This is a genomic window from Pseudomonas sp. TSO6, from assembly GCF_056098905.1.
The window spans coordinates 1-225,663 of the sequence record NZ_JBLZWV010000037.1; the positions used below are offsets into that span (position 1 = coordinate 1).

209 protein-coding genes and 17 pseudogenes are annotated in these 225,663 nt (G+C 59.5%); 136 read left to right on the plus strand and 90 right to left on the minus strand.

Going from position 1 to position 225,663, the window contains the following annotated elements; all coding sequences use genetic code 11:
- Positions 1 to 104: 104 nt before the first annotated feature.
- The 17 genes from ureG to ACN6NG_RS16135 form a co-directional block, all read right to left on the minus strand.
- Complete coding sequence (gene ureG, locus ACN6NG_RS16055; protein ID WP_010953755.1) at positions 105 to 728, minus strand: urease accessory protein UreG; 624 nt, start codon at positions 726 to 728, stop codon at positions 105 to 107.
- Between the two features lie 11 nt (positions 729 to 739).
- Positions 740 to 1,414 (minus strand): urease accessory protein UreF, encoded by a 675-nt coding sequence (locus ACN6NG_RS16060; protein ID WP_063423952.1) that lies wholly within the window; start codon positions 1,412 to 1,414, stop codon positions 740 to 742.
- A complete protein-coding gene (locus ACN6NG_RS16065) occupies positions 1,414 to 1,959 on the minus strand; it encodes a HupE/UreJ family protein (RefSeq protein ID WP_063423951.1) in 546 nt (181 codons plus the stop codon). The genes ACN6NG_RS16060 and ACN6NG_RS16065 overlap by 1 nt, the downstream gene beginning before the upstream one ends.
- A gap of 18 nt (positions 1,960 to 1,977) precedes the next feature.
- Complete coding sequence (ureE, locus tag ACN6NG_RS16070; protein ID WP_063423950.1) at positions 1,978 to 2,475, minus strand: urease accessory protein UreE; 498 nt, start codon at positions 2,473 to 2,475, stop codon at positions 1,978 to 1,980.
- Positions 2,476 to 2,485: 10 nt separating this feature from the next.
- A complete protein-coding gene (gene ureC / locus ACN6NG_RS16075) occupies positions 2,486 to 4,189 on the minus strand; it encodes an urease subunit alpha (RefSeq protein WP_197897617.1) in 1,704 nt (567 codons plus the stop codon).
- The gene (locus ACN6NG_RS16080; RefSeq protein ID WP_063423948.1) at positions 4,186 to 4,503 is read right to left on the minus strand and encodes an urease subunit beta; all 318 of its coding nucleotides are present in this window, start codon (positions 4,501 to 4,503) and stop codon (positions 4,186 to 4,188) included. Before ACN6NG_RS16080 ends, ureC begins: the two co-directional genes overlap by 4 nt.
- A gap of 19 nt (positions 4,504 to 4,522) precedes the next feature.
- Complete coding sequence (locus ACN6NG_RS16085; RefSeq protein WP_016486440.1) at positions 4,523 to 4,825, minus strand: urease subunit gamma; 303 nt, start codon at positions 4,823 to 4,825, stop codon at positions 4,523 to 4,525.
- 9 nt (positions 4,826 to 4,834) lie between these two features.
- On the minus strand, positions 4,835 to 5,668 hold the full coding sequence (locus tag ACN6NG_RS16090) for an urease accessory protein UreD (RefSeq protein WP_049277668.1): 834 nt from the start codon (positions 5,666 to 5,668) through the stop codon (positions 4,835 to 4,837).
- Between the two features lie 278 nt (positions 5,669 to 5,946).
- Positions 5,947 to 6,861 (minus strand): site-specific integrase, encoded by a 915-nt coding sequence (locus ACN6NG_RS16095; RefSeq protein WP_063423947.1) that lies wholly within the window; start codon positions 6,859 to 6,861, stop codon positions 5,947 to 5,949.
- A gap of 428 nt (positions 6,862 to 7,289) precedes the next feature.
- On the minus strand, positions 7,290 to 9,551 hold the full coding sequence (locus ACN6NG_RS16100; RefSeq protein ID WP_474314998.1) for an ATP-dependent DNA helicase: 2,262 nt from the start codon (positions 9,549 to 9,551) through the stop codon (positions 7,290 to 7,292).
- The gene (locus tag ACN6NG_RS16105; RefSeq protein WP_279923596.1) at positions 9,548 to 11,197 is read right to left on the minus strand and encodes a VRR-NUC domain-containing protein; all 1,650 of its coding nucleotides are present in this window, start codon (positions 11,195 to 11,197) and stop codon (positions 9,548 to 9,550) included. The genes ACN6NG_RS16100 and ACN6NG_RS16105 overlap by 4 nt, the downstream gene beginning before the upstream one ends.
- Positions 11,198 to 11,317: 120 nt before the next feature.
- Positions 11,318 to 12,625, minus strand: a complete 1,308-nt coding sequence (locus tag ACN6NG_RS16110) for an MFS transporter (protein WP_232106966.1) — start codon at positions 12,623 to 12,625, stop codon at positions 11,318 to 11,320.
- Positions 12,626 to 12,724: 99 nt separating this feature from the next.
- Positions 12,725 to 13,942, minus strand: coding sequence for a fumarylacetoacetate hydrolase family protein (locus tag ACN6NG_RS16115; RefSeq protein ID WP_474315000.1), 1,218 nt, complete (start codon positions 13,940 to 13,942; stop codon positions 12,725 to 12,727).
- Positions 13,943 to 13,962: 20 nt separating this feature from the next.
- Entirely contained in the window at positions 13,963 to 15,021 is a 1,059-nt protein-coding gene (locus ACN6NG_RS16120) for an Ldh family oxidoreductase (protein WP_063423942.1), read from the minus strand.
- 35 nt (positions 15,022 to 15,056) lie between these two features.
- Positions 15,057 to 16,598, minus strand: coding sequence for a UxaA family hydrolase (locus ACN6NG_RS16125; RefSeq protein WP_353455668.1), 1,542 nt, complete (start codon positions 16,596 to 16,598; stop codon positions 15,057 to 15,059).
- 283 nt (positions 16,599 to 16,881) lie between these two features.
- Positions 16,882 to 17,835, minus strand: a complete 954-nt coding sequence (locus ACN6NG_RS16130; RefSeq protein ID WP_063423940.1) for a LysR family transcriptional regulator — start codon at positions 17,833 to 17,835, stop codon at positions 16,882 to 16,884.
- A 34-nt stretch (positions 17,836 to 17,869) separates the two neighbouring features.
- Positions 17,870 to 18,817, minus strand: a complete 948-nt coding sequence (locus ACN6NG_RS16135) for a LysR family transcriptional regulator (protein WP_474315003.1) — start codon at positions 18,815 to 18,817, stop codon at positions 17,870 to 17,872.
- Positions 18,818 to 18,918: 101 nt separating this feature from the next.
- On the opposite strand from ACN6NG_RS16135, the gene ACN6NG_RS16140 reads away from it, so the two are divergent.
- Positions 18,919 to 20,232, plus strand: coding sequence for an L-fuconate dehydratase (locus tag ACN6NG_RS16140; protein ID WP_016500049.1), 1,314 nt, complete (start codon positions 18,919 to 18,921; stop codon positions 20,230 to 20,232).
- A gap of 64 nt (positions 20,233 to 20,296) precedes the next feature.
- Complete coding sequence (locus tag ACN6NG_RS16145) at positions 20,297 to 21,598, plus strand: MFS transporter (protein ID WP_063423938.1); 1,302 nt, start codon at positions 20,297 to 20,299, stop codon at positions 21,596 to 21,598.
- On the opposite strand, the gene ACN6NG_RS16150 is transcribed toward ACN6NG_RS16145, so the two are convergent.
- From ACN6NG_RS16150 to ACN6NG_RS16160, 3 genes are all read right to left on the minus strand, one after another.
- Positions 21,599 to 22,954: an aminotransferase class I/II-fold pyridoxal phosphate-dependent enzyme gene (locus tag ACN6NG_RS16150; protein ID WP_063423937.1), complete on the minus strand. Its 1,356-nt coding sequence runs from the start codon at positions 22,952 to 22,954 to the stop codon at positions 21,599 to 21,601.
- Positions 22,954 to 24,339 (minus strand): hypothetical protein, encoded by a 1,386-nt coding sequence (locus tag ACN6NG_RS16155; RefSeq protein WP_063423936.1) that lies wholly within the window; start codon positions 24,337 to 24,339, stop codon positions 22,954 to 22,956. Before ACN6NG_RS16155 ends, ACN6NG_RS16150 begins: the two co-directional genes overlap by 1 nt.
- A gap of 515 nt (positions 24,340 to 24,854) precedes the next feature.
- Complete coding sequence (locus tag ACN6NG_RS16160; protein WP_016500053.1) at positions 24,855 to 25,877, minus strand: zinc-dependent alcohol dehydrogenase family protein; 1,023 nt, start codon at positions 25,875 to 25,877, stop codon at positions 24,855 to 24,857.
- 206 nt (positions 25,878 to 26,083) lie between these two features.
- On the opposite strand from ACN6NG_RS16160, the gene ACN6NG_RS16165 reads away from it, so the two are divergent.
- From ACN6NG_RS16165 to ACN6NG_RS16175, 3 genes are all read left to right on the plus strand, one after another.
- Positions 26,084 to 26,998, plus strand: coding sequence for a LysR family transcriptional regulator (locus ACN6NG_RS16165; protein ID WP_016500054.1), 915 nt, complete (start codon positions 26,084 to 26,086; stop codon positions 26,996 to 26,998).
- 153 nt (positions 26,999 to 27,151) lie between these two features.
- Positions 27,152 to 28,420, plus strand: coding sequence for a tyrosine-type recombinase/integrase (locus ACN6NG_RS16170; RefSeq protein WP_210015474.1), 1,269 nt, complete (start codon positions 27,152 to 27,154; stop codon positions 28,418 to 28,420).
- A 368-nt stretch (positions 28,421 to 28,788) separates the two neighbouring features.
- A complete protein-coding gene (locus ACN6NG_RS16175; RefSeq protein ID WP_213086048.1) occupies positions 28,789 to 30,036 on the plus strand; it encodes a tyrosine-type recombinase/integrase in 1,248 nt (415 codons plus the stop codon).
- A gap of 314 nt (positions 30,037 to 30,350) precedes the next feature.
- Here ACN6NG_RS16175 and ACN6NG_RS16180 read toward each other — a convergent pair whose 3' ends face one another.
- Positions 30,351 to 30,743, minus strand: coding sequence for an NADPH-dependent FMN reductase (locus tag ACN6NG_RS16180; RefSeq protein WP_474315009.1), 393 nt, complete (start codon positions 30,741 to 30,743; stop codon positions 30,351 to 30,353).
- Between the two features lie 180 nt (positions 30,744 to 30,923).
- On the opposite strand from ACN6NG_RS16180, the gene ACN6NG_RS16185 reads away from it, so the two are divergent.
- Positions 30,924 to 33,005 carry a S9 family peptidase gene (locus ACN6NG_RS16185; protein ID WP_210015485.1) on the plus strand — a complete coding sequence of 694 codons (2,082 nt, stop codon included), beginning with the start codon at positions 30,924 to 30,926 and terminating at the stop codon, positions 33,003 to 33,005.
- Between the two features lie 489 nt (positions 33,006 to 33,494).
- Here the strand turns inward: ACN6NG_RS16185 and ACN6NG_RS16190 are convergent, their stop codons facing one another.
- Together ACN6NG_RS16190 and ACN6NG_RS16195 are read right to left on the minus strand one after the other, a co-directional pair.
- A complete protein-coding gene (locus ACN6NG_RS16190; RefSeq protein WP_474315011.1) occupies positions 33,495 to 34,478 on the minus strand; it encodes an alcohol dehydrogenase catalytic domain-containing protein in 984 nt (327 codons plus the stop codon).
- Positions 34,475 to 34,975 (minus strand): lactoylglutathione lyase family protein, encoded by a 501-nt coding sequence (locus tag ACN6NG_RS16195; RefSeq protein WP_210014399.1) that lies wholly within the window; start codon positions 34,973 to 34,975, stop codon positions 34,475 to 34,477. The genes ACN6NG_RS16190 and ACN6NG_RS16195 overlap by 4 nt, the downstream gene beginning before the upstream one ends.
- Before the next feature lie 91 nt (positions 34,976 to 35,066).
- On the opposite strand from ACN6NG_RS16195, the gene ACN6NG_RS16200 reads away from it, so the two are divergent.
- The 4 genes from ACN6NG_RS16200 to ACN6NG_RS16215 all read left to right on the plus strand — a co-directional run bounded on the left by ACN6NG_RS16200 (position 35,067) and on the right by ACN6NG_RS16215 (position 40,528).
- Positions 35,067 to 35,957, plus strand: coding sequence for a LysR family transcriptional regulator (locus ACN6NG_RS16200; protein ID WP_474315013.1), 891 nt, complete (start codon positions 35,067 to 35,069; stop codon positions 35,955 to 35,957).
- A 469-nt stretch (positions 35,958 to 36,426) separates the two neighbouring features.
- Positions 36,427 to 37,776, plus strand: a complete 1,350-nt coding sequence (locus ACN6NG_RS16205) for an MFS transporter (protein ID WP_210014397.1) — start codon at positions 36,427 to 36,429, stop codon at positions 37,774 to 37,776.
- A 21-nt stretch (positions 37,777 to 37,797) separates the two neighbouring features.
- On the plus strand, positions 37,798 to 39,060 hold the full coding sequence (locus ACN6NG_RS16210) for a gallate dioxygenase (protein ID WP_210014396.1): 1,263 nt from the start codon (positions 37,798 to 37,800) through the stop codon (positions 39,058 to 39,060).
- A gap of 220 nt (positions 39,061 to 39,280) precedes the next feature.
- The gene (locus ACN6NG_RS16215; protein ID WP_210014395.1) at positions 39,281 to 40,528 is read left to right on the plus strand and encodes an OprD family porin; all 1,248 of its coding nucleotides are present in this window, start codon (positions 39,281 to 39,283) and stop codon (positions 40,526 to 40,528) included.
- Between the two features lie 14 nt (positions 40,529 to 40,542).
- On the opposite strand, the gene ACN6NG_RS16220 is transcribed toward ACN6NG_RS16215, so the two are convergent.
- Positions 40,543 to 41,736 (minus strand): LysR family transcriptional regulator, encoded by a 1,194-nt coding sequence (locus ACN6NG_RS16220; protein WP_210014394.1) that lies wholly within the window; start codon positions 41,734 to 41,736, stop codon positions 40,543 to 40,545.
- 119 nt (positions 41,737 to 41,855) lie between these two features.
- Between ACN6NG_RS16220 and galB the strand changes: the two genes are divergently transcribed.
- From galB to ACN6NG_RS16240, 4 genes are all read left to right on the plus strand, one after another.
- Positions 41,856 to 42,632 (plus strand): PIG-L deacetylase family protein, encoded by a 777-nt coding sequence (gene galB / locus ACN6NG_RS16225; RefSeq protein WP_210014393.1) that lies wholly within the window; start codon positions 41,856 to 41,858, stop codon positions 42,630 to 42,632.
- Positions 42,629 to 43,345, plus strand: coding sequence for a 4-carboxy-4-hydroxy-2-oxoadipate aldolase/oxaloacetate decarboxylase (locus ACN6NG_RS16230; protein WP_210014392.1), 717 nt, complete (start codon positions 42,629 to 42,631; stop codon positions 43,343 to 43,345). Before galB ends, ACN6NG_RS16230 begins: the two co-directional genes overlap by 4 nt.
- Before the next feature lie 2 nt (positions 43,346 to 43,347).
- Entirely contained in the window at positions 43,348 to 44,466 is a 1,119-nt protein-coding gene (locus ACN6NG_RS16235; RefSeq protein ID WP_210014391.1) for a 4-oxalomesaconate tautomerase, read from the plus strand.
- Positions 44,467 to 44,906: 440 nt separating this feature from the next.
- Entirely contained in the window at positions 44,907 to 45,818 is a 912-nt protein-coding gene (locus tag ACN6NG_RS16240) for a LysR family transcriptional regulator (protein ID WP_210014390.1), read from the plus strand.
- A gap of 74 nt (positions 45,819 to 45,892) precedes the next feature.
- On the opposite strand, the gene ACN6NG_RS16245 is transcribed toward ACN6NG_RS16240, so the two are convergent.
- The 7 genes and pseudogenes from ACN6NG_RS16245 to ACN6NG_RS16275 all read right to left on the minus strand — a co-directional run bounded on the left by ACN6NG_RS16245 (position 45,893) and on the right by ACN6NG_RS16275 (position 54,045).
- Positions 45,893 to 46,756 (minus strand): NAD(P)-dependent oxidoreductase, encoded by an 864-nt coding sequence (locus ACN6NG_RS16245; RefSeq protein WP_210014389.1) that lies wholly within the window; start codon positions 46,754 to 46,756, stop codon positions 45,893 to 45,895.
- Between the two features lie 142 nt (positions 46,757 to 46,898).
- A complete protein-coding gene (locus ACN6NG_RS16250; RefSeq protein ID WP_236066254.1) occupies positions 46,899 to 47,543 on the minus strand; it encodes an SRPBCC family protein in 645 nt (214 codons plus the stop codon).
- Positions 47,537 to 48,550: a zinc-dependent alcohol dehydrogenase family protein gene (locus ACN6NG_RS16255; RefSeq protein WP_210014388.1), complete on the minus strand. Its 1,014-nt coding sequence runs from the start codon at positions 48,548 to 48,550 to the stop codon at positions 47,537 to 47,539. Before ACN6NG_RS16255 ends, ACN6NG_RS16250 begins: the two co-directional genes overlap by 7 nt.
- Positions 48,550 to 49,077, minus strand: coding sequence for an SRPBCC family protein (locus ACN6NG_RS16260; RefSeq protein WP_236066253.1), 528 nt, complete (start codon positions 49,075 to 49,077; stop codon positions 48,550 to 48,552). The genes ACN6NG_RS16255 and ACN6NG_RS16260 overlap by 1 nt, the downstream gene beginning before the upstream one ends.
- Positions 49,078 to 49,270: 193 nt before the next feature.
- Positions 49,271 to 50,139, minus strand: a pseudogene (yghX, locus tag ACN6NG_RS16265) (YghX family hydrolase).
- Between the two features lie 34 nt (positions 50,140 to 50,173).
- Positions 50,174 to 51,991 (minus strand): annotated as a pseudogene (locus ACN6NG_RS16270) (tannase/feruloyl esterase family alpha/beta hydrolase).
- Between the two features lie 1,184 nt (positions 51,992 to 53,175).
- A complete protein-coding gene (locus tag ACN6NG_RS16275) occupies positions 53,176 to 54,045 on the minus strand; it encodes a DMT family transporter (RefSeq protein WP_210014387.1) in 870 nt (289 codons plus the stop codon).
- 93 nt (positions 54,046 to 54,138) lie between these two features.
- Between ACN6NG_RS16275 and ACN6NG_RS16280 the strand changes: the two genes are divergently transcribed.
- Positions 54,139 to 54,912 (plus strand): AraC family transcriptional regulator, encoded by a 774-nt coding sequence (locus ACN6NG_RS16280; RefSeq protein ID WP_210014386.1) that lies wholly within the window; start codon positions 54,139 to 54,141, stop codon positions 54,910 to 54,912.
- A 182-nt stretch (positions 54,913 to 55,094) separates the two neighbouring features.
- Here the strand turns inward: ACN6NG_RS16280 and ACN6NG_RS16285 are convergent, their stop codons facing one another.
- Positions 55,095 to 56,045, minus strand: a complete 951-nt coding sequence (locus ACN6NG_RS16285; protein WP_210014385.1) for a nitrilase-related carbon-nitrogen hydrolase — start codon at positions 56,043 to 56,045, stop codon at positions 55,095 to 55,097.
- Positions 56,046 to 57,199: 1,154 nt separating this feature from the next.
- Between ACN6NG_RS16285 and ACN6NG_RS16290 the strand changes: the two genes are divergently transcribed.
- Positions 57,200 to 57,457 (plus strand): hypothetical protein, encoded by a 258-nt coding sequence (locus tag ACN6NG_RS16290; protein ID WP_474315019.1) that lies wholly within the window; start codon positions 57,200 to 57,202, stop codon positions 57,455 to 57,457.
- A gap of 1,103 nt (positions 57,458 to 58,560) precedes the next feature.
- Here ACN6NG_RS16290 and ACN6NG_RS16295 read toward each other — a convergent pair.
- Genes ACN6NG_RS16295 through ACN6NG_RS16305 form a run of 3 tightly spaced genes read right to left on the minus strand, consistent with a single transcriptional unit; the run spans position 58,561 to position 64,267 of the window.
- Positions 58,561 to 59,988: an efflux transporter outer membrane subunit gene (locus ACN6NG_RS16295; RefSeq protein ID WP_210014383.1), complete on the minus strand. Its 1,428-nt coding sequence runs from the start codon at positions 59,986 to 59,988 to the stop codon at positions 58,561 to 58,563.
- Positions 59,985 to 63,113, minus strand: a complete 3,129-nt coding sequence (locus ACN6NG_RS16300; protein ID WP_210014382.1) for an efflux RND transporter permease subunit — start codon at positions 63,111 to 63,113, stop codon at positions 59,985 to 59,987. Before ACN6NG_RS16300 ends, ACN6NG_RS16295 begins: the two co-directional genes overlap by 4 nt.
- Before the next feature lie 11 nt (positions 63,114 to 63,124).
- A complete protein-coding gene (locus tag ACN6NG_RS16305; RefSeq protein WP_210014381.1) occupies positions 63,125 to 64,267 on the minus strand; it encodes an efflux RND transporter periplasmic adaptor subunit in 1,143 nt (380 codons plus the stop codon).
- Between the two features lie 189 nt (positions 64,268 to 64,456).
- Between ACN6NG_RS16305 and ACN6NG_RS16310 the strand changes: the two genes are divergently transcribed.
- Entirely contained in the window at positions 64,457 to 65,041 is a 585-nt protein-coding gene (locus ACN6NG_RS16310) for a TetR/AcrR family transcriptional regulator (protein ID WP_210014380.1), read from the plus strand.
- Positions 65,042 to 65,362: 321 nt separating this feature from the next.
- Here the strand turns inward: ACN6NG_RS16310 and ACN6NG_RS16315 are convergent, their stop codons facing one another.
- The gene (locus ACN6NG_RS16315) at positions 65,363 to 66,265 is read right to left on the minus strand and encodes a LysR family transcriptional regulator (protein ID WP_474315021.1); all 903 of its coding nucleotides are present in this window, start codon (positions 66,263 to 66,265) and stop codon (positions 65,363 to 65,365) included.
- 566 nt (positions 66,266 to 66,831) lie between these two features.
- Between ACN6NG_RS16315 and ACN6NG_RS16320 the strand changes: the two genes are divergently transcribed.
- The 9 genes from ACN6NG_RS16320 (at position 66,832) to ACN6NG_RS16360 (ending at position 73,916) form a co-directional block, all read left to right on the plus strand.
- On the plus strand, positions 66,832 to 67,569 hold the full coding sequence (locus ACN6NG_RS16320) for a hypothetical protein (protein ID WP_210014378.1): 738 nt from the start codon (positions 66,832 to 66,834) through the stop codon (positions 67,567 to 67,569).
- A gap of 113 nt (positions 67,570 to 67,682) precedes the next feature.
- Positions 67,683 to 67,898 (plus strand): AlpA family transcriptional regulator, encoded by a 216-nt coding sequence (locus ACN6NG_RS16325; RefSeq protein ID WP_210014377.1) that lies wholly within the window; start codon positions 67,683 to 67,685, stop codon positions 67,896 to 67,898.
- 2 nt (positions 67,899 to 67,900) lie between these two features.
- Positions 67,901 to 68,779, plus strand: coding sequence for a ParA family protein (locus ACN6NG_RS16330; RefSeq protein ID WP_210014376.1), 879 nt, complete (start codon positions 67,901 to 67,903; stop codon positions 68,777 to 68,779).
- Positions 68,780 to 68,793: 14 nt separating this feature from the next.
- Positions 68,794 to 70,305 (plus strand): ParB family protein, encoded by a 1,512-nt coding sequence (locus ACN6NG_RS16335; protein ID WP_210014375.1) that lies wholly within the window; start codon positions 68,794 to 68,796, stop codon positions 70,303 to 70,305.
- Positions 70,306 to 70,321: 16 nt separating this feature from the next.
- Positions 70,322 to 70,873 (plus strand): DUF2857 domain-containing protein, encoded by a 552-nt coding sequence (locus tag ACN6NG_RS16340; protein WP_210014374.1) that lies wholly within the window; start codon positions 70,322 to 70,324, stop codon positions 70,871 to 70,873.
- Complete coding sequence (locus tag ACN6NG_RS16345) at positions 70,867 to 72,084, plus strand: STY4528 family pathogenicity island replication protein (protein ID WP_210014373.1); 1,218 nt, start codon at positions 70,867 to 70,869, stop codon at positions 72,082 to 72,084. The genes ACN6NG_RS16340 and ACN6NG_RS16345 overlap by 7 nt, the downstream gene beginning before the upstream one ends.
- 151 nt (positions 72,085 to 72,235) lie before the next feature.
- Positions 72,236 to 72,991 carry a PFL_4669 family integrating conjugative element protein gene (locus tag ACN6NG_RS16350; protein WP_210014372.1) on the plus strand — a complete coding sequence of 252 codons (756 nt, stop codon included), beginning with the start codon at positions 72,236 to 72,238 and terminating at the stop codon, positions 72,989 to 72,991.
- Positions 72,988 to 73,482 carry a DUF3158 family protein gene (locus ACN6NG_RS16355; protein WP_210014371.1) on the plus strand — a complete coding sequence of 165 codons (495 nt, stop codon included), beginning with the start codon at positions 72,988 to 72,990 and terminating at the stop codon, positions 73,480 to 73,482. The genes ACN6NG_RS16350 and ACN6NG_RS16355 overlap by 4 nt, the downstream gene beginning before the upstream one ends.
- Positions 73,483 to 73,487: 5 nt before the next feature.
- Positions 73,488 to 73,916 carry a single-stranded DNA-binding protein gene (locus ACN6NG_RS16360; protein ID WP_210014370.1) on the plus strand — a complete coding sequence of 143 codons (429 nt, stop codon included), beginning with the start codon at positions 73,488 to 73,490 and terminating at the stop codon, positions 73,914 to 73,916.
- Between the two features lie 93 nt (positions 73,917 to 74,009).
- Here ACN6NG_RS16360 and ACN6NG_RS16365 read toward each other — a convergent pair whose 3' ends face one another.
- Positions 74,010 to 74,237 carry a hypothetical protein gene (locus ACN6NG_RS16365; protein ID WP_210014369.1) on the minus strand — a complete coding sequence of 76 codons (228 nt, stop codon included), beginning with the start codon at positions 74,235 to 74,237 and terminating at the stop codon, positions 74,010 to 74,012.
- Positions 74,238 to 74,378: 141 nt separating this feature from the next.
- Between ACN6NG_RS16365 and ACN6NG_RS16370 the strand changes: the two genes are divergently transcribed.
- The 14 genes from ACN6NG_RS16370 (at position 74,379) to ACN6NG_RS16435 (ending at position 86,315) form a co-directional block, all read left to right on the plus strand.
- Positions 74,379 to 74,723: a helix-turn-helix domain-containing protein gene (locus ACN6NG_RS16370; protein WP_210014368.1), complete on the plus strand. Its 345-nt coding sequence runs from the start codon at positions 74,379 to 74,381 to the stop codon at positions 74,721 to 74,723.
- A gap of 96 nt (positions 74,724 to 74,819) precedes the next feature.
- Positions 74,820 to 76,787, plus strand: a complete 1,968-nt coding sequence (locus tag ACN6NG_RS16375) for a DNA topoisomerase III (RefSeq protein ID WP_474315027.1) — start codon at positions 74,820 to 74,822, stop codon at positions 76,785 to 76,787.
- A gap of 741 nt (positions 76,788 to 77,528) precedes the next feature.
- Positions 77,529 to 78,062 carry an STY4534 family ICE replication protein gene (locus ACN6NG_RS16380; protein ID WP_210014366.1) on the plus strand — a complete coding sequence of 178 codons (534 nt, stop codon included), beginning with the start codon at positions 77,529 to 77,531 and terminating at the stop codon, positions 78,060 to 78,062.
- Positions 78,063 to 78,129: 67 nt separating this feature from the next.
- Positions 78,130 to 78,387 carry a hypothetical protein gene (locus ACN6NG_RS16385; protein ID WP_210014365.1) on the plus strand — a complete coding sequence of 86 codons (258 nt, stop codon included), beginning with the start codon at positions 78,130 to 78,132 and terminating at the stop codon, positions 78,385 to 78,387.
- Between the two features lie 66 nt (positions 78,388 to 78,453).
- A complete protein-coding gene (locus ACN6NG_RS16390) occupies positions 78,454 to 78,948 on the plus strand; it encodes a JAB domain-containing protein (protein WP_014753671.1) in 495 nt (164 codons plus the stop codon).
- Positions 78,949 to 79,013: 65 nt separating this feature from the next.
- Entirely contained in the window at positions 79,014 to 79,730 is a 717-nt protein-coding gene (locus ACN6NG_RS16395) for a DUF5983 family protein (RefSeq protein ID WP_210014364.1), read from the plus strand.
- A gap of 131 nt (positions 79,731 to 79,861) precedes the next feature.
- Entirely contained in the window at positions 79,862 to 80,377 is a 516-nt protein-coding gene (gene pilL2, locus ACN6NG_RS16400; RefSeq protein ID WP_210014363.1) for a PFGI-1 class ICE element type IV pilus protein PilL2, read from the plus strand.
- A complete protein-coding gene (locus ACN6NG_RS16405) occupies positions 80,374 to 81,045 on the plus strand; it encodes a hypothetical protein (protein ID WP_210014362.1) in 672 nt (223 codons plus the stop codon). Before pilL2 ends, ACN6NG_RS16405 begins: the two co-directional genes overlap by 4 nt.
- 10 nt (positions 81,046 to 81,055) lie before the next feature.
- On the plus strand, positions 81,056 to 81,775 hold the full coding sequence (locus ACN6NG_RS16410) for a TIGR03759 family integrating conjugative element protein (RefSeq protein ID WP_210014361.1): 720 nt from the start codon (positions 81,056 to 81,058) through the stop codon (positions 81,773 to 81,775).
- Complete coding sequence (locus tag ACN6NG_RS16415; RefSeq protein ID WP_210014360.1) at positions 81,757 to 82,311, plus strand: lysozyme family protein; 555 nt, start codon at positions 81,757 to 81,759, stop codon at positions 82,309 to 82,311. The genes ACN6NG_RS16410 and ACN6NG_RS16415 overlap by 19 nt, the downstream gene beginning before the upstream one ends.
- Positions 82,308 to 82,727 carry an integrating conjugative element protein gene (locus ACN6NG_RS16420; RefSeq protein ID WP_210014359.1) on the plus strand — a complete coding sequence of 140 codons (420 nt, stop codon included), beginning with the start codon at positions 82,308 to 82,310 and terminating at the stop codon, positions 82,725 to 82,727. Before ACN6NG_RS16415 ends, ACN6NG_RS16420 begins: the two co-directional genes overlap by 4 nt.
- Positions 82,728 to 82,736: 9 nt before the next feature.
- Positions 82,737 to 84,863 carry a type IV conjugative transfer system coupling protein TraD gene (traD, locus tag ACN6NG_RS16425; protein WP_210014358.1) on the plus strand — a complete coding sequence of 709 codons (2,127 nt, stop codon included), beginning with the start codon at positions 82,737 to 82,739 and terminating at the stop codon, positions 84,861 to 84,863.
- Positions 84,864 to 84,897: 34 nt separating this feature from the next.
- The gene (locus ACN6NG_RS16430) at positions 84,898 to 85,626 is read left to right on the plus strand and encodes a TIGR03747 family integrating conjugative element membrane protein (protein WP_182375168.1); all 729 of its coding nucleotides are present in this window, start codon (positions 84,898 to 84,900) and stop codon (positions 85,624 to 85,626) included.
- A gap of 209 nt (positions 85,627 to 85,835) precedes the next feature.
- Positions 85,836 to 86,315 (plus strand): carboxymuconolactone decarboxylase family protein, encoded by a 480-nt coding sequence (locus tag ACN6NG_RS16435; RefSeq protein ID WP_012314955.1) that lies wholly within the window; start codon positions 85,836 to 85,838, stop codon positions 86,313 to 86,315.
- Here the strand turns inward: ACN6NG_RS16435 and pdxR are convergent.
- Positions 86,308 to 87,744 (minus strand): MocR-like pyridoxine biosynthesis transcription factor PdxR, encoded by a 1,437-nt coding sequence (pdxR, locus tag ACN6NG_RS16440; protein WP_210014357.1) that lies wholly within the window; start codon positions 87,742 to 87,744, stop codon positions 86,308 to 86,310. The two genes, ACN6NG_RS16435 and pdxR, sit on opposite strands and share 8 nt — an antisense overlap.
- A 90-nt stretch (positions 87,745 to 87,834) precedes the next feature.
- On the opposite strand from pdxR, the gene ACN6NG_RS16445 reads away from it, so the two are divergent.
- The 18 genes and pseudogenes from ACN6NG_RS16445 (at position 87,835) to ACN6NG_RS16530 (ending at position 105,213) form a co-directional block, all read left to right on the plus strand.
- Positions 87,835 to 88,317, plus strand: coding sequence for a GNAT family N-acetyltransferase (locus ACN6NG_RS16445; RefSeq protein ID WP_210014356.1), 483 nt, complete (start codon positions 87,835 to 87,837; stop codon positions 88,315 to 88,317).
- 30 nt (positions 88,318 to 88,347) lie between these two features.
- Positions 88,348 to 89,013, plus strand: coding sequence for an FMN-dependent NADH-azoreductase (locus tag ACN6NG_RS16450; protein WP_210014355.1), 666 nt, complete (start codon positions 88,348 to 88,350; stop codon positions 89,011 to 89,013).
- A gap of 111 nt (positions 89,014 to 89,124) precedes the next feature.
- The gene (locus tag ACN6NG_RS16455; protein ID WP_210014354.1) at positions 89,125 to 89,574 is read left to right on the plus strand and encodes a carboxymuconolactone decarboxylase family protein; all 450 of its coding nucleotides are present in this window, start codon (positions 89,125 to 89,127) and stop codon (positions 89,572 to 89,574) included.
- Positions 89,575 to 90,495: 921 nt separating this feature from the next.
- Positions 90,496 to 90,675: pseudogene (locus ACN6NG_RS16460) on the plus strand (flavin reductase family protein); the annotation flags it as partial.
- 285 nt (positions 90,676 to 90,960) lie between these two features.
- On the plus strand, positions 90,961 to 91,422 hold the full coding sequence (locus tag ACN6NG_RS16465) for a GIY-YIG nuclease family protein (protein WP_408004341.1): 462 nt from the start codon (positions 90,961 to 90,963) through the stop codon (positions 91,420 to 91,422).
- A 318-nt stretch (positions 91,423 to 91,740) separates the two neighbouring features.
- Positions 91,741 to 92,721, plus strand: a pseudogene (locus ACN6NG_RS16470) (IS110 family RNA-guided transposase); the annotation flags it as partial.
- Positions 92,722 to 93,192: 471 nt separating this feature from the next.
- Complete coding sequence (locus ACN6NG_RS16475; RefSeq protein WP_210014350.1) at positions 93,193 to 95,112, plus strand: ATP-dependent nuclease; 1,920 nt, start codon at positions 93,193 to 93,195, stop codon at positions 95,110 to 95,112.
- Positions 95,109 to 95,369, plus strand: a complete 261-nt coding sequence (locus ACN6NG_RS16480; protein WP_474315033.1) for a hypothetical protein — start codon at positions 95,109 to 95,111, stop codon at positions 95,367 to 95,369. Before ACN6NG_RS16475 ends, ACN6NG_RS16480 begins: the two co-directional genes overlap by 4 nt.
- Positions 95,354 to 97,018, plus strand: coding sequence for a UvrD-helicase domain-containing protein (locus ACN6NG_RS16485; protein ID WP_474315250.1), 1,665 nt, complete (start codon positions 95,354 to 95,356; stop codon positions 97,016 to 97,018). The genes ACN6NG_RS16480 and ACN6NG_RS16485 overlap by 16 nt, the downstream gene beginning before the upstream one ends.
- A 769-nt stretch (positions 97,019 to 97,787) precedes the next feature.
- Complete coding sequence (locus ACN6NG_RS16490) at positions 97,788 to 98,123, plus strand: integrative conjugative element protein, RAQPRD family (protein ID WP_210014348.1); 336 nt, start codon at positions 97,788 to 97,790, stop codon at positions 98,121 to 98,123.
- Positions 98,110 to 98,349, plus strand: coding sequence for a TIGR03758 family integrating conjugative element protein (locus tag ACN6NG_RS16495; protein WP_041167230.1), 240 nt, complete (start codon positions 98,110 to 98,112; stop codon positions 98,347 to 98,349). Before ACN6NG_RS16490 ends, ACN6NG_RS16495 begins: the two co-directional genes overlap by 14 nt.
- 15 nt (positions 98,350 to 98,364) lie before the next feature.
- The gene (locus ACN6NG_RS16500; RefSeq protein ID WP_210014347.1) at positions 98,365 to 98,742 is read left to right on the plus strand and encodes a TIGR03745 family integrating conjugative element membrane protein; all 378 of its coding nucleotides are present in this window, start codon (positions 98,365 to 98,367) and stop codon (positions 98,740 to 98,742) included.
- Positions 98,743 to 98,749: 7 nt separating this feature from the next.
- The gene (locus ACN6NG_RS16505) at positions 98,750 to 99,151 is read left to right on the plus strand and encodes a TIGR03750 family conjugal transfer protein (protein WP_196154927.1); all 402 of its coding nucleotides are present in this window, start codon (positions 98,750 to 98,752) and stop codon (positions 99,149 to 99,151) included.
- Positions 99,148 to 99,789 carry a PFL_4703 family integrating conjugative element protein gene (locus tag ACN6NG_RS16510; protein WP_064492718.1) on the plus strand — a complete coding sequence of 214 codons (642 nt, stop codon included), beginning with the start codon at positions 99,148 to 99,150 and terminating at the stop codon, positions 99,787 to 99,789. The genes ACN6NG_RS16505 and ACN6NG_RS16510 overlap by 4 nt, the downstream gene beginning before the upstream one ends.
- Complete coding sequence (locus ACN6NG_RS16515) at positions 99,786 to 100,592, plus strand: TIGR03749 family integrating conjugative element protein (protein ID WP_210014346.1); 807 nt, start codon at positions 99,786 to 99,788, stop codon at positions 100,590 to 100,592. Before ACN6NG_RS16510 ends, ACN6NG_RS16515 begins: the two co-directional genes overlap by 4 nt.
- Complete coding sequence (locus ACN6NG_RS16520) at positions 100,582 to 102,090, plus strand: TIGR03752 family integrating conjugative element protein (protein WP_210014345.1); 1,509 nt, start codon at positions 100,582 to 100,584, stop codon at positions 102,088 to 102,090. Before ACN6NG_RS16515 ends, ACN6NG_RS16520 begins: the two co-directional genes overlap by 11 nt.
- Positions 102,053 to 102,472: a TIGR03751 family conjugal transfer lipoprotein gene (locus ACN6NG_RS16525; RefSeq protein ID WP_210014344.1), complete on the plus strand. Its 420-nt coding sequence runs from the start codon at positions 102,053 to 102,055 to the stop codon at positions 102,470 to 102,472. The genes ACN6NG_RS16520 and ACN6NG_RS16525 overlap by 38 nt, the downstream gene beginning before the upstream one ends.
- A complete protein-coding gene (locus ACN6NG_RS16530) occupies positions 102,472 to 105,213 on the plus strand; it encodes a conjugative transfer ATPase (protein ID WP_210014343.1) in 2,742 nt (913 codons plus the stop codon). Before ACN6NG_RS16525 ends, ACN6NG_RS16530 begins: the two co-directional genes overlap by 1 nt.
- Before the next feature lie 304 nt (positions 105,214 to 105,517).
- Here the strand turns inward: ACN6NG_RS16530 and ACN6NG_RS16535 are convergent.
- From ACN6NG_RS16535 to ACN6NG_RS16545, 3 genes and pseudogenes are all read right to left on the minus strand, one after another.
- A pseudogene (locus ACN6NG_RS16535) lies at positions 105,518 to 105,708 on the minus strand (hypothetical protein); the annotation flags it as partial.
- Positions 105,702 to 106,976: a Y-family DNA polymerase gene (locus ACN6NG_RS16540; RefSeq protein ID WP_210014406.1), complete on the minus strand. Its 1,275-nt coding sequence runs from the start codon at positions 106,974 to 106,976 to the stop codon at positions 105,702 to 105,704. The gene ACN6NG_RS16540 and the pseudogene ACN6NG_RS16535, both read right to left, overlap by 7 nt.
- Positions 106,966 to 107,394, minus strand: a complete 429-nt coding sequence (locus ACN6NG_RS16545) for a LexA family protein (protein ID WP_210014342.1) — start codon at positions 107,392 to 107,394, stop codon at positions 106,966 to 106,968. Before ACN6NG_RS16545 ends, ACN6NG_RS16540 begins: the two co-directional genes overlap by 11 nt.
- Before the next feature lie 102 nt (positions 107,395 to 107,496).
- Here ACN6NG_RS16545 and ACN6NG_RS16550 point away from each other — a divergent pair, with 102 nt between their 5' ends.
- Both ACN6NG_RS16550 and ACN6NG_RS16555 read left to right on the plus strand, forming a co-directional pair.
- Positions 107,497 to 108,225 (plus strand): SOS response-associated peptidase family protein, encoded by a 729-nt coding sequence (locus tag ACN6NG_RS16550; RefSeq protein ID WP_210014405.1) that lies wholly within the window; start codon positions 107,497 to 107,499, stop codon positions 108,223 to 108,225.
- A gap of 100 nt (positions 108,226 to 108,325) precedes the next feature.
- The gene (locus tag ACN6NG_RS16555; RefSeq protein ID WP_210014341.1) at positions 108,326 to 109,324 is read left to right on the plus strand and encodes a hypothetical protein; all 999 of its coding nucleotides are present in this window, start codon (positions 108,326 to 108,328) and stop codon (positions 109,322 to 109,324) included.
- 100 nt (positions 109,325 to 109,424) lie between these two features.
- Here the strand turns inward: ACN6NG_RS16555 and ACN6NG_RS16560 are convergent, their stop codons facing one another.
- Both ACN6NG_RS16560 and ACN6NG_RS16565 read right to left on the minus strand, forming a co-directional pair.
- Positions 109,425 to 110,426 carry a hypothetical protein gene (locus ACN6NG_RS16560; RefSeq protein WP_210014340.1) on the minus strand — a complete coding sequence of 334 codons (1,002 nt, stop codon included), beginning with the start codon at positions 110,424 to 110,426 and terminating at the stop codon, positions 109,425 to 109,427.
- A 172-nt stretch (positions 110,427 to 110,598) separates the two neighbouring features.
- A complete protein-coding gene (locus ACN6NG_RS16565; RefSeq protein ID WP_210014339.1) occupies positions 110,599 to 110,946 on the minus strand; it encodes a phage holin family protein in 348 nt (115 codons plus the stop codon).
- A 339-nt stretch (positions 110,947 to 111,285) separates the two neighbouring features.
- Here ACN6NG_RS16565 and ACN6NG_RS16570 point away from each other — a divergent pair, with 339 nt between their 5' ends.
- Genes ACN6NG_RS16570 through ACN6NG_RS16585 form a run of 4 tightly spaced genes read left to right on the plus strand, consistent with a single transcriptional unit; the run spans position 111,286 to position 115,468 of the window.
- Complete coding sequence (locus ACN6NG_RS16570) at positions 111,286 to 112,263, plus strand: TIGR03756 family integrating conjugative element protein (protein WP_210014338.1); 978 nt, start codon at positions 111,286 to 111,288, stop codon at positions 112,261 to 112,263.
- Positions 112,263 to 113,618 carry an integrating conjugative element protein gene (locus ACN6NG_RS16575; protein ID WP_210014337.1) on the plus strand — a complete coding sequence of 452 codons (1,356 nt, stop codon included), beginning with the start codon at positions 112,263 to 112,265 and terminating at the stop codon, positions 113,616 to 113,618. The genes ACN6NG_RS16570 and ACN6NG_RS16575 overlap by 1 nt, the downstream gene beginning before the upstream one ends.
- Positions 113,615 to 113,920, plus strand: a complete 306-nt coding sequence (locus ACN6NG_RS16580) for a hypothetical protein (protein ID WP_210014336.1) — start codon at positions 113,615 to 113,617, stop codon at positions 113,918 to 113,920. The genes ACN6NG_RS16575 and ACN6NG_RS16580 overlap by 4 nt, the downstream gene beginning before the upstream one ends.
- Positions 113,921 to 113,929: 9 nt before the next feature.
- Positions 113,930 to 115,468: a conjugal transfer protein TraG N-terminal domain-containing protein gene (locus tag ACN6NG_RS16585; protein ID WP_210014335.1), complete on the plus strand. Its 1,539-nt coding sequence runs from the start codon at positions 113,930 to 113,932 to the stop codon at positions 115,466 to 115,468.
- A gap of 4 nt (positions 115,469 to 115,472) precedes the next feature.
- On the opposite strand, the gene ACN6NG_RS16590 is transcribed toward ACN6NG_RS16585, so the two are convergent.
- Entirely contained in the window at positions 115,473 to 115,868 is a 396-nt protein-coding gene (locus tag ACN6NG_RS16590; protein ID WP_349975050.1) for a hypothetical protein, read from the minus strand.
- A 426-nt stretch (positions 115,869 to 116,294) separates the two neighbouring features.
- On the opposite strand from ACN6NG_RS16590, the gene ACN6NG_RS16595 reads away from it, so the two are divergent.
- The 3 genes from ACN6NG_RS16595 (at position 116,295) to ACN6NG_RS16605 (ending at position 118,309) form a co-directional block, all read left to right on the plus strand.
- The gene (locus tag ACN6NG_RS16595) at positions 116,295 to 116,660 is read left to right on the plus strand and encodes a DUF3085 domain-containing protein (RefSeq protein ID WP_210014334.1); all 366 of its coding nucleotides are present in this window, start codon (positions 116,295 to 116,297) and stop codon (positions 116,658 to 116,660) included.
- A gap of 299 nt (positions 116,661 to 116,959) precedes the next feature.
- Entirely contained in the window at positions 116,960 to 117,283 is a 324-nt protein-coding gene (locus tag ACN6NG_RS16600) for a hypothetical protein (RefSeq protein WP_210014333.1), read from the plus strand.
- A gap of 87 nt (positions 117,284 to 117,370) precedes the next feature.
- Positions 117,371 to 118,309 (plus strand): ArdC family protein, encoded by a 939-nt coding sequence (locus ACN6NG_RS16605; RefSeq protein WP_210014332.1) that lies wholly within the window; start codon positions 117,371 to 117,373, stop codon positions 118,307 to 118,309.
- A gap of 86 nt (positions 118,310 to 118,395) precedes the next feature.
- Here the strand turns inward: ACN6NG_RS16605 and ACN6NG_RS16610 are convergent, their stop codons facing one another.
- Positions 118,396 to 118,761: a histone-like nucleoid-structuring protein, MvaT/MvaU family gene (locus ACN6NG_RS16610; protein ID WP_210014331.1), complete on the minus strand. Its 366-nt coding sequence runs from the start codon at positions 118,759 to 118,761 to the stop codon at positions 118,396 to 118,398.
- Between the two features lie 125 nt (positions 118,762 to 118,886).
- Positions 118,887 to 119,081 carry a DUF7740 domain-containing protein gene (locus ACN6NG_RS16615; protein ID WP_210014330.1) on the minus strand — a complete coding sequence of 65 codons (195 nt, stop codon included), beginning with the start codon at positions 119,079 to 119,081 and terminating at the stop codon, positions 118,887 to 118,889.
- A gap of 220 nt (positions 119,082 to 119,301) precedes the next feature.
- Between ACN6NG_RS16615 and mobH the strand changes: the two genes are divergently transcribed.
- A complete protein-coding gene (mobH, locus tag ACN6NG_RS16620) occupies positions 119,302 to 121,008 on the plus strand; it encodes a MobH family relaxase (protein WP_409282850.1) in 1,707 nt (568 codons plus the stop codon).
- A gap of 450 nt (positions 121,009 to 121,458) precedes the next feature.
- On the opposite strand, the gene ACN6NG_RS16625 is transcribed toward mobH, so the two are convergent.
- From ACN6NG_RS16625 to ACN6NG_RS16640, 4 genes are all read right to left on the minus strand, one after another.
- Positions 121,459 to 124,005, minus strand: a complete 2,547-nt coding sequence (locus ACN6NG_RS16625) for a S8 family peptidase (protein WP_210014329.1) — start codon at positions 124,003 to 124,005, stop codon at positions 121,459 to 121,461.
- Positions 123,914 to 124,786, minus strand: a complete 873-nt coding sequence (locus ACN6NG_RS16630; protein WP_210014328.1) for an AAA family ATPase — start codon at positions 124,784 to 124,786, stop codon at positions 123,914 to 123,916. Before ACN6NG_RS16630 ends, ACN6NG_RS16625 begins: the two co-directional genes overlap by 92 nt.
- A gap of 232 nt (positions 124,787 to 125,018) precedes the next feature.
- Positions 125,019 to 125,279, minus strand: coding sequence for a peptidase associated/transthyretin-like domain-containing protein (locus ACN6NG_RS16635; protein ID WP_210014327.1), 261 nt, complete (start codon positions 125,277 to 125,279; stop codon positions 125,019 to 125,021).
- A gap of 10 nt (positions 125,280 to 125,289) precedes the next feature.
- Positions 125,290 to 126,165, minus strand: a complete 876-nt coding sequence (locus tag ACN6NG_RS16640) for a trypsin-like serine peptidase (RefSeq protein WP_210014326.1) — start codon at positions 126,163 to 126,165, stop codon at positions 125,290 to 125,292.
- A 523-nt stretch (positions 126,166 to 126,688) separates the two neighbouring features.
- Here ACN6NG_RS16640 and ACN6NG_RS16645 point away from each other — a divergent pair.
- Positions 126,689 to 126,970, plus strand: a complete 282-nt coding sequence (locus tag ACN6NG_RS16645) for a hypothetical protein (RefSeq protein WP_210014325.1) — start codon at positions 126,689 to 126,691, stop codon at positions 126,968 to 126,970.
- Between the two features lie 1,415 nt (positions 126,971 to 128,385).
- The gene (locus ACN6NG_RS16650; RefSeq protein WP_236066248.1) at positions 128,386 to 129,012 is read left to right on the plus strand and encodes a DUF6338 family protein; all 627 of its coding nucleotides are present in this window, start codon (positions 128,386 to 128,388) and stop codon (positions 129,010 to 129,012) included.
- 543 nt (positions 129,013 to 129,555) lie between these two features.
- Here ACN6NG_RS16650 and ACN6NG_RS16655 read toward each other — a convergent pair.
- The 4 genes from ACN6NG_RS16655 to ACN6NG_RS16670 all read right to left on the minus strand — a co-directional run bounded on the left by ACN6NG_RS16655 (position 129,556) and on the right by ACN6NG_RS16670 (position 133,583).
- Positions 129,556 to 131,229: an SIR2 family NAD-dependent protein deacylase gene (locus ACN6NG_RS16655; RefSeq protein WP_210014323.1), complete on the minus strand. Its 1,674-nt coding sequence runs from the start codon at positions 131,227 to 131,229 to the stop codon at positions 129,556 to 129,558.
- Between the two features lie 536 nt (positions 131,230 to 131,765).
- A complete protein-coding gene (locus tag ACN6NG_RS16660) occupies positions 131,766 to 131,972 on the minus strand; it encodes a hypothetical protein (protein WP_236066247.1) in 207 nt (68 codons plus the stop codon).
- A gap of 13 nt (positions 131,973 to 131,985) precedes the next feature.
- Positions 131,986 to 132,195: a hypothetical protein gene (locus tag ACN6NG_RS16665; protein ID WP_210014322.1), complete on the minus strand. Its 210-nt coding sequence runs from the start codon at positions 132,193 to 132,195 to the stop codon at positions 131,986 to 131,988.
- A gap of 1,091 nt (positions 132,196 to 133,286) precedes the next feature.
- A complete protein-coding gene (locus ACN6NG_RS16670) occupies positions 133,287 to 133,583 on the minus strand; it encodes a hypothetical protein (RefSeq protein WP_054888278.1) in 297 nt (98 codons plus the stop codon).
- 259 nt (positions 133,584 to 133,842) lie between these two features.
- On the opposite strand from ACN6NG_RS16670, the gene cyoA reads away from it, so the two are divergent.
- From cyoA to cyoD, 4 genes are read left to right on the plus strand one after another with little or no spacing between them, the layout of a single operon-like run.
- Positions 133,843 to 134,724, plus strand: a complete 882-nt coding sequence (gene cyoA / locus ACN6NG_RS16675; RefSeq protein WP_408004342.1) for a ubiquinol oxidase subunit II — start codon at positions 133,843 to 133,845, stop codon at positions 134,722 to 134,724.
- A gap of 5 nt (positions 134,725 to 134,729) precedes the next feature.
- Positions 134,730 to 136,703, plus strand: coding sequence for a cytochrome o ubiquinol oxidase subunit I (gene cyoB / locus ACN6NG_RS16680; RefSeq protein ID WP_210014402.1), 1,974 nt, complete (start codon positions 134,730 to 134,732; stop codon positions 136,701 to 136,703).
- 3 nt (positions 136,704 to 136,706) lie between these two features.
- Entirely contained in the window at positions 136,707 to 137,318 is a 612-nt protein-coding gene (cyoC, locus tag ACN6NG_RS16685) for a cytochrome o ubiquinol oxidase subunit III (RefSeq protein ID WP_134698424.1), read from the plus strand.
- Positions 137,318 to 137,656: a cytochrome o ubiquinol oxidase subunit IV gene (gene cyoD / locus ACN6NG_RS16690; RefSeq protein ID WP_210014320.1), complete on the plus strand. Its 339-nt coding sequence runs from the start codon at positions 137,318 to 137,320 to the stop codon at positions 137,654 to 137,656. The genes cyoC and cyoD overlap by 1 nt, the downstream gene beginning before the upstream one ends.
- 87 nt (positions 137,657 to 137,743) lie before the next feature.
- On the opposite strand, the gene ACN6NG_RS16695 is transcribed toward cyoD, so the two are convergent.
- A complete protein-coding gene (locus tag ACN6NG_RS16695; protein ID WP_102689575.1) occupies positions 137,744 to 137,962 on the minus strand; it encodes a hypothetical protein in 219 nt (72 codons plus the stop codon).
- Between the two features lie 317 nt (positions 137,963 to 138,279).
- Here ACN6NG_RS16695 and ACN6NG_RS16700 point away from each other — a divergent pair.
- The 3 pseudogenes from ACN6NG_RS16700 to ACN6NG_RS16710 all read left to right on the plus strand — a co-directional run.
- Positions 138,280 to 138,372, plus strand: a pseudogene (locus ACN6NG_RS16700) (glucose starvation-inducible protein B); the annotation flags it as partial.
- Positions 138,373 to 138,407: 35 nt separating this feature from the next.
- Positions 138,408 to 138,539, plus strand: a pseudogene (locus ACN6NG_RS16705) (con-10 family general stress protein); the annotation flags it as partial.
- Between the two features lie 24 nt (positions 138,540 to 138,563).
- Positions 138,564 to 138,632: pseudogene (locus ACN6NG_RS16710) on the plus strand (glucose starvation-inducible protein B); the annotation flags it as partial.
- A 176-nt stretch (positions 138,633 to 138,808) separates the two neighbouring features.
- Here the strand turns inward: ACN6NG_RS16710 and ACN6NG_RS16715 are convergent.
- Positions 138,809 to 140,407 (minus strand): histidine kinase famiy protein, encoded by a 1,599-nt coding sequence (locus ACN6NG_RS16715; RefSeq protein ID WP_210014401.1) that lies wholly within the window; start codon positions 140,405 to 140,407, stop codon positions 138,809 to 138,811.
- A 298-nt stretch (positions 140,408 to 140,705) separates the two neighbouring features.
- Between ACN6NG_RS16715 and ACN6NG_RS16720 the strand changes: the two genes are divergently transcribed.
- A complete protein-coding gene (locus ACN6NG_RS16720) occupies positions 140,706 to 141,500 on the plus strand; it encodes an OBAP family protein (RefSeq protein WP_102689577.1) in 795 nt (264 codons plus the stop codon).
- A 155-nt stretch (positions 141,501 to 141,655) separates the two neighbouring features.
- Here the strand turns inward: ACN6NG_RS16720 and ACN6NG_RS16725 are convergent, their stop codons facing one another.
- From ACN6NG_RS16725 to ACN6NG_RS16735, 3 genes are read right to left on the minus strand one after another with little or no spacing between them, the layout of a single operon-like run.
- Positions 141,656 to 142,156, minus strand: coding sequence for a YciE/YciF ferroxidase family protein (locus ACN6NG_RS16725; RefSeq protein WP_054888270.1), 501 nt, complete (start codon positions 142,154 to 142,156; stop codon positions 141,656 to 141,658).
- 24 nt (positions 142,157 to 142,180) lie between these two features.
- Positions 142,181 to 142,411, minus strand: a complete 231-nt coding sequence (locus ACN6NG_RS16730) for a hypothetical protein (RefSeq protein ID WP_054888269.1) — start codon at positions 142,409 to 142,411, stop codon at positions 142,181 to 142,183.
- Between the two features lie 16 nt (positions 142,412 to 142,427).
- Positions 142,428 to 143,306 (minus strand): manganese catalase family protein, encoded by an 879-nt coding sequence (locus tag ACN6NG_RS16735; protein ID WP_210014319.1) that lies wholly within the window; start codon positions 143,304 to 143,306, stop codon positions 142,428 to 142,430.
- Between the two features lie 258 nt (positions 143,307 to 143,564).
- Between ACN6NG_RS16735 and ACN6NG_RS16740 the strand changes: the two genes are divergently transcribed.
- The 5 genes and pseudogenes from ACN6NG_RS16740 to ACN6NG_RS16760 form a co-directional block, all read left to right on the plus strand.
- Entirely contained in the window at positions 143,565 to 144,074 is a 510-nt protein-coding gene (locus tag ACN6NG_RS16740; protein ID WP_054888267.1) for a ferritin-like domain-containing protein, read from the plus strand.
- Between the two features lie 59 nt (positions 144,075 to 144,133).
- Positions 144,134 to 144,358, plus strand: coding sequence for a DUF2061 domain-containing protein (locus ACN6NG_RS16745; protein ID WP_080641021.1), 225 nt, complete (start codon positions 144,134 to 144,136; stop codon positions 144,356 to 144,358).
- Positions 144,359 to 144,740: 382 nt separating this feature from the next.
- Positions 144,741 to 145,955, plus strand: a complete 1,215-nt coding sequence (locus ACN6NG_RS16750; RefSeq protein ID WP_210015132.1) for a zinc-dependent alcohol dehydrogenase — start codon at positions 144,741 to 144,743, stop codon at positions 145,953 to 145,955.
- Positions 145,956 to 145,974: 19 nt separating this feature from the next.
- Positions 145,975 to 147,300 carry an SDR family oxidoreductase gene (locus ACN6NG_RS16755; RefSeq protein ID WP_016486367.1) on the plus strand — a complete coding sequence of 442 codons (1,326 nt, stop codon included), beginning with the start codon at positions 145,975 to 145,977 and terminating at the stop codon, positions 147,298 to 147,300.
- A 401-nt stretch (positions 147,301 to 147,701) separates the two neighbouring features.
- Positions 147,702 to 147,896, plus strand: a pseudogene (locus tag ACN6NG_RS16760) (con-10 family general stress protein); the annotation flags it as partial.
- A 59-nt stretch (positions 147,897 to 147,955) separates the two neighbouring features.
- Here ACN6NG_RS16760 and ACN6NG_RS16765 read toward each other — a convergent pair.
- Positions 147,956 to 149,274: pseudogene (locus ACN6NG_RS16765) on the minus strand (cation:proton antiporter).
- A gap of 188 nt (positions 149,275 to 149,462) precedes the next feature.
- Here ACN6NG_RS16765 and ACN6NG_RS16770 point away from each other — a divergent pair.
- Positions 149,463 to 149,879 (plus strand): low affinity iron permease family protein, encoded by a 417-nt coding sequence (locus tag ACN6NG_RS16770; protein ID WP_210015131.1) that lies wholly within the window; start codon positions 149,463 to 149,465, stop codon positions 149,877 to 149,879.
- A 65-nt stretch (positions 149,880 to 149,944) separates the two neighbouring features.
- On the opposite strand, the gene ACN6NG_RS16775 is transcribed toward ACN6NG_RS16770, so the two are convergent.
- The 3 genes from ACN6NG_RS16775 to ACN6NG_RS16785 all read right to left on the minus strand — a co-directional run bounded on the left by ACN6NG_RS16775 (position 149,945) and on the right by ACN6NG_RS16785 (position 151,133).
- Positions 149,945 to 150,169, minus strand: coding sequence for a DUF2188 domain-containing protein (locus ACN6NG_RS16775; RefSeq protein WP_210015130.1), 225 nt, complete (start codon positions 150,167 to 150,169; stop codon positions 149,945 to 149,947).
- 16 nt (positions 150,170 to 150,185) lie between these two features.
- Positions 150,186 to 150,344, minus strand: coding sequence for a hypothetical protein (locus ACN6NG_RS16780; protein ID WP_016486362.1), 159 nt, complete (start codon positions 150,342 to 150,344; stop codon positions 150,186 to 150,188).
- 264 nt (positions 150,345 to 150,608) lie between these two features.
- Positions 150,609 to 151,133: a hypothetical protein gene (locus ACN6NG_RS16785; RefSeq protein WP_210015129.1), complete on the minus strand. Its 525-nt coding sequence runs from the start codon at positions 151,131 to 151,133 to the stop codon at positions 150,609 to 150,611.
- A 196-nt stretch (positions 151,134 to 151,329) separates the two neighbouring features.
- Between ACN6NG_RS16785 and ACN6NG_RS16790 the strand changes: the two genes are divergently transcribed.
- The 5 genes from ACN6NG_RS16790 (at position 151,330) to ACN6NG_RS16810 (ending at position 155,964) form a co-directional block, all read left to right on the plus strand.
- Positions 151,330 to 152,187: an SDR family oxidoreductase gene (locus tag ACN6NG_RS16790; protein WP_210015128.1), complete on the plus strand. Its 858-nt coding sequence runs from the start codon at positions 151,330 to 151,332 to the stop codon at positions 152,185 to 152,187.
- A gap of 367 nt (positions 152,188 to 152,554) precedes the next feature.
- The gene (locus tag ACN6NG_RS16795) at positions 152,555 to 153,058 is read left to right on the plus strand and encodes a CinA family protein (protein ID WP_054888265.1); all 504 of its coding nucleotides are present in this window, start codon (positions 152,555 to 152,557) and stop codon (positions 153,056 to 153,058) included.
- Positions 153,059 to 153,123: 65 nt separating this feature from the next.
- Positions 153,124 to 153,576: a hypothetical protein gene (locus ACN6NG_RS16800; protein ID WP_016486357.1), complete on the plus strand. Its 453-nt coding sequence runs from the start codon at positions 153,124 to 153,126 to the stop codon at positions 153,574 to 153,576.
- Positions 153,577 to 153,585: 9 nt separating this feature from the next.
- The gene (locus tag ACN6NG_RS16805; protein ID WP_054888264.1) at positions 153,586 to 154,029 is read left to right on the plus strand and encodes a DUF421 domain-containing protein; all 444 of its coding nucleotides are present in this window, start codon (positions 153,586 to 153,588) and stop codon (positions 154,027 to 154,029) included.
- A 180-nt stretch (positions 154,030 to 154,209) separates the two neighbouring features.
- Positions 154,210 to 155,964, plus strand: coding sequence for a glycoside hydrolase family 15 protein (locus ACN6NG_RS16810; protein ID WP_024717778.1), 1,755 nt, complete (start codon positions 154,210 to 154,212; stop codon positions 155,962 to 155,964).
- Between the two features lie 181 nt (positions 155,965 to 156,145).
- On the opposite strand, the gene ACN6NG_RS16815 is transcribed toward ACN6NG_RS16810, so the two are convergent.
- Complete coding sequence (locus tag ACN6NG_RS16815) at positions 156,146 to 157,285, minus strand: glutathione-independent formaldehyde dehydrogenase (RefSeq protein WP_016486354.1); 1,140 nt, start codon at positions 157,283 to 157,285, stop codon at positions 156,146 to 156,148.
- Positions 157,286 to 157,668: 383 nt separating this feature from the next.
- Between ACN6NG_RS16815 and ACN6NG_RS16820 the strand changes: the two genes are divergently transcribed.
- The 3 genes from ACN6NG_RS16820 (at position 157,669) to ACN6NG_RS16830 (ending at position 162,663) form a co-directional block, all read left to right on the plus strand.
- Positions 157,669 to 158,610 (plus strand): chromate resistance protein ChrB domain-containing protein, encoded by a 942-nt coding sequence (locus ACN6NG_RS16820; protein ID WP_210015127.1) that lies wholly within the window; start codon positions 157,669 to 157,671, stop codon positions 158,608 to 158,610.
- Positions 158,603 to 159,973, plus strand: a complete 1,371-nt coding sequence (chrA, locus tag ACN6NG_RS16825) for a chromate efflux transporter (RefSeq protein WP_016486352.1) — start codon at positions 158,603 to 158,605, stop codon at positions 159,971 to 159,973. Before ACN6NG_RS16820 ends, chrA begins: the two co-directional genes overlap by 8 nt.
- 140 nt (positions 159,974 to 160,113) lie before the next feature.
- A complete protein-coding gene (locus ACN6NG_RS16830) occupies positions 160,114 to 162,663 on the plus strand; it encodes a bifunctional diguanylate cyclase/phosphodiesterase (RefSeq protein ID WP_054888262.1) in 2,550 nt (849 codons plus the stop codon).
- On the opposite strand, the gene ACN6NG_RS16835 is transcribed toward ACN6NG_RS16830, so the two are convergent.
- Positions 162,652 to 162,981, minus strand: coding sequence for a hypothetical protein (locus ACN6NG_RS16835; RefSeq protein ID WP_080641019.1), 330 nt, complete (start codon positions 162,979 to 162,981; stop codon positions 162,652 to 162,654). The two genes, ACN6NG_RS16830 and ACN6NG_RS16835, sit on opposite strands and share 12 nt — an antisense overlap.
- 629 nt (positions 162,982 to 163,610) lie before the next feature.
- Here ACN6NG_RS16835 and ACN6NG_RS16840 point away from each other — a divergent pair.
- The 6 genes from ACN6NG_RS16840 (at position 163,611) to ACN6NG_RS16865 (ending at position 170,313) form a co-directional block, all read left to right on the plus strand.
- Complete coding sequence (locus ACN6NG_RS16840; protein WP_016486350.1) at positions 163,611 to 163,991, plus strand: hypothetical protein; 381 nt, start codon at positions 163,611 to 163,613, stop codon at positions 163,989 to 163,991.
- Positions 163,992 to 164,165: 174 nt separating this feature from the next.
- The gene (locus ACN6NG_RS16845; protein ID WP_016486349.1) at positions 164,166 to 165,953 is read left to right on the plus strand and encodes a thiamine pyrophosphate-requiring protein; all 1,788 of its coding nucleotides are present in this window, start codon (positions 164,166 to 164,168) and stop codon (positions 165,951 to 165,953) included.
- Between the two features lie 98 nt (positions 165,954 to 166,051).
- Positions 166,052 to 166,579 carry a (2Fe-2S)-binding protein gene (locus ACN6NG_RS16850; protein ID WP_016486348.1) on the plus strand — a complete coding sequence of 176 codons (528 nt, stop codon included), beginning with the start codon at positions 166,052 to 166,054 and terminating at the stop codon, positions 166,577 to 166,579.
- On the plus strand, positions 166,576 to 167,577 hold the full coding sequence (locus tag ACN6NG_RS16855) for an FAD binding domain-containing protein (protein WP_210015126.1): 1,002 nt from the start codon (positions 166,576 to 166,578) through the stop codon (positions 167,575 to 167,577). Before ACN6NG_RS16850 ends, ACN6NG_RS16855 begins: the two co-directional genes overlap by 4 nt.
- Positions 167,574 to 169,772 carry a xanthine dehydrogenase family protein molybdopterin-binding subunit gene (locus tag ACN6NG_RS16860; protein ID WP_210015125.1) on the plus strand — a complete coding sequence of 733 codons (2,199 nt, stop codon included), beginning with the start codon at positions 167,574 to 167,576 and terminating at the stop codon, positions 169,770 to 169,772. Before ACN6NG_RS16855 ends, ACN6NG_RS16860 begins: the two co-directional genes overlap by 4 nt.
- Positions 169,773 to 169,986: 214 nt before the next feature.
- Complete coding sequence (locus ACN6NG_RS16865) at positions 169,987 to 170,313, plus strand: KGG domain-containing protein (RefSeq protein WP_024717780.1); 327 nt, start codon at positions 169,987 to 169,989, stop codon at positions 170,311 to 170,313.
- A gap of 123 nt (positions 170,314 to 170,436) precedes the next feature.
- On the opposite strand, the gene ACN6NG_RS16870 is transcribed toward ACN6NG_RS16865, so the two are convergent.
- Positions 170,437 to 170,727: a hypothetical protein gene (locus ACN6NG_RS16870; RefSeq protein WP_016486344.1), complete on the minus strand. Its 291-nt coding sequence runs from the start codon at positions 170,725 to 170,727 to the stop codon at positions 170,437 to 170,439.
- A gap of 153 nt (positions 170,728 to 170,880) precedes the next feature.
- Entirely contained in the window at positions 170,881 to 171,300 is a 420-nt protein-coding gene (locus ACN6NG_RS16875; RefSeq protein WP_223817393.1) for an NUDIX domain-containing protein, read from the minus strand.
- A gap of 357 nt (positions 171,301 to 171,657) precedes the next feature.
- Here ACN6NG_RS16875 and ACN6NG_RS16880 point away from each other — a divergent pair.
- The 6 genes and pseudogenes from ACN6NG_RS16880 to ACN6NG_RS16905 form a co-directional block, all read left to right on the plus strand.
- Positions 171,658 to 171,834 (plus strand): annotated as a pseudogene (locus tag ACN6NG_RS16880) (glutathione-dependent formaldehyde dehydrogenase); the annotation flags it as partial.
- A gap of 9 nt (positions 171,835 to 171,843) precedes the next feature.
- Positions 171,844 to 172,122: pseudogene (locus tag ACN6NG_RS16885) on the plus strand (glutathione-dependent formaldehyde dehydrogenase); the annotation flags it as partial.
- Positions 172,123 to 172,135: 13 nt separating this feature from the next.
- Positions 172,136 to 172,369: a PLDc N-terminal domain-containing protein gene (locus ACN6NG_RS16890; RefSeq protein ID WP_016486342.1), complete on the plus strand. Its 234-nt coding sequence runs from the start codon at positions 172,136 to 172,138 to the stop codon at positions 172,367 to 172,369.
- Positions 172,370 to 172,402: 33 nt separating this feature from the next.
- A pseudogene (locus ACN6NG_RS16895) lies at positions 172,403 to 172,750 on the plus strand (SDR family oxidoreductase); the annotation flags it as partial.
- Positions 172,751 to 173,066: 316 nt separating this feature from the next.
- Positions 173,067 to 173,531 (plus strand): hemerythrin domain-containing protein, encoded by a 465-nt coding sequence (locus tag ACN6NG_RS16900; RefSeq protein WP_016486340.1) that lies wholly within the window; start codon positions 173,067 to 173,069, stop codon positions 173,529 to 173,531.
- Positions 173,532 to 173,608: 77 nt separating this feature from the next.
- Positions 173,609 to 173,857 (plus strand): hypothetical protein, encoded by a 249-nt coding sequence (locus tag ACN6NG_RS16905; RefSeq protein WP_080641017.1) that lies wholly within the window; start codon positions 173,609 to 173,611, stop codon positions 173,855 to 173,857.
- Here ACN6NG_RS16905 and ACN6NG_RS16910 read toward each other — a convergent pair.
- The 3 genes from ACN6NG_RS16910 to ACN6NG_RS16920 all read right to left on the minus strand — a co-directional run bounded on the left by ACN6NG_RS16910 (position 173,781) and on the right by ACN6NG_RS16920 (position 176,186).
- Positions 173,781 to 174,986, minus strand: coding sequence for a sensor histidine kinase (locus ACN6NG_RS16910; RefSeq protein ID WP_474315064.1), 1,206 nt, complete (start codon positions 174,984 to 174,986; stop codon positions 173,781 to 173,783). The genes ACN6NG_RS16905 and ACN6NG_RS16910 overlap by 77 nt on opposite strands.
- A gap of 163 nt (positions 174,987 to 175,149) precedes the next feature.
- Entirely contained in the window at positions 175,150 to 175,947 is a 798-nt protein-coding gene (xth, locus tag ACN6NG_RS16915; RefSeq protein WP_054888256.1) for an exodeoxyribonuclease III, read from the minus strand.
- Positions 175,944 to 176,186: a hypothetical protein gene (locus ACN6NG_RS16920; RefSeq protein WP_016486338.1), complete on the minus strand. Its 243-nt coding sequence runs from the start codon at positions 176,184 to 176,186 to the stop codon at positions 175,944 to 175,946. Before ACN6NG_RS16920 ends, xth (ACN6NG_RS16915) begins: the two co-directional genes overlap by 4 nt.
- Before the next feature lie 167 nt (positions 176,187 to 176,353).
- On the opposite strand from ACN6NG_RS16920, the gene ACN6NG_RS16925 reads away from it, so the two are divergent.
- The 4 genes from ACN6NG_RS16925 (at position 176,354) to ACN6NG_RS16940 (ending at position 181,098) form a co-directional block, all read left to right on the plus strand.
- Positions 176,354 to 176,893, plus strand: a complete 540-nt coding sequence (locus ACN6NG_RS16925; protein WP_210015123.1) for a type 1 glutamine amidotransferase domain-containing protein — start codon at positions 176,354 to 176,356, stop codon at positions 176,891 to 176,893.
- Positions 176,894 to 177,055: 162 nt separating this feature from the next.
- Positions 177,056 to 177,562 (plus strand): sigma-70 family RNA polymerase sigma factor, encoded by a 507-nt coding sequence (locus ACN6NG_RS16930; protein WP_016486336.1) that lies wholly within the window; start codon positions 177,056 to 177,058, stop codon positions 177,560 to 177,562.
- On the plus strand, positions 177,559 to 178,515 hold the full coding sequence (locus tag ACN6NG_RS16935) for a FecR domain-containing protein (RefSeq protein WP_054888254.1): 957 nt from the start codon (positions 177,559 to 177,561) through the stop codon (positions 178,513 to 178,515). The genes ACN6NG_RS16930 and ACN6NG_RS16935 overlap by 4 nt, the downstream gene beginning before the upstream one ends.
- Before the next feature lie 138 nt (positions 178,516 to 178,653).
- The gene (locus tag ACN6NG_RS16940; RefSeq protein WP_210015134.1) at positions 178,654 to 181,098 is read left to right on the plus strand and encodes a TonB-dependent siderophore receptor; all 2,445 of its coding nucleotides are present in this window, start codon (positions 178,654 to 178,656) and stop codon (positions 181,096 to 181,098) included.
- 84 nt (positions 181,099 to 181,182) lie between these two features.
- On the opposite strand, the gene ACN6NG_RS16945 is transcribed toward ACN6NG_RS16940, so the two are convergent.
- Both ACN6NG_RS16945 and ACN6NG_RS16950 read right to left on the minus strand, forming a co-directional pair.
- Positions 181,183 to 181,347 carry a DUF6021 family protein gene (locus ACN6NG_RS16945; protein ID WP_176393845.1) on the minus strand — a complete coding sequence of 55 codons (165 nt, stop codon included), beginning with the start codon at positions 181,345 to 181,347 and terminating at the stop codon, positions 181,183 to 181,185.
- A 90-nt stretch (positions 181,348 to 181,437) separates the two neighbouring features.
- Entirely contained in the window at positions 181,438 to 181,818 is a 381-nt protein-coding gene (locus ACN6NG_RS16950) for a low affinity iron permease family protein (RefSeq protein ID WP_016486333.1), read from the minus strand.
- Positions 181,819 to 181,982: 164 nt separating this feature from the next.
- On the opposite strand from ACN6NG_RS16950, the gene ACN6NG_RS16955 reads away from it, so the two are divergent.
- From ACN6NG_RS16955 to ACN6NG_RS16975, 5 genes are read left to right on the plus strand one after another with little or no spacing between them, the layout of a single operon-like run.
- Entirely contained in the window at positions 181,983 to 182,903 is a 921-nt protein-coding gene (locus tag ACN6NG_RS16955; RefSeq protein ID WP_016486332.1) for a DUF72 domain-containing protein, read from the plus strand.
- Positions 182,900 to 183,673: an endonuclease/exonuclease/phosphatase family protein gene (locus tag ACN6NG_RS16960; protein WP_210015122.1), complete on the plus strand. Its 774-nt coding sequence runs from the start codon at positions 182,900 to 182,902 to the stop codon at positions 183,671 to 183,673. The genes ACN6NG_RS16955 and ACN6NG_RS16960 overlap by 4 nt, the downstream gene beginning before the upstream one ends.
- Positions 183,670 to 184,872, plus strand: coding sequence for a cardiolipin synthase ClsB (gene clsB, locus ACN6NG_RS16965; protein WP_210015121.1), 1,203 nt, complete (start codon positions 183,670 to 183,672; stop codon positions 184,870 to 184,872). The genes ACN6NG_RS16960 and clsB overlap by 4 nt, the downstream gene beginning before the upstream one ends.
- Positions 184,872 to 185,831 (plus strand): lysylphosphatidylglycerol synthase domain-containing protein, encoded by a 960-nt coding sequence (locus ACN6NG_RS16970; protein ID WP_210015133.1) that lies wholly within the window; start codon positions 184,872 to 184,874, stop codon positions 185,829 to 185,831. The genes clsB and ACN6NG_RS16970 overlap by 1 nt, the downstream gene beginning before the upstream one ends.
- Before the next feature lie 27 nt (positions 185,832 to 185,858).
- Positions 185,859 to 186,287: a hypothetical protein gene (locus ACN6NG_RS16975; RefSeq protein WP_016486328.1), complete on the plus strand. Its 429-nt coding sequence runs from the start codon at positions 185,859 to 185,861 to the stop codon at positions 186,285 to 186,287.
- 97 nt (positions 186,288 to 186,384) lie between these two features.
- Here the strand turns inward: ACN6NG_RS16975 and ACN6NG_RS16980 are convergent, their stop codons facing one another.
- The gene (locus ACN6NG_RS16980) at positions 186,385 to 186,615 is read right to left on the minus strand and encodes a metallothionein (RefSeq protein ID WP_016486327.1); all 231 of its coding nucleotides are present in this window, start codon (positions 186,613 to 186,615) and stop codon (positions 186,385 to 186,387) included.
- Positions 186,612 to 187,073 carry a hypothetical protein gene (locus tag ACN6NG_RS16985; RefSeq protein WP_054888251.1) on the minus strand — a complete coding sequence of 154 codons (462 nt, stop codon included), beginning with the start codon at positions 187,071 to 187,073 and terminating at the stop codon, positions 186,612 to 186,614. The genes ACN6NG_RS16980 and ACN6NG_RS16985 overlap by 4 nt, the downstream gene beginning before the upstream one ends.
- Before the next feature lie 155 nt (positions 187,074 to 187,228).
- Between ACN6NG_RS16985 and ligD the strand changes: the two genes are divergently transcribed.
- Genes ligD through ACN6NG_RS17010 form a run of 5 tightly spaced genes read left to right on the plus strand, consistent with a single transcriptional unit; the run spans position 187,229 to position 192,738 of the window.
- Complete coding sequence (ligD, locus tag ACN6NG_RS16990; protein WP_054888250.1) at positions 187,229 to 189,694, plus strand: DNA ligase D; 2,466 nt, start codon at positions 187,229 to 187,231, stop codon at positions 189,692 to 189,694.
- Positions 189,691 to 190,716 (plus strand): acyl-CoA dehydrogenase family protein, encoded by a 1,026-nt coding sequence (locus ACN6NG_RS16995; RefSeq protein ID WP_210014144.1) that lies wholly within the window; start codon positions 189,691 to 189,693, stop codon positions 190,714 to 190,716. Before ligD ends, ACN6NG_RS16995 begins: the two co-directional genes overlap by 4 nt.
- Entirely contained in the window at positions 190,713 to 191,483 is a 771-nt protein-coding gene (locus ACN6NG_RS17000; protein ID WP_210014143.1) for a PIG-L deacetylase family protein, read from the plus strand. The genes ACN6NG_RS16995 and ACN6NG_RS17000 overlap by 4 nt, the downstream gene beginning before the upstream one ends.
- Positions 191,480 to 192,079, plus strand: coding sequence for a class I SAM-dependent methyltransferase (locus ACN6NG_RS17005; protein WP_054888249.1), 600 nt, complete (start codon positions 191,480 to 191,482; stop codon positions 192,077 to 192,079). The genes ACN6NG_RS17000 and ACN6NG_RS17005 overlap by 4 nt, the downstream gene beginning before the upstream one ends.
- Complete coding sequence (locus tag ACN6NG_RS17010; protein WP_016486321.1) at positions 192,076 to 192,738, plus strand: glycosyltransferase family 2 protein; 663 nt, start codon at positions 192,076 to 192,078, stop codon at positions 192,736 to 192,738. The genes ACN6NG_RS17005 and ACN6NG_RS17010 overlap by 4 nt, the downstream gene beginning before the upstream one ends.
- A 1-nt stretch (position 192,739) precedes the next feature.
- On the opposite strand, the gene ku is transcribed toward ACN6NG_RS17010, so the two are convergent.
- The 6 genes from ku to ACN6NG_RS17040 form a co-directional block, all read right to left on the minus strand.
- Positions 192,740 to 193,576 (minus strand): non-homologous end joining protein Ku, encoded by an 837-nt coding sequence (gene ku, locus ACN6NG_RS17015; RefSeq protein ID WP_210014142.1) that lies wholly within the window; start codon positions 193,574 to 193,576, stop codon positions 192,740 to 192,742.
- Positions 193,577 to 193,585: 9 nt separating this feature from the next.
- A complete protein-coding gene (locus ACN6NG_RS17020) occupies positions 193,586 to 193,723 on the minus strand; it encodes a PSPA7_2676 family Cys-rich small protein (protein ID WP_016486319.1) in 138 nt (45 codons plus the stop codon).
- A 99-nt stretch (positions 193,724 to 193,822) separates the two neighbouring features.
- Positions 193,823 to 194,929: a carboxylate-amine ligase gene (locus ACN6NG_RS17025; protein WP_016486318.1), complete on the minus strand. Its 1,107-nt coding sequence runs from the start codon at positions 194,927 to 194,929 to the stop codon at positions 193,823 to 193,825.
- Positions 194,930 to 194,936: 7 nt separating this feature from the next.
- The gene (locus ACN6NG_RS17030) at positions 194,937 to 195,890 is read right to left on the minus strand and encodes a methyltransferase (protein WP_210014141.1); all 954 of its coding nucleotides are present in this window, start codon (positions 195,888 to 195,890) and stop codon (positions 194,937 to 194,939) included.
- On the minus strand, positions 195,890 to 197,215 hold the full coding sequence (locus ACN6NG_RS17035; RefSeq protein WP_016486316.1) for an iron-containing redox enzyme family protein: 1,326 nt from the start codon (positions 197,213 to 197,215) through the stop codon (positions 195,890 to 195,892). The genes ACN6NG_RS17030 and ACN6NG_RS17035 overlap by 1 nt, the downstream gene beginning before the upstream one ends.
- A 14-nt stretch (positions 197,216 to 197,229) precedes the next feature.
- Positions 197,230 to 197,415: a hypothetical protein gene (locus ACN6NG_RS17040; RefSeq protein WP_016486315.1), complete on the minus strand. Its 186-nt coding sequence runs from the start codon at positions 197,413 to 197,415 to the stop codon at positions 197,230 to 197,232.
- A gap of 214 nt (positions 197,416 to 197,629) precedes the next feature.
- Between ACN6NG_RS17040 and ACN6NG_RS17045 the strand changes: the two genes are divergently transcribed.
- The 3 genes from ACN6NG_RS17045 (at position 197,630) to ACN6NG_RS17055 (ending at position 203,530) form a co-directional block, all read left to right on the plus strand.
- The gene (locus ACN6NG_RS17045) at positions 197,630 to 198,130 is read left to right on the plus strand and encodes a DUF4142 domain-containing protein (RefSeq protein ID WP_210014140.1); all 501 of its coding nucleotides are present in this window, start codon (positions 197,630 to 197,632) and stop codon (positions 198,128 to 198,130) included.
- Between the two features lie 72 nt (positions 198,131 to 198,202).
- On the plus strand, positions 198,203 to 199,300 hold the full coding sequence (locus ACN6NG_RS17050) for a mechanosensitive ion channel family protein (protein WP_016486313.1): 1,098 nt from the start codon (positions 198,203 to 198,205) through the stop codon (positions 199,298 to 199,300).
- Positions 199,301 to 199,420: 120 nt separating this feature from the next.
- Positions 199,421 to 203,530, plus strand: coding sequence for a CheR family methyltransferase (locus tag ACN6NG_RS17055; RefSeq protein ID WP_210014139.1), 4,110 nt, complete (start codon positions 199,421 to 199,423; stop codon positions 203,528 to 203,530).
- 39 nt (positions 203,531 to 203,569) lie between these two features.
- Here the strand turns inward: ACN6NG_RS17055 and ACN6NG_RS17060 are convergent, their stop codons facing one another.
- Together ACN6NG_RS17060 and ACN6NG_RS17065 are read right to left on the minus strand one after the other, a co-directional pair.
- Entirely contained in the window at positions 203,570 to 204,085 is a 516-nt protein-coding gene (locus tag ACN6NG_RS17060; RefSeq protein ID WP_016486311.1) for an MgtC/SapB family protein, read from the minus strand.
- Positions 204,086 to 204,775: 690 nt separating this feature from the next.
- On the minus strand, positions 204,776 to 205,528 hold the full coding sequence (locus tag ACN6NG_RS17065) for an SDR family NAD(P)-dependent oxidoreductase (RefSeq protein ID WP_353456385.1): 753 nt from the start codon (positions 205,526 to 205,528) through the stop codon (positions 204,776 to 204,778).
- A gap of 108 nt (positions 205,529 to 205,636) precedes the next feature.
- Here ACN6NG_RS17065 and ACN6NG_RS17070 point away from each other — a divergent pair, with 108 nt between their 5' ends.
- The 4 genes and pseudogenes from ACN6NG_RS17070 to ACN6NG_RS17085 all read left to right on the plus strand — a co-directional run bounded on the left by ACN6NG_RS17070 (position 205,637) and on the right by ACN6NG_RS17085 (position 207,981).
- Positions 205,637 to 206,551 carry a LysR family transcriptional regulator gene (locus ACN6NG_RS17070; protein ID WP_353456384.1) on the plus strand — a complete coding sequence of 305 codons (915 nt, stop codon included), beginning with the start codon at positions 205,637 to 205,639 and terminating at the stop codon, positions 206,549 to 206,551.
- 9 nt (positions 206,552 to 206,560) lie between these two features.
- A pseudogene (locus tag ACN6NG_RS17075) lies at positions 206,561 to 206,683 on the plus strand (peptidoglycan-binding domain-containing protein); the annotation flags it as partial.
- Positions 206,684 to 206,852: 169 nt separating this feature from the next.
- Complete coding sequence (locus tag ACN6NG_RS17080; RefSeq protein ID WP_474315077.1) at positions 206,853 to 207,431, plus strand: NAD(P)H-dependent oxidoreductase; 579 nt, start codon at positions 206,853 to 206,855, stop codon at positions 207,429 to 207,431.
- Between the two features lie 166 nt (positions 207,432 to 207,597).
- Positions 207,598 to 207,981 carry a MerR family transcriptional regulator gene (locus ACN6NG_RS17085; RefSeq protein ID WP_353456382.1) on the plus strand — a complete coding sequence of 128 codons (384 nt, stop codon included), beginning with the start codon at positions 207,598 to 207,600 and terminating at the stop codon, positions 207,979 to 207,981.
- A gap of 69 nt (positions 207,982 to 208,050) precedes the next feature.
- Here the strand turns inward: ACN6NG_RS17085 and ACN6NG_RS17090 are convergent.
- The 3 genes and pseudogenes from ACN6NG_RS17090 to ACN6NG_RS17100 form a co-directional block, all read right to left on the minus strand.
- A pseudogene (locus ACN6NG_RS17090) lies at positions 208,051 to 208,482 on the minus strand (MMPL family transporter); the annotation flags it as partial.
- Positions 208,483 to 208,614: 132 nt separating this feature from the next.
- On the minus strand, positions 208,615 to 209,412 hold the full coding sequence (gene xth / locus ACN6NG_RS17095; protein WP_353456381.1) for an exodeoxyribonuclease III: 798 nt from the start codon (positions 209,410 to 209,412) through the stop codon (positions 208,615 to 208,617).
- On the minus strand, positions 209,409 to 209,651 hold the full coding sequence (locus ACN6NG_RS17100) for a hypothetical protein (protein ID WP_474315080.1): 243 nt from the start codon (positions 209,649 to 209,651) through the stop codon (positions 209,409 to 209,411). The genes xth (ACN6NG_RS17095) and ACN6NG_RS17100 overlap by 4 nt, the downstream gene beginning before the upstream one ends.
- 375 nt (positions 209,652 to 210,026) lie before the next feature.
- Here ACN6NG_RS17100 and ACN6NG_RS17105 point away from each other — a divergent pair, with 375 nt between their 5' ends.
- Both ACN6NG_RS17105 and ACN6NG_RS17110 read left to right on the plus strand, forming a co-directional pair.
- On the plus strand, positions 210,027 to 210,947 hold the full coding sequence (locus ACN6NG_RS17105; protein WP_353456380.1) for a DUF72 domain-containing protein: 921 nt from the start codon (positions 210,027 to 210,029) through the stop codon (positions 210,945 to 210,947).
- 30 nt (positions 210,948 to 210,977) lie between these two features.
- Positions 210,978 to 211,079, plus strand: a pseudogene (locus ACN6NG_RS17110) (IS5/IS1182 family transposase); the annotation flags it as partial.
- 539 nt (positions 211,080 to 211,618) lie between these two features.
- Here the strand turns inward: ACN6NG_RS17110 and ACN6NG_RS17115 are convergent.
- Positions 211,619 to 211,893: pseudogene (locus tag ACN6NG_RS17115) on the minus strand (hypothetical protein).
- Positions 211,894 to 212,039: 146 nt separating this feature from the next.
- Between ACN6NG_RS17115 and ACN6NG_RS17120 the strand changes: the two are divergent.
- The 3 genes from ACN6NG_RS17120 to ACN6NG_RS17130 all read left to right on the plus strand — a co-directional run bounded on the left by ACN6NG_RS17120 (position 212,040) and on the right by ACN6NG_RS17130 (position 215,959).
- Complete coding sequence (locus ACN6NG_RS17120; RefSeq protein WP_474315083.1) at positions 212,040 to 213,827, plus strand: thiamine pyrophosphate-requiring protein; 1,788 nt, start codon at positions 212,040 to 212,042, stop codon at positions 213,825 to 213,827.
- A 145-nt stretch (positions 213,828 to 213,972) separates the two neighbouring features.
- The gene (locus ACN6NG_RS17125; protein ID WP_474315086.1) at positions 213,973 to 214,788 is read left to right on the plus strand and encodes an alpha/beta fold hydrolase; all 816 of its coding nucleotides are present in this window, start codon (positions 213,973 to 213,975) and stop codon (positions 214,786 to 214,788) included.
- Complete coding sequence (locus tag ACN6NG_RS17130) at positions 214,778 to 215,959, plus strand: PAS domain-containing sensor histidine kinase (RefSeq protein WP_353456377.1); 1,182 nt, start codon at positions 214,778 to 214,780, stop codon at positions 215,957 to 215,959. Before ACN6NG_RS17125 ends, ACN6NG_RS17130 begins: the two co-directional genes overlap by 11 nt.
- A gap of 127 nt (positions 215,960 to 216,086) precedes the next feature.
- Here the strand turns inward: ACN6NG_RS17130 and ACN6NG_RS17135 are convergent, their stop codons facing one another.
- The 3 genes from ACN6NG_RS17135 to ACN6NG_RS17145 are packed head-to-tail and all read right to left on the minus strand — an operon-like array spanning position 216,087 to position 217,914.
- Positions 216,087 to 216,893: a DUF3618 domain-containing protein gene (locus ACN6NG_RS17135; protein ID WP_353456376.1), complete on the minus strand. Its 807-nt coding sequence runs from the start codon at positions 216,891 to 216,893 to the stop codon at positions 216,087 to 216,089.
- The gene (locus tag ACN6NG_RS17140; RefSeq protein ID WP_197897593.1) at positions 216,890 to 217,318 is read right to left on the minus strand and encodes a phage holin family protein; all 429 of its coding nucleotides are present in this window, start codon (positions 217,316 to 217,318) and stop codon (positions 216,890 to 216,892) included. The genes ACN6NG_RS17135 and ACN6NG_RS17140 overlap by 4 nt, the downstream gene beginning before the upstream one ends.
- Positions 217,318 to 217,914: a hypothetical protein gene (locus tag ACN6NG_RS17145; protein ID WP_353456375.1), complete on the minus strand. Its 597-nt coding sequence runs from the start codon at positions 217,912 to 217,914 to the stop codon at positions 217,318 to 217,320. The genes ACN6NG_RS17140 and ACN6NG_RS17145 overlap by 1 nt, the downstream gene beginning before the upstream one ends.
- Before the next feature lie 306 nt (positions 217,915 to 218,220).
- Here ACN6NG_RS17145 and ACN6NG_RS17150 point away from each other — a divergent pair, with 306 nt between their 5' ends.
- The 5 genes from ACN6NG_RS17150 to ACN6NG_RS17170 all read left to right on the plus strand — a co-directional run bounded on the left by ACN6NG_RS17150 (position 218,221) and on the right by ACN6NG_RS17170 (position 223,983).
- The gene (locus ACN6NG_RS17150; RefSeq protein WP_063425971.1) at positions 218,221 to 218,751 is read left to right on the plus strand and encodes a (2Fe-2S)-binding protein; all 531 of its coding nucleotides are present in this window, start codon (positions 218,221 to 218,223) and stop codon (positions 218,749 to 218,751) included.
- Positions 218,748 to 219,749 carry an FAD binding domain-containing protein gene (locus ACN6NG_RS17155; RefSeq protein ID WP_474315091.1) on the plus strand — a complete coding sequence of 334 codons (1,002 nt, stop codon included), beginning with the start codon at positions 218,748 to 218,750 and terminating at the stop codon, positions 219,747 to 219,749. Before ACN6NG_RS17150 ends, ACN6NG_RS17155 begins: the two co-directional genes overlap by 4 nt.
- Complete coding sequence (locus ACN6NG_RS17160) at positions 219,746 to 221,944, plus strand: xanthine dehydrogenase family protein molybdopterin-binding subunit (protein ID WP_474315094.1); 2,199 nt, start codon at positions 219,746 to 219,748, stop codon at positions 221,942 to 221,944. Before ACN6NG_RS17155 ends, ACN6NG_RS17160 begins: the two co-directional genes overlap by 4 nt.
- A 157-nt stretch (positions 221,945 to 222,101) precedes the next feature.
- Positions 222,102 to 223,304: a zinc-dependent alcohol dehydrogenase gene (locus ACN6NG_RS17165; protein WP_474315097.1), complete on the plus strand. Its 1,203-nt coding sequence runs from the start codon at positions 222,102 to 222,104 to the stop codon at positions 223,302 to 223,304.
- Between the two features lie 139 nt (positions 223,305 to 223,443).
- The gene (locus tag ACN6NG_RS17170; RefSeq protein WP_063425965.1) at positions 223,444 to 223,983 is read left to right on the plus strand and encodes a type 1 glutamine amidotransferase domain-containing protein; all 540 of its coding nucleotides are present in this window, start codon (positions 223,444 to 223,446) and stop codon (positions 223,981 to 223,983) included.
- A gap of 56 nt (positions 223,984 to 224,039) precedes the next feature.
- Here the strand turns inward: ACN6NG_RS17170 and ACN6NG_RS17175 are convergent, their stop codons facing one another.
- Positions 224,040 to 224,564 carry a hypothetical protein gene (locus ACN6NG_RS17175; protein ID WP_474315100.1) on the minus strand — a complete coding sequence of 175 codons (525 nt, stop codon included), beginning with the start codon at positions 224,562 to 224,564 and terminating at the stop codon, positions 224,040 to 224,042.
- Positions 224,565 to 224,760: 196 nt separating this feature from the next.
- Here ACN6NG_RS17175 and ACN6NG_RS17180 point away from each other — a divergent pair, with 196 nt between their 5' ends.
- A complete protein-coding gene (locus ACN6NG_RS17180; protein WP_063425961.1) occupies positions 224,761 to 225,618 on the plus strand; it encodes a glucose 1-dehydrogenase in 858 nt (285 codons plus the stop codon).
- Positions 225,619 to 225,663 lie beyond the last annotated feature (45 nt).

Genomic DNA, 225,663 nt, shown 5'->3' on the forward strand with positions numbered 1-225,663 from the left:
GCCCCAGGGTATCAGCATCACGGCTGTAATCGTGGGGCCGCTCTGCGGCCCTATCGCGACACAAGGCCGCTCCCACAAACAGCTCGCTCGGACATTGCTACCTTTTAGCCACGCACACCCAGCATCCCGCGCTCGACGATGAAATCAATCACCGCCTGCAACCCCTCACCCTTCTTCAGGTTGCTGAAGGTCCACGGCCGCTGCGGGCGCATGCGCTGGGTGTCGCGCTCCATCACTTCCAACGAAGCCCCTACATAAGGGGCCAGGTCGGTCTTGTTGATGACCAGGAAGTCCGACTTGGTAATGCCTGGGCCGCCCTTGCGCGGGATCTTCTCGCCTTCGGCCACGTCGATCACGTAGATGGTCAGGTCGGCAAGCTCCGGGCTGAACGTGGCGCTGAGGTTGTCACCGCCGCTTTCGACGAAGATCACCTCCAGGTTGCCAAACTTGCGCGCCAGCGCCTCGACGGCCGCCAGGTTCATCGAGGCGTCTTCGCGGATCGCCGTATGCGGGCAGCCGCCGGTTTCCACGCCCACAATGCGCTCGGGCTCCAGGGCGCCGGCCTCGGTGAGGATGCGCTGGTCTTCCTTGGTGTAGATGTCGTTGGTAACCACGGCGATCTGATAGTGGTCGCGCATGGCCTTGCACAGCGCTTCCAGCAGTGCAGTCTTGCCAGAGCCGACCGGGCCGCCGACACCGACGCGCAGGGGTTGTTGATAGCTTTGCATGAAGGCAGTCCTCAGGAACGGAACAAACGGGTGTATTGGGTTTCGTGACGTGATGACGCAATGGCCAGCAATGGCAGGCCGCCACCGATCTGGTCGTCGCCCAGGGCCAATGCCTGGTCGAGGGCCGCGGGCAAGCCGGTGCTCAGGTCGCGCAGCAAGGTCTGGGCAGCCTGCTGGCCGAAAGGCACCAGCTTGACCCCGGCCATGACCGCGCCCTCCAACCAGGCAAAGGCATAGCCAAGGGCCAGCTGGCGCAGCGGAATTGCCCAGTGCACTGCCAACCAGGCCATACCGCCCAGCTGAGTCAGTTCAAGGCTGGCGCGCCAGGCCGGGGCCTGGCCCAGTTGCCAGCCATCAAGCAGCCGCGCAAACGCCGCGCCACGTTGTTGCTCTTCAAGGCGCAGCTCGGTGGTCTCGCGGTTGGCCAGCAGGAAGCGGCTCCAGTGGGCGAACGTCTCGGCATTTTCGGTCTGGCAAGCGTGGTACAGGCGCGCTAGCAGCGGCCAGTCGAGGCAGGCCAGGGTGTCGTCGACCTGCTCGCGCTGCCAGGCAGCGAAACCGTCCACGCCTTTTACCCAGCCCGCCTCCACCGCCCACTCCAGGCCCTGCGAGTAGGTGAACCCCCCCACCGGCAGGCCGGGGCTGGCCAGCTGCAGCAGGCGCAGCAACGCCATGTCGCTGTTCATCAACCGGCCAGCACCAGCGCGGCGCTGGCCAGCAAGCCGCCGCCAAAGGCCTTCTGCAGGCCACTGTGACGGCGCAACAGGCAACCGACCGCAAAGCCCGCCGCCAGCAGCAGGCCGCTGACCGCGACAAAGCCGGCGCTGAATTGCCAGAACGCACTTGGCGTGGCTTCTACGCCATGGGCCCAGCCATGGAACAGGGCGAACACCGGCATGGCCATGGCCAACAGCAACTGCCGGCTCGGCAACAATACCGCCCCGCCAGCCACCAGCAGCGACAGGGCGATCAAGGTTTCCATGCCCAGCACGTCGCCAAACAGGTGGCCACACACTGCCCCGCCAAACATCGCCGCCAGGGTTGCCAGGGGCAGTGTCAGGCTGCGCCCGGTCAATGCAGCGAGTACGCCTGTGCCCAGCAGCATCAGCAGGTGGTCCAGGCCGGTCAGCGGGTGCAGCAGGCCGTCCTGCAGCGGGTTGCTGTCATGGCCAGGGTGGGCGAAGGCTGGCAGGGCCAGCATCAGCAGAAACAGGGCGAACGTCTTTTTCATAGATTGCTCCGAGGCAGTTCAGGAATGGGCAGGCAGGCGCACGAACGGGTGATCGTGGCCGTGGGCATGGCTGTGGCCGTGCGGTGCGCTCTGGTACGCCCCCGCTTCAGGCTCGAATGGTGCCTGTTCCGCTTCTACCGTCAGGCCCAGGCCACGCAGCATGTCGTCCAGCACATGGTCATGCTGGAAGCGCAACAGGCCAGGCTCGATCTGCAGCGGCACGTGGCGGTTACCCAGGTGATAGGCCGCGCGGGCCAGCAGGTGCGGATCGGCGCAGCGCACCGTCGACACGGCCTCGGGCGCCGCCAGTACGCGAATCAGCTGGCTGCCTTCGGCATCGGCAAGCAGTTCACCGCCACGCAACAGGTGGCCGCGCTCGAGCATAAGCCCGGCTTCGCGCCCATCGTCCAGGGTTACCCGCAGGCGGCTCTTGATGCGGCTGTCCACGTCCAGGGTGACGGTGCCGCTTACAGCAAGCGTGCCGGTGTCGGTGATACGGCGGTTCAAGACAATCATGGGTGCTCCTTTAAAACAGGAAGTAACGCTGGGCCAGCGGCAGTTCGCTGGCAGGCTCGCATACCAGCAATTCGCCATCGGCGCGCACCTGGTAGGTCTGCGCATCAACCTCGATCAGCGGTTGCAGGGTGTTGTGGACCATGTCCGGCTTGCGCACCCGGCGGCAGCCGTTGACTACGCCAATCAAGCTGCGCAGGTTCAGCTCTTCGGCCAGGCCACGGTCCATTGCCGCCTGAGGCAGGAAGGTCATGCGCGTGGCATGTCGCGCGGCACCGAGGGCGCCGAACATCGGCCGGTAGTGCACCGGCTGCGGCGTGGGGATGGAGCCGTTGATGTCGCCCATGGGCGCGGTGACGATCATGCCGCCTTTGATCACCAGGGCCGGCTTGACCGCGAAGAACGCCGGCGACCACAGCACCAGGTCGGCCAGCTTGCCCGGCTCTACCGAGCCCACCTCGTGGCCGATGCCGTGGGTCAGCGCCGGGTTGATGGTGTACTTGGCGATGTAGCGCTTGACCCGGAAGTTATCGCTGTAGGCCGTGTCTGGCGCCAAAGGCCCACGGCGCAGCTTCATCTGGTGGGCAACCTGCCAGGTGCGCAGCACCACTTCGCCAACCCGGCCCATGGCCTGGGAATCAGACGAGGTCATGGCAAAGGCGCCCATGTCGTGAAGTATGTCCTCGGCAGCAATGGTTTCGCGGCGGATGCGCGATTCGGCAAAGGCCACGTCCTCGGCGATGCTCGGGTCCAGGTGGTGGCAGACCATGAGCATGTCCAGGTGCTCGTCCACGGTGTTTACCGTGTACGGCAGGGTCGGGTTGGTCGAAGATGGCAGCACGTTGGCCTGCCCCGCAGCGCGGATGATGTCCGGCGCGTGACCACCACCGGCACCTTCGGTGTGGAAGGTATGGATGGTGCGGTCGCCGATGGCCGCCAGGGTGTCTTCGATACAACCGGACTCGTTGAGGGTGTCGGTATGGATCGCTACCTGGATGTCCATTTCCTCGGCCACGCCCAGGCAGCAGTCGATAGCCGCCGGGGTCGAGCCCCAGTCCTCATGCAGCTTCAGGCCCACCGCACCGGCCGCTATCTGCTCACGCAGCGCGTCTGGCCGCGAGGCATTGCCCTTGCCCAGCAGACCGATGTTGATCGGCAGGCTGTCGGCGGCCTGCAGCATGCGCGCCAGGTACCAAGGGCCGGGCGTGCAGGTGGTGGCATTGGTGCCGGTGGCCGGCCCGGTGCCGCCGCCGATAAAGGTCGTGACGCCGCTATTCAGGGCCTCATCCACCTGCTGCGGGCAGATGAAGTGGATATGCGAGTCGACACCGCCGGCGGTGACGATCTTGCCCTCGGCCGCAATCACTTCGGTGCCGGGGCCCACCGGTACGTTGACGCCCGGCTGCACATCCGGGTTGCCGGCCTTGCCGATCACCGCGATTCGCCCGTGCTTGATGCCGATGTCGGCCTTGACGATACCCCAGTGGTCGATGATCAGGGCGTTGGTCAGCACCAGGTCCATGGCCTCGGCGGCCAGCATCTGGCCCTGCCCCATGCCGTCGCGGATGACCTTGCCACCGCCAAACTTCACCTCTTCGCCGTAAACGGTGTAGTCCTTCTCCACCTCTACCCACAACGCTGTGTCGGCCAGCCGCACACGGTCGCCCACGGTGGGCCCGAACATATCGGCATAGGCCTGACGGGAAATACGGCTCATACCCTGCCCTCCAGCGGGCCCATCACCTTGCCCTGGAAGCCATAGACTTCACGCTTGCCGGCGTAGGCCACCAGCTGCACAGTGCGCGCCTGGCCCGGCTCGAAACGCACGGCGGTGCCGGCCGGGATATCCAGGCGAAAGCCCAGGGTTGGCGCACGGTCGAACACCAGCGCGTCGTTGACTTCGTAGAAGTGGTAGTGCGAGCCGACCTGCACCGGCCGGTCGCCGTGGTTGGCCACACTGACACTGACCGTTTCGCGGCCACTGTTCAGCTCGATATCGCCAGCGGCGACCTGGATTTCACCTGGGATCATGCGGGGCTCCTGGGCTGTTTCAGACGATGGGGTCATGCACGGTCACAAGCTTGGTGCCATCCGGGAAGGTCGCTTCGACCTGCACGTCGTGGAGCATCTCGGCGATGCCGGGCATCACCTGCTCGCGGGTCAGCACTTCGCGCCCCTGGCTCATCAGTTCGGCAACGGTGCGGCCATCGCGGGCGCCTTCCAGTACGGCAGCACTGATCAGCGCCACGGCCTCCGGGTAATTGAGCTTAAGGCCACGGGCCAGGCGCCGTTCCGCCAGCAATGCGGCAGTGAACAGCAGCAGTTTGTCTTTCTCTCTTGGGGTCAGCTCCATGGCGCTCTCTCAGGTAGCCCAGATACGCGGTGGGCAGGCTGGCAGGCCGAGGACGGCCGGGCGCAGCACATGCCACAGGCGTTGCAGGGTGCGTTGCAGGTGTTGGTTGTCATGGTCAAGCACACGGATAACCAGCAACGACCCCAGCAGGGTCGCGCCGGCCGGGTTGGCCAGTTCGTCGAGCAGTGGACGTACCTGCTCCAGCACCGCCTGGTCGGCCGGTGCCGCACAAAACGTCGCAAGCAGCGGGTGGCCGCCAAGCTTGTCCAGGCGCCCGCCTTCGATACGCAGGCGTTCATGCAGGCCGACTTCGTCGGGTAATTGGATGTGCAAACGACTGTCCAGAGCGCCCTGCTCGAAACGCTCGTTCATCACAGGGCGCCCCAGGCACAGGGTTTCCCAGGCCAGCAAGCGCGCCCCGGGTTCGAGGGTGAAACGGCTGTGCAGGCTGGCGCGGGCGCCGGAAAAGAAGATGCTGTCTTGCGGCAGCCATTCCAGGGTGCTGCCGGCGGCCAGCTGAAAACGTTGGGTCAGCCGCGCGGTGGGGCCGATGCTGCGGTAGAACTTGCTGGCACCGGGCATGGTCAGCAGCGCATGGCTGCCGGGTTCCAGATGGATATCCAGGTCAAGGCGGTCGCCGGCGACGATGCCACCCGGCGGGTGCAGTACATAGACATGGCACGGTGCACCTTCCGGGTAGAAAGGCCGCTGCACCAAAAGAGGTCCGAAATGCCTACGCGCACCAAGGCGGGTCACATCCTCGCGCCTGACAAAGCGCAACTGCAGGTGGGCGCTCCAGCCTGCATCGTCTTGTTGTTGTTCGATCTGCTCCGCGAGCGACATCCTGCGGCCCCTGAAATCCGTGGCCTGCTGGCCGTTTAGAGGGTCCGGCGCGGGCAGCAGCTAGCACGCGCGGCCTGACCACTCGATCAAATTCGCAGGCTGGATATAGCAGGTTGCGGGCCAACTCCGCAGGTGAAGGCAAATGAAACTTTCGCCAGGGCCGCTCTGGCATCGGGCATACGAGGGGATGGCGCACAAAGCGGGGGCGGAGGTTGGCCCTGTTTCGGTGCCGGCAGAAGTGCAAAAGGGGCCGCAACGCGGCCCCAAAACATCAAACCTCAGTAATCGAAACGGTCGACCGCACGCCTACGTTCGTTGTCGTCACGCCGGTCATAGATGGCTGTGGTCTGGATGTTGACATGGTGCGCCAGCTTCTGGGCAATCGACAGGTCATGCTCTTCGATCACCCGGGTGATGAACGCCCGGCGGAAGTCGTGCGGCATGATTTTCACCCCCACTTGCGCACCGCGCTGGCGGGCAATGTAGTAAATCGCATGCTTGGTGATACGCGCCCGGGTAATGTGGCTACCGCGGCGGATGCGGTTGAACAGGAACAAGTCGTCTTCTGCCCCGGGTGGCAGGTCCTGACGGCGCAAGTCCAGCCACGCCTGCAGCTTTTCAAACGCCCATGGCGGGGCGTACTTGATCAGTTGGTGGTTGCCCTTGCCCACCACCTGCAGGCTACGGGCCTCGAAATCGACCTGGGCCAGGTCGATGTCCACCGACTCCGACTTGCGCATGCCGGTGCCGTACAGCAAGGCGATGATCGCCGCGTCGCGTACCCCCTGCGGCCGCGGGTCGGATGCGCACACATCCATCAGTTCGCGAATCAGGCTGCGGCGCAGGTTGCGCCCTGGCGGCAGGCGGCTGCCAGTGGCCGGTTTAACCTCGCGAATGCGCAACAGCTGCTCATGGTCGATCAGGCCCTGGCGCCAAGCCTCGTTCATCACCCCGCGAATGGCGTTGACGTACAGCGACGAGCTGTTGGGCGCGTAACCGTCGGCACGCAGGGCCGACACCAAGGCGATCACGTGGCCGGGCTCTAGCCGATGCCAGGGCACGTCGACGACATTGCAGTCGACAAAGCCCAGCCGGTCGGCGGCGTCCTGAAGGATGTAGCGCATGGTTTGCTGGCTGGATGGGGCCAGACGGGCCATGTACTGCAGCAGCGGATTTTTTGAGAGATCGGACAAAAGGTGAATCCTGTAGCGAAGCGGTCGCCGGCAGCGAACCGGCAAACGCTCAAGCGAGTCAAAACGACCTGCGAACAAGTCCCAATGACCGGCAAGCGCGCATGCCATCAGGACCCTGAACGGTGCCATCACCTTGATATTCAAGAGCTTTGCAACTGGCACGGTTCGTAATCTTACCCCAATTGAAGCCTACCGAACGAACCGAGGATCGCCCATGGCAAGTGCAACCCATCGTTCCTGTTGTAGCTGTAGCCCAGACAGGCGGCATGCCCGGCTGACGCGGTCATTTGTGGGAGCGGCCTTGTGTCGCGATAGGGCCGCAAAGCGGCCCCGCAATCTGTGCATCCTCGCTGAAATCGTGGGGCTGCCTTGCAGCCCTATCGCGACACAAGGCCGCTCCCACAAAGGGCAGCGCGAGACAGGGATTGCTAGAGGATGGCTGCCGGCCACCATGTCGGAAACATCTGCTGCACGCGGGGTTCGGCAAAGCGTTCGTCTATCAATACCAGCACGCCCCGATCCTGGTCACCACGGATAACCCGGCCCGCCGCCTGGATCACCTTGCGCACGCCAGGGTACAGGTAGGCGTAATCGAAGCCCGCCCCAAACTGCTGCCCCAGCCGCTGTTTGAACTGTTCGTTGACCGGGTTGACCTGCGGCAAACCCAAGGTGGCGACAAACGCGCCGATCAACCGGGTACCTGGTAAATCCACGCCTTCGCCGAACGCACCGCCCAATACGGCGAAGCCCACGCCTTTGCCATCGGCGACAAAGCGGTCAAGAAACCCTTGGCGGGCCGCCTCGTCCATTCCCGGTTCCTGGGCCCACAGCGGAATCTGCCCATGCCGCTCGGCCAGCAGACCAGCCACTTGCTGCAGGTATTCGAAGCTGCTGAAGAACGCCAGGTAGTTGCCCGGCATGCGCTCGTACTGTTGGGCAATCAGCTCGACGATCGGCGCCAGGGAGGCGTGGCGCTGCTGGTAACGGGTGGACACCTGGCTGGCAATCCGTACCTCCAGCTGCTCTGCGCGAAACGGCGCAGCCACTTCCAGCCACGCGGTATCGGCCGGCATGCCCAGCAAGTCGCTGTAGAAATGCCGCGGGCTCAACGTGGCGGAAAACAGTGTCACGCTGCGGGCCGCCTGCATGCGCGGGGCCAACAGGCGTGCCGGGGTGACATTGCGCAGGCACAGAGTAGCCAGCCGACGCTTGCGCGGGCCCTGACGCTGGCTGATGTCGAACAGAAAGTGCTCATCGAACAGCTCGGCAACCCGGCTGAACTGCAAGGCCTGGAAGAAGAACTGCAACACCTGCGGGTCCATTTGCGCAGGCGTCTGGTTGATCTGCTCCTGAATCAGCCCGATGCATTGCTGAAGGGCGCGCAGCAGGCCGTCTGGCAGCGACTCGCTGGCTTGATAAGGCGCGCGCTGTTCTTTATAGAGGGCGTTCCACTGCCGGTTAAGGCGGTCCAGCGCACTGACCAGCCCAGGCGGTTTGCTCTGACGCAGGGCCAGCAGCTGCCCTTGGTCAAGGGTGGCGCTGTACATGCTGCGCCCACGCTCGACAAGATTATGCGCTTCGTCCACCAGTACTGCCACGCGCCACTGGTTGAGCTGAGTGAGGCCGAACAGCAAGGCATGCGCATCGAAGTAGTAGTTGTAGTCAGCGACCAGCACGTCGACCCAGCGCGCCATCTCCTGCCCCAGGTAATACGGGCAAACCTGATGCGCCAAGGCCACTTCGCGCAGGTTGGCACGGTCAAGCAAAGGCAGTGCTGCCGCAGCCTCACGCGCTGCCGGCAAACGGTCGTAGAAGCCTGCGGCCAGTGGGCAGGATTCACCATGACAGGCCTTGTCGGGGTACTCACAGGCCTTGTCGCGGGCGATCAACTCCAGGGTGCGCAAGGCAGGTTGTGGCGTGGCATCGGTGATCTGGCTCATGGCATCGAGGGCCAGCGCCCGGCCCGGGGTCTTGGCAGTGAGAAAGAACAGCTTGTCCAGGTGCTGCGGCACCATGGCTTTGAGCAGCGGGAACAAGGTACCGAGGGTCTTGCCAATGCCGGTGCTGGCCTGGGCCATCAGGCAACGCCCGGTACTTACCGCCTTGTACAAGGTTTCGGCCAGCTGCCGTTGGCCCTGGCGGAACTGTGGATAGGGGAAGCTCAGCGCCTGAAGCCCTTGGTCACGCTCGGCCAGACGCCGTTGCTGGAATTGGGCCCAGCCCAGAAAGCGCTGGCACTGGGTTTCGAAGAAGGCCCGCAATTCAGCAGCGGTGTAGTGCTCACTGAACAGCGTCTGGTCATCGCTGTCCACGTCCAGGTACACCAGCGCCACCTCGATGGCTGGCAATTGCCGTGCCTGGCACATCAACCAGCCATAGACCTTGGCCTGGGCCCAGTGCAACTGGCGGTGATTGGCCGGCTGACGCGCCAGATCGCCACGGTGCGTCTTGATCTCTTCCAGGCGATTGCTGCCAGGGTCATAACCATCGGCGCGGCCTCGCACCCTGAGGGTTTCGAACTGGCCTTCAAGGGTGATTTCCGACTCGTAGCCCGCAGCACGCCGTGCCACTACCCGCTGATGCCCTTCGATGCCCTCCTGGGCGGTGGGCGACGGCGTAAAGCGCAGGTCCAGGTCGCCGACCTTGGCGCTGAACTCGCACAAGGCACGCACCGCCACGCTGTAGCTCAAGGCGTTTCGCTCCAGCGCACATGGCACACCGCAACGGGCAGGCCGTGTTGCCTGCAGAACTCAAGCCAGCGCAGCTGGTTGTCCTGCAAGCGGTCACCGGGCCCCTTGACCTCGACCATGCGGTAACGGCCCTGCTCGGGCCAGAACTGGATCAGGTCGGGCATGCCGGCGCGGTTGCTGCGAATGTCCTGCAACAAGCGCAGGAAGCACTGTTTCAGCTGGGCAGCCGGCAAGCACGCCAAGGCCTGTTCCAGCAGTTCCTCGCTGAGCATGGACCAGAACACGAACGGCGACTGCAGGCCCTGTTTGCCCTTGTAGCACTCGAGAATCGCCTGACGATGGCTGCCATCGTCGAGCCGCCCCAGGCAGAGATCGAAGAGCGCACTGCGCCGCTGCTGGAAGTCACTGTCGTGCAGGTCCTGTGGCGCGGCCTGGAACGGGTTGAAGAATGCGCCAGGCACAGGGGCGAAGATGGCCTCCCAGCACAACAGGCCAAACAGGCTGTTGAACAGCGTGTTCTCCACGTAATGCGCCTGGCCGCCCTCTTGCGCCAGGTGTTGACGCACAGCTTCCTCCACACCCAACGCAGCGTACTCGCGGGGCAGCTCGAGCTCAATCAGCTCCAGCGGTGTGGCACGCTGGCGCCGCTGTGGCGGGCCGCCGAGCTTGCGCGCCAGGCGTGGCAGCATCCGTTCCAGTGCCTGCACTTCCAGCGCGTTGGCCGGTGCCGCCGCGAGCTGTAGTGCCAGCGCATGGGCCTGGGGCCACTGCTCAGTGCGCTCAAGCACCCGCACCTGGCGAATGCGTGCCTGGGCATGGCTGCACTGGCCGTACACTGCCATGGCCTGGTCCCACTCCCCCAGGCGCTCGCATTGCTGGCCCAGGGCGAACTGCAGGCGCGCATGGCGGCGGGCCAGCCACGGGTTGTCACTGTGCAGGCCCTGCAGGGTACCCAGGATCGACACGGGTTCGTCGCCCTGCTCCAGCCGCTCGGCGCACTGGTGCAAGGCCATGGCCAGGTCGACTTCGGCACGTTGCTGCAGGGCTCGCGAGCCCGTGCTGAATGGCACCTGCTCGTAACGCAACACACCGAGGTCGGCGAGGACGAACTCTGACCAGTCCTGGTACAGGTTGCCGAAGAACAACAGGCGCATGCGGTCGCACAAAGGTTGCAGGCACCACTGGAGGATGCGCACCTCGCTGTCGGGAAACCATTCGGCCAGTGACCGGGCCACCAGCCCCAGCGGATGCAGCTGTGCCAACAGCTCATGCTTGGCGGCACGCGGGCGGCTCAGTTGCCGGGCGAAGCAGCGGGCCAGTTCATCTTTGCGTAGCAAGGCGAACAGCTGTTCCAGGCCCAGTTGCTCGGGTTCCCGCACCCAGCCGAGTTTCTGCAAAGGCTGCAGCGCCAGCGCCGTATCGCCGATTTCGGCGTAGTCGAGCCGGTCGCTGCGAAACAACTCCCCTTTGCGCATGACCATGCGCACCATCAAGGCCTGGGTTGGCGCTTGCAGTTGGTTGAAGGCACGGATGAAGGCCAGTTCCTGGTCATCGAGCAGGTCCTGGTAGCGCTGTTCGACCCACAGCACTACCTGGCGGAAGTTATGCAGGTAGTAGAACGGGTCGTCGACGGAATGGGCGATCACTGGCGGAGTTCAGGTTGCGGTAACAGGCACTGTTTATACATACAGATAACCATGCCTGACAAGAGCCGTGGGTCGCGTCACGATCAACGATCCGCTTGGGGCGCAAAGCGCCCCCAGGATTTATGCCTGTTCAGTCGCTCCAGTCATCTCCCCTGCTTCGTCCTTGGCACTGCCAATCGGCGCCTGCAGCAACAGGAAGTACGCCACCGCCGAGCACAACGCCACCACCGCACTGATCATGAACGCCGTGGTGAACGAGCCCGAGTACTGGATGCTGAAGCCAGTAGCGATCGGCGCCACGGAGCCGGCAATGTAGCCGCCGAAGTTCTGAATCGAGCCAAACGAGGCCACGCGCGGGCTGTCGACGATGGTATTGACGATCATCCAGGCAGTGGCACTGGCCATGTTGATGCTGAACAGTGCCAGGCACAGCAGTATGACGCAGCCTGTCAGGCCGGTGACGAACGACAGTGGCAAGGTGAACAGCGCCGCCAGCACCAGGCCGGTAATGACGCTGAACTTGCGGCTGCCCAGCACAGTCATGCCACGCTTCACCAGCCGGTCGCAGAAGCGCCCGGCAACGATTGTACCCGCCGCACCAAAGCCGTAGGCCAGCGACACGACCCAGGCGGTCTTGTACAGGTCCAGGCCGTGTTCACGCTCGAAGTAGCCCGGCAACCAGGTCAGGTGCAGCCACAGCATGTAGATCACACCCATGAAACCCAACACCGCACCCCAGGTGCTGCGGTGCTTGAACAGGTCCAGCCAGCCGGCGAAGTACGAAGCCTTCGGCGTTTGTACCGGGGCCACAGGCGCCTTGTGTTCCGCTGGCAGCGGCTTGCCTTCGGCCTCCAGTTCCGCCAGGTAACGCGCCTTGCTCTTGTAGAACGTCAGCCAGCACACCGCCAGCACCACACCGATCACGCCGGTAATGATGAACATGCCACGCCAGCCGAAGTTGACCATGAACAACGTCAGCAATGGCGGCGCAAGGCACGGGCCGAGGCAGGTCGACGACCACACCACGCCGGTCGGCGTGCCGCGCTCATTGGCATCGAACCACTCCGACAGGGCCTTGGCCGCCGACGGGAACATGGGCGCCTCGCCAATGCCCAGCAACACCCGCAGGCCCATGAAACCGGCAAAGCTGTTGACCATGCCAAACGCCGCCTGGGCCACCGACCAGCCCAGCAGCGAGGCGCCGAGAGCGACCTTGCTGCCCAGGCGGTCGATGATCATGCCCATTGGCAACTGGGCAAAGGCGTAGGCAATGGAAAACGCCGACAACAGGATGCCCATCTGCGACGGGCTGATCATCATGTCTTTCTGGATGGAGGTGTTGGCGATCGACAGCGCACTACGGTCCAGGTAGTTGACGATGCCGATCAGCAGCAGGAACACAACGGTGATGCGCTGGTACTTCTTCATAGGGTTCATGTGTCGACCTTTATTATTATTGTTCCCGCGCTGTCAGCGCTTTGGCGATCCATCGATGTTCCTGCGCCTCTCCATTGCGCAGCGTGTCGCTCAAGGCTGGCGGGCGGTAGCTGCAACCTCCAGCAGGCCACGCCGGCCGAGGTTGTCGATCAACGCGCGCAGGCCAAACGCCCACTGCGGTGCCTGGTCGCTGGTGGTCACGCGGTTGCACAGGGTACCCAGTTGCGGGTTGCTGATGGTCACCACATCACCCGGCTTGTGGGTAAAGCCATTGCCCGGCTGGTCACGGTCCTGCTTGGGGGCGAACAGGGTGCCGAGGAAGAGCACCATGCCGTCGGGGTACTGATGGTTTTCGTTGAGGGTTTGCTGCACCAGGTCTTGCGGGTCGCGGCTGATCTGGCGCATGGAACTGCGGCCAGCCAGGATGAAACCGTCCTCGCCCTCAACCCGCAGGTCCACTTCGGCGTAGCGCACATCGTCAAGGCCGAAGCTTTCGTCAAACAGCCGCAGCAGCGGGCCCAGTGCGGTGGAGGCATTGTTGTCCTTGGCCTTGGACAGCAGCAAGGCGCTACGCCCTTCGAAGTCGCGCAGGTTGACGTCGTTGCCGAGCATGGCGCCCTTGATGCTGCCATCGCTGGACACTGCCAGCACCACTTCCGGCTCAGGGTTGTTCCAGCTGGACTTGGGGTGGATGCCGATATCGGCACCGTGGCCAACCGCCGACAGCGGCTGGGCCTTGGTGAACACCTCGGCATCCGGGCCAATGCCCACTTCCAGGTATTGCGACCACAGGCCCTGCTCCACCAGCACCTTGCGCAGCGCTTCGGCCTGCGCCGAGCCGGGCACGATCTGCGACAGGTCTGCGCCGATGCGGCTGGCCAGGGTGTCACGGATGGCATCGGCCTTGGCCGGGTCGCCCTTGGCCTGCTCTTCCACCACACGTTCCAGCAGGCTGGTGGCGAAGGTTACGCCAGCGGCCTTCACCGCCTGCAAGTCGATAGGCGCCAGCAGCCATGGCTGACGCGGGTCGCGCTGGGCGGGGTCGCTGTTGTCCAGCAACACCGATAGCGCCACCAGCGGTTCGGCCAGCGGCAAGGCGCGCAGGTAGGCGACCGGGTCGGCCACTTCAAGCAGGGCTGAGACAGTCGCCACGTAGGTGCTGATGTCGTAGACCGCGCCGGCTTTCACCAGCACCACCGCCGGCCCCTGGTCCGCCAGCCACACCCGCCCTACCCAGCTGCCGCTGTCGAACACACTGGCATCCTGGCTCAGCGGCAGCGGTTGATTGGCGTTCGATCGATCAGTCATCTGTGTACCCTTACTGTGCATCATTGGGAAAGTGCCGGCAGTTGCAGTTGGCCGGCCAGGCGATCAAGGTCAGCCAGCAGCTGTGGCGAGAGGCTCACGCCCTGCTGCAGGGCCTGGCGGCGCAGGGCAAGGCCAGCCTGCCCAGGCAAGCGCACCGGGCGCGCAGGGTCGAGCGGGCGGCTGGCGAGTACCAGTCGGCCCAGGAAACTGGTTTCATCGGTGAACGCTTCCAGGCCGCCGAAGAAGCGCGGGTCGATGACCACGGCAGTGGCCGAGGCGCCCCACTGCTCAGGGGCATCCTTGCGCCCATGGCCGGCCAGCCCGGACGTCAGGGCTTCGACCAGCAGCGCCAGGGCAAAGCCTTTGTGGCCAAAGGCCTGGCCGCCGAGGGGCAGGATGCTGCCTTGCGGGCGGGTAAAGAAATCGACCGGGTCGTCGCTCAGCTGCCCGTCATTGCTCACCAGTACCGGGTGCGGCAGGCGGCTGCCGGCATCGCGGCACTGGCCAACCAGCCCAAGGGTAATGGTCGACATGCTCACGTCCAGCAGGATCGGCTCGCCTTGGGTCGGGATACCGGCAGCAATCGGGTTGGGGGTGTAGATCGGGTCGATGCCACCGTGGGCGCAGACCAGCCCCACCGAGGGGTCCGATGAATACACCATGGCCACCAGGCCCTGGTCGGTATAGGGCTTGAGATAGGCGGCCAGGCAGCCAATGTGCGAAGCACGGCGTACCACCGCAATGCCGATGCCCTGCGCAGTCGCACCTTTTGCCGCGCATTCCAGGGCACGGCTGACGCAGTAAGGCCCCAGCAGGTAATGGCCATCGAACACGCTGGCGATGCCACTGTCCGACACCTGCTCCAGTGCTTGTGCACGGGCCTTGACCTTGCCTTCCTGCATGCCACCGATGTAGCGGCTGACCAGGTTCAGGCCGTGGGTACGGTGCCCGAGCAGTTCACCTTCGAGCAGAACCCGGGTCACCACCTGGGCGACTTCGGTATCGGCACCGGCTTTTTCGAACAATTGCTCGACAAAGGTGGTGAGCGCTTGCACGTTGTGATGTGTGGCTTGAGTCATCGTTGTTATCTCGTAAGCGGGACGGGAGCGGTCAATCAGGTCACGGCGCCGATCTGCCAAGGCACGAACTCGTTCTGCCCGTATCCGTGCTGTTCGCTTTTGCTGCGTTCCCCGGAAGCAATGCGCAGCATCTGTTCGAAGATGTACGCGCCACGCTCCTCGATGCTGGTGGAGCCATCGGCAATACCGCCGCAATTGACGTCCATGTCCTCTTCCTGGTGTTCGAACACCCGGTTGTTGGTCGCCAGCTTGATCGACGGTGCCGGGGCACAGCCGTAAGCCGAACCACGCCCGGTGGTGAAGGCGATCAGGTTGGCCCCGCCAGCCACCTGGCCAGTGGCCGAGACCGGGTCGTAACCAGGAGTGTCCATGAACACCAGGCCCTGGGCACGCACGGTCTCGGCGTACTGGTACACATCGACCAGGTTGCTGGAGCCCGCCTTGGCCACTGCGCCCAGGGACTTCTCGAGGATGGTGGTCAGGCCCCCGGCTTTATTGCCGGCCGAAGGGTTGTTGTTCAGCTCGGCGTTCATGCGCTGGCAGTAGTCTTCCCACCAGCGGATACGCGCCACCAGCTTTTCGCCCACCTCACGGCTGACCGCGCGGCGTGTCAGCAAGTGCTCGGCGCCGTAGATTTCCGGGGTTTCGGACAGGATGGCGGTACCACCGGCCGCCACCAGGCGATCCACGGCGTTGCCCAGTGCCGGGTTGGCGGTAATACCGGAGTAGCCATCAGAGCCGCCACATTGCAGGCCGACCACCAGATGCCGTGCGCTGACCGGTTGGCGTTGGACATGGTTGGCCTCGGCCAGCAGGCTCTTGACCTGCTCGATGCCGGCAGCGATGGTTTTCGACGTGCCACCGATGCCCTGGATGGTGAAGGTGCGCAGCTGCGCACTGGCTTGCAACCCCTGGGTTTCCAGCAGGCTTTCGATCTGGTTGGTTTCGCAGCCCAGGCCAATGATCAGTACGGCAGCAAAGTTGGGGTGCACGGCGTACCCGGCAAGGGTGCGGCGCAGCAAGCCAAGGGCTTCGCCGCTGGGGTCTACTGCGCAGCCGGCACCGTGGGTCAGGGCGACCACACCGTCGATATTCGGGTAGTCGGCCAGTGCCTCGGGGTGGATGTCACGGCGGAAATGGTCGGCCACAGCCCTGGCGACGGTCGCCGAGCAGTTCACCGAGGTGAGAATGCCGATGTAATTACGGGTGGCAACCCGCCCATCGGCGCGCACGATGCCCTGGAACTGCGCTTCGCTGCCAGGCTGGCTGCGCGTGTCGACACCAAAGGCATAGTCACGGGCGAAATCGCCCATTTGCACGTTGTGCACATGCACGTGATCGCCGGCATTGATGGCCTGCGAGGCAAAACCGATGATTTGCCCGTAACGGCGTAGCGGCCGGCCCTGCTCCACGCGTTCGGTCGCGAGCTTGTGGCCCGAAGGAATCGGCTGGCGCACGGTAATCGCCTCGGCATCCAGGTGCAGGCCTTGCGGCAAGGCCTGGCGGGCGATAAGCACGTTGTCCAGCGGGTTGAGGCGGATGACGGCAAGGTCACCGGACTTGGCAATCAGTTGCATGGGACCTCTCAGGGCGGTGCGGCGGGCTTCTTGTTATGGCTGTTGCCACTGTAAGAAGCCTTGCGCAGCATTCCCAATGAGATGATCCGATCAAGCGATAACCAGACGTTATCGCAAGAGGAATTCGACGCGTGATCTTCAATCGCCTGCAAGACCGACAGGGCCGCTGCGCAGCCCATCGCCGGCAAGCCAGCTCCCACAGGGACCGCACCACCCGGAAGGCCTCGCAATACCTGTGGGAGCTGGCTTGCCTGCGATGGGCTGGGAAGCGGCCCCGCGTTTTCTAACTTTGCACTGTCCTGCGACGCTGCGCACCCTCCAGCAAAATCTCGACAAACGCCCGGGCCGAAGCGCTCAGCGGTTCATCCTTGCGGGTGACCACGCCATACTCCAGCGCGGGTACATGCAAGGGGCTGCGCAGCTCCTTGAACTGCCCGCTGGCCAGCTGCGCGGCAACCATCGAACGCGGCAACATGGCAATCATCGGCGCCGATTGCAGCAGCTGCAGGAACATCGGCATGGAGATGGTCTCGACGCTGTCGACGGGCGTGGCAATACCGGCCACCCGGAACGCCTGTTCCAGGCGGTTGCGGATCGGCGTGCCCACCGGGTACAGCACCCACGGCCAGTCGCCCAGCGCCGACAGTGGCGGGCTTTCCAGCTGGTTGAGCGGGTGCTCGCTGTTGACCACCAGGCTGAACGGTTCGGGTTCGAGGGGCTGGAAGTCGAACAGCTGGCTGAAGCGCTCTTCGGTGAAGCGGCCAATCATGATGTCGAGCTTGTTCTGCTCCAGCATGGTCAGCAGGTGATCACTGGAATGCTCCACCACTTCGATCGACAGCAGTGGGCTGCGCGCCTTGATCGCGGCAATGGCCTGCGGCAGTACAAGCGCAGTGGCGGCAAAGATGCCGCCGACGCGGATAAAACCGTGCCCGCCGTTGCGCAGGCGGTTGACCTGGTCGACGAATTGCTGCGACTCGGCCAACGCACCCTGGGCATAACGCACCACGTATTCACCCAACTCGGTGGGCGGCATGCTGCGTGGCAGGCGCTCGAACAGGGCAAAGCCGAACTGCTCTTCGAGATCGCGCAGCATCTTGCTCAGGGCCGGCTGGCTGAGGTTCATGCGCGTGGCGGTTGCGTGCATGTTGCGGGTGCGCGCCAGGGTGTCGATCAGCACCAGGTGCTTGTAGCGGATCCAGTTGCAAAAGCTGGAATGGGTCAGGTCCGGCGACATCGGCAGCAGGCCTCAGGCAGGTGAAAAGGCAGGGTTATTGCGCCCGCAGGTAGCGCAGCAAGATATCCAGGGCAACCGAGTTGGGCCGCGAGCGCAGGGTCAGCACGCCCAGGTTGGCCATGGTCAGCGGCAGCTCTACCGGCAGGATGGCAACCATGCCATAGCGGGCATAATGCTCGGCCACGTCATTGGGTACCACCGCAATCATTTCGGAGGCTTCGAGCATGGCGGTGGTGGCCAGGATCGAGGCGGTTTCAACGATGTCCAGTGACTGCACCATGCCTCCGGCCTGCAGCGCACTTTCGACGCGGCGGCGCATCGGGCTGCCGATGGGGTGCAGGATCCAGGTCAGGGCCACCAGGTCACTCAATTGCAACCCGACAGCCGCCGCCAGAGGGTGCCCGGCGCGGGCAATCACGCGCATCTGCTCACCGCCTTCAAACAGCTCGATGTTAAGGTCCTGGCTGTCGCTCTGGTCTGGCAGGCGGCCCACGACCATGTCGAAATCGCCGCGCAGCAACGCGGGCAGCAAGGTATCGCTGGTGCCCACTTCCAGCGAGATACGCACCTTGGGTTGGTCGCGCTTGTAGGCCAGTACCGCCTTGGTCAGCACACCCGGCACCGGGCCCATGACGCTGCCCACCCGCACCAGGCCCGAGGCCCCGCGGGCCAGTTCGGCGATTTGCGCCTGGGCATGCTCGAACTCATGCAGCGCGCTCTGTGCATAGCGGATCATCACCTCACCGTAGAGCGTTGCTTGCATGCCGCGCGGCAAGCGCTCGAACAAACGCACGCCAAGGCGTTCCTCAAGCTGCTGCAGCAACAGGCTGGCCGCCGGTTGCGTGGTGTGCATCGCCGCAGCGGCGCGGCGCAGGTTGCCGAACTCGCCCAGCGCATTGAGCAGCGTGATCTGGCGGCTGGAGATTCTCAATGCACCAAGGCTGGCAGGCGCCTGGGTTGGGTCGATTGGCAAGCGAGACATATCGAATCCGGTATCGCTGATTAAGAATTGGCGATTATGCCTGTATCGCTCGACAACCTACAGTCAGGTCTCCCAGCGCTTGAGCAGAACAAGAGTCGACCATGAGCATACGTATTACCCACCTGAGCGTTCGCGACATTCGTTTTCCTACTTCGCTGTCGCTGGATGGCTCCGACGCCATGAACAGCGCCCCCGACTATTCGGCAGCCTACGTGGTGCTGCACACCGACGCCGAGGGCCTTGAAGGCCACGGCCTGACGTTCACCATTGGCCGCGGCAACGAGATCTGCGCGGCAGCGGTGCAGTCACTGGCCCCCCTGATCGTCGGCCTCAGCCTCGAAGAGATTACCGCCGACATGGGCGGTTTCTGGCACCGTTTTACCGTCAGCGACAGCCAACTGCGCTGGCTGGGCCCGGAGAAAGGCGTGATCCACCTGGCCACTGCGGCCATCATCAACGCGGTGTGGGACCTGTGGGCCAAGCGCGAAGGCAAACCGGTGTGGAAACTGCTGGCCGACATGACGCCCGAGCAACTGGTGCGCTGCCTGGACTTCAGCTACGTCACAGACGTGCTCACCCCCGAGGAAGCCATTGCCCTGCTCCGCCGCCAGGCCCCAGGCAAGGCCCAGCGTGAGGCGCAGATGCTGCGCGAAGGCTACCCCGGCTATACCACCGCGCCAGGCTGGTTGGGTTACAGCGAAGAAAAGATGCGTAAGCTGGCCCGCGAGGCCGTGGAAGATGGCTGGACCCACATCAAGCAGAAGATCGGCGCCGACCTGGAAGAAGACATCCGCCGCGCCAGCATCCTGCGCGACGAAATTGGCTGGGAGCGCACCCTGATGATGGATGCCAACCAGGTGTGGGGCGTGGAGGAGTCGGTTGCCAACATGCGCCGCCTGGCCGCCTTCGAACCGCTGTGGATCGAAGAGCCGACCAGCCCGGACGACATCCTCGGCCACGCCACCATTCGCCAACGCATCGCGCCGATTGGTGTCGCCACCGGTGAACACTGCCACAACCGGGTCATGTTCAAGCAGATGTTCCAGGCCGGTGCGCTGGATTTTTGCCAGCTGGATGCCGCCCGCCTGGGTGGCCTGAACGAGGTGCTGATCGTGCTGCTGATGGCGGCCAAGTACGACGTGCCGGTGTGCCCGCACGGCGGCGGCGTCGGGCTGTGCGAATATGTGCAGAACATCGCCCTGTTCGACTACATCGCCGTGTCTGCCTCGCTGCACAACCGGGTACTGGAGTACGTCGACCACCTGCATGAGCACTTCATCGACCCGGTGGTCATCCGCCGTGGGCGCTACATGCCACCGCAACGCCCGGGCTACAGCATAGAAATGCATGCCGAGACCCTGGAGCGCTACCAGTACCCCAATGGCGCGGTGTGGCTCGATATCAACCGTTCCTGATCCACAAGCCTGGGTGTGCCTCCACAGGGGCACACCACCAGCACTTTTCTCGGGGAAAAAAACAATGACAACCCTCACCCGTGCAGCGGCTTCGGCCCCTGCCGCCACCACCGAGCAGCGCCTGAACGGCCTGCTGCTGCGCAAATTGATGCCACTGCTCATCGTCGTCTACGTGATGAGCTTTCTTGACCGCACCAACATCGCCCTGGCAAAAGCCAGCATGGGTATCGACCTGGGCCTGTCAGCAGCGGCCTATGGCCTGGGGGCCGGCCTGTTCTTCCTGACCTATGCGCTGGCCGAAGTGCCCAGCAACCTGATCATGCACCGGGTGGGCGCGCGTTTCTGGATTACCCGCATCATGATCACCTGGGGCCTGCTCTCGGCGGGCATGGCCTTCGTCCAGGGAGAAACATCTTTCTACATCATGCGCCTGCTGCTGGGGGTGGCCGAAGCGGGCTTGTTCCCCGGGGTGATGCTGTACCTCACCTACTGGTTCGACCGCGAACAGCGCGCCCGCGCCACGGGTTACTTCCTGCTGGGCGTGTGCCTGGCCAACATCCTCAGCGGCCCGCTGGGCGGTGCACTGCTGGAAATGGACGGCGTACTGGGCTGGCATGGCTGGCAGTGGCTGTTCGTGCTCGAAGGCCTGCCTGCCGTGGCCCTGGCCTATGTGGTGTGGAAGAAGCTGCCCGATGGCCCGGCTTCGGCGCCCTGGCTGTCGGCCGCCGACGCCCAGGACATCGAACGCCGCCTGGCCGCCGAGCGGGCTGCCGCGCCACAGCAGAACAAACTGGGGCAGATGTTCCGCGACCGGCAGATCTGGCTGGCAATCGCGGTGTACTTCGTGCACCAGATCACCATCTACACGGTGATTTTCTTCCTGCCGGGTATCATCGGCACTTACGCTGCGCTATCACCCTTCCAGATAGGCCTGCTGACTGCCGTGCCGTGGATTGCGGCTGCCATCGGTGCTGCCACCTTCCCGCGCCTGGCCACCTCGCCACGCCGTTGCCGCACCCTGCTGTTCTGCGGTTTGCTGACCATGGCGACCGGGTTGCTGCTGGCGTCGCTGGCCAACACGTTCATCGGCCTGATCGGGTTTTCACTGACCGCCCTGATGCTGTTCGTGGTGCAGTCGATCCTGTTTGTGTTCCCGTCCAGCCGGCTTAGTGGCAACGCCCTGGCGGCGGGCCTTGCGTTTGTCACCACCTGCGGCCTGCTGGGTGGCTTCGTCGGGCCGTCGGTGATGGGCCTGATCGAGCAGGCCACCGGCAGCACCCGCAACGGCTTGTGGATCATTGCCGCATTGCTGGTGCTGGCAGCGGTGCTCAGCACCCGCTTGCGCCAGGGGCAAGAGCAGGCATAGTCAGCGTGAAACGCTGGCAGGTCGCCCGCAGCGCGGCTCCAGTGCCTGCGCCAGGCGCTCCACCGCCTGTTGCAAGTCATCTGGCTGGTCGCCCAGCCAGACCAGTGCCATGCACTGCTGGTAACGCCCCTGCAGGCTGAACTGCCTGCCCGGCAGTGCATGCAAGGCGGAACCTGCCAGCGCCGCAACGATGCAATCCCACCGCAACGGTTGGCGAAAACGCACCCACAGCATGCGCCCCCCCTGGGGCGTCTGCATCGCCACCTGCTGACCGAACTGCAACGCCAGCGCGCGTACCAGATATTGCGTGCGCCTTTCCAGCTCGGTACGCAGCTCTACCAGGTGTATCTCGATCTGCCTTTTACCCAACATCAGGGCAAGCGCTTGCAGGCGCAGCGGGGCAAGCCGAAAGGCCCGTTCGGCAAATGCCTTGGCCAATGCCGCGTCATGGCTTAGCACATAGGCGTAAGGTGCCTCGGCCCCCACTGCGGTCTCGAATGCCCCCAATACCAACAGCGAGCGAGGGTCGACCCAGTCGCGCAAACGCGTGCGTGGCGGCCCGCTGTAACAATGTTCACTGTCCAGGTCGTTTTCCAGCAACCATACAGGGTGCTGGCCCAGTAGCTGACCAAGCTGCTGCTGATAGTGCGGCGACACCAGCCGCCCTTGCGGCATGCCCAGGCAAGACGGCATGACCAGCATGCACACCGGCTCGGCGCCCAGCAACCGGGCCAAGGCCCGCAGGTTCGGGTTGCCGCGGCTATCTGCAGGTACTTCCAGCACCCGCATGCCGGCACGTGCCAAAGCGTGCAGCACCTGCCAGCAACAGGGCGACTGCACCAGCACCGTTCCGCCCTGCAAAGCAAGCCCCGCGAGCACTGTATCCAGCAACGCTTGCACATCAGGGGCCAGTTGAACGTCCTCGGCACGCCAGTACAGGCTGGAGGAACGGGTATAAGACTCAGCCACGGCATTGCGCAGACGGGTGTCGCCGAGTGTTTCCCACGGTGCAACACCGCTGGCGCGCTGACGGGCCAAGCGCCGCTCGTGGCCTAGCAGCATACGCTCCAGCAATGGTTGCACCGGCAAAGGTGACTGCGGGTGCATGGGCGCTGCCGCTGCCTTGGCAGCGACCTGAGCGTAATAGCCGGACCTTGGCAGACACTGGACGCGGCCCTCTTCCTCCAGCAGGTTGTAGGCACTCTGCACGGTAGCCAATGAAACCCGCAGCCGCCGGGACAGTGCACGCAGCGACGGCAACTTGCAGGGGCCACCGCCTGAGGCCTGCTCGATCAACGCTTCCAGGTAGCGATACACCTTGCGATAGGCGAACTCGCCAGGAACCGCTTGCCCCATCAAGGCAACGCCGCTGGGCCACGGCGGCGCCCCGACGACGGCCTTGGCAGCAGCCTGAGGTGCACGTCGCGGCGGGCCAGGTGGCTCTGCAAGCGCCAGGCCGTCAGCGGCATGCGCCCTTCATAGATCGCCCGCAACTGCCCCAGCGGCAGGCCACTGGTATTCACCAGCCAGTCCCTCACCGCGTCGGGGCACGGTTTGCCTTGCAAGGCCCGGTGCAGGTACGGCAGCGCTACCAGCATGTCGGCATGCCGGCACTGCAGAAAACGCTCCAGCTTCTTCCCCTGCCGGGCGAACGGGCTGAACAGCAGGCACACCAGTTGGGTCTGGTTGATACCGTAGGCTTTACCCAGCGGTAGCGTATTTACATCGCGAGGCTTGCTGTCGGCCGAATGGTCTGCCAGCCGCAGCGCCGGGCGAGCAGCCGGCAGCTCAAGGCTGCGTGCACGCAGCTCGTGCAATTGTGCCGGCGCGTACGGGTCGACGAATGCCGACAACGACCAGGCATCGTCGGTCGTTTCGAGTCCACCACCCAGCATCGCGTCAAGTTGCTGCCCTTCGAGCAGCTGCGGCAGCAGGTCATCCATGGCAATCACCCGCAACGGATCCTCCTCCGTGACAGCGCACTGTGTCGGCTTCGCCAGGCTGCCCGGAGAGACTTCGATAACAGCCTGCAACCGGCTCAGCCCGTGGGCCAGCGTCGCCAGGCACTGATGCAATACATGCGGGCCGCGCTCCCCTGCCAGGCGCAGGCTACGCCGGGCCCAGGCCAGGTATCGGCGCCGCTGGCGCACGGGAATGGCGGTGATCAAGACGTCGGCCGGTGTCGGTGCCTGCAGTGCACAACACACGGCATCCGCCAGCTCCAGATGCAGGCGGCTACCCAGCAGGGCTTCGGGCCTGGCATCGACCATGTGACCAAACATCAGCATGGCGTTCCTCGCCAACAGCCCACGTTCGGGCGCAGCCGAAGGCCGACGGCTGAAGGGCACCACGTCGCGCCCTTCGATCATCTGCAACTGAACCCGCGGGTCATCCTGCATGAACAGGGCACTGAAACTGCGCTCGTGGCCTTCGAGCGTATCGCTGGCGGCCACCGGCAGGCTGACCACCAGCACCCGCAACTGAAAGGTTACCGGCGCACGCAGGGCGATGCTCAGTTGCGCCGCACGCAGCATGGCCAGCAGCCGGGCACTGCGGCAATCGCCGCCCTGCAGCACCAGCACGCGGAACGTACCGATGCACTCCAGCCCACCTGCCGCCACCAGCAATCGCTGTATCAGCAATTGCAAGGATGCCCGCTGCGCCTGCGACATTTGGCTCAACAAGCGCTCGAGCACTTGCTGGTAAATATAATGCATTGCCTGATCGTGAATAGCCGTCACGAAATCACCTCATCAACTTCATGCAGCCAACGCGTGCTGAATCTTGTGTTCAAGTTTCAGTACGTCCTGTGCTTACCCCGAAGAAACTTCCTACAATCAAATTGAAGTAATGACGTAATGCATCACTGTCGCCAGACCATCGAAAAAACATCAATACCGCGACGGCCAGTCGCTACCACACACAGCTCATCCTCAGGCATAGCCAGGCTCATTCCACGCTCCTTGCGCCAACTATCATGGGGCTATTATCGGGGGATGCAGAGCGAATAGAAGATACAGATCGAGGTAAAAAAACCATTCAGCAAGATTGCAGAGACACACTGAACCTCTCGCTGGAAGCGTTCAAGGCTGAATAGTTGGCGGAATATTTCCACACAATCACAGGCCATTGCCTCATATGTAGTCCGCGCCTGACTTTAATGTAGGAATGGTCTTTTTATTGGGACTGAAATAATTCTGCTCGCCCACAAAAAACCCGGGACTCTGCCCGGGTTCGTCGGCATTGCAAACCGCTGTCAGTGTTGGGCCATGTCCAGCACCACTCGCCCACCGCACGGGCATTGGTCCATGTAACGATGTGCCTCCACCACCTGCTCGAACGGGTACACCTTGATGATCTGCGGTGTCAGCAGCTGGTCAGCAGTGAACTGGTTGATGTCGCGCAAGGCACGCTGCAGCGCCACCTGATCCTGGCTGATGCCAAGTTCCGGTTTGCCGGTGAAGTTACCGATGCAATGCACGTAGAACTGGATATTCTTCTGGAAGGCTGCACAGGCCGGGAAAGGTGTCTGGTTACCGCCCTGCAGGCCATACAACACCAGGCTGCCACGCGGCGCCAGCACATCGCCCAGCAGCGACATCTGCGGGCCGCCCATACCATCCAGGACCATGTCCACGCCGCGGCCATCGGTGTACTTGCCAACCTGCAGTAACAGGTCCTGCTCCTCGGTGACAATCACCTTGTCGGCACCCAGGCCCAGCAGGTACTCACGCTGCTCAGCCTCTTTGGTAGCCGCGAACACTTTCAGCCCCAAGGCCTTACCCAATTGCACGAAGGCGGGGCCGGCACAATGGCTGGCATCGGTCACCAGCGCGGTCTGCCCGGCCTTGGCACGGGCCAGGTCAACATAGGCAAAATAGGCGATCAGCAAGGGCGTGTAGTGCACGCTGGCCTCGATCGGGGTGAGCACATCCGGGTAGCGGGTAATGGCCGTACGCGGCAGCACGATGACATCCCCGTACACCGGGTGGTCATTGGCACTGGTGGCCGGGAAGCTGGCGACCCGGTCGCCCACCGCAATGTCCTCGACCCCTTCACCGACCGCAGTCACCACCCCGGCCATTTCATGGCCGATGCCCGCCGGCAGGCGTGCCTGAGACGGCGCCAGGTTCTGGCGCCAAAGCACGTCATACCAACTGACGCCAATCGCCTCGACGCGGATCTGTACCTCGTCGGCAGCGGGTGACGGTTCGGCCTGCTCCTCGCAACGGAGCACATCGGCAGCGCCGAACTTGTGGAAACGGATCATGCGGGACATCGCATACCTCGCCTTTGTGAACCTCTAATTACCACTGACTTTATCCGGGCTTTGGCGGTTAGACCATCAGTGGTCATTAATAGTCGACATGCTTGTCATCGATTGGGCACCTGACTTTCCCTGCAATTGGTCCCCCTAAACTCGTGCAGGGTAACAGCCTTTGGCCGTAAGATTCACCCCTGCCCCACTTTAGGCGAAGCGCACCGATGAATCGAAACGACCTGCGTCGTGTAGACCTCAACCTGCTGATCGTGTTTGAAACGCTGATGCATGAGCGCAGTGTGACCCGCGCCGCGGAAAAACTGTTCCTCGGCCAGCCGGCCATCAGCGCGGCCCTGTCGCGCCTGCGCAACCTGTTCGACGACCCGCTGTTCGTGCGCACCGGCCGCAGCATGGAACCGTCCGCACGGGCCCACGAGATCTTCGCCCTGCTGTCGCCAGCACTGGATTCGATTTCCACTGCGGTCAGCCGCGCCGCCGAGTTCGACCCCGCCACCAGCAATGCGGTGTTCCGCATCGGCCTGTCGGACGACGCCGAGTTCGCCCTGCTGCCCCAGTTGCTCAAGCGTATCCGCGCCGAAGCACCGGGCATTGTGCTGGTGGTGCGGCGGGTCAACTACCTGCTGATGCCAACCCTGCTGGCCTCGGGGGAAATTTCGGTGGGGGTCAGCTACACCAGCGACCTGCCGGCCAACGCCAAGCGCAAGGTGCTGCGCCGCAGCATGCCGAAGCTACTGCGCGCCGACAGCGTACCCGGCGGTATCACCCTGGACGACTTCTGCGCGCGGCCGCATGCGCTGGTGTCGTTTGCCGGCGACCTGTCCGGCTTCATCGACGAAGCCCTGGAAGAACTCGGCCGCAAGCGCCACGTGGTGCTGGCGGTGCCGCAGTTCAACGGGCTGGGGAGCTTGCTGGCGGGGACGGATATCGTGGCCACTGTGCCGGACTACACCGCCGATGTGCTGACTGCTGCGGGCGGGCTGCGGGCCGAAGACTTGCCGATACCCGTGCGCAGTTTCGAACTGCACATGGCCTGGCGCGGGGCGCAGGACAACGACCCGGCGGAGCGGTGGTTGCGGTCGCGGATACAGATGTTCTTTGGGGACCCCGATAGCCTCTGACCGAGTTCCACTGAGAACCAATAATGCTTCAAAAACATAGACTTAGAGCAAATCATCGTCCGTTTCCGTCCATCGGAATCCACTCAATTCCAGCTTGACTGGGGGTATCTTTGGGGGACACCAAGCCCAAACTGAAAAAGATACCCCCACACCATGTCCCCCGAAAAACCGCCACCCTTCCGCCAGAAACTCAGCGATGCATTCATTCGGTCGTTGACCACATCAGGCAAGTACGCCGATGGCGACGTGCCGGGTCTCTATCTACAAGTGCGTGCCTCGCTCAAGCCTGGCAAATCTCCCTCCCGGCACTGGCGACTGAAGTACCGTCTTCGCGGCAAGGAAAACGTGTTCGTGATCGGCAGGTATCCGGATGTGGGCTTGAAAGAAGCCCGCGAGCTCGCCCGGGCAGCGCGCAATAGCGTGGCCAATCACATCGACCCACTCAAAGCCAAAAAAGCCAAGATTGAGGCGCAATGGCTAAATGAGTCACGTACGTTCGCCTACGTCGCTGAGGAGTGGATGAAGTTCAAATCCGCCGACCTGGTCAGCAAATCCGTCGCAGGATTTCGCGGCGCACTGCAGAACCACATTTTACCCGCTATCGGCGAGCGGCCCGTCAGCGAAATCAAACTCGAGCACATCACCGCGATCATTACCGAGTTGCGATACAAGCGAATCATGGCGATGGCGAGGCGTGTGCGGACGATCATTCGCTCCATCCTCGGCTTTGCCGAAGGACGTGGCTGGGTCGAGCGAAACGTGGCCCTGAGCAACACTGAAGAACTCAAGATCCGTCACGTGGTGACGAGCAACCCGGCCATTGAGCGGCCTGCTGATCTGGGCAAGTTTCTGCTGCGCCTCGATGACCTGAACCTTGGCAGCGTGGCCTATGCGATGCGCCTACTGGTGCTATTACCGGTTCGGCCGGGTGAGCTTGTGAAGATGCGCTGGGAGGATGTCGATCTGATCGGCGCCGATTGGCGATATGTGGTCAGCAAGACCAAACATCTGGACAAGAGCAAGCATATCGTGCCGCTCCCAGAGCAAGCGCTAGTCCTACTGCGCGAGCTGCACAAAGATCGGGTGGTTGATGATGCCGGTCACGGCTGGGTGTTCGGATCGCCTGTCTATCCAGGCCGGTCAATCGATGCGACGTCCATCCTCAAGTCGCTGCAAAAAGTCTGGCCTGAGTACGCAATCACCGCTCACGGCTTTCGGGCTACCTACCGCACGATCGCTCATGAGCATTTGGGCATCGATCCAATTGTACTGGAGCTGTCGCTATCGCACCGGATGCCAGGTGCGCTGGGAGCAGTTTACGCACGCGCTCAGCTCTTGAGTCAGCGCCGGGAAGCCGCGCAACTGTGGGCGAATTACTTAGATCAGCTTCGGAACAATACAAAGCTAGCGCTTGCAGATTAATCGCCGCCCCCTGAATTGAAGCCCAACGGTAACGGCCCCAGTCGTCTTTCTTCCCGTAACACGCCAAACGAATTTAGCGGAGTATGCGGGATTCGAACTCAACAGCACAGCTCCAAAAGTCAAAATTTTTACTGATAAAAATCAATATCTTATGAAAATAAGTTCGAATGCAGCGTAGTCATTCGAAGTGTATTTCCACTCCCGACCACCGGCATCCAAAAACCGACGCCCGGCCGCTCTAGAGCAGCCTATTTGGGGTAGTTTGAATACTGCCATAGTCTTCTAGCTTCCGCCCAGTTCCGCCTGTTTCCAGACTGCGGGTGGGGGACCAACTGGAGGACCGGTTTTATAGATCGGAGGCCACCACCATGCCCAAGCTCACCGCGAAACTCGTAGAAAATCTCAAGGATTATGGCAAGTACGATGATGGCGATGGCCTGCGCCTTGTCATTCGAAAGTCTGGAAAAGCTTGGGTGCTGCGTTACCAGCTTGCAGGCAAGCGCAAGGAAATCGGCTTGGGCCCCTACCCTCACTATGGGTTGAAGGAGGCACGCTCCCGCGCCGACATTCATCGAGCATTGATCCGTGAGGGTATCGACCCTTTGACACATAAGGCTGATGCACTCAAGCAAGCTGAAGCTGCGCTGATTGCCCGGGAGAAGAATCTTGAAAACACCTTCCGCGCTTGCGCAGTGGACTACATCGAAGCCCATAGAGCGGGCTGGAAAAACGCAAAACACGCGCAACAATGGGTCAACACCCTCACTACTTACGCATTCCCCTTTATCGGAGAAAAGCCAGTCGACGAAGTTGAAACAGACGATATCCTGAAGATCCTTATTCCAATATGGACCGCTAAACCTGAGACGGCGGCCAGGGTCAGAAACCGGCTGGAGCTAGTTCTCGATGCCGCCAAAGCACGCCGGCTGCGGACGGGTGAAAATTCCGCTCGCTGGCGAGGTCATCTAGACAAACTTCTTCCTAGAAGAAGGCTGGCAGACCGTGGCAACCATTCCGCTCTACCTTGGCCGCAATTACCGGAATTCATGGCAGAACTTGAGCATTCCACTGACCTAAGTTCAACTGCAGTGAAGCTAACCGTGTTGTGCGCACTGCGCACAAGCGAAGTGATAGGCGGGCACTGGGAAGAAATTGATCTGGACGAAGAAATTTGGACTATTCCGGCCGCCCGAATGAAAGCTGGGCGCCAGCATCGAGTACCGTTATCCGAAGCCGCCATTCGTACACTCAGATGTCTGAAGGCGGAAAGCAAAAGCGGATTGATTTTCCCGGGTCGAAGCGTTGATCGACCGCTCTCGAACATGGCAATGCTACAAAAAATACGCGGTATGGATGAGAAATCCTTAGCCAACAACGGGCCAGGCTGGCGCAACGAAGCCGGTGAAGTCATCACCATGCATGGCTTCCGATCAAGCTTTAGAGACTGGGCCGCCGAGACAACCAACTTTGCCAACATCGTCCCAGAAATGGCTTTGGCGCATAAAATCACTAATGCGGCTGAAGCAGCGTATCGAAGAGGCGATCTGCTGGAAAAACGGAAACAGCTGATGGAGGAATGGGCTCGCTATGCACTGTCAGGCTGCAAAACAACCTGACAGAATTTAGGTGCTGGCTGAAGGAATTTCATAATGGCAACGAGACTCACATCCGCCTTCCGAGCCGTTGAAATTCAAGGCTTCTCAGCAATCCCTGAAACATGGATAGCCTTGATTCGACAATGGCCCCTTACTTTTTAGGTGCATTTAAGCGCTGGCTTGCCCGCACCTGCTCCAACAGCTGATCCACACCGCCCATCAGGAAGCAGAGTGATGCCTCGTCGACCAATCTGCCTTCGCTAATCTTACCGCCCGAACTGCCAATCACAATCTGCGGATACTGCACCAGCCGAGCCTGGATAGCCCACAATGTTTCATTCAACTGCTGATGTGCCCGCCCCCCCCCCCGTAAACGCAGGCGAGGCAGTAAATGTCAGCACCCCGCGACCAGTGAGCACAGAATGACCATGGGGCCGCGAAAGCCAGTCGAGAGCATTCTTCAGTACTCCCGACATGCCGTGATTGTATTCTGGAGAGCCGATCACCAGACCATCGCTACGGGCCACTGCCTCACGCAAGGCCAGCACCTCCAGCGGCGCGCTCACACCATCGGCGTCCTCGTTGTACGGGGGAAGCGAACCCAGCTCGAACAGTTCCAGGCAAACAGCCTCCGGCAAGCACTCCGCCAACGTGCGCAGCACTGCGGTATGGGTCGATTGTGCCCGTAAACTACCTGACAGCCCCACTAGTTTGACTTTCATACTCATGAGGCTCGAGCCTCTATTCCCTGCATAAATACTGCTGCCTTGGCGACCTTGTTGGAAATGTTGCGCCAGGCATGGCGGGGGCATCGTTCACCGACAGAGGTGATCATGCAGGCTGCTGGTGATGGTAGGATCTACGCCTGCGGCTCTTCCATCGGCGAGCCATGAAGCCAGGAGTGCTCGATGACTCACGTCTGGATGACATCCAAGCTTGCCAGCTTGGCCATATGCGTAGGAGGGTTGATGTCAAGTTCTGACCAAGTGGCTTCAACAGAAGCCACAGAAAAACGCATGTTCCGAACCGAAGATATTGCCAGAGTAAAAGACCTCGGCGAGTTGGCCGTTTCTCCCAACGGGACAACCCTAATTTTCCGAGTAACAGAACTGAACCGTGATGGCGATCAGCGGGAGAGCGCGCTCTGGGAGATGAATCTGAAAGAACGACGTACTTCCCAACTTTTCCCTGATCAGCATGATGACAGCATGCCTGCCTGGTCGCCTGATGGTTCGAAGTTGGCGTTCCTGCGAGCCGATGAGCGCGCAGCGCAGCTTCATGTTCTGGATTTGAAACGAGGCATGCTCTGTTCACTGACCGATCTGGAGAACGGCGTTGACGACTATCGATGGTCTCCTGATGGTAAAAGTATTGCCCTCACATCAGCGGTAGCCATCGCGCAGGCGCCTGTGTCACCCCCTGGCGTCAGGATAATCACACGAGCCGATTTTCGATCTGAAGAAATGCGGAGCGGCACCGCCGCTCTGTCACAGATTTGGGTGGTGGCAGTCGGCTCTCCGTGCGGCATACAAGCCCCTAGGCAGCTGACGCACGCGTCTGTAGCAGCCAAGTTAGCATTCTGGGCTGTCGATAGCCTCTCTATCCTGTTCACTACGAACGATACGATGGAAGCTTATTACGGTGCAGGCACGACTACTTTGCGCAGTGTTGCCCTAGTTGATGGCCAGCAGAGCGTGGTCAGGCCCTTGAGGATGCCGGGAACCAGCGCAGACATGGAAATGGCTCCACAGCTCTACCTCAGCCCCAACGGTTCAAAGATCGCCTTTACGATGGGCAATCCAGAAGCCCCGGCGGACTTCGCTCAGGACGACGTATTCGTAATGGATATGGTTACTGGCGAAACTACCAACATGACCACTGGCTATGACCGTGAGGTGGGTGGTGATGGATTGATGTGGCTGGACGAGCGTCGGCTGATCAGTATCAACAACGACGCGGGTAACGCCAATTTGATCGAGCTGGATATCCTGGCTCAGACGGTTATCCCACTATGGAGTGGACGCCACGTAGTACAGAGTTTTCATCTAGCTCAGGAAAGCAAACGACTGATTGCTGTTGCCTCAAGCTTCGTAAACCCGCCAGAGCTCTATGAAGTTGTTGATGGCACCGGCATGCAGATCTCCGAGGTCAATCGGCACATTCGAAATGAGTTACTGCTCACTGCACCTGAAGAAATCACATACGAAGGCCCAGGCGGCGAAACGATTCATGGCTACCTGCATCAGCCACCGATGCTCGCCGCCTCGCATAGTTATCCCTTGATCGTATGGGCGCACGGCGGGCCATATAGCTGGTGGAGCAGCGCTTTTGACGGAGATATCCAGGCCATGGCGGCGGCTGGCTACTTCGTCCTGTACGTGAACCCGCGGGGCAGCATGTCATACGGCCAAGCTTTTGCCGGCAGCCTCGCCGGAAAGTGGCCGGGACTTGAGTATGATGACACGATGGCGGGAGTGGATTACGTGCTAGCCCGCGATGAGATCGATGCCGAAAAGATTGGCATCGCAGGTGGTTCGGCAGGCGCGATCTTGACGGATTGGGCCATAACCCACACGAACAGATTCGGCGCTGCCGTTTCGATCAGTAGCGTAGCGGATAATTCGCTCTATTGGTTCCTGGGCGATCAGCCTGACATGGCAGACAGCGATAAATATCCCTGGCTGGATGAAAGGGATAAGGCTCTGTCGCCGATAACTCATGGGCTCGACGTCTCGACGCCCACGCTTTTCATGAGTGGAACCAGAGACTATCGAACGCCTTCATCCGTAGGCAGCGAGTTGATGTTCAAGCTACTCAAGCACCTGAGAGTGCCCACTGCTCTGATTCAATTCGAGGGTGCCGGGCACGTTATTAGAGGGAGTGACGACGCACGCCACCGTGGTCTCAGCATTCACTACCTGCTGCGCTGGATGGATCTGCACCTGAAAGGAAGAGCAGCCCCGGAGTTTCAGGTACTTCCCAAAGGTTAGTGCGTCATCAGGGGCGTTAAGAATTTGATCTGTACAACGCGAGAGCTCGATCGGTGTAATGAATGGGCTAGACCTCTCCAGCACAAATGGGCGCAATCGGCGGCCTACGCCACGGTGAAGCTGAGTGACCTGCAGGGCGGCCGCAGGTTCTGAAATCGCGGCCGCACCCGCTGAGCATGCGCCTGGAGAAACTGTCCAAGTCCATCGGCATCAGCTCTGGGCTGTTCGAGTACGTCGACAACCCGCGCTTTTCCGTGATGCGGGTCGTCAAAAGCCTGAACCGCCGTCTTTGGCCGTGTAGACAACGGTCGAGGTAATGAGTAACACCGCACACCGGCTGGCCTGCCCCCGTGCCACCGGCTGGTTGCCACCGAGCAGTTCGTTCGGGGCTCAAGGCGCCTGAATTAATGGATCAAGCCAACTAGCACCTGAGCCAGGTTACTGCGAGGCCGTTCCACGTTCTGGCAAAGCATTACATTGGGAGACTTCCTACCCACTCCCACCCACCCGAACCAATCCCTTGCCGCTATAGCTGCGCGACTGTAAGCCTCTCAAATGAACTGCCAGTTGCTCGAACGGCACCCTATTGAAACTGTCCTGCGCCCACTGCCCCCGCCCTAGCGCTGCGAACATGCGCTCGCCAGCATCGACCAGTTCTTCCCAGGTACGCGCATCGCCATATGGGTGCGACGCTCCAAGCGCCACCTCGTGCAACGACAACGCGCGCGTGAACGGCGCAATCGGCGAGGCCGCCAGCCGATCCTGCACGCACACCAGATGCCCGCTGGTACGCAGTGCCGGCGTCAGCCAGCCCGCATGCTGGGCGTTGACCATGTCGATCACCGCGTCGAAGCGTTCGGGCGCTTGCCAAGGTGCATCTAGCGGGCCTGGCAGGCATTCGCTTACCCCTAACGCCTTCAGCCGCTGCACATGCCGCGGGTTGCTCAGGGCGAAGACTCGCAAGCCGCGTCGCACGGCCAGCTGGATCAGATGATGAGCCACCGAACCACCGGCTCCGCCGACCAGCAGGGTCTGGCAGGCGGCGGGCAACTTCTCCAGTGCCAACCAGGCCGTAAGCCCTGGACACGGCAGGCCGGCAGCGTCTTCCCAACTGACATCGGCCGGGATGCGCAGCACCGCGCGTGCCTTCACCGGCGTGTGTTCAGCAAAGCTGCCATGACGCGCCAGGTCCTGGTGGTAGGCGACACGCTGGCCGATCCAGGCCGGCGACACTCCGTTGCCTACGGCGACCACCACCCCGGCGCCATCGACACCCGGAACATGCCCGGGCTGCCAGTTCACCAGGCCGCCACCCAGCACCTTCCAATCGACTGGATTGAGGCCGATGACCACATTGCGGATCAGCACGTCGCCCGCTTCCGGTTGCGGCAGGAGGCAGTCGATCAGTTGCAGTGCGGCTGGGTCGGCGCTGCCATGCCAAGTGAATGCACGGTGTGTCGTTGCCAACGTCATGAGTGGTAGGCTCCCTCAGAATAGGTCAGCTCATAGCTGTGGCTGTAGATTTCGAGGATATTGCCGAACGGGTCTTCCATATAGACCATTCGATAAGGTTTCTCGCCGGGGAAGTATCCGCGCACCGGCATGCGCTGCTTACCACCCGCTGCGACGATCCTGGCGGCTAGGCCCTCGACATCGGGATCCTGCACGCAGAAGTGAAAGACCCCGGTCTTCCAGTATTCGAAGTTGTTCTCTGGGCGCTGCGCATTGCGGAACTCGAAGATTTCCACCCCAACGCGATCGCCGGTGGACAGGTGGGCAATGCGGAACGAGCCCCAGCCTGCGCCGAACACGTCCGTGCACATCACACCGATCGCGCTTTCATCTTCGCTGATGGTGGTCGGAGGCATGATCAGGTACCAACCAAGCACCTCCGTGTAGAATTTCACGGCGCCATCCAGGTCGGTTACCGACAGGCCGATGTGGGAAAAATTGCGTGGGTAAACGGGCATGACGGTGAGATCCTAAATTGGTTTTCACCAACCCTAAGCGTCTCGACGTATAATGGAAATCATGCATGCGTTATCACTATGATAAGAATTTATGATGATTAATCCTCAGTGGTTGAAATCTTTCGCGGTGCTCGCAGAGCTCGGTAACTTCACACGCACCGCCGAGTATCTGGGCCTTACCCAGGCTGCTGTGAGTCAGCACATCCGTAATCTTGAACAACAGTTCGGTACCCTATTCCTTCGACATCATCGTCACGTGGAACTGACGCCGATAGGCAGCGCTTTGCTGGACTACAACCGGGAAATGGAGCGTGCGGGACGCGCACTTGATGCCCGACTGCGCGCGTCTGCACTCGACGTGGGAGATGTAAGCTTTGTAACCCCAGGAAGCATTGGGCTCGCCCTCTATCCGCTACTGCTCGACTACCAACAAGCTCATCCGGGCATCACCGTTCGCCACAGATTCGCTCCCGACACAGAGGTTCTTGAAGCAGTGCTGAGCAACCGTTTCGAGATAGGTCTCCTTACATACAAGCCGGACAACGACAGGATCAAAGCGGAGAAGTTTGCTGAAGAGCCCTTGGAATTAATTTTGCCCGCTGCAACACGGTACGCGGGGTACGAGACACTGGTAGAACTTGGCTTCATCAATCATCCGGACGGAATCGGAATGGCAACGCGCCTGCTCAGCCGCAAGTATCCAGGTTCCCCAAGTATTCGCGAGATTCAAATGCGAGGTTTCAGCAATCAGGTTAATCTGATACTGGAGCCTGTATCACGAGGCCTTGGTTTCACCGTGCTTCCCAGGTTTGCCAAACAAGCGTTCCACAGGCAGGAGGCATTGCAGGTAGTGGAGTGCGGAAATCCTGTCGTAGATACGCTCTGGCTCATCTGTAGATCGGAGTGGCCTCTGTCTTCCAGAGCTAGCCGAGTGGTTGATGAGTTAAAACAGCACTTGGAGGTGGCCTCTCGCCGCGCGTAAATTGCAGGTCAAGCGCACAAAATCAGGCAATCGTTGAAAAGACGAAGACGTCCAAACGCTCTTGTAGACCATTGATCATCGGGATTCGGCTGGGTTGTTACGACTCCGGAACATGCTTTTCGTGAGAGGGGGTGAGGAGAAAGCTGTTTGAGCACTCACCATATACCCGGTGCTGAATTTATCAAATCACCTTACTGCATTATCTGGTCAGGCCACTCGTTGCTCTTTTCCGACTTAGGAGATGTCGTTGAAGAGATTTCCTCCAAACTCAGGTGGATACCGCAGCTACCCCAATAAATAATTTCGATACCTGCTTAAGAAAATCCCGCAAGCGCTTCCTGAACTGGAGGATTACAGTCGCCGTCACGCCGAAGTCCGGCGGGGTGATTTCTGCTGGGCCGTACCGCTTTCGAAGCCTTACGGAAACCAGACGGAATTCACACCAATACAAAAACAAAGGTGACTACCCATGCTCAAGCCTCCTGTCGATGCTCCCATCGATGTAAAAGACTGGATCGACAACCGCCCCATTGCTGCCTATCAGTGGTTGATCCTGTCGCTGTGCTTCCTGATCGTGCTATTCGATGGCTTCGATGTCGCCGTCATGGGTTTTATCGCACCTTCGCTAATGCAGGACTGGGGGCTGTCGCGCGCCGCCTTTGGCCCTGTGATGAGTGCCGGCATGGTCGGCCTTGCCATCGGCGCACTGACCGCCGGCCCCTACGCCGACCGGTTGGGCCGCAAGAAAGTGCTGCTGATCGCGGTCAGCGGCTTCAGCCTGCTGAGCCTGGCCTGCGCCTTCGCCCGCAACCCCTATGAGCTGGCGGTGTTGCGGCTGCTGACCGGTATTGCCCTGGGTGCGGCCATGCCCAACTGCACCACCCTGCTCGCCGAATACCTGCCCACACGCAACCGATCGCTGATGATCACCATCATGTTCACCGGCTTCAACATGGGCTCGGGGCTGGGCGGCTTTCTGTCCGCCTGGCTGATCCCTCTTCACGGCTGGAAATCGGTACTGTTGGCCGGCGGCCTGCTGCCACTGGCATTGCTGCCATTGCTGTGGTGGCTGCTGCCAGAGTCCGCTCGCTTCCTCGCCGCGCGCCAGGCACCGGCCAGCCAGATTGCGGCAGCCTTGGCCAAGCTCGGCGGCCGCTTCGCTGCTGGCACCCGTTTTATAGTCAGCGAACCGACCACGCAGCACAAGGCACCGGCCCGTCAGCTGTTCAGCGAGCGCTACCGGTTTGGCACGCTGGCCCTGTGGCTGACCTATTTCATGGGCCTGCTGGTGATCTACCTGACCATGGGCTGGTTGCCGACCCTGCTGCGTGATGGCGGGCTGTCCATCGAGCGCGCCGCCACCATCACCGGCCTGTTCCAGATCGGCGGCGCAGTGGGCGCAATCGTGGTCGGCTGGATCATGGACCGGCGCAACCCCAACCGGGTCATCGCCATCGCCTATGCCCTGGGCGGCCTGTGCATCGTCTCGCTGGGCGCCCTGAGCCTGGAGTCGAGCCTGCTGGTGGTAGGCGTGGCGGCTGCCGGCTTCTGCATGAGCGGCGCGCAAACCGGCCTGAACGCCTTCGCCCCTGGCTACTACCCAACCGAATTCCGCGCCACCGGCGTAAGCTGGATGCTCGGTATCGGGCGCTTCGGGGCCATTTTCGGCTCCCTCATCGGTGGTGCCGTGCTCAGCCTGGGGCTGGGCCTGCCACTGCTGTTCACCCTCCTCGGCCTGCCGGCATTCGCCGCTGCCCTGGCGATCCTGGCCAACGGCCACGCCCGGCTGCGCACGACCCCCGCAGTAACCGCGCCGTAACCTGTAACAGAGGACTTTCGCATGGCTCGTATCATTGGTGGCCTGGCCGTCTCCCATACCCCGACCATCGGCTTCGCCGTCGACCACGACAAACAGGAAGAAGCCGCCTGGGCGCCGATCTTCGAAAGCTTCGAGCCGATCCGCAGCTGGCTGCAGCAGCGCCAGCCGGACGTGCTGTTCTACATCTTCAACGACCACGTCACCTCGTTCTTCTTTGACCATTACAGCGCCTTCACCCTGGGCGTGGACGAGCAATACGGAGTGGCCGATGAAGGCGGCAACCCACGGGACCTGCCGCCAGTAGGCGGCCATGCCGCGCTGTCGCGGTACATCGGCCAGAGCCTGATGGCCGATGAGTTCGACATGAGCTTCTTTCGCGACAAGCCGTTGGACCACGGCTTCTTCTCGCCCATGTCGGCACTGCTGCCCTGCGATGAAAGCTGGCCTGTACAGATCGTGCCGCTGCAGGTCGGCGTACTGCAGCTGCCGATCCCCACGGCGCGGCGCTGCTACAGGCTGGGCCAGGCGTTGCGCCGCGCCATCGAAAGCTACCCCGAGGACCTCAAGGTGGCGATCGTCGCCACCGGTGGGGTATCACACCAGGTGCATGGCGAGCGTTGCGGTTTCAACAACCCTGAGTGGGACGCGCAGTTCCTCGACCTGCTGGTCAACGACCCGCAGCGCCTTACCGAGATGACGCTGGCCGAGTACGCCACGCTCGGCGGCATGGAAGGCGCCGAGGTGATCACCTGGCTGATCATGCGTGCCGCGTTGTCTGCCAATGTCGAGCGCAAGCACCAGAGCTACTACCTGCCGTCGATGACCGGCATCGCCACCCTGCTGCTGGAAAACCGCGACCAGGCACTGCCGGCACCGGTCAACGAACGTCACCGCCAGCACATGCAGCATCAGCTGGCGGGGGCACAGCAGCTCGAAGGCACCTACCCCTACACCCTTGAGCGCAGTGCCAAAGGCTACCGCCTGAACAAGTTCCTGCACCGCATGATCGAGCCGCAGTGGCGCCAGCGCTTCCTGAGCGAGCCCGAAGCGCTGTACCGCGAGGCAGGCCTGAGTGAAGAGGAAAGCGACCTGCTGCGCCGCCGCGACTGGCGCGGGCTGATCCACTACGGGGTGATCTTCTTCGTGCTGGAAAAACTCGGCGCAGTGCTGGGCGTGTCCAACCTGGACATCTACGCCGCCATGCGCGGGCAGAGCATCGAAGACTTCATGAAGACCCGTAACCAGCAGGTTCGCTACTCTGTGGCCGGCAAGGCGTCCAGCTGATCGACGCAGCCCGCTCCGGGGCCGAGCCCCGGCGCCCTGGCCCTTTGGAATTCCACAAAAACCATAAACGGAATCCGCCCCATGCCCCGACTTACCCTGCCTCCCGCTTGATCGTGTGACGGCGCGCGCCGCGCCGCCCCCGCCGCTCCCTGATTCAACCTGCCCAGCGCCGATGCGCCGCTGCGGGCAGCGCTTCGCCCATCACTGGAGAATAAAAATAATGAAATGCCGCACCCTGTACCCGCTCGTCCCCACGTTTGCACTGGCAGCCAGCCTACCCCTGCAAGCCTCGGCCGAAGGCTTCATCGACGACGCCAAGGCAACGCTGACACTGCGTAACTTCTACATGAACCGCGACTACATGGGCACGACAAACCAAGGCAAGGCCGCGGAATGGACACAAAGTTTCATCCTCGACTTCAAGTCCGGCTTCACCCCCGGCGTGATCGGGTTCGGCGTCGACGTGCTGGGGCTTTACAGCATCAAACTCGATGGCGGCAAGGGCACCGCCGGCACGCAATTGCTACCTGTTCACGACGACGGGCGCCCGGCGGACGACTTTGGCCGTACAGCGCTGGCGGGCAAGATGCGGGTCTCCAAGACCGAACTGAAGGTCGGTGAATGGTCGCCCGCCCTGCCCATCCTGCGCGCCGATGACGGCCGCTCGCTGCCACAAACCTTGCAGGGCGCCCAGGTCACCTCCAACGAGCTGGCCGGCCTGAGCCTGTATGGCGGCCAGTTCCGCCAGAACAGCACGCGCAACGACGCCAGCATGCAGGACATGAGCCTGTTCACCCGCACCGCGTACACCTCGGACCGTTTCAATTTCGCCGGTGGCGAATACCGCTTCAACCAGGAGCGCACCTTGGTCGGCGCCTGGTACGCCCAGCTGGAAGACATCTACCAGCAACGCTACTTCCAGGTGCAGCATCAACAGCCGCTGGGCAACTGGGTACTGGGCGCCAACCTGGGCTACTTCTGGGGCAAGGACGACGGCGGTGCCAAGGCAGGTGAACTGGACAACCGCACCGCTTCGGGCCTGTTCTCGGCGAAGCTGGGTGGCAACACGTTCTACGTCGGCTTGCAGAAGGTCATGGGCGATGATGAATGGTTCCGGGTCAACGGCGCCAGCGGCGGCACGCTGGCCAACGACGCCTTCGGTTCAAGCTACGAAAGCGCCCGGGAACGCTCCTGGCAGGTGCGCCACGACTTCAACTTCGTGGTGCTCGGCATACCCGGCCTGACCCTGATGAACCGCTATATCCACGGTGACAACGTGCACAACGCCAGCACCCAGGACGGCACCGAGTGGGGCCGCGAAAGCGAACTGGCCTATGTGATCCAGTCCGGGCCGTTCAAGGCCCTTAACCTCAAGTGGCGCAACTCAAGCCAGCGCCGGGACTGGGGCAGCACCAACAGTTTCGACGAGAACCGGCTGATCGTCAGCTACCCGCTGAGCCTGCTGTAAAGCACCTGCCGGGCTCATGCCTGCTCGGTGATCACCTGGCGGATACAAGCCATCAGCGCGACCGCCGCCGGTGACTGCAGGCAGCCACTGCGCTGCATGAGGCCGATTGCGCGGGCAGTACCGGGCAGTGCCAGCGGCAGGCGTTGCAGCTCGCCGCTGGCAATCTCGTACGCCAACTGGTGCGCAGACACCGCCGCCAGCATGTCTGAACGCACCAGCAGGCCACGGATAACCGCCAGATCAGCGCTTTCCACCACCGGCCACGGCGCAGCCAAACCAGCGGCGGCGAAGCAGTTGTCGAGCAGCCAGCGGGCCGGCGAGCCGGCCCGCGGCAACACCCAGCGCGCCTGGTGCACGCCCTTGAGCGTCAGGTGTGTGTGCAACAACGGGTGCCCGCGGCGGGCCAGCAGCACCATTTCCTCGTCGATGAGCGGCTCGCCCACCAGGTCGCTGGCATAGTCGTGAGGCCGCAAGGCGCCCAGCACGAAGTCCACATCCCCTACCCGCAATTCGGTTGCCAGCAGGTCGAACGGGCTTTCGTTGGTCACCACCCGGACCTGTGGATGCTGGGCGGTAAAACGCAAAATGGCCTCCGGCAGAATGCGCGAGCGGCCCAACGGCAACGCGCCGACATGCACCACCCCGCGCAGGGTGCCTTGCATCGCACTCAGGTCACTGTCCATGTGGCGCAACTCGTTCAGCGCCCGGCGGATGGGGAAAAGAATGTCCCGGCTGGCCACAGTGGGCTGCAGGCCGCGCGACGTGCGCACGAACAAGGGCTGCCCGCACCCGCCTTCGAGCACTTTCAACGCAGCACTGACGGCCGGCTGGCTAAGGCCGAAGTGCCGCGCCACGGTTTGCATGTGCCGTGTTTCACAGAGTTTCACGAACACCTGCAGCCGCCGCGCCTGAAACAGATACAGGGGCTCGCCCTGCGCGGTGCCCAGCAACCCCGGCACACCGTCCAGTTCCGCCAGCACGCGCTGCGCACGCGGCAGCAGGCACTCGCCATAGTCGGTCAGGCGCATGCCATTGGCATGGCGCTCGAACAGCGGAACAGCGAACCGCGCCTCCAGCTCGGCGATGGCGCGGGTGACCACGGACTGCGCCCGGAACAACACCTGCGTTGCCCGCGAAACGCTGCCCAACTCGGCGACCCCGATGAACGCACGTACTTGCATCAGGTTGGGCAGTTCGACGTCGATCATATGGTTTCCCCCGGCGCCCGGCTCGTGACTGGGGCGACTATGCCCATACCTCGCTTGCCAGGCAATAAATAAAACGCATAACCGTTGCAAGTGAACGCATTAGTGCCGTGCGCAGGCCGATGACATCCTGCATCAACCCCCACTGCAGGAGCCTACGAACAATGAATACCCCACAAAAAGCCGCCCTGGTGGTCAGTGCACATTCCGCCGACTTTGTCTGGCGTGCCGGTGGCGCCATTGCGCTGCACGCTGAGCAAGGCTATGCCATGCACGTGGTTTGCCTGTCGTTCGGTGAGCGTGGCGAGTCTGCCAAGCTGTGGCGCAAGGGTGAAATGACCGAAGCCAAGGTCAAGGATGCACGCCGTGAGGAAGCCATGGCAGCAGCCGAAATCCTCGGCGCCAGCGTGGAATTCTTCGATATCGGCGACTACCCGATGCGCGCCGACAAGGACACCCTGTTCCGCCTGGCCGACGTCTACCGTAGGGTGCAACCGGAGTTCGTCCTCAGCCATTCGCTGAAAGACCCCTACAACTACGACCACCCGCTGGCCATGAACCTGGCCCAGGAAGCCCGCATCATCGCCCAGGCCGAAGGCTACAAGCCGGGCGAGCAGATCGTTGGCGCACCGCCCGTGTACGCCTTTGAGCCGCACCAGCCCGAGCAGTGCGAATGGCGCCCGGACACCTTCCTGGACATCACCCCGGTGTGGGACAAAAAGTATGACGCCATCCAGTGCATGGCCGGCCAGGAACACCTCTGGGAGTACTACACCCGCGTGGCCCTGCAGCGCGGCGTGCAGGCCAAGCGTAACGTGGGCATCACCAGCGCACGCAACATCGTCTACGCCGAAGGCCTGCGTAGCGTGTTCCCACGCGTAACGGAGAACCTGGCATGAGCGGGCTGATCGGCAAGACAGGCATCGTGGTCCGCAACATTCCTCGCGTCGATGCCCATGTGGTCGATGCCCTGGGCCGGCTCGGTGTGGCCACGGTGCATGAGGCCCAGGCTCGCAAGGGCCTGCTGAATACCGGCGTGCGCCCAATCCAGCAAGGTGTGGCGGTGGCCGGCAGCGCAGTAACCGTCCTGGTGGCCCCTGGCGACAACTGGATGTTCCATGTCGCCGCGGAGCAGTGCCGCCCTGGCGACATACTGGTGGTCGCGCCCAGCTCGCCTTGCAGCGATGGCTACTTCGGCGACCTGTTGGCCACCTCTCTCAAGGCTCGCGGCGTGCGCGGCCTGGTCATCGACGCCGGCATCCGCGACAGTCAGACGCTACGCGAAATGGGCTTTGCCGTGTGGTCCCGCGCCATCAACGCCCAGGGTACGGTGAAAGAGGTGCTGGGCTCGGTGAACCTGCCCTTGCTGTGTGCCGGGCAGCTCGTCAATGCCGGTGACATCGTGGTCGCCGACGATGACGGTGTCGTTGTGGTACGCCATGACGAAGCCGAGGCGGTACTCGACGCCGCCACCCAGCGCGCAGAACTGGAAGAGCGCAAGCGCCTGCGCCTGGCCGCTGGCGAGCTGGGCCTGGATATCTACGAGATGCGTCCGCGCCTGGCGGCCAAGGGATTGCGCTATGTCGACCACCTCAGCGACCTGGACGACTGAGCATGGGCCAGACCCGCATACCTTGCCTGCTGATGCGCGGCGGCACTTCCAAGGGCGCGTACTTCCTGGACGCCGACCTGCCCGCACCCGGGCCGCTGCGTGACCGCGTGTTGCTGGCGGTAATGGGCTCGCCCGATGCCCGGCAGATCGACGGCATCGGCGGCGCCGACTCGCTCACCAGCAAGGTCGCCATGATCCGCGCCTCACAGCGCGATGATGCCGACGTCGACTACCTGTTCGCTCAGGTGGTGGTAGACGAGGCGCGGGTGGACTATGGGCAGAACTGCGGCAACATTCTGGCCGGCGTAGGACCGTTCGCCATCGAGCGCGGCCTGGTGGCCGCCAGCGGCTCGAGCACGCCGGTGCGCATCTTCATGGAGAACACCGGGCAGATCGCCGTCGCCCAGGTGCCGACCATCGATGGCCAAGTGGACTATGCCGGCGATACCCGCATCGATGGGGTGCCGGGCCGTGCGGCGGCGCTGGTGGTGACCTTCGCCGACGTGGCTGGCGCCAGCTGCGGCATGCTGCTGCCCACCGGCAACAGCCGTGACCGTGTCGACGGCGTGGACGTCACCTGCATCGACAACGGCATGCCGGTGGTGCTGCTGCGTGCCGAAGACCTTGGCGTGAGCGGCTACGAGCCCTGCGAAATGCTGGAGGCAGACAGCGCACTGAAAACGCGCCTGGAAGCCATCCGCCTGCAACTGGGCCCACGCATGAACCTGGGCGATGTCAGCCAGCGCAATGTCCCGAAGATGTGCCTGCTGTCGGCACCGCGCAACGGCGGCACCATCAATACGCGCTCGTTCATCCCGCACCGCTGCCATGCGTCCATTGGGGTGTTTGGCGCGGTGAGTGTCGCCACTGCCTGCCTGATCGAAGGATCGATTGCCCAGCCCCTCGCCAGCACGTCCGGCGGTGATATTCACCGTTTGGCGGTGGAACATCCGAGTGGTGAATTTACGGTGGAAATCAGCTTGGAACATGGGGTGATCAAGGGGTGCGGCTTGGTGAGGACGGCGCGTTTGCTGTTTGATGGGGTCGTGTGTATTGAGCGTCATATCTGGAGTGGACGGGAGAACCGGCCACGTGGAAACGAAACAACACGTGGGAGCTAGTGCTAAGCACATGGATTTTGTGCAGCAAAATTGTGCGCTCGGCTTCTCCCGATGAAAAAACACAAATACCAGTGGCGTCCAATGACCGCTGCATCCATGCCGCGGACCTTGCCAAGGCGGCGCAAATTCAAGGCCGTGCGTAGGATAAGTCGGTACGCCCTCGTCGGAGGTGAACTGCGTCCAGATGAAATGAACAAGTATCCTCTCTGATCATCATGCTGCTCTCGTGTGGCGCAGTAAGAAAGCAATTCTCGACACGCAGTTTTCGCTGCGCGTGCAAAATGGGCGTTCAACAGCGGCGGCACGAATCAGCAAGAGGGAGAAGCTTCTTAAGGCCGTTGCGTGCCCTTCCCCTATTTCAGTTCTTAAAAGTCATACTTGATCTGAAAGGCAGCATGGAGATATAAGTTAGGTCATTTTACCAACTTATATGCATAAGCATGAAAGATATCAGAACACTGGATCTCAATCTGCTCAAGGCCTTGGACGCATTGCTAGACGAATGCAATGTGACTCGCGCGGCCACCCGCCTTGGCGTGACTCAGCCGGCAATGAGCGGCATGCTGACACGGCTGCGCGAGAACTTCGAAGACCCCTTGTTCGTGCGTGCGCAGCGCGGGGTCGTACCGACGCAGCGCGCCCTGGAACTGAGAGCCCGGCTCAAGCAGGTCATCAGCGAAATCGGTGCCTTGCTCCAGCCGCCAGTCTTTGACCCCTCGACCGCGCAACTAACGTTTACCATCGCAGCGACCGATTACGCGCTGCGTGCCGTCGCGCTGCCGCTCCTGACTGCTCTCAAGTTGCAAGCACCACACGTCCAAGTCGCTCTTCTGCCGGTCGATGACAAACAGGTGCGGGCGCAACTCGAATGCGGTGATATCGACTTGGCCTTGGTGACCCCCGAGAGCACTCCTCCTGGTCTGCATGCCCGGAACCTGTTCGAGGAAAACTATGTCTGTGTGCTGCGCGAAGGGCACCCCGCCATGGACGGGCATAAGCGTCTGACGGTCAACCAGTTGTGCGCATTGGATCATGCACTTGTTTCGTATACAGGCGGCGGGTTCCGTGGCGTGACCGATGAGGCGCTCGAGAAGCTGGGCAAGCAGAGGAAGGTTACGCTGTCGGTAAAAAGCTTCCTGATCCTTCCCGAGATCCTGCGAGCCAGCGATATGGTGGCGATCTTGCCGAGTCGGCTGGTCGCCGGCATGGCTGGGTTGGCGGTGTTCGATCCGCCCATTGAGGTGCCCGGTTTCACCAAGGTCGCTGCCTGGCACGAACGCACGCATCGGGACGCGGCCCATCGCTGGCTGCGCGAACTAATGTTCCAGACGTGCGCCGACCGAAGGGCTTGAACGTCCAGGGCCGCTTGGGACGGACAGAGCGTTGGAACGCACCTGGTATTGCCCTGTGCGAGCCACGCCGGCGCCTACTCCGTGAAAAGGCGCACTACCCCGGTCATGTTCTGCCCGGCCAGTCCGCGCGCGATGGCCTGCTGGAATACGCCCTGCGCCGCAGCGATGGTCGGCGCCGCCTGCGTCGATACAGCCGCCTGCAGGGTGTAGCCGAAGTCCTTCTCGATCAGCTCGATCGGGAACTGTGGGGCGAAGTTGCCGGCCACCATGCTACCGGCGAGATAGTGCGCCACCGGCGCCCAGACCGAGGTGCCGGAGATGGCGCCCAGTGCCCTCTGCACGTTGACGCCGTTGCGCCGCAGCAGGCCGATGATCTCGGCCAGCGCGGTGACCTGGATGCCCAGCAGGGCGTTGGTGGCCAGCTTGGTCAGCGCGCCGTCTCCCAGCGCGCCGACATGATGCACGGCCGAGCCCATGGCGGCCAGCACCGGACGGGCGCGCTCCAGCACCTGCGCGTCGCCGCCGGCCAAGTAGACCAGTTGACCGGCCTCGGCCTGCGGACGCGAGCCGGATACCGGCGCCTCCAGCAATGCAGTGCCACGCGCGACGGCCTGCTGGCCCAGCTCGCGCACCCATCGCGGAGTCAGCGTCGAACTCTCGATGGCGATCGCGCCCTCGGCCATGCCTTTCAGCGCGCCACGCTCGGCATCGAGCCAGACGTCGCGCGAGGCCTCGTCGTCGCGCACCATCGCGATCACGAACTCGGCGCCGTCCGCTGCGGCCCTGGGCGTGGCGGCTGCCATGGCACCGGCGGCGGCCAGCGCCTCGACTGCGGCAGGGCTGCGATTCCAGACGGTCACCTGATGGCCAGCCTTGATCAGGCTGGCGGCCATGCGCGATCCCATCGCGCCCAGGCCCAATACGGCAATCTTGCTCATAATGTTTTCCTTTGGTCTATATGGATGGGCGATGCGAGGGCATTCCCGTCCAGGCATCGAACCGGGATCACGCTAAATAGCCCGGCCAGTTTCTTGGCGTGCAGCCAGACAAGCACTACTGGGCACAGAATGCGGGTAATCGTCACCTTGCCTTGTTTTTGCGAGCGGCATCGACCAGACCTATCAACCAATCCTGATGGCCGTTTATCATGATGTTTGGCTTGCTGGCGGCTAGCTCCTGCGCCGGCTTGCCTTTCTGGCTTTCCTGCGTGAGCACGCGCACGCGGCCGCCGGGCAGATCCTCGACCAGCCAGGCGTGGATCACGTCGAGCCGCTCGGCGCTGCTTTCCTCACCAGCCCAGCCGTGCCAGGCCACCCGGCCCGGCTGGCCGTTGGCGGGGGGCACGTATTCGGTGACCTGCGCCTCGACCGGGAAGCCGAAGGTCTTGAAGAAGAAGCTGTCGCCATCGGCCAACACCGGGCCTTTGCCGTCGTAGAAGCGCACGTCGGCCGAGTTGGCGTAGTAGCTCGGCCACTTCGTCGCGTCGGCCAGCAGCGGCCACACGTCGGCCGCGCGAAGCCCGGCGACGATCACTTCATTGGAGACGAAGTTGTTCGTGGTACCGGGCAGATAGCCTTCGGGCCAGACGATGGCGTTCTGCATGCCCGTGGCAACGGCATCGCCGGTACTGTGCGGCGCCGCACAGCCTGGCATGAGCGTGACGGCCAGGGCCGCGATCAGCCCGGCCAGGAAAGCACTTGGGCGTTTCAAATCGAGCCTTACCATTCGACCACCACCTTGCCGAAGTGGGCGCCGCTTTCCTGGAAGCGGAAGGCCTCGGCCAGTTGCTCCAGCGGGAAGCTGCGGTCGATCACCGGGCGGATGCCGGTCTGCTCCAGCGCCGCCACGTAGTTCTGCTGATCGCGGCGGCTGCCGACGATCAGACCTTGCAGGCGTGCCTGCTTGGCCATCAGCACCGCGGCCGGCAACGCGCCCTCGCGGCCGGTCAGCACGCCGATCAGGGCGATGTGGCCGCCGACGCGCACGGCCTTGATCGACTGCGCCAGCGTGCCCGGCCCGCCGACCTCGACTACGTGGTCAACGCCGTGGCCGCCGGTCAGCTCCAGTACGCGCTTGCCCCAGTCGGGCACCTGCCGGTAGTTGATCAGTTCATCGGCACCGAGCGCACGGGCGCGCTCTAGCTTGTCGTCGGAGGACGAGGTGACGATGACCCGTGCGCCCATCGCCTTGGCGATCTGCAGCGCGGCAATCGACACGCCGCCGGTGCCCAGCACCAGCACACTGGCGCCGGCCTTGAGTCGGCCATCGACCACCAGCGCACGCCAGGCGGTAAGCCCGGCGGTGGTGATGGTAGCCGCCTCGGCATGGCTCCAGCCACGCGGGGCCAAGGTAAAGTCGGTAGCTGCGCGCACGGCGACTTCGGTGGCATAGCCATCGAGGCCATCGCCTGGCGTGCCGCGGAAGTTGCCGACAGCCTCGAACGGCAGGCCGTCGGCCCACTGCGGGAAGAAGCCGGAGACCACGTGGTCACCAGGCTTGAACTCGCTCACACCCGCGCCCACGGCCTCGACCACGCCGGCGGCATCGGACATGAGCACCCGGCCGTCGTCAGCGGGAATGCCGCCGTTAGCGACCAGCAAGTCGTGGAAGTTCAACGAGGTGGCGTGCACGGCGACGCGGATCTGGCCTGGCCCGGGTTGGCCGGGATCGGGCAGTTCACCGACTTCGAGGCGATCCAGCCCACCCGGCGCACGAACGACGACGGCCTTCATTACTTTGTCTCCTTGGCAGCGCGAGCAGCGGCCACCAGGCCATCCAGCCAGTCCTGATGTCCGTTGATCATCGGGTTGGGCTTGGCGACGTGCAATTCGGCGGCCGGTTTGCCCTTCTGAGTTTCCTGAGTGAGGATGCGCACGCGGCCGCCGTCCAGGTCTTCGACCAGCCAAGCGTGGTGCACGTCCAGGCGGTCGTCGGCGCCGATTTCGCCGGCCCAGCCGTGCCAGGCCACGCGACCGGGCTGGCCGGCCGCCGGCGGGACGTACTCGTTGCATTGCGCCTCGACCGGGAAGCCGAAGGTTTCGAAATAGAAGCGATCGCCGTCTGCCAGCACCGGTCCCTTGCCGTCGTGGAAACGCACGTTGGCAGAATTGGCGTAGTAGCTCGGCCACTTAGCCGGTTCGGCCAGCAGCGGCCACACGTCGGCGGCGCTCAGGCCGGCGACGATGACCTCGTTGGAAGCGAAGTTCTCGGTGAAGCCCGGGACGTAGCCTTCGGGCCAGTAGATTGCGTTCATAGTCATGGAAATACTCCTGAAATCGATGAGTAGAGCCGTTCGGCTCGTTGTTGCTTTTGCGGCGACACAGGAGGCATTTCTCGCTGCGAAGCCTCTCGGCATGAGTACTATGGTGGTGGCCAAACAGAAATAAATCCAATCCTATGTTTTTATTTTTTACATCATTAAAACTAATATCACGAAGATACGATACGACCACTCAGCTCAGGTAACGTTGGAACCACGCGAGGGAGCGATCCCAGGCCAGCTTGGCGGCCACCTCTTCGTAGCGCGGAGTAGAGTCGTTGTGAAAGCCGTAATTAGCCCGGATAGGCATGGCCTCATAAGTCTTGCCGGCCGCTTTCAGGGACACCTCGTAGGCCGGCCAGGTGGCGTTGACATTCGGGTCCATCTCGGCGAAATGCAGCATCGGCGCCTTGATGCGCAGTACGTCTTCCGGCTTGGCCTGACGGCCGTAGAACGGCAACGCCTCAGCCGACTTCGGGTAAGCCACGACCGCCGCGTTGGTGACACCGCCGCCATAGCAGAAGCCGGTGATGCCGATCTTGTCAGTGGTTAGCTCGTTTGCTTGCAGGTATTCGATCGTGGCAAAGGAATCATTCATAAGCTTTTGCGGATCGACCTGCTGCTGCAGGCGCCGACCTTCGTCGTCCTTTCCGGGATAGCCGCCGACCGAACTCAGACCGTAAGGCTCCGTCGCGAGGAACCCGGCCTTGGCCAGGCGCCGCGCCACGTCTTCGATGTATGGATTCAGGCCGCGGTTCTCGTGCACGACGGCCACGCCGAGCACCCGGCCGGTCGCACCAGATAGCCGCGCACCTCACCGTGGCCGTTCGGCGAAGGATAGCGGATGTACTGGGCGCAGATCTCCGGATCAGTGAAAGCGATCTGCTGCGCGAGCTCGTAGTCCGAGCTCAGCGAAGACAGGATCGCGGCGACTATGAGCCCCCCGACGGCGAACTTCGCCGCAAGGTCGAGGAAGTCGCGCCGGGTCAGGCGCTCATGCACGTAACCGTCGTACAGTTCCAGCCGCTCGGGGTCGAAGTCCTTGGCAGTGAGTCGGTTCATGTCCGCCTCCGGGACGGTGGTGGTACGGCTGGCACTACTGCGCCGCCGGTTCGTAGGGGATGAAGAAACCGGCGCCTGCCCAGTCGGGAATGACGAAATCGATGGCCGGGCCGCGTCGATAGCTCGTGACAAGCGTGGCATCGCCCTGACCGTCCCAGGCCGCTACGTAGGGCCATGGATACACTGGGCGACTGCGCTCGACCGCACCCGCCGAGGCGACCGTGGGCCCGAGTGCGGCGGCCTGCGCACCGGGCGCCGGAGCTGGGCGCTCTCCCATGCCGCGGCGGCCGCCCGCGCCGCGCGGCGCACCGAAGTTGCTGGCGGCGGCCTGCGCCGGCCTGCGCGCTTCGATGGAGTCCGGTGCTACGCCGCCCTCGACCCATGCCAGCATCGGCGTGAGCAGGTCGACCAGGTGCGGCCCTTCGCCGTTGGCGCAGTGGTACATGCCGGGCAAGACATACAAGCGCGCGAAGGCGTCCGTGCCTTCGGCGCCCATGAGCTGCCGTACAGCCGTGTAGTATGCGATGCTGTTGAGCGGCGAGATGTGCGGATCAGACCAGCCGTGCCAGACGATCAGCTTACCGCCCCTGCCGGCGAAGGCCGACAGGTCGGGATTGGTGGCGTCGAATAGGCGATGGCGTACGCGCAGCCGGTCGAAGGTAGCTAGGTCGAATCGCATGTCGGCCAGGGTGAACCCGGGCGCCGGATCAGTCTCGAAGGCCATGTGGCGCAGCACCGGCAGGCTGACCTTCTCGCTGAAGATCGTATCGTCAGCCGACTGCGGCACGTAGACGCCAGCCCAGGCCAACTCCGAGCCAGGCTGCGGCCCGCCGGCAGTCAGTGCCTTGCCGGTGGCGGCATCGCGCGGGCCGGCGTAGAACTTGCGCGCGACGTCCACCTCGGCCGCTGTCAGGCAGGCCGAGGTATCCGCCGCGTCGGCAGGGCATTGCACCGTCTCCGGGTCGAAGCGGCAGGCCAGCGGGTTAGCGATCAGCCCGTCCTCCAGCCCGTCGAGTGCGTCGCAGGCATCCACCACCGCGCGGTGCAGGATAGGCAAGCGATCGGCCAGTAGGATCGGCTTGTCGTCCGCGCCGGTGTTGGCGCGTGCCTGCCAAGCATGGAAGACGGCGTTCTGCGCCATGAAGTTCAGCGCGCCGGCGCCGGCGATGATGCCGTCGAAGTCGTCCGGATAGCGCTGCGCCTCGATCAGCGCCTCGCGGCCGCCGTCCGAGCAGCCGGTGAAATAGGCGTACTTCTGCGGCTGCCCGTAGAACGCTTCGATCAGCGCCTTGGCCACGACAGCGGTCAGGTGCTGGGCGCGATGGGCGAAGTCGGCGCGCTTGACCGGGTTCTGGCCGAACGAGCCATCCTGATCCTGGTGGCCCATGTCGGTGGCGGCAAGCACGAAGCCGCCGCTGTTCAGCGGCGCGCAGCCATCGGCGGCGCCGACGTTTCCAGCAATGCTACCGCATAGGCCACCGCAACGGATCTGCAGGTAGCGCTGCGTCTAGCTTGCGGTCGGTAACTGCATAGCGAAGTTGATCGCCGGGGCGAGCGTGCCTTCGACCGCGCAGACGGCAATGCCCGCCTGGGTGGTGGTCTCGATCGCTGCGGTGATAGTGCTGCCCGCGCCGCCGATGGCGGTCAGGTCGACGCCGGCCAGATCAGCACAGGTTGCCTTGGCTGGGACCACACCGAGTGCTACGGGGCCGGTCCCGGGCTGCTCGGCGCTGGTCGTGGTCGTGGTCGTCAGATCAGCGCGGGCGGGAAGCCCGAACACCACAGCCGTGACGAGCGCGACCAACCTAAGTGTTGCGAGCGAAGAACCGTTCTCTGTCAGAATACGGGGCATGGTAGAACATCCTTATTTGATGCGGTGGCAAGTCGGTACGGAGCGGGAAAGGAAAACCCGGCGCGTCAGCTCAGTTCGTAACGCCTGCCTTCGACGCCGGTGCCTACCCACAACAAGACGCTAGTGATGCGGGGGGAGTGCGGGCCTAGCGGCCTTAGCCCCGCACGTCCTCGCTGCCGGTACGGGTAATGACGTCGGCCAAGATAGCCATGGGATAGAACTGGGGAGACAACGAGCCCCCTAGCGCGGGTGCGGCTGGTCCCGGCCCACTTCACGGCCACCGCGGGGCTTTACCCGGAGCATATCGCGCTCTTGGAGCATCCAATATGTTAGAGCTCCAGCACTGCGACGATCGGGACTTTCTTGCGCCTGCCCTTTCGTTTTGTATTCATCAGCGAACCTGCACTAGTGATTTGCCGGAGAAATTCCTGCCGCGCAGTTGCCCAAGCAGGTACGCCAGCGAGTCGGAATCGCACATCACGCGGGGCTCATCCTGCTACCGCCCCTCTGCGAACTCTTCCAGCCTCCGTTCGCTGTCGGTGGTCACCTGCTGCCACGCTGCGTCGACGCCGAGCCCGTGAAAGTGTGACTTTATGCATCGACAGCTTCAAACGGAAGGGTTCGCACGGCCACAGCGGCGCATGTTGCTGGATGGAGTGTAGATGACCGTTAGCGCCAAGCGCACCGGCCGTGCGGGTCGCTTAGTGCCGCCGATGCTGGTGATAGAGCAATTGTGAGGGCGCGTGCACATCGGGGTAATCGAATGAGGCAAGCCGCTATATACGTCTTGGCTAACTAACAAGCCGCGATGTCCATTGTTCGCCCGCACAACCTGGTGCTTGATAACCCTGAGGGCATGTCTCGCTTCGATCAGCGGCGAGGAGTGAGGCAATAAGATACGGGATGAGCAACCCTGTTGATAATGGATAGCGAAGACATGCTCTAATTTCAAACCAGTCGGTATGTCCCGCGGAGAACTAAGTATGTTACGGTAGCTCAATGCAATGTCAACTGTGCCCATGCTGATCTCAAGCCTTACAACTCGCCGACCGCCTCTACTTCACAAGCGGCCGCGTAAAACGCAATCATCTAACTAGATCTACTACAGAGGAATTTATCCCAACAATCCCACTTACAGTTAGCAAATCTACCCGAGCGTAACGTAATTCAAACCGCCTAGTGCTCTAGGCGCTTTTAGGCCTAAAGACTTCAGCTATTAGTACGCCTAAAATGGACAACCCGCCGCCCACCAAAACGCTGACAGTCATTTTTTCATCCAACAAAGCAACAGCGAGAAGAGCAGTGGTGACAGGAACTAGATTAAAAAACAAGGAAGCCCTCGCAGCTCCAATTTTAGAAATACCATGCATCCACAAAAGCGGGGCAAAAATTGAAGCCGCCACACCGGCAAATGCTATATAGAAGCTTGACTCAGCGCTTATCTGATTTTTTGGAGTCACAACAAACAAAGGAAGAAGCACTATTGTTGCCACCACCGCCTGAATATAGACCGATTGTAAAAGCGGTACATTCAGCCTCCACTTATGAACATAAAATCCGTAAAAGGAAAACGCCAAGGTCGCAACGAGCATTAGAAGGTCTCCTCGATTGATCCCATGCTCGACAAAGACGATAAAATCACCTCGAGAAACCACTACTACAACACCCACTGCAGAGACAACCACACCTAATATGCCTCCGACACTGACCGCACTATTAAGAAAAGCTACAGAAAGGATCAAGGCCATTATCGGCATTAGAGACTGGATGATCCCCATGTTGGTCGCTGTTGTATAATGCGCGGCATAGTAAGCCAAACACTGAAACACTACCCCACCCAAAAATCCGAGGACGCACAGTTTGGGAAGACACGATTTTAGCACATGATAATCGATGATAATCGACTTAATGACGACAGGCGTTAGAATCAATGCAGCAACTAGCCAACGGTAGAAGCCGATTTCGACTGGAGATAGAACATTTGCACATAGCTTAGTGATAATCGTGTTACTCCCCCACAAGAAAGCAGCTATCACTGGATAAAAATAGTTCACGCAGTTTATCCCTATAAGATTTTTTGCTATTATGAAACGTAAGCCATCCGACGAAAATCATTCAAACACGACAATTTATGGTGTTAATCCGACATGATCGTGAAAAGCGACGGTATACCGAAATTCTCAGAGTTCAACGGTGACATCTATTTCCGCCATCAAAATCTCGATCCGGCGGAATGGATAGAGCACGCCCACCCATGGGGCCAACTTAACTACGTTGCACAGGGTGTCATGAATTTAGAAATTAGTGGTGAGCGGTTTATATCTCCACCGCATTATGCGGTCTGGATCCCACCTCACCGACCACATAAGTCATTCAATAGAGTCTCATCGATATATCGGAGCGTCTACCTCTCAAATAGTATTTCGGAAACACTACCGGGAAGACCTTGTGCTATGTCAATGAGCGAATTACTGAAAGCAATTCTCAATGAATTCGCGAGAATTTCTGTCAATTCTCCCAGCACTATTCAAGAACTGAGAATGGCCCAAGTCGCCCTTGATCAAATCGCAGCCTCGAAAATCATATCGTCGTACCTACCGTATTCGAATACAGAGACTCTTAGTGAGATATTGAATGATGTTACCTCCAGCCTTAAAGACAAGCGTTCTACCGAAGAAGTAGCGAAAAAGTTTCACATGACAGCGAGAACCCTTGAAAGGAAGTGCCTCGCCGAACTTGGTATCGGTTTTGGAGAATGGCAGCAACGTGCACGACACATGCGAGCTCTAGAAGGTCTTGATGAGGGGCTAACCATTCAGCAAATCTCATGGGAACTGGGATATTCTTCACCATCTGTTTTTATCAACATGTTCCGCCGCCTGACAGGAATGACACCCGAGTCGTATAGAAAGAACAAATAATTCGGGCATTGCGAAAACCGAGACTACCATTGATGTGAGAGCCCGACTTGGCCATACAACTCCCAGCAGAAACTTTATACACTATGGCAGCGCCGACGACCTAGTAATATAATTGACATTTAATCGACCACATACGGAAACGAAAAACAAGCCACCCGCCCTTGACGAATGGCTTATCGCCATTACAATCCGTTAAAGAGTGGTGCGAAAATTTCAGGCCGATTATAGTGACCAGCGGAGTCTATGATCATTTTTGGGATAATCACATCTGCGAGATCTATATCAGCGAAAAGCAGTGGAGCCGCGCAACCAGTGCCATCAGCAATTACTTTCCCGGATGGATCAAGCACTGTCGCACCAGGTTTGAATCGCTGCTGCTCCAGCAAAAACTCAAGCTCATTCTCATTTTGCGCCACAGCTTCTATGTAAGCTGATGAAACGCGAGAAACGGAATTGATCACAAAACTTTTTAAAGAGTAAGCTAGACCGCCAGTGGCTGTCAGTATAGCGTGCTGCATATGAAAATAGGGATGGAAATACGAAGGCCATGAAGCTACATGCACTACTGGATAATTTACCGCGGCCGCGTACGCCCCCAGCATATTTGAATTCTCACCGCAAATCAGTCCTGACACCACTCCGAACTCAGTTTTAAATGAATTGTAGTGCCCCGTTTTCCCTGGTGTGTGTATTTGACGCTCTCCAGTTGTGGCAACGTATTTCTGATGCTTTCCTGCGATGACACCCTCGCTGGTAATATGCACCTGTGTATTGTGCATTGTACCGGTCGTCCCGCTCATCCGCTCATTGATTCCAACCACAGCGTTTATGGACCCTCGGCGACATGCCTCCGCAATTGCCTGGATGTGTTCACCTGGCACCTCGACCGAGCTTAGGAATAGCCGTTTATCAAGCTCTCTGGCAATTATGCCTTCACCCATACTTTCATACCAATTGGGGAATGTAGGTATAAAAGCTTCGGGAAATGCAATCAAATCAGCTCCATTTGTCGCTGCCTGGGCAATAAGCTGACAGGCCAACTGCGTTGTTGCATCCAAGTCAAGAAATACAGACTCAGCTTGAACTGCCGCAACGCGAATCTTACGAAACTCCTGCCGTTGAAAATCACTCATAACCCTTCCTCATGCACTCTATGATTTGAAATTAACGCCAAACAGGCGCCGTCAGAGCGGAGCAAGCAGCATGCCAACATTCCCTTACCATGAATCCACTGATAAATTATGTACGACATCTTGTAATTGATATGCGACATCAACTGAAAATTTTTGGGATTGTTTCCAAATAAAGCTGGCGCGGAACACCAGCTTGAAGCTGCCTGCGGAACCTGGCGTTATGCTTGATGCTCACCCAATCCGGCCTTACGGATGTTTGAACACCTGAGAGCCCGTTCTTGGTGCATTTGAAGCCCCATTGTTGTGCATTAGGTTGTTTTCTGAAGCATTCCCGTGTAACCGGGCAGATTGCCTGAACAAATGCACAGCAATAACGCACCATTTGCGTTCGCTCTCCTGCTTGGTGGCAGCTACCATCAGCGTTCTCGGCAGGCGATGCTACGGCTACTCATCTGATTTCACGGCCCCAGATAAGTCTCTTCGTAAGACTATAGAAAACAACTCGTGCGTAGCTGCACAAACCTCTACTTAGTTTCCCGCACATCCACTGCGCCATCAACTGCAGGCCGATTGCCGGTCGATATAACCATTTCTACAAGCGCTCAGACTGTATAATCCTTAGACCAGTTTCCAACTAGAATAACAGATCGGCCATCACCAACTAAAGCTGCGGCAACGGTAGACATTGCGACACCCTAATGTAACGCCTAGAACCAAAAGCTTATATCCCTGTTACTTAAAGTCGCATATGCAACTCCAAGAGCATTTAGATCTCAGCGGCGCAACTACGGCATTCAGTGTTCTCTCACCAACGAGAACTACGTGCCAGACGGCTCACAGATAAAACCTGATAAATCGCATCCAGCCTGGATGGCTGAATGTGCTCAGAATAAACGTAAAAAGATAACATTAGAACTTACACTTATGCGTAGCGCCGGGCCGAGGTAGCTATACCGCATTCAGACTCAGCCAATCTGGCCACTGCCCTCAACTCCTTCCGAGACGGACAGGAATTGATTAGGCCAAGGTTTAGCTCCAGCATCTACACATCTCTGATCTGTACGATATATCGAACAGTGTGTATAGTTTTTTATGCTTTATCTTCATAACAGGATATCTTACGCTACACTAACAAAATCGGAGACAAATGAACCATGACGATAGATAAAGCAACATTATTTTTCTGCCTCCTATCACTAACCGCAAGTAATGTAAATGCAGCAGATGGAGCTCATGCCGCCATTCGCTTTCAAGATAGAATCAAGAAAACCATTCAACACGCTCCCGCACCGAAGGACTCGTTTAAAACAACCGCGACTGAGTCGATTGCTCTGGCACCAGCGGTATTTGGTCAAGCTTCGCCGCCTGCGAAATTGCAAGATACTCGAGAGACCAAAGAACTCTTTAAATAGATTACAAGATTTGCATATAACGACAGTTGTGTCCTGACATATAGCGCCGGCCGAGCGAATTATATAATTCACTTGCATAGACTAACGTCAATTTATTTCAGCGAGCGCACTTAATAGTTAGTCAACCCCAACCTGGCTCGCTTACGAAAATTCCTTGCCGCCTTGCCTGGAGAATATTGACTTAGGCAACGAAATAAGTAACAGATGATTAGTAACTCAAGATCTTGAATCGGTTCCGCTCCTGTTTAAGATTCGTACACTTAGAACCCATCAAAGGCAACTGGCATCCTCAGGTGATTCAACACTATGAACATTAGCCCACTGCCAATTGGTGCCCTCCTAAAATCTTGGCCCAATCATGTAGGGATCAGTGCTCTCACACTCACCCTAACTGATAGGTGAGAGATCCCTGCCTTTCACAGCCAGCCGAGAGCGCCGAATCGGCTGGTGCCCCCCTCCCCGCACGTATAGACTGCGCCAGTGAGGTGCCTTTGTACTGAGGTTCAAGCTCGATCAATTATGGGCAAATACTGACCTGCCTTAAGATCATGTCATAAGTGATTGAATGATCTTGAAACTATACAGGTCTAGAGTCGACGCTGCAGCCGAAAAAGAATCTACTTCTACTCCGCAGCTCTATGTCAGGTACCCATTGATTCTTGGCCCTGCCGAGCGTTACTGCGAGGTGGGCACAGGAGCAGAAGCCAACCAGACCTATGCCCTACACCCAAGAAATTTATTACTATAAAAAGCTATTTTTTGCTGAGCCGAGGATGCTTTTCCACTCACAATTGACATCGCTAGGAACATATGTGACCGTTCTGCGCATACTAGTCTTTAATAGACTCAGTTCCTAAAAACTTTAGAGAAAATACTCATAACATCACAAACCCCACGTAAAACCGACCGCAGAGCGGTCGGCTGTGTATATAAGTGATGGTTAATGTAATTTGCTCGGCAGATATTACACTACACAAGGCGATCCTTTACTATTAATGGGAAGCGATGCGCAACTACATTCTGTAAGCTGGAGCCCTACGACGTCTTTAAACATCATGATCGTCCACTAACCGAACAGAATCATCCATACGATCCACTTACACTTATGCGCCCCACGCCCCCCCGAGTGACTTGTATAACATTATTAGGTTCTGCTCTCGAGCGAGCTTTGTAGTGATCCGATCATTGAGAGCGTTGTTAAGGGTACGCTGAGCATCTAGGACTTCAAGGTAGCTAGCAACACCTGTACCGTACAGCTGGACGACCAAAGTGTGAGCCGCTTCCGCAGCGTTTAGCCGTCGCTGCTGAGCATCCACTCGCTTATTAATGGTAGCCCGCACAGCCAACGCATCTGCGACTTCTTGGAATGCCGTCTGTATTGTTCGTTCATAGTTTGCCACGGCTATGTCCCTGTTCGCCTTGCTGACCTCTAAACCGGCGCGTAGCCTCCCGCCGGTAAAGATTGGTACGTTAATTTTCGGTAAAAACTCCCAAGTACGATTTGCACCCGAGGTCAGCGTATTAAGCGACGGACTAGCGTATCCCAAGCTGCCAGTGAGAGTTACACTCGGGAAAAACGCTGCGCGTGCCGCTCCAATATTAGCCTCCGCGCCAACTAGCTGATATTCAGCCGCAACTATATCAGGCCGATGAGTAAGTAAATCCGAGGGCAAACCTGGTGGTATGTCGGTGACGCCTACCGCTGATTCCCCAGGATCCAAAGTAAGCTCCAATCCCGAAATAGAACTCCCGACCAGCAACTCTAAAGCATTACGAGACTGAACAAATGCTGCTTCGCTCGCGAGATACTCGTCCTCTGCCTGATTGAACTCAGCTGACGCTTGATTTAACTCAAGATCAGACGAACTTCCAACATGTCTGAGTTGGGTCTGCAGGGCCAATCCTTGCTTACGACTTTTCAGCGTATCAGTCGCGACTGCTAGAAGTTCGTGGTTGGCTGTCAGTCTTAAATATGCAAGTGCCGTCTCGGCGATAATGTTTATTTTAGTAGCTCTCCGAGCCGACTCAGTAGCAAGATACTCATTTAGAGCTTGGTTCTCTAAACTTCGAATTTTCCCGAATAAATCCAGCTCCCACGATGTAATTCCCACGCTTAGATCATAGCTTTTTGCGGTCTCATCAGCCCCAGATGATGTAAGTGATCCCGGTGTACGTACATAGTTTTTTGCAGCCCCTACCTGAGTTTGTGGCATGAGCCCGGCTCGCTCAATTCGATACAAGGCTCTACTTTTTTGAACGTTAAGATTCGCAACCCTTAGATCCCGGTTATTTTTCAATGCCAGTTCTATCAGCGAGCGGAGCTCGACATTGGTAAAAAGGCCCTCCCAACGATCACCAGTGTTAAGGTTTGGAGTATCTCTCTGAGAGCTAGGCATCGCTGAATTCGCCCATTTTTCTGCAACAGGGAGCGGAGGACGCTTATACACTGGCGCAAGCGAACTACACCCTGTCAAAGCAACGCTCAGCAACGACAGACGGACGATTGTATAATGGATGGCGTTAACGGTCATTCTGACATCTCCTCACCAACAACCTCACGCCTTTGACGTTTTGAATTAGAAAGAGATGTCACCTGCACGTAGAAGAGTGGAATAAAGAATATTGCAAGGAACGTAGCAGTTATCATCCCCCCAATTACACCGGTACCGATCGCATGTTTACTACCTGCGCTAGCGCCATGGGATATCACCAAGGGGATCACACCCATAGTAAATGCTAAAGAAGTCATTATAATAGGACGCAATCGAAGTTTTGAGGCTTCGATCGCCGCAGCATTCAATGTCCGCCCACCCTTTCCATAAAGTTCTTTAGCGAACTCGACAATCAATATCGCATTTTTTGCGCAGAGCCCAACAGTCGTCAACAACCCGATCTGGAAGAACGCATCATTATCCAATCCGCGCATGAGCGTGCCTCCGACCGTGCCCAAGATACCAAGTGGGACGACTAACATCACTGCAATAGGAATAGACCAGCTATTATATAGTGCTGCTAGACATAGAAACACTGCCACTACTGACAGCAAATAGAGGGAAGAAGCTTGAGATCCACTGATCCTCTCCTCATATGAGAGACCAGTCCAGGCAATCGCACTGCTGGGTGGCAGTGACGCGGCAATTTCTTCAATGGCTTTCATTGCATCCCCGGTACTAAAACCAGGTGCCGGTTGACCGAGAAATTCAATGGCGGGTGTGCCATTGTATCGCTCCAGCTTTGGGGAGCCGAAAGTCCATGAACCCGTAGCGAAAGCAGCGAACGACACCATTTCCCCACTTTTGTTACGCACATACCATTTCGCAAAATCGTCAGGAGTAATACGGGCTTGAGGTACACCTTGAACGTATACACGCTTTACACGCTCACGATCGATAAAATCATTCACATATGAAGCTCCCCAAACAGCACTCATCGTGCTGTTGATATCCGCAAGCGTTAGGCCATAGGCTCGAGCCTTTTCGTCGTCTATCACTACCTGGTACTGAGGTTCGTCAGCCTTACCATTAGGCCGAACCAGTGCTAGCTCTGGGCGCTGAGCGGCTTTTTCCAATAGCTGAGCACGCATTTCCATGAGATGGTTATGCCCAGCGCCACTGTAGTCTTGCAGGAAGAAATTAAAGCCTGCCGCGTTCCCTAGCTCCATAATGGCCGGAGGCATAAACGTAATCACCGACGCAGATTCAATCGTACGTAGATAATGCATTGACCTTTCTTGCAATTCAAACGCCGTCGTTTTGCGATCACCCCAGGGCTTTAGCATAATGAACGCCATGCCGCTATTCTGTCCCCTACCAGAAAAACTGAAACCGTTGATTGCAAAAACAGTCTCAACAGAATCTTTTTCATCATGCAGCAGATAGGCAGTCATTTCCTCAAGCACTTTATCGGTCTGTGTTGCAGTACTATTAGGCGGAAGCTCTACCTGCGCCAAAATAAAACCTTGATCCTCACCAGGCAAAAATGATGTAGGCAGCATTGGAAACAGGAAAGCCAATGCCAATACAATAAGTACGTACACCCCGGACGCGCGCCCGCGATTGTTAACTACTAGTTCAACGCCATGCCCATAGCGAGCTGTTGAGCGATCAAACATTCGATTGAACCAACCAAAAAAACCGCTCCCTGAGTGTTCAGCATGGACGGGCTTTAGAAGTGTAGCGCATAGCGTAGGCGTAAACACGAGAGCGACGAATACCGAAAGCGCCATGGAGGTAACGATAGTGACCGAAAACTGTCGATAAATTACACCCGTCGATCCCCCAAAAAACGCCATAGGTATAAATACGGCGGATAACACAAGGCCTATACCAACAAGGGCGCCGGATATTTGCTCCATGGACTTACGAGTCGCGTCCAATGGGCTCAACCCTTCCTCCTTCATGAGGCGCTCGACATTCTCAACAACTACGATTGCATCGTCCACCAATAGTCCGATTGCCAGAACCAGCCCGAACATTGTGAGGATATTGACGGTGAACCCGAACAATGCCATAACACCAAATGTCCCCAGAAGTACAACAGGAACCGCCAGCGTTGGTATTAACGTAGCCCTCAGATTCTGCAAGAACAAATACATTATGACAAAAACAAGCACGACGGCTTCGATCAACGTATGCACTACACCGTTGATCGACTCACTGACTACTGGTGCCGTATCGTATGGGTAAATTACTTTTACACCCTTTGGCAGGGTGGGACTTATACGCTTCAGAGTCTCTTGAACTGCAGCAACCGCGTCCAGTGTATTACCGCCAGTAACAAGGCGTAGCGCAATACCAGCGCTGGGCTTTCCGTTCGCCATTGCACTGATTGAAAAGTCATCAGCACCGAGCTCAATGTCGGCGACGTCCTGCAACTTGACTTGCGACCCGTCAGCATTGACCTTCAGCAGGATATTTTTGAACTCCTGAGGAGTTCTAAGCAGGGATTTCCCTATGATCGTTGCATTGAGCTGCGCAGCTTCAACATTAGGACGCCCCCCCAACTGTCCTGAAGAGATTTGTACATTTTGCTCCTCAATGGCTCGAGTAACGTCTGCTGGCATTAACTGATAGTTATTTAATTTCAGTGGATCCAGCCAAACACGCATTGCGTTTTGAGCGCCCAGAACCATGAAGTCGCCGACGCCTGGTGTGCGTGTCAGCGGATCCTGAAGTTGTGAAACGACCAAATCTCCTAGTGCATAATTATCGAGACTGCCATCCTCAGAAACCAGGCCTGCGACAATCATAAAATTAAGCTTATACTTAACCACTCGCAGTCCGATTTGCTGAACTGCCTGAGGGAGCATTGGCGTCGCAAGCGATAGCTTATTCTGGACCTGGACTTGAGCAGTATCCGGATTGATATTTTGCTCAAAAGTCACTACGATCGTAACGCTCCCATCAGCATTGCTCTCAGAGCGTATGTATCGTAACCCATCTAGTCCATTAAGCTGCTGCTCAATTACTTGAGTGACAGTATCTTGTACTGTCTGGGCGGATGCACCTGGATAGCTTGCAATAATGCCAATTGCAGGAGGGGCGACATCCGGATATTGATTGACGGGAAGACCTTTCAGTGACAGCGCCCCGGCCAACATAATAACAATAGCTACAACCCAAGCAAAAACGGGTCTTTCAATGAAAAACTTTGACATGGTACCGCCAGTTATCTAGTAATTCCAACAGAGGTAAGTCGATCAGCCGTCGCCCCAACATCGTATGCATCGACTTTCATGCCCGCTTTCACATGTTGTATACCGTTGACTATAATTCTGGACCCCGGAGCGAACGGTTCATCTGTTAGCCAGCGACCTTGAATTAAACGCTCGGCTTGAAATTTACGTTCCGAAACCACATTTTCGGAGTCCACAAGAAACACAGAAGTCTCACCACGACTGTTCCTTGAGACAGCTTTCTGAGGTATTAGTATCGCCTGCTCACGCGAACCTGACTCAAGCTCGGCCCTGACAAACATTCCCGGGAGCAGAATATGCTCCGGATTGGGCATAAGCACCCTCAAGGTGACGGCGCCCGTACTCTCGTCCACCTGCACTTCTGAAAACTGTAACTTACCAGCATACCCGTATTTAGCACCGTCTTCTAAGGCAACGTATACAGCACTATGATGTTCATTTGAATCTTTCGGGCCAGCGCTATGCTTGCTTAAATAATTTTTCCGTTGCAAGAGCATACTTGCAGGCTGAACGACATCAACGTATATCGGATCTAGTTGTTGTATGACCGCCAAGGCCGATGACTGGTTTTCGATAACCAAAGCACCTTGCGTGACGCTTGACCTACCTATCCTGCCTGAAATAGGAGCAACTATTCGAGTATAATCCAGGTTTATTTGAGCAACTTCAAGGTCTGCCTTAGCCTCCATGAAGCGTGACTGTGCGTCGTCAAATTGTTGCCTGCTAATAGCGCTAGTTTCTATAAGTGTTTTGTAACGCTTAATCAGCGCCTCAGCCGAATGGTAGTTCGCATGCGCACGAGCAAGCGCAGCTCGATAGGGTGCCGCATCAATCTGATAAAGCAATTGACCTTTTTTAACATAGGCCCCTTCGTCAAATGCTTTTTTAAGCAATATTCCAGTCACCTGCGGACGGATTTCAGCGCCCTCTGTGGCACGGGTGCGGCCAGGGAGTTCTACCTTTAGTTGTAGTGTCTCTGGATGAAGGCTAATAGTGCCGACGCGAGGTGGATCCGCTTGTACCTTGACTTCCGACTTAGAGTTTTCGCAACCCGCGAGACTCATGAGCGCCATTAACGCTAGTGCGCCTGGCATCTTCGATTTAAAAAAATACATTTTGATAACCATTTTTAGGTGGGTTGACCCACCCACGTTTAGTGTGTTAGCAGGAGGCCCGCTATCGGCGACCTCCAAATTTGTGGCTAAATCAATCTAGGTCGATCGACCCACCCATCAACCAGTGTACACTGTTTTGGTCGTTAGAGCGCAAGTGTCCCGGATAGATAGGCATAGAGGAGGCATTGGATGGTTAAGAAAATGGGTGATAGCGCCGTTGCTGCTCGCAGAAAGGATCAAGTGCTATCGGCAGCAGCAGAGTGCGTGAGAATGGAAGGCTTTCACCGTGCCAGCATGGCGCAAATCTCCGCTGCTGCCGGGATGAGTCCGGGCCATATCCATCATTTTTTTGGGGGCAAAGAAAGTATAATCGAAGGAGTCGTTGCCAGGGAGCATAACGAGCTGGCAGACCTCATTCAGGAAGTAATCGATAACTCCAGCGAAGCGGGACCGATTGCGGCCTTCGTCGAGTTGGTACCAAAATGTGCAGACAGATACATGGATTTCAATCATGCGGCTCTCGCCGTCGAGATTTTGGCCGAAGCTAGCCGCAACCCTAAAGTCTCTAAATTAATCCAGGAGCATGACAACGCCATGAGCCAGTCATTTAATGACCTGTTCGGGGCCGATGCATCAGATATTAGATCGCGCTGTGAAATCATTGCAGCGTTATTCGAAGGTCTCTCGTCGAGAGCTCTACGAAACGCCGAAGCGAGAACTGTAATAAGCAGAGATATGCTACAGAAAATCGTACACTTAGTTCTTACCTCCTAATCCACATTCAAGCTAAACTCTGCGTCTGTGACCACGGGAGCGGTCACAGGCGCCACACTTTTCTGAGCCTACCCGTAGTCCACAAGCAAAAGCGTATCAGCACACTCCTGCCAGCATATGGTTTAGTGAGATCGAGACAAATAACCACAACCTTGCCCACTTCTATCGATCAAAAAGTAATTTCGCGTAAAAATATTTTATCGACAACCATAGAATACCAAGCCTGCCATAATCACTTAACCCCCAGAGTTCAAGCGTATCCGAATACTACCGAGCGAGGCACTGCAACATATTCTTGCCATCCAACTAGAAAACACATGATTACCCCCCTAACCGCCACACTTCATCTCTGCTCATAATATCCTCCAGCCAAGCCGCAAATGCCTTTATACGCGAAGACAACCTGTTATGCTTCGGATAAACAATTGACAACACTGTGCTTTCAGCCTCCCAGTCCGGTAGAATCTGTCGAATCGAGCCGTTTGCAATCAAAGGCTGCGCTTCGGCAAGCGGCAACAACGCAACTCCCAGGCCAGCTACCGTGGCCGAAGAGACGGCGGCTCCGTTATTGAAATACATATACGGAGTTTGCTTTATTTCATGAATTTCGCTTCCCCGCAGCAGTCGCTGTCGAGCTTTTCTCTCCGTACCTGGAAATCTAAAACCCAGATACTTATGCTCGGTTAAATGGCTCACGTTAAGTATCGCGCTTCCAGCTTCCAAATAAGATACGGATGCGCAAAGACAGAATCGTAACCTCCCTATGTCACGCCGCACTAGATCATTATCATATTCATCGCTGGTGACAACAGCACAGTCCGTCCCAGCCCACTCACTATATGCGATATCAATAAATAAATTAGGATATTGCGAAATAAACTCCGGAAGTTTCGGAATTACAACGCCCGCCCCAACTGCCGAAGGCATTTTTACTCTAATTCTCCCTCTCATTGCGGTGGGGGTTTGTGCAACTAGAGCTTCCAAATCATCCACATCGTCCAATATTAATCTGGCTTTCTCGTAGTACGCCAAGCCGGTCGCTGTGACCTCAACCTTTCTCGTCGTCCTTGTGAGTAACGCAATCCCCAGGCTATTCTCTAAAGATTTCACTTGACCTGAAATGGTAGCTTTCGGCACACCAAGCATATTAGCTGCGCTTACAAAGCTACCAACTTCAACAATGCTGCAAAAGGCGCGCATTGCTTCAATCCTATCAACTGCCATTGTCCGAGTTCTCGTCCACTATAACTCTGAATGCTGGGTTTTTTAGAGTCAAAAATTTGCGTAATATCAGCCGACCAAAGCTAAGAGTTTAGACCCATGAAATCCCCTACGTTGGCAGTGACTATAATCCTATCCCTAATCAGTATCAATGCGGCGGCCGAGGGCGGCGCGGAGGCACTCCAAAACTGGCAGCAACACACCAGAGCGGAGTTCGAGAAACGTGCTCCAGAAGCTTCCAAGCAAGCGAAGCGAGATCAGGCTCCATCGGACGCTACGGAAAGAAAGAGTGACGGTAAAGCTCACCAAGAGCGGAGCGATAGCTGATAAGCTTCGTGGATTCGACGATACGGATTTAATCAGGAGAACCATAGAAGTTGCTTGAGCCGGCAGCGGGTGCACTCGAATGTACCCGCTAGATGTCATTCAATAGTTCGATGCGGACCCACGTAAGTATCGAAACTATCAAGGAGTTCGGTACGGATCTAAAGGTATTGACTCGCTCGACTGAGGCACAGCAACGCCCCCGCCAGCGATCCTAGGACGAACGCAGCAGGAGGCTGTGTGCCATGATCTCGATAAGAAGCTCTTACCATCCCATTGACGCCGCCATCCTGTGGTGTGACTTGTCCGATCACGAAGACGAAATTCTTCAAGCCGAACTGTCCCATCCTGGCAGCCTGCTCAAGCACTTTCCCCAATGGCCACGTCTGCATGATTACGCGGAGTGCATTTATGAGGCCATTCTCAGCGGCGACTTGCCCGCGACCTATTTGGGTCATCCGATCACTTCGGACTATCAGCTACACCGGGTGTACTGGTCCGTCCGGCGCGCCGACCTTGTGGTCTGGTTCGCCCGCAACTACCCAGGCGAAAGGCCCGCTTTCCTGTTTTCGTCAAGCACAGATCACTCAGGGTGTGTCAGCCTGAATGCGCACTTGGCCAAACAGGCGGAGCTGGACTTTGCGCTGCGTACCATAGAGCAATTGCAACTGTCGTATGCTGCCAGCGCTGATAAAATGGCTTCGCTCACCACGCTCAACAACCAACTGGTAGCGCGACTCGATTCTGTTGGCATTCCTTCCGACACTTCCGAAGCTATGCACAACGTGATCGTCGGCGCATTGCTGGAAGTCACGCTCAGCAAATCGAAAACAGGGCAAAGGCAATCGATCTACCCGAGCCAGGCAGCCTTGGTAGAGGCCATTACACTTCGATTTCCTGGGGTAAACGGCCTGAGTAAAAGTACCCTTGATCGGAGATTTGCCGCGGCTCGCCGCCATATGGCCCAGGCAGCACGGGGCTAACGCCGCATTGTCAGGCAATGCTCGGCATTGCCTGACAATGCTTTTCACCCTCTTCCGACCTTCACTGACTGTCACTTCCCACCACGCGCCACCCGGCGCTACGGAGTGACATCATGCAATCGACCAGCCCTGCCTCTCTGCCAGCCGACCGTCACATCATGCGTCGCGATGAAGTGGAACTGAAAACCGGCTTCAAGCGTTCGCACATCTACAACCTGATGAAGGCCGGGCAGTTCCCGCAATGCCGGCGCATCGGCACACGCGCCGTCGGTTGGGACTCACTGGAAATCGAACAGTGGGTCCAGGACCGACTGTCCTCGGGGGACTGACCATGGACGTCCTCTCGCTGATTTCGACCAAGGGCGGCGCAGGCAAGACCACCGTCGCCGCCAACCTGGGCGGTGTGCTCGCCGATGCAGGGCTTCGCGTTCTACTGCTGGATCTGGACAGCCAACCTACGCTGTCCAGTTACTTCGCCTTAGGCGAGTCCCGGGAGGGCGGCAGCTACGAGCTCATTGCCCAGCGGCTCACGGCGCATGAGCAGGTCATCTCCACCACAGTCATTCAGCACCTCGATTTGATCGTCTCCAACGACCGCGCCGGACATATCAGCACCCTGCTGCTTCACGCGGCCGATGGCCGACTGCGACTGCGCAACCTGCTGCCAGCCTTCGAAGATTATTACGATGTGCTGATCATCGACACCCAAGGAGCGCGCAGCGTGGTGGTGGAGATGGTCATCCTCGCCTCCGATTGCGCAGTGTGTCCGGTCCCGCCGGAAATGCTCGCCGCGCGCGAGCTGCGCCGGGGCACGCTGGGCCTGCTTGAAGAGCTGGAGCCTTACCGCTACCTCGGCGTAGCCTTGCCGTCGGTGAAGCTGCTGCTCAACCAGGTCAACGCCAATCGTCGCGATACCCGCTTAATCATCCGGAGCCTACAAACCTCTTTTCAGGATGACCCGCATGTCAGCGTTTGCAGCGTGGTGGTTCCCGACCGCGTAGCCTATCCGAATGCCGCATCGCTCGGCCTGCCTGTGCACCGCGTTGAGCCAGTTCCACTGTCCGGCAGCCGCAGCCCTTGTGCCGCCGAGATCATGCGCGGCTTGGCCATCGAGCTTTTCCCGCAATGGGCTAAGCAACTCGGTGCCCTCGCCGTGCATTCGCCTGGCCGCCCGGCCACTGCCGAGCACCAGCTGATCCGTCGCAGTTGAACGGAGAATGAGTAATGAAGCCGCCGACCTCCGAAGACATCACGCGTCAACTGCAACAGGCGCACTTTCCGCAGAAACACGGTTGCGATCTAGCGGCGGCTCCCGTTGGGGATACGCCGATGGTGGTCAATCTCGAGCAATTGCGCCCCTACGAACTTAACCCGCGTGTAATCCGCAACCCACTGTATGACGACATCAAGGCTTCGATCCGCGAGCGCGGCCTGGATCAGCCACCCGCCATCACCCGCCGCCCCGATGAACCGCACTTCATCATCCGCAACGGCGGCAACACCCGTCTGAGCATCCTCGGCGAGCTGTGGCAGGAAACGCGCGAAGAGCGGTTCTTCCGTATCCATTGCCTGTTCCGCCCTTGGCAATCGGAAGCACATACCTTGCTCGGGCATCTGGCCGAGAGTGACCTGCACGGCCAGTTGACGTTTATCGAGCGGGCGCTGGCCGTGGCGAAGCTGCAGGACATGTTTCAGCCCAGCGACGCCCACCTCACCCAGCGCGAACTCGCGACGCGCTTGAGCGAGGGTGGCTATCCCATCTCGCAGTCACACATCAGCCGCATGTTCGACGCACTCGAGCACCTGCTACCCGTCATCCCGCAGGTGTTGTACGCGGGCCTGGGCAAAAACGCCATCGGGCGCCTCATCAGCTTGCGACGGCGGGCTGAGGCGATCTGGAACCGATACTTCGGCAGCCCCGAGCAGTTCCCGCTTCTGTGGTTTGAAGTTCTGTCAGCGTTCGACGGTGAAAAGCCCGAGCTGGACTCGAGTGAGCTGCAGGACGAATTGATTGCCAGGATGGCAGTGAGTCTGGAGCAGACGCCTCGTCTGTTGGCACTGGAGCTGCACCAGGGACAACGTCCCTCGCTACCCGCCCTGCCTGGCCAGTCCCCAGCGGCCTCACCAATACCTGTCCATGCGCCGGGAAGAAAGACCAAGGCGCCCAAGCTAGAGCCAGATCCGGAGCCAGCTGAGGCCCTCCAGCCACTGCAGGCACCACGCCTACACGATATACGCCAAGCGCTGGGTGACGAACCGTTGCCAGACAAGCCCCTGGAAGAGCTCGAGGATGCTCCTAGCCCGGTCGTCGCGTCACCATCATGCTCCGGGCCACTGGACGATATCAGCGACTTGCGCGCGATCTGCGCCGGCCTGGCTGCCGACCTTGCCGCTTACGCAGACGCCAGCGACATGGTTAGCCCACTCGTGGACGGTCTGGGCTTCACGCTTTCACCGGGACATGGCGAGCGACTCAGCTCGCGGCACACCGGTATTCAGCTGCTGCTCTCGGCCCTGCTGCGCCTTCAGGACGACGTGGCCTGGAAAGAACGTCAGCAGTTGCCGGCAGCACTGTTTGGTCAGCTGCTGATCGGCGTTTACGACCTTCCCTTCACCGACCGCCCAGCCCTGACGGTGGGCCTTGAACGCCTTCCTGATGCCCAGCTGGAGCAGCTGTTCACGCTGATCCGCCACGCCCGGCAGTTGATCGAACTGACGCTGTCGTCCACTCGATAACGTGAGGAGCCACCTCATGAGCACAACTTTCAATCTGTTGAACCATGCCATGTTGAACCAGGTGCTGCATGAGCTGCGCCATGGCAGGTTACAGCGCTGCAAGGCCCTGGGTCTGGCCGATGAAGACATCGAGGTGCTGCAGTCGCTGCCCCCGACCACCCTGTCTCACCTGGCGCACTCGTCGATCGCCTGGGTCGAAGTGAAGGTCGACCTCACCGTGTTGCGCCGCCTGATCGTTCAGGCCGAGCGCGATGAGCAGAACGAGCGGTTGATCAACCGGGCGCTCAAGTTGGGCGCGAGCTCAAACATCATGTACCGCTGCTTCGGCCTGGACCATTCGGAGACCGCGTTGCGCCGCCGCGTGCTGAAGATCGAGACGCACCGCGGTCGGCCGGTCCAGCTCAGTGAAGTGCAGGAGCATGCCGTGTGGAATCGCTGGAGCCAGCTGCGCACAGAGGATCCGGACAACGATCCGCTGGACACCATGATGATGCTGGCCGAGGAGCAACACATCAGCCTGACCCTGGTCTGGCAACAGGTCGAACTGTACGGAGGCACACCATGCTGAGCTTTTACGAGGTCGACTGGCAGGACGTGGTGCGTCAGTGCTACGACGCCCTTCGGCGCCGAAATGAGTGGTACGCGGCGAACGGCAAACTGGTTGTCCCCACCGAGGAGCCCGCGGTGCGGACGATCTACTACGGCGACAATAACCCGCTGCCGCAGACCTTGCTGCTGGATCGCCGCCTGACGCCACTGGAACGCAACACTTGGCAAGTGCTTCGCTGGCTGATCACCGAACGTCAGGTCAAGACGCCACGCTACCAGGACCTGCAGCCCTACCTGGCGACCAGTCCCTGCGGTACTCAGGCCTCTCGGGAAACCATCGCCCGCGCACTCAACGTTCTGCGCACCACGCGCTGGCTCAGCCTGGTGGAGCGCTCACGCGATGCTAGCGGCTGTCTGCGTGGTTGCGTCTATGTGCTGCACGGCGATCCGTTGACCGCAGCCGAACAGTTGGAGCTGGACAGCGGCTACGCGGCGTTGCTGCGACAGAACCTCTCCCATGCCACCAAAGGGGTCCGGGACGTGGCGCAGCATGTGATCGCCGAGATCCAGGCCGACCCCCAGGTGTCCCAGCTCGACAAGGACAGGCTCGGCTCGCTGCCGCTGGTCCAACAGCAAACACTGCCGCTGATGAACGATGAAACACAGACAGAGGATTCCGAACCTGGCGCACACCACCCCATTCGGAATTCTCCGGCTGGTGCAACCAATCCCGAACCCTGCGGCAATGCAGCGGATCTGGCTGTGATTCGGAATGCCGACGCTGGCCGTACAGTACAGAAAGAGCAAAGCAAAAAAAGTACGGTACTGGGGCAGGTGGAGTTTGGTCGAGCACGGTGGCCTGAGGATTTACCGCTGAACCCGAACGAGCGGCGTATGGCCTCCCAGGCGATGCGTCAGCTCGAGCCGGAACAGCAACAAGCGGTGATCAATGAAGCGGCGGTGCGCTGCGCCCGCGGTGAGATTCGAAAACCGGTCGCCTATCTGATGGGCTTGATCAAGCGCGCCTGCCAGGGCGAATTCACTCTGTGGGCCGCGCGTACCGAGCAAGAGAAATCCGCAAACCCTCCTTCACGCCCAGCGAAGCCTGTGCCGGAGGAACCACCCCGCGAGCGATCCAAGCGCAACGGCCAGCGCACCGCCTCGCCACTTGCCCTCTCCTGCTTGGAGGAACTGAAACAACGTTGCCGAGGGATCACTGCGGCGACATAGGGCTGGAGCTCGGTGGACATAATGCCGATGCCATAGATTCCAACAACGTCCACCCTTCTGGAAATGTGACCGCACCATCTTCGCGATGATTCGCGTCCCCGGCCAGGGTTAGGCCCATCGTCGGCGTCATTCCGACGGCGAGGTACTGGCGATGGTCGATCACTACCAACTCAACCTGGGCTCCCTGCGCAGCAGCATCACCCTGACTCTGCACACCCACCATGCGGCACGGCTGTGGCAGGGGCGCAGCGGTCGCGACGGGGTACATCCGATCCTGGGTATGCCCGGTTACATCAGCGTCACCAACCTGCTCAAACACGCCAGCAGCCAAGGTGATCCCTATGCGGACTGGTTCATGCTGCAACTGGAGGAAAAGCTGCTGCAGGCCAGGTTGGACATGGCCACGCTGACGCAGCAAATGAGCCGCGTAGAACGAGCCCTGCCAACGCAAGTCGATGTCGGTGACAACCTCAATATCCACCCCGTCACCCTGCCGCTGTTCATCGGCAGCCAGCTGGGCTTTCTCGCGATCTACCTGCTCACCGACTACGACACCCTGGTCCGGCGGGTACTGCTTGCCCACCACACGGCGCTGATCGGCCGGGGCGACATGGAGTCGTGGATCGATGGCGGGGCGCATCTGCTGCGCAGCCTATTTGGCCTGGCGCAGCGCTACCGACTGGCCGGGGTGAGCCGCGACGACATGGCCGCCAACAACGCCCGTGCCCGCGAAGCCATCGACAAGTTCGGCACCCTGCCGCAGGACATTCTCGAAGGGACGCGCCGCTCTCAGTTTGCCCCGCCGATTGCCCGCAGCAACGCGCCCTCCGAGATCGAAGGCCCGAATCCGCCGGAAGCCGAGGAGCTGCCTACAGCGGACACCGCGAACGACGGAGGTGAGACATGACCCTGGCCGAAGCCATTGCCCGGCGTTTGTCAGCGGATGCCTATCGCGAGTTCGCACAGGGTGCCTCCCTAAAAGGCCTTTTAAAGCCTTTTAAGGGTAAGGGGGAACTGCAGCAGTTCGCCGAGACGATCCTGCGCCTGCGCACCCAGGTCGCCGAGTTGATGGCGGTGATGCTGGCGATCATGGCCCAGCCACCCTTCTCGTTGCTGGACCTGCGACTGGTCGTCCAGCACAGCGCGACGGGCACTGATTTCCTGCGCTGGCGCAGTCCGGACTTCCAGCGCATGGGCGTGCAGGTGTGGCAGGAGGCGGTGGTTCAGCCACGTCTGCACCCTGAGCTGCGGCAAGCGTTGTATCAGCTGGAGACCAACCGCGTGGTGCTGAACCTGCAGATGAGCAGCCTGCAGTCGCTGTATCGCCAGGCTATCGGCGGTGTCAGCAAGCTTGAGGCCGCCAAGCTCGCCCTAACCCGTTCCCCCACCGAGGAGTAACCCGCATGAGTACTTTGTTTGTTGGTGAAGGCAACATCGGCAGCGTGCCGGAGTATCAGGAGTTCAATACCAATCCAGATGAGCCGCGGCGCCTGCTGCGGCTGAATGTCTATTTCGACAACCCCGTACCGCGCGAAGGCGGCTACGAGGATCGCGGCGGCTATTGGGCGCCCGTAGAGCTCTGGAACCGCGACGCCGAACACTGGGCCACGCTCTACCAGAAAGGCATGCGCGTCCTGGTTGAAGGGCGCACGGTCAAGGAGGAATGGGAGGATAGCGAGGACAACGCACGCGTGACGTTCAAGGTGGAGGCGCGGCGCATCGGTATTCTGCCGCACCGCCTGACCTCGGTGACCATGCGTGAGAAAGCCAGCGACAATGCCAGCACTTCGCGCAAGGGGGGAGGCAAGAAAGCGCCACGCAAGTCAGGGTAAGTGCGTGGTACTCAGTGGAATCGCCGCCCGCAGCGCGATATCACTGGAACCATACAGGCAGCTCAGCGGGCAATGCTGGCTGTTGCCGTTGGTTCACTCTCGCCGGACGCTCTTGCGCCGCTCATGTTCGAGCATTAGCTTCACTTCCGCCAAGTACTGGTCCAGGGCAAGGAATGCCCGCCAGTGCAGTGGACTCTCCTGAACCCAGGCAATCAACCGGGCGCGAGCCTCTTCCTTGTCCGGCTCCAGATGGGTGGCCATGAACAGCTCATAGGCCTTGATTGCTAATGCATCTGCCTCACTCTGGTGGGATCCGTGCAAGTTTGTTGTCTCCGTGGTGACGGTCGAGTCATCCAGCTTTTTTCGGTAATACGCCCCATAGGGTTGTTAGTCAACCTTCTGAGTTGTTCATATATTTGGGTTGCTGTTCGACCATATAAGTCGAATTGGAGAGCGCCCCCATTGCCCGTGAAAGAGCCTAGCCCACATCACATTGGTCGCCAGTTGGCGGCTTACCGTAGTGCCTGCCGCCTCACTCAGGCGAAGGTGGGTGAGTACCTGAAGATTTCCGGGGAAGCCGTATCGCGCCTCGAACGAGGCGAGGTTGAGCTTTCCGTAAGCAAGTTGCTGAAATTGGCCGACCTGTATGGCTGCCCTGCCGATGAGTTGCTGCTGGCCATCAGCCCTCGCCCGCAGGATCAGGGCCAACAGATCACGTCGATCATCAAGGAGCTGGGTGAAGCGGATAAGCAGTTCGCCCTGGAGTTTCTGCAAACGCTGGCGAACCACCTCGCGCAACGCAAGTAACGCATGCCCGCCGATATGAGCTGGGCACCTTCGGATTTACCCTGGCGCTTCGCACCCACACCCCCACCCTGTCGGTACCCACCGAGAGGCACGTGTATGCGCCTGTTCATCTGCGAGAAACCTTCCCAAGCCCGCGACATCGCCCGGGTGCTGCAGGCCAGCAATCGCGGTGATGGCTGCCTGAAGGGTCAGAACGTCACCGTCACCTGGTGCGTCGGGCATCTGCTGGAGACCGCTCCGCCCGAAGCCTATGGGGATTACAAACGCTGGTCGCTGGACGACCTACCCATCATTCCCAGCCACTGGCAATTGGTGGCCAAGCCCAAGGTCGCTGGCCAGCTCAAGGTGATCAGCCAACTGCTGCGCACCTGCAGCGAAGTGATCATCGCCACCGACGCCGACCGCGAGGGCGAGATGATTGCCAGGGAAATTCTCGAGCGCTGCCAGTACCAGGGGCCGATTCTGCGCCTGTGGCTGTCCGCACTGGATGAGGCATCGATACGCCGGGCCTTGGGCACCTTGCGTCCAGGGGAAGAGACCTTGCCGCTCTATCACTGTGCGCTGGCCCGCTCCCGTGCAGACTGGCTGGTGGGCATCAACCTGAGCCGGCTGTTCACCCTACTCGGCCGCCGCGCTGGTTTCGATGGCCTGCTGCCAGTGGGCCGTGTACAGACGCCCACCCTGCGCCTGGTGGTCGAGCGTGACCGAGCGATCGCCAGCTTTGTGCCGCGACCTTTCTGGACCGTCGATGCGCACCTGGAGCAGGACGGCATCCGTTTTCACGCGCGCTGGCAGCCCACCGCCGCGGTCAGCGATGCGGTTGGACGCTGTATCGACGAAACCGCCGCGCAGCAGGCGCTCAGGCGCCTCACTCAAGCTGGCAGCGCACAGATCGACAGCGTCGAGGTCGAGCGCGTGCGCGAAGGCCCGCCGCTGCCGTTCGACCTGGGCACGTTGCAAGAGATCTGCTCGGCCAAGCTCGGACTGGGTGCACAGGAGACCCTGGCCACTGCCCAGGCCCTGTATGAAACCCACAAGGTGACGACCTACCCGAGAAGCGACTGCGGCTACTTGCCGGAGAGCATGCTCGATAAGGTGCCGCGCGTCCTTCACGCCTTGGCCGCCGCCGCACCATCGCTGGGGGAAATCCTCAAGGAGGTCGACCCCAGCCGCCGCTCCCGTGCCTGGAACAGCAGCAAGATCACCGCGCACCACGGCATAATTCCCACCGCCGTCACGCTGGATTTGGCGCAGCTCTCCGAGCGCGAGCGGGCGGTTTACACGCTGATTCGCGCCCGCTACCTCGCGCAGTTCATGCCCGAGCATCAGTACTTGAAAACCCAGGCGCTGCTGCACAGCCAGGCAGATCACCTGGTGGCGCGCGGCAAGCAGATCCTGGTCCGCGGCTGGAAGGCGGTGATCAACGAGGCCGACGGTAACGAGCCGGCTGAACAGGCGCAGCAGCTGCCGACGTTGCGTGAATCCGCGACGGTGGCGCTGATCGACGCCACGCTCAACGCACAGCGCACACAACCACCCAAGGCCTATACCGAAGGCACCTTGGTCAAAGCAATGAAAACCATCGCCAACCAGGTAGCCGAGCCGCGGCTCAAGCAGAAGCTCAAGGACAGCTGCGGACTCGGTACTGAGGCTACCCGCGCGGCAATCATCCAGGGTTTGATCGACCACGGTTACCTGACCAAGAAGAAACGCAGCCTGGCCGCCTCAGCCGCCGCGCATACCTTAATCGAAGCGGTGCCGCCAGAAGTAGCCGACCCGGTCATGACCGCGCTGTGGGAGCAGGCGCTGGACCGCATCGAATCGGGCCAGCTGAGCGTCGAGACCTTTCTCGCCAAACAGGCAGAGTGGCTGACTCGACTGGTGCGCAGTAACGCCACGCTCACCCTGCGGCCGCCCCCCAGCAAAGGGCCGTTATGTCCGGTTTGCCGCAGCGCCATGCGCCAGCGCAAAGGTCGCACCGGCACCTTCTGGTCGTGCATCCGCTACCCCGAGTGCAAGGGCACCAAACCGGTGGCAAAAACCAAGCGGGCGAAAAACGCATGACTTGACGGCACACCGCAGCGCTGGTGTAGTGATCCGGCCCCTCGCCGCTTGGCGACCAAGACCGATTCGCTCCGGGTAGCTCGGTCAGACTCCTAGAGTTCGGAGCCACACTTCAGCGCATCCGCGGATGACTTCTCAGCGTTCCGAGTCTCCCAGGTGGATGACCCGTGCGGCTTGTACCAGGCCATAGGGGTCATCCGCTTCGGCGACGATGCTCAGCTCCGGTGCCCGCCGGCGAAACACTGGGCACCTTTTGTGCGCGGATGCGTGCCAGTTTATTCCGACCCAGGCCACGACAAGGGTCGGTTGATCCAGGTGGATCGGTAGTGGAGCTCTGCGACGGACTCCGGTGCCACATCGCCGGGTCAAGGGTGGTCCAACTCCTCCTAGCCTGATGACCGTCGGGCTATTTTTTCGCCGCCGAGATTCCACCGAAAGCCACCCGATTCCGCCCGCCAAGACCGCCTGAAAAACACGGTTGACGGGCCTTTCGGGGCGTTCTATAGGTGAGCTGCACACCGCTGTCGTTGACAGCACCCAGGTAGCCAGGACCTTCAAGGCTACGCCCGTTTCGGGTGGTTCTCCCCCAAAGTGCGACTCGCGCTCGGCAGCTCGCACGGTCACCGTCCCATCGGTGATGAGCGCCTTCTCGACCGATCATGTGTTTGCACCTCCCCTTGCGGAACTCACCAGCCGCCAGGGCCGGTGGATGTCCGCGTTCTGCTGAACAGGAGCTCCATCATGACTACTGCAAGCAATAACGCCCCCACCACCTACTTCAACCTGCACACCCAAGGCATCGGTTACCTCAACCGTGTTCGCGAAGTCCCGGCTCGCCGCGGCCAAGCGTTCATGGCCTGTGACATCGCTGCCTTGCACGGTGCCTCGGACGACGTCGAGTACACCCGCTTCGACTGCAAGGTCGCCAGCGGTGAAGCCGACCGGCTGATCCGTGAACACCTGGAAGACGTCCGCGCGGAACGCAAGGTCCTTATCGCATTTCGCATCGGTGACCTCTGGGTCGATCCGTTCATGTACGAGAAAGGCGAACGCAAGGGGCAACCCGGCGCCAGCCTCAAAGGCCGACTGATCTTCATCGAGTGGATCAAGGTCGACGGTCAGTTCAGCTACCGTGCGCCGGCTCGGACCGACACTGCTGCAGCGCCTGAGGCTGCTGAATCAGCAGAGTCTGAACAAGCGGACGGTGGCGCTGACCAAGGCCAGCCAATCCCACCCGCTGCACGTAAATCGACCGCCGCACGTCAGTCTGCTTGAGGCAGGTTGGCCGCCCGCAGCAGGCGCTCTCATGAGCGCCTGTTGTTCCTTTATGTCGGAGGTCGCCATGGAAAGCTTCTGGCTCTGCGAAGACTGCCTGCAGGCAGTCGCCTACGACGACTTCAGCGGGCTGTCGCTGTACTACAGCGAGGCTGAAGTCGAACACCGCATCGCTCACATGCGCGCCCAACTGCAAGCCCTGCTACCGCTGAGTGCCGACTTCGACCCGCAGACTAGCGCCGGTATCGAGGCCTTCTCCATGCAACCGTGCGAGGGCTGCCTAAGCCCGCTGCACGGCACTCGACATCGCTTCACGCGCCTTTGATCACGCACTTAAACCAGCCTGGGGCACTCCCCCAGGGGGCGCTCCATCTGCCACGAGGAATTGCCCATGAACACCGCCTTGAACCTGGTTGACCCGCTCGATTCGGTACTGGCCCAACGCGCCCGTGAGGATGCGCTGATCACCGAGGCCCTGCAGCTGCTGGACCAACGTCACTTCCAGCGCGGGGAGGTGCTGATAACCCCCGCCGATGCCGCAGCCTACTTGAAACTGCAACTCGCCCCTTACCACCACGAGGTGTTTGCCTTGCTCTGCCTCGACTCGCGCCACCGTGTGTTGAGCTTCGACATCCTCTTCACCGGCAGCATTGACGGTGCCTCCGTGTATCCACGCCAAGTGGTCATCAAGGCACTCGAACACAATGCCGCCGCCGTGATCTTCAGCCACAACCACCCCTCCGGCTGCTCGGAACCGAGCGGCGCTGATCGGGTACTCACCACCCGCCTGACCGAGGCTTTGGCCTTGGTCGAGGTATGCGTCCTGGACCATATCATCGTCGGCGAAGGCACTCCGCTTTCGTTGGCCGAGTACGGCTGGATGTGACAGCCCACTTTGCCCATGAGGTCACCGCCCGTTCGGGGTGGCCTCGGCGCTTTCGGAGAATCACCATGCACCCTTCCCTGCCCAATCCGTTTCTTCGCGGTTTCCAAGACTTGCGCTACGAGCGTGTCCTGCAGATCAGCTATGCTGACGATTGCCCGCCGTGCTACCGCGCGCTGCACCCGGCTCAGAACGAGCTGCCCGATGAGGCCATCAGCCTGCAGCCGTGTCTGTTTGATGACGACGTCGCGGTGGTCACCGACGGCGAGTGCGTACCCGAGTTTGTTCGCATGCGCTGCCCGGCCGACGGCCTGGTGAACACGGTGCTCTACCAGATCCTGGGCAATCAGCTCGGACGCTCGATGCATATCGGCGACCTCGGCAACGTGGAAGCTGCGCGCAACCTGATCGATCAACTGTCCTTTGCCACCGGACACTACAGCCGCAGTTGGGAGATCAGCAGCGCGCACCTGCCCGCAGACGAGTTCGAGTTCCTGCAGGTGTGCACCTGGTGCAATTCGCCAGCGGGTTTCTTCGAGTGCTTCGAGCTCAACAGCAACCATGCCGTGGGGTGCAAGCTGTACTCGACACCCTGGGTAGCGGCACATGAAGCCAGCAGGTTCGGCTGGAGCGCCAGCGAAGTCTGTGCGCACATGCGCGATAACCATGTCCCGCCGGTGCTGCTCCAGCTGCTGATGCTGGCAGGCCAGGCAGACACCCGCCTGCTGATCTTTGACCCTGACGCCGCACCACTGGCTGAGCTACCGCTCTACACCGAAGACTGATCAAGGCGCCCTCCCGGGCGCCTTTTTTCGTGGTGGCCGACTGAAAAGCTGGCTGGCCAGATTCGGTTTTCCAGTGGGGCCTCGACTCACACCTTCGCCATCGTATCGGCAACATTTGTCGAGACACGGTCATGCACACACCCACACTCGCCACCCTCGGACTGATGATCGCCCTGGCGGGCTGCAGCACGCCTCCACCGCCTTCGGCACCGGCCCCCCCAGCACCACCCGCGTTGCCGAGAGAATCGCCAGAGCCGAAAACCCAGCTTCCGGCCTGGGTTCGCCAGGACCGCTACACCCTCGTCACGACGCGACCGACGCTGGAGCAGCGCCAACCGCTGTATCAACTGGTCAACGTTCAGATCGCGCCATCCTTGCACGCCACCGTCGGTGAAGCCCTGCGTCACGTGCTGCAACGCTCGGGCTACGCGCTATGCGCCGATAGCCCTGGGGTGGATCGCTTGTTCCGTCGCCCTCTGCCCGCGGTGCAGCACCAGCTCGGACCGGTCTCGCTGCTGGACGCCCTGACCATCATCGGCGGCCCGGCCTGGCGACTCGACATCGATCCAGTTGATCGGACCATATGCTATGCCCTGCGCGTGCCGCCGCCCGCTCCACCCTTCTCGACCCTGGAGCTCACGCCATGAAGGTCCTTCATTTTCAGGCCCTGGTGGTCGGTGCCCTCTGCCTGGGCGCCGCCGTGCTCGCCGCCGAAACGTACAACCATCATCAGCAACTGGCCGAGCTTCAGGCTGCGGCCCGCAACGCCCCGGCCGACCCAGAGCCCGCCCTGCGCCGCGATATCGATGCGTTGGCCGAACGGCTCACAACGCTGCAGCCGCAAGTCGTGGCGTTGGCCGACGCACAAGATCGACACACTGCGGCGCAGGCAGCCCTCGGCCAGCAGCAGGATGAGCTGACCGCCTCGCTCAAGACGCTCCAGGCAGCACCGCCAGGGCCTAGCAGCAACGATCTGAGCACACTGGAGCAACGACTAGCCACGGCAGAGGCCACGCTCGAGAAACTGTCGGCCCGCCCTTCTGTGCCTGCGACCGCCAGCACGCAGCCAAAGGCCTCCATCAGTGAAAAAGCTAAGCCCAAGCCTCTGGACCCGCCCTTCACCCTGCTGGGTACCGAGACCCGAGGTGACATCAGGTTCGTGACAGCCCTGCCCGCAGGTGCTCATTCGCTGACGACCGCGCACTTGCTACAGCCTGGCGACAGCTTGAACAGCTGGCAGCTGCGCGCGATCCGCGCGGACCAGGTGGTGTTCCATGTCCCGGGGCATGGCGACCACACACTGCCCCTGCCGTGACGAGGTGCGTATGGCTCGTTTTTCCATCTTCTCGCTCATCCTGCTCCCCAGCTGCCTATTCGCAGGCGTGGCGTGGAGCGCGCCGAAGCTGGTCGACTCGGCCCCGCAGTTCAGCGAACAAAAGCCGCTGGATCGGCAGGCATCCGATGCGGCTCGGGCAAAGGCCTGGGGACTGTCTGATGAAGAATGGGCCAAGTTCGAGCGTCTGCAGGCTGGGCCCCGCCACTACTGGTCGCCGCAGCTCGACCCGCTCAGCACTCTCGGGGTGGAAGCCGACTCGGACCAGGAACGGCAGCGCTACGCCGAGCTGCAGGTCCGTCTCGAAGCCAAACGCGCTGAGCGTGAACTGGCCTACCAGAAGGCCTACACCGCCGCCTGGGCTCGACTGTTCCCGGGCATGCTGCCCGTGCAGGGCATGGCCGACGATCCAGCGGCTACCCCTGCCGGCCGCTTTGCCCTGTTTGTGGAAGAACGCTGCCCGCCCTGCGTCTCCAACACCCAGCAGTGGCTGCGTGTCGGCGCACACCTCGATGTGTACTTGATCGGCAGCCAGGGTGACGACGGGCGTCTGCGCCAATGGGCGCGGAGCGCTGGGATTACCCCCGCCCAGGTCAGCAGTGGCCAGGTCACCCTCAACCATGACCGCGGCCGCTGGTTCGCCCTGGGCGCCAGCCGCCCCTTACCGGCGCGCTACCAGCAGGTGGACGGGAAATGGCAGCGCATCGACTGATCCTCGCGCTGGCCTTGACCTGCGCCACGGCCGTTCACGCCGACGCGCTACCGCCGCCGGCGTATCAACTGGCTGCCGCGCGTGCCGGGATCCCCGCCTCCGTGCTATTCGCCATCGCCCTGCAGGAGAGCGGTACGCCACTGCGGGGTCACCTCATGCCCTGGCCCTGGACCCTGAATGTCGCGGGCACACCGCAGCGTTTCGCCCGCCGTGATGAGGCGTGTGCCGCACTCAAACAGGCGCTGATCCGCCACGATCCCAAGCGCATCGATGTCGGGCTGGGCCAGACCAACCTCGGCTACCACCCGGATCGCTACCGCAGCGCCTGCGAGGCTCTCGATCCTCGCGCCAACCTGGCCGTGACTGCCGAGCTGCTGCGCGCCCACTATGCCGACAGCGGTGACTGGGTCGTGGCGGCGGGCCGCTATCACCGCCCTGCCGGCGGTAAACCCGCAGCGCAGTACCGCCGACAGTTCAGCCAGCACTGGCAGCGTGTCCAGGCGGTCGCGGCATCCCCGAGAGGGCCGCAGCCATGAACCATCGGTGCTGGGTAACGCTGTTTATCTGCCTGTGGTGGACGGTTGCCGCGCTCGCGGCCCCCAGCCAACTGCCCGATCCCCGCGCGCTGACCTGGGCCCTGCCTGTACACAGTACACGCCTTTCACCCGGTGCCGTCTCGCCAAGGACATTGAAGCTGCCAGGATTCACGCCGCTGTTCCTGGTCGGGCACGACGCCGCCTCTCTGCAATGGTTGGCCCAGCATGCGCAGAGGCTGCAGGACATGGGCGCCAGCGGTCTGGCGGTTGAAGTGGCCGACGCCCAGGCGTTGCGCCGCATCCAGGCGGCAGCCCCGGGGCTGGACATTTGGCCGGTGAGTGGTGACGACATCGCCGAACGCCTGGAACTTCAGCACTACCCGGTGCTGATCACGCCCACCGGCCTGGAACAGTGAGGGCTCATCATGAGCGAGCATGCGATGGAGTCCCTGCTGCGCCCTGCGGTGGAGCTGTACACCGTGGGCATCTGCGCCGGTGCCGGCGCCCTGTGCCTGCACTCGCCCTGGGCGGTAGCCCTGTCACCCGAGGTCGGGGCCGGCATGGCACTGGCCTATACCGCGTTCGGCCTGAAGCGGCTCAATGAGGCGCGGATCGTCCTGCGCTATCGGCGCAATATCCGCCGCCTGCCACGCTATTCGCTGACCAGTCGCCAGATTCCGGTGAGTGGCAAGCGCTTGTTCATGGGCCGCGGCTTTCGCTGGACCCGCCTGCACACCCAGCGTCTGCTCGAGGCCCAGGACCCGGCGCTGGCCCACTACGTCAATCAATCGGCTGCCCACCAGTGGGCGCGCCGGATGGAACACTTGCTGGAGAAGGCCCCGCCTGGGCTGTCACTGCTGCCCCGCCTGACCGCCTGGGACAGCCCATTCAACCCGGTGCGGCCGCTGCCGCCAGTGGGTGGCTCACCTCTGCTGCATGGCGTCGAGCCGAAGGAACAGGAAGCCAGCTTGCCGCTGGGAGAGCGAGTCGGGCATACCCTGGTGCTGGGCACCACGCGGGTCGGCAAGACACGCCTGGCCGAGGTGTACATCACCCAGGACATCCACCGCCCTACTCAGGAAGTGGTGATTGTCTTCGATCCCAAAGGCGATGCCGATCTGCTCAAGCGCATGTGCGTGGAAGCGCGGCGCGCCGGCCGCGAGCATGAGTTCTATGTGTTCCACCTGGGCTGGCCGGAGATTTCCGCCCGCTACAACGCCATCGGCCGCTTCGGCCGCATCTCCGAAGTCGCCACCCGCATCGCTGGCCAGTTGAGCGGTGAAGGCAACTCGGCGGCGTTTCGCGAGTTCGCCTGGCGCTTCGTCAATATCATCGCCCGGGCGCTGATCGAGCTCGGCCGGCGCCCCGACTACCTGCAGATCCAGCGGCACGTGGTGAACATCGATGCGCTGTTTATCGAGTACGCCCAGCACTTCTTCGCCCGCGATGATCCGCAGGCCTGGGAAGCAATCGTGCAGATCGAAGGTCGCCTAAACGAAAAGAACATCCCGCGGCACATGATCGGCCGAGAAAAGCGCGTGGTCGCCATCGAGCAGTACCTGACCGCCAAGCGCATCTTCGATCCGGTGATGGACGGCCTGCGCTCGGCCGTGCGCTACGACCGCACCTACTTCGACAAGATCGTGGCTTCACTGCTGCCACTCCTGGAAAAACTCACCAGCGGCAAGACCGCACAACTGCTCGCCCCCAACTACACCGACCTCGACGATCCACGGCCGATCTTCGACTGGCTGCAGGTCATCCGCAAACGCGGCATCGTCTACGTCGGCCTGGATGCGCTGTCCGATGCCGAGGTGGCCGCTGCCGTCGGCAACTCGATGTTTGCCGACCTGGTCTCCGTCGCGGGCCATATCTACAAACACGGTATCGACCATGGTCTACCAGGCTCCTCCAGCGCCGCGGACAAGGTGCCGATCAACCTGCACGCCGATGAGTTCAACGAGCTGATGGGCGACGAGTTCATTCCGCTGATCAACAAGGGTGGTGGAGCCGGTATCCAGGTCACCGCCTATACCCAGACCTTGAGCGACATCGAGGCGCGGATCGGCAACCGGGCCAAGGCCGGTCAGGTCATCGGCAACTTCAACACCCTGCAGATGCTGCGGGTACGGGAGACCGCCACCGCCGAACTGCTGACCAACCAGTTGCCCAAGGTCAACGTGCAGACACGCACCCTGGTCTCCGGCGCGACGGACACCGCCGATCCTGATGCCCGTACTGACTTCACCTCCTCCTCGCAAGACCGGGTCACCACCACCGCCGTGCCACTGATCGAACCCGCACACATCATCGCCTTGCCCAAGGGGCAGATGTTCTCGTTCCAGGAAGGTGGGCAACTGTGGAAAGTACGCATGCCGCTACCGAAGCCGGCTAGCGACGATGCGATGCCGGCGGATCTCCAGACCCTGGCTGCGCGCATGCGCGAGTCCTACAACGTCAATGCGGGGAGTTGGTGGAGCAGCGCTGGCGGTGCACCGACGATCGATTTCGATCCCGAGATGCCTCCTCCCGGGCGCAGACACACCCCGTAAGCGCGCCGTCAGCAACCGAGTATGCGGAGCCCGTATGCCTACCACCCCAGCCAGCTCACCTCCTCCACAGCGAAGTCCGGGGCTCATTATCGGCATGCTCGAGCTGTGTCTGCGACTGCTCGGCCTGCTGTTCGCTTCGCTGATCTTCTCCATCGTGCTGGAGTTTGTGGGCATGCTGTGGTTCTGGCCCGAGCAGGGCTGGCATCACAGCCATGCCATGTGGCTGAGCGAGCTGGGCTGGCTCAGTGGCCACTTCAAGAGTTCGCTGCTCGTGCAAGAGCCGGCGCAAGCGGCCGCCAAGGTACTCGAACACCTGAACGACTGGGTCGTAGTGCGCACCGGATGGGCGCATTCCGATACCCAGCTGAGATTGCTCAGCCGAGAACCTTCAAAGCAGGGGGAGTTCGCGCAGGTCTACGTTTTGACGCAGGACTACCTACTAGCGGCCCTGTTCACTACTTTCACCTTCGTGGTGCGACTGGCCGTACTCACACTATCTATGCCTCTGTTCCTGCTCGCGGTGATCACCGGCGCGATCGATGGTTTGATGCGTCGCGACCTGCGCAAGTTTGGAGCGGGCCGGGAGAGCAGCTTTGTCTACCATCGAGCGAAGCGGTTGTTGCTGCCGCTGATGGTAAGCCCTTGGGTGATCTACCTCACCCTGCCCTTATCGGTGAATCCCATTTGGGTCCTACTGCCATGCGCTGCAGTGCTTGGATGGATGGTGGCAATTACGGCTGCGACTTTCAAAAAATACCTTTGACCGTCCGCTATCGACCCATTGCGGCCATTCGCGGAGGCCAATAAACGGCCCATTGCACCCCTTCGACCCTATCGCTCGATAGGTGATCATGGCGCACTTCGATACAGATATGGCCTAGTTCGAAGCTACCATCTTGGCCCTGTGGGGCTATTCCAAGCGTTGCTACATTGGGCTCCAACAACCATCCACCCACTACGAGCAACTACCCCATGAACAACCGCCTTGATTACTTCAAACTGTCTCCCCAAGCGTCCAACAAACTGGTGGAGCTCACCCTGCAACTGAGCAAGAAGCCGCTACTGGCCGATCTTGCCCACCTGATCATGTTGCGCGCTTCGCAGCTCAACGGCTGTTCGTTCTGCGTGGATATGCATGTGAAAGAGGCCAAGATCCATGGCGAGCGCGAGCTGCGTCTTCACCACGTGGCCGTCTGGCGTGAGTCACAGCTGTTTTCGCCAGCAGAGCGGGCGGCGCTGGAGTGGACTGAAGCCCTGACCCAACTGCCGCCTCATGGTATCTCCAACAGCCTGTATGCGAGTGCGCGTGAGCAGTTTTCCGAGCAGGAGCTGTCGGATTTGTCGTTCCTGATCGTCGCCATCAATGGCTGGAATCGCCTCAATGTGGCTTTCCAGGCGATCCCGGGCTCGTCCGATGAACTCTTCGGCCTGAACAAGGCCAACCTCAACTGAGTAACTTGCTGATCAACGCGCCAAGCTGCTCGCCTGGAGCAGTCGTGGCGCAGTTGGTAAAACTCAGGAGCAGACCTGACTGACGCTGCGATGAGGCAGCCCAGCGCGACAACGCTTGTACCGACATGCCCCTCGCCAGCACCTGCTCGGCCAGGGCGGTGTCGCTTACGTCCTCCGGCAAACGCAGTACCAGGTGCATACCGCCTGGCGAGCGTTCCACCTGCATACCCTTCGGCAAACTCCGCTCCAGTGCTTTGATGGTCAATGCCCGTCGCTCGTTGTAGAGGCGACGCATGCGTTGGATATGCCGAGCGAAGTGTCCCTCGGCAACGAACTCCGCCACCAAAGCCTGGGTAATTGACGGTGACCCGGCAGCAAACAAGGCCCGTCCGACGCGCTCGAACGCTGCCACCTGCGCCTGCGGCACTACCAAATAAGCCAGGCGAATACCGGGAAACAGCACCTTGCTGAAGGTGCCGGCATACAGCACGCGCCCATGGCGATCCAAGCTGGCCAGCGCTGGAAGTGGACGGCTGACGTAGCGGTACTCGCCGTCGTAATCGTCTTCGACAATCCAGCCACCGGTGCGGGCAGCCCAATCGAGCAGCAGTTGTCGGCGTGGCAGCGACAGTGCCATCGACAGCGGGCTCTGATGCCCTGGTGTCACCATGACGACCTGAGCAGCCCGAGAACCTGCGATGGCGTGTTCTACGTTCATGCCTTCGGCATCAACCGGCACCGCTTCCAGGTCCAGGCCGAACTGGCGAAGAACCTGGCGCGTAGTGGGATAGCCCGGGTCTTCCACCCAGGCGCACTCGCCTGGCTGCAACAGGGTATGTGCGACTAAGGACAGACTATTGCGCCAACCGCTGGTGATAAACACCTGATGGGCACCGCAATCGATACCTCGGGACACCTGCAGATACGAAGCAATGGCGCTGCGCAACGCTGCCAGGCCGTGGGGTGCTGGATAGTCCAGATCTCCCAGACGCATCCCACGGAGATACCGAGCACCGAGACGCGCCCATATCTTGCGCGGAAATGCATCCAGCGCCGGTACCCCCATCTGGAACGGCAACAGCTGCGGTGGACGCCAGAGCGAATCAGGCGCGTCTTCGATCACTTGGCTGCTGACTGGTAATACGGTGGCCGCTGAAACAGGCTTCTGCAGTTCAGGATTGATTACGGTGCCTTTCTGCCCGAGCGCCAGGAGGTACCCTTCGCTGGCCATCAGCGAATAGGCCAGTTCGACGGTGCCACGTGCCACCCCCAGCTCCTTAGCCATGGCGCGCGCCGACGGCAAGCGGTCACCCGGGGACAACGTGCCAGCGGCAACGGCGGCCAGCACGCGGTCGTACAGTTGACGATACAGGGGCAAGGCGGACTGCTCTTCCAAGGGAGCAAAAGGCGGCTTGGGGGAGGTCATCATGGCCTAGTTCATATCCCATTTCTTGGCTCAATCAAGTGGGTCAATGGTAGTCCAATATAGCGCCATCACCTACTGATGAGGGCAACTCCCATGAAATTCCCTTTGCACAACTTCATACCCAGCGTGCTCGACCTGGCCGACCCCGCCCTGCGTCCCTTGGACAGCCCCCATGACCTGTGCAGCGCATTCCCGGTAATGCAGCAATTGCGCCCTCATCTGATAAGCGAAGCCGACTTCGTCAGCCGCATCGACCGTATGCGCCTTGAAGGCTATCGCCTGATTGGCGCTTATGACGCAGGCGTTCTTGTAGCACTGGCTGGTTACCGCTTTCAGGAAAACCTGGTCTACGGCGCATTCCTGTATGTCGATGACCTTGTAACCGCCGAGGCTCAGCGGGGTGGCCAGTGGGGATCGCGCTTATTGCAAGCCTTGGAACGACTGGCGCGCGCCAGCGGTTGTGCGCGCCTGGTGCTCGACACGGGTTTGGCCAACGCCCGCGCGCAACGTTTCTACTTCCGTGAAGGCCTGTTGATGGGTGCACTGCGCTTTCAAAAACAGTTCGATACGCCATAACCCGCATGCACATCCAAGGAGGCAAACCTCATGACATCGTCCCAACAGCCACTTGCTCCTTTGCGCATTCTTCGCCTGGTCACCAGCCCCAATGCAGAGGCTTCGGAAAGTCTGAAGCTGTCCCAGCAGATCCTGTTCGCCTTGGCCACCGAGGCCGGCAGAAGGGGTATTGAGTTGACCGATTTAGACCTCAACACCGTGGCCCCAGTCGATGCCCCTTACGCCCAGGCATTAGCGAATCAGCGCGTAGTCACTGCAAGTGGGCAGGACAGTACGTTGAGCCGTTCCAACGAATTGATCGACCAACTGCAAGCATGCGACGTACTGCTGATTGCCACCCCGATGCACAACTACAGCGTGCCCGCTCCACTCAAGATATGGATCGACCACGTGGTACGCGTGGGCAAAACGTTTGTGGGCACCGCCAAAGGCAAAGTCGGAAATCTGACGGATCGTCCGGTTTACGTCGCAATCGCTAGCGGGGGCTACATCAGCGGCCCACAGGCCCGTCAACCGGACTTTCTGCGCCCCTACCTGTCCGCCGTCCTTGCCACCATCGGTCTCACTCAGGTGCATTACTTCACCGTTGAGGGTACCGCCAAGGGGGTGGAGTCACTGAATTCTGGAAGGGCAACAGGGTACGGTGATGTGCAGGCGTATTTTGTTAAGCATAGCCGTCGAGTGGATCAAGCCTAAAGTCGGCTTCAGGGCCGACATCTACTCCAAGCGTTTAGGTTTGCATCTCAAGTGGGCCGTATGCCAACAAGCGGCCACGCTCTTCATCGCTCATACAAAGGAGAAGAAATCATGAATCGTCTCAATTGGTTTGAAGCTTCGCCTGGTGCAGCTAAGGCCCTCGGCGGCCTGCATCATTTCGTGACCACCGCGACAAATTTGCCAGCCTCGTTGATCCACCTCGTGTTTCTCAGAGTGTCTCAAATCAACGGCTGCGCTCATTGCATTGATCTTCACTCACGCGATCTGATCAAAGCAGGTATGTCAGTGGACAAGGTGCTGTTAGTGCCGGTATGGCATGAAGCGCAATATTTGTTCTCGGATCAGGAGCGCTCAGCACTGGCTTGGGCGGAAGAAGTCACCAGGGTAAGCGAGACACAGGTATCCGACGAAGCTTATGCAGCCGCATCGGCGATGTTTGTTGAAAAGGATCTTGTTGACCTGACAGCGGCGATTGCCGCAATGAATGCGTTCAACCGTATGGGCGTCAGCTTCCGACTCAAACCTGCGGCTAGGGCTTGATGACCTAGTGACTCGGCCTGGAGAGGTAATACTTCGGAGACGGCACCTCGCTCCTATCGCGTACCGTCTGCTTCAGGCCAATTGCTGCCCTTTCCGAACGACCGCTATGGGTCGATTGCGGTCATTCGCGAGCGACCGCTATCGATCCAAAGCGGTCCTTCGTCGAGGTCGGTAATCGGCCAATAGTGGTCAGTCAGAAATCGTGCGAATGCAGTTCGGAATCTGAAAACTCAGCTCGATAATCACTGTGCGTCAGTGCCACTCCCTACAACAGTGCATACATTGACGCGCACGCCAAGTCTTTAGCTGCCCGCCGCAGAATGAGCAGCGGGCAATTTTTTGCTTGCACAGATGCCTCATCCGGTGGCGGAAATATTCCCAGACAACATTCGGATCGATATTTTCTCGGCGGGCAATCTCTTCTACTACTGCCTGATCACCCTTCTCGTGGCCCCCCCCGATGATCGCTAGCGTTTCAATTGATGGACAGTAAGCAGTAATTGATTCGCCGCATCGATTACAAACACGTTGACCATGGTGAGTAGACATAAATTCGGTTCGGTGCCTGGAACAGGAAATCACCTTTTTACTAGACGCAGGGTGCAGTGACAACGTCCGCTATGGGTAGATTGCAGCCGTTCGCGACTGACTGCTATCGACACCCATAGCCGCCGGTGAGCCGAACATCAATCTTTGTGGGAGCGGGTTTACCCGCGAACACCGGCACAGCCGGTGCCATCCACCGCGGCGCCTGCTTCGCGGGTAAACCCGCTCCCACAGAGTCCGCGTCGCGCTCTAGTTCAGCACCCGCAATGGATCGATTCCTGCCGGTCAAGACGTACCCGTGCGCTGGTCACGTCCGATGCAAATGGCTGGTCAAGACGAATGCAAACAGGTCGTCAACTCAGTGCAATTACCCAGCCGCTGAGCAATCCGGTCATTGCTGGCAGCCCGCATTGGCTGGAATGCGAGATTCACGCGAGCATGCTGCAGGCGACCATGTGATCGTTATCGGTGAAGTGAAGGCGTTGAACCTTCAGGAAACCACTGCTGAATTTCAAAGGGCAATATTGCAACCTCGGCGAGCCTGCCGTGATTTGAGCGTGAAGGTTCAGCCGTGAATAAAGACGCCCGGTGTTTCCGTAGGGCGTCTTTTTCACTCCTTCGCGTGGCGGGATCTGGTTGCCTGCCTCGATCGCGCCAAACGAGTTCTCAATCAAAGCGAAAGCTCACTGCTCTCAAAAATCGAAGGTCAGTCCCGCATAACCGTATATCCTACTTAGATGTCCGCATAACCTGGGTCGCCGTTTAGCGGGCACGAGCAGAAAAAAACTCAAAGTTTTCATAATGAGCTATAATGAGCGACTCACCAACTAAAAGCAAATCATGTTCATGATAACACTTCCTGGCAGCTGGATATATATACTGCTTAGCTCTTCGGATTACACTCGCTGCAAGATAGGTCGAACTGATGGAAATCCTTTAATAAGGTTCAGGAATCTTAGAACTGGCGATCCCAATCTAGGGTTGCACGTAGCATACTATGTACCCAAAAGATTGGCTCCAATCTCAAAGATTGAGTCGAGCATTCACTATGATTTTAAAGACTATAGAATCACCAATCACGAGGACACAAATTCTGAATGGTTTAGGGTCGATTTTGAGCAAGCAGAAATGTATATAGACTATCTGCTAGAAAAGCTTTTGGATCACCGGCTTTCAAATCAAGCAGATATTCACCTAGACATTCCAACAAAGATGTATGAGTCAGATCTAAGGGATATTTATGAACCTGACCCTCATGACCGAAGCTTTGCAGAATGGATTATAAAAAATACTGGAGATTAACTGTAGTCAAAAATTTCGATGCGTGTTCGTGTGTGTTAACTACATTTAATTTCCCATAAGATCAGCCCTTCGACACGACCGCATTTTTACGACTTCGCCTACGATCTATGCAATATAGAGGCAATTTTGACTCTGTTGCACTGTGTGAACACGCATAGCTACTATGCGGTCGTTGATGTTTTTCAGCGACCTGAAAAACGAACGTCCATTCGTAGCGCACCTAAAGACCGCCCGTCCAGGCGGTTAATGAGATGGTCACCCCGACACCCTGCGAGGGCTACGCTTTCGCAGGGTGTTTTCATTCCGGAGGCCATCATCATGAGCGATTTGGCACTGGTCGGTATCGACCTCGGCAAACATACCTTTCATCTGCACGGCCAGGATAAGCCCGGCCGGGAGCTGTTTCGCAAGAAGCTCTCACGACAGCAAATGATGCGGTTCTTCGCCAACCTGCCAGCGTGCACCGTGGTGATGGAAGCATGCGCCGGCGCACATTTCGTCGCTCGTGAGCTGACCGCCCTGGGGCATCAGGCGAGGCTGATTTCTCCTCAGTTCGTTAAGCCCTTTGTCAAAGGCAACAAAAACGATTTCGTCGATGCGCAAGCTATCTGCGAAGCCGCTTCGCGCCCTTCGATGCGTTTCGTTTCGCCCAAGACCGAAGCTCAGCAGACTCTTTCTGTGTTACATCGCCTACGCGAGTCACTGATCCGTGACCGCACTAAGGCCGTCAACCAGATGCATGGGTTCTTGCTTGAGTTCGGCATCAGCTTGCCTCAGGGCCTGGCGGTCATGAAGCGTTTGTCTGCTGTTCTAGCGGAGCACGAGCTGCCTGCTCGGCTGACAGTGCTGCTGCAACGTCTGCATGACCATTTCGCCTATTTGGACGAGCAGGTCAAGGCACTGGATAAAGAGCTGGTTGGCCAGCTGGCCGACGATGATCTAGGGCGTCGTTTGTTGAGCATGCCCTGTGTCGGGCCGATCACCGCCAGCCTGCTGGCTGTGGAAATGGGCGATGGTCAGCAATACGGCTGCAGTCGCGATTTTGCCGCTTCTCTAGGCTTGGTGCCCAGGCAGTACAGCACTGGCGGCAAAGCTAACTTGCTAGGGATCAGCAAGCGAGGCGACAAGAATCTGCGACGCCTTTTGGTGCAATGCGCCAGGGTCTACATGCAGAACCTGGCGCGGCAGAAGGGGGCTCTGGCGGACTGGGTGCGAGCGCTTATGACGCGCCGACACTCAAACGTGGTCGCCTGTGCACTGGCCAATAAATTCGCCCGCATAGCTTGGGCGATTACTGCTCATCCACCCAATACGAAACAGGGCCAGGCGCCTTGAACGCCTCACCCTGTGGTTGTTGCTGTACCACGATTCACCTTTCAGGTTTTGCGATAGCTGAGCAATAGATGAAATAAACGGCCTACCGGCCTGGCGAGGATCCTGACATAAAAATCGGCTCTCGAAGCCGAGCGGTTTTTAAGGATCGTCAGGCGCGGCTCTCATCGTGGCGCGGGGCTTGCCCCAATTTGACGCCGGATAGATTTAAGCAAGCCATCCATTTCATCCGTTAATCAGTATTGCAAAAAATGGGGTGACCATAGATTTTTGTGGCTGGCTTTCAGGCTCTCATTCGTTGCTCCGTAATGGCCTCCTGCTACTAAATTACCCTTCCGACGCGCTTGCTCCCGTGATAAAAGCCATTTACAGCACACAGAGTGCACGGAGTGCGTTACGCCATCCGGGACAGGCTTTCCAACAGGACGGAGAAGCAAGATGCATTTGAAGCGGATCAGGGCGTCGAATTTTAGGGCGTTTGGCGATGGTACGGCGGCGCCAGCACTTGATTGGGAGCTCGCCCCCGGCCTCAACATCCTTGTTGGGGAAAACGATTCAGGCAAGACCTCGGTAGTTGATGCGATCCGCTACGTGCTCTGGACAACCAGCTATGAGTTCGTCCGCCTCTTCGAAACAGATTTTCACATCAAGGGTAAGACCCGAGCCTGTTCTTTGTTCATTGAGGCCACCCTTGTGGACCTCGACCCGGCGCAAGAGGCTTCAGTTCTCGAATGGATGACCCACGAAGCGGACGGGTCTCATAGCTTGGTCGTCTATCTGCAAGCGCGTTGGATACCACCCAAGGCCAACAAGCGTGGGCGAGTCGAGGCAATCACCTGCTCAGGTCCGAATGGCACGGGGCCCGAGATTGGTACGGCGGTTCGTGAACTCATCCGGGCCACCTACTTGCGTCCCCTTCGAGATGCCGAAGCCGAGCTACGCCCGGGTCGTCAATCTCGCTTATCGCAAATTCTGGGCGCTCATAAGCGTATTGATGGGCAGGAGAAAAATGACTTCGACGTCGCTGCTCCAGCTACCGTCCCCAGCAACCTGGTAGGGTTGATGGCGTTTGCTCAGCACCATCTGGGCGAGCATCAGGTCATCAAGGATGTTCAGGACGACGTCAATGACAACTACCTGAACAAGTTTGCGTTTGCTGGCGATGCCCTGTCCTCACGTATCCAGATCGCTCCGGAGCTGGGCCTGCAGCCCATTCTGGAGCGTTTTGAGTTGGCGCTGCTGCCATCCTCCACCATCGATCCAGGTGAGCGATGCATTCGCGGGCTCGGCTATAACAACGCTCTGTTCATGGCAACTGAACTGGTTCTTCTGCGTGACGGTGAGGAGCTCGGATTACTGTTGATCGAGGAGCCTGAGGCCCATCTCCACCCGCAGTTGCAGGAGCGCGTTCAGCAGCTTCTGGAGCGCACCGCCAAGGCAGTTGAGCAAGATAGCCGACCTGTTCAGATCGTGATGACCACCCACAGCCCATCTCTGGCGGCGGGCGCCGACATCGCGAGCCTCACCTTGGTGAACCGTGCTCAGCTGTTCAGCTTGGCTCACGGGAAGACCAAGCTGCTGAAAAGCGATTACGAGTTCTTGAGACGTTTTATTGATGCCACCAAAGCGAACCTGTTCTTCGCTCGCGGTGTTGCGATCGTAGAGGGGCCAGCAGAATCGATACTTTTGCCCGCCTTGGCGGCGGCCGCAGGATACTCTTTCAACGAACACGGGATCTCTTGTGTAAACGTCGGCGGGGTTGGGCTTTATCACTACGCTCGAATCCTCCAGCCGAGTGATGGTTCGGCGACTCCCATTCCTGTCGCCTGCATCACGGATCGTGACATCGTTCCTGACGAGGCCACTTACGTATCCGCTCCCAAGAAAGGTAAGCGATTCGAAAAAGACTATACGCCGGAGGAGGCCGAGGCGTTGGTCAAGACAAAGATCGACCGTGCCCAGGGCGGCAGCACAATTGTCTGTGTCTCCAACAAATGGACATTGGAATACGATCTCGCCTTTTACGGATGCGACCGGTTGATGCATGACGCGATTCATCTGGCTAAGAAGGCAAACTCGAGGGGTGAACGGCTGACGGAGGAAGATGAGAAGAAAGCCATTGTCGAATCAGCAGCGTTCTGGGAAAAACTCTCGAATGCCGGGCATTCGAAAGCGGAGCTGGCGTCCATCATCTATCAACCGCTCGTAGAGAAAGAAGCATCAAAAGCCATCACCGCCCAATACGCGGCTCACCTGATTTCAACAGGCGATTATGGGAAAGGAGATGAGCTGTTCAACAATCTGCCGCCTTATCTACAGCAGGCGCTGCGTCATCTGACTGGTAGGACGGAGCCATGACCGTCCCTGTGATCGGCGCTGGTGATCTTGATGCTCTACACGACCTGACTCCCGACTTGAACTTCAATGATCACGAGCGGCGTACGGTGCTACTGGAGAACCAGTCTCGTGACATCAACGCCGCGCCAGGTAGTGGTAAGACCACAGTGCTTGCAGCGAAGCTGTTGATGCTAAGCCGAGATGGACCTCAAGCCGCGCAGGTGTTTGTGTACTCAGTCATACAAATGTTGCCCGTGATGAAATTCAGCGCCGGTTAGGTACAAGCCATGACGGGAGTCGCCTACTCACGCATCCTCACTTCATAGGAACGATTCACGCCATGGTGAATCAGTTTCTGGCTCTGCCGTACCTGCGAAGCAAGGGGATGACCGTCGATGTGATCGACAACGACATCTTTGCCCGTCGAGCACTAGGTTTAGCCAATGCCAATTACAGCTTGCGGCGCTATATGGAAATGAACCCAGGTGTTGCGCCCATGCTAGAGGGGCTGGTCTACAAAGGATCATCTCTGGACCTAGCCAGTGAATCCGGCTCACTCCCCAAGCCAAGCGCGAAAACCTATCCGACAATTGTCGGTATCAAACAAACACTCGCCGCCGAGGGAGTTTTCCGGCACGCGGACATGTTCGCGTACGCGGAGTGCCTGTTAACTCAATTCCCCAAGGTTCGGGCCCAGCTATCCCTTAGGTTCCCTGTCGTCTTCATCGACGAAATGCAGGATACGTCCTGGGAGCAAGAGCGTTTGTTGCAGTTGATGTTCGACGACACCGTCATCATTCAGCGCTTCGGCGATATCAATCAGCGAATCCTAGGTAGTTCGGAAGGAGCGGAACACTTGACGTTCCCACGAGGCGACGCGCTGCCGATATCCTCCAGCAAACGCTTCGGTCCTCACATCGCTCAGTCCGTGTCCAGAACACAGCTGACGGGTGCCGCTGTAACTGGAGAGAGCGAAGACCGTCACGCCTCCATGTTGATCGTCTACAGCACCGAGCGTGTACAAGATGTGATCTCGACGTTTGGAGAGCATGTCTTAGACCGCTTCAGCGATACCGACCTGACCAAAGGGAAAGTCAAAGCTCTTTGCGCTCGGAAACAGGGCGATGCCGCAAAACAGATAGCTGGGCGTACCCTACTGGACTACTGGCCTGCTTCCACTGGCGACCAACTGCCTGGGCTCAAGCTTGTGCGATTTTGGGCACTTCTCGGTGGGTCAAAACCTGCCGTAAACGCATCGTTTTCATCACGATTTGAAGAGATCCGCAGAGCGTTATTTCTGGTGCTGCGCGCTGCCAAAGCGGAGATTGTCGAAGGCTTGAAAGCTGATCATCAGCTGATTCGCAAATTGCGCGATGCTGATAAGGACGTGTCGGCTTTCCGGTTGCTGATTCGTAATCTATGCATGGCAAACGTGGCGGAAGCAGATGAAGAAAGGCGCGTCCGTATCGTGAATACGCTTTACGTAAAGCTGCGCTCGCTGCTCCCAGATCATCTGACACTGCAGATGTTCACCGAGCTTCCGGTTTTTCAACGGCCAGCGCCCATGGCTATTCACGGGCTTCACCGATCGATTTGCTCAGTCGAAAAAAAAGGTCGCAGCTTAAACATTCACATCGGCACACTCGCCTCGATGAAAGGTGAAACGCACTTGGCAACCCTCGTCATGGAGTCTCTAGGTCATCCAAATCGTCGTTTCGATCTGGAGCTCGCGCTGCCCATCATTGCAGGGATCGGTACTCGAGCTAAAAAAACGCCTGAGAGCCAGCTATCTCAGTACCGCAATCTGTATGTCGGAATGTCACGACCTACCAGTTTTCTTTGCCTGGCAGTCAACGCAGAACGGGTTTCAGAAGAGTGTAAAGCGGCGTTAGCTGCGCAAGGGTGGGTTATTACCCATCTGCTGTAGCCGAGCAATGGCGGATTTGTGGGAGGCGACCAACGATATTTAGACAGTTATCGTGCCGTTGTTTCCCTCGCGCCTCTAGCTGAGTAAATGTATGTACTTGACCCCCCATTTGCATTCGACTTGACCGGTCGTTTGCGTCGGATTTGACCTGCCCACGCTCCGACTCTGGCCCGAAGAAATCGGCCAGTTACATGTCGCAAAGGGCTGCGATCGACCGATACCCGTCGTTCGGGACGGGCGGCGAACGGCCAGAAGCGGTCGCGGGCTCATTCCTAAAGCAGCTTGAACCCCTTCTTCGTTACCATCTCACGCAAACCTTTACGTCCGCCCATGTACTCCATGCTTGTCATGGAATTGTGCAGGGCAGCTTTCCAGGTTTTGGGCGACTGTTTGAGTCCGGTGTACTCGTACCCATCCTTGAAAAACACACGTGCGCAACGATACCCATTTCTGCGATTTACCCATCAAACAAGCAGTTGAATGCGCGTGTTCGTGGCTTCGTAGACTGGATTGTCGAGCGGCTAGCCCATTAAACGTAGCGATTGGTGACGGAGCGCGCCGCGAGCTAGAGACCGGGTATGAGCGTCTAGGGTCGATTGCGGTCATTGGAGAGTAATGCGTAGCCGATCCAACACACTTGCGCCAGTGACTCACGACGTACTCACTGAAGTCTTAGACTCTAAAGTGAAGGATCAAAGATCCCTTTAATCCATGCCAAAAACGTCCTAATTCCTCAGGGTGAATGCCAGATCTAAGGCTGGAATTCACCATGAAAACTACCTCCTCCGTCCTATTTCTTGCTTGCCTGGTGTCTCTCGGTACCGTCGCTCAAGACGCGCCGGAGCGATCAGATCTCGGCCTGGTGCAGCGACAGATCACTGCCATCGAACTGTTGGCCGACCGTGCCAACAGCGGCTCAGTCGATGCCGCAGGCGCCCGCTATCGCTTCGACTACTCGAGGTTCGCAGCAGACCTTGGACGTATGCGTCAAGGCATCCACAACTACCTTTCGCCCTCGCGTGCGCAGCCAGCTGATCTGGTCGAGCTGACCGGTGATGACCGTGCTGAACCGCCTCACTCGAGTCCCTCTCATGAGCATGACTGACGCCCAACTCAGCGCGTTCTCTGCCGTGGCCGGGTTCACCCCGCAGCTCAGCTCAGTGCTATGGCGCTCATCGGTGCTGGTGCTCGCATTGCTCTGGTGCACCTGGGCCCTGTGGACCGGTTACCGGGGCTGGGCGGCCGGCAACCTCAACTTCGGTGCGCTCGGCGGCAGCACGCTACGCCTGGCCCTCGCCCTGATCGTGCTGATGTTTTTCATGCTGTCGTAATCAGGAGACCTTGCCATGAACCTCCCCCGTCATTGTCCTCGCCCGCTCGCTTTGCAGCGGGAGTTCTGTTCGAAAGCCCTGTTCGGCGGTCTGATGCTGTTGAGTTCGACACTGGCCTGGGCCGACCTGCCAACCATGGAAGCACCGTCTCGCGGTGAGGGCTCGGGCCTGATCGACACCATCAAGAACTACGCCTACGACGGCGGCATTCTGCTCGGTCTGCTGATTGCTACCCTTGCCTTCCTTGGCGTCGCCTGGCACTCGCTCACCGTCTACGCCGACGTGCAAAACCAGCGCAAGACCTGGAAGGACCTCGGTGCCGTGGTCGGCGTCGGCGCCCTGCTGGTGGTGGTGATCCTGTGGTTCCTCACGAAAGCCGCGACGATCCTGTGAGGTCACCATGTCCGACGCCCCAGCCACTCTGCCTGACGGCACTCTGACCTTCCTTCCCGAGCGCCTCAACCGAGACCCCGCCGTTCTCCGTGGGCTCACCAATGACGAGATGTGGGTCGCACTGATCATCGGCGCAGGGTTAGGTGTGATTCTCGGCGCGCCGCTGGCGGTGGCCACCGCGTCCATCGCCACCCTCCCCACCTGCATGTTCATCTGCATGGCGCTGGTGTTGCTGGGCGGCGGTAAGCTGATGCGCCGGGCAAAGCGAGCCCGCCCCGAAACCTGGCTGTACCGCCGTCTGCAGTGGCACCTGGCGCTGCACTGGGGTATCGGCACTCATCAGCTGGTCCTCCACTCGGGGCCTTGGACGGTGCGCCGCACGCGCCGACATGTGAGGACCGCCCCATGAGCCGCTTCCGCAACAAAGTGGATGCGCAGCAGGCGCACATCTTCAGCCTGCGTCTAGCCGTTTCGATCCTGGCACTCCTGTGCTGCGGACTGTGGTACGGCTGGCAGTCCTCGCCTTCCGAGCTGACCATTCACGTGCCGCCTGATCTGCGCTCCGGCAGTACGCGCAAATGGTGGGATGTACCGCCAGAAAACATCTACGCCTTCGCGCTGTACATCTTCGGCCAGCTCAACCGGTGGCCCACCGACGGCGAGGTCGACTACCACCGCGCCATCTTTGCTTTGCAGCCCTACCTGACTCCGGCGTGCAAGACCTTCTTTGACGGCGACTTCGAGTATCGCAAGGCCGCGGGCGAACTGCGCGGCCGGGTGCGCGGGGTGTACGAGGTGCTGGGCCGCGGCTACAGCGACGACCCCGACCTGCGGGTGAAGCAGTTGGACAAGCACAGCTGGCTGGTGAAGCTCGACCTCAACGCCGACGAGTACTACGCCGCTGAGCCGGTGAAGCGCGTGGTGGTGCGCTATCCGCTTCGAGTGGTGCGCTTCGACGTCGACCCCGAGCACAACAAATGGGGCCTGGCCCTGGACTGCTACGAAGGCACACCGCAGAAGCTGACGCTGCCTGGAGGTGCGGGATGATGCGTGTCTTGATCATGATGCTGGCGATAGCCGCAGGCTGGTGTTCTGCAGTCGGTGCGGTCGAGGTCAAATACTGGGATCGCCTGCCGCTGGCCGTACCGCTTACGGTGGGCCAGGAACGCATCCTGCTGCTGGATGAGGATGTTCGCGTGGGATTGCCCGGCGCGATCGCCGGCAAGCTACGGGTGCAATCCGTCGGCGGCACGGTGTACTTGCGTGCCGCAGAACCCCTGCCGCCTACCCGGCTGCAGCTGCAGTCGCTGAAGTCAGGCGACATCATCCTGATCGACATCGAGGCCCTTGAGGGCAGCGAGACGCTGGAGCCGGTCAAGATTGTGGCCCAGGCTCCGGTACCGGAGGTGGAAGCTGCGAAGCAGGCGACACCTGCAGCGACGCCAGTACCGGTGGTGCTCACCCGCTATGCGGCGCAGAACCTCTATGCGCCCCTGCGGACCGTGGCCCCACTGCCCGGTGTGCGACGGGTGCCACTGAGCGACTCTGTTGCGTTCAGCTCGTTGCTGCCCACCGAGCGGGTTTCGATCAAGGCACTCGCGGCCTGGCGGCTGGGCGACTACTGGGTGACGGCGATAAAGATCGTGAACCGCGGTCCCGGCAAGGTCGCGCTTGACCCGCGTCACCTACAGGCCACGTTGTACGCCGCAACCTTCCAGCACGCGGATTTAGGTCTCACCGGTACGCCTGAAGACACCACCGTGGCGTACCTGGTCACCCGCGGCGGTGACCTGAAGCACGCTCTGCTGTTTCCTCCACCAAAGCCGGAGGCTGACGATCATGAAAGCTAACAGCCTGCTGAAGTGGTTGGTGCCCGGGGTCCTGTTGGGCATCGTGCTGATCATCGTCAAATCCTGGGTGGCCACCCCAGACGGCGAGCCCGCTCACGATCCGGACAAGGCCATGCTGACCGCGGAGCAGGCCAAGGCCTTGGGCATCGCCGGCGACACCCCGCGCGACACCGTGGCCACGTTGATTGGCCAGGTCAAGGCGATGCGCAGCGAGATGCAGACGCTGAAGAAAGGCAACGATGTGCTGCAGACCGAGAACAACCGGCTGCGCACGCGCGAAGGCAACATCGACACGCGCATCCAAAGCACGCTGAGCAGCGTCAACCAACAGGTCACCGAGCAGCGCCAGCAGGCCAACGATGCTCGGCAGAAGGCTGAGCAGCAACACCGCGAGACCCAGGGGCTGCTCTCCAGGCTCAAGGACCAGCTCACCGGCAAGCCAGCCACGAAGTCGGATGTGCCTGCGGGATTCGGCCTTGAGCCGGGAGACGAGCAGCAGTTTGCAGGGGCTCAGGCACCGGCAGATGCGGTGCAATGGATCGAACCGTCGAATGCCCGCGCGGGCCAAGAGGACACCGGCAACGCCGACGGTCCGCTGTCGTCGTTGACCTCAAAGTTCAAGGACCTGCACGCCCTGGACAACAACGCCATCGACCGTGGCCAGGATCGCTTGCGTGCCGTCGCCAAAGGCGAGCGTGATCTGGAGAACGCCGAGGACCGTACCGAAGGCGCCAGGCCCGTCTACACCATCCCCGAGAATTCGACGCTGATGGGCTCGATCGCCATGACCGCGCTGATTGGCCGGGTGCCGGTGGACGGCACAGTGAACGATCCCTATCCGTTCAAGGTGCTAGTGGGGCCAGACAACCTCACCGCCAACGGCATCGACCTGCCGGACGTGGTCGGCGCGGTCATGAGCGGCACCGCCGCCGGTGACTGGACGCTGTCCTGCGTGCGCGGCCAGGTCGAGTCAATCACCTTTGTCTTCATCGACGGTACCGTCCGCACGGTGCCGCAGCCGCAGAAGGTCGTCAGCCGCAATCGCAGCAGCACCCAGATATCGGACACCGAGAAGATCCGCGGCGGCCTGGGCTACATCTCCGACCCGTACGGCATTCCGTGCATTTCCGGCGAGCGCCGCTCCAACGCCCAGCAGTACCTGGGCAGCCAGAGCCTGATCACCGCAGCCGGCGCCGGCTTTGCCGCGGCCTTGGGCAGCGAGCAGACCAACACCTCATTCATCAATTCGGCCAGCGGCAGCCTGGGCCTGTCCCAGAACAGCGGCAACAGCGCGCTCAACTCAGTGATCAGCGGGGGCATTGGCGACATTCGTGAGTGGATCAACAAGCTCTACGGTGAAGCCTTCGCCGCCATCTACGTGCCGCCTGGGGCGAAAGTGGCCCTGCACCTGGACCACGAAATCAGCATCGACTACGAACCTAAAGGCCGGAGAGTGAACCATGAAAGCCCATCCGTCTCGGTACTGGATCTGGATTAGCCTGCTGCTCGGCCTGCAACTGGCCGGCTGCTCCACCAGCAAAGAGGAAATGCTGCCCCACGGCGATCACACCATGCTGGATATCTGGAACGGCGGTGGCTCGGTCGGTACACAGCAACAACTGCTGGAGGCGCGCGGCGAACTGCGTCGGCCGGTGCTGGACCCCGAACGCCTGATCAACGACCAGAGTGCCTACACGCGCACGGCGGCCAACGAAATCCGTGCCCAGTTTCCGCGCCTGCCCAACCCAGACTTGGTCATGTACGTGTACCCACACCTGGCCGGTACCCAACAGACGCCGGTGCCTGGCTATTCGACCGTGTTCCCGTTGTACGAGAGGGTCCAATACGCGCTGCCCGGCGAGCGCCTGGACGATCTGTGATGACCGATGACGCGAGTCGCGACCCTCCTCGCTGGCAGCCCTGGCGCGCTGCGCAACGTCGGCGCGCCACGCTGGCAGATGAGGCTGCCCAGTACGCGCACAACCCCAGCTTCGCCGACCACCTGCCCTGGGTCGAGTATCTGGAAGAGGAGCAGTCCATTCTGCTCGACGACAACCGTTCCGTGGGCGCCGTGTTCGAACTGCAACCAATCGGCACCGAGGGCCGTGAGCCCGAGTGGCTAATGGCCGCACGCGACGCCCTGGAAGATGCGCTGCAGGACAGCTTCGACGAGTTCGACCAGGCGCCCTGGGTGGTGCAGTTCTTCTGCCAGGACGACAGTGACTTTGCCCCGTACCTTGAACGCCTGGAACGCTATATCGCGCCGCGCGCGCGAGGTACGCCGTTCACCGAGGCCTTCCTCACGTCGATGCAACGCCACCTCGACGCCGTCGGCAAACCGGGCGGGTTGTTCGACGACCATGTGGTGTCTCACCTCCCCTGGCGCGGCAGCAACCGGCGGATTCGCCTGGTGGTCTACCGCTGGCTGGGGGAGCAGGCCGACGAAGATGGGCAGAACCCGGTCCAGCTGTTGAGCCGCACCTGCGACCGCCTGGTGGCTTCGCTGCAGGCCTGCGGGGTCAGCCCTCGACGCCTGACTGGGCGTGACTTCTACGCTTGGTTGCTACCTTGGTTCAACCCAGCTCCTGCCCTCACCGACGAAACGCCTGCCGCGTTCTATCTACGTGTGCCCTACCCGGAGACGGAGGGCAGCGAGGAGCTGCCGCTGCCGTTCGACCACGACTTCGCCGAGCGGCTGTTCTTCCACGAACCGCGCTCCGACGGCGAGCAGGGTCTGTGGTACTTCGATCAGCAACCCCACACCGTGATGGTGGTCGACAAGCTGCGCAGACCGCCGCATATCGGCCAGCTGACCGGTGAGACGCGCAAAGGCGAGGCGTTGAACGCCTTGTTCGATCAATTGCCCGAGCAGGCGGTGCTGAGCCTGACTCTGGTGATCACGCCCCAGGATGTGCTCGAGGAGCAGCTCAACCGCCTGGCGCGCAAAGCCATCGGCGAGAACCTCGCCTCGACCCAGACCCGCCAGGACGTGGAAGAAGCCCGCGCGCTGATTGGCCGCCAGCACAAGCTCTACCGCGGCACGTTGGCGCTGTACTTGCGCGGCGCTGATGAACAACAGCTGCGCCAGCGTTCGGTCCAGGCTGCCAACGTCCTGCTCGGCGCCGGCCTGCAGCCGGTGCGCGACGGCGATGAAGTAGCCGCCTGCAACAGCTATTTGCGCTGGTTGCCGATGGTCTACAACCCGGCGCGGGACACACGCAATTGGTACACCCGGCTGTTGTTTGCTCAGCACGTCGCCAACCTGCTGCCGCTCTGGGGACGCAGCATCGGTACCGGCAATCCGGGCATCACCTTCTTCAACCGCGGTGGCGCGCCGCTGTCATTCGACCCGCTGTCGCGCTTTGACCGCTCCATGAACGGCCACCTGCTGTTGTTTGGCCCGACCGGCGCCGGCAAGTCAGCCACCCTGGTCTCGATCCTGATGCAGGTCATGGCCGTGTACCGGCCGCGACTGTTCATCGTCGAAGCTGGCAACTCCTTTGGCCTGCAGGGCGACTACTTCGCCACGCTCGGGTTGTCCGTCAACAAGGTTCAGCTCAAACCGGGCAGTGATGTGAGCCTGGCGCCGTTCGCCCATGCCCGGCGCCTGATCGAGCATCCGGACCAGGTCGCCAGCTTGTCGACTGAAGACCTGGATGAGTCCACGCCGGACAGTGATGAGCAGCGCGATGTGCTGGGCGAGTTGGAGATCACCGCGCGGCTGATGATCACCGGCGGCGAAGCCAAGGAAGAGGCGCGCCTGACCCGGGCGGACCGCAGTCTGATCCGCGAGTGCATCCTCGATGCCGCCCGGTACTGCGCGACGACTGAGCAGCAGGTGCTGACCCGCCATGTGCGCGATGCCCTGCGTAAGGTCGCCAGCGACACCCACCTGCCCGACAAACGCCGTGAGCGTGCGCAGGAGATGGCCGAGTCCATCGACCTGTTCTGCCAGGGGTTTGAAGGTGCCCTGTTCGACCGGCCCGGCACACCCTGGCCGGAGAGCGACGTGACGATCGTCGACCTCGCCACGTACGCCCGTGAGGGTTACGAGGCGCAGATGTCCATCAGCTACATCAGCCTGATGAACACGGTGAATAACATCGCCGAGCGCGATCAGTACCTGGGGCGACCGATCATCATGGTCACCGACGAAGGCCACATCATCACCAAGAACCCGTTGCTGGCCCCCTTTGTGGTCAAGGGCACGAAGATGTGGCGCAAGCTCGGCGCCTGGTTCTGGCTAGCGACGCAGAACATGGCCGATTTGCCCGACGCGGCGCAGACCATGCTCAACATGATTGAGTGGTGGATCTGCTTGAACATGCCGCCAGCGGAAATCGAGGAGATTGCCCGCTTCAAAAAGCTCACGCCGGCGCAGAAGGCACTGCTGCTCTCCGCGAGCAAGGCCTCGGGCAAATACACCGAGGGCGTGGTCCTGTCGAAGAACCTGGAGACGTTGTTCCGGGCGGTGCCACCGAGTCTGTACCTCGCGTTGGCCATGACCGAGCCCGAGGAAAAAGCCCAGCGCTGGCGGTTGATGGAGGAGGAGCAACAGTCAGAGCTTGAAGCCGCCCTGCAGGTCGCGGCGGAGATCGATCATCTGCGGGGCATGTCATAGTTGCTCCAGCACCACCGGCTTGCAGCCCATACCACCGGCCCAGTCCTACAGTGATATGAGTGGCAGCTCAAGTTTGTGCGGCCCTCTAGGACAGTCTTAGGATTTGGCCGCTTCCGCACCGATCACGCAAAACGGGCTCAAACCTTAGCGTTCACCGTTGAGGCCACTTTTACGCGAAGGTAAGGTGATGGTCTGCGCCATGCATCTGAGTGAGGATTTTGTGCGCTGATATGAGCGCCGTCCTACCTTGATACCGACTGCCACCTCCACCCTCCCAGGCCGTTCCGAGCCAATCCTCCTAATCTTCGAGCAATGCCCATTCCCTGCCGGCGTCTGCGAGCTCGAGCATCTCTGCCAAATCTTCATCGCTGATCTCCCGCCGGCGATGGGCGGCATACGCCATCTCGTACAGCACCAACGCACGGCCGCACGGATCAGCTTGAAGGGCCGTCTGATCATTCAGTTCAGCAGCCACGCCGCAGGAAGGCTCAGCATTTGACTGTCCACAACTGATCGATCCTGGTCGTAAACGATTGGCTCATCATTTCCCTTCTCATCCCCCATTCCGGCGCCACCGGCACACTACCGGCGCGCATCGTCCCCCTTCCCCAGCGCTCGTTGATGTTGTCCATCACCTGCATCAGCCGGTCACACGCAACTGACTGCTTCAGCGCAAACAAATCCTCCGAAAACTCGCCGGGCTGCCGCAGGTCCATCAGCAGGACCTCTGCCTTGCTGTACCGGAACCCTTGCCGAAAGACCCGGGCGACTGCGTCGGTGGCCAGTCTGGTCATCAGTAGCGTGTCGCAGGTTGGGAATGGCAGCTCCACCAGAGCGCCCTGGGCGTGATGGGCCTCGTCCGGATTGAACATCCCCGTGCGGATGCTCACGCGCATTCGCTTGCACACCGAACCTTGGGAGCGGAGCTTCTCTGCCGCTCGCCCGACGTAGGTGGCCACGGCTTGCTTGATTGGCGCCAGCTCGGTTAGCCGCTTGCCAAACATCCGGCTGCAGCAGATTTCTTGTTTAGGCGGTTCGACCTCATCCAGTTCGAGGCAGGGCGTGCCGGCCAGCTCGCGGGCAGTCTTTTCCACCACCACGCTGAACTTCTGCCGAAGTGTCCAAGCGTCGGCCTTGGCCAAGTCCATGGCCGTCCGGATGCCCATCGCCTCAAGGTGAGCCGTCATCCGCCGGCCAATGCCCCATACCTCCTTCACCTCGGTATTGCGCAGCACCCAATCGCGCTTGAACGGATCAGTGATGTCCACCACTCCGCCGGTCTGCGCCTGGAGGCGTTTAGCCGTATGGTTAGCCAGCTTGGCGAGCGTCTTTGTGCTGGCGATACCGACACCGACCGGGATGCCCGTGCACTGGAAAATTCTCGATCGAACCTTTCGCCCGAACTCGGTCAGGTTTTCAGGAATGCCGGATAGGTCAGCGAAGCATTCATCGATGCTGTAGACCTCAGTCGCCGGCACCATCGATTCGATCAGCGTCATAACCCGCTCGCTCATGTCGCCGTACAAAGCGTAATTGCTGCTGAACGCCACGACGCCGTGCCGGCGAAGCTTTTCCTTCGCCTGAAAATAAGGCTCCCCCATCTTCACGTAGGGCTTCGCGTCGTAAGACCTGGCGATCACACAGCCGTCGTTGTTGCTCAGTACGACAATCGGCGTTCTGGCCAGATCCGGCCGGAAGACGCGCTCACAGCTTGCGTAAAAGCTGTTGCAATCAATGAGCGCGAACACCGGCTCACTGCGCATGATCACGGACGCTGTACCGGACCACACCCCAAACGACCAGGTCGTCACCTTCCATGATGTAGCGTGGGGGATACGCTGGGTTTTCCGATTTGAGGATTACCACCCCGTCACGACGGTGAAGCCGTTTGCATACCGGCTCGCTGTTGACAGCCGCAATGACGATATCGTCGTGCTCTGCTTCCCGCCCCCGGTCTACGATGACGATATCTCCGGAATAGATACCGGCGCCCTGCATGCTATCGCCCTCCACTTTCACCAGATACACATGCGGCGCACGGAGGTCGAATAGCTCATCGAGGGAAATATGGCCTTCCAGGTGATCCGCTGCAGGCGACGGGAAGCCGGCAGGAACGCGAAACGAATACAGAGGTAAGGGTTCAGTGCCGCCGGCGGGCACGCCCAAGAATGTGATGGTCATGATGGAACGTCCAATGCAAACTGTATGCATATACAGTAGATATGGCATTGGGTGCTCGGTCAATCCTGGGCGATGAAAATTCTGACAAGCGAGAGGCAGGCTATGTGCGGACGGTACTCGATGTATGAGTCGATGGATCACTATCTGCGCCAGCTATCGCTGGATCTGGTGGTGGTCAATGGATATGACCACGAGCCAATCAGCCGCTTCAACGTGGCGCCTTCGACGCGTGTCGAAATCATTCGCCAGATTGATGAAGGACTGAGTGTGGATCGCGTCAAATGGGGATGGTCGCCATTTTGGGCAAAGGGGAAACGTCCCGACCCGATCAATGCTCGAGCAGAAACGGTGATGACGGGGAGGTTCTTCAAGGGGTTGTGGCCAGGCGGTAGAGCGCTAGCCCCTGCAAATGGCTGGTTCGAGTGGAACCCGGACCCAGCAGACCCCAAGCGAAAGCAGCCGTACTACATCACGAGCGCCGACGGCGGCCCGCTTTTCTTCGGCGCGCTTGCTGAGGTGCACCAGGGAATCGAACCGGACGACCGCGATGGATTCGTGGTTATCACTGCAGCTGCGGATCAAGGCTTGGTCGACATCCACGACAGGAAGCCCCTGGTACTTGCACCTGAGCTGGCAAGAGAATGGTTGCACCCAGGCACATCACCCGAACGCGCTGCGGCGATCATAGAGACGGGATGCCGCCCGGCAGAGGATTTTCGATGGTACCCGGTCGGCAAGGCTGTCGGTAACGTGCGCAATCAAGGGTCACAGCTGATTGAGCCGGTGAGTGAGCAGGGCCACCAAGGCCGCCAAGGCGACCTAGAGCTTTGAGTTGGTATTCATTCACAGCCTGATACTGCGACTGGGCGATCTGTTAGAGTTGCCTGCTGTCACTCTGCCTACGTTTTGATGAACCTCACGGATATGGATCATGACACCCGATTGGAATTGGTTTTTCAGCACACTATCGCAATCAACTGCTGCCATCGTAGGTATCATCGGCGCATTCATTATTGCCAAGATATTTGCAAACCAAGCGTCGTTCTCCGAAAAAAACAACAGAATGAAAACTCTTGTTGTTGAGTCCAAAAAGATTCTCGACAGAATCGACACAATTGCATTCGACTGGTACAATCGAGAAAAGAACTCAGCCGCATATAGCAGTGCCGCGCGAAAGATAGACGAACTAGATTACGAGGAAGCTTCAGAAGTCACAGATGAGATGCTCCTAGAAATTTACGACGACGCTGGTTTCTCTAAGTTTTCAGAGAGAGAGCCAATACTTGATAAATTGCGTGAAGAAGCTAACAACGTTTGCCAGCTAAATCTCGATAAACGTCTTCGGAAAGAAGCAGCTGAGCGGGCCAAAGAGGAAAGCGCTAGCGGACAGCTGACGGGCCTGGCTCAGTTCGCCGCAATGATGCGCTCCAACACAGAAATGTTTAACTTCGATACACGCAAAACGGTGTTAGATGTCGCGGGGCTCAATACACCTTGGGTCGAGCTGCGTAAGGAAAGGGAGTTGATCACCGCATGTCATTTAGAGGCAAAACATCATGCCAGAGTGATAAGTGATTTCCTTGAATCTGTAAGAGGCAATCCAGAATCCCCACCCCAGATAACCTGGTCACTACTTTTTGTTGGAGGCATATTCCTCGCCGGCGTTATCTATCCGTTAACATTCATGCCGGCCGTCAGCACTCCCAACGTCGCCTTCACGTGGGCGGAGTTAAGCGCTGCATTTCTTTCAGTTAAAGGGGGTTTGCTTTCCCTGCTGGCCGCTGCTTTTTCTTTTGTTTTCTTGATGTTCACCCGCACAAATATCTCGATGAAGTACGCGAAGGAAGATATTGAAAAGCTGGAAAAATTATCTCTAGCCAACAATTACTGCGAGTACTTTAAATATCTTGAGTCAAATCCTGATGAGTAGACGAAGCCCGTCGGCGGGAGGGGGATGAGTGCTTTGGCCTGCGCATGCCGACATCTGGGCCTGCGCAGAATGCTTCAAAGCGAATTCCTTCCTCTTTCGATCACCCTCTAATGCCTTGCTCGACTCCTAATAAGTAACGCTTTTGGGCATCATCCAAGACTGTTGTAAAGTGCTCGTTAAAGAACCCTCGCATAAACAGCGTCATACCAGGCACCAGAGGCTTACCCGGCTCTAAAGTTCTAGTCACCATTTCTGCAAAATCATCGCAAATCAAAATAGTTCGATAAGCGACCATAGCTAGAGCTGGCATTAGCGGTACAAAATCCCCAGAAACTCTTTCTTTGTCATACCAGACCCCCATACCAACAAAAGGGCTATCATGAAAATTCAACAGGTAATCATGATCACCCTCAAAAACAGTCTGGACCTGGGAGCCATTATGGATAATATTGTCACGAAAAACTCTTATTATTTGAAAAAAATCGACATGCCGAAGATAGAATTTAGCCCATACTGATGGTAGGCCAAACCTAGACTCAAGCTCCTCCTGAGTTGACAACTTCCCCTGAAACCAAACCATTTCACGAAATGAAGTTTTCAGCTTTTTCTTTTGAAGCGCATATTCTTCTTTAAACCTAACTTTCTCCCACAGTTTTGCCACAACCTCCTGAAACAAATCGATCATACTCCTACAGATAGAGAACACATACTCAATCTCGGTGATAATCATTCGTCCCGCGCCCAGACCTATCGAGCCTCTAGTCTTATGGATATGAGCGACTTTAGCGAGACTTGCAGAAAGATTAAACAAATCGTCCTGAATTCCTGCAATGGGCTTCTTGAGTTCAGAAAAGCTTGCCCTCTGCAGAATAAAGTCAAGGAAACTCAGGAACAAGTCCGTAGGTCGTTCCGGAACTGTTCCATAGTAGCAACCCTCAGCCGGTATGGTGCCAGTCTCCTCTAAATTCCCACCTCCTACGTGCAACCAACTTCGCCACTTCCCCTCACCAAAGAAAATCAGCGACCCAAAGAACTTACCTCCCGCTTGTGACATATCAAAATACGGTATGTCGGACACTTTAATTAAATTAGCCACCGGCATAAAATTCGGACCTACTTAACCTGCTTAGAAAAAGTAGCAATTTAATAGAACAGACATACTTAGATCAACACTTACACAATGAATTTAACAGTCTTGGCCCCCGTGCAGGGGTCCTCCCCAGGGGAGGACCCAAAAATCGGAGGGCGCCGCCCGGGCCAGCATCCGCCGGTGGTCACTGCCCCGTTTCGCCGCTGGCCGGAGGCACCCGCTCCAGCCCCAGACGCTTCGCGGCCCAGCGCATGTAGAGGTTGATAGCAACATCGGCGCCAGCTATCGCAGCCAAGCAACCAACCGCTGCTGCCGCCCAGACCGAAACGCCGAGGGCGTACAGCAGCATGTTGGTCGAAAGCCCGCAGGTCACACAGGCACCAGAGCGCAACGCCAACCGGCGAAACAGCCCCCAACCGCGAGCACCCGCCATATCCGCCCGCCACATCTCTCCCGAAACACCACCGACCAGGGACAGCACGATCACCATCCAGATCGGCAGGTCGGCTAACGTTTGTTGCTCGCTGTTCATGTAAGCCTCATTGGCAAAGCACGACGCCGGAAAAAGAAAACCCCGCCTGATGGCAGGGTTCTCGTTGCGCCGAAAGGTATGAGCGGATTACCGATGAGGTCCCGGCCGAGATCCTCGAAGTCAAACGACCACCTTTGCCTCATTGCGCTCAGCATTCGATAACGCGATACAGGAGTACATTTGTACTCCTGCCCTACTGCCTTATCAGCCCCTTTCATCTGGCCACTTACTAATACGATCGTCCTGGTCGCGGTTTGTCGACCCACCACCTGCCTCGGATACACGATGCTGAAACTTGGCGCACGGATGCACACCGCTGCCACCTGCCGAGCGTTGCCCATGAACGTCACCGCCTTCACCCGAAGCAAAGCGCCGAAATCCAGAAAGGCTCGCCGTGGCCGTGCCTTCACCGCGGCTGCTCTGCTGGTGGCCGCCGAGCAGTGTCTGGCATTGACCACGCCAACGCTCATCGCCTCCGTCTCTTCGCTGCAGTGCCTGGAGTACCGGGTTGTCGGCATCTGCTACTGGCTGCTCTGTACACCCTTCGGCTGCACGGTGCGAACCTCACCGAAGATCCGCCACTTCATTCCCGAGCTGGTGGTATCGAGCTATTCCGATACCGGCGCCAATCCCTGGAACGAAATGTCAGGGCTGTCGGCACCGACGCCGGCGTCGCAAGGGGGTGGCAACCTGATCACGCCTTCGCCGCAGCGCGATAACCTGCCCAGATTCAAGAATGTCGACGGCATTGGCCATCCCGGCGGGGCAGCCCTCACCGCTTTGGCGCATACATTCGGTTATGCGTGCCCAAGCGGAGCCATACCGTTTGCGCCCTACTACCTCAGCACGCTCGACCCGCTGGCGTGGCGCCAGGCGATCCCCGAGTCCGTCTACCCACAGGCACTGGTCCCGGGGATGCGCGAGATCGGCAACCAGGCACTCGGAGACATGTGGGGCAGCGTGTATCCGCGACACGGCTTTCTGGTGCAGCCTGATGATTTCAAGGCGGCTGCCGTGATGGCCCAACGCGCCAGCGACTTCATTACCCGCGTCGGCCAGCCGCACGTTTATCTGCCGCTGCAGCCGATGCCGGCTCCCGGCTACTGGCCGCCGCAGCCGGTGATGGAGAACAACGTCAACAACCACCGCTGGCAGTTGCTGGTCCCGGTGATCCAGAACACCTGCGCCATCTTCCCCAGCCCAACGATCCAGAGCGCCGACGGCGCCTATGCCTGGTCGCTGTGGCGGCCCTACCGCTGCTGCCAGCGTATGGGTCAGACGTTTCTGTTTAGCATCGACTTTGATGGAGGCCAGTGATGAAACACCTCGCGCTCGGGTTGGTGTGCTTCCTTGTGTCTGCCGCAGGCCATGCCGCAGAGAACGGCTACCACCTCGGGGACCAAGCCCAGGTCCTGGATGACCGCGTGATGTACACCATCGGCGGCGGCTCCGCTGCCGGTGCGCCCTCCTCGCTTTACCGTCCAAACGGCCTCGGCGTCGGCATGTCCTGGCGGGCCAACATGATGTGCGGAAACATGAACCTCTCGAACACCCTGCAGAACCAGCTCAATGGCGCCACCCAGGGCTTCCAGCAGATCATGGGCAACGTCATCCAGAACGCCACACAGGCGGTCATGTCGCTGCCGGCGATGATCATTCAGCGCGCCAACCCTGGGCTGTATGAGCTGCTGAGCAATGGCGTGCTGCAGGGGCGCATCGACTTCGATCGTTCCAAACTCACCTGCCAGGCAATGGCCGCGAAAATGGCCGACAAGGTCGACCAGGCCGGCTGGGGCGCGCTGGCTCAGAACCAGGAAATGCAGCACAACCTCGAGCAGTCCGGCGGCGATGCCGTAATGGCGGTGAAGGATACCGAGTCGAACAACGGCAACAAGGGCGTCAGCTGGGTCGGTGGGCAGAAAGCTGGCGGCAACGGCCAGCAACCTATCCGGGTGACCTCGGACGTGGTCAAGGCCGGCTACAACCTGCTGCACAACCGGGCCGTCGAGGACACCTCCGCCGTCGGCTCGGCTTGCCAGAATGGCGCCATCTGCCAAGCCTGGTCGAGCCCCGAGGAGGCCTCGGAATGGGCGACACGGGTGCTCGGTGAATCCGAGGTGGAAACCTGCGATGACTGCGAGACGTTGCGCGTAACCGCCGGGACAGGCCTGTCGCCGTTGATCCAGGAAACCTACACGGAACACTTGGAAGGCTTGCAGCGCATGGTCTCTGACGCCGACCAGCCTACCCCAGAGAACCTCAGCAAGGTCTCCAGCCCCTTGTTGCAGGTCTCGCGCGGCGTCATCGAGGGGCTGCGCGATGATCCCGACCAGAACTTGCTGGCCCGGCGCCTGGCCAGTGAGACCGCGCTGTCCAGCGTGATCTACAAGGCGATGCTGCTGCAGCGCACGCTGTTCGCTGGCAGCCATGAGCCGAACGTGGCGTCGGCGCAGCCCGCCACTACCGCCCTCAACAGCAACGTCGAAACCCTGGAACGGGAGATCCGCCTGCTGCAAACCGAGCTGCAGGTACGCCAGTCGCTGGCCACCAATACCGCCAGCCTGGTTCTTGATCGCCACGCCGGCGGTGCCGACGCCTCGCGCAGCATCGATCAGCGCGACCCGATGCCGGACCGACTGCGCCGGGCTGAACAGGAGAAGAGCACGCCATGATCACGTCATCTATGAGATCACTGATCGTCCACATGCTGCTGATCATCGGCGCCATGCTGATCATGTGGCTGATTGCCTGGAGGGCACTACAACTGCCCGCCGCCCAACTGGATTGGCTCGCACCAACCCGGGCAACTGCCGCCTACTTCGCGTGGTGGCGCATCCTGCTGTACACCCTGATCTTCACCGGTTGGGCCGCAGCGTTGCGCATGCGGCCTTCGCCTGTGGACCAGCAACGGCTAAAGCGTATCGGGTTGATCGGCTTCAGCTCGATCATTCTGGTCGAACTGTCTCGCGTGTGAGGTGCGGCCATGAACATGAGCACCAACAGCTACCTTGAGTACTACCTGTCGCTGCTGGCCTGGATCATCAACAACGGCATCTGGAATACGCTGGTGGACACCGGGCTGTTCGCCGCCCCCTTCGGTGCGGTCATCCTGCAGGAATGGCTGTCGGCCCGCCAACAGGGTGCTGACGAAGGCAACAAAGGCCTGCTGTCGATCCCTCGCGTCGAGAACCGGTTGTGGATGAGCTACGTGGTCATTCTGTTCGGCTGCATGCCGTTCTTCCCGCTGAACCTGTCCTCCGTGACTTTTGACGATGCCGCGAGCCAGCGCTGTGGCGTGTCCATGGCCAGGCCCGCCGACACGGCCTGGGGTACGACCTTCAACACCATCGGCGAGAAGTCAGCGAACGTGCCGGTGTGGTGGTTCCTCGTGCATGCCATGAGCAAAGGCATCACCGCCGCGGCGACCGCATCGATTCCGTGCGCGCCCGACATCCGAGCGATGCGCATGGAGATCGACAGCTCGCGCATCAATGACCAAGTGCTGCTGCAGGAAGTCGCCGACTTCACCCGAGACTGCTATGGCTTTTCGCGCTCGCGGCTGTTCACCAATCGCCCCGAGCTGGACGAGTCGCAAAGTTACGATGCGTCCTGGATAGGCTCGACCTACCTGCTCAACACACCGGGCTACTACGATACCGATCGCTCGCGGATGCCCCGTGTCGATTGGCCGTACGACGAGACCCGGGACACCTCCCTGCCTCAGCTTGATAACGGCGCTGGCTACCCTACCTGCAAGCAGTGGTGGAGCGACGGCACGATCGGACTGCGCGATCGCTTGGTGGCCGAGGTCGATCCATCACTGCTATCGCAGCTACGGGGCTGGCTGACGGGGCGCACCTCTACGGAGGTCGAAGACGCCACCTTACGCGAGCTGGTAAGCCCACGGCAGCAATCATTAAGCATGGCACCTGGGCAGGTGTTTCAGGACTACGGCAGCAGCGCCCGCGGCGGTTCGCTGACGCAAGGACTGAACAACCTAGCCACCAACACCGGCCTGGCCTTGGGCTCGTTCAGCAACTTCCCAGCGATGAATGCACTTCGCGCGGCATTGCCGATGGTCCAGGCCTTTTTGATCATGGGCACGATCATCAGTCTGCCGCTGGTACTGTTGATCAGCACCTACCAGCTCAAGGCGCTCATGACGATTACATTCGCGCTATTCACCCTGCACATGCTGACTTTCTGGTGGGAGCTCGCGCGCTGGATCGACTCGAGCATGCTGGAAACGCTGTATAACCAGGTATCGGCCACAGACCAGGCACTGTTGTCGTTGCCGACAGCAGGGTTCATGGATGGGACAGTCACCGCGCAGGTGATTGAGTACGTAATGGGTGCAATGTTCGTAGTGCTGCCGATGTTTTTCCTCGGCGTCATGAGTTGGGCGGGATACAACGTGGGTAGCGGTATGCAAACGCTCCTCACCCGGGGAACAGAAGGTGCTCAGGTACAAGCAGAGAAAGGATCCTCACAGGTCATGTCCGGTGCCCGCAGACTGAAATAACCAATCACCTGGGGGCTCCATTGTCGTCGTACATTTCTGGGAATCTAAGATGATGTTGAGGGTGGCTCATTTCATGGATCCGGGGCTGTCTCTCAGTGCTGATTGGCAGCGCGGCAATGGTCCACACAGTAAGCATCCCGAGCGCGAGAGAAATCGCAACTGAAGCAACGGCGAGCATCAGAATCAACTTAATTACATAAAAGCCAATTTTGCGATACTTGAACGGCACGGAGGCCAGAACGCTGGAGTTCAAAACCTTGGATTCGAATCTGTTTACCACTCGGCCAGCACCAACCGCAGCGCGAATGAGATACTTGCCGATGCCGGTCCGGCCAGAAGTCGAGGATGCTGGAGTCGACATTTGATTGCCTCCGATACCCTTCACTGCGATCGCGCTCAAGCCGCTACCGCCAATTTGGATCCAAGCTCTAGCTTACTCCTCCCTCACTAAATTCCTTGACCGTTGATCACTTGGACAACGCGGATTATTCGCCAATGGCGCTCATTGGATCGCGACCGCTGATTCCACCGAAAAACGCCATTGACGCTATATCGGTTCGCTTGGTACACCAATTGTGCAATCGCTGGTTTTCCAGCACCCAGGTAGCCATAACCTTTGAGGCTACGTCACGCATGTGATGGTTACCCCGAAATGCGATTCGCGTTCGGCAGCTCGCATGGTCACCATTCCCCGGTGATGAACGCTCTCTAATCCCCCGGGCTCACTGAGCCTGCGTCTTCGATGCACTTTACTCACATCCATTCCAGTGCTGGGAACTCTCCCACACGGGACGGCGTTCCTCCGCACCCTCTGGAGGATCTCATCATGCTGCGTTTCACAGGCACTGAACTTCACGCCGTGTTGGCCGAGGCCGGTATCAATGGTTGCAGATTGATATTGGTGAAAGACCACGGTGTTTACCTCATGTCCGAGATCGGCGAAAGCAAACCGGATGGCGGTGGCCGCAAACGCGTGGCCTATGCCACTGGCTGCAACCCCAACGTCGACGACTTCGACACCTGGTGGAATCGCGCCTGCGATGAATTCGGCGGCGATGATTTTGCCGAGTACTTCGACATCGATGATCCTGTCCTCGCCAGCCTTCGCGGCACTGCAGGATCGCTGGTGGTTGAGGCCACCTCCACCCACCTGTACCTGGCCGCCGAGGTTGATTCGGCAGGCGAATCTTGAACACAGAAGCGAGCTCCACGCGTACCCAGAGCGGCACCTTAACCGGGCCTCTCTGGGCGCCTCTCGCCTCCTTCTTCATTCGGCTGAAGATCGCCGTTTGTCAGGAACCCAAGGACGGAAGTCCTCGCTGGAACTCCCTGGATAGAGCCCTCCATATGAGGTGTAGATCGGAGATTGACCTCACGTCCAAGCGCGGTTTAATACATGGATGCACCCTGCTCAATGCCTTTTTCAGATTGAGCAGGTCCACGCACTAACCTCACATGAGGTGTCGCGGGATCAGCTACGCGGAGGCCGCAATGTCCTGGACGAAGCGCTTTTCCAATGCGGTGGTGCTGAGCCCAGGCGTTTGGCAGCAGTTCATTGCACCTGCCACAGGCGAGGAACCGATCGGACAGTCAGGCTTGCGCTTGGCAGACCTGCTCAACAGCGTGCTGACTTCAGCACCGCGTACTTCACACTGCCCCATCGAGCTGCAACTCGACCGCTTGCGGCACAACGGCACGTCAGTATCTGCTCACCTGCCGCAGCTTCAGCTGGCTCGCATCACGCCACGCAGCGGCCCGGCTTTTCTGCTTATCCGGCTACCCGGCGAAATCGGAGTCGATATCGCCGCCCTCTGACCTTGTCAGCACAGCTACTGCCTCACTTACCCCACCGGGAACCCTTCCCGGCTGGGCAGCGTTCCCCCTACACGCCTGGAGAACGCCATGTCCGATATTTACCTGGATGTCACCAACAAGATCGTCAGCGCCTTGAGCCAAGGCGTGATCCCCTGGATCAAACCCTGGACCACCACCGGTTCAAGTGCTGACTCCCCTTTTCCCATCAACGCCATCACCAGACGCCCCTACGCCGGCATCAACATTCCACTGCTGTGGGCCGAGGCGCGCCTGCGAGGTTTCACTCAGGATCGCTGGCTGACCTTCAACCAGGCACGCAAAGCTGGTGGCCATGTACGCAAGGGCGAGCAATCCACCCTCGCGGTGCTGTACAAACCGATGAGCAAGGAGGCGCACGACGAGGACGGCCAGGTCGTTCGCGATGACCAGGGCAACATCAAGATGGTGCAGTTCGCCCTCTTGCGCACGCACTGCCTGTTCAACATCGAGCAGACCGAAGGCTTGCCTGGCGAGGAGCCAGACCTTGATGAGCACACCGAGCCAACGGCGTTTATCGACCATGCCCCAGCCGAGCAGCTGTTGCTCGCGAGCGGCGCGCAGATCGAGCATTGCTATGGCGATAGCGCGTTCTATCAGCCGCTGCGCGATCGCATCCAGCTGCCCACCAAGGCTCAATTCGAGGACGTCGGCAGCTACTACGCGACGGCCCTGCATGAGCTGACTCACTGGTCAGGTCATCGATCGCGCCTGAACCGCGATGGCATCACCGGCGGACACGCGTTCGGATCCGCAGCCTATGCCTTCGAGGAACTGGTCGCGGAAATGGGTGCAGCGTTTCTCTGCGCGTTGACCGCCACTCAGGGAGAGTTGCGCCACGAGGAGTACCTGGCTTCCTGGCTGAAGATCCTCAAGGAAGACAAGCGTGCGATCTTCCGCGCCAGTGGCTTGGCCCGTGAGGCCTCGGAATTTCTACTGGCACTGCAGTCCGACCACGCCACTGAAGCGACGGAGCGACTCACTGCGTGATTTCCCTCAACCAGCAAAAAGGCCCCGCATGGGGCCTTTGTTTTGCCTGCAGCGCCATGTATAGGCCACTGCAAATGCGCAGTCGATTACTGCAGCCAGCTCTCGACGGTATCCGAGCCGTGTTCCTGCTTCCACTGCTTGAGGATCTTGTGATTGCCACCCTTGGTTTCCACGACCTCGCCGCTGTGCGGGTTCTTGTAGCGCTTGACCTCGCGCGGCTTGCGCTGAGCACTGCTCGACACGCTTGCGGCACTCACGCTCACGCCCTTGGACGGGTCCAGAATGGTGATCACCTGGCGCAGGCTCATGCCGTACTCTTCCAGCAAGGCTTTCAGCTTCTGTTCAAACTCGATCTCCTGCTTCAGGCCGGAATCGTTTTTCATCGCATCCAGCTGTTGAAGTTGCGCGGCCAGCTGCGCTTCCAGAGCTTTGAATTCGGCAAGTTTGGACATGAGAAATCTTTCCTAGGTATGAGACACGTGAATGAATAATAACTGAGACACACTCAACATCCGAGTGTTTATTCCCAGTTTAAGGTTCATTTTTGTGCTCCTTCATTGCAAATATCTGTGACAGATCAGTCAGTCAAATTTCGGCAAAGATGCGCCACAACTTCGCGAGGCGCCGCGCTGCGGCCAATCTTGAACAAGATGTCTCGCTGGCTACGCGGCAACTTTTTCGCACAGCGCTTGGCGGCAGACCGAATGGCAGCATCAGTACCATGAATCCGGTCCGCCAGCAGCACGATCAATACAGCATCACTCAGCGTCATCAGCGTCCCAGCTCAGAAAAATGATGCCGGCAGTCTACCCCGCTCGAAAGGGTCGGCTATGCCGACCGGCCGGGTAACCCGACGCGCCAGACTTCGGATTATTGCACTCGCGAAAAAGGCCAAGGCGGTAAAGGGTAATGGCATCAATGGAAGGGGCGCAAGGGTAAGAGGCTTATCCGAAAAGGCAAAGGGACCTTTTGAACGCAAGGCAGGTACTGCGATGAAACGGTGGTGGTTCAAACCGCAAAAAGGCCTTCCCGAGGAGGCCACCCCCGCCGCCGAGGGCTTTCATCAGCCACTGTCGGCGGAATCACTGCTTGCTGCTGGCCACCGCAAAAGGCTGCTCGAGCGCATCTGGCAATATACGGCCCTCTCCCCGCTACAGTTCGAACAACTCTACCTCGAACCGATTCGTCGCTACGCCAGCTATGTACAGCAACTACCGGCTAGTGAGAGCCATCACCATGCCTATCCTGGTGGCATGCTCGACCACGGTTTGGAGCTGGTGGCGTGCAGCCTGAAGTTGCGCCAGTCCTACCTACTCCCCAGTGGTGCCGCACCGGAAGACCAGGCTGCGCAGGCTGATGCCTGGAGCGCCGCCATTGCCTACGGCGCCCTGCTCCATGACGTTGGGAAAATCGCCGTTGATCTCCAGGTGGAGTATCAGAATGGTGAACGGTGGCACCCCTGGCACGGCCCCCTGAACCAGCCTTACCGCTTCCGCTACCACCCCGCCCGGGATTACCAGCTACACGGTGCCGCCGCTGGGCTGTTGTATACGCAGATCCTGACCCCCACCCTGCTCGACTGGCTCAGCAGTTACCCTGCCTTGTGGGGGCAATTGCTGTTCTTGCTAGCCGACCACTACGAGCACGCCGGCACACTCGGAGAGTTGGTCCTGCAAGCAGACCGGGTATCCACGGCACAGAACATCGGGGCCAACCCCAACAAAGCACTTCGGGCACCTAAATATTCGCTGCAGCATCACCTACTCATGGGGCTACGGTACCTGGTCAAAAACGAGTTCAAGCTCAATCAGCCCGGTGCCGCCGGCTGGCTCACCGAGAACCACCTGTGGTTGGTCAGCAAAACTGCGACTGACAAACTGCGTGCCTACCTGCTGGCTCAATCCGTGGATGGTATCCCCTCCTCTAATATCGCCTTGTTCGATGAACTGCAGTCCCATGGGCTGGTGGATGCGACACCAGAGGGGAAAGCGGTATGGAGCGCCACGGTGTCGGACACCGGCTGGCAGCAGGCGTTTACATTCCTGCGCCTTCAGCCCAGCCTGATCTGGGCCGATGAATCCCGCCCTCAGAGCTTTGATGGGACGGTGCAATCGAAAACAGTTTCTGACTCGAAGGGCGATGCCGGAGAACAAGCAGCAGATCAATTATCCCAACTTTTGGAACCCAAGCTGCAGGGCGACATACCCTCAAGCCCAGATTTCGAGTGCATCGATGAGCTAGTGGAGCTCTTGCCGGACATAAGCGACGGCATGGGTGAATCACATGCAATACACTGCCGTGACTTCTCCCCGGACGACGATGCCCCTGAACAATCCTTTATCGACTGGCTGCGTAATGGTGTTGGCAGCCACAGGTTGCTCGTCAATGAAAGCAAGGCGAAGATTCACACTGTAGCGGGAACGTTCTTTTTAGTCTCTCCGGGAATTTTCCAACAGTACATTGCAGAACAACTGAAGTTCTTAAGTAGCGCTGAAAATGGCAGTGCTTGGCGGAAATACCAACGCCACTTCGAGCAATTGGCAATGCATCAAAAGCGCCCGAACGGTCAAAATATTTGGACCTGTAAGGTACAGGGCGCTCGTAAGAGATCGTCGCTTAATGGATATCTATTGACCGATGCACAGTTAATTTCGCCAAACATCTTTCCAGACAACCCCTATCTTTCACTTGAACTTTAGGCATCTATACGAAACCCATCACCCCGAAAAACTGCGAAAAAAGATACATTAAAAACAAGAAACCCTTAAACTCACCAGAAGAAATCATCACTTGACCGAAACCCAAACTTACCACACCAAATCCTGCCCAACACATCGCAAGTCACTTCTAGAGTGCATACCCAATAGCTAAGATAACCGCTGATGCACAATCACCTTTAAGATGCATCCAATTTAAAGCAGCGACATCACCTCAAACCAATAAGACTGGGAGACCGAAACCATAGAAACCTTAAACAAAAAAACCTAATCAGCCTAAAACAATTAGACCCAAACACTGCCAACGAGGTCGGCGAAGCCATTCCAGATAATAGACTTCGCCACCCAAGCCTATTGAGAATTCTCAGAGGGCCAAGAGCACCACAAAACCCACCTACACTTCATCTCAATAAAAGAGCAACCCTAGGATAATCAGTTTTGCACTTGAGACCGGAAGCTCAGCTTAATTCTATCCCTGATTTCAGTATAAACATCAGCCTTCAAGGAATCCGAAACTTCAAAGGTCACAATCAAAGCATAGGGTATGGATGGCAATACCGCCCCCCCTTGCGTCCGACACTCCACCCTAATCCGCAGGACATCGTCATCGCCGATAGGCACTGCATCTTCACCCTCATAAATCTCATGTATCACCGTACCTCTCCGGGATGTATCTGAAGGGGGTTGGTTAGCTGGAACTCGGTAGACCCCAATAGGCGAACCATTTGAATCTTCGGTCACGAAATCTAAAAGAGCATCTTTATAAAACTGTTCTGCTGGCTTAGTTGGAGTCAGCCACGCCAGCGTCACTACCAGTTTTCTGACATCCTTCTGCCCTGACAGCGACTTTGGCAACGGAAAGCTAAAAAGCTGAGCATTATCATTCTCCAAAGCACCTAGACCCAGCATGGTCACGCGGCGTTCGGTGCATTCTAACACTCTGGGAAGATCGATTTTTCCATAGCCTAGGAAACGGGTGATGTTTGAACGGCGATTCTTCCAAAGCCGTCCCTCTTTGGGCTCCAAAACTGACTCCAGAAAAACTCCTGCACTCCCCCAGCTTGCGGAATGAACAATCAACCCCTTGACAAGCGCGGGTAAGAGTTTCCGGATACGAGTAAAATCTTGAGCTGAGAACTGTGACTTTAGTTCGTCATGAATAATTACAGCTGCTCTTGTAGCCAGAGCTGCCGAATTACTAGTACCGATAGTACGAACAACATCATTTACACTGGACACGCCGGCAACTTCCTGACCAAAATATCGGCCAGCTTTCCCAGGTGTTAGCAGAAGCCCATCTGCAGTAACCGTATACGTATAAAGCGCCCGCCCGCCACAGTTCAGGACCTCCGGCTTTACCGCTTGTTTATAACCCAACCCAAGCCCGGATATCAAACTCGGAAATTTCTCACTCGAGAACGGCTCGATAAGATATGGGCTTGGAGTGGCTACGCAGCCATCCGAGTGACTTGCACCTACAGTGAGAGCATTGATCGCCTCCGCCGGGGAGAAAATAGTACGATGTGCCATTTTAGATTGTACGGCAGAAACGAATAGCAGATGGCGCTCTTCATCTGTCAACTTAGTTAACTGCACTGGCTTCGTCACATCATCAAGAGATAGTCCTTCAGCAATATTCCCAGCACTGATAATAAAAAGAAGATTATACTTCCAAGCCAGGTAATCGATAAGGCGCCCCCAAGCGCTCATCTGGCCTGCAAATGGCCTATTTACATCACCGAGAGAAAGGTTAATGACAAATACATCACCTCCCAATTCTTTAGGAGCCTGCTTCAGCCTGACAACTGCAGAGTAAATCACATCTAGCAAAAGTCTTGAATTTGGAGTTGTCTCGACAGAAGAATGCTCACTGGCAGCCAGCAAATATTGAACATACAATTTTCGTGGCAACGAACCCTCTTCTTTTGCGATATCACCATGCAAAATAAGAGAGGCCATAGCTGTTCCATGATGCCGAGTACGAACTGGAGAGGTACTCTCCAACCCCTCACCGTCATCGATCACAAGCCGCCCTTTCAACAGATCATGATTTTGCACTACAACACCATCAAACAGCGCTGCTACTGGGGGGAGCAAGCTGCCGGAGTCATCAATCTCAACAACCCGTTCAATATCTTCGGGCTCCGATGATGAAATACTCATTGCTTGAGGACGTATGTAAGCAACCTCATCAAGAGTAAGCAAATTTGCTTCGAGATCAAGGAGTGCTTTTGCTTGCATCTGTGTAATAGAAATCAGAAGTGCGTGATATCTGATCTCTGGTATATAGGAACGATCTAAAACCTCCGCAGCCTCAATTTCAATCTTTGTCAGCAGCGCCTGAATTGCTGCGTGATCTCGTTCTTTTTCTCCATGAAATACGAGTTCGATTTCGAAGTGCACTTTTTCATCAGCGGCCCCGTTCAATCCAGCAATAAAAGTCTTTGCTTCAGGCGTCAGTCGATCTCTAGCGCCCCATGAACGGATGTCTATGAGGTGAGAGAATAATTTATTCCAATCGCCATAGCCTCTAGGCAACCCTTTTCCCGAACTGTACAGAGCCCAAAGTCTCAAAAGTTCGGTGATTGCCCGCTGGTTTGGAACTGTTAAATAGAGCCGCCCTTCCATAGGCTTTTCGGGCTTTTCCCTATCATGAAAATCGTCACTGCTTGGGTAATTGAAATCAGCCTCATCCACCCATGTCAAACCTAGTTTTTCTGCTGCTCTCTTGAATTCCTGTTTCGACTGCGCCAATTCAAAAACTATAGCTTTCTCAGGATGGAGGCCGTCTGTATCTTCTGATAAAGTTCCCGACGCCACGGGACTTTGAGAAACCCGTTTCAGCGTTTCAAACTTTGGTCCAAGCCTAGATAGCTGCCGCTCTGAACTAGGTGTCGAGATGCTGAAAAATCTCGGACTGCCTTTCAGACGCGCGTCTTGTTTTGGCGGATTTAGAATCAGCAGCGGGAGCTTTTCCATGATCTCTTGACTTATCCTTAATCGAATTACTTACACGGCTTTGCGAAAGACGCTTATCAACTATCGCTTTCAGATCTTGCTGACCACCCGAAAGAACCAATTTCCTCCTAATATCGAGCAAGACCTGCTCAATATCCGAAAAGCTACTACCAATTAATGAGCCCACAAACTCACTCTTCAGCCCACCAAGCTTCTCGCCAACTGCAGACTCAAAACTTACCAACCATTCACTAATTTGCTCAGACTTTGGCGGAACCAAATTGGAGTGAATTTGAAACCGCCGCCATGCAGCCCTATCTATCAATTCAGGATGGTTGGTAGCCGCAACAAAAACGTTATAAGAAGGAAGATCATCCACTTGTAAAAGAAGAGTACTAACAATCCTTTTAATCTCACCAGTGTCGTGCGCATCGCCCCGCTCTTTGCCGATAGCATCAAACTCATCGAAGAAGACAACACACGGGCGCGTTTTAAAAAACTCAAAAGCCGACTGTAGTCGCGAGGCAGTCTCACCAAGATAACTACCAATGATTCTTTCATAACGCATTACATAAAAAGGAAGCCCTAGCTCGTATGCTAATGCGCCAGCCAAACTTGTCTTGCCATTTCCTGGAGGCCCAGTTAATATCAACTTGCTGCGCGGCTCCAGCGCAAATGAACGCAACAAATCAGCGCGCCTATGCTCCTCAATTAATTCTAAGCAGACATCATAAACCTCAGGTTCCAGATAGAGATCTGAAATCCCTCTTGTCACAGTCACTTCAGCGTAGAGGTCCTGCACTGATTCCTTTCGTGGGGCACCCTCATATGAAAATGCCTCGGACCTCCCGACTGGATCACCCGCACTGCCCCACCTCGCAGAACGAAGTGTATCCGTCAGCTTTTGTGCATATATGTGATGCTGCCTAGCCTTCTCTTCTGAGACTATTGCCTCAACGACTCGCCGAACCGAGGCCTTATCTCCCCCCAAACCGGCTTGGGCGAGTTTTACCACAAGATCGCTTCTTGCCATATCAATTATGCACGCAAATTGTTGGCGTTACCTTAGAGGACGTGTATTTCGATATTTTTTTTACACCCTTCAGTCCTGACTTAGTGACCGCAGAAATACAACAATCCCCACCAGGCAACTCAAGTTTAAAAATCCCACGTTCATTTGTAATGATCGCTATGTCTTTCGCCGGAAAATCGGAACTCTCCACCATCACGAAAGCACCCTTGACAGGGTGCCCCGCATCATCGACAACGAAACCGCAGATGATCTTGGACTTCATAGTCGCACCTTCATTTAAGCGTACGCCACTCAGAGAGAATATCGACCAATGCCGGGGTAATTCTAACACCAGAGTTCGCATTCAATGTTCTGCCAGCGCCATTACTATGCACGCCAATGACTACTGGCTCAAGGTCGTCATCTGGATAGAACCAAATGGGAGAACCGCTCTGCCCGCCCTCAGTATCCACATCATAATAAAGCTTGTGATCTGTGACATCACAAACCCTATTCGAGTGATGCATCTGCTCTTCACCGACGTTACAAATTGGATAGCCTGAAATATTCACCATCTGCGAATTCAGGCGTGCCTCCGGGTAGAACCCAAATGCAAACGATCCGAGACTGCTATCTAGGTCATTCGAGAGGATGATTGCACCAATATCATAATTTTCATCACCCGCGGAACACCATCTTTCCATGGTACGAAAAGACTTAGCTTTATAGCGTCCAAAGGGCTCAAGTTGGCCATCACGCCCCGGAATAACTTCTATATTTTCCATCCACCCGTCGTAAACCTTGTTGAAGACACAGTGGCCCGCAGTAATAATCAGCCGGGGGCCTGCTACCCACCCAGTGCCGATGAATGGCGTACCATCTCTAGCTGTGATTTCAAGGGCACAAATCTTCCTCCAAGGATCAAAGGAAGTATCAAGGACACGGGATCGGCGATCATGCCCAGGCACGAGAAGGCTTTGCCCATATGCAGTCTTTGCAACCAAAGGAGCATCTTGTTTACCACGGACTATTAACTTATCAGATGAGCACTTCAGCGCCTGCTCCGAAAATGCTCCAGCATCTCCCTTGCAAACTTTAACTCTCTGAACAGCTGCAACTTCGAGCACTGGCGAGTCACTGCAAACATCCCTATCGTAACGCGAACTCATGTCATCCACCCGTAAAAATTTAAAATCCGACACCGAGCGGCATTCGTTCGTGTCGGCGCACCCGCTTATCGTAGCACTGCTGGAAGCCTTCTCAGAGGCATTGGGGTGCATTTCGCCGAAAAATCTAGCCCCTACCCTCAGAATCAGGGCACCAAGCCCCTGACAGCGATAAGCTGGCGGCTCTTACCGTGCTTGCCTCCTGCGAGTGGCGACGCCAGCGTACTGCGGGTCCGCAGAGACCTATGCAATAGCTTGTCAGTCGCTCCTGAGAAAGCGACGGATAAGGCACCTCTCGCCAATAGACGCGGTAACGCACCCGAGAGAGTGGGCGATAGGCGTACATAACGGGCCTCCCGCACCCCGGGAAGGCCGACCTTCCGCAAGCATTAAAATTGAAGTTGCCACGGTCGAGACCTCAGGCCCGAGGGCTCAACCGCTATGCGCAATGCTGCCAATACCACAGCTAATAGTGAGAGTAAAATTACACTGGATCCAATCCTAAGGGACATGATACAAAGCAAAAGTGGCGATTCGCCATGACGCCGAGACAGTAATGATGGTTTGGAAAAACGACGACAACAAGAAGTATCGCGGAAAAATTGATCGCATATACGTTTCCATGACAGAAAGCTGGGAGGTCGAATACTTTATTGACCACTATCTAAAAACACGAAAGCGCGGGATCAACGACGAAAACAGGAGCCTAGTTGCTCACAAACTTGAAGACCTGCCCGGAAAAGCTCCTCACAAGCGCGACGAAGTCAGCGCGTGGCTTGACAAGCAATACAAACTGAGTCCAGCCTAAAAAGTAGCCCGAACTACATGTTCGGGCTTCTAACGCCCTGACACTCCTACTGACCAAACTATTTACCCTATACACAAAGACATCGGTAAAGATCGCCTCATTAAGCGCTCTTCCGGCACAAACAACCAAAATCACTAAACCCACCGCTGCTTGATCAAAGCTATCATAAACCGCGCCCCACATTGCCTATTAGCGACTCACCAACAATTCTAAAAATACCCTCCAGTCAAGTCAGGCGTGACTACATTACACGGCACGTTCCCACATAATTTTTGGCGGGGATTGCACAGCATCTTATAGAGATCCCCAACGCTCATCGCAGGCAGTGCGTCAAATATCGCCAGCACCAACTTATGCTTAACGGGATCCAATTGCCAATCGGGAATTCGCTGCCCCCGGTTGCCCAAGCTGAGAGAGCAGCCTTCGCGCCTTGATGTCTCGGTTGATTTGATGGCGGGACTTGTCCGCCAGCCTGGCGAATACAGGAAGCGAAAGGTCGGTTGGCGCTTCATGGATGGCAAGCATCTGCGCACGTTCTTTCTGGATAGCCGCGGGGCGCCACAGGCCAGAGTGAGCGTCTACTATCGACCCATAGCAGCCCTTCGTGGAGCGGCAGCTAACGGCCAAAAGCTGCCACTCAACAAGACTCGATAATTCCCACTCGACCGCGCGTCATTGAAGCCATAGCTCAATGCCAGACAGCCGCCGGCTGAATAAACGTTCGAACCCGTGGCCTGATCCCACAACTAAGCCCACTTAGGCTAATAACTCCCAACCGGCGACAGTAACCTCCCAAAGCACGCCCAGTCGAGATGATCCGAGAGGACACAAAGGTCAGCCTGCTAATATTCACATTTCTCATCGCTAAAGGGTCTGGGACACCCAGATCAATAAAGCCACCGACAGAATCGGGATTGAAAAGGCGAGAGGCATTAACAGAAGCCGAAGCTGTGACGATGCTGCCAAGATGGATAAACACAGAGCAAGATTTTTTAACATTGGCCGGTACCCAACATGAAAATGTGATTGAGTTTCCGGCTGATTCACTGCTTCTACGAGGTCATTCGGAGAGGGTGAAGATCTGCCCTGCGGCACCTTTGTAAGGTTTAGCGGACTTACACTCAGGAAGAACCTGATGCTAGAGGCAAAGTGAGCAGTATGCAACCGCAACTCATCACCTCGGTAGTGCTTTTCGCCCGACTGGGCGGCTCCGCGATCACAGCTCAGCAGAGATGAAAGCTACCTCAGGTCCGGTCATAAGGCGCTCGGGTACTCAAGGTCGATACTGTGATGTAGTCGAGAACTGCGCTTATGAACGTGGAGCGCTAGCGCTGCCTCTAGCCCGCCATCTATGAAAAAACGTTACCTCTAACAGATGCGTCGCGGCTATATTGATGGCAAACGGACACCACTCGATGGAACAGGCATTGGAAGACCTAGCAACGAAGATCCTCCCTCTGGTTCAAATGCTGATACCAGGCTTCATCACCACCATGATTTTTTACTGGCTGGCCGATGTAAAGAAACCAGGCCAGTTCGAGCGAACGGTACAGGCGCTAATTGGTACCGGCATCATCACCATCATCGTTTCGGGGATCTCAAAGGTCCTGCTGTGGATGGGAGACCATTGGTTCGTAATGGGCCTCTGGACCACAGACGTAGAGAGCGCATGGGGAATAGCACTCGCGATATGTCTAGGCTTGGGGTTGTCATACGCGTCCAACCATGACTATCTATACGGGATTGCCAGGCAGCTTGGACTCACATCGCGTGCCTCATACCCGGAATGGGTCTACGCATTTCGCAAGCGATCTGGGCATAGCGTAGTGTTGACGCTGCTGGATGGCCGACGCCTCTTCGGATACCCCCAAGTGTGGCCAACTGATCCCGCCACAGGCCATTTTTTGATTACACAACCGTGCTGGCTAGATGAGCAGGACGAATGGGTCGAAATGCCGGGAATTGAGAGTTATCTAGTCTCAAATTCTGACGTTTTGATGGTTGAGTTCCTTGAGCTACAGGAGACAACGAATGACCAGTAAGAGCGACACAAGCAAAAAGCATGTGGTGGAGCGAGTCAGTAACGAGGGGATGAATGTTAGCCCGCCAGCGCCAGTTAACGTTCGCCCCGCTACACCACCGCCTTCGCCGCCTAAAGCGCCCAACAAGTAGAGGGGACCAATGTACGAAGAAAGAGGGATATCGCCACAGCCACGCCGACCAAGCGGCAGCGAGCCTCAGCGTCCCAGTCCAGTAAGCCAGCGGCCAGCCACCCCACCTAAAGCCCCGCCAGCACCTCCACGTCGGAACGGATGACGCGCGTAGCTCTCCACGCTGTGCCAACCCAGGTTCATAGCTACCCCAAATCACCCTATGCAAGGATTCAGCATGTCGAATCACACAGGAAAGCCCACCTCAGTCAATGGCGGAGTGAGCAAAGAGACAACGAGCCAGCGCCCAGCTACTCCGCCGAAGGCGCCACCTCCCGCACCCAAGAAAAAGTAGGGCCACATAAGGCGACGTAGGAAGCAAGCGCGAATCGGGCAGAATTGCTCGACTCCTCAGCAGGCGTTCCTGCTGCGCCGTTACCCCCTAAAGGACGCTTTCGGAGTGATTGTAGGCGGGAAGCTGGACACGATTTGGATGATCCCATCCACGATAGTCTTTGCCATTCGCTGAGATACTTCAGCGTCACCCCTCGAATGAACGATGCTGTTCCTAATGTGTACCCACTCGTGCAGTCTGGGGAGCCACTCCGATTGGATTACGCTTCGGCTAACCGCATTTTTTATCATTCCCAGCAGTGACTGGTGATTTGGCCTTGTCGCACTGTCGTCTTCTTTGTATCGCATCACGCTCCGCAGTTCGCCCTCAAGATAGGTAACCGCCGAAACGATCGCCGCACGATACTCCCTTACCCTCAGAAGCCGGCGGGCCTCATCCAATTGAGAGTTACGATCTGATGGAAGCTCCCTTTCCAGGGTTGTGATCAGGTCTAGGGCGAAATCTTCTGACTCAGAGGTCAGTAGATCAGGCCGATAAATCACCGTGACGTCCTCCAGAGCAAGGGGCAACTGCTGGCCTTCCCTCATCACTACAATCAGTTTGAGCGACCTGCCTTTCTCCTTCCTCGACGCCGCTCGACTGATCGCCATCTTCAGTTCAACCATCGTCCAGTTGGAAGACAGATCGATGACCATTGCAATCGACCGATCGATTAGAGCGTCCAGCTTCGCGATAACCATATCCCCAGGAGAAATTACGCCATCAGCCGTAATCGGGACGAGGTTGATATCCTTCAAGGCGGGAAATACCTGGTCTTTGTAGAAAGGCAGAACCTCCAACGGCAGCGAGAAGAAGCAAAGCCGCGATGGCGCCGACCGTGGTCGCGACAGTTCTTGCATCGCCCGCTCTTCAGTCGGCTTCATCACGGTGAAAGCTTCGTCCCTGAGAAGCTCCCGAAGCTCATCAAAAGCTGCCGCTAGGATCTCACCGTACCTGTCTCGTGTACCTGGCAGATTGATCACCTTTACCCCGCGGCGCTCGAACCGCGAAATATCGGACTGATTCGCGCCTACAACGATCGAGTAGGCAAATCGTCTGGTGCGTCCCAGGCGCTGCGATACCACATGCCAAATCTGCCGGAAATCTGGATCGTCGAGACTGTACCCGACCAACACCGCAGTCTTGGTAATCAGCAGATTCGCGAGGTAGGTTGCGAACAGCGGATAGTTCGCGAGAAAGCCGTCGTAGTCAGCCTCCGTGACCACCATCCTTCTCGGATGGTGAAGGTCGCCATGGAGCTTGAGCAGGTTCACACCGGCCTTGGATGAATTCAGCGAGAGCTGCTCCTCTTCAAGGATCGGATAAACAACATTGGGCCCAAGCCGGTACTCCTGCTCCAGCAAGAAGTCGAAATTTGTTGTGCAGACGATATCGAATGGGATAGAGCAGAAGCTCTTGTGCGCCGCCCCGGGCTGGGCTTCGTGGATCAGCAACACCTGCGTGAGCTTATCCATCAACCTCGCCCGCCCTAGCTCATGCTCGTAAGCAGAAATCGCGTCGAGGGCCCCACTGGAATTGAAGTCAATAAGATCGTCTTCAAGAAGCTTACCTAGCTCCCCCCAAAGAGGAGGTCTCTGACCTGACGTGACATGGGCATTCAAGGACATGCCGGCCCCGATGATTGGCAGCCATCTGCCGTTTACGAGGTCGTCCAGGACAGGCTTGGGGAAGTACTTGAGGTAGTTTGTGGTCACTGCTAGATCCCTCTTGAGCAGCACCGGACAATATCAGTAATGGCACTTGGATGCCACGTTCTCACGCCTTCGCAGGCTGATGAAAGGAGGCAGAAAAACTCATTGGCAGAAGTCTACATAAGCTTGAAATCCTGGCGACGCTCGGAGTCTATCTAGACGAAAGGGTCGTGAATGATCTCCCGTAACTGCTCATCGGTGAGTAAATGCATACGTGCTGTCCTTGGTGAGTAAATGCATACGTGCTGTCCTTGGTGGCGTGCAGAGGGCTGAACTTACCTAAACAACATCGAGAATGGTGAATACCCGACCGCATCGGCCGAATCGCCGGCAAGCTAACACCCACTGGAAGATGAACAGCCTTCAGGCTTGCGGCCGGCCCACTCACATTGCGTAAGTCAGACTGGTTACCAGTGATACGGTTGCAGTTGCCCGATGCCCGATGCCCGCTTCTGGCCGTAAGCTGCCATACGGTGACTATCTATAATGGGTCGAAATCAGACATTCACTGGACCCACCATCTTCCGCGCAACTGCCAATCAGTGAGTGGTTCCGTCCCCGCGGCCAAAGGCTCTCATTTGATAGTCAGTTACAGCTTGGAACAGAGACTCAGCTATCAGGCGTAATCTTTCCACCTCTATTGCAGGCGCGCCAGTATCCTGAGCTTCGTGGTACCGGCGCATTGCCTCAATTGCCTCGTTGTAGGCTGGGTGGTCGGGCGGCAAGATCTTGGACTGTTTGGGCATCAGTGCCTCGATATCAGTGAATTGATTCAGACAGACTGCCGGCTTCAAGCAACTGGAAATCCACTACCGCGTGATAAAGGGAGTCGGCCAACACTCTAAGCCGCTCGATTGTCTCTTGAGATGCCCCGCTATCTTGGGCGGCCTGATGCGCCCTTATCGCATAAAGAGCTTCGCGCAGTAGCGGCTCGCCGACTTTGGCCATGCCTTCCAACGTTCGCTTCATGCCCTGCCCATGTTGCTCTGTTAAGCCATTATAGGGCGATAGCGACGGTGTGATGACAGGCATCGATCCAAGGCTTTGTGTTCTCCAGTTCAGGCCTCAGCGTGGCAAACCGGTTCCCACAGGAATGTCACCAGCTTCCAGATCTGCGCCACCACCTGTGGGAGCCGCACGTGTCGGCGATGGGTCGCGAAGCGTCCCCAATATGCATGCGCCGGGTCGATAGCTGCCGGCAAGAGCCAAGCACACCTACGCAGCCTTGGAGAAATCGCCCCTGTCCTAATGTAAGTCCTTAGGCCCCGTGAAAACAGCACGTCCACCATAATCCGCAGTAAACCAGCAAAAGCCACACTAATAATGGGGGACCAGATGGGGGACCAAAAACACACAGGCACAAAAAAGCCCCGAAAAATCAGGGCCTTGATGAAAATTAGTGGCGGAAGCGTAGGGATTCGAACTTTCTCGATTGCAGTGTGATCCGTTCCGAGCAAAAGTGTGCGCTATCATCCCAGGCTGTGTAAAAAAGCCCCAGTTCACGAAGAAGATATGCGGACCAGGCCTGTAGGTCTAGCAGATGGAGGCGTGGATCACCCTGGATCGGTCATAGGCATGGTGGTTGTGCCATCTGGACCGCGGCAGCTGGCCTCATGCCCTGATCGCTTACGTAGTCCTGCAATTCCGATTATCTTCATCATTCATTTGAGGTTGTAGGATAGCTTGAAGGTTCATCTCGACGATTACCCTCGGCAGGGTCTTGACCAGGAAGTGGGTGGTTCCCAGTTTGAGCGTTCCGAAAGGATGCTCCACCGTCTGCTGCCACCCGCGTCGGGTCATGCCCAAGGCGCGCGGCAGAGACATGCTTCCTTTCCATTGAGCCCACTGGTTGTACATGGTCGTCTTATGGGATGACGCGGTGTAGTGGTGGGTCGCGGATGACAACTATCCACCCATTACAGCCCCTCGACCGGTAAAGCAACACCATCCATGCGATGTAAACCCCTTCTGGTGAACAGCCTGACAGTAAGGATTGACCATCACCGCCCGCCGGTAGCAATCCGATCGGAACAGCTGCTTCGCCTGGTTCCTCCCGCACCTCAACTTCCAACCACTTCGACATCGAACGCCTTGCCCTCGGTCGCGACTCGCCTGGCATACCCGACGCCCCACACCATCGCCCGACTCATGGTTTCGCCAGGGCATTGGAAAAAGGCTTGCTCACTCATCATCGAGCCATCGGCGCGATAAACTCCGATGAACAACTGAGTGGCACCCGTTCGTGACAAGCGTGCCTGCACTTCGAGACAGGCTCCTGTGTCCAGCGTTTCCTCATGGATCTGGTGGTGCAGGATCGGATCGCACCATTGACGATAGGTTTCCCCTCTTCTTTTCATCTGCCTGTCCTCTGCTGTTGTCAGCGGTAGATAGCCTCGCGCGCGTAATCAGTCCAAATGAAACGACGCCATCGGACAGGCGGCCGAGTTATACAAAGCGGTTTTTTTGTACATCCACCATTCGTCGCCAATCCGCAAATCTCATACAACCTTCGTTTCGTCGCCGTCCTTCTAACGCCACAAGCAAAACAACTGGCAATCGCTACAGGACAAGATCATGGCCACGAGATTCACGTATGGCGCACGGTTGCTCGGTCTTATGTTGCTCAGCATCGGTGCTTTGCAGCTCTCGGGTTGCGACATGGTGTTGTTCAATCCAAAAGGTCAGGTCGGGTTGGAGCAGCGCAACCTGATCATTCTCGCCACGCTGCTTATGCTGATAGTGGTAGTCCCGGTCATGATCATGGCGCTGGTATTCTCGGTGCACTACCGCGCCTCCAATGAAAAGGCGCGCTACACGCCGGAATGGAACCATTCGCGCGCTATCGAGGCAGTGGTCTGGGGTGTGCCGCTTATCATCATCATTGTGCTCGGCGTGGTGACCTGGCGCTCGACCCATGCGCTGGACCCGTACCGACCACTCGTGGCTGACCGACCGGCGATAAAGGTTCAGGTGATCGCCACAGACTGGAAATGGCTATTCGTCTATCCCGAACTCGGCATCGCCTCGGTCAATGAGTTGGCCATGCCAGTGGATACCCCGGTGGATTTTCGGGTGACCTCCGATGGCGCCATTACTTCATTCTTCATTCCGGCCCTCGGCGGGCAAATCTATGCCATGGCGGGCATGCAGACCCAGCTGCATCTGATCGCCAACCACAAGGGCACCTACAACGGCATCGCTGCCAACTACAACGGGCCGGGTTTTTCCGATATGTATTTCGAGGCCTTGGCTTTAGACCAAGCCGGTTTCGACGCCTGGGTGACAGCGGTGCGCAGGTCACCGAATCGGCTTGACCAGGCGCGCTATGCACAGCTGGCCAAACCGAGCGTCGCCCATCCTGTGGAGCACTACGCCAAGGTGGACGACGGCCTGTTCCAGTCCCTGATCGACAAGTACCAGGGCATTGGCCGGTCTAACGACGTCGAACGGCGCCTGAGCATCCCTGATGATGAAGCGCCGAAAGGCAGCAAGGAGTGACCCGCATGTTCGGAAAGTTGAGCTGGGACGCCATCCCCATGGACGAACCCATCATCATGTACACCCTTGCTGTAGTCGGCATGATCGGCGTTTGCGGCTTTGGGATGATTACCTACAAGCGCAAATGGACGTATCTGTGGAAGGAGTGGTTGACCTCGGTCGACCACAAGCGCATCGGCGTGATGTACATCGTGGTCGCCCTGGTGATGCTGCTGCGGGGTTTTGCCGACGCGCTGATGATGCGTACTCAGCAAGCCATGGCTTCGGACGGCTCGCCCGGCTATCTGCCACCGGAACACTACGACCAGATCTTCACCGCTCACGGCGTGATCATGATCTTCTTCATGGCCATGCCATTCGTGGTCGGCCTTATGAACATCGTCGTGCCGTTGCAAATCGGTGCGCGCGACGTGGCTTACCCGTTTCTGAACGCGGTGAGCTTCTGGCTGTTCGTATCGGGTGCGGTTTTGGTGAATCTCTCGCTGGGGATCGGTGAGTTCGCCCGCACTGGGTGGGTCGCCTACCCGCCCTTGTCCGGTATCGGCTACAGCCCGGGCGTAGGCGTGGATTACTACATCTGGTCCTTGCAGATCTCCGGCGTTGGGACGTTGCTGACCGGGCTGAATTTCTTCGTCACCATCCTAAAAATGCGCACCACCGGCATGACCTTGTTCCGCATGCCGGTGTTCACCTGGACGGTATTGTGCACTTCGATACTGATTCTGGCCGCATTCCCCATTCTCACCGCCACGCTGTTCATGCTCAGCCTGGACCGCTACCTGGGCATGCATTTCTTCACCAACGAGATGGGCGGCAACCCGATGATGTATATCAACCTCATCTGGGCCTGGGGCCACCCGGAGGTGTACATCCTGATCCTGCCGGCTTTCGGAATCTTTTCTGAGGTGGCCTCTACCTTTTCACGCAAGCGGCTGTTCGGCTACTACTCGCTGGTCTGGGCCACCATCGTCATCACCCTGCTGTCGTTCATCGTCTGGGTACACCACTTTTTCACCATGGGCGCCGGGCCGAACGTGAACGCGTTCTTCGGCATTATGACCATGATCATCGCCGTCCCGACTGGGGTGAAGATCTTCACCTGGCTGTTCACCATGTACCGCGGTCGGGTGCGCTTCGAGACACCCATGCTGTGGACGGTGGGCTTCATCGTCACCTTCAGCATTGGCGGCATGACCGGCGTGCTGCTGGCGGTGCCGGGCGCAGACTTCCTGCTGCACAACAGCCTGTTTCTCATCGCGCATTTCCATAACGTGATTATTGGCGGCGCGGTGTTCGGCTACCTGTGTGGCCTGACCTACTGGTTCCCCAAGGCGTTCGGTTTCAAGCTCTACGACCCGCTGGGGCGTGCCGCGTTCTGGTGCTGGCTGGCGGGTTTCTATTTCGCTTTCATGCCATCTTACTTTCTCGGTTTCATGGGCATGACCCGGCGCCTGAACCATTTCAATGTGCCTGAGTGGCGGCCGTTTCTGCTGCTGGAGATGGTTGGTGTGCTTATCATCCTCTGCGGCGTGGCCTGCCAGCTAATGCAACTGATTGTGAGCATCCGCAAGCGCCACGAAAACCGCGACCACACCGGCGATCCCTGGGATGGCCGCACGCTGGAGTGGGCCACTGCGTCACCGCCGCCGTTCTACAACTTTGCCGAGCAACCGGTGGTGCACGGCATCGACGCCTATTGGGGAATGAAGGAGCGTGGGGTCAAGACGCTGATCGAGGCGGATTTTCGCAGGATTCACATGCCGTGCAACACTAGCCTGGGCGTGTTGATCGGCGCATTGAGCACAGTGCTGGGCTTCGCCTTGGTCTGGCATATCTGGTGGCTGGCGATTGCCTCACTGCTGACCACGGTGGCAGCACTGATCGTACGCAGCTACGACCGGCATACCGAGTACTACGTGACGGCCGAGGAAGTCGAACGCGTGGAAACCCAACGGCGTCAGCTGATGGCGGAGGCCTGAGCCATGTCGCACATCATCTTGAACGAAAGCGCCCACCAGCAGGAGCAAGGCTACGAGGATGCGGGTTCGCTGAGCCTGTTCGGCTTCTGGATCTACCTGATGACCGACTGCATCCTGTTCGCCACGTTGTTCGCCACTTATGCGGTGCTGGGCCAGTCCGTGGCGGGCGGCCCTGGCCCTGCGGACATCTTTGAGCTGCCCTACGTCCTGGGCGAAACCAGCCTGCTACTGCTCAGCAGCATCACCTATGGCTACGCCATGCTGGCCAACCACCGCAAGGACAAGCGCCGGGTGCTGCAGTGGCTGGGGGTCACCTTTGTGCTGGGCCTGGCTTTCGTCGCCATGGAGGTGAACGAGTTCCACCACTTGATCGCCGAGGGCTACGGGCCGCAGCGCAGCGCGTTTCTCACCGGCTTCTTCACCCTGGTCGGCACCCATGGCCTGCACGTGCTGGTCGGCCTGGTGTGGATGGCCCTGCTGATGATCCAGGTCCAGCAGCGTGGCCTGTGCTGTGTCAACTCCACACGGCTGAGCTGCCTGAGCCTGTTCTGGCATTTTCTCGACATCGTGTGGGTGTGCGTGTTTACCGTCGTCTACCTGTTCGGAGTGATCTGATGAGCAGCGAAAGCCAGATTCACAGCAGTGCCGGCGCCAGCCAGTCCAGCCACAGATCGTACAATATCGGCTTCCTGCTGGCTGCGTTGCTGACCATTGTGCCGTTCGGGCTGGCCATGTTTCCCAGCTTGCCGCGCGCCGCTACCTTCCTGTTGGCGCTGGTCTGCGCGGTGGTGCAGATTCTGGTGCACATGATGTTCTTCCTGCACCTGACCACCGCGCGTGAGCAGCGCTGGAGCCTGGTGGCGCTGGTGTTCTCCGTGGTGATCATCGTGCTGTTGGTGGGGTTGTCGCTATGGATCATGTACTACGTGCACTACAACATGCTCGGTTTGTGACCCGTCCTCGCCCACGGGCTTGTCCTGCCGCCTGGCGATGGTGTTGCTGAGCGGGTTAATGGATGAAACCATGCGTGCCGCCCCTGCTCAGGGCTGTTGGTAATGCCCCGGCGATGTGCCGCGCTCGTGGTCATGCTCAAGGCGCTGCACCTGCACGTCAGTAAACGACGACGCTTCACTACGATGCAGGCCTTGCAGGTAATCGCGCGCCGCTTCGCGACTCAAGTTTTCCTGTTCACTGCGCAGCTCGCAGGTGCCGGGTTGGTTGTCGAGGATGTAGCTGATCAAGTACAGGTAGTTGGCCATACGGATACTCCTTTTTTCAGATGGGGATGGACGACTCAGTAGGATTGATCGTTATCGGTTCGCATTCGTTCAGCCCAAAAGACGGCTGGCAGCCGGCAAGGGTGAACTCTGTTTGCCATCGTGCAAGGCTTTGGTGGTGCATGATTAAGGCTTCCTGCATGCTTGGTCGCCAGTTTTGTTTGCCACAAGATGAAAGGCCAACTTTCATTAGAGCCTCTTGTCCGCCCGAGTGAAATTCTTTGCACGATGTGCCGCTTTCCATGGGTCACTGGTTAACACAGACCTTCCTGTGTAACTACCGACATGAGGTGTCAATCATGGCTAGCAATCAAGACGACCGCGGGAATCAAGGTGGCAACGCCAACACCAATCCAGGCAACTTTGCCAATGACCGGGAAAAGGCATCCGAGGCCGGGCACAAAGGCGGCCAGGTGTCAGGAGGTATTTCAAGAACGATCCAGAGCGCGCCTCGGAAGCAGGTCACAAGGGTGGCCAGGCATCCGGCGGTAATTTCAAGAACGACCCTGAGCGGGCATCCGAAGCTGGCCACAAGGGCGGCCAGGCGTCCGGCGGCAACTTTGCCAATGACCGCGAAAAAGCCTCGGAAGCCGGACGGGTCGGTGGCCAGCATAGCCACGGTGGCGGTCGCAAGAGTGATGACAACCGCTAGTCATCCGTGAAAATCGCAGGGGCAGCCGGGCTGCTCCTGCGCGCTGATGTGGACGTCCCATGTTCATGCACAATAAGATTGCAACACACCGTGCCCGTGGCGCAGCCCAATCCGGGCATCATGGCGGCCTCACGCGCACCTGCCATCAAAACAGCTTGCTTGCGCCCCGTTGCCCATCACGCCACGCCAGTCGGACCATCTAGTACCTGTCTGACCCGGCAAGCCAGATCGTGTGGCTGGCAGGGCTTGGAGATGACCTCGAACTCGGCGCCGCCAATGTCAGTCCGCTCGATCGCGTTTTCCGCGTAGCCTGTCGTCAGCAAGACTTTGATCCCAGGTTGCAGGCGCCGCACGGCTCGGGCAAGCATTACGCCGTTCATGCCGCCCGGCATGATCAAGTCGGTAAACAGCAAGTCATATCGCTCCCCAGCCTGGATCAGTTTAAGCGCCTCGCGGGCGTTAAGCACCATGTCGGCGGCATAGCCGTAGTCCTCCAACACCATCTTCGCCAGCTCGGCCACATCCGGCCGGTCCTCGACGATCAGGATGCGCTCACTGCCAGCACTGCGCTTAGCCACTTTCGACGGTTGCTGCTGCACCAGCTGAGCGTCATCCACCGGGAAGTACAGGCGCAACGTGGTACCTTCGCCTTCTTCGGTGTAAATACGCGCCGCGCCCCCGGACTGGCGGGCAAAACCGTACACCATCGACAACCCCAGCCCCGACCCTTTTCCCTCTTCCTTTGTGGTGAAAAAAGGGTCCATCACACGGTCACGGATGCCCGCAGGCATACCGACACCGTTGTCGGTGATGGATATACTCACGTAGCCACCCGGCAGCAATCCGTCAAACGACAGGCTTGGATCGGTGATCAGGACGTTTCGGGTTGCGATGAATATGTGCGGCCGCTTGCGGCCTATCAGGGCATCCCTGGCGTTGAGGAAAATATTCAGCAGGGCCACTTCTGCCTGTGTCGCGTCGATCCGGCAGCTACGCAGCTGGTCCTCAAGATCAAACTCCACCGTCACCTCGGCGCCGAACGTACGCTCGATGATTGGGCGCGCATCGTCAATCAGGTGGTTCAGGTTCAGTACCCGTCCATGCAACTTCTGCTTACGGGCGAACGCCAGCAATTGCTTGGTCCAGGTACTGGCACGGTCGACTGCCGATTGCGCATGCCCGACGCTACGGCGAATACGGTTCAGGTCCGCCTGGGGCTTCTCGGCTTGACGGGCGATCAGGCCCAGGTAGCCACCCATGACCTGCAACAGGTTGTTGAAGTCGTGGGCGATTCCGCCTGTCAGCTGCCCCAACGCTTCCATTTTTTGCGCCTGACGCAGGGCGTCTTCGGCGTCGCGGCGTCGGCTGACATCCAGCTGAGAAGCAAAGTAATAGATCAGCTCACCGCGCTCATTGAAAATCGGCGAGAGAAACAAGGCATTCCAGAAGCTTGAACCGTCCTTACGATAGTTGAGGATCTCAGCCGCAATATCGACGCGCTGCTCTATGGCCTGACGCAGGCTGTCTACCACCGTGCGGTCGGTGTCGGGCCCCTGCAGGAATCGGCAGTTTTGGCCCAGAATCTCCTCCGCGGCATAACCTGTCATTTCCAGGAAGGCCCGGTTGGCGAAGATGATCGGGTTGTCGTCTCGGTTAGGATCGGTGACGATCATCGGCATCCGGGTAGTTTGCACCGCGGCGAAGAACATATCGCGGGCCAAGCCGGAAATGTCGCCCGAAGCCTGGTTGCTGACGCGCGCCTTCTTTTCGGTCACGAGAATCTCCTTGATCATTGCGCCTGGTTCGTTAAATCTGGACAACTTTCGTGGGCAGGTTGCTCCCGGTCAGCCGCCAAGTTGCACGACGTCGGCAGTTTCAGGGAACAGGCTATCCACTCGCTGCTGGACACCCTGGACGGCAACTACCTCAGCTGGTCGAGCACTGCTTTGGCCAGCGAAGAGGCCGTTATTGGATGGATTAGCCATTTGAAACTGACTCAGACCACTCGTCCGTTGGGCTGTCCGCTTTATTGGCCATGGTTGTCCTCTAAGGACACCAGCCAGAGCCTTTCTCATGCGACAGCTATTTCAAACGATAACCCTTCCCCTCGCTTGCTCTCTGCTGTGGGCCTGCTCCGCTCACGAAACGAAGTCTCCTGTGGAGACACCAGGCAGGCCCGAGTCTGCTAAAACCCAGCTGCTGGAAGCCGGCGCCGCGACGCTGCAGTCCAAGCCGCCCATTGAGGCCATCAACGCTTACCTGGATGGCTTTCACTTCTACAACGGGCATCCGGACGTGCAGATGGAAGCGCACCACTACTGCTCCATCCTCAACGAGGATGTCATTCAATGTGTGATATTCGACGGCAATACCAAGGGGGCGAAGATCATGGGCGTCGAGTACATCATCGACGAGAAGCTTTTTGCCGGCTTACCAACGAGGGAGAAGGCGATGTGGCACAGTCATGGCTACGAGGTCTCCTCTGGGCAGTTGATCGCCCCAGGCATCCCTGATCCTGCGGAACATGCCCTGATGGCGCGACTGGCTCACACCTACGGGAAGACGTGGCACACCTGGCATACCGATCAGGACAAAGCGCTGCCGGTGGGGGTGCCGCAGTTGATGATGGGCTTTACCGCAGATGGGCAGGCTGACCCGGCGATGGTCGAACAGCGCAATGGGCGCTTGGGTGTGGATGCTGGGAAAACCAAAGGCGAGCGGGCTGACATCCGTATTCCTGATGCTGATCCCCAGGCGGATGGCTGGCAGCACGGTAATGTCATTCAAATCACCGATCCAACCGGTGCCCATGTACATCGTTCTTCAACAGCTACGCCATCCACTACGAATAGCCGGTCTAGCCAATAGCCGCCTGCAACAACTGTGTTAGATAAGGTCTTGGGCGCGCCCCCTTCGGGGAGAGGCTGTCGTGTTTGGCGATCATCATGATGGTGATCATCCCCCAAAATCCAAGGGAAAGTAAGGTGTGAAAAGCCCGGTGCATCGGCACCGGGCTCGCGCCTTCATTTTTCGAGTGTGGCCGCCTGGTTACCTCCTTCTTCAGCGATAGCAGAAAGCTTGTCGTCCGCCGCTTTTTCCTCGGCCAAGGTATCGCCCAGCAACGACACTGCTTCCTTCATTCCCAGGTGCTTGGCCATGGCGATCAGCGTTCCATAGCTGGCGATCTCGTAATGCTCTACCTTCTGGCAGGCGCCGATCAGTGCGGCATCCAGCACCGCGCCTTGTTCGATTTCATCGAGCAATTCCTTGCTCTCCTCCACCAGCCCCTCCATCGCAACGCACTTCATCCGCTTGAGCTTCAAACCTGCCGACTCCACCAGTTGGTCGATGCGCTCGATCTGACCCTGGGTCTCGGCCAGGTGGGATGTGAAGGCGTCGGCCAGTAGTGGATTGGTGGCGGCCCTGGCCAACCGAGGCAGCGCCTTGGTGATCTGCTTTTCTGCGCTATACACATCAGACAGTTCATGGATAAACAGGTCTTCAACAGTTTTCCGTGCAGCCATTGGTTATCTCCTAGACGGTAGTGATCAGTGCAGGGTGTTACTCAGAAAAGTTTCCGGGCGCTCGACTTCCGGCGCATCGCCGGGAAGGTCGTTGGGTAGAAGCGAGCCGACTCCGAAGGTCATTACGGCCATGCGTACACGCAGAGCTCGACAGGCCAGGCGGGACTCAGCTTCAAATTCGGCCAACGCTTGGCTCATGAGGTGCTCAACACCAAACAGGCGATGTAGCGAGGCTTTCTTGCGCAGAATGTTCATGATGCCTCCGACTTTCTCAGTCTTTGCCATTAATCAAGCCGGAGCCGAGATCTGCGCCTGTAACCGGGTTGGCGGTTGGATCAGACATTGTCCGAAGCTTCATCGCCTCAACTGTTTCAGCTTCGGCAGGAGTGAGCGTCACCGAAGCGGTGCCATCCCCACCATCCACAGCAGCTGATGGATTTTCCACGTACTCCCACTCACTGCCCTCGTTCCAAGGGCCACGCACATTGGGCTCACCAGACATATTGAAATACTTGTTGGTGAACTCCGGCATACCAGGGAGTTTGCCTTGGGGGAAGTTCGGCTGAATGGTATGAAGCGCCTTTTCAAAGGAAAGCTGATGGGCGATCTCCCGGGTCATGAGAAAGCCCAGCGCCTCTTTCACGCCCGGGTCATCGGTAACGTTCATCAGACGTTCGTAGACGATCTTGGCTCGCGCTTCAGCTGCAATGTTCGAACGAAAGTCTGCTGTAGGCTCGCCTATGGTATCGACATAGGCAGCGCTCCAAGGGACGCCAGCCGAATTGGTCAGTGGAGCACCGGCACCATACAAGATGCTGGTGATGTGGGAGTCGTTACCCGCACCATTGATTGCTCGATACAGCTCGCCTTCCTCTTCGACCCCTTCGGCCAAGCGGCCTTTGGCACCCTTGTTGAGCATGACGATTATGGAGCCGACGATCTCCAGGTGGCTGAGCTCTTCGGTTGCAATATCCATCAGCAGGTCTTTACGCCCTGGGTCGTCTTCCGCCAGTGCCTGGGTGATATATCGGCTAGCAGCGGCCAGCTCGCCCTGAGCACCACCGAATTGTTCGAGCAACAGATTGGCCAGGCCGGGATTGGGCTGGGCGACACGCACGGTATATTGCAAGCGTTTGTTATGGATAAACATGGTTTGCTCCTCGCGGCTAGTAAGCAGGCGCCCTCTAATGTAGGCACCATCAATGCTTAGGAGCGAACAGATGTTATTACGTGCTAAATCCATATCCGCTTTCTGGATGAATGGACCGGGAAGATAAGTTCAATCGAAATTTCACATCACTCGAAAATACCTTAACTCTAATCTTTAGCGTACCCATCCATTCGTCGACCGAAACGAACCCCTGAGACAATCCGGATTCCCAATAACTCATTTCCGAGGATATTGACCATGACGACCCCGACTGAAAACTTACTCGATTGGCTGCGAGATGCTCATGCAATGGAGCAGCAAGCGGAGAAAATGCTCAAAGCACAAGCAGAGCGGTTAGAAAATTATCCCGAGCTTCGTGAGCGGATCGTTCAACACATCGCAGAGACGGAGGGACAACAACGTCTACTTGGGGAATGCATTAAGCGTTTGGGAGGAAGTCCTTCAACTTTGAAAGATCTTGCAGGAAAGCTCATGGCATTCGGGCAGGCTGTGGGTGGTATGACCATGAGTGATGAAGTCGTCAAAGGGGCTATGTCTGGTTATGTATTTGAGAACCTTGAAATCGCCTCCTATACCGTGCTTATTGAGGCAGCAACGGCCTCAGGTGATGAGCTTACTGCCGAAGCGTGCCGAGCGATTTTGAAGGAGGAGGTCGCGATGGCCGACTGGTTGAGGGAGCACTTGCCAGAAATCACCCGCGCATTCCTGAGCCGGTCGGCAACACCTGGCGAAGAAGCGAAACGATGACCCAATATTTGCGCCGTCTGCGATCCCCGGCGGCGCAAACAACTGATAAAGGGGCGCCAATGCGAAGCCTATCTGACACACGCTGCTGCTCCGGACGAACGAAAGGCCCATTATGGAAAACGTTCAGCTTTAGCATTCTTCACTTCACCATTGCATTCACAGTTGCATATTTACTTACAGGCTCAGCGCTCACAGGCGGACTGATAGCTGTAATTGAGCCGGCATGTAACACCTTAGCATTCTATTTTCACGAAAAACTATGGCGCCAGCTAGAGCGCAGATGAAAACAAGCGGCGCAGATCGCCTGCCCCTGCCCCTGCCCCTGCCCCCAACGTGGGCACTCAAATGTAAAAGTGCGAGATCGCCCACCTGACCCACCTTCTCTGAATATTATGTACCTGCTCAAGCACGTCAGGTCGTGAGGCAGCGAACACCATGAATGCCAACATCCTGTCGTCCATCGCCACGCCCCTCGTTTGAACGGCCTGGCTCTTCTGGCACGGGCTCAGATCGTTCGATAGCGGTGGGATCAGGAAGGGTTAGCTTGAAATGGTAGGGTCGAGAATGAGTTTTAAGTACCACTGGACTTGTTGGTCTGAACTTTGCCATCTGTCATGGCTTCCCCTGCATACCTATCACGGAAAAACGACTGCAGGAGCTGACCTTATGCGAGCATTGACCTACCAGGGAGCACACGACGTCAGGGTCGATAACGTCCCCGATCCCATCATTGAGCAGGAAGACGACATCATCCTCAGGGTCACCGCCACAGCCATTTGCGGCTCTGACCTGCACCTCTACCGAGGCAAAATTCCAGAAACCGAAGCGGGCGATATCTTCGGCCATGAGTTCATGGGCATCGTCGAAGATACCGGCAGTGCCGTCACCAATCTGCAGATCGGCGACCGCGTAGTGATTCCCTTCGTGATCGCTTGCGGCAGCTGTTTCTTCTGCCAGCACGACCTGTTCGCTGCCTGTGAAACCACCAACACAGGCCGTGGCGCGATCATCAACAAGAAGGGCATTCCCCCAGGCGCAGCGCTGTTCGGGTACAGCCATCTCTATGGCGGTATTCCTGGTGGCCAGGCTGACTATGTCAGGGTTCCCAAGGGCAACGTCGGCCCGTTCAAAGTGCCCACCGAGCTGGGCGATGACAAGGTACTGTTCCTCTCGGATATTCTTCCAACCGCTTGGCAGGCGGTCATCAATGCCGAGATTCGCCAGGGTTCATCGGTAGCCATCTACGGCGCCGGGCCAGTCGGCTTGCTGAGCGCCGCCTGTGCGCGAATGCTCGGGGCTCAGACCATCTTCATGGTCGATGACAACGATTACCGCCTGGCCTACGCCCGAGAGGCCTACGGCGTCATACCGATCAACTTCGAGCAGGACGACGACCCCGCAGACAGCATCATCCGCCAGACGCCAGGCATGCGCGGCGTCGATGCAGTGATCGATGCGGTCGGTTTCGAGGCCAAAGGCAGCACTGCCGAAACGGTGATGACGGCGCTGAAGATCGAAGGCAGCAGTGGCAAGGCGCTGCGCCAGAGCATTGCTGCAGTGCGTCGCGGCGGCGTTGTCAGTGTCCCGGGGGTGTACGCCGGCTTCATCCACGCCTTCATGTTCGGCGATGCCTTCGACAAGGGACTCACCTTCAAAATGGGCCAGACCCATGTCCAGAAATACTTGCCCGAACTGCTGCAGCACATCGAAGCAGGGCGCCTGAAACCAGAGCTGATCGTCACCCACCGCCTGGCCCTCGAAGAAGCGGCCATGGGCTACAAGATGTTCGATCAGAAAGAGGATAACTGCCGCAAGGTGATCCTGGTGCCAGGCGCGGCAGCGGGCACCTTGGGCCCTTCCGACGAGCACAGCAAAGGCTGACCCTACAGGAGGCTGTCAGATGATCGATCAAGCGACAGGCATGAAATCCGGCGAACGCTATCGCGTGGAAAACGTGGAGCGGGCACATCAGTTTCCAGGCTTCTTTCAAGACGGGAAGTATTACCTCGGCCCTGAGCTTCTCACCGCCGTGGGCTGGCTCGAAGGTACGCGCTTCATCTACGACAGCCTGGATGCCGCAGGTGAGCCCGTATTTCCAAACCGGGAGGCAGGCACGATCGAAGGGCTGACATTGACCCTGGTCGATGGTACCTCCCTTGAGCTCTCGCAGATCGAGGCCAGCGACACCATTGCCCACCTTGACCCCGCCGCTTCGGGTGCGGAACGAGAAGCACCTGACCGTGGCGCTACGCTCAAAGGGCCTCTGGGCGGCAAGGTTGTGGTCATCACCGGCGCATCCAGCGGTATAGGCCGGGCCGCCGCGCATGCCTTTGCGTGCAAAGGTGCTCGCCTGGTACTCGCAGCACGCGACGAAGAGGCGTTGTTCGACGTCCTGGATGAATGCACCGATTGTGGTACGGATGCCATAGCTATCATGACCGATGTCACCCACAGCGATCAGGTTCAAGCGCTGGCTGCTCAGGCCGCAGACTTTGGCCATGGACGAATCGATATCTGGGTCAACAATGCCGGGGTCGGCGCGGTCGGCAAGTTTGAAGAAACGCCGTTGGAGGCACACGAGCAGGTCATCCAGACAGATCTGATCGGATATCTGCGAGGCGCCTACGTCGCCCTTCCCTTCTTCAAGGCACAGGGCAGCGGCATTCTCATCAACACGCTGTCGCTGGGCAGCTGGATGGCCCAACCCTATGCCGCCGCTTATTCGGCGAGCAAGTTCGGCTTGCGTGGACTGACCGAGGCATTGCGAGGCGAGTTGACTGAATATCCCGACATCCATGTCTGCGATATCTATCCAGCAGTCATGGACACACCAGGCTTCCGAGACGGCGGCAACTACACCGGACATACACTGAGACCGCCAGGCCCCGTATACGATCCCGAGAGGGTGGCAAAGGCTATGGTGGCCTGCGCAATCTCGCCTCGGGCTCACACCACCGTTGGCGCCGCAGCGCGCATCGCGCATTTGGCCAGCTACCTGATACCAGGGCTGCCTCTGTTGTCAGGGAAGCTGACGCGCTGGGGGATAAATCGCAGCCCCACAGCCGAAGCATCATCAGGCAACCTTTTTGAGCCTCCAAGTGGCAGGAGGGGTATCGTCGGAGGCTGGAGGGAGGCAAACGACAAGACGCCGCTGCTGATCGGCGCAGCGGCACTGGGAATCCTTGTGGGTTATACACTCACACACTCACGACGCAGGGATAGCTAGCGGGAGCTCTGCTTACAGAGGAATGAGCGTGGTTTCATTGCGAAATCACGTTCGATCCCTACTCTGCTGACGAGCTCGTGCGATTAACCGGGTGATAGCCTTCCCCTGCTACCGCTCTCAGGGATTCAGTATAGCGTGTCAGCGGCGTCGATGCGCCCAGAAGGTCGCTTAACCACGCCGGCCTGGCTGGAAGGTCGGCGCCAAGCTTGATCCTTCCCAAATGTTCGCGAGCAAAGCTTAATGACGCCACACACACTTGCACCGGTTCTTTCGCGCAACCCGTCGGCCTCGGCGAAAAAACACGAAGTAAACACCCCGCGCCCTGACGTCCGAGTTGAACACAGACTTTCCTGTGTGACGACATGAGGTGAAAGATCATGGCTAACAACCAAACCAACCGTGGCAATCAAGGTGGTACTGCTCAGAACAATCCTGGCAATTTTGCCAATGATCGCGAGAAAGCGTCAGAGGCAGGTCGCAAAGGCGGGCAGAGTTCAGGCGGCAATTTTGCCAACGACCGTGAGCGTGCCTCCGAGGCAGGCCGTAAAGGCGGGCAAAACAGCCACGGCGGCGGACGCGGTAGCGAAAATCGCTAACTGCGGGTGATACAGTGCCAGGGCAATAGCTGCCCTGGCACTTTTCTGTTGAACAGCCATCAGGAAACCCTCTCCTTCCACGCTTCGTATCTGGCAAGGAGCGGCTGGACACTCAACCCATGCAGCAGAATGCTCAACGCCACCACTGACACACCAGGTTGATGCTCTGCTCGGCCAAGGTGGGAAGCAGCCCATGATTGAGGGCATAGAACAAGTAATAGAAGCTGCCGATACCTCGAATGCCAAACCACCCTAAAAGCCCGCGCTGGCGGATATCCAGCATTCCTCGAGCCGGGAACAGCAGGATGCTGATGGGGCGAATGACAAAAAACAAAGCGCTGGCAACCAGCACTGCCCGCCAGTCCCAATGCTCAATGAGCACTACCCCGAGCAGGGTCACCAGAAACACTTCCATTGCCCGTTCGATCATGCTTCCGAACGCCAGCATGTCACCCAACATGATCCCCGCTGCTACCTGCGAGTCGTCGAGCCCTTTCACATCGCCTTTGACGGCTAGCTCCGGCGCCACGTGCTGGTGACCAACCACAGGCTGTACCAGATGTTCAGCAGCCGGCCCTTCTGGGCTATTGGCGGTCTTGACCTCCGCCTGCCGTAAACCGAGGCCCGCAGCGAACACCGCGAGGAACCCATAGGCCTGTATCGACTCGGCGCTCACGTACGTCAACGCAATCAGGGCAAGGGCCAGATAGTCATTGGGCGAGACAGTGCTGTCGTCGTTGCGCAGACGCAAGAACAGCGTGAGTTTGCCCAGGCCGCGCCCCATCCAGTAGCCAAGCAAGAGGCCTGCGGTTACTGCCCACAGCATGTCCTTGAGCAACCAGTCACTGAACCAAGGCTGGCCATTGTCCAGTTGCAGGAACAGTCCAAGCATGACGAAGGGAAACGCCACGCCGTCGTTGAGCCCTGCCTCACCCGACAAGCTGAAGCGGACAAGATCATCGTCCTGGGCATCAACCACCTGCACCAGGGTTGCGAGCACGGGGTCAGTGGGTGCGAGTATCGCCCCGATCAATAGCGAGACTCCCCACCCCAAGCTGAGGCCGTAATGCAGCACCAGCGTTACCCCACCGATGCAGATCAACATCACCGGCCCCGCTAGAAAAAAGGCGCTGCACCAACGGCGGTTGTGCAAGGGCAGGCGCAATTTCAAGCCACTGAAGAACAGCGAGAACAACACCGCGACCTCTGTGAGGTGCTCCATCCACCCGCTCGACTTGCTCAAGTCCAGTTGAAGAAAACCCAGCCCCGATGTACCCAGCCCGATACCCAGGGCAAGGCACACTACGGATGAGGTCACAGGGATCCAGCGCAAATAGGAGGATGAGAGTGCGAGCAGCAGCAAGACTGCGCCCAGCATGGCGAACCAGACGATGAAGGTCCTGTGCGCAGAAGCCTTGGGAAGATTTCGAGTATTTTTTTGACGTTCCAGGACGCCACGTCGTTCCGCTGCGCTTAGTGGTTAACCCGATACCTGGGGTAAATGTAAAAAAAGATTTCAGCGCGCCGCTGCGGTCAAACCCTATAGATCGCAATGGAGATGACGTCATGAAATTCGCCCAGTTCTGCCAATGGCTCGCCAACCACGCCGGTAAGCCGAGCACCTTTTTGATCGCCGTGGTGTTGATTGCCATGTGGGCTGCCTCTGGGCCCTGGTTTCACTACAACGATACCTGGCAACTGATCGTCAACACGTCGACCACCATCATCACATTCCTGATGGTTTTCCTGATTCAGAACACCCAGAACCGGGATAACGACATCATCCACGTGAAGCTCGACGAACTGATCCGCGCTACAAAATCTGCGGAGCAGTCAGTATTGGATCTCGAAGCGCTCGATAACCGGGAAATCCATCAACTTCGTAAGGCGTATCAGGCGATGGGCAGCGAATGCGCTCCTCACCACCAGGCTCCTCGTGAGAAGCGTGATGATGAAGCTGCTCGAGATAACCAGCAGCGCTAGCCACCATCTAAACACGCCCTGGGCATCTGTGACCTCAATGCCGAGGTCACAGGCAGTTATAGTCTTCAACCTTTGCTACGGCGCGGGTCAGCTGAACGTGGGTAGGTGCGTTCCTCCTCGAGCGTGCCGTCCGCCTTGTGAATCTTCACGGACGCCGCCTTGCCCTCGAAGAAATCTGCCAGGACACTGACGAGCTCCTGCTTCGTGGCGGCTCGTTTCGAGGCTCGCTCAGCACCGGCTTTCTTCAATTCCCAGCCATCCGAAGTCGGGCTGAGGTGATAATTGTCCATCGGCTGGTTCTCCTCTCTAAAGGGATTGGCCATCGTCCTGAATGTCTTCTTCAGCCTCCGCTGCATCCGTGGCATCAGCGTCATTCAGTGGCGGCGACGTGGGCTTTTCCGGATCGTTGATGAAGGGTACGTCGCTTGGGCCTTTCTCTTCAGAGCCTTCGGTTTTAGGCTGCATGGCAACACCTCCAGCACGTTGATGGAATGCAGGTCTCAGGCCCCTTAGGTAGCACCGACCACCAGAATTCCCTCCCTGGTCATGCGTTATTGAGCAAACCAGGGAACAAATAATTCCATCGAAATGGCAGGTGGTAAGCCACTGCGTATAGACGGCGCGCCGGGGCTATTCGTCCTGCCCGCCACGGCCCACGGGCATTGAGGAGCTCGGTCAGTAATCCCTCAGTCTTCAAAACGTTACCTCCATGTTTTCACGCAAACGTGTTCAGGCCAGCTGGATGTATACCGAGTAGCTACCCAATAGCACCCAGAACACCAGAAAGATCCACGGCGTCCGTAGCGAGAACAGCAATGACTTTCGATGCCCGGCACGCGAGGTTTCCGCCTCGCAGAACAGCGGCGATTCGTCGTAAGCCCGTCCCATCAATGGCTCGCTGCGCAGCAAATGACTTTGTTTGAGCTGCCAGTGATCGATGATGTTGTACGCCGCGCGGATGCCAGGCCAGGCGTTGAGCGCGCTCAATACCCCGAGCAAGGCAAGGAACGCCGGTACGATCAGGGTGAACATCTCGCCCCATCCTTGATTGAGGTTGCCCATGGAGGAGACGAAGGCGATGACCAGGAATGACTGCGCCGCCAGGTAGGCGTCCGTGCGGTTGGCGAGGATGCTGGTTTCGTACTGGATTTCCCGCCGGTAAAAATCCAGACGCTCCTTGGGAGAGCCAAACATCCTGGCATTGTGTTCGCTGATCTCGTGCTCAGGGGTCGTAGGGGTAATGATTCGAGGCACTCGCTGCTCCGGGAGTAGGGCTCCGAGCTACGGGATGAGCCTGGAGCTGAATTCGGTAGAACAGGCGATGGGGCATGGAATTCAATTGAATTGATAGCCCGCACCGCTCGTCGTACCAACCGCAGATTGAAACCAACACGCGGAGGCGGGGCCTTTCGAACCGGTATGAACGTTCTCAACTGCAGGAGCTTCTACCATGCGAGACTTCCCTACCCCGCCCTTCCCTTCGCAGCCTCAAGATGTTCCCGGCTCACAGCGCAAGATGGAGCCTTACCCGGATTGTGGTGAGCAGTCGTATACCGGCCACAATCGACTCGAAGGCAAGATTGCACTCATCACCGGAGCCGACAGCGGCATCGGGCGGGCAGTAGCGATTGCCTACGCCCGTGAAGGAGCCGACGTCGCCATCGCTTATCTGAATGAGCATGACGACGCGCAAGAAACCGCACGCTGCGTCGAGGCCGCAGGCCGTCAATGCCTTCTGTTGCCCGGAGACCTGGCGCATAAACAGCACTGCTACGACATCGTTGAAAAGACCGTCAGCCAGTTCGGGCGTATCGACATCCTGGTCAACAACGCGGCGTTCCAGATGTCCCACGAGACCCTGGAGGAAATTGACGATGACGAATGGGTCAAGACCTTCGATACCAACATCACCGCCATCTTCCGTATTTGCCAGGCGGCACTGCCTTCCATGCCCAAGGGCAGTTCGATCATCAACACGAGCTCGGTCAATTCCGACGATCCATCCCCCAGCCTGCTTGCCTATGCCACGACCAAGGGGGCCATTGCCAACTTCACTGCGGGCCTTGCTCAGCTGCTAGGCAAGAAAGGTATTCGGGTCAACAGCGTCGCGCCAGGCCCTATCTGGACGCCTTTGATTCCGGCCACCATGCCGGACGAGGCCGTCAAGAACTTTGGTTCCAGCTACCCGATGGGGCGCCCCGGTCAACCGGTGGAGGTCGCGCCGATCTACGTGCTGCTGGGCTCCGACGAGGCCAGTTACATCAGTGGCTCACGTTACGCAGTGACGGGTGGCAAACCGATCCTCTAGCCAAAAGAGGCTCGCCGTGCTGGCGAGCCTCACCCCCTTTAGCGTGGCAGTTTCAGCGTTTGTGCTGATCGTGATCACGGGCCGTTTTTTGCGCTGTCGAGTCATGGGATGTGCCGGTGGACCCATCCGGACGATGGGCATCGTTATCTCGCTCCTCTTCGCCGGGCGGCCTCGTCTGCGCGGCGTCCTCTTGCCTGTTGCTCTGTTTCTTCATCTTGCGCTCCCGTCCTTTGCCTTTGAACAAGGGAAGCCAAAGCACGGGCAAAGTTCATGTCAGGTTCACTTCTCGAGATAGCCGGGCAGTAGATGAGATGAACCAAACACACCAGGATCGCGTCCACCGCAAAACAAGCGAGTCGACGCTGGAATGGAAAACGACCCTGTACTGGCCACCCTCGGCTATCTCAAAAACAACAAACTGGTTCTGAGCACAGCAGAATCATGCACTGCAGGCTGCCTTGTGGCGTTGTTGGCGGCGATACCGGGTACCGGAGAGGTGCTGGAAAGCGGCTATGTCGTCTACTCGCCCAGCGCCAAGAAACGCCTGCTGGGGGTCAGCGCCGAAACCATCGAGCGATACGGCCTGACCAGCGAAGCAGTAGCCCGGGAAATGGCCTTGGGCGCCTTGCGAGACAGCGATGCCAATGTGGTGATCGCCACCACCGGGGTAGCCGGGCCGGCGCCCGAGTCCGGGATACCACCGGGGACGATGTGCTTTGCGTGGGCTTTTGCCGGCGACCCCGTTGCCGTTTTCACGCGCACTCAACGTTTCTTCGGCGAGCGGTCTGAGGTCATGCGCCAAGGCGCGCTGTTCGGGTTGACCCGGCTTTCCCACTATCACCAGCGCTGGTTACGCGGCGAGCGCGCCTGAGGGCTGTGATCATGTCGGAAGATGAACTGCTATCCAGGCGTCATCCTGTTCAAGAAGACATGCCGATGCAGCAGCGTGTCTGGCGCTTCGAGCGCGTGGGATGGTATGTGCTTGTGGCCATCGTACTGCTTGCCTTGGCAGGCCTGTTCGGTAATGGCCCGTTGAGCGATGCCGAGGTGGTCAGCCAGGATGGCCGGGTACGGGTTGAGTATCAACGCCTCAGCCGAAGCGGCACGACAGACAGCCTTTTCATCACCGTTCAGGGTATTCCTGGTCAGCCGGTGGAGCTGCAACTCGAGGGATCATTGCTCCGTGACGCCAGCATCGAGACGTTACAACCGGAGCCGCAACGTTCGATGTCGCATGGCCAGGCCATGCTGTTCCAGCTGGGTACCAAGCACGATGGGGTCGCCACCCTGTACCTGACCCTACGAAGTGAGCACGTGGGGACTCTGGAGTGCAGCGTCAAGGCTGGCCCTGAAAGCGCCGTTCACTTCTCCACATTCCTTTACCCCTAGGAGTGCGTCATGGACTCGATCCTCCGCGCAGCCGGAATGTACGTCGCCCTCATGCTGCTGTTTCGCGTGGCCGGGCGGCGCTCGCTGGCCGATTTGACGACCTTCGACTTCGTGTTGTTGCTGATCATCGGGGAAGCCACCCAGCAGGCGCTTCTGGGTGACGATTTTTCATTCACCAATGCCATGCTGGTGATTGCCACGCTGATCGTTCTGGACGTCGGCCTTTCACTCGCGAAGCTGAACTCCAGGCCCTTGGCCAGGTTTCTGGATGGGCACGCTACCTTGGTTGTCGAGAATGGGCGCTTTCTGCATCACCGCATGCGTCGGGCACGCCTCACGGAGGACGATATCCTTGAATCAGCGCGGGACAGCCAAGGCATCGAGAGGATTGAGCAGGTGAAGTTCGCTATCGTCGAACGCAACGGAAAGATTTCGATCATTCCTGCCGAGTAAGGCACGGGGCCGCTCCTCGCTCATCCCGAATTGCCCCCGATTGCTCAGTACTCAATTCAGACGAACCAGACGCCAGGTAGCCATGTCGGAAGCAGAACACATGATCTGGTAGGCATACCGATGGAAAGAGAACCGGCAGAAGTCCAACAGGGCAAACCTCAGCGAGATGAGGGTGGATGGTTGCCCCTGGAGCAGTATGGTGCGCTCGGGGATGGACGTTCCGTGGCACTGATTGGACTGGACGGTTCCATCGACTGGTGGTGTGTGCCGCACATGGATTCACCCCCCCTGTTCGACAAGTTGCTGGCCCCTCAGACTGGAGGCTTCTTTGCCATCACCCCTAGCGAGCCATTCGTTGCTGAGCGCCGCTACCTGGCAGACAGCAACGTCCTTGAGACAATTTTCATTACCCGTCAGGGTCGTGCCCGGCTGACGGAATCCTTGAACAGTGGCCCTGCTGGACGCCTGCCTTGGGCCGAACTTGCCAGACGCATCGAAGGTATCGAGGGTAAAGTCGATTTCGTGATAGCTATCGACTTCGGAACCCAGGCCGACACGGTAAGCCCCTACGTGGCGCCGAATGACAATGCCTGCGTTTTTCATGCGGGCCGAATACTCGGCATGTTCCTGCACGACCATCATGTGCACATCGAACGCAAAGACGACATGGGCGTCCGTGCTGTCCTTAGCCTTGCAGCAGGACAACGCTCAGTGGTCGCAATCATCGCAGGACGAGATGAGCCCTTGGTGGTACCCCCATTGGCCCTGATCGATGAACGCATCGACGGCTCGCATCGGGAGTGGTGCCAATGGTCGAAGGGGTTGGTCTATGACGGCCCGTACCAGACCCAAGTAGTCCGCAATACGCTGGCCCTCAAGCTTCTGCTGTCCTCTCCAAGTGGGTCGATCATGGCGGCAGCGACCTCATCCCTTCCCGAACGGATTGGCGGCAGCAAGAACTACGATTACCGCTTCGCCTGGATACGCGATGCCGGCTACACCATCGAAGCGTTTCTGGGTATCGGCGCGCAGCCGGAAGCCAAAGCTGCGTTCACTTGGCTACTGCGCCGGTTGGATGAACATGGGCCACGGGTGTTTTATACCCTGGACGGTGCTATCGGTGATTGCGTGCGCCCCGTCGATCTGCCTGGCTACAAGAACTCCCCGCCAGTCGTCGGCAATGATGCCCGCGACCAACTCCAACACGGCGTCTTCGGCGATATCTTCGAAACAGCGCGCTGCTTCATCGACAGCGGCAACATTCTTGATTCTCCGAGCGCAATGCTCCTCTCAGACCTTGCCGACCAATGCGCCGACTGTTGGCGTCAGCAGGACGCCGGTATCTGGGAGTTACCGGAAAAGCAGCACTACACGATGTCCAAGATCAGTTGCTGGCAAGCCTTGAGCCGGGCCATCGAACTGGCAGATGGTGGCCACCTTCCCACCACCTGCCGGGAACGCTGGGATCGCGAGCGGCAGCGCATCCAGGCATGGATCGAGGCGCACTGCTGGAGCGAAGAACGCCAGGCGTACCTGTTCTATCCAGACAGCGACCGACTTGACGCTTCACTGGCACTGGCTGTCAGGTTCGGTTACCCCAGTAAAGAACGTATGGGCAGCACACTGGAAGCCATTGATCATGATCTTAGGGCCGGAGCTTTCCATTATCGCTACACCGATGCAGAGGAAGAGGAAGGTTGCTTCCTGGCCTGCACATTCTGGTTGATCGAAGCCTGGGCCATTCTGGGTAACCAGGATCGCGCCGTAGCCGCCTATGCAGATGCTTTGAAAGGGCTATCACACGGGGTAGGCATCTACTCGGAGATGATCGATGCGCAGACTGGGCAATATCTGGGCAACCTTCCGCAGGGCCTGACTCACCTGGCAGCCCTCAAGGCTGCAATGGCTATCGGGGGCTGCCATCCTGAACGATGACGCCAGACATCATCTGCGTTGAACCGTCTCGCTTGCGCCATGAATCTGCGAGGATGGCGGAAGAACACACAACTGGAAATTGCCGGGTGATAACGCACTGACAAGCCGGTGAGGGTTGCTTCTAATACATGCAGGTTGCCCTTCTCACCAAACTTCCGTCCTTGGAAGCAGTGAGAGCGGATCACGCCGCAGGCTTGAGCACCACTTTCGTCCAGCCATCATCCCGCGCATCGAAGTGCTTGTAGGCATCTGGGCCTTCAGCAAGCTTCAAACGATGAGAGATAATCTGGGAAGGCTTGGCACGCCCATGCTGGATGAGCTCTGCAAGACGACGGTTGTAGGCCTTCACGTTCGCCTGACCTGTGCGGATCTGCTGGCCCTTGAACCAGAACGCACCGAAATCGAAGGCCATCTTGCCCTCTTTCGCCAAGTCGTTCTTCGCACCAGGGTCTTCAGGCACGAACACGCCTACTACGCCAATGCCACCGGTAGCCTTGGTGGAAGCGACCAGGTTGTTCATGGTGAGGTAGTTCGCTTCATGGCCATGCTTGTCGCAGCACTGGTAGCCCACGCACTCACAGCCCCGGTCGGTGCCTTTGCCGTGGGTAAGGTTCATGATCTCTTCGACTGCTTTTTGCTCGACTGCATTGATTGGGGTTGCCCCCAGCTGCGCGGCAAGTTGCAGCCGATCCGGTTGGTTGTCGATGACGAACACCTGAGACGCGCCTTTGATGATTGCCGAATGGGCCGCCATCAGGCCGACAGGCCCCGCGCCGTAAATCGCAATGCTCTCACCCGGAAGCAGGCCGGCCAGTTCTGTTGCATGCCAACCGGTGGGAAAAATATCCGAGAGCATGACGTAGTCGTCTTCACGCTCCTGGGCGTCCTCCGGCAGTATCAAGCAGTTGAAGTCCGCATAAGGCACACGCAGCAGCTCAGCCTGCCCGCCCTGATAAGGGCCCATGTCGGCAAAACCGTAAGCGGCGCCCGCAGCACCAGGGTTCGCTGTAAGGCAAAACCCAGTGAGGCCTTTTTCACAGTTCTCACAGAACCCACAGCCGATATTGAAAGGTAGGCAGACCCGATCACCGACCTTGACCCGGTCGACCCCTGCCCCAACCTCGATGACCTCACCGAGATTTTCGTGGCCAAACACTCTCCCGGCTTCAAATGAGGTGCGGCCTTCGTACATGTGCAAATCAGAACCGCAGATGTTGGTCGTCGTGATGCGTACCAGCACATCCGTAGGCTTTTCGATTTTTGCGTCCGGCACATCCTTGACCGCTACGTCACGTGGGCCGTTGTACACGATTGCTTTCATGTTGAACTCCCTGAAAGTGAGGGGCGACAGAAAAGTTGCCCTACCCTGTTCAGGCGTTCACTCAGGTTTGAGTGTTCAATGCGTCACGTCTTGAGCCGGATCAGTGGCGCTAATCAACGTTGCTACGGGCGTTGCAAACACGCTTAGACTGTCAAGCCCAGAGGCAGGACAGCCTCGCAACCTCACCCCACGCCGGTCGGGCCATCGAGAACTTGCCTCACCCTGCGCGCAAGCAATGAACACGTGCGGGCGCTTGCGGCCGATGAGCGCGTCACGCGCATTCATGAAGATATTGACCAACGCCACTTCCGCCTGTGTTGGATTGCTTTTCTGTGGGTCTTGCATAATGTAAATAGATAAACATTTTATGTTGAGATCTCTACATGCTTGATTGGTCGCTTTTGATCCTTGGTTTGCCCACGGCGAACGCTACCGAGCGAATGCGCGCTTGGAGAACCCTGAAGGCCTCTGGTGCGGCAGTTTTACGGGATGGCGTATACCTGCTGCCTGAAAAAAGCGTGGGCCGTGAAGCGTTTCAAGCCGTGCAGCGAGATGTGCTGGCCATCAACGGCACGGCATTTCTGCTGTCGCTGTCTGAGCGCGAGGAGCGTTTCAGCGGGCTATTCGACAGAAGCGATGAGTACGAAAAGCTGCTGGAGGAAATTGCAGGCTGGCGGGCTGACCTGTCCCCGGATAATGCACTGCAGATAGCCCGGCAGGTGCGCAAGCTCAGGAAGGCTTTCGGCCAGTTGGCGGCGATCGACTTCTTCCCAGGCGTGCTCAAGGCACAAGCCGATTTGGCCCTGCAGGCGCTTGAGACCTCGATTAGCCGTGCACTGTCCCCCGATGAGCCGAGGGCACACGATGAGGCCATCAGCCAGCTGGAACGCAGCGAATACCAAGGTCGCCGATGGGCAACGCGAAAGCGCCCATGGGTAGACCGGTTGGCATGTGCCTGGCTGATCCGTCGCTTCATCGATCCCGACGCCCGATTCATTTGGCTGGACAGTCCAGGTGACTGCCCAAGCGATGCGCTCGGCTTCGATTTTGATGGGGCCATGTTCAGCCACGTCGGCCACCGTGTTTCCTTCGAAACCCTCATTGAGAGCTTTGCCGTTCAGCAGCCAGGCTTGGCACGCCTGGCAGGTGTTATCCACTACCTGGATGTTGGGGGATACCAACCTTCCGAAGCACCCGGTATCGAGCGTGTCCTCGCCGGCCTGAGAGAGAGCATTGGCGATGACGATCAACTGATGATGGTCGCCGGAGGCATCTTTGATGGCCTGCTGACGGCTTTCGCGATTGAGGAAACCCCAAATGGCTGAGACCACCTCTGCAGTGAGCAAGCAGCCGCCATCGCAAGCGACTCTGCAGCCGATTAGCCTCTATGAAGCCTTCCTGTTCTGGCTCAAATTGGGCTTCATCAGTTTTGGCGGGCCCGCCGGGCAGATCTCGATCATGCACCAGGAGCTGGTTGAGCGCCGGCGGTGGATCAGCGAGAAGCGGTTTCTGCACGCGCTGAACTACTGCATGTTGCTGCCTGGCCCTGAAGCTCAGCAGCTGGCCACTTACATCGGCTGGCTGATGCACCGCACATGGGGCGGGGTAATTGCCGGCGCGTTGTTCGTGCTACCTTCGCTGTTCATCCTGATCGGTTTGTCGTGGGTCTACGTCGCTTTTGGCGAAGTACCGGTAGTCGCAGGGATTTTCTATGGCATCAAGCCGGCGGTGACGGCGATTGTCCTCCACGCAGCCCACCGGATTGGCTCGCGAGCCCTGAAGAATGCTTGGCTGTGGGCCATGGCCGGCGCCTCGTTCGTGGCGATCTTCGCCCTCAACGTGCCGTTCCCGCTGATCGTGCTGGTGGCTGCCATCATCGGCTACGTGGGTGGTCGCTTCGCCCCAGGCAAATTCGTGATCGGTGGCGGTCATGGGGGCGCGAAGAACAGCTATGGCCCTGCCCTGATCGATGACGATACCCCAACACCCGAACATGCCCGTTTCAGCTTGAGGCATCTGGTATGCCTGCTGCTGATAGGTGCTGGGCTCTGGGTCCTGCCCCTGGGACTTCTGTCACTGTCGTTTGGCTGGGACGGCACCCTGACGCAGATGGGCTGGTTCTTCACGAAGGCCGCACTGATGACTTTTGGCGGTGCATATGCGGTATTGCCCTATGTCTACCAAGGCGCTGTAGGGCACTACGGGTGGCTGACACCCACCCAGATGATCGATGGTCTCGCCTTGGGAGAAACCACACCGGGGCCACTGATCATGGTGGTCGCCTTCGTCGGCTTCGTCGGTGGCTACGTCAATCCGATGTTCGGGAGCGAACACCCATTCCTTGCTGGCGCCGTCGCGGCGAGCCTCGTCACCTGGTTCACCTTTTTGCCGTCTTTCTTGTTCATTCTCATCGGTGGGCCATTGGTAGAGTCGACCCACAACGCGATCAAATTTACCGCACCGCTGACAGGGATCACGGCCGCAGTAGTGGGCGTGATCCTGAACCTCGCCCTGTTCTTCGGCTACCACGTGCTCTGGCCGAAAGGCTTTGGTGGAGCGCTTGACTGGCCATGCGCGGCTATTGCGGCTGCAGCTGCGATTGCTTTGTTCCGCTTCAAGCGGGGCGTGATCGAAGTGCTGTTCGCTTGCGCCCTGGCCGGCCTGGCAGTTCACCTGTGGCGGGCATGAAACCAGTGGATGTGCCAAGCAATGCTGCCAGTGTCGGTCGATCAACCACGCCTTTCGCCCACCACCGGTCGTCAGCGCCATTGACCTCCAAGCCGGCTCCCCGGTCAACCCTTGGAGACCTCGACCGCGACGGTGAACCAATGGACGTGCTTGCTGACAATGAAATGTCGACCCGTAGTCATGTGGTGGGGCAACTCATCCTGGTGTTCTCCCTGATCTTGTTGTTAGCCCTGTTGCTGGGGCTGTTTTCCCTCTACCGCCTCGCCGAGGCGCTCGATGTTCAACAAATGGAGCAAAGCCGTTTCCATGCTGATTCGGCCATCAACCAACTGCAGAGGAACGACAGGACGTTTCTGCTGACCCACGCCGATTGGCAGGCCGCCTACGATCACCTGGGGAGACAGGTCGACGCGCATTGGGCATACATCGAGGATAATGTAGGAGCCACGCTCTTCACCTCCGATGGGTACGAGGGGGTATACGTGCTCGATGATGACGGTACCCGGTACGCCATGCTGGAAGGTCAGCTCAGCGAGCGGGGGCTTGAGCAGCTAACCGACAGTACTGGCAAGATCTTGCACCTTGCTCGCCAAGCCGCGCAGCATGACCAGGCGACTTCGGGATACATCATGTTTCGTGGCCTGCCATCGTTGTACAGCGCTGCACTGATACGTCCACAGGCCCAACCCCACCACCTGCCGGAACCTACGGCGGTGATGGTATTCATTCGTGTTCTTTCGCCTAAGCTGCTGTGGGAACTGGGCAAGTCGGCGGGGTTGTCCGGCGTGGCTGTAAGCGATTCGACCGAGCAGCGTAAAGGGCGCGGTGCTCTTGCACTCGAAGGCATCGGTCGCGCCCTTACCTGGGATTTACCGCAGCCTGGTTCCCAATTGATCAAGACAGTCATCACGCCCCTCGCTATCGCTGTGCTCCTGATTGCGCTGACCATTGCCTTGTTTGCACGCTATGCGATGCGGGCCAGCACCAGGATCGATCGTAGCCACCGTGCGCTTGAGATCTCCAGAGCTGCCCTGCAATCGAGTGAAGAACGCTTCAAGGCCGTGGCCGAAGCCGCGTCGGACTGGATCTGGGAAACCGATGTGCTCCTGAGACTAACCTACCTGTCGGACCGGTTTAGCGAACTGACCGGGCATCCTGTCGACGTATGGCGACAGCGCCCGATTACCGAGCTGCTGTCGTGTGATACCAGCCATCTCCAGACCTGGCTTCATAGTCTGGCTGCGACAGGCTCTTCCGGTACCCTACGCTGCCAGTACCAGGATCATCTTGGCCAACAGCGTATTTGCACAATCGCTTCCCGCGCAATCGTGGATCAGAGCGTCTGTACCGGATTTCGTGGCACTTGCAGCGACATCACCGACGAAGTAGCCGCACATGCCCACATTCAGCACCTCTCCTTGCACGACGCCCTTACCGGGCTGCCGAATCGCAACAAGCTGTTCCGGTTCCTCGAACAAACCATTACCGGCACTGGCCCCCTCCAGGTAGCACTGCTGATACTGGATCTTGATAATTTCAAGCCGATCAACGACAGCCTGGGGCATCCGGCCGGCGATGCGGTGTTGCTCGAGGTGGCCGGCCGCCTAAGTCAGGTTACTCGCGAGAGTGACCTTGTCGCCCGCCTGGGAGGCGACGAGTTCATCGTCGTAGTGACACGGCCAGGGGATCACAAGGACATGGACCGATTCTGCATCCGCTTGATCGAAGCAATCAGGCGACCCATGCAAGTCGAGGGGCATAGTGTTCAAGTGGGTGTGAGTCTTGGTGTCGTGATGTCGGCCGAGTATCCCGGTACGCCAACCGATTTGATCCGCTACGCTGACGTGGCCCTTTACAGCGCCAAGCAGGCGGGCAAAAACACCTGGCGCTTTTTTTCGGCGCAACTGAATGCAGCATTGATGGACAAGCGTGTGCTGGAAAGCGAACTACGCGACGGCATACCACGTGGCGAGCTTGTGCTGCATTTCCAGCCGCGCTTCAAGGTCGACGGGGTCTCGCTCGCCTCGGCTGAGGCCCTCGTGAGGTGGCAACACCCACGCCTGGGTCTGCTGCGCCCGGATCGGTTCATCCCGCTGGCCGAAGAGTCAGACCTGATCGTGTTGCTTGGCAACTGGGTGTTGCAGGAAGCCTGCGATAAAGCCCGCGGCTGGCCGCAGGCAGTGATGGTGTCGGTAAACATGTCGCCGGCCCAGTTCAGCCGCAGCGATGTCGTTCGCGACGTCGGAGACGCATTGCGCACCACCGGCCTGCCGGCCCATCGCCTGGAACTGGAAATTACTGAAAACGTCATGCTCAACGACGTTGAAGGCGCTCTGCATACCATGCAGGCACTGAAGGAGCTAGGCGTGCGCCTGAACATGGACGACTTCGGGACCGGTTACTCCTCTCTGGGTTACCTACGTACCTACCCGTTCGACAGCATCAAGATCGACAAGCGCTTCGTCCAGCATCTGGGCAAGAGCGGCAGTGACCGTAGCGTGGTCCAGGCCATCATCAATCTTGGCAACGCAATGGGTATGACGGTAACTGCCGAAGGTGTCGAGACCGCTGAGCAACTGGCCCTCCTTAGCGATGACCAATGCCATGAAGTGCAAGGTTTCCTGCTCAGCAAACCGCTGGAAAACGAAGCGCTGATAGGGATGATGAGAGAGCAGTTATCATACCCCTGATTCAGGGTCGCTAGCCGGTACTCCAGGGGAGCGCTGGTTTTCCTTGTCATTGCCAAGGCCGGGACTGGAACCCGGACCATCAGGTTTGGGCGGGTCGTCAGGTATCTGAGCCCCTTCGTTCAGTTGAGCATCCCGGGGCATACCCAATCCACTGTTCGCACCGCCAGGATCTGGATGCTCACTGGATACTGAGTTGTTTGCATCCACGTCGTCCATCTGTTCTTCGATGGGTGACTCATCATCTGGCGGCAGTGGTACTTCAACCGCTTTGGTCCCGGGACCGAGGGATGGTTCATCTTCGTTTGCATCAATGTCCATGTCCTTTCTCCGTTCAGAGGCAGATGGTATCTGCACCTAAACGTGAGAAGCGGGCGTGGCTCACGGGTGCCCGCGGCCAGACAAGTGGCATTTGTCCATCCGTTTTGCACCTTCCGTCGCGCTGAGGGCACCCTTCGGTATACGGCAGGCCGAACACTGGGTGAACAACCAGAAACGGAGTTTCACCATGAACGCAGAAAAAACATACGCGCTGCTACTCGCAATGTGCCTGGGTTGCACGGCGCCACTTGCCCTGGCCGCCACCGACCTGAACGATCAACGCGCCCCGGGCACGCAACCGCACAGCAATGGGCACATGAACGGCCAAGGCGGTGCGACAGGCTCAGGAACACCAGCCGATGGCATGGGCACGAGTAATGGCGGTACCCATGACAATGGAACGGACAACACGGGAGGTGACGGTACCGATACTGAAACGGGCTCCGGCGGTAATGGAGGGAACGGTAGCGGTGCAGGTCCGGGGAGTGGTAGCGATGGCTCAACCGGTGGTGGATCAGGCGCAGGATCGGGCAGCTAGGTGGAATGGCCGAATGGCCGTGGATCTCCCGTCCATGGCCCGGCGTTCCGGTTTCACCATTGATCAAGCAACTCACTCAGGAGTCAATGCCATGCCACGCGGTGACAAGGACAAATATACGGACAAGCAGAAACGCAAGGCCGAGCACATTGAGCAATCGTACGAGGACAAGGGCGTGGGCAAGGACGAAGCCGAAGCGCGCGCCTGGGCCACCGTGAACAAACAATCCGGTGGCGGTGAAAAGCCGGGAGGCTCGGGCAGCAAGACGCCGTCGCGTGAGAAGAAGACCGCGCGCACGGATTCAGCCAAGCGCGCCGCCGAGTCTCGTCAGGGGCATTCACGCACCTCGCGCGCGTCGCTGGAATCGCAAAGCAAGGAAAGCCTGATGAAGGAGGCGCGCAGCAAAGATCTCAAAGGGCGTTCCACCATGAACAAGGCTCAATTGGTAGAAGCCCTGCATAAACTGGGTTGACGGGAAACTTTTGGCGCAGTGCAAGGCCCACAGCATTTTTGTGGGTTATCGGTTCACCTTCGAGCCTGTCGGCTTTTACCAGGCTCCAGCTGCCAGACCGCTGCGCATACCGTTGAAACTTTCCCGGCACGTGCCAAGTCCAGACGCCTATCGATAACTGAACGGGAGCAGGCAATGACCGGCACGGTAGGCGACTTTCTGGTGGAGCGTTTGTATCAATGGGGCGTACGGCGCATCTTCGGTTACCCCGGCGACGGCATCAATGGCGTGTTCGGCGCGCTGAGCCGGGCCAACGGCAAGATTGAATTCATTCAGGCCCGCCATGAGGAAATGGCCGCCTTCATGGCCAGCGCCCATGCCAAGTTCACCGGTGAGCTCGGTGTGTGCATGGCCACATCCGGCCCGGGCGCCTCGCACCTGCTCACCGGCCTGTACGATGCACGCATGGACCACCAGCCGGTGCTGGCCATCGTCGGTCAACAGGCCCGGGCGGCGTTGGGCGGGCATTACCAGCAAGAGCTGGACCTGCTGTCGATGTTCAAGGACGTGGCCGGTGCGTTCGTTCAGCAGGCATCGACACCGGAGCAGGTGCGCCACCTGCTTGACCGTGCAGTGCGTACGGCTGTCGGCGAACGCCGCGTCACCGCCATCATCCTGCCCAACGACCTGCAGGACCTGCCCTATGACGAACCGCCGAGGGCCCACGGTACGGTGCATTCCGGCATCGGCTACAGCAAGCCCAGGGTGTTGCCGTTCGACGAAGACCTGCAGCGCGCCGCCGAGGTGCTCAATGCCGGGCACAAGGTGGCGATACTGGTGGGTGCCGGCGCACTGCAGGCGACAGAGCAGGTCATTGCAATTGCCGAAAAACTCGGCGCCGGGGTGGCCAAAGCGCTGCTGGGCAAGGCTGTGGTGCCGGACGACCTCCCATGGGTCACCGGGTCGATCGGCCTCCTCGGCACCGAACCCAGTTATCAGCTGATGACCGAATGCGACACCTTGCTGATGATCGGCTCCGGCTTTCCCTATTCCGAATTTTTGCCCAAGGAAGGCCGGGCGCGAGGCGTGCAGATCGACCTGCAACCCGACATGCTCAGTCTGCGCTACCCGATGGAGGTCAACCTGGTCGGCGACGCCAGCGAAACATTGCGCGCACTGTTGCCATTGATTGAGCACAAGACCGACCGGCGCTGGCGCGACAAGGTGGAAACCTGGCGTACGCAGTGGGACAAGACCGTGGCCAAGCGCGCCTTGGTCAAGGCGGACCCGATCAACCCGCAACGCGTGGTCCATGAACTGTCCCCTCGCCTGCCCGACCACGCCATCATCACCAGCGACTCCGGCTCCTGTGCCAACTGGTTTGCGCGCGACCTGCAGATTCGCCAGGGTATGCAGTGTTCGCTGTCCGGCGGCCTGGCTTGCATGGGCGCCGCAGTGCCCTATGCGATTGCAGCCAAATTCGCCCATCCGCAACGGGCTGTAGTTGCGTTGGTGGGCGATGGGGCGATGCAAATGAACAACCTCGCCGAACTGATCACCGTGGCCAAATACTGGCAGCAGTGGGACAACCCGCAATGGATCTGTGCCGTGTTCAACAATGAGGACCTCAACCAGGTGACCTGGGAGCAGCGGGTGATGGAGGGCGACCCCAAGTTCGAAGCTTCGCAGTCGATCCCCGACGTGCCCTACCATCTTTTCGCCATTTCCATTGGCCTGCAAGGTATCTACGTAGATCGCGAAGAGGACGTTGCCGCTGCATGGGAGCGCGCGCTGGCTGCTGATCGGCCAGTACTGATCGAGTTCAAGACCGACCCGAACGTGCCACCCCTGCCACCCCACATCAAGCTGGAGCAGGCGAAGAAATTTGCCAGTACCTTACTAAAGGGCGACCCCGACCAGGCGGGCATCATCGTGCAGACAGCCAAGCAGGTGCTCGGCTCGGTGCTGCCTGGCAAGAAGTGATCGGCACCCCGGCGAGCCGGCTGAACGTTTGATCTGCCGGCCCGGTCGCACAACAGAGACGCAGCAGACTGCGCGAACCCTGACCGTGAGGACCTACCATGACCGCGATCGCTTCAAACGGGGCTGCAAAGCACCCCATCCGTCTGACCCTCAATGGTCAGCCCCGAACACTGCAGGTGCATCCTTGGGTCACCTTGCTTGACCTGCTGCGTGAGCAATTGGACCTGGTCGGCACCAAGAAAGGCTGCGACCACGGCCAGTGCGGCGCCTGCACGGTGCTGCGCGACGGCAAGCGCGTCAATGCCTGCCTGACCTTGGCCATCATGTGCGACGGGGCCGACCTGGTGACCATCGAAGGGCTGGCCAGTGGCGACGTCCTGCACCCCATGCAGCGCGCCTTCATTACCCACGATGCGTTCCAGTGCGGTTACTGCACCCCGGGGCAAATCTGCTCTGCGGTCGGGCTGGTTCACGAGGGACGTGCCGACACCCGCGAGGCCATTCGCGAGCACATGAGCGGCAATCTTTGCCGCTGCGGCGCCTACGGCAACATCGTCGCTGCGGTAGAAGAAGCCCTGCCGTTGATGACGGACAGCGCCCAACCACCACGAGGGCAGCACCCATGACGCCCTTCAGCTACCACAAGCCCGCCTCAGTCAGCGAAGCGGTGAACCTGGCTGACGCCTGTTCGCACTTCATCGCCGGGGGTACCAACCTGGTCGACCTGATGAAGGAAAACGTGGTGCGCCCCGAGCGCCTGATCGACATCTCCGGCCTTGGGCTGAACGGCATTCACGTTACCCCTGGCGGCGGCGTATTCATCGGTGCGCGGGTGAGCAATGCCGACCTGGCCTGGCACCCGTTGATCGAGCAGCATTATCCACTGTTGTCAGACGCGATCCTGGCGGGGGCATCGCCGCAGTTGAGGAACATGGCCAGCACCGGTGGCAACTTGCTGCAACGTACCCGCTGCTACTACTTCTACGACACCGGCACCCCCTGCAACAAGCGCGAACCGGGCAGCGGATGCCCTGCGCGTGCAGGCATGAACCGCATCCATGCCATTCTGGGTGCCAGCGATGCCTGTGTCGCGACCCATCCCTCGGACATGTGCGTGGCATTGGCAGCGCTCGAAGCCGTAGTGCACGTACAGGGGCGGTCCGGCGAACGGCAGATACCCTTCGCGGATTTCCATTGCCTGCCCGGTTACACCCCCGAGCGCGACAATCAACTGGCATTCGATGAGCTGGTGACAGGCATCGAGCTGCCGCCCCCGGTGTTCGAACGCCATTACCGTTACCTGAAAATACGCGACCGCGCTTCCTACGCGTTCGCGCTGGTGTCAGTCGCTGCAGCCTTGAACTTCGATGGCGACGTGATCCAGCAGGCGCGCCTGGCGCTGGGCGGCGTTGCCCACAAACCCTGGCGGGACCCGGCTGTGGAGCGCCTGCTGGCCGGCCAGGTGCCTTCTGAAGCGCTCTTCAACCGCGCCGCGCAAACGTTGCTGCAAGGCGCACAACCCCTGAGCCACAACGGTTTCAAGGTAACGCTCGCCCAGCGAGCAATCGTGCGGGCATTGGATGACGCGGCGCGCGGCGCCGCTAACGGGGGGGCACGGCCATGATCACAAGCACACCCGTAGTCGGCACGCCCCTGGACCGCGTGGACGGTGTGGCGAAGGTCACCGGGCAGGCCCGCTATGCGGGCGAATACCCCCAGACGGGCCTGCTGCACGGCAGCGTCGTGTCCAGTACCATCGCCCGCGGTCGGGTTCTCGGCATCGACAGCACGCAGGCCATGCGCGTGCCCGGGGTAATCGCCGTGCTCGACCATGGCCATCGTCCGCCTGTCTCCAGTTATGACGACGACTACAGCGATGCCGACTCTGCCGAGGGGGCGCCTTTTCGGCCCTTGTTCAATGATCGAGTGCTGTACAGCGGGCAACCGTTGGCATTAGTGATCGCCGAAACCCTGGAACTGGCCCGCTATGCAGGCTCGCTGATCAAAATCGACTATGCCGAGGAGGCTCACCAGACAGACCTGGGCGCATGCCAAAAATCGCATGCCGCCCCCGCCGAAACACCGGCGCCGCGTGGCGACTTCGCCGGGCAGTTTGCCGAAGCGCCGGTGCAGGTGGATGCCACGTACCTGACGGCCAACGAGTACCACAACCCGATGGAGCCCCATGCATCGACCGTGCACTACAAGGCCGACGGCACTCTGGAAATCCACGACAAGACCCAAGGCACGCAGAACTGCCAGGACTACCTGCACAAGGTGTTCGGCCTGCCCAAGGCAAACATTCGTGTGCGCGCGGCGTTCGTCGGCGGCGCCTTCGGCTCGGGCTTGCGCCCGCAGTACCAGTTGCCGCTGGCAGTGATGGCGGCGTTGCACCTGAAGCGCTCGGTGCGCGTCACACTGACCCGCCAGCAGATGTTCACCTTTGGCTACCGGCCCCGCACCGAACAATGCATGCGCCTGGGTGCAGACGCAAACGGGCGTTTGCTTGCGATCGCTCATGATGCGCTTGGCCAGACCTCCCGCTTCGAGGACTTCACCGAACACCTGGTCGAATGGAGCGGCATGCTGTACCAGTGCGATAACGTTGCGCTCAGTTACCGCCTGGCCTCGCTTGATGTGTACACCCCGCTGGACATGCGGGCGCCTGGGGCCGCGTCCGGGATGATTGCGCTGGAGTGCGCCATGGATGAGCTCGCCTGTGCTGCGCAGATCGACCCGGTAGAGCTGCGCCGCCGCAATTTTGCCGCCAACAATGCCAACGAGGGCAAGCCCTACTCCAGCAAGGAACTGCTGGCGTGCTACCAGCAAGGTGCCGAACGTTTTGGCTGGCATAACCGCACTCCCCAACCGCGCAGCATGTGCAATGGCAACCAACTGGTCGGCTGGGGGATGGCCGGCGGCGTCTGGGAAGCCATGCAGATGAAGGCCAGTGCCAAGGCGCGCATCAATGCCCAGGGCCACCTGACCGTCAGCAGTGCCACCACCGATATCGGGACCGGCACCTATACCGTCATGACTCAGATCGCCGCCGACGCAGCTGGCGTCAAAGTGCAGGATGTCACCTTCATGCTGGGTGACTCCTCACTGCCCACCGCCCCGCTTCAGGGCGGATCGTTCACGGTGTCGTCGGTGGGCTCGGCCGTGCGCCAAGCCTGCCATGTCCTGCGCACCCAGGTGCTGGAACACGCGCGCAACATATACCCCCAGGTGGCAAACACACCCCGGCAGCAGATCGTTTTCACCGAGGGCTACCTGCACGCGGGCAACCATCGCTGGGCTTTGGCGGACATCGTGGCGAGCGCCCCCAACGGTAAATTCGAAGTGCAGATCGACGCCGAGCCCGGCGCCAGGCGCCAACCGTTCTCCACCGCCACCCATTCGGCGGTATTCGTGGAAGTTCACGTCGACGAGGACCTTGGCACGATCAAGGTAGCCCGGGTGGTCAGCGCTGTGGCGGCAGGCCGTGTGATCAACCCCAAAACCGCACGCAGCCAGATCCTGGGGGGCGTGGTCTGGGGGGTGGGCATGGCGCTGCACGAAGCCGCATTGACCGACCACCGGTTGGGCCGCATCATCAATCACAACCTGGCGGAGTACCACATCCCGGTCAATGCAGACTGCGGGGATATCGAAGTGATCTTCGTTGAAGAGCACGATGACATTGTCAACGAACTGGGGTCCAAGGGCGTAGGCGAAATCGGCGTTGTCGGGGTGGCCGCTGCGGTGGCGAACGCGGTCTACCATGCCACAGGCAAGCGTATAAGGGAGTTTCCGATCACGCTCGATAAAGTGCTGTAATCGGACAGGGGCCGAGTCGCCCACCCGCTTTGGGCTATCGTCGACGCGCCACAACCGCTAAGCCATGGCAGGGTTCTTTATCACGCAATAGGTTGCCCTTGACGACCTTTCGCGCACCCTGTCAGCAGGTACAAAAGTAAAAGGAGCTTCCAGTACTCGCGGGGCATCGGAAGAAAACACAGGCTCTCTGTGTGAACACACGAGGTGCATGATCATGGCGAACGATCAAGACAAGGCGGGTCAGCAAGGCGGCGCCGCGCAAACCAACCCTGGTAGTTTTGCAAACGACCGTGAGAAGGCTTCGGAAACCGGCCAGAAAGGCGGTCAAATGCCCGGAGGGAAATCTGAGGATCAACAAACAGGGCAAGGCAGCGGCGGTAACCTTAAGGAAGATAATCCTCAGCGTGCCGGTGGTGGAACCCAACACGGTGGTCAAGGAGGGCATACCTCTGGCAGCAAATCTGACCGGGAGCAAGGTATGGACGAAGGGTCGCAAGCTATTCAGGACGAAGACAGCGGGATGACGGAAGACAACCGCTAAGTCCACCAGGGCGATGGAGAGCCCTGGTTTCTTCACCGTCCGTAATTCAGATGCAGCAGTTCGCCTTGAACAGTTGGCCGTCAGCCTCTGTGTCTAACGATCAACCTCGAATTACACCCTGTCCTAGGCCACCTGCACCGCTTTGCGCCATTGATCCGTGGCCAGGCGCCTGGCTCTATCAACACCCCAGGCCAGAGCTCGAGTCATGGACTCGCCTGGACGAGAATTGAACGCTTCTTCGTGCAATGCCATTCCACAGCCGGCATACACACCGATGAACATTTGCGTCTGACCGGTGCGCGAGAGCCTGACCTGCACATCAATCGTGGTGCCGTCATCGAGCTCCTCGTCATGGGTACGATGATGAAGCACTGGATCCGCCCATTCCCAAAACACATCACCTCGAACACGCATGCCGCCCTCCTACGACTTTAGTCTTATACGGAAACCTCAACATAGCAAAGCTGGGAGGCAGTTCAATGACGTAGTCGGTAGTCATACAGGTAACAGACAGCCGGTCTGATTTTCGATACAAACTTATTTTCCTGTACAACTTTGCAGCCTTGGTCAGGCGGTCAGAGCAGGCAACCGCGTTGCCAAGAGCCCGGCAGCTGCGGAATTCAGCAATTCAGGGGTAAGCTTTTCGCGAAGCACCCACTTACACGCGACAATTTCATGGTCGGCAACGGGCTTCTCATTTTCGTGGAATCGGGTGGTGAAGATGTGATGCACAACTGACCCCACTCTGATTGAACACAAAGAAAGCAGGCCATGCCCTTCAATGGATGTCTCCTCACGTAGCTCTCTTGCCGCAGCTGCATGAGGGCTCTCACCAGGCTCAATCAAACCACCTGGGAAATTCCATTTGCCGCCTTTTTTCCGAACAAGCAGTACCCTGCCGCTTCGAAGGCAGATTATCGTTGCCCTGGATTTGATTCTGCATTTTCGTTTGTCCCGCATGCACACACTCGTATCATCATTACCCATCAACACCCACCCTCTCGCGACACAGAGAAATGGACTTCTTCCCTGAAGACGTTTCCATGCTGCGACTCGTTCAATCACAGGGGCTTATTAGCCATCGGTTCGCCTCAGATCAGCAGAGCCCGGCACTGCATGAGCAGTTGCATACCCGAATTTTGGGGGCCAATGACCCTAGTGAGATCAAGTGCAAGTTGCTGGCAAATCGGGGAATCTCGGTAGCCGCCGGTCGGTGGATGGCCCAGACAGGACCAGTCTGCCCGTTCTCAAGCATCGCCATTGAAGCTGTTGTTTTGAACTTTGCATGGCCTGGAAGCTTCCCCTGCATACCCCCACGATTTTTGTGATGCAGGAGCTAGGAGCATGAGAGCACTGACCTACCACGGAGCAAACGACGTCAGGGTCGACAACGTCCCTGATCCCATCATCGAGCGAGAAGACGACATCATCCTCAAGGTGACTGCCACCGCCATTTGCGGCTCCGATTTGCACCTCGACCGAGGCAAAATTCCAGAGCCCGAAGCGGGTGATATCTTTGGCCACGAGTTCATGTACGCGGGCTTCATTCACGGGTTCATGTTCGGCGACGCGTTCGATAAGGGCCTTACCTTCAAGATGGGCCAGACCCATGTCCAGAAATACCTGCCTGAACTGCTGGAACACATCGAAGCAGGCCGTCTACAACCGGAATTGATCGTCACTCACCGCCTCGCCCTCGAAGAAGCAGCCATGGGCTACAAGGTGTTCGATCAGAAGCAGGACAACTGCCGCAAGGTCATCCTCGTGCCAGGCGCTGCACCCGGCACCTTGGGCCCTGACTACGTATAGAGGAGGTGAAGTCATGAACGGTCTTGCCAGCTACTTCTGGATTGCCGTGGCGGCAATCCTCTTGCTCATCGATCTGTGGGCCATCGTCAGCGTCTTCAGAAGCGACAAGTCAGATGCAGTCAAAGCGGCCTGGGCCCTGCTGATCCTCGCGCTGCCGGTAGTCGGCCTGGGAATCTGGGGCGTTGCTGGCCCGCGCGGCATCAAGCGAGGTACAGGGCCCACCTCCGACGAGCACAGCAAAGGCTGACATCTGCCAGCTGCATTTACAGGGGTTTTCAACATGATCGATCAAGCGACAGGCATGAAATCCGGCGAACGCTATCGCGTGCAAAACGTGGAGCGCGCTCATCAGTTTCCAGGCTTCTTCCAGGACGGGAAGTATTATCTCGGCCCTGAACTTCTCACCGCCGTGGGCTGGCTTGAAGGTACACGCTTCATCTATGACAGCCTGGATGCCGCAGGTGAACCCGTTTTTCCAAACCGGGAGGCAGGCACGGTCGAAGGGCTGACATTGACCCTGGTCGATGGCACTTCCCTTGAGCTCTTACGGATCGAGGCCAGCGACACCATTGTCCCAGTTGCCCCCGGTGCATCGGGTACGGAACGAGAAGCGCCTGACAGTGGCGCCTGGATAAATCGCAGTCCCAAGGCCGAAGACTCATCGGGAAACCTCTTTGAGCCTCCGAATGGCAAGAGGGATATCGACGGAGGCTGGAGGAAGTCAAAACACAAAACGCCGCTGCTGATCGGTGCAGCGGCGTTGGGAGTCCTTGTGGGTTTCACACTCACACATTCACGACGCAGAGATGGCTAGAGGCGGTCTGCGTAACGAGGGCAGCGGGCGCGCCTGAGGGGATGCCAGCCATCTTAATCATTGAACCGTTTCTTTCTGCGTGTACTCAACCTCGAGCAAGTGCTTGATTCAATCCGTGATGAGGAACGCCATGAACGCTATCGACTTACTGATCCAGGACCACAAGCTCGTGAAGAAGCTGCTCGAAGAGCTGTCGACCACTACCGAGCGTGCCGTAAAGAAACGGGCCGAGTTACTCCACAGGATCGAGCAGGAGTTGCAGATCCACACCGCGCTCGAGGAAGAAATACTCTACCCGGCCATCAAGCAAGCGGGTGGCAAGGAAGAAGCGAAGATGTACTACGAGGCCAAGGAAGAACACCGCACTGTCGACGCCCTCGTTCTGCCCGACCTCCTGCATACCGAAACCGGCACCGTCGAATTCGCCGGGCGGGTCAAGGTCATGAAAGAGTTGCTGGAGCATCACATCGAGGAAGAGGAAGGCGAACTGTTCCCCACCGCGAAGAAGCTGCTCAGCAAGGACACCCTCGAGGAGCTTGGGCAAGCCATGGAAATGCAGAAAAAGATGCTCAAGGGCGAGCAGCGAGCGGCGTAGTCAAGCGATCACCTGCCAGCGCTCAGCGCGTGGCAGGTGATCGGCTTCAGATACCCCATCATCAGTCGGAAGGTGTCATGGAATACTGGATTGGGTTACTTGAATGGCCTGCGATGTTGATGACTGTGCTGGCAGCGTGGTGCATCGGTTCGCGCCGTCCGGGGCGGAGGAAGGCAGGTTTCTGTTGTTTTATCGCAAGCAACGTGTTGTGGGCCGTCTGGGGCTGGCAAGCTGAAGCCTGGGCATTGATCATCCTGCAATTCTGCCTCTGTGCCATGAACCTGCGAGGCTGGCGAAAAAATACGCAACTGGAAGCGACGGCGTGACCAGCTCATGCCAGGGGCAGGGATACGCGAAGGTGGTGCCCGATGACGAGTTGGATGCCACGTCGATAGCCCCCCCATGCCGGGCCACGATCTCGCCGACGATGAACAGGCCAAGACCCAGCCCACCGGATGCCTCGTGATGTTCCGACGCCAATCGGGAGTACCTGGCCTGAGGGTTGAATAGATGAGGCACAACATCCGGCGCAATGGGTTTGCCCCAGTTATGTACGCTGAACTCGACTGCCTCAGGGCGTTGGGTCAGTGTTACGGTGATGGGCCTGGCATGATCACCGTGGTGAAACGCATTGGCTATCAGGTTGGAAAACACCTGCCCCATCCGGGTGACGTCAAACTGGCCAAATGCTTGCTGGCCGCCCTTCAGGACAACTGTGATCTCAGTGCGGGAAATGCGAAGCTCGTCCACAAGCGTATGGCACACCTGGGAAAGGTCGACAGGTTCTTTCTGGATGGGTATGCCAGTCCCCAGGTTCGCTTTGGCGAGATCGAGTAGATCAGTCACGATTTGCCTGGATCGTGTCACACTGGCCGCAATCTGGTCTGCAATTTTTCGGTCGCGCTCGTTCAGCTGACCTTTACGGCTCAACATCTCGGCGCCCAGAAGGGCTGCCGTCATCGGCGTTCGTAGATCATGCCCAAGTACACCCAGTACCAGTTTCCGTGTTGTCTCCACCGCGATGCCGTACGAGGTGATGGATTCGCTCAAGGCTTGATCAATGGCCTCGTTGAAACGAACCATATCATCGATAGCATGGGGTTCATCAGCCCTCTGCTGCGCAAACCAAAGACGCAGCACACTTGCGCGCAGCGCACGATACTCTGCGACCACTTGATCAAGCGTGAACCCGGCACTCAGCCGGGTAACAGCATGGGCCTGAGCGGCTGTTTCGACCGAGCTCGTTGCCTGCATGCCTCGAGACTTCTCAAACTGCTGGCGGGCTGTCTGTGAGGATGCCATGTCCAGTGCAACGGTTCGCAACATGGCTTCAGCGTGGTTACGCAGGCCTGCAGCATCAAGATCCGGCATAGGGGTCTCGACGGTGCGAGCAAAATCCTCAAAAGCCTCGAGAATGAGCTCGATGTGCTGTGTAATGAACGCATAGAGCCGCACGTCGGGTCCTCGGTGTAATCGCAAGCATCATGGGTGAATGATCAGCATAGACGACGCTGATGACTGAAGATGAACGCGATGAGGTGAAGTGCGTGTAACTTTCCCGATGTGTGCCCAGAGGCCTTTCCAATCCGCCCGTTCCAGCGGGCATCTGCGCTGGCAGCTAGCGCTGCTGGCGACGCCCGCTCAACTGGATCCAGACCGGTGCATGATCACTGGCCTTGGCTTCGTTGCGCACCCAGGCATCCACACCCGCCCGCTTCAGATAAGGGCTGAGACTGGGGTTGAGCAGCAGATGATCAATGCGCAGCCCGGCATTGCGCGCCCAATGATTGCGAAAATAGTCCCAGAACGTGTAGATGCGCTGCTCGGGATACAGGTGACGAACAGCATCGACCCAGCCCTGCGCCAGCAATTGTTGGAAACACGCCCGCGATTCAGGTTGCAGCAGCGCGTCCTTGAGCCATGAGCGCGGGTTATAGATGTCCAGATCGGTCGGCACAACATTGAAATCGCCCGCCAACACCGCAGGGTGGCTGCTGCCCTGCAGTGTTTGGGCATGCTTGATCAGGCACTCGAACCAGCGCAGTTTGTAATCAAACTTGGGGCCAGGTTGCGGGTTGCCATTGGGCATGTAAAGGCAGCTAACCAATACACCGTGCACCGCAGCCTCCAGATAGCGGCTCTGCTGATCGTCCTGCATGCCGGGCAGCCCGCGACGTACCTCCAGCGGCTCGCTATCGCGCGCCAGGATCGCCACGCCATTCCAGGAGGGTTGCCCCTGATACAGGCAGCCATAACCTGCCGCTTCGATGGCCTGGCGCGGAAACTGCTGATCGGCCGCCTTCAGCTCCTGCAAGCAGGCAATGTCCGGTTGCTCCCGCTCCAGCCAGGCCAAGAGCGCGGGCAGGCGGCTGCGGATGCCATTGATATTGAAGGTGGCGATCTTCAGCGCTTTCATGCGTCAGGGTCGCTCACGTGAGCCTGTACGGCATCCTCCAGTGCCCGTATATGTGCCTCGTCGGCCAGTGCCTTCAGCGCCAACCAGTCATCCCAGTCAATCGCGCCGTCGTCCCGCAGCGCCTCGGCGGTGCGAACCAGTTCGTGGTGGTAGGCATCCGGCGATTCGCGCCGGTAGCTGATGTCGTCGTACTGCGCGTACCAGGCTTCAAGTTCAGGAATGCTGCGTTCGATGCTCATGACGGCCGCCTCGTTCTATCCCTGCTAGTGAGAGCCCAGGCCCCGCGCAATTGTTCAACTGCAACGGTCAGCCGGTCAGCCTCCCTACCGCTGAAGCAGTGCATTGGAACTTCTCACCCCTTCCGAGACGTCCCACATCCACACCTGGCGAAAACGGAGATAGAACGATGAGTGCAAAACTGAGTGGCAAGCGCGTAGCCTTTTTGGTCACCGATGGCTTCGAACAAGTGGAGTTGACCGGACCGCGTGAAGCCTTGGAGAAAAACGGGGCCGTGATCGACATCCTGAGTGACAAGGAAGGCACTGTCCGCGGCTGGAACCATGACAAGCCGGCCGACGAGTTTGCGGTGGACGCGACGTTCGACAGCGCCCACCTCGACCTTTACGATGCCATTGTGCTACCGGGTGGGGTACAGAATTCCGACACCATCCGCCTGATACCTGGCGCCCAGAAACTGGTGAAAAGCCACAACTCGGCCAGCAAGCCGCTGGCGGTGATCTGCCACGGCGCCTGGCTGCTGGTGTCGAGTGGACTGGCCAAGGGCAAACGGATGACCAGTTACCAGACATTGCAGGATGATATCCGCAATGCAGGTGGTGACTGGGTCGATGAAGAGGTAGTGGTGGACGGCAACCTGATCACTAGCCGCAAGCCGGATGATATCCCCGCCTTAAGCGAGCAATTGATCAGGGCCCTTGCTGGCTAGCTGCCCGACCCGTGAACTGGCAAATACCTGGTTTGCCAGTTCAACACGCCAGCGCCGTTTGCATGCAATCACTTGACGGTTGCTGCAACGGTTTGCAAAACCGGCCCACCACCTTACAATCGCGATTAATTCCCATATGCATCTGATTAGCGGAAAGGTGAAGTGCCCATCGACGCCCCACTGCAACCCATCGACAGCCTGTATCGCGACCACCACGGCTGGCTGCAAGGCTGGCTGCGCCACCGCCTGGGTGATCGCGAGCGGGCGGCGGACATCGCTCAGGACACTTTCCTGCGCCTGCTGGTAACCCGCCGCCTGCCGGAACAGCGCGACGGCCGTCGATTCCTGGTGCAGATCGCCCGCAATCTGGTCATAGACCAGTGGCGTCGCCAGCGTATCCACCAAGCGTATCTGGAGAGCATCGCCGCCCTGCCCGAGCCAGAAACGCCGTCACTGGAAACCCGCGCGATCGTGATCGAAACCCTGATGCAGATCGACGCCATGCTCGACAAGATGCCTGCAAAGGTACGCGAGGCATTCCTGCTGTCGCAATTTGAAGGGCTGACCTACACACAGATCGCAGCGCGGCTGGACGTCAGCGTCAGCTCGGTGCAAAAGTACATGCTCCGCGCCATCACTGCCTGCTATCAGGTCCTGTACGCTGAATGAAGAACGTCAGCGAAGCCCCCCTCTCCCCCGCAATCGTCGAGCAGGCCAGCCATTGGCTCATGCTGCAATGGAGCGGTGAGTTCGAAGCGGCGCAACAGCAGCGCTTTCTTGAATGGCGCGCCGCGGACCCGGAGCACGATCGCGCATGGCGACGCCTGGAGCGCCTGCAAAGTACCCTGAGCGGTGTCCCAGCGGATACAGCACTAGGGGTGCTGCGCGAGCTGCCCGATGCGCGTCGTCGGCAGGCGCTCAAGCTGCTCGGCACGCTGCTGTTGGCCGGCGGGAGCGGCTATCTGGTCCATTCACAATCCCCTTGGCGCGAAGCCACGGCAGACCTGCGCAGCGGCACTGGCGAACGCTTGCAACGCTCGCTGGACGATGGCAGCCAACTTAGCCTGAACAGCGGCACTGCGGTTGATATCCGGTACAACGCGTCGGAACGGCGCATTTGCCTGCTCGCTGGGGAGTTGTTGCTTGAAAGTGGTCATGACCCGGCGCATCGCCCGCTGATCGTTGAAACTGCAGCGGGAGAAATCCAGGCGTTGGGCACACGCTTTTCCGTGTACCAGCGTGAGGATGGCAGCCACGTCGAGCTGTTTGAAGGCGAGCTGGAGCTGCGTCCGCGGCAGTCGCCCGCCAGCCGCCTTCACGCAGGACAAAGTCGCTGGTTTTCCGCCAATCGCCTCGGCGACCTCGGGCCAGCCAACCTCAACACCATCGCCTGGCTAGACGGCCGCTTGATCGCCGAGCGCATGCCGCTGGGGCACTTCGTCGCCGAGCTGGCTCGCCATCGTCCCGGTGTGCTTCGCTGCGACCCCGCTGTAGCGCAGTTGCCACTGACGGGGGTGTTTCCCTTGGCAGACACCGACCGCGTGCTGATGGCAGTTCAGCAGTCGCTGCCCGTAAAAATACAGAGATTGACGCGCTTCTGGGTCAATGTCAGCCCGGCTTAGAAACGCACAAGACTGCTGGCCGTTTGCTGCCAGCCTGGAATGGCAAAAAAGAGTTTGTGCGGTGTTGTCGTTTTGGTCGAGTTGTACGGGATACCTCTTGAAACCCATCAACAAGCCTTCTCAAGAGGATCGTTCAGAGTGTCGCACCTGCCCACGCCAACCCGTTCACGGCTGACCCGCCACATCCTGCTTGCCAGCTTGCTCGGCGGCGCCCCTTTATTGCTTGCCATGCCTGCCGCACTGGCCTACGCAAGTGAACAGACACGCCATTACGCCATCCCGGCTGGGGGCCTTGATCAGGCGCTGAACCGTTTCGCAAGCCAGTCCGGCATCTTGCTGTCCGCAGACGCACAATTGACCGCTGGCAAACATACCGCGGGGCTCAGCGGCACCTACTCGGTGAGCGATGGCCTCGCCCAGTTGCTGACCGGCACCGGCCTGCGCGTGCTCAAGGGTGAGGACAGCTACATCATAGAAGTGGCAGCGGACAGCGAAGGTGCCCTGGAACTGGGGGCGACTACCGTAACCGGCGCACTGCTGTCTGGCACCACCGAAGGCACAGGTTCGTACACCTCACGTTCAGCGCAGACGGCGACCAAACTGCCATTGTCCCTGCGCGAGACGCCACAATCGGTCACGGTCATCACGCGCCAACGCATCGAGGACCAGAACCTCGCCAACCTCAACGAGGTGGTGCAGAACACTCCTGGGCTCACCCTGCGCCGGACTGGCCCCGAACGATCCTCGTACTACGCCCGGGGGTTTTCCCTCGATAACATCATGTACGACGGCCTGCCCACCAGCCTGGACAGCTCACAGGTATCCCAGGACCTGCTGTCGGCCGACATGGCCATGTATGACCGGGTCGAAGTCGTGCGCGGTGCCACCGGCCTGATGCAGGGTGCGGGCAACCCTGCGGCGTCGATCAACCTGATCCGCAAGCGGCCGACGCGCGAGTTCCAGGCCAGCATCGAAGGCAGCATGGGCAGTTGGGACCGTTACCGCACCGAGGTCGATGTCTCCGGCGCGCTCAACGACAGCGGAACCGTTCGCGGCAGAATGGTGACGGCATATCAGACCGGCAACAGCTACCGAGACACACTGGAAAACGAACGCAACCTGTTCTACGGCATCCTGGAGGCCGACCTGGACGACAGCACCACCTTGACCCTGAGTGCATCGCGCCAGCAAGACAACAACAATGGCAACGGCTGGACCGGCCTGCCGGTGGGCTTTGACGGCAGCGACCTGCATTTGTCACGCTCTACTTCGCTGAGCAGCGACTGGGAGTATTGGGACAAGACCAGCACCTCTGCCTACGCGGCACTGGACCACATTCTGGACAATGGCTGGAAGCTCAACCTCTCGGCCACCAAAACCTGGGCCGACCTCGACATGCTGGGCACCTATCTGGTCGCTAACACCACCACCCAGGCCTATAACCAGTTCGTCGGCGCGGGGCACTATCGGGAAACCCAGAACAGCTTCGACGCCTATGCCAGCGGCCCGTTTCGCCTGATGGACCGAGACCACGAACTGGTGGTCGGCGCCAGCCACCGGCGGGTGGTGTTCAACGGTGATGTGCCCTACAACATCTTGCTGAACAGCAACATCGACCTCTACAACTGGGATGCTGGCGCCACACCAAAACCGCCGAGCCAGGACAAGTACGGCTGGCAGAACACCAACGCCAAGCTCAACAGCGTTTATGCCACCACACGCCTGAGCCTGGCCGACCCGCTGAAGCTGATCCTGGGCAGCCGCCTGGACTGGTACGACAACACCACCACCTCGCCCTACAAAAGCACCGCCCCGAGCGAGCTGAAAGTCACCCGGCATGTCACCAAGTACGCCGGCCTGATCTATGACATCGACGAGCATCACAGCGTGTATGTGAGCTACACCGATATCTTCAAACCCCAGAACTACAAGGATGCTTCCGAAAACATCATTGCGCCGATCACCGGAAAAAACCATGAACTGGGCATCAAGGGTGAATACTTCGACGGGGCACTGAACGCATCGGCTGCCCTCTTCCAGATCGACCAGGAAAACCGTGCGAAATCGTTTACCGACGGTTGCCCTACTGCCCCGACTACCCCGTGCTACGAGGCGGCAGGCAAAGTGCGCAGCAAGGGCATAGAGCTGGAGGTACAGGGCCAATTGACGCCTGATTGGCAACTGGCTGCCGGTTATACTTTTGCCGAGGCCAAGTATGTCAAGGATACCAAGAAAGAAAACGAGGGCCGTCTGTTCGACACCGACATACCCCGCCATCTGTTCAAGATGAGCACGTCCTACACACTGCCGGGTCAATACAACCAGTGGCGTGTCGGAGCCTCCCTTTATCACCAGAATCGAATCTACAACAAGAACACCACCTTCATGATCGAGCAGGATGGCTACACCTTGGTGGACTTCATGTTGGGGTTCAAGCCGACCGAACACATCGATGCGCGCGTCAACCTTAACAACGCGTTCGACAAGAAGTACTACAACGCCCTCAGCAACTCTGTCGCGGTGCCGAGCAACGTTTACGGTGAGCCACGCAACCTGATGCTGTCGCTGAAGTACACATTCTGATAGCTGTGCTGCCCCCGGCTCTTGAACAGCCGGGGCAACAGATGGATGCCATGTGCGGCAGACATGCGTCCACGGTAGCTTGGCTCACGGTTTCTTTTCCACGTCCCTTGGTGCTTTCGCGGGGCCTTGGGGGTCCACTTGAGGGTCGTCCAGATCAGGGGAGTCCGGGTCGAAACCCAAGTCCTGATCAGTTGTTGCATGATCGGAAGAATGGGGGCCTTTCTGCCGCTGATCGTCGGGTTTGTTCATCATCTAGTCTCCGAAGTGTGAGAAATGTGGTTTGTTCACCGTCACGGCCTTGCCCTGTCTGAACAATGTCGTGGCTTGATCTTGAACACGTCAATGGGAGTCCTCCCTGCCTGGCCCCGCTTCGTCGTGCTCCCCCAGTTGCTGGTATCGCTTACGAAGCGCATGGAGTTCAGCTGGCCCCATATCTTCAAGGTCGAGCAACGCCTTGTGCGCCCGTTGGGTAGTGCGCAACAGTTCGTCAAGTTTGATGTGCAACTCGTCGCTATCACGGTTTTGGGTATTCTGGATCAGGAACACCATCAGGAACGTGATGATCGTGGTCGATGTATTGATGACCAACTGCCAGGTGTCGTTGAAATGAAACAAGGGCCCGCTTACGCCCCAGGCAATGATCAGCATAAAGGCAATAACGAACGTCAACGGCCGCCCGCTATGGTTGGCTAGCCATTGTGCAAACCGATCAAACTTCATGGCTGAGCCTCCTTCATGGTGTACCTCAGTGGAACCCAGGCATCCGGTGGAGGATTGCAACACCGGTAAAGTTCCCTTTTGCATGGCCATCCACTCGTCAATCGCACTGAACAATCCGGTCCCGGTTCCTGTCGCTACTGTTACATACAGGAGCGCAGGGACTTATGGTGAGCGAGATCCGCATCGGAATTTCCGGTTGGCGCTATGGCCCATGGCGCAAGGACTTCTACCCCGAGGGGCTGCGCCAGGACGACGAGCTGGCGTTTGCCTCGCGGGCAGTCAACAGCATCGAAATCAACGGTTCGTTCTACGCACTGCAAACGCCCGAGCGCTATGCCAAGTGGCGTGACGAGACACCGGAGGGGTTCGTGTTCTCTGTCAAGGCGCCGCGCTACATCACCCACGTACGCAGGCTGCGCGAAATCGACGAGGCGCTTGCCAACTTCTTCGCGTCGGGCCCCTTGCTGCTGGGTGACAAGCTGGGCCCCTTCCTGTGGCAGTTTCCCCCGAATCTGAAATTCGACGCGCAGCGCTTCAGCGACTTTCTGGCCAAGCTGCCACGCGACCGCAAAGCCGCCCGCAGCCTTGCGCACCACGCCGCCGAACGCCTGCAAGGCAACGGCGGCACGGCCGTGCCGGGTAATGCGCGCTTGCGCCACGCCGTGGAAATCCGCCACCCCAGCTTCCTCTGCGACACCTTCATCGACCTGCTACGCAAGCACAAGGTTGCCCTGGTGGTCGCCGACAGCGCCGGCAAATGGCCCTATGTCGAAGAGGTCACGGCCGAGTTCGTGTACCTGCGCCTGCATGGCGATGTCGAACTGTACAGCAGCGGCTACACGGCCAGGGCGCTGCGCCGCTGGCGCCTGCGCATCCAGGCCTGGGCTGCGGGCAGCCAGCCTGAGGATGCTCAGCGTGTGGTGCGCCGCGCTCCGGCAAAACGCACCTCCCGTGACGTCTACTGCTACTTCGACAACGACCAGAAAGTCCACGCCCCCTACGATGCCCGCCGCCTGCTGGACAAGCTAGGCCTTGACGGCGAGTTGGTGACCGAACCAGGCGTCGAGCCGCAGGAGCCGCTATGAACCCGACACTGCCCGCCCCCCGCTGCATCATCGACAAGGTCACCGCCGTACATCGCCTGACGGTACTGACCCTCAACGTGCACAAAGGCTTCACCCTGTTCAACCGCCGCTTCATTTTGCCGGAGCTGCGCGAGGCGGTACGCTCGACCGGCGCCGACCTGGTGTTTCTCCAGGAGGTGCACGGCACTCATCACCATCATGCCGAGCGCCATCCCAAGTGGCCACAGACACCCCAGTACGAATTCCTCGCCGACAGCATGTGGCCGCAGTTCGCCTATGGCCGCAATGCGGTCTACCCCCATGGCGACCATGGCAACGCCCTGCTGTCCAAGTTCCCCATCCGTGCCCATGACAACCTGGATGTTTCGGTCCATGGCAACGAAGAACGGGGCGTGCTGCATTGCCAGCTGGAAGTGCCGGGCCATGAACAGGTGCACACCGTCTGCGTACACCTGGGCCTGCGTGAGGAGCATCGTCAGCGTCAGGTCGGCCTGCTGCTGACATTGCTGGACAGCCTGCCGCCGGATGAGCCGGTCATCGTCGCCGGCGACTTCAACGATTGGCGCCTGAAAGCAGATGCGCGGCTGTCGGGCCACCTGGTGGAAGCTTTCGGCAAGCCGGCACGCAGCTTTCCCGCGCGCTTGCCGATGCTGCGGCTGGACCGCATCTACCTGCGTAACGCACAAGCTTGCGAAGCACGGGTGTTGTCCAGATACCCATGGTCCCACCTCTCCGACCATGCCCCGCTGGTGGCGCAGGTGACGCTATGAAACTGAATTGGTGCGACGGCAACCGCGTCGAGTTGCTGATAAACGGCGAGCAGTATTACCCCCGCGTATTCGAGGCCATGGCCCAGGCACGCGAGGAAATCCTCCTGGAAACTTTCATCATTTACGACGACAAGGTCGGTCAACCCTTGCGCCACGCCCTGATCGATGCCGCGCGGCGCGGGGTGCGGGTCGAGGTGGCGGTGGACGGCTACGGCACCGCCGACCTGCCTGACGATTTCATCTCGTCGATGACCGAGGCCGGGGTGCGTTTCCATTCCTTCGATCCGCAACCACGGCTGGTGGGCATGCGCACCAACCTGTTTCGCCGCTTGCACCGCAAGATCCTGGTGATCGACGGGCAACGCGCCTTCATTGGCGGCATCAATTACAGTGCCGACCACCTGGATGACTTCGGCCCACAGGCCAAGCAGGACTACGCCGTGGAGGTCGTCGGCCCGGTGGTGGCCCAGGTGCATGCTTCTTCCTGCCGCATGCTCGCACCGGTGCTGGATGCCGCCAGCAGGGTTCAGCCGGGCGGCATCGCTTCAGGCCCGACGAGCGCCGTGCTGGTGGAGCGCGACAACCAGCGCCATCGCAACGATATCGAAGCCTGCTACCTGCAGGTTTTCCGTGAAGCAAGGCATCGTATCGTCGTGGCCAACGCCTACTTCTTCCCGGGCTACCGCTTGCTGCGCGAACTGCGCAACGCCGCCCGGCGCGGGGTCGAGGTGACGCTGATCCTCCAGGGGCAACCGGACATGCGCTGGGTACGCGCGCTCTCGCGGCTGCTCTACAACTACCTGTTGCGCGACGACGTGCGCATCCATGAGTACTGCCAGCGGCCGCTCCATGGCAAGGTTGCGTTGGTGGACAATGACTGGTCCACCGTAGGCTCAAGCAACCTCGACCCCCTGAGCCTGTCGTTCAACCTTGAGGCCAACCTGCTGATTCGCGACCCCGCGTTCAACGAACACCTGTACCAGCACTTGACCGAACTGAGCCGGGAGCACTGCAAGACCGTGACGCTGGAGCGCATGGTGCGCGGCTACTGGTGGCGTGCCCCGCTGATCTTTCTGGGCTTCCACATCACGCGCTATTTCCCGCGGATCGCCGGCTGGTTTCCGGCGCACCGGCAGCGCCTGCAGTCGCTGCAAGGCGACGGCGAGGCCTCGGCCGACTACCATGGGGGCAAGACATGATGGCCACTTCACGCTGGAAGACCTGGGGCAAGCGCTTGCTGACCGTGCTGTTCCTGGTGTTGATACCGGTACTGCTGTTCACCCTGGCACGTAACCTGGACTGGAACGAAGTCCGCCAGTCGCTGCTGGCGTACCGGCCCTCGACCCTGGCCTTGGGGTTGCTGCTGGCCCTGTGCAGCTACCTGGTATTCGCCAGCTACGACCTGCTCGCCCGCGCCTACACAGGCCACCACCTGCCGGCCCGACAGGTACTGCCGGTAGCGTTCGTCTGCTATGCGTTCAACCTCAACTTCACCACCTGGGTCGGTGGCGTTGCCCTGCGTTATCGCCTGTACAGCCGGCTGGGCCTGGATACCCCAACCATCACCCGCATCATCACCTTGGGGCTGTTGACCAACTGGATGGGCTACCTGCTGCTGGCCGGTACGGTATTCGCCCTGAGCTTTGTGAAACTGCCGGAAAGCTGGGCGGTGGGTGCCAGCGGCCTGCGCCTGATCGGCGTATTGATGGTGGCGGTAGCGTTGGCATACCTGTGCGCCTGTGCCTTCGCCACGCGGCGCACGTGGGCGCTGCGCGGGCACGAAGTCACTCTGCCGAGCCTGCGTATGGCCCTCTGCCAGGTGGCGCTGGGCGCAAGCAACTGGGCGCTGATGGCAGCGCTGATTCACCTGCTGTTGCCCCCTGAGCTGTTCTATCCCTCGGTGCTGGGTGTGTTGCTGATCAGTTGCGTCGCCGGCGTGGTCGCTCACATTCCTGCCGGACTCGGCGTACTGGAAGCCGTATTCCTGGCGCTGCTCCACGGCCAGCTAGGCCAAGGCACCCTGGTGGCCGCACTGCTCGGCTATCGGACGTTGTACTACCTGATCCCGCTGCTAATGGCGGTGGTGACCTACCTGATCCTCGAAAAGCGTGCCAAGGCCTTGCGCAGACAGGCCAGGGCAGCCCTCGACAAGCGCTGACGGGCCCTGGTGCCCGGGAGGTATATCATGCGATTCGCTCTGTACATGGCAATGCTGGGCACCCTGAGCAGCGGGCAGGTGCTGGCCGAAGGTTGCGACGTGGTCACCCGCTCATCCAGCGAGGCGGTCAAACCGGTGCAGCAACACACCTGTTACAGCTACGGCAACATGCCCGCTGAGGCGATTGCCTGGTCGTGCAGCAACGAAAGCAAGGAAATGTTGAACAGCCAGAAGCGTCGGGTGGAGCGTTGCCCCGACGGCAGCGTTGGCAGCTGCATCGCGCCTCTGACGCAGGAGACGCTGGCCAACCCCGATGCCGCTGGGCGTGATGAGCCTGCCACCCGCCCTGCACTACCCAAGGATGCGCGGATCATCACCTACTACTACGACACCCCTGGCTTGGGCCAGGCACGTAGCGATTGCGAACGCAACAACGGTGTCTGGCAGACCCATTGAGGGCGTAACTCAAACCAGATGCGTGACGGGTGAGTTTCCACATGATCTGAACAACGTCCTGTCGCTCTCCCGTCTCACATCTGTCAGCCACTGGGCCTCATGGCGAAATCGGATCGCTCGCCGGGAATGTTTCATCCAGTGCATTATCGACATTGGATTCTTTCGACTCAGCCAACTCACCACACTTGCAGTCGCTCATACGACAGGGCTCGCCGTTGCGATGGCCCTTCGCACAGGCTTCGCAGCAATAGGCCTTGCCATCCTGGACCACAGCATTGGCATCCACTGTGCAAGAACAATGGGTGCAGGAACAGCGTTGCTCGTTCATCTCGGCTCTCTCCCTTCGTCATCGGGTACCACGTCATCGGTCCACAGCTCGCCGTCCAGCGGCGCGGAGCGAGCCAGTTCGGCCTCGTCCAGGCCGAACCCACCACCGATCTCGTGGGCCTGCACCTGGCGCAAGGTCTTGTCCGCCGGGCCGCCGCTGCCAGGCTCATCCGGATCGCGGGCACCGGTCTCATCGAGCAGCGTATCGGGGCTCAGGTCATCGAGGGTGACATTGTCCTCGTGCAGGCTGTCGCTCAGCGCCTCGCCGCCGGTCATCCCGCTTTCGGCGACACGCCGGGGCGGATAATCCTCGGCGATCTCCCGCGCCGGTCGCTCGTCGCCGACACGCCCCTGGCGTTCATCGCGGCGTTCGCTGAAATCCAGCTCGTGGACGCTGCCCATGCGGTCCTCGGTGTCGTCGATCTCAATGGGCGGTCTTGGGTCATCGGGTGTGGACATGAACGTTCTCCGTCTGTGGGCTTCACTCGGTCGACCCTCCCCAGCGGCAAATGATTCAGAGTTTCTGCCAGCCCCCCACCCCTCGCATTTTTTGAACTCCTCGCGCCACCGCCGCCTCCCAATCCTGAGACCCGCGAACCCTTCCGGAGCCCGTCATGGCCAAACCCCTACAGGAGTACCAGCGCAAGCGCGACTTCAATGCCACGCCCGAGCCGGCTGGTAAACGCGCCCGCCCCCGCTCGGCCCATGCGCTGCAGTACTGCATCCAGAAGCACGATGCCAGCCACCTGCATTACGATTTTCGCCTGGAGCTCGACGGCACCCTCAAGAGCTGGGCCATCCCCAAGGGCCCCTCACTGGATCCCAAGGTCCGGCGCCTGGCAGTGCATGTAGAGGATCATCCGCTGGATTACGCCAACTTCGAAGGAAGCATCCCTGAAGGCCACTACGGCGCCGGCGATGTCATTGTCTGGGACCGGGGTGTGTGGGAGCCCGAGGGCGACCCGCGCGAAGCCTATGCAAAGGGCAAGCTGCGCTTTCGCCTGCAGGGCGAGAAACTGTCAGGGGTCTGGAACCTGTTCCGCACTCACCTGGCCGGCAAGAAAGAGCAGTGGATGCTGGTCAAGTCCCATGATGGGCAGGCACGCAGTGAAACGGACTACAGCATTGTCGAGGCCCTGCCGGACAGCGTGCTGAGCGAGCGCACCCTGCCCCCGCGCAGCCCGGCCAAGGCGACCACCACCAGGCACAAGCGAGCCGGCCGCAAAGCCCTGCCGGATATACTCCAGCCGCAACTGGCCACGTTGGTCGATTCCCCGCCAAGCGGCGATTGGCGCTACGAAGTCAAGTTCGACGGCTACCGCATCCTGGCGCGTATCGACGGTGACGACATACGCCTGTTTACCCGTAATGGCCACGACTGGAGTGCGAAGATGCCCCGGCAGGTCGAGGCGCTCAAGGCCCTGGGCCTCGACTCGGCATGGCTGGACGGCGAGATGGTAGTGGTCGACGACAACGGCGTGGCCGACTTCCAGGCTTTGCAGAACGCCTTCGACACCGAGCATGACGAGCGCATCACCTACTACCTGTTCGACCTGCCCTGGCTGGGCGGTGAGGACCTGCGAGCACTGACGCTGCAACAGCGCCGTGCAACCCTCGCCCGGTTGCTGGAAGGCCATGCATCGCAGGTACTCAGGTATTCCGCCGATTTTGAGGAGCCCGTCGAGTCACTGCTCGACAGCGCCTGCCGACTGGAACTCGAAGGCTTGATCGGTAAACGTGCCGACAGCCCTTACGTTGGCCGGCGCAGTAGCGACTGGGTCAAGCTCAAGTGCAAGCAGCGCCAGGAATTCGTGATCGTCGGCTACACCGACCCCAAGGGCAGCCGCAACGGCTTCGGCGCCCTGCTGCTGGCCTTGCACGACCACGACAGCGGCCAGCTGCGTTACGCCGGCAAGGTCGGCACGGGCTTCAGCGCGGCCACCCTGGACAGCATTCACGCCCGCCTCAAGCCGTTGCAAACCGACAGATCCCCCTTGCCGAAACCACCTACCGGTGCCGAAGCCCGCGGCGTGCATTGGCTCAGGCCACAGCTGCTGGCAGAGGTCGCCTATGCCCAGATGACCCGCGAAGGCATCGTGCGTCACTCGGTGTTCCACGGCCTGCGTGACGATAAACCTGCCACCGCCATCGACCTGGAGCGAGCAATGCCCACCAAGCGCGCAGCACAGACAGAACCCGAGAACCTGGGCACCCTGCGCCTGACCCACCCCGACCGCGTGGTCGACGCAACCACGGGCACCACCAAGCGCGAGGTCGCCCAGTACTACGCTCAGGTCGCCGACTGGCTGCTGCCCCAGCTCAAGGACCGACCTGTAGCCCTCGTCCGCGCCCCGGATGGTCTGAGCGGCGAACTGTTCTTTCAGAAAAACGCCGGCCAGCTGCATATTCCCAAGGTGCTCAGCTACAACAAGGCCCAGGCCGGCCAGGCGGCCATGGTGCTCAACGGCGCCGAAAGCCTGCTGGGCGCGGTGCAGATGAACACGCTTGAACTGCACACCTGGAATGCCACCACCAAGGATTTCGATAAACCCGACCGCTTTGTCCTCGACCTGGACCCTGACCCGGCGCTGCCGTGGAAAGCCATGCTCGAGGCCACCCAGCTGACCCTTACCCTGCTCGACGAACTGGGCCTGAAGGTGTTTCTCAAGACCAGCGGCGGCAAGGGCATGCACCTCGTCGTACCCTTGACCCGACGCGCTGGCTGGGACGAGGTGAAGGACTTCAGCCATGCCCTGGTCAATCACATGGCCGGGCTGTTCCCTGATCGTCTCAGCGCCGTGTCCGGGCCGAAGAACCGGGTCGGGCGGATCTTTATCGACTACCTGCGTAACGGCAAGGGTGCCACCACCGTCGCCGCCTACTCGCTGCGGGCCCGCGAGGGCCTGCCGGTGTCGGTGCCGATCTGGCGTGAGGAACTGAGCCAGCTCAAGGGTGCCAACCAGTGGAACATCGGCAACCTTCACACGCGGCTTGCACAGGTCGAAGACCCGTGGGCCGAAATGGGCAAGACACGCCAGTCGATCACGTTGCGTATGCGCAAGCAGTTGGGAATTGCATGATGGAACTGACCCACTTCGATTCGTTGTTACACCGTTTTGCTCACCGTTCGCAGGCCATCGAACGCGACGCTTCGCTAATAGAACTGATGCAGGCCTTGCAGGGCGACCGGCTCGACGTACTCCCGTTGCCCGGCCAGGGCTGCACGCTCGAACGCTGGCGCGTCCTGGCGCGGGTCGCCGGTTACGATCTAAGCCTGGCCAAACTCTATGAAGGCCATACCGACGCCTTGGCAATCCTCGCCGAATGCGGCGCCGCCCAGCATGCCTTCAACGGCATTTGGGGCGTGTGGGCCGCCGAGCCGCCAGATGCCCGGGCATACATTGTCGAGCGGGACGGTGAACGCGTGCGCCTGCAAGGCCGCAAGGCTTGGTGTTCGGGCGCGTTGCAGGTCGACCGTGCCCTGCTGACGGCCTGGGAAGACGACCAGCCTCAGTTGGTGGCCATCGAATTGCCTCATCCCAGCCAGCGCATCTTGGCCGAACATTGGCAGGCCGTAGGCATGGCCGCCACCCGCAGCGTTGTGATCGAATTCGACGACTCGCCAGGGCTGGCCATCGGTTCGCCCGGCCAGTACCTGTCCCGTCCTGGCTTCTGGCAAGGCGGCGCGGGTAACGCCGCTTGCTGGTATGGCGCCGCCGAGGCACTGGCCGGGTACCTTCACGAACAGTGCCGCAAACCCCGGCGCGACCCGCATGCCGATGCGCATCTGGGCGCAGTCGATGCAGCCTTGTACGGTGCCCGTGCCGCCCTTCGCGAATGCGCCACCTGGATCGACCTTCACCCTCAGGATGACGCCAGCTTCGAGGTGCGGCGCACCCGCGCCCAGGTCGAGCAGGCGGTCGAGCAGGTCATTCAGCATGCCGGCCGGGCGCTCGGTGCCACGCCGTTCTGTTGCAGCAGCCATTTCGCCCGGCTCAGTGCCGACCTGCCGGTATACATACGCCAGAGCCACGCCGAACGCGACCTGGCCGAGTTGGGCCGGCAACTGACCGGCCTGCCGGCGGGAGCATGGCAACTATGAGCCAGAACTTGATACAGGCCGCGCAAGGCACACCGTGGAGCGCCTGGCAGCATTCTGCTCAGTTGGCCCGCGCCAGCTGGACGCTGCCCGAGCAGTTGTGCCCACCCGGGAGGCGCCTGGTGCTGCTGGCTCCGCACCCGGACGACGAAATCCTCATGGCCGGCGGGCTGCTGGCCAGCTTCCAGGGACGAGAACAGGACGTGCTGCTTCTTTCTGCCACCAATGGCGAGGGCAGCCACCCGCATTCCTCACAATGGCCAGAGCGCCGCCTGCGCCATCAGCGCCCACTGGAAAGCCGCCATGCCCTGCAACTGCTTGGGCTGGACCTCAACCGCCTCGACTGGCGACGACTCAACCTCAAGGATGGCGCGCTGCCCCACGATGAAGCCTTTTTGGTCAACCACCTGAACCAGTTGCTCAAACCTGGCGACCTGCTGCTGACCACGTGGCGCGGCGACGGCCATTGCGACCACGAAGCAGCAGGTCGCGCCTGTGCCCAGGCGGCCCAGACCAGGCGTGTACAACTCGCTGAGGCCCCAGTCTGGGCCTGGCACTGGGCAAGCCCCGACGACCCGCGCCTGCCCTGGCCCCGCGCACACCGCGTGCAACTGTGCGATGAGCGCCTGGCGCTCAAGCGCCAAGCCCTCGCTGCACATGCCAGCCAGTTGCAGCCTGATGGTGATCGCCCACCGGTTGTGCCGGAACAGCTGCAGGCTTGCCTGTTGCAACCATTCGAGCTGCTCTTTCTGTCAACGGAGGCAACATGAGCCTGGACGCACAGTACTTCGCCGACTTGTACGCCGGCAACGATGACCCCTGGGCCTTTCGTACCCGCTGGTACGAACGGCGCAAGCGCGAGCTGACCCTGGCCAGCCTGCCGCGCCAATGCTACGAGCGCGTATTCGAGCCGGCCTGCGCCAACGGCGAGCTGAGCGTTCTGCTGGCCGAGCGCTGCGCCAGCCTGTCGTGCCAGGACATCGACGCGACCGCTGTGGCCTTGGCCCGTCAACGGCTTGCAGGCGTGAGCCACGCCCATGTCGAACAGGGCCACCTGCCGGGCGACTGGCCGGGCGGTCAGTTTGACCTGATCGTGTTCAGTGAGATCGGCTACTACCTGGACCCCACCGACTGGTTGCAGGTGATCGAGCAGTCGGTGGCCAGCCTGGCGTATGACGGTGGTTTGCTGGCCTGCCACTGGCGCCATCCCATCGCCGGCTGCCCGCAGGATGGCCGCGAGGTGCATGCCCTGCTGGCCCGGCATCTGCCACTTTACCCAGTGCTGCGCCACGAAGAGGCGGATTTCCTGCTCGAATACTGGTCGTGTCAGCCCAGCGTCGTGGACCTTGACGAGATCTGCCCATGATCGCCGTCATCATCCCCGCGCACAACGAAGCGCGCCGGTTGGGGCGCTGCCTGACTGCGGTCAAACAGGCCGTGGCACACGCCGAGGGGGCTGGGCTGGCGGTGGAGGTGCTGGTGGTGCTCGATCGCTGTGTCGACGCCAGCGCGCGCATCGCCCGCCGCCACGGCGTGCATACCCTGGAACTGGAGGCCGGCAACGTCGGCATCGCCCGGCGCCTGGGGGCGGCGTGGATGATCGAGCGCGGTGCCCAGTGGCTGGCCTTCACCGACGCCGACAGTCGCGTGCCCAGGCATTGGCTGGTGTCACAGCTGCAATGGCACGCGGACGCGGTTTGCGGCACGGTGCACATCGAACGCTGGCAGCCTTGGCAGAACGCAGCGTTACGCCAGTTGTACCGCAGCCGTTATCAGGCCCGTGAAGGGCATCGGCATATCCATGGCGCCAACCTCGGCGTATGCGCCAAGGCCTACGAGCGCGTGGGCGGCTTCCAGCCATTGCCGGCGCATGAAGATGTGCAACTGGTGCTGGCCCTGGAAGCCAGCGGCGCACAGATCGTCTGGACCGCAGCGCACAGCGTGGCCACCAGCAGCCGGGTGGACAGCCGTGCGCGCGAGGGCTTTGGGGACTATCTCAAGGGGCTGGGGGGACCGCTTGCGTAACTCATGAAGCCTTGCGCGGTCGCTTGGCCGCCGGCTTCTTCGCTTTGGTCTTGCCGCCGAGGCTGCGTTTAAGCAGCTCGGTGAGGTCGATGATGCCGGCGCCCTTCTCAGCCGTCGCGCCCTCGCCTTTGTCCACGGTTTCGATCTTGCCTTTGCTGGCTTTCTCCTCCACCAGGTCGAGGATGGTCTGGCGAAACGCATCATGGTACTCATCGGGCGTCCATTGCCCGCTCATGTCCTCCACCAGGCGCCTGGCCATGTCCAGCTCACGCTTGTCGACCTTAGTCTCGGTCACGCTCTTGTCCAGTTCCAGCGTATCCAGCCCGCGCACCTCCTCCGGCCAGCGCAGGGTGATCAAGACCAGTGCATCTTCCAGCGGGCGCAGCAGGGCCAGGTGCTGGCGGGTGTGCAGCACCACGGTGGCCAAAGCCACCTTGCCGGTGCTGTGCAGGGTCTCGCGCAGCAAGGCATAGACCTTGCCACCACGACGATCGGGGCTCAGGTAGTAGGGGGTGTCAAACTGTTGCAGCGGAATGTCGCCGGCGTCGACGAACGAGAAGATGTCGATGGTCTGGGTCGCCTCGGGCCTGGCCTTGCGGATTTCTTCCTCGCTGATCACCACGTAGCGGCCCTTTTCGTACTCCACCCCTTTGACGATGTGCTCCTTGTCGATGTCCTTGCCGGTCACCTTGTTCACCCGCTTGTAGCCAACCGGCTCCATACTGCGCTTGTCCAGCCAGTCGAAGTCCACTCGCTCACTGCGCACGGCGGTATTCAGCGAGACGGGGATGTGCACCAAGCCAAAGCTGATCGCGCCTTTCCAGATTGCCCTCGCCATGGTCGGTTCCTATGCATCGAAAGATTGGCCGGGATGGCTGTAGCGCAACGCGCCACAGCGTTCGCAACACTGGCAGTGAAGGCCGGCGACTTCACTCACCAACAGGCTGCGCCATTGGCAGCCTCGCAGCAGGCAGACGAATTTCATCAGCCACCTCCCTGGCCCGAGAAATACAGGCCCTTACTGTGACTGACTGCGCGGCGCCGAGAAGGTTTATCCGGATTTGCCGGGCAGCCATCAGGCCACCTACCGGAAGTCACTCATCACTTGCCCGTACACTGCGCGCATCGCCTGACGGTTATCCAGGCCCTGTTCACGGGCCAGTACGAAGGCTTGGCGCTGGCGATCGGCGCTGCTGCCCTCGCGCAGGATGTGCCGCGCTTGGATGAATGAACGCTCGGCATCGGCGGTGTCAGCCGGGCACTGCTGCTGCAACTGCATCAGCCAGCCCTCGGCGCTGACCGGCTGTTGCGCGTGGACACCGATGAAGGTGGCCAGGCGGCCCTGACGCAGGGCGCGCCAGTAGTTTTCCTGGGTGACCCAGCGCATCTCGCGGCTGGCGGGGTCATCGTGGCGGGCCAGCGCCTGCTCGACCAGGTGGCGAAACAGGCCGGCAACGGCCAGGGCATCCTCCAGCCGCGGGCAGCCATCGCAGATACGCAGCTCGACCGTCGGAAACCGCCGCGAGGGCCTGATCGCCCACCAGAAGTCACCGTCCTCGGCCAGGCTACCGGTACGTTGCAGCAATGCCCGGTAGCGCTGGTAGGCACTCCAGTCCGGCAACGGCTCTGGCAGCCCCATGTGCGGCCATTCCCCGCACACTGCGCGGCGATAGCTCATGTAGCCGGTATCCTCACCGCCCCAATACGCAGACGAAGTACTGAGCGCCAACAACAAGGGCAGCCAGTACAGCACCCGATTGATCACCCGCATCCGATCAATGCCCACCGGTACGCCGACGTGCACGTGCAGGCCATTCAACAGGCTGCGCCGGGCCACCAGCTGGTAATCGTCGAACAACTGGCGATAGTGCGGGGAGCCACGTGGGCGCTGACGCAGCCACTGGGCGCTGGGGTGGCTCGCCGCGCCGTACAGCCCCGCTCCCTCGTTGGCCAGCGCCTGGGCCAGGCACTGTCGCCGCTCGCCAAAGAACTCACGCGCCTGGTGCAACGTGTCGAAAACCGGCGAAGCGATCTCTATCTGGCTATGGAACATTTCTTCGGCGAACCACGGGCCCAACGCGTCCCGACAACAGCGGGCCACGGCTGCTGACGGAGCCGCCATGACCTGCCCGGTGGCCAGCTTCACCAGCAGGTATTCTTCCTCGATGCCAAACGTGCACTGCCGCGCCACGACGCTATCAGCCGCGACGGGTGACGGTCAGGGCCACGGCGGCAATGCGCTCGACCCGCTCGTAACCGGGTTCAAGCAATTGCTCACCGAATACGTCTGGGTCCAGCTCACGATAGAACCAACTGAACGCAGGCCCTGCCAGGCGTAACCGCACGGCTTCGAGCAGCGCGTCGCGCCCCTCGACGATGGCGACACCGGTGTACAGCAGCAACGTGCCCCCGGGCGACAGGCGCTCCCGGGCTTGGTCGACGATGCGCAGCGACAGCTCGGCACCCAGTGCGCCGCCGCCGTGGCGGTAGGCGCGCTGTCCGGCGTCAAGCATGTACGGCGGGTTGGCGACGATCAGGTCGAACGTACCTGCGATGTCATTGAGCAGGTCACTGTGCTCGACCGAGACATTGGCCACACCGGCCAAGGCGGCATTGATGGCGGTGTAGCGCAATGCCATAGGGTTGATGTCCACTGCGCAAACCTGAGCGTGTTGGGCGGCGCGAGCGATCACCAACGCCCCTACACCGCTGCCACAGCCGATGTCTACGGCATGCTGCACGCGCTCGGGCGTGCTGCTCAAATGATCGTGTATCAGCTGGGCGAAACGGTAGCTGTCGGGGCCAAAGAACACCGCGTCGCGGCTGTCCGTTGGCCAGGCAGCATGTACCAGCAACAGATCGTCCAGGCTGGACCAACGCACAGTGCTGCGCCACAGCGCACCTTGGGCCTCCAGCACGCCAGCGAGGCGCAGCTGCGCCAGTTCATCGGGGCTGAGCAGTGACGCGGCGAACGGCCTACTCCAGCCGAACACATCACGCAGGGTACGCGCCTGCTGCGCATCGGCCCGGGCATTGACCCTGGCCTGGGTCGCCGGCGTCACGCAAGTGAAACGATAGCCGTCGGCACGCAGGCGACGCCCCAACTGCAACAAGGCCTCATCGGCACGGTTCTGGTCTTGGTCGAGCAGCATCAGTAGAGCCCTCCTTGCATCAAGCCGGTGGCCTGAATGAACGCGCGGGTGGCCTGCAGGCCCTGGGGGGTAGCATGCCGATTGCCAGCCATCGCTTCGATCAGCGCAGCCATGTCTGCAGCCGGTGGCGCAAGGGGTGTTTCATCTGCCAACTGCAAGGCGTGCTCCCACTGCCCTGGCAGCACCCGACGGATTTCTGCGCCTTGCCAGTCTCCGGCGATCCAGTCATGCCAAAGCTGCTTTTCATAAGCATCGAACACACCGAACATGGCCGCTACAGGGCCTTCTATCAGCGACCAGAAGCGGCTTTGTCGGGGATCGTTGTCGCGCTTGATCCAACCCTGAACCTGTAGCGCCTCCAGAAAATCAGGCATCGCGCCGGGTTCGGCAAGCCACTGGTTGATGGTGCGTCCTTGCAGGCGACAACGGTCCGAATGCATGCACTGGCCATAGATGCGCTTGCGCTCCAGCGCGCCGAGCAATTCGGCCTGCAGGTCGAACGAGGCGATCAACGACGGCGTGTCGATCCCCAGGTCATTAAGACGGTAGCCATGCCTGACACGCTCGTAGAACGCGGGTTTCTCGTCCCGCACCAGCTCGGTGAAGCTCTCTACGGCGCGGCGCGCATGGCCGCTGGCGGCATTATCGATGGTCACATGCAACTGGAAGTAATGGGCGTCGATACCCAGCTCGGCCAGCTCGTGGGTGGTGATCAGCAGATGCAAAGGGGGCTGTTCGTAACCCAGGTTGTAACCGATCACTTCTGGAAGAAAACGCTCGCAGTGCTGGCCGAGCGCCAGTTGCAACGCGCCCTGCAGGTAGCGAGCGGGGTCAAGCGATGGCTCCTGCAGGCAACCCAGGCGACTGAGCAAGCGCTGGTAGATCAACACGTGATTGCAGCGTGGGTCACCGTCTCCGAGTTCTTCGAGGAAGGTGCGGATCAGCCCATGGAAGCGCGGGTCCTGCCAATGCCATAGGGCTCCGTGTAGCCAGGCGCCGTCGACCGCTTTGGTCGGCGCGACTTGCTGCAGAAACCACAAGGCATGGGCCCGATTGGCAAAAAAACGACGGGGGCCGCCCTGACGCCGTTGTTCCAGGTAGGCCGCATGCTCGCTGGCGACACGTCCCGCATGGTTATCGGCCCATTGCGGGAGTAGCCCAGGATCATCTGGCAGGTCGTCGCAAAGCGCACGGGCCAGATGCAGTTGCTCTTCCAGCCAGGCCTCGGTGGTGGGCTCCGGGCCCTCAAGTAGCGCTCGATAGCGATGCTCCAGCCCTAAGTCGGCATTTTGAGGTCTTATACCTGCCTTTGTGGTTGCCACCATGCCCTGTACCTCACTCATTGATTCTGCGGTTTGGTCTCAGCTGGAGGGTTAATTACAGGGTCACTGGGTTGCTGCATCTGCAGTGACGGTTTGCTTGGGTCGGCATCCTTCGCTGGATGATCACTGTCGCGGTCGAAGCAACCTCCGAGCAGCGAGAAACTGGCAGTCAACAGCAACATGGCGAACAGGTTGTTTTTCATGATGGTTACTCGTTTTTGTGAAGACCTAAACCAACGAGTCTCACCGTCCCCCTGAATTCGTTCTGATTACGACATAGCGGATGAGCGGTGCCCGGACACGCAGATTGCGCTGCCACGGCGGCCCTGTTTTCAAGAAAAACTAAACCTTCACCCACACCTGCGGTTCAACCGAGTGCGACATTGAGGTCGCGCCAACAGAACGAAGGAGTGAGACATGAACACACCATTGTTGAAAATCGCTGGCGTTACCCTGTTGATGGGCCTGGCTTCGCTGCAGGTACAGGCAACGTCTTCGGACGATTTCGTCGATGCGGCCACTGAAGCCGGTATCGCCGAAGTGGTCACCGGCAACCTGGCGCAGGAAAAGAGCCAGAGCGCAGACATCAAGCAATTCGCCCAGCAAATGGTCACAGACCATACCAAAGCCAACCAGGAACTCGGTGACATCGCCCGCAAGCTGGACATCAGCGTGCCCGACGAAGCGGCGCTGACCGACAAGGTGGAGAAGATGATCCTCGAATGGCGCGACGAGTCGTTCGACCGGTCATACGTCAATAACCAGGTCGACGCGCACGAAAAGGCCGTGGAACTGTTCAAGAAAGAGGCCGCCTCCTCCGACAAGCCGGAGCTGAAGGCCTTCGCCAGCGACAAGCTGCCAACGCTGCAACACCATCTGGAACAGGCCAAGGCGCTGCAAGCCACTCACGGCAAGTAACCCACACGTCACCACGTAATCCCAGGGGCCGCCCTGCGGCCCTGCCTTGAGCCATCTGGAGGTGGGCTCCCCATGAATGATCGAATCATCGAACTGTTCACCGACACCACATTCTTCGGCATTTCCATCCTCAACCTGCTGGTAGCGCTGTGCGTTGCTGTGCTGACGTTCGTGATTGCCAGAGCTGTCATCGGCCTGTTGATGCGCCGGGTGCAGCGCTGGTCCGAACATGACGGGGCAATGAGTCAGGTGCTGGCCAAGGTACTGGCCGGCACCAGCAACAGCCTGCTGCTGCTCGCTTCGCTGCTGGTCGGCTTGAGCATGCTGGACCTGCCCGAGCGCTGGCTGGGCCGGGTCAGTAGCTTGTGGTTCGTGGTCGCTGCCCTGCAGATCGGCCTCTGGGTCAATCGCGCCATCGCGCTGGGCCTCACCCGCTACTTCAGCCGGCACAGCGCCGACGGCCTATACCAAGGCAGTGCGCTGGCCACGCTTTCGGCCTGGGGCGCGCGCGTGCTGTTGTGGTCGGTGGTGTTGCTGGCCATGCTGTCCAATCTGGGCGTCAATGTCACCGCCTTCGTGGCCAGCCTGGGTGTGGGCGGCATTGCCGTCGCCCTGGCCGTGCAGAACATCCTGGGTGACCTGTTCGCCTCATTGTCGATCGCCGTCGACAAACCGTTCGAAGTCGGTGATTTCATCGTCATCGGTCCGCTGGCGGGCACGGTGGAGCACGTGGGGCTTAAGACCACACGCATCCGCAGCCTGGGTGGCGAGCAGATCGTCATGGCCAATGCCAGCATGATCAGCAGCACGATCCAGAACTACAAACGCTTGCAGGAGCGACGCATCGTGTTCGAGTTCGGCTTGTCGTACGACACGCCCACTGATGCGGTAAAACAGGCGCCCGCCATCGTCGAAGAGGCGATCACAGCCCAACAGCAGGTGCGTTTTGATCGCGCTCATTTGCGCGGCTTTGGCAAAGAGGCACTGGAGTTCGAATGCGTCTATATCGTGAGAGACCCTGGCTACAACCTCTACATGGATATTCAGCAGGCGATCAATTTCCACCTGCTCGAGCGCTTCAACAGGATCGGAGCCAAGTTTGCCGTACCGGTACGTGCCATCAAGGTGACCGCACTGCCACAATCCCTCGAGCAGCCCCAGGCCCTTTGACCGACAGCGGCACTTTGGCCAGCATGGGCAGTCCTACTTGAACCCCGCTCGTAGATTGATCGGTGCCAGGCCTATAATCGCTGCCACTGCTCACTCCCGGTTCGCACAAGGCTCGTGCCCATGAAATCGTCCAGCAAACCCACGCCCGCCTCGCCGCAAAACCCTGCCCTAAGCCCCAGCCATCTGGACTTCCCAGTGGTGGGTATCGGTGCATCGGCCGGCGGCCTGGAGGCGGTCCAGGCGTTTTTTCAGCGCGTCCCCGAAAACTGCGGCATGGCGTTCGTTGTAGTGTTGCACTTGTCGCCGGACCACCAGAGCCAGGCAGACCGCTTGATCCAGCGCGTCACGCGAATGCCGGTGTGCCAGGTAAGCGAGCCGGTACCGATCGAGCGTGATCACGTCTATGTCATTTCGCCAGCCAACCGCCTGTCCACCAATGACGGCTACCTGCGGGTCAGCCCGGCCAGGCGCAGCCGCGGCGACCACGTCGCCATCGACCTGTTCTTTCGCGACCTTGCTGATGTGCACAAGGACCATGCGTTCTGCGTAATCCTTTCGGGCAGCGGCAGCGATGGCGCAGTGGGCCTATCGCGGATCAAGGAACAAGGTGGCGTGACGCTTGTGCAGTCGCCCGATGACGCCCAGTACTCTGACATGCCCAAGGCCGCCATCGCCACCGGCATGGTCGACCTGATCCTTCCGGTGACCGAGATTCCGGGCAAGCTGGTAGAACTGTGTCGCTCGGCTCAGAAGGTCAAACTGCCGGAAATCGAGGATGACAGCCTCCCGCCGCCGCTAGGCGAACGCTCAGGCGACCCAGCCCAATGCGACCCGCTCCTCGACGACATCCTCGCCCGGCTGCATGCCAGCACCGGCCACGACTTCCAGCACTACAAGCGCGCGACGGTGCTGCGCCGGCTTGAACGTCGCCTGCACGTCACCGCGCAGACCGACCTTGCCGGTTACCGCGACTACCTCGAGCGGCATCCTGAGGAGTCTCGCGCCCTGTTGGCGGACATGCTGATCGGGGTCACCAACTTCTTTCGCGACCGGGACGCCTTCGAAGCGTTGCAACAACAGGCGATGCCGGGGCTGGCCAACGATGACAGCGAGGATCCGCAGCGCGAAATACGCATCTGGTCGGCGGGGTGTTCATCCGGCGAGGAAGCCTATAGCCTGGCGATGATGGCAACCGAGCAATTGGCGATGGAGCAGCGCAGTGCCAAGGTGCAGGTGTTCGCCACCGACCTCGACGAGCGCGCGATCAATGTCGGCCGGCTGGGCGTTTACCCCGATGCCATCGCCACCGATGTTCCCACGGCCAGGCTGCGCCAGTTCTTCATCAAGGAAAATCAGAATTACCGCGTACGCAAGGACATTCGCGAAAAAGTGCTGTTCGCCCGGCACAACCTGTTGTCCGATCCACCGTTCTCTCAGTTGGACCTGGTGGTATGCCGTAACTTGCTCATCTACCTGGACCGGGAAGTGCAACGGGAAATCCTGCGGCTGTTCCACTTCGCCCTGCGTAAAGGAGGTTACCTGTTCCTGGGCAGTTCGGAATCAGCGGACGTGGCGGCCGACCTGTTTATTGCCGTGGACAAGCGCCATCGCATCTTCCGCGCCAGGGAAGTGGAACCGGCGCGCCGCCCGGGGCGGCTTCAGACGCCCGACACGCCAGCAGTACGCGCCAAACCCAAGCCCCTGCGCAAGCTGTCCTATGCTGAAATCCATCACCGGGCGTTGTCCAGGCGCACACCGCCCAGCCTGATCGTCGATGCTGACGGCAACATCTTGCACATGAGCGATGGTGTCGGCCGCTTCCTGCGCCACGCCGGTGGCGAAGTCAGCCCCAGCCTGCTCAACCTGGTACTCACGCCGCTGCGCCCTGCCCTGCGCAGTACCCTGTTGCAGGCTCAAAACACCGGCCAGCCGGTCAGCTCGGGCGCAGTGATCATCACCGTCGACGATCAGCGCGTCGAAGTCCAGGTACAGGTACAGCCCCACCAGGACGAACCCAGTGGCAGCGAATGCCTGCTGGTGATTTTCCAGGTTCGCGAAGCTGATCCCCACAACCCGCCTGCCATTCAGCAAACCGAAGGCATGGTGTTGAGCACCCTGGAGCGCGAACTGCAGCGTACCCGTCAGCAGTTGCAGGAAACCATCGAGCAGTCCGACATCTCCAGCCAGGAGCTGATGGCCTCGAACGAAGAAATGCAGGCGGTCAACGAAGAGTTGCGCCTGGCCAGCGAAGAGCTGGAAACCAGCAAGGAAGAGCTGCAATCCATCAACGAGGAATTGCTGACGGTCAACTACGAGCTCAAGACCAAGGTCGATGAAACCGACAAGATCAACGACTACCTGAGCAACCTGATCGCCTCCACCCAGATCGCCACCGTGTTTGTCGACCGCAACCTGCACATTCGCTGGTTCACCCCTGGGGCCACCGCCATTTTCAGCATACTGCCGGTCGACACCGGCCGCTCGCTGCTCGACATCACCCATCGCCTGGAATATCCAGGCCTGGCGGACGATGCGCGTGCGGTGATCGAGCGCGAAACCACGATCGAGCGTGAAGTGATCGGCCAGGACCAGCATTGGTACCTGGCGCGCCTGCTACCGTACCGGGCCAGCGAGCAGAATGTCGATGGCACCGTGCTGACGTTCATTGATATCACCAAAAGCCGCGCAGCCGAAGAACGCTTGCGCCAAGGTGAGGAGCGCATGCGCCTGGTCGCGGAGAGCACCCATGACTTCGCCATCATCCTGCTTGATGAACAGGGCCTGATAATCGATTGGAACACGGGCGCTGCGTTGATCTTCGGCTACGCCAAGGATGAAGTGATTGGCCAGCACTATGCGCTGATCTTCACCGATCAGGACCGCGAAGATGGCGAACCAGAACGTGAACTGCGTGCCGCGCGCCTGCATGGCCGCGGCCAGGACGAACGCTGGCATGTGCGCAAGGACGGCAGCCGCTTCTATTGCAGTGGCGAAGTGTCACGCCTCAAGGGCAGCAGCCTGCGCGGTTACGTGAAGATCGCCCGTGACCTGACCGGCCACAAGCGCCTGCAGGACGAACAAAGCAAGCGCCTGGCCGAGTCACAAAGCTCCAGCCACATGAAGGACGAGTTCTTCGCAGTGATGTCCCACGAGCTCAAGCACCCGTTGAACCTGATTCAGCTCAATGCCGATATCTTGCGACGTATACCATCGGTCACAAGTACCGGCATGGCGAGCAAAGCGGTCAACGTCATTCGCGAAGCGGTCACCAGCCAGGCGCGGATCATCGATGACTTGCTCGATGTAGCGCGCATCCGCACGGGCAAACTCAAACTGAAGACCCAGCCGGTCGATTTGTGCGCCGTGCTGCAGGGTATCTGCTCCGTAGCTTGCAATGAGCAGCGCGGCCGAAGTGTTCGGCTGACGCTGCCGGCCGATGGGGAACCGGTCTATGTGGAGGCCGACAGCACCCGTGTCGAGCAGATCATCTGGAACCTGCTGAACAACGCACTGAAGTTCAGCCCTGCCGATGGCGAAATTCTGTTGAGACTTGCTCGGCAGGATGAGCAGGCGCGACTTGAAGTCATCGATCAGGGCATAGGCCTCGCCAAAAACTCCCTGGAAGATATTTTTGAGCTGTTCAACCAGGCTGCACCCACCGGCCATGGGCGAGAGGGGCTAGGTATTGGCCTTTCCCTGGTTCGTCAATTGGTAGAAGCCCATGGCGGAGCGGTCAGCGTAGAGTCTCCCGGAATAGGCCAGGGTTGTACGTTCATCATCACCCTGCCCTTGTGCGCGTACGCCCAGCAACCCCAGGTGCAAGGCGAAGTGCTGCCATCAGAAGGTCGGCTGAAAGGGGTTCGTATCCTGCTGGTGGATGACTCGGTCGATGTGCTGGAAGTGATGGAACAATTGCTGTTGATGGAAGATGCCGACGTCGATGCCTACAGCGACCCGAAACTGGCGCTGCAGTCGGCGGCAGATGCGCGTTACGACGTGATCATTTCCGACATCGGCATGCCTGGCATGGACGGCCATGCTCTGATCCGGGCGCTGCGCGGCCTGGAGCATCTGCGCTACATCCCGGCCATCGCGTTGACAGGCTATGGGGCCAGCGCCGACCAATACAAGTCTCGCCAGTCCGGGTTCGACCGTCACCTGAACAAGCCTGTGGGCTATGACGACCTGATCGAAGCGATCGAGCGCCTGAATGGATCAGCGTCGGTCTGAATAAGGGAAGGCAGGCTTTGCGGGGGCGACCCACGCCCCTCAGTGCTTCCTGCCCTCCTCCTTCTGTTTTTCTTCGTCTTGCCTTTCGACCTTTTCCACCAGCAAGGGCATCGTGCCCAGCACCAACAGCGCCAGCACCGTGCTGACCAGCGCCGTGGCTTCGCGTCCCATCCCGGCTGCCGTACCGATGGCCGCCGTCATCCATAGCCCCGCGGCTGTGGTCAGGCCTTTCACATGACTGGTGTCCTGGCCATTGCCTTTGAGAATGGTGCCCGCGCCCAGAAAGCCGATACCGGCAACGATGCCCTGAATCACCCGGCTGAGCGCCTGCGCATCGGCACCTGCCATGCTCGGTGCCAGCACGAACAGCGCCGCCCCCAGCGACACCAGCATGTGCGTGCGCACCCCGGCGGACTTGCCCTTGTGCTCGCGCTCGAAGCCCAGCACTGCGCCGAGTACGGCAGCCATTACCAGGCGTACGAGGATTCGTACGATCTCGCGCTCATCGCCAATGTCGGCGAATTCGGCCTGGATTGTTTGCCAGATCAGGTCCATTGACAGGTACCGGCCTGATGAGGCTTTCTGCTGGTGCGGCGCTCTTCACAGGCGCTCGTTGGTTCGATCTTGATCGGCATGGCAGCGGCTTCCGAGGACGGTTAAAGCGTATGACTGCGAGCACTTCAAGGTTGCTGCATCGGACTGCCTGGCAGGTCGAGTGCAAGCCGTCTGGCTGACTTTGACAGCTGTCAGAAATCGCCATTCTCGATCGCGCATCCTGCTGGGGGTATCGCGGGTATTTTTGGGGGTACATTTCTGCTTTTTGAAGCCAGAAACGCCGTTCCAGAGGCCTTTCCAAATGTTCTTCGGCGACCCTGACAGTCTTTAGGCGCTTCGCGCATGCTTGTTAGCTGATCATTTCTGCCTTTTAATAGCCTCGAAGAGCATTTACTTCCAGCTAATTGCTAAATTTTGGCATATTTTAGGGTGTGCTTTGGATGGCTTGGAAAGGATGCCCCCAAACGAAGATGCTCAGCGCTTTCGGGATCCGGATAGCATGTGACCGCATCTCTGCACTCACCGTGAAAGCCCATGCACGATGGGCATCAGCCCTAACCTAAGATCCATAACCATGGCCTTTGCCCAAGATCAGATATCTACAGGGCCAAGACCGTTGGTTTTGATTAGGCTTGGATGTACTTCTAAGTGGGGATGCGGACGACCAATGGAGCCGCCCGCTTTTGGCCATCAAACCTGAGCTTGGCCGCCGTCAACGAACAATTCGATACCATTGACGAAGCTCGCGTCATCCGATGCCAGGAACAGCGCGGCACTGGCGATTTCATCCGCCTCACCGACACGACCCATTGGAATCAGCGAAGCCAGGTAGTCGAGCAAACCTTGTTGCTGTGAAGCATCTGGCCCCGCGAGGTCGACCAGGCCTGGGGTACGTGTTGCACCTGGGCTGATGGTGTTGACCCGTACCTGACGGTCTTTCAAATCCAGAATCCAGTTGCGAGCGAAAGCACGTACGGCTGCTTTGGAAGCGGCGTAAACACTGAACGCGGCAGTGCCGGAGCTGCCCGCAGTAGAGCCGGTGAGGATCACCGAGGCTTTGGGGGCCAGCAAGGGCAGGGCTTTTTGTACGGTGAACAGCACGCCTTTGACGTTGCGGTCGAAGGTGTCATCGAAGTGCTGCTCAGTGATTTCGCCCAGGGGCAGCATCGAACCACCGCCGGCGTTAGCGAAGAGCACATCAATGCGGCCATGCGCGGAGCCAATCTGACTGTAGAGCGCGTCCAGTTGGTCGAGCTTGGTGGAGTCGACTTGCACGCCGGTGGCGTTCCCGACAGCGGCCACTGCCGCATCGAGTTCGATCTGGCGGCGACCGGTGATGTAGACGTGGGCGCCTTCTTCAGCGAAGCGTTTGGCAGTGGCGAGGCCGATGCCAGTTGTGCCGCCGGTGACCAATGCGATTTTGCCTTCGAGCTTGCCAGTCATGGTGTTTCTCCCGTTACGTTAAGTAAGTTGCTGCGGTGTGGGAGAGCTTATCGACGGCACCTGTTTTTCAAAATAGAATTGTCTGAAATCCATCGTTGCAGAAATGAAATGAGTAAACTTCCGGATTTTGAAGGGTTGGCCATGTTTGCCAAGGTGGCTGAAGAGGGGTCCTTCGCTGCGGCATCTCGGGTTATGGGGGTTTCTGTGCCCACGGTGTCTCGAGCGGTTGCGCGCCTTGAGGAGCGCCTGGGTGGACGCTTGTTCAACCGCACCTCACGCCAGTTGGCACTTACAGAGTTTGGCGCGAGCATGGCCGCCAGGGCCGGCGACATTTACCGGCAGGCAGAAGAGGTTGAAAGTGAGGCTCAGGAGCTGTCGGTGCAGCCTCGAGGCCAGGTAAGACTCGCGGTACCGATGTCGTTCGGTTTGCGCTGGGTATCACCACTGATTCCTCAGCTGATGCGCATGTACCCAGAACTGTCGATAGACCTGCACCTGTCAGATGCGTCCGTAGACCTGATCGCCGAGGGCTTTGATGCGGCCCTGCGCATTGCCGTGCTGCCTGACTCGTCTCTAGTCGCGCGTCGGCTCTGCGCCGTAACCCAATACCTTGTAGCCTCACCCGCCTACCTCAGCGCGCACGGATACCCAAGCCATCCACGTGAACTAACCGCACGGCCCTGCTTGAGCTATGCTTATCGCGCCCGCAGCCAAGTGTGGCGATTCACCCACGTGGACGGTACCGAAGAAGATGTGGTGCCTACCGGCCAACTTCGTGTCACTAACTCAGATGCCTTATTGCCAGCTTTGCTCGAGGGGCTGGCCATTGCCGAGCTTCCGGAGTTTATCGCCAGCGAATACCTGGCCGACGGCCGACTGATCGCATTGTTGCCGGAGTGGAGCATGATGCGTGGTGGTCTCTATTTCGTGACGCCCTCGGCGCGCACGCGCCCTGTGAAGATCAAGGCACTCTCAGACTTCTTCTTCGAGCAGCTGTCCGAGCCATCATGGCGCTGGTCTTGATAACCGGCCAATGAGCAGAAAAGCAACCTGGTCACCTGTGTGCAAACCGCGCTAATGGTGCGCCACTATTAACAAGGCCCTATTGATGGAGTGATGGGCAAGGCGACACGTGGTGCCTTGATGGCCTTTCAAAGGGCACAGATGGAACATGTGCGCCAGAAAAGCGCCCGCCAACACCGCAGCCTGCGATCGTGCCAGCCGAGCGCTGCTGGACTGTTTGTCTCTACCGCTAACCGGCAAGGCTTGACTCTACCGTAAGGGGCAGACTTTACCCTTGGCACTTCATTACCTGGAGTTTGTCATGAAGCGCAAACGCATGCTCGTAATCCTCGGCCACCCTTCGAACGACAGCTTTTGCGGCGCTGTGTCCGAACGTTATGTCGAGGCCGCCACGCAAGCAGGCCATGAGGTGCGCCTGCTACGCCTGGACACCCTGGATTTCGATCCGGTCTTGCACGATGGCTATAACCAGATCCAGTTGCTTGAGCCCGATTTGATCAACGCACAGAACGACATTACCTGGGCCGAACACCTGACATTGGTGTACCCGATCTGGTGGGGCGGCATTCCGGCGTTGCTCAAGGGGTTCTTCGACCGCGTGTTTCTGCCCGGCTTTGCCTTCAAGTACCGCAAGGGCTCGCCCTTCCCGGATAAGCTGCTCAAGGGCCGCACGGCTCACCTTTTGGTGACCATGGACACGCCGCCGTGGTACTACCGGTGGGTGTATCGCATGCCGGGCCTGCACCAAATGCGCAAGACCACCCTGGAGTTCTGCGGCATAAAACCCCTGAAAACCCTGACCTTCGGTCCGGTACTGGGCTCCAAGCCGGAACAGCGTGAAGCCTGGCTCAAGCAAGTCCAGGCAGTCGCCAGATGTTGATCGGCCCCGGTCGGGCCGTGCCCCTGCGCTGCCCAGCCGGGCCTCCCTGCTGTGACACCTTGTCCAACTTGGCTTCCCACACCCTGACGCTTGTGCAAAGATGTCGCGCGCCTGTACGAGCACGCGACATCTTTTCGCTTCTGATGCGTCATAAAAAGGGATTTTCATGTACATCGGCAAAGCTGCCCAGCTGTCGGGCACCACCGTCAAAAGCATTCGACATTACGAAGAAATCGGCCTGTTGCCCCCCCCGCAACGCGAAGGCAAGTACCGCATCTACAGCCAGCAAAGCGTAGAGCTGCTGACGCTCATCAAATGCGCTCAGCAACTCGGTTTCAAACTCAAGGAAATGCAGGCCATTCTCCAGGACCATCGCGGCCAGGAGTTGCCCTGGGATCTGGCCATGCAGGCCATCGATAACAAAAAGCAGGAATTGATGGGGCAAATCCAGGCTTTGCAGCAAGTGCATGACGGCTTGGTTGAGTGTGAGCTGAGCCTCAAAGATGCTCAGATGCAATGCCAGTTCGAACACCTGGAAAAAGCCCGCTGAATCCGCTCCTCCGCCCCTGAACGGCCATGGCGCCCCGTGCCGTTTTCAGCACGCAGGCGCCCCGGCGATTTAGCCTGGCACAGCCCCACCCCGCGGCTGCTCGCCCTCTTGCACTGCTGGCTGCGGCACAATCGAGGCAAAGAACCACGGCGAAATCAGCGTGACCAATAAAATGGTCATGAAGCCGCTGGATGACAGCGCGAGTATCACCAATAGACCCAGGTCAATGACGGGTTTGTAGGCGGAGAACAGCAGCGCGACAAAGCCCATCGAGAAGATCACGACGTTGACCACCATCGAGCGCCCGACGCCCTGCATGGCCGCCAGGATGGCCTCGTCGATCTCGATGCCCTTCTGCACCAGCATCTTGATCCGTGACAGCAGGTGAACGGCGTAATCCACGACGCCCACCACCAGGAACGTCACCAGTGTGGTACCGACGTTCAACTCGATATCCAACAGGTACATGCTGCCGTACACCGTCACCGACGTAGGCGTCAACGGTGAATAATCAGCGTAGCCGAGGCTGATCACTGAAGATGAATGCGATGAGGGGAAATGAGTGTAACTTTGCCGATGGGTGCCCAGACGCCTATCCTGCCCACACGCTCCAGGGAACAGCCGCACTGCCAGCTAACGTTGCTGGCGGCGCGAGCCCAACTGGATCCAGACCGGCGCATGATCGCTGGCCTTGGCTTCGTTGCGCACCCAGGCATCCACGCCCGCCTGCTTCAGATAAGGGCTGAGACTGAGGTTGAGCAGCAGGTGATCAATACGGAGCCCGGCATTACGCGCCCAATGATTGCGAAAATAATCCCAGAACGTGTAGATGCGCTGCTCGGGATACAGGTGGCGAACAGCATCGACCCAGCCCTGCGCCAGTAACTGTTGGAAATACGCCCGCGATTCAGGTTGCAGCAGCGCGTCCTTGAGCCATGAGCGCGGGTTGTAGATGTCCAGATCGGTCGGCACAACATTGAAATCGCCGGCCAACACCGCAGGATGGCCGCTGCCATACAGTGTTTGGGCATGCTTGATCAGGCAGTCGAACCAACGGAGTTTGTAATCGAATTTCGGGCCGGGTTGCGGGTTGCCATTGGGCAAGTACAAACAGCCCACCAGCACGCCGTGCGCCGCAGCTTCCAGATAGCGGCTTTGCTGATCGTCCTGCATGCCAGGCAGCCCGCGACGTACCTCCAGCGGCTCGCTATCACGCGCCAGGATAGCCACGCCGTTCCATGAGGGTTGCCCTTGGTAAAGGCAACCATAACCTGCCGCTTCGATGGCCTGGCGAGGAAACTGCTGGTCGGCCGCCTTTAGTTCCTGCAAGCAGGCAATGTCCGGCTGCTCCCGTTCCAGCCAGGCCAACAGCGTGGGCAGGCGGCTGCGGATGCCATTGATATTGAAGGTGGCGATCTTCAGCGCTTTCATGAGTGGGGGTCACTCACATGAGCCTGCACGGCATCTTCCAGTGCCCGGATATGTGCCTCATCGGCCAGTGCCTTCAGCGCCAACCAGTCATCCCAGTCAATCGCACCATCGTCCCGCAGCGCCTCGGCGGTGCGTACCAGTTCATGGTGGTAGGCATCCGGCGATTCGCGCCGGTAGCTGATGTCGTCGTACTGCGCGTACCAGGCTTCAAGTTCAGGAATGCTGCGTTCGATAATCATGACGGCCGCCTCGTTCTATCCCTGCTAGTCAGAGCCCAAGAGCCGCGCAACGTTCAACCGCAACAGTCAGTCGGTCAGCCCCCCCTACCGCTGAAGTAGTGCATGGGAACTTCTCACCCCATCCGAGGCGTCCCATTTCCAAGTCTGGAGAGTCCGGGTCGAACTTCATGTTCTGATAATCGCAAGGATGGGGGCCCTTCTGTGCCCCTTTATGAACAGGCTGTTCATGATATACCTGAGTGAAACCCTGGCCTTCGGTGGACGATTGCAGCAACGGTAACGTTCCTTTTTTCCATGTCAGCCACTCGTCAATCCTGCTGAACCCTCTTGTCCTGCTGCCTGTCGCTACTGTTAAGTACAGGACCGCAGGGGGCTATGGTGAGCGAGATCCGCATTGGAATTTCCGGTTGGCGCTACGGCCCATGGCGCAAGGACTTCTACCCCGAGGGACTGCGCCAGAACGACGAGCTGGCATTTGCATCGCGAGCAGTCAACAGTATCGAAATCAACGGTTCGTTCTACGCACTGCAAACCCCCGAACGCTATGGCAAGTGGCGTGACGAGACACCGCAGGGGTTCGTGTTCTCGGTCAAGGCGCCGCGCTACATCACCCACGTACGCAGGCTCCGCGAAATCGACGAGGCGCTTGCCAACTTCTTCGCATCGGGCCCCTTGCTGCTAGGTGACAAACTCGGCCCCTTCTTGTGGCAGTTTCCCCCAAACCTGAAATTCGACGCGCAGCGCTTCAGCGACTTTCTGGCCAAGCTGCCACGCGACCGCAAAGCCGCTCGCAGCCTTGCGCGCCACGCCGCTGAACGCCTGCAAGGCAATGGCGGCACTGCCGTGCCGGGTAATGCGCGCCTGCGCCACGCCGTGGAAATCCGCCACCCCAGCTTCCTCTGTGACACCTTCATCAACCTGCTACGCAAGCACAAGGTTGCCCTGGTGGTCGCCGACAGCGCCGGCAAATGGCCCTATGTCGAAGAGGTCACGGCCGATTTCGTGTACTTGCGCCTGCATGGTGATGTCGAGCTGTACAGTAGCGGCTACACGGCCAAGGCATTGCGGCGCTGGCGCCTGCGCATACAAGCCTGGGCTGCAGGCAGCCAGCCTGAGGATGCTCAGCGTGTGATGCGCCGCGCCCCGGCAAAACTCACCTCCCGCGACGTGTACTGCTACTTCGACAACGACCAGAAAGTCCATGCCCCTTACGATGCCCGCCGCCTGCTGGACAAGCTAGGGCTTGACGGCGAGCTGGTGACCGAACCAGGCGTCGAGCCGCAGGAGCCGCTATGAACCCGACACTGCCCGCCCGTCGCCGCTATTCCCTTCACCAGTGATCGCTTGATGCTCAATGGTGTGCTCTTGGGGCTCTGCTCAGGAGCAGCCTGGCGAGATATGCCCGAGCGCTTCTGGTCAAAGGGTTATTCCTTGTCTGGTTGTGTATCCAAAATTACACAATGAGACGCCATAGACGCTGCAAGCAATGCGCCTTCCGTCGCTCAGCAGGCACCCTCCCGCGAGCGGCAGGCCGAACAATAGGTGAACAACCCTGAAAGGAGTTTCACCATGACACCCACAAAACCCTCTGCGTTTGTGCTTACCCTGTGCCTGGGCTTCGCTGCGCCACTTGCCCTGGCTGCCACAGACCTGAACGATCAGCGCGCCCCGGGCGTGCAACCGCACGACAATGGTCAAATGAACGGCCAAGGCGGTGCCACGGGCTCAGGAACACCAGGCGATGGCATGGGTACGGGTAATGGCGGTACTGATGACAATGGGACGGACAACACCGGCGGTGACGGTACCAACAGTGGGTCGGGCACCGGGGGTAATGGCTCTGGTGGCAGCGGAACAGGCTCGGGCAGTGGTAACGGAGGCTCATCGGGTAGTGGATCCGGCGCAGGTTCCGGCAGTTAGGTGAAATGGCCGATGGCAATGGACCACTCGGCCTGATTGCAGCGCACTCATCGCCAATGCGTCATCAACGCACCCCGCATGCCGCCGACCGGGTCTTGCTGAGGTAGCGGTACTTTGGCGATGCGCGCAACGGCACGCTGGTGCGCTGCCCTGTCGGGACGCAGGATGTATGAGCGTTAGGGTGAAAGTGGTGATAATCGAAGATTCCGTCGCGCCACAGCGTGGTCCATTGGTGTACGGGAAAACAGCTGTTCGGCGTGGAGCCGTCGTCTTCGAAATACAAGGCCTGCAAGCTGGCATCTTCTGTATTCATGAGCGTCATGATGCGCACCCTCGCGGTCATCGATTCACCTTCGAACCCGTCGGCTGTTGCCAGGTTCCAGCCGGCAGACGGGTGCGCATACCGTTGAAACTTTACCGACCCGTGCCAAGTCCAGACACCTATCGATAACAGAACGGGAGCAGGCAATGACCGGCACGGTAGGCGACTTTCTGGTGGAACGTTTGTATCAATGGGGAGTACGGCGCATCTTCGGTTACCCCGGCGACGGCATCAATGGGGTGTTCGGCGCGCTGAGCCGGGCCAAGGGCAAGATTGAATTCATCCAGGCCCGCCATGAGGAAATGGCCGCCTTCATGGCCAGCGCACATGCCAAGTTCACCGGCGAACTCGGTGTTTGCATGGCCACCTCCGGCCCAGGCGCCTCGCACCTGCTCACCGGCCTGTACGACGCACGCATGGACCACCAGCCGGTGCTGGCCATCGTCGGTCAACAGGCCCGTGCGGCACTGGGCGGGCACTACCAGCAGGAGCTGGACCTGCTGTCGATGTTCAAGGACGTGGCCGGCGCGTTCGTCCAGCAGGCATCGACACCGGAGCAGGTGCGCCACCTGCTCGACCGTGCGGTGCGCACGGCCGTCGGCGAGCGCCGCGTTACCGCCATCATCCTGCCCAATGATCTGCAGGACCTGCCCTACAACGAACCGCCGAGGGCTCACGGTACGGTGCATTCCGGCATCGGCTACAGCAAGCCCAGGGTGTTGCCGTTCGACCAAGACCTGCAGCGCGCCGCCGATGTACTCAACGCCGGGCACAAGGTGGCGATACTGGTAGGTGCCGGCGCACTGCAGGCAACAGAGCAGGTGATTGCAATTGCCGAAAAACTCGGCGCCGGGGTGGCCAAAGCGCTGCTGGGCAAGGCTGTGTTGCCGGATGACCTCCCGTGGGTCACCGGGTCGATCGGCCTGCTTGGCACCGAACCCAGTTATCAGCTGATGACCGAGTGCGACACCTTGCTGATGATTGGCTCCGGCTTTCCCTATTCCGAGTTTCTGCCCAAGGAGGGCCAGGCGCGCGGCGTGCAGATAGACCTGCAACCCGACATGCTCAGCCTGCGCTACCCGATGGAGGTCAACCTGGTAGGCGACGCCAGCGAAACACTGCGCGCACTGTTGCCGTTGCTCGAGCACAAGACCAACCGGCGCTGGCGCGACAAGGTGGAGACCTGGCGTGCGCAGTGGGACAAGACCGTGGCCAAGCGCGCGCTGGTCAAGGCTGACCCGATCAACCCGCAACGCGTGGTCCATGAGCTGTCCCCTCGCCTGCCCGACCACGCCATCATCACCAGCGATTCCGGCTCCTGTGCCAACTGGTTTGCCCGCGACCTGCAGATTCGCCAGGGTATGCAGTGTTCGCTATCCGGCGGCCTGGCTTGCATGGGCGCAGCCGTGCCCTATGCCATCGCAGCCAAATTCGCCCACCCGCAACGGGCTGTGGTTGCTTTGGTGGGCGATGGGGCGATGCAGATGAACAACCTCGCCGAACTGATCACCGTGGCCAAGTACTGGCAGCAGTGGGACAACCCACAATGGATCTGTGCCGTGTTCAACAACGAGGACCTCAACCAGGTCACCTGGGAGCAACGGGTGATGGAGGGCGACCCCAAGTTCGAAGCTTCGCAGTCGATCCCTGACGTGCCCTACCATTTGTTCGCCATTTCCATTGGCCTGCAAGGTATCTACGTAGATCGCGAAGAGGACGTTGCCGCTGCGTGGGAGCGCGCGCTGGCTGCTGATCGGCCAGTCCTCATCGAGTTCAAGACCGACCCGAACGTGCCGCCCCTGCCACCCCACATCAAGCTGGAGCAGGCGAAGAAGTTTGCCACTACCTTGCTCAAGGGCGACCCCGACCAGGCGGGCATCATCGTGCAGACAGCCAAGCAGGTGCTCAGCTCGGTGCTGCCTGGCAAGAAGTGACAGCCACCTCTGCTGTTCGCCTGCAACGGGCTCCTGCCCTGCCAGGCGTGCCGGCAGAGGCACTCGACATCTTGCCCTTTCGATAGTCCGAGCGGCACTATTCTCCCCTGCGCCAAAACGTCTTGGCTGATCGGAGAAGTGATACATGGACATTCAGCGCCGGAACAACGTTCAAGTCCATGGCGAAGGCACTTCGACACTGGTGTTCTCTCATGGCTTCGGCTGCGATCAGACCATGTGGCACTATCTGTTCCAGCACTTCACCAGCCGTTTCCGCGTAGTGCTATATGACCTGGTCGGCGCAGGCAGATCGGATCTGGATGCATATGAGAGCGCAAAATACGGTTCGCTGGCTGGGTACGCACGAGACCTGAACGATGTCATAGATCACTTTGGGCGCGGCCCGGTGATTGTTGTCGGCCACTCGGTGAGTGCAATGATCGGCGCACTGGCCGACCGTCTTTATCCGGACCGCATCGCCGCGCACGTCATGGTTGGGCCCTCTCCTTGCTATATCGATTGCGAGGGTTACGTGGGAGGTTTCACGCTCGACGACATCCACTCGCTGCTCCACACCCTGGACAGCAACTACCTGGGATGGTCCAGTGCAATGGCACCTGCCATCATGTGTTCACCAGGGCAGCCAGCACTAGGCGATGAACTTACCAACAGCTTCTGCCGCACAGAACCGGAGATCGCCAAGCAATTTGCACGCGTGACCTTTTTATCCGATAACCGCGAGGACATCGCCGGCCTGGATACTCCAACGCTCATTCTGCAATCTTCCGATGACCTGATCGCTCCTCTGGAAGTGGGCCGGTACATGCATGCGACCTTGCCCAACAGTGTTTTCCATCTCGTAGACAACGTGGGCCATTGCCCGCACATGAGTGCTCCAGCGGCGTGTGCCGAAGCAATGGACGATTTCCTCAAGCCCTGGGTAGGCGAAAATGTCGACTGATCAGCCTCTATTGCCCGAATTCGAAGATCTTTTCGACAGTGCCCCCTGTGGCTTGGTTGTCACCGACGAAGACGGCACCATCCTGCGCAGCAACCGGATTTTCAGCATCTGGATCGGCATCAGCCAGGAGGAGCTTGCCCAGCGTCGGTTTCAGGATCTGCTGACTATGGGTGGAAGGATCTTTCATCAGACCCACTGGGCTCCCCTGATGCGCATGCAGGGTTCGGTCGCGGAGGTGAAACTTGAGCTTAAAAACGCCAGTGGGCACACCGTCACCACGCTGCTCAATGGCGTGAGGCGCGAGCATGTCAATGGCGTTTATTACGAACTGGCGCTATTCGGGACAACTGATCGGGACAAGTATGAGCGCGAGATTCTGGAAGCGCGCCGGCGTGCCGAACAGCTGTTATGGGAAAAAACAACCACAGAGGCCGCTTTGCAGCAGGCAAAAGTGGAGCTTGATCTGGCCTACGAAAAATCCCTGCAGCGGGCTTTTTTTGCGGAGCAAATGGTCGCTATCGCAAGCCATGACCTCAAGAACCCCCTCACCGCCATCAAGATGGCGGCAGATTTGCTGGCCCGACGCGAACGTACACCCAGAGATACAGAATTACTGGGCCACATCAGTCAATCCTCCGAGCGCGCTCAACGCATGATCGCGGATCTTCTGGATTTTGCATTGGCCAGGGTAGGCCGTGGAATCGGCATCACGCGAAGGCAGGTGGATCTGCACCTGGTCATTGAGCGAAGCGTGAAGGAGCTACGCGTTGCCTTCCCGCAGGCAAAAGTGATCCACAAGCAGGAAGGCGCAGGTATGGCAGAGGTCGACGCTGACAGGATGCATCAGATCATCGGGAACCTGGTGGCCAACAGCGTGGCTTACGGGGATCCGGGCCAACCCATAACGGTCACTTCTACCCTGCACGGTGAGCGGGCCATGCTCTCGGTGCATAACGAGGGTACAGCCATACCCGAATCTTCGTTAGGTAACCTCTTTGAGCCAATGACCAGAGTGAGCGAGCTGGACACTGACCTGAGAAGCGTAGGTCTTGGCCTTTTCATCGTTCGTGAAATAGCCCGGGCCCATGGCGGCGATGTGGCAGTGAGTTCCACGAATGAAACAGGTACATCATTCTGTGTGAGTTTCACCCGTACCGGTACCGCGAGGTGACAGCGCTGGCGGCGCTCGAGCTCAATTGCGCCCAGCGGCAACCCGGTCCTGCCCCTGCTTGGCGGTGAGGGCCATCCTCGTGAGGGACGGCCCCACCCATGGAGCTGCCTGTGAACACCCATCAGGCTCAAGGCGCGAAGCCAAGCCCGTCGGAAAGGTCGGTGCCTTCCGGTTTGCTTCCTGACCGCGCCGATGCGCTGCCACCCGCCTGATCCATCGATTCCTCGACCGACGTCTTCAACTCGCTACCCTTGGTCTTGAGCGCATCGGTCAACCGGTCACTACTGGCGCCCATCAGCTCATCTTCCTTGCGGGTACTGGGCAACGCGGCCCCCAATGCCGCGCCCAGCGCTATCCCCAAGGCGGCCAATACCAGCGGTTGCTCGTGGAGCATCTGATCGAACTGCCCTTTCAGCGCCGTGGTCTGGTCTGCGACCTTGTGCGCCGAGTGACGCAGGTTATCTGCAGAAGCACCCATCGAGTCCCGCGCACTGCTGCCAAGTTCACCTGCCCGGTCACGCACGTCATGGGCTTTCATGCGCACCGCCTGGCTGGCATCGTGCACCGCCTCCCCTGCATGGGCAAAGGCATCCTTCACCGTGTCCACTGCGTCTGCGATCTTCTCACCCAACCCAGGCCCCTGATGCGCGGGCCCGGGGTTGAAGGGGCGGTTCTGGTTCAAGCCCAGCCAGGCCAGGCCCAGTACCGTGAGGGTAGCGGGTACGGGGTTGTTCTTGAGGGTGGTGCCAAGGTTCTGGAAGAATTCACCGCCATTGCCCTTTGCATAGGCCAATAGCCGATCGACCATCTGGCCAGGGCTCAGGCGCTGTTCGAGGGCATCCACCAGATCGCTGATGTGCTCGCGCCTGGCGTTGATTTCCTGCTCGAGCAGATCCGGGTCTTTGTGCGCGTCATGTTCGAAAGAAGTGGTCATGGCAGTTTCCTCTTCAACGTGTCCTTGTCCTGTTGCATGGCATGCAAGGTGCGATCAGGTGCCAGATGCGCGGGCTCGAACTGCTTCTTGCCCGACTGCAGCATGATGAAACCGATCACCACGGTAATTGCGCCGACGATCAACGCGGCCAACCAGGGCTCGACCACCATTGCCAGGGCATAGACTGCCGCCAGCAAGAGGATGATGAAACCCGCCAGAATCACCACAGCACCCGCTGCAACGGCCGCCGTCCCGGCTTTCAGGGTAGCCAGGTTGTGCTGTAGCTCGGCTTTTGCCAACGCCAGTTCCTTGGTGAACAGCTCCGGTACTTCCCGCATCAGCTGACGCAGCAGGCCACCGACACCGACCGCATCTTCGTCCGCCGAGCGTAATCCCGGGGTGGTTTGCAAGGGGTCCTTGTTCATCATTCACCTCCTTTGAGTGGATCACGCTCGAACGGGCTACCACTGACCGGCGTACCGGCGCCTGGCCCGATCGGGTCGATGGGGGTGTAAGGTTTACGGGTGGATACGTCGCTACCGCGATCGGGCGTCACAGGCTGCGCAGGCCGGGGGCGGCGCCAATCGTCCGATGACGCAGCGGTAACCTGACCATGAGTGGCGCTGGCCCGCATGAATCGCGACACGGCAAAGCCAAGTGCGACGCTACCGGCCAAAAACAGCGCCGGGTTGCTCCGTGCCAGCTGGGCACCGCGTTGCAGCAGGCTCTCGGCGTTTTCATGGCGCAGTTGCGCGGCCAAGTCGCCCACGCACCCTGCTGCCTGGCTCAGGTACTGCGATAACCCGAGTGTGTCGTTCTCTTGCAGTGCTTGCGCGGCTGAGCGTGCGCCCTGCTCCAGCGAATCAAGCTGATCGGCTGCGGTATCGCGGTAGTGCTCGAATTGCTCGCTGCCTTTCTGCCTGGCTTCACCTAGCAGCGCACCGGCCTCATCGGTGATGGCCTGCGCGTGATCCTGAGTGCTGCCGGGTGAAGACGTCGAGCCTTGATCGGTCTTGTCCATCGTTACGCCCTCGTAACTGAGTAATGAGCGAATGCCGTCATTACTGGGCATTCATTCGGAGGACGCAGGCGGGACCGCGGTAGTTCAGCGCGCGTGATCTATGACGCTTACCCGGCGGTCAAAATGAAACGGCACGATAAACCCCAGGCACTGAACCCGGGGCCGAGGCTTGGACCGCAATGGTAATCAGCGCCAGGGGTGGCGCTGTCCTGCAGCCTGGCAAGTCGGCGGAACGTTTTTCCGGCCCGGCCGGTCGCACGACAGAGACACAGCCAACTGTGCGAACCCTGACCGTGAGGACCTTCCATGAGCGCCACCGCCCCCGTGGGTGCCGAAGAACACCGCATTGGCCTGACCATCAATGGTCAGCCCCGATCACTGCTGGTCCTTCCCTGGACGACATTGCTCGACCTGCTGCGTGAGCAGTTGGACCTGATCGGCACCAAGAAAGGCTGCGACCACGGCCAGTGTGGGGCTTGCACGGTATTGCGTGATGGCAAGCGCATCAATGCATGCCTCACCCTCGCCGTCATGTGCGAAGGCGCCCACCTGGTGACTATCGAAGGGCTGGCCAGCGGCGGCGAACTGCACCCCCTGCAACGCGCCTTCATCCGCCATGATGCATTCCAGTGCGGCTACTGCACCCCCGGCCAGATCTGCTCCGCAGTGGGGCTGGCGAATGAAGGCCATGCCGACACCCCACAGGCCATTCGTGAACAGATGAGCGGCAACCTGTGCCGCTGCGGTGCCTACAGCAACATCGTCGCCGCAGTGGAGGAAGCCCTGCCGTCAATGAACGACCGGCCCCAGGCCACGCAGGGAGGGACGAACCCATGACGCCCTTCAGCTACCACAAGCCTGCATCGGTCAGCGAGGCAATCAGCCTGGCAGACCCCGGCTCGCGCTTCATTGCCGGTGGTACCAACCTCGTCGACCTGATGAAGGAAAACGTGGTTCGGCCGGAACGGCTGATCGACATCTCAGGCCTTGGGCTGAACGGTATCCACGCCACCGCCAACGCTGGCGTGCTGATCGGCGCATTGGTCAGCAACGCCGACCTGGCCTGGCATCCGATGATCCAGCAGCTCTATCCACTGCTGTCAGAAGCCATCCTGGCAGGGGCATCCCCGCAGTTGAGAAACATGGCCAGTACCGGTGGCAACCTGCTGCAACGTACCCGGTGCTACTACTTCTATGACACCGGTACCCCCTGCAACAAACGTGAACCCGGCAGCGGATGCCCCGCGCGTGATGGCCTGAACCGTATCCATGCCATCCTTGGCGCCAGCGCTGCCTGCGTCGCGACCCACCCCTCGGACATGTGCGTGGCACTGGCAGCGCTCGAAGCCGTGGTGCATGTACAAGGGCCGTCCGGTGAACGCCAGATACCCTTCGCAGATTTCCATCGCCTGCCCGAGGACACCCCCGAGCGCGACAATCAACTGGCAGTCGATGAACTGGTGACAGGTATCGAGCTGCCGCTCCCGCTATTTGAGCACCACTACCGATACCTGAAAATTCGGGACCGGGCATCCTATGCGTTCGCGCTGGTATCGGTTGCCGCTGCCCTGCGCTTCGATGGCGAGGTGATACAGCAGGCTCGTCTGGCCCTGGGCGGTGTTGCCCACAAGCCCTGGCGAGTCCCGGATGTGGAACGCATGCTGATCGGCCAGGTGCCTTGCGAAGCGCTTTTCACCCAAGCCGCGCAAATGCTGCTGCAAGGTGCACAGCCCCTGAGCCACAACGGTTTCAAGGTCACGCTCGCGCAGCGGGCAAGCGTGCGGGCATTGAGCGAGGCGGCGCTGGGCGCTGCAGGCAGGGGGGCACGACCATGAACAGAACCACACCGTTGGTCGGCACGCCCCTGGACCGCGTGGACGGCGTGGCCAAGGTCACCGGGCAGGCACGCTATGCGGCTGAGTACCCCGAGGCCGGGCTGCTTCATGGCAGTGTCGTGTCCAGTACCATCGCCCGGGGCCGGGTCGTCAAGATCGACAGTGCCCTGGCAAGCCGCGTGCCCGGGGTGATCGCCGTGCTCGACCATCGCCACCGGCCGCACATTTCCGGTTACGACGACGACTACAGTGACGCCGACTCGGCCGAGGGGTCGCCGTTTCGGCCGCTGTTCAACGACCGCGTGCTTTACAGCGGGCAACCGTTGGCCCTGGTGGTGGCTGACACCTTGCAACTGGCGCAGTATGCAGGGTCGCTGATCAATATCGAGTATGAAGAAGAGGCCCACCAGACAGACCTGGGTGCCAGCCCGCAATCGCATGAAGCACCAGCCGAGACACCGGCACCGCGTGGCGACTTTGTCGCGCAATTCGCCGGTGCACCGCTGCAGGTAGATGCCACTTACCTGACCGCTAATGAGCATCACAACCCGATGGAGCCACATGCGTCGACCGTGCTCTACAAAATGGACGGCACCCTGGACATCCACGACAAGACCCAGGGTACGCAAAACTGCCAGGACTATCTGCACAAGGTGTTCGGCCTGCCAAAGACCGACATCAGGGTGCGTGCGGCATTTGTCGGTGGCGCCTTCGGCTCGGGCTTGCGCCCGCAGTACCAGCTGCCCTTGGCAGTGATGGCGGCATTGCACCTGCAACGCTCGGTGCGCGTCACGCTGACGCGCCAGCAGATGTTCACCTTCGGCTACCGGCCCCGCACCGAACAGCGGCTGCGCCTGGGCGCAGACCCGCACGGCCGGCTGCTGGCGATTGCCCACGATGCACTTGGCCAGACATCCCGCTTCGAGGACTTCACCGAGCATCTGGTGGAATGGAGCGGCATGCTCTACCAGTGTGACAACGTTGCGCTCAGCTATCGCTTGGCCCCACTGGATGTGTATACCCCGCTGGACATGCGCGCACCCGGCGCTGCCTCCGGGATGATAGCGCTGGAATGCGCCATGGATGAGCTCGCCTGCGCAGCGCAGATCGACCCGCTCGAATTGCGCCGGCGCAACTTCGCCGCCAACAATGCCAACGAGGGCAAGCCCTATTCCAGCAAGGAGTTGCTGGCGTGTTACCAGCAAGGCGCCGACCGTTTCGGCTGGGTAAACCGCAACCCGCAGCCTCGCAGCATGCGCAATGGCCATCAGTTGGTGGGTTGGGGCATGGCTGGCGGCGTCTGGGAAGCGATGCAGATGAAAGCCAGCGCCAAGGCCCGCATCGATGCACAGGGCCAGCTCACTGTCAGCAGCGCCACCACCGACATTGGCACCGGCACCTACACCGTCATGACTCAGATCGCCGCAGACGCTGCCGGGGTCAGGGTGCAGGATATCACCTTCGTGCTGGGCGACTCCTCGCTGCCCACTGCGCCACTTCAGGGCGGATCTTTCACCGTATCGTCAGTGGGTTCGGCCGTGCGTCAAGCCTGCCTTGTGCTACGCAGCAAAGTGCTGGAACACGCGCGCAACACATACCCAGAGCTCGCCAATACCCCCACGGAGCAGATCGTCTTTGCTGATGGCTACCTGTACGCCGGCAGCCTTCGCCTGGCCATGGGGGACATCGTCGCCAGCGCCGCGGGTGCTGGTTTTGAAGTGCAGATCGATGCCGAGCCAGGCGCCAGGCGCCAACTGTTCTCCACCGCCACTCATTCGGCGGTGTTCGTGGAAGTCCACGTTGACGAGGACCTTGGCACCATCACGGTGACCCGGGTGGTCAGCGCAGTGGCGGCAGGACGGGTGGTCAACCCAAAGACTGCAACCAGCCAGATCCTGGGAGGCGTGGTGTGGGGTGTGGGCATGGCCCTTCACGAAGAGGCGTTGACCGACCATCGACTGGGCCGCATCGTCAACCACGACCTGGCGCAATACCATATCCCGGTCAACGCAGACATTGGGGATATCGAGGTGATCTTCGTTGAGGAGAACGATGACATCGTCAATGAACTAGGCTCTAAGGGCGTGGGTGAAATCGGCGTTGTCGGGGTGGCTGCGGCGGTGGCCAACGCTGTCTACCATGCTACGGGCAAGCGTGTAAGGGCGTTACCGATCACGCTCGATAAAGTGCTGTGATCCGGCGGGGGCTCGCAGCCAGGCGTCCTGGCGGCCAGTATCAAACTCAACCCCCTCAGCTTTGATACCGTCGGACTTGTTGGTGTGAACTTTGCTGCACCACATGGCTTCCCTTGCATACCCGCCCACAAACCTTAGGCTGCAGGAGCTGACGTCTATGAGAGCGCTGACCTACCACGGAGCAAACGACGTCAGGGTCGACAACGTCCCTGATCCCATTATCAAGGAAGCAGACGACATCATCCTCAGGGTCACCGCCACAGCGATCTGTGGTTCTGACCTACATCTGTATCGAGGAAAGATTCCGGAGACCGAAGCCGGGGACATCTTCGGCCATGAGTTCATGGGAATCGTCGAGGACACCGGAAGTGCAGTCACTAATCTGCAGATTGGCGACCGGGTAGTAATTCCCTTTGTCATCGCCTGCGGCAGTTGCTTCTTCTGTCAGCGCGATCTGTTTGCCGCCTGCGAAACCACCAACACCGGGCGCGGCTCAATGATCAACAAGAAGGCCATTCCTCCGGGCGCGGCACTGTTTGGATACAGTCATCTATATGGCGGCATCCCTGGCGGTCAAGCTGACTACGTCCGGGTACCCAAAGGTAACGTCGGCCCGTTCAAGGTCCCCACCGACCTGGCCGATGACAAGGTCCTTTTCCTGTCCGATATTCTGCCGACCGCGTGGCAGGCGGTCATCAATGCCGAGATTGGCCAGGGTTCATCGGTTGCCATCTACGGCGCCGGGCCAGTGGGGTTGCTGAGTGCCGCCTGTGCACGAATGCTCGGTGCCCAGACCATCTTCATGGTCGATGACAACGATTACCGCCTGGCGTATGCCCAGAAAGCCTACGGTGTTGTCCCCATCAACTTTGAGCAGGACGACGATCCCGCTGACAGCATCATCCGTCACACGTCAGGCATGCGTGGCGTTGATGCGGTAATTGATGCGGTTGGCTTTGAGGCCAAAGGCAGCACTGCCGAAACAGTAATGACGGCACTGAAGCTCGAAGGCAGCAGCGGCAAGGCGCTGCGCCAGAGCATTGCTGCTGTGCGTCGCGGCGGCGTTGTCAGCGTCCCAGGTGTTTACGCCGGCTTCATCCATGCCTTCATGTTTGGCGACGCCTTCGACAAAGGTCTGACTTTCAAGATGGGCCAGACCCATGTCCAGAAATACCTACCGGAGCTGCTGGAGCACATCCAGGCAGGACGCCTGCAACCGGAACTGATCGTCACCCACCGCCTGGCACTCGAAGAAGCGGCCATGGGCTACAAGATGTTCGATCAGAAGCAGGACGACTGCCGCAAGGTCATCCTCGTACCAGGCGCTGCGGCGGGCACCCTGGGCCCTGACCACATATGAAGGGGACATGGCCTCGAAGTTTTTTCATCACCCGCTCGCAACGCATGCACCGCTGATGTGAGCCGCTGAGCACCGCGCTGGAACTTTACCTCGCCGTGCCGGCCCCTATCTGAGGTCTATAGGTAAAAGGAGCTAAACGATGAGTGCACAACTGAACGGCAAACGCGTGGCGTTTCTGGTCACTGATGGCTTCGAGCAGGTGGAACTGACCGGCCCGCGCGAGGCACTGGAAAACAACGGTGCGGTGGTCGATATTCTGGGCGAAAAAGAAGGTACGGTCAGGGGCTGGAATCATGACAAGCCCGCCGACCCATTCCCCGTGGATGCGACGTTCGAGGGCGCCGACCTCGACCTCTACGACGCCTTGGTGCTGCCTGGCGGCGTGCAGAACTCCGACACCATCCGCATCATTTCTGCCGCGCAGAACCTGGTAAAAAGCCATGACGCGGCTGGCAAGCCGCTGGCCGTCATCTGCCATGGTGCCTGGTTGCTGGTGTCCAGTGGCTTGGCCAAAGGCAAGCGCATGACCAGCTACAAGACATTGCAGGACGACATCCGCAACGCGGGAGGCACGTGGGTAGATGAACCGGTGGTGGTGGACGGCAACCTGATCTCCAGCCGCCAGCCAGATGATATCCCCGCCTTCAATGAGCAATTGATCAAGGCACTGGCAGGCTAAGTGTGCTTTTTTCCAGCGCCCCCTGGTCGCATTTGACCCCGACCAGAAGGCGCTGGTCATGCCAGCTGGATATAAACCGAATAGCTGCCCAGCAAGACCCAGAAGCACAGGAAGATCCAGGGCGTGCGCAGTGAAAACAGCAGTGATTTGCGGTGCCCCGCCTGAGAGGTTTCTGCCTCGCAGAACAACGGCGACTCGTCATAGGCCAGGCCCATCATCGGCTCGCTGCGCAGCAAGTGGCTCTGTTTCATCTGCCAGTGCTCGATAATCCGGAAAGCCGCACGGATGCCTGGCCAGGCATTCAACGTACTGAGCACGCCAAGCAGTGCGAGAAAAGCCGGCACCATCAAGGTGAACATCTCGCCCCAGCTCTGGTTCAGGTTGCTCATCGACGATACGAACGCGATCACCAGGAACGACTGGGCAGCGAGATAAGCGTCAGTGCGGTTGGCCAGAATGGTGGTTTCATACTGGATTTCGCGCCGATAGAAATCCAGCCGCTCTTTCGGCGTACCGAACAGCTTCGCATTCCTTTGGTCGATTTCGTGTTCCGGCGTGGTGGGCGTGATGATTCGAGGCACCTGGATACTCCTGGATATCGTATGCCTCGCCCATTACAGCGCAAGACCCGTCAGGGATAGAGCACTCTGCTGACCGAAAATTCACTGGGAATGCGCTTGCCAACCGCTCGTCGCGCAGACCGAAGATCCACCTCAACACTCGCTTCGCGCACGCTTCGAACGGTAATGACCGTTCCCAACTGCAGGAGCAGATACCATGAGCGACTACCCTACCCCTCCATTCCCGTCCCAACCGCAAAGCGTGCCGGGCTCACAACGCAAAATGGAACCGTATCCGGATTGTGGTGAGCAAACCTACACCGGCCACAACCGCCTGGAAGGCAAAATCGCCTTGATCACCGGCGCCGACAGCGGCATTGGGCGTGCAGTAGCGATTGCCTACGCTCGCGAAGGGGCTGACGTTGCCATTGCCTATCTGAATGAGCACGAAGATGCGCAGGAGACGGCGCGCTGGGTCGAAGCCGCTGGCCGCCAATGCCTGCTGCTGCCAGGCGACCTTGCGCAGAAACAGCACTGCTACGACATCGTCGACAAGACCGTGGCGCAGTTTGGTCGTATCGATATTCTGGTCAACAACGCCGCGTTCCAGATGGCTCATGAGGGCTTGGACGAGATTGACGATGATGAATGGGTGAAGACCTTCGATACCAACATCACCGCCATTTTCCGCATCTGCCAGCGCGCGTTGCCCTCGATGCCAAAAGGCGGTTCGATCATCAACACCAGCTCGGTCAACTCTGACGACCCGTCACCCAGCCTGCTGGCGTATGCCGCCACCAAAGGGGCCATTGCCAATTTCACCGCAGGCCTTGCCCAACTGCTGGGCAAGAAAGGCATTCGGGTCAACAGCGTAGCACCCGGCCCGATCTGGACGCCGCTGATTCCTGCCACCATGCCCGATGAAGCCGTCAGAAACTTCGGTTCGAGCTACCCGATGGGGCGGCCTGGGCAACCGGTGGAAGTAGCCCCGATCTACGTCTTGTTGGGCTCTGATGAAGCGAGTTACATCTCGGGCTCACGGTACGGAGTAACCGGGGGGAAGCCCATCCTCTGATGACATTACCGAGGCCAGCTGTGGCTGGCCTCAAAACAGATCGGC

Bases quoted from the DNA above. Each gene is read 5' to 3' on its own strand.
- ureG (WP_010953755.1), bottom strand. From the start codon at position 728: ATGCAAAGCTATCAACAACCCCTGCGCGTCGGTGTCGGCGGCCCGGTC.
- ACN6NG_RS16060 (WP_063423952.1), bottom strand. From the start codon at position 1,414: ATGAACAGCGACATGGCGTTGCTGCGCCTGCTGCAGCTGGCCAGCCCC.
- ACN6NG_RS16065 (WP_063423951.1), bottom strand. From the start codon at position 1,959: ATGAAAAAGACGTTCGCCCTGTTTCTGCTGATGCTGGCCCTGCCAGCC.
- ureE (WP_063423950.1), bottom strand. From the start codon at position 2,475: ATGATTGTCTTGAACCGCCGTATCACCGACACCGGCACGCTTGCTGTA.
- ureC (WP_197897617.1), bottom strand. From the start codon at position 4,189: ATGAGCCGTATTTCCCGTCAGGCCTATGCCGATATGTTCGGGCCCACC.
- ACN6NG_RS16080 (WP_063423948.1), bottom strand. From the start codon at position 4,503: ATGATCCCAGGTGAAATCCAGGTCGCCGCTGGCGATATCGAGCTGAAC.
- ACN6NG_RS16085 (WP_016486440.1), bottom strand. From the start codon at position 4,825: ATGGAGCTGACCCCAAGAGAGAAAGACAAACTGCTGCTGTTCACTGCC.
- ACN6NG_RS16090 (WP_049277668.1), bottom strand. From the start codon at position 5,668: ATGTCGCTCGCGGAGCAGATCGAACAACAACAAGACGATGCAGGCTGG.
- ACN6NG_RS16110 (WP_232106966.1), bottom strand. From the start codon at position 12,625: ATGAAGAAGTACCAGCGCATCACCGTTGTGTTCCTGCTGCTGATCGGC.
- ACN6NG_RS16115 (WP_474315000.1), bottom strand. From the start codon at position 13,942: ATGACTGATCGATCGAACGCCAATCAACCGCTGCCGCTGAGCCAGGAT.
- ACN6NG_RS16120 (WP_063423942.1), bottom strand. From the start codon at position 15,021: ATGACTCAAGCCACACATCACAACGTGCAAGCGCTCACCACCTTTGTC.
- ACN6NG_RS16125 (WP_353455668.1), bottom strand. From the start codon at position 16,598: ATGCAACTGATTGCCAAGTCCGGTGACCTTGCCGTCATCCGCCTCAAC.
- ACN6NG_RS16130 (WP_063423940.1), bottom strand. From the start codon at position 17,835: ATGTCGCCGGACCTGACCCATTCCAGCTTTTGCAACTGGATCCGCTAC.
- ACN6NG_RS16135 (WP_474315003.1), bottom strand. From the start codon at position 18,817: ATGTCTCGCTTGCCAATCGACCCAACCCAGGCGCCTGCCAGCCTTGGT.
- ACN6NG_RS16140 (WP_016500049.1), top strand. From the start codon at position 18,919: ATGAGCATACGTATTACCCACCTGAGCGTTCGCGACATTCGTTTTCCT.
- ACN6NG_RS16145 (WP_063423938.1), top strand. From the start codon at position 20,297: ATGACAACCCTCACCCGTGCAGCGGCTTCGGCCCCTGCCGCCACCACC.
- ACN6NG_RS16150 (WP_063423937.1), bottom strand. From the start codon at position 22,954: ATGGGGCAAGCGGTTCCTGGCGAGTTCGCCTATCGCAAGGTGTATCGC.
- ACN6NG_RS16160 (WP_016500053.1), bottom strand. From the start codon at position 25,877: ATGTCCCGCATGATCCGTTTCCACAAGTTCGGCGCTGCCGATGTGCTC.
- ACN6NG_RS16165 (WP_016500054.1), top strand. From the start codon at position 26,084: ATGAATCGAAACGACCTGCGTCGTGTAGACCTCAACCTGCTGATCGTG.
- ACN6NG_RS16170 (WP_210015474.1), top strand. From the start codon at position 27,152: ATGTCCCCCGAAAAACCGCCACCCTTCCGCCAGAAACTCAGCGATGCA.
- ACN6NG_RS16175 (WP_213086048.1), top strand. From the start codon at position 28,789: ATGCCCAAGCTCACCGCGAAACTCGTAGAAAATCTCAAGGATTATGGC.
- ACN6NG_RS16180 (WP_474315009.1), bottom strand. From the start codon at position 30,743: ATGAGTATGAAAGTCAAACTAGTGGGGCTGTCAGGTAGTTTACGGGCA.
- ACN6NG_RS16185 (WP_210015485.1), top strand. From the start codon at position 30,924: ATGACTCACGTCTGGATGACATCCAAGCTTGCCAGCTTGGCCATATGC.
- ACN6NG_RS16190 (WP_474315011.1), bottom strand. From the start codon at position 34,478: ATGACGTTGGCAACGACACACCGTGCATTCACTTGGCATGGCAGCGCC.
- ACN6NG_RS16195 (WP_210014399.1), bottom strand. From the start codon at position 34,975: ATGCCCGTTTACCCACGCAATTTTTCCCACATCGGCCTGTCGGTAACC.
- ACN6NG_RS16200 (WP_474315013.1), top strand. From the start codon at position 35,067: ATGATGATTAATCCTCAGTGGTTGAAATCTTTCGCGGTGCTCGCAGAG.
- ACN6NG_RS16205 (WP_210014397.1), top strand. From the start codon at position 36,427: ATGCTCAAGCCTCCTGTCGATGCTCCCATCGATGTAAAAGACTGGATC.
- ACN6NG_RS16210 (WP_210014396.1), top strand. From the start codon at position 37,798: ATGGCTCGTATCATTGGTGGCCTGGCCGTCTCCCATACCCCGACCATC.
- ACN6NG_RS16215 (WP_210014395.1), top strand. From the start codon at position 39,281: ATGAAATGCCGCACCCTGTACCCGCTCGTCCCCACGTTTGCACTGGCA.
- ACN6NG_RS16220 (WP_210014394.1), bottom strand. From the start codon at position 41,736: ATGATCGACGTCGAACTGCCCAACCTGATGCAAGTACGTGCGTTCATC.
- galB (WP_210014393.1), top strand. From the start codon at position 41,856: ATGACATCCTGCATCAACCCCCACTGCAGGAGCCTACGAACAATGAAT.
- ACN6NG_RS16230 (WP_210014392.1), top strand. From the start codon at position 42,629: ATGAGCGGGCTGATCGGCAAGACAGGCATCGTGGTCCGCAACATTCCT.
- ACN6NG_RS16235 (WP_210014391.1), top strand. From the start codon at position 43,348: ATGGGCCAGACCCGCATACCTTGCCTGCTGATGCGCGGCGGCACTTCC.
- ACN6NG_RS16240 (WP_210014390.1), top strand. From the start codon at position 44,907: ATGAAAGATATCAGAACACTGGATCTCAATCTGCTCAAGGCCTTGGAC.
- ACN6NG_RS16245 (WP_210014389.1), bottom strand. From the start codon at position 46,756: ATGAGCAAGATTGCCGTATTGGGCCTGGGCGCGATGGGATCGCGCATG.
- ACN6NG_RS16250 (WP_236066254.1), bottom strand. From the start codon at position 47,543: ATGGTAAGGCTCGATTTGAAACGCCCAAGTGCTTTCCTGGCCGGGCTG.
- ACN6NG_RS16255 (WP_210014388.1), bottom strand. From the start codon at position 48,550: ATGAAGGCCGTCGTCGTTCGTGCGCCGGGTGGGCTGGATCGCCTCGAA.
- ACN6NG_RS16260 (WP_236066253.1), bottom strand. From the start codon at position 49,077: ATGACTATGAACGCAATCTACTGGCCCGAAGGCTACGTCCCGGGCTTC.
- ACN6NG_RS16280 (WP_210014386.1), top strand. From the start codon at position 54,139: ATGATCGTGAAAAGCGACGGTATACCGAAATTCTCAGAGTTCAACGGT.
- ACN6NG_RS16285 (WP_210014385.1), bottom strand. From the start codon at position 56,045: ATGAGTGATTTTCAACGGCAGGAGTTTCGTAAGATTCGCGTTGCGGCA.
- ACN6NG_RS16290 (WP_474315019.1), top strand. From the start codon at position 57,200: ATGACGATAGATAAAGCAACATTATTTTTCTGCCTCCTATCACTAACC.
- ACN6NG_RS16295 (WP_210014383.1), bottom strand. From the start codon at position 59,988: ATGACCGTTAACGCCATCCATTATACAATCGTCCGTCTGTCGTTGCTG.
- ACN6NG_RS16300 (WP_210014382.1), bottom strand. From the start codon at position 63,113: ATGTCAAAGTTTTTCATTGAAAGACCCGTTTTTGCTTGGGTTGTAGCT.
- ACN6NG_RS16305 (WP_210014381.1), bottom strand. From the start codon at position 64,267: ATGTATTTTTTTAAATCGAAGATGCCAGGCGCACTAGCGTTAATGGCG.
- ACN6NG_RS16310 (WP_210014380.1), top strand. From the start codon at position 64,457: ATGGTTAAGAAAATGGGTGATAGCGCCGTTGCTGCTCGCAGAAAGGAT.
- ACN6NG_RS16315 (WP_474315021.1), bottom strand. From the start codon at position 66,265: ATGGCAGTTGATAGGATTGAAGCAATGCGCGCCTTTTGCAGCATTGTT.
- ACN6NG_RS16320 (WP_210014378.1), top strand. From the start codon at position 66,832: ATGATCTCGATAAGAAGCTCTTACCATCCCATTGACGCCGCCATCCTG.
- ACN6NG_RS16325 (WP_210014377.1), top strand. From the start codon at position 67,683: ATGCAATCGACCAGCCCTGCCTCTCTGCCAGCCGACCGTCACATCATG.
- ACN6NG_RS16330 (WP_210014376.1), top strand. From the start codon at position 67,901: ATGGACGTCCTCTCGCTGATTTCGACCAAGGGCGGCGCAGGCAAGACC.
- ACN6NG_RS16335 (WP_210014375.1), top strand. From the start codon at position 68,794: ATGAAGCCGCCGACCTCCGAAGACATCACGCGTCAACTGCAACAGGCG.
- ACN6NG_RS16340 (WP_210014374.1), top strand. From the start codon at position 70,322: ATGAGCACAACTTTCAATCTGTTGAACCATGCCATGTTGAACCAGGTG.
- ACN6NG_RS16345 (WP_210014373.1), top strand. From the start codon at position 70,867: ATGCTGAGCTTTTACGAGGTCGACTGGCAGGACGTGGTGCGTCAGTGC.
- ACN6NG_RS16350 (WP_210014372.1), top strand. From the start codon at position 72,236: ATGGTCGATCACTACCAACTCAACCTGGGCTCCCTGCGCAGCAGCATC.
- ACN6NG_RS16355 (WP_210014371.1), top strand. From the start codon at position 72,988: ATGACCCTGGCCGAAGCCATTGCCCGGCGTTTGTCAGCGGATGCCTAT.
- ACN6NG_RS16360 (WP_210014370.1), top strand. From the start codon at position 73,488: ATGAGTACTTTGTTTGTTGGTGAAGGCAACATCGGCAGCGTGCCGGAG.
- ACN6NG_RS16375 (WP_474315027.1), top strand. From the start codon at position 74,820: ATGCGCCTGTTCATCTGCGAGAAACCTTCCCAAGCCCGCGACATCGCC.
- ACN6NG_RS16380 (WP_210014366.1), top strand. From the start codon at position 77,529: ATGACTACTGCAAGCAATAACGCCCCCACCACCTACTTCAACCTGCAC.
- ACN6NG_RS16385 (WP_210014365.1), top strand. From the start codon at position 78,130: ATGGAAAGCTTCTGGCTCTGCGAAGACTGCCTGCAGGCAGTCGCCTAC.
- ACN6NG_RS16390 (WP_014753671.1), top strand. From the start codon at position 78,454: ATGAACACCGCCTTGAACCTGGTTGACCCGCTCGATTCGGTACTGGCC.
- ACN6NG_RS16395 (WP_210014364.1), top strand. From the start codon at position 79,014: ATGCACCCTTCCCTGCCCAATCCGTTTCTTCGCGGTTTCCAAGACTTG.
- pilL2 (WP_210014363.1), top strand. From the start codon at position 79,862: ATGCACACACCCACACTCGCCACCCTCGGACTGATGATCGCCCTGGCG.
- ACN6NG_RS16405 (WP_210014362.1), top strand. From the start codon at position 80,374: ATGAAGGTCCTTCATTTTCAGGCCCTGGTGGTCGGTGCCCTCTGCCTG.
- ACN6NG_RS16410 (WP_210014361.1), top strand. From the start codon at position 81,056: ATGGCTCGTTTTTCCATCTTCTCGCTCATCCTGCTCCCCAGCTGCCTA.
- ACN6NG_RS16415 (WP_210014360.1), top strand. From the start codon at position 81,757: ATGGCAGCGCATCGACTGATCCTCGCGCTGGCCTTGACCTGCGCCACG.
- ACN6NG_RS16420 (WP_210014359.1), top strand. From the start codon at position 82,308: ATGAACCATCGGTGCTGGGTAACGCTGTTTATCTGCCTGTGGTGGACG.
- traD (WP_210014358.1), top strand. From the start codon at position 82,737: ATGAGCGAGCATGCGATGGAGTCCCTGCTGCGCCCTGCGGTGGAGCTG.
- ACN6NG_RS16430 (WP_182375168.1), top strand. From the start codon at position 84,898: ATGCCTACCACCCCAGCCAGCTCACCTCCTCCACAGCGAAGTCCGGGG.
- ACN6NG_RS16435 (WP_012314955.1), top strand. From the start codon at position 85,836: ATGAACAACCGCCTTGATTACTTCAAACTGTCTCCCCAAGCGTCCAAC.
- pdxR (WP_210014357.1), bottom strand. From the start codon at position 87,744: ATGATGACCTCCCCCAAGCCGCCTTTTGCTCCCTTGGAAGAGCAGTCC.
- ACN6NG_RS16445 (WP_210014356.1), top strand. From the start codon at position 87,835: ATGAAATTCCCTTTGCACAACTTCATACCCAGCGTGCTCGACCTGGCC.
- ACN6NG_RS16450 (WP_210014355.1), top strand. From the start codon at position 88,348: ATGACATCGTCCCAACAGCCACTTGCTCCTTTGCGCATTCTTCGCCTG.
- ACN6NG_RS16455 (WP_210014354.1), top strand. From the start codon at position 89,125: ATGAATCGTCTCAATTGGTTTGAAGCTTCGCCTGGTGCAGCTAAGGCC.
- ACN6NG_RS16465 (WP_408004341.1), top strand. From the start codon at position 90,961: ATGTTCATGATAACACTTCCTGGCAGCTGGATATATATACTGCTTAGC.
- ACN6NG_RS16475 (WP_210014350.1), top strand. From the start codon at position 93,193: ATGCATTTGAAGCGGATCAGGGCGTCGAATTTTAGGGCGTTTGGCGAT.
- ACN6NG_RS16480 (WP_474315033.1), top strand. From the start codon at position 95,109: ATGACCGTCCCTGTGATCGGCGCTGGTGATCTTGATGCTCTACACGAC.
- ACN6NG_RS16490 (WP_210014348.1), top strand. From the start codon at position 97,788: ATGAAAACTACCTCCTCCGTCCTATTTCTTGCTTGCCTGGTGTCTCTC.
- ACN6NG_RS16495 (WP_041167230.1), top strand. From the start codon at position 98,110: ATGAGCATGACTGACGCCCAACTCAGCGCGTTCTCTGCCGTGGCCGGG.
- ACN6NG_RS16500 (WP_210014347.1), top strand. From the start codon at position 98,365: ATGAACCTCCCCCGTCATTGTCCTCGCCCGCTCGCTTTGCAGCGGGAG.
- ACN6NG_RS16505 (WP_196154927.1), top strand. From the start codon at position 98,750: ATGTCCGACGCCCCAGCCACTCTGCCTGACGGCACTCTGACCTTCCTT.
- ACN6NG_RS16510 (WP_064492718.1), top strand. From the start codon at position 99,148: ATGAGCCGCTTCCGCAACAAAGTGGATGCGCAGCAGGCGCACATCTTC.
- ACN6NG_RS16515 (WP_210014346.1), top strand. From the start codon at position 99,786: ATGATGCGTGTCTTGATCATGATGCTGGCGATAGCCGCAGGCTGGTGT.
- ACN6NG_RS16520 (WP_210014345.1), top strand. From the start codon at position 100,582: ATGAAAGCTAACAGCCTGCTGAAGTGGTTGGTGCCCGGGGTCCTGTTG.
- ACN6NG_RS16525 (WP_210014344.1), top strand. From the start codon at position 102,053: ATGAAAGCCCATCCGTCTCGGTACTGGATCTGGATTAGCCTGCTGCTC.
- ACN6NG_RS16530 (WP_210014343.1), top strand. From the start codon at position 102,472: ATGACCGATGACGCGAGTCGCGACCCTCCTCGCTGGCAGCCCTGGCGC.
- ACN6NG_RS16540 (WP_210014406.1), bottom strand. From the start codon at position 106,976: ATGCGCAGTGAGCCGGTGTTCGCGCTCATTGATTGCAACAGCTTTTAC.
- ACN6NG_RS16545 (WP_210014342.1), bottom strand. From the start codon at position 107,394: ATGACCATCACATTCTTGGGCGTGCCCGCCGGCGGCACTGAACCCTTA.
- ACN6NG_RS16550 (WP_210014405.1), top strand. From the start codon at position 107,497: ATGTGCGGACGGTACTCGATGTATGAGTCGATGGATCACTATCTGCGC.
- ACN6NG_RS16555 (WP_210014341.1), top strand. From the start codon at position 108,326: ATGACACCCGATTGGAATTGGTTTTTCAGCACACTATCGCAATCAACT.
- ACN6NG_RS16560 (WP_210014340.1), bottom strand. From the start codon at position 110,426: ATGCCGGTGGCTAATTTAATTAAAGTGTCCGACATACCGTATTTTGAT.
- ACN6NG_RS16565 (WP_210014339.1), bottom strand. From the start codon at position 110,946: ATGAACAGCGAGCAACAAACGTTAGCCGACCTGCCGATCTGGATGGTG.
- ACN6NG_RS16570 (WP_210014338.1), top strand. From the start codon at position 111,286: ATGAACGTCACCGCCTTCACCCGAAGCAAAGCGCCGAAATCCAGAAAG.
- ACN6NG_RS16575 (WP_210014337.1), top strand. From the start codon at position 112,263: ATGAAACACCTCGCGCTCGGGTTGGTGTGCTTCCTTGTGTCTGCCGCA.
- ACN6NG_RS16580 (WP_210014336.1), top strand. From the start codon at position 113,615: ATGATCACGTCATCTATGAGATCACTGATCGTCCACATGCTGCTGATC.
- ACN6NG_RS16585 (WP_210014335.1), top strand. From the start codon at position 113,930: ATGAACATGAGCACCAACAGCTACCTTGAGTACTACCTGTCGCTGCTG.
- ACN6NG_RS16595 (WP_210014334.1), top strand. From the start codon at position 116,295: ATGCTGCGTTTCACAGGCACTGAACTTCACGCCGTGTTGGCCGAGGCC.
- ACN6NG_RS16600 (WP_210014333.1), top strand. From the start codon at position 116,960: ATGTCCTGGACGAAGCGCTTTTCCAATGCGGTGGTGCTGAGCCCAGGC.
- ACN6NG_RS16605 (WP_210014332.1), top strand. From the start codon at position 117,371: ATGTCCGATATTTACCTGGATGTCACCAACAAGATCGTCAGCGCCTTG.
- ACN6NG_RS16610 (WP_210014331.1), bottom strand. From the start codon at position 118,761: ATGTCCAAACTTGCCGAATTCAAAGCTCTGGAAGCGCAGCTGGCCGCG.
- ACN6NG_RS16615 (WP_210014330.1), bottom strand. From the start codon at position 119,081: ATGACGCTGAGTGATGCTGTATTGATCGTGCTGCTGGCGGACCGGATT.
- mobH (WP_409282850.1), top strand. From the start codon at position 119,302: ATGAAACGGTGGTGGTTCAAACCGCAAAAAGGCCTTCCCGAGGAGGCC.
- ACN6NG_RS16625 (WP_210014329.1), bottom strand. From the start codon at position 124,005: ATGGAAAAGCTCCCGCTGCTGATTCTAAATCCGCCAAAACAAGACGCG.
- ACN6NG_RS16635 (WP_210014327.1), bottom strand. From the start codon at position 125,279: ATGAAGTCCAAGATCATCTGCGGTTTCGTTGTCGATGATGCGGGGCAC.
- ACN6NG_RS16640 (WP_210014326.1), bottom strand. From the start codon at position 126,165: ATGAGTTCGCGTTACGATAGGGATGTTTGCAGTGACTCGCCAGTGCTC.
- ACN6NG_RS16650 (WP_236066248.1), top strand. From the start codon at position 128,386: ATGGAACAGGCATTGGAAGACCTAGCAACGAAGATCCTCCCTCTGGTT.
- ACN6NG_RS16660 (WP_236066247.1), bottom strand. From the start codon at position 131,972: ATGCCCAAACAGTCCAAGATCTTGCCGCCCGACCACCCAGCCTACAAC.
- ACN6NG_RS16665 (WP_210014322.1), bottom strand. From the start codon at position 132,195: ATGAAGCGAACGTTGGAAGGCATGGCCAAAGTCGGCGAGCCGCTACTG.
- ACN6NG_RS16670 (WP_054888278.1), bottom strand. From the start codon at position 133,583: ATGAAAAGAAGAGGGGAAACCTATCGTCAATGGTGCGATCCGATCCTG.
- cyoA (WP_408004342.1), top strand. From the start codon at position 133,843: ATGTTGCTCAGCATCGGTGCTTTGCAGCTCTCGGGTTGCGACATGGTG.
- cyoB (WP_210014402.1), top strand. From the start codon at position 134,730: ATGTTCGGAAAGTTGAGCTGGGACGCCATCCCCATGGACGAACCCATC.
- cyoC (WP_134698424.1), top strand. From the start codon at position 136,707: ATGTCGCACATCATCTTGAACGAAAGCGCCCACCAGCAGGAGCAAGGC.
- cyoD (WP_210014320.1), top strand. From the start codon at position 137,318: ATGAGCAGCGAAAGCCAGATTCACAGCAGTGCCGGCGCCAGCCAGTCC.
- ACN6NG_RS16695 (WP_102689575.1), bottom strand. From the start codon at position 137,962: ATGGCCAACTACCTGTACTTGATCAGCTACATCCTCGACAACCAACCC.
- ACN6NG_RS16720 (WP_102689577.1), top strand. From the start codon at position 140,706: ATGCGACAGCTATTTCAAACGATAACCCTTCCCCTCGCTTGCTCTCTG.
- ACN6NG_RS16725 (WP_054888270.1), bottom strand. From the start codon at position 142,156: ATGGCTGCACGGAAAACTGTTGAAGACCTGTTTATCCATGAACTGTCT.
- ACN6NG_RS16730 (WP_054888269.1), bottom strand. From the start codon at position 142,411: ATGAACATTCTGCGCAAGAAAGCCTCGCTACATCGCCTGTTTGGTGTT.
- ACN6NG_RS16735 (WP_210014319.1), bottom strand. From the start codon at position 143,306: ATGTTTATCCATAACAAACGCTTGCAATATACCGTGCGTGTCGCCCAG.
- ACN6NG_RS16740 (WP_054888267.1), top strand. From the start codon at position 143,565: ATGACGACCCCGACTGAAAACTTACTCGATTGGCTGCGAGATGCTCAT.
- ACN6NG_RS16745 (WP_080641021.1), top strand. From the start codon at position 144,134: ATGCGAAGCCTATCTGACACACGCTGCTGCTCCGGACGAACGAAAGGC.
- ACN6NG_RS16750 (WP_210015132.1), top strand. From the start codon at position 144,741: ATGCGAGCATTGACCTACCAGGGAGCACACGACGTCAGGGTCGATAAC.
- ACN6NG_RS16755 (WP_016486367.1), top strand. From the start codon at position 145,975: ATGATCGATCAAGCGACAGGCATGAAATCCGGCGAACGCTATCGCGTG.
- ACN6NG_RS16770 (WP_210015131.1), top strand. From the start codon at position 149,463: ATGAAATTCGCCCAGTTCTGCCAATGGCTCGCCAACCACGCCGGTAAG.
- ACN6NG_RS16775 (WP_210015130.1), bottom strand. From the start codon at position 150,169: ATGGACAATTATCACCTCAGCCCGACTTCGGATGGCTGGGAATTGAAG.
- ACN6NG_RS16780 (WP_016486362.1), bottom strand. From the start codon at position 150,344: ATGCAGCCTAAAACCGAAGGCTCTGAAGAGAAAGGCCCAAGCGACGTA.
- ACN6NG_RS16790 (WP_210015128.1), top strand. From the start codon at position 151,330: ATGCGAGACTTCCCTACCCCGCCCTTCCCTTCGCAGCCTCAAGATGTT.
- ACN6NG_RS16795 (WP_054888265.1), top strand. From the start codon at position 152,555: ATGGAAAACGACCCTGTACTGGCCACCCTCGGCTATCTCAAAAACAAC.
- ACN6NG_RS16800 (WP_016486357.1), top strand. From the start codon at position 153,124: ATGCAGCAGCGTGTCTGGCGCTTCGAGCGCGTGGGATGGTATGTGCTT.
- ACN6NG_RS16805 (WP_054888264.1), top strand. From the start codon at position 153,586: ATGGACTCGATCCTCCGCGCAGCCGGAATGTACGTCGCCCTCATGCTG.
- ACN6NG_RS16815 (WP_016486354.1), bottom strand. From the start codon at position 157,285: ATGAAAGCAATCGTGTACAACGGCCCACGTGACGTAGCGGTCAAGGAT.
- ACN6NG_RS16820 (WP_210015127.1), top strand. From the start codon at position 157,669: ATGCTTGATTGGTCGCTTTTGATCCTTGGTTTGCCCACGGCGAACGCT.
- chrA (WP_016486352.1), top strand. From the start codon at position 158,603: ATGGCTGAGACCACCTCTGCAGTGAGCAAGCAGCCGCCATCGCAAGCG.
- ACN6NG_RS16830 (WP_054888262.1), top strand. From the start codon at position 160,114: ATGGACGTGCTTGCTGACAATGAAATGTCGACCCGTAGTCATGTGGTG.
- ACN6NG_RS16835 (WP_080641019.1), bottom strand. From the start codon at position 162,981: ATGGACATTGATGCAAACGAAGATGAACCATCCCTCGGTCCCGGGACC.
- ACN6NG_RS16840 (WP_016486350.1), top strand. From the start codon at position 163,611: ATGCCACGCGGTGACAAGGACAAATATACGGACAAGCAGAAACGCAAG.
- ACN6NG_RS16845 (WP_016486349.1), top strand. From the start codon at position 164,166: ATGACCGGCACGGTAGGCGACTTTCTGGTGGAGCGTTTGTATCAATGG.
- ACN6NG_RS16850 (WP_016486348.1), top strand. From the start codon at position 166,052: ATGACCGCGATCGCTTCAAACGGGGCTGCAAAGCACCCCATCCGTCTG.
- ACN6NG_RS16855 (WP_210015126.1), top strand. From the start codon at position 166,576: ATGACGCCCTTCAGCTACCACAAGCCCGCCTCAGTCAGCGAAGCGGTG.
- ACN6NG_RS16860 (WP_210015125.1), top strand. From the start codon at position 167,574: ATGATCACAAGCACACCCGTAGTCGGCACGCCCCTGGACCGCGTGGAC.
- ACN6NG_RS16865 (WP_024717780.1), top strand. From the start codon at position 169,987: ATGGCGAACGATCAAGACAAGGCGGGTCAGCAAGGCGGCGCCGCGCAA.
- ACN6NG_RS16870 (WP_016486344.1), bottom strand. From the start codon at position 170,727: ATGCGTGTTCGAGGTGATGTGTTTTGGGAATGGGCGGATCCAGTGCTT.
- ACN6NG_RS16875 (WP_223817393.1), bottom strand. From the start codon at position 171,300: ATGGGTAATGATGATACGAGTGTGTGCATGCGGGACAAACGAAAATGC.
- ACN6NG_RS16890 (WP_016486342.1), top strand. From the start codon at position 172,136: ATGAACGGTCTTGCCAGCTACTTCTGGATTGCCGTGGCGGCAATCCTC.
- ACN6NG_RS16900 (WP_016486340.1), top strand. From the start codon at position 173,067: ATGAACGCTATCGACTTACTGATCCAGGACCACAAGCTCGTGAAGAAG.
- ACN6NG_RS16905 (WP_080641017.1), top strand. From the start codon at position 173,609: ATGGAATACTGGATTGGGTTACTTGAATGGCCTGCGATGTTGATGACT.
- xth (WP_054888256.1), bottom strand. From the start codon at position 175,947: ATGAAAGCGCTGAAGATCGCCACCTTCAATATCAATGGCATCCGCAGC.
- ACN6NG_RS16920 (WP_016486338.1), bottom strand. From the start codon at position 176,186: ATGAGCATCGAACGCAGCATTCCTGAACTTGAAGCCTGGTACGCGCAG.
- ACN6NG_RS16925 (WP_210015123.1), top strand. From the start codon at position 176,354: ATGAGTGCAAAACTGAGTGGCAAGCGCGTAGCCTTTTTGGTCACCGAT.
- ACN6NG_RS16935 (WP_054888254.1), top strand. From the start codon at position 177,559: ATGAAGAACGTCAGCGAAGCCCCCCTCTCCCCCGCAATCGTCGAGCAG.
- ACN6NG_RS16945 (WP_176393845.1), bottom strand. From the start codon at position 181,347: ATGAACAAACCCGACGATCAGCGGCAGAAAGGCCCCCATTCTTCCGAT.
- ACN6NG_RS16950 (WP_016486333.1), bottom strand. From the start codon at position 181,818: ATGAAGTTTGATCGGTTTGCACAATGGCTAGCCAACCATAGCGGGCGG.
- ACN6NG_RS16955 (WP_016486332.1), top strand. From the start codon at position 181,983: ATGGTGAGCGAGATCCGCATCGGAATTTCCGGTTGGCGCTATGGCCCA.
- ACN6NG_RS16960 (WP_210015122.1), top strand. From the start codon at position 182,900: ATGAACCCGACACTGCCCGCCCCCCGCTGCATCATCGACAAGGTCACC.
- clsB (WP_210015121.1), top strand. From the start codon at position 183,670: ATGAAACTGAATTGGTGCGACGGCAACCGCGTCGAGTTGCTGATAAAC.
- ACN6NG_RS16970 (WP_210015133.1), top strand. From the start codon at position 184,872: ATGGCCACTTCACGCTGGAAGACCTGGGGCAAGCGCTTGCTGACCGTG.
- ACN6NG_RS16975 (WP_016486328.1), top strand. From the start codon at position 185,859: ATGCGATTCGCTCTGTACATGGCAATGCTGGGCACCCTGAGCAGCGGG.
- ACN6NG_RS16980 (WP_016486327.1), bottom strand. From the start codon at position 186,615: ATGAACGAGCAACGCTGTTCCTGCACCCATTGTTCTTGCACAGTGGAT.
- ACN6NG_RS16985 (WP_054888251.1), bottom strand. From the start codon at position 187,073: ATGTCCACACCCGATGACCCAAGACCGCCCATTGAGATCGACGACACC.
- ligD (WP_054888250.1), top strand. From the start codon at position 187,229: ATGGCCAAACCCCTACAGGAGTACCAGCGCAAGCGCGACTTCAATGCC.
- ACN6NG_RS16995 (WP_210014144.1), top strand. From the start codon at position 189,691: ATGATGGAACTGACCCACTTCGATTCGTTGTTACACCGTTTTGCTCAC.
- ACN6NG_RS17000 (WP_210014143.1), top strand. From the start codon at position 190,713: ATGAGCCAGAACTTGATACAGGCCGCGCAAGGCACACCGTGGAGCGCC.
- ACN6NG_RS17005 (WP_054888249.1), top strand. From the start codon at position 191,480: ATGAGCCTGGACGCACAGTACTTCGCCGACTTGTACGCCGGCAACGAT.
- ACN6NG_RS17010 (WP_016486321.1), top strand. From the start codon at position 192,076: ATGATCGCCGTCATCATCCCCGCGCACAACGAAGCGCGCCGGTTGGGG.
- ku (WP_210014142.1), bottom strand. From the start codon at position 193,576: ATGGCGAGGGCAATCTGGAAAGGCGCGATCAGCTTTGGCTTGGTGCAC.
- ACN6NG_RS17020 (WP_016486319.1), bottom strand. From the start codon at position 193,723: ATGAAATTCGTCTGCCTGCTGCGAGGCTGCCAATGGCGCAGCCTGTTG.
- ACN6NG_RS17030 (WP_210014141.1), bottom strand. From the start codon at position 195,890: ATGCTGCTCGACCAAGACCAGAACCGTGCCGATGAGGCCTTGTTGCAG.
- ACN6NG_RS17035 (WP_016486316.1), bottom strand. From the start codon at position 197,215: ATGGTGGCAACCACAAAGGCAGGTATAAGACCTCAAAATGCCGACTTA.
- ACN6NG_RS17040 (WP_016486315.1), bottom strand. From the start codon at position 197,415: ATGAAAAACAACCTGTTCGCCATGTTGCTGTTGACTGCCAGTTTCTCG.
- ACN6NG_RS17045 (WP_210014140.1), top strand. From the start codon at position 197,630: ATGAACACACCATTGTTGAAAATCGCTGGCGTTACCCTGTTGATGGGC.
- ACN6NG_RS17050 (WP_016486313.1), top strand. From the start codon at position 198,203: ATGAATGATCGAATCATCGAACTGTTCACCGACACCACATTCTTCGGC.
- ACN6NG_RS17055 (WP_210014139.1), top strand. From the start codon at position 199,421: ATGAAATCGTCCAGCAAACCCACGCCCGCCTCGCCGCAAAACCCTGCC.
- ACN6NG_RS17060 (WP_016486311.1), bottom strand. From the start codon at position 204,085: ATGGACCTGATCTGGCAAACAATCCAGGCCGAATTCGCCGACATTGGC.
- ACN6NG_RS17065 (WP_353456385.1), bottom strand. From the start codon at position 205,528: ATGACTGGCAAGCTCGAAGGCAAAATCGCATTGGTCACCGGCGGCACA.
- ACN6NG_RS17070 (WP_353456384.1), top strand. From the start codon at position 205,637: ATGAGTAAACTTCCGGATTTTGAAGGGTTGGCCATGTTTGCCAAGGTG.
- ACN6NG_RS17080 (WP_474315077.1), top strand. From the start codon at position 206,853: ATGAAGCGCAAACGCATGCTCGTAATCCTCGGCCACCCTTCGAACGAC.
- ACN6NG_RS17085 (WP_353456382.1), top strand. From the start codon at position 207,598: ATGTACATCGGCAAAGCTGCCCAGCTGTCGGGCACCACCGTCAAAAGC.
- xth (WP_353456381.1), bottom strand. From the start codon at position 209,412: ATGAAAGCGCTGAAGATCGCCACCTTCAATATCAATGGCATCCGCAGC.
- ACN6NG_RS17100 (WP_474315080.1), bottom strand. From the start codon at position 209,651: ATGATTATCGAACGCAGCATTCCTGAACTTGAAGCCTGGTACGCGCAG.
- ACN6NG_RS17105 (WP_353456380.1), top strand. From the start codon at position 210,027: ATGGTGAGCGAGATCCGCATTGGAATTTCCGGTTGGCGCTACGGCCCA.
- ACN6NG_RS17120 (WP_474315083.1), top strand. From the start codon at position 212,040: ATGACCGGCACGGTAGGCGACTTTCTGGTGGAACGTTTGTATCAATGG.
- ACN6NG_RS17125 (WP_474315086.1), top strand. From the start codon at position 213,973: ATGGACATTCAGCGCCGGAACAACGTTCAAGTCCATGGCGAAGGCACT.
- ACN6NG_RS17130 (WP_353456377.1), top strand. From the start codon at position 214,778: ATGTCGACTGATCAGCCTCTATTGCCCGAATTCGAAGATCTTTTCGAC.
- ACN6NG_RS17135 (WP_353456376.1), bottom strand. From the start codon at position 216,893: ATGACCACTTCTTTCGAACATGACGCGCACAAAGACCCGGATCTGCTC.
- ACN6NG_RS17140 (WP_197897593.1), bottom strand. From the start codon at position 217,318: ATGAACAAGGACCCCTTGCAAACCACCCCGGGATTACGCTCGGCGGAC.
- ACN6NG_RS17145 (WP_353456375.1), bottom strand. From the start codon at position 217,914: ATGGACAAGACCGATCAAGGCTCGACGTCTTCACCCGGCAGCACTCAG.
- ACN6NG_RS17150 (WP_063425971.1), top strand. From the start codon at position 218,221: ATGAGCGCCACCGCCCCCGTGGGTGCCGAAGAACACCGCATTGGCCTG.
- ACN6NG_RS17155 (WP_474315091.1), top strand. From the start codon at position 218,748: ATGACGCCCTTCAGCTACCACAAGCCTGCATCGGTCAGCGAGGCAATC.
- ACN6NG_RS17160 (WP_474315094.1), top strand. From the start codon at position 219,746: ATGAACAGAACCACACCGTTGGTCGGCACGCCCCTGGACCGCGTGGAC.
- ACN6NG_RS17165 (WP_474315097.1), top strand. From the start codon at position 222,102: ATGAGAGCGCTGACCTACCACGGAGCAAACGACGTCAGGGTCGACAAC.
- ACN6NG_RS17170 (WP_063425965.1), top strand. From the start codon at position 223,444: ATGAGTGCACAACTGAACGGCAAACGCGTGGCGTTTCTGGTCACTGAT.
- ACN6NG_RS17180 (WP_063425961.1), top strand. From the start codon at position 224,761: ATGAGCGACTACCCTACCCCTCCATTCCCGTCCCAACCGCAAAGCGTG.